The sequence below is a fragment of the Streptomyces sp. NPDC004539 genome, assembly GCF_040610055.1.
Taxonomy (GTDB): Bacteria; Actinomycetota; Actinomycetes; order Streptomycetales; family Streptomycetaceae; genus Streptomyces.
Window position 1 is genome coordinate 56,964 of record NZ_JBEXLS010000016.1, and the last position, 190,114, is coordinate 247,077.

At 71.8% G+C, this 190,114-nt stretch carries 166 protein-coding genes, 1 tRNA gene, 2 pseudogenes and 1 riboswitch (1 of these 170 running past the window's edge); of the genes and pseudogenes, 104 read left to right on the forward strand and 65 right to left on the reverse strand.

Features of this window, described 5'->3' with window-relative positions:
- Both ABZX85_RS29510 and ABZX85_RS29515 read left to right on the forward strand, forming a co-directional pair.
- Nucleotides 1–770: the 3' portion of an ROK family glucokinase gene (locus ABZX85_RS29510; protein ID WP_355874875.1), read on the forward strand. 184 nt of this gene lie to the left of the window's left edge; the window shows 770 of its 954 coding nt (coding positions 185–954); its start codon lies beyond the left edge, outside the window; it ends in the stop codon at nucleotides 768–770.
- 135 nt (nucleotides 771–905) lie between these two features.
- Entirely contained in the window at nucleotides 906–1,622 is a 717-nt protein-coding gene (locus ABZX85_RS29515) for an endonuclease/exonuclease/phosphatase family protein (protein WP_355874878.1), read from the forward strand.
- A 16-nt stretch (nucleotides 1,623–1,638) separates the two neighbouring features.
- Here ABZX85_RS29515 and ABZX85_RS29520 read toward each other — a convergent pair whose 3' ends face one another.
- Nucleotides 1,639–2,262, reverse strand: coding sequence for a hypothetical protein (locus ABZX85_RS29520; protein ID WP_355874881.1), 624 nt, complete (start codon nucleotides 2,260–2,262; stop codon nucleotides 1,639–1,641).
- Complete coding sequence (locus tag ABZX85_RS29525) at nucleotides 2,255–3,040, reverse strand: alpha/beta fold hydrolase (RefSeq protein WP_355874884.1); 786 nt, start codon at nucleotides 3,038–3,040, stop codon at nucleotides 2,255–2,257. Before ABZX85_RS29525 ends, ABZX85_RS29520 begins: the two co-directional genes overlap by 8 nt.
- Nucleotides 3,041–3,234: 194 nt before the next feature.
- Between ABZX85_RS29525 and ABZX85_RS29530 the strand changes: the two genes are divergently transcribed.
- The 4 genes from ABZX85_RS29530 to ABZX85_RS29545 are packed head-to-tail and all read left to right on the forward strand — an operon-like array spanning nucleotide 3,235 to nucleotide 6,934.
- Nucleotides 3,235–3,945, forward strand: coding sequence for a lysophospholipid acyltransferase family protein (locus ABZX85_RS29530; RefSeq protein WP_355874887.1), 711 nt, complete (start codon nucleotides 3,235–3,237; stop codon nucleotides 3,943–3,945).
- A 33-nt stretch (nucleotides 3,946–3,978) separates the two neighbouring features.
- On the forward strand, nucleotides 3,979–5,187 hold the full coding sequence (locus ABZX85_RS29535; protein WP_355874890.1) for a DUF5931 domain-containing protein: 1,209 nt from the start codon (nucleotides 3,979–3,981) through the stop codon (nucleotides 5,185–5,187).
- Entirely contained in the window at nucleotides 5,184–5,852 is a 669-nt protein-coding gene (locus ABZX85_RS29540; protein ID WP_355874893.1) for a response regulator transcription factor, read from the forward strand. Before ABZX85_RS29535 ends, ABZX85_RS29540 begins: the two co-directional genes overlap by 4 nt.
- A gap of 53 nt (nucleotides 5,853–5,905) precedes the next feature.
- Nucleotides 5,906–6,934, forward strand: coding sequence for a 6-phosphofructokinase (locus tag ABZX85_RS29545; protein ID WP_355874896.1), 1,029 nt, complete (start codon nucleotides 5,906–5,908; stop codon nucleotides 6,932–6,934).
- On the opposite strand, the gene ABZX85_RS29550 is transcribed toward ABZX85_RS29545, so the two are convergent.
- Nucleotides 6,931–8,751: an anthranilate synthase family protein gene (locus ABZX85_RS29550; RefSeq protein WP_355874899.1), complete on the reverse strand. Its 1,821-nt coding sequence runs from the start codon at nucleotides 8,749–8,751 to the stop codon at nucleotides 6,931–6,933. The genes ABZX85_RS29545 and ABZX85_RS29550 overlap by 4 nt on opposite strands.
- Nucleotides 8,752–8,877: 126 nt before the next feature.
- Nucleotides 8,878–8,934, reverse strand: coding sequence for a trp operon leader peptide (locus ABZX85_RS29555; protein ID WP_107502881.1), 57 nt, complete (start codon nucleotides 8,932–8,934; stop codon nucleotides 8,878–8,880).
- A 108-nt stretch (nucleotides 8,935–9,042) separates the two neighbouring features.
- Here ABZX85_RS29555 and ABZX85_RS29560 point away from each other — a divergent pair, with 108 nt between their 5' ends.
- Together ABZX85_RS29560 and ABZX85_RS29565 are read left to right on the forward strand one after the other, a co-directional pair.
- The gene (locus ABZX85_RS29560; RefSeq protein WP_355874902.1) at nucleotides 9,043–10,392 is read left to right on the forward strand and encodes a class II 3-deoxy-7-phosphoheptulonate synthase; all 1,350 of its coding nucleotides are present in this window, start codon (nucleotides 9,043–9,045) and stop codon (nucleotides 10,390–10,392) included.
- 122 nt (nucleotides 10,393–10,514) lie between these two features.
- Nucleotides 10,515–10,745, forward strand: a complete 231-nt coding sequence (locus ABZX85_RS29565; protein WP_355874905.1) for a (2Fe-2S)-binding protein — start codon at nucleotides 10,515–10,517, stop codon at nucleotides 10,743–10,745.
- Here ABZX85_RS29565 and bfr read toward each other — a convergent pair.
- On the reverse strand, nucleotides 10,742–11,221 hold the full coding sequence (gene bfr, locus ABZX85_RS29570) for a bacterioferritin (protein WP_355874908.1): 480 nt from the start codon (nucleotides 11,219–11,221) through the stop codon (nucleotides 10,742–10,744). The genes ABZX85_RS29565 and bfr overlap by 4 nt on opposite strands.
- Nucleotides 11,222–11,394: 173 nt before the next feature.
- Between bfr and ABZX85_RS29575 the strand changes: the two genes are divergently transcribed.
- Nucleotides 11,395–12,027 carry a sulfite oxidase-like oxidoreductase gene (locus ABZX85_RS29575; protein ID WP_355874911.1) on the forward strand — a complete coding sequence of 211 codons (633 nt, stop codon included), beginning with the start codon at nucleotides 11,395–11,397 and terminating at the stop codon, nucleotides 12,025–12,027.
- A 6-nt stretch (nucleotides 12,028–12,033) separates the two neighbouring features.
- Here the strand turns inward: ABZX85_RS29575 and ABZX85_RS29580 are convergent, their stop codons facing one another.
- From ABZX85_RS29580 to thiO, 6 genes are all read right to left on the reverse strand, one after another.
- Nucleotides 12,034–12,525: a DUF4396 domain-containing protein gene (locus ABZX85_RS29580; RefSeq protein ID WP_355874914.1), complete on the reverse strand. Its 492-nt coding sequence runs from the start codon at nucleotides 12,523–12,525 to the stop codon at nucleotides 12,034–12,036.
- Between the two features lie 93 nt (nucleotides 12,526–12,618).
- The gene (locus ABZX85_RS29585; protein WP_355874917.1) at nucleotides 12,619–13,485 is read right to left on the reverse strand and encodes a deoxyribonuclease IV; all 867 of its coding nucleotides are present in this window, start codon (nucleotides 13,483–13,485) and stop codon (nucleotides 12,619–12,621) included.
- An 89-nt stretch (nucleotides 13,486–13,574) separates the two neighbouring features.
- A complete protein-coding gene (gene pknB, locus ABZX85_RS29590) occupies nucleotides 13,575–15,488 on the reverse strand; it encodes a Stk1 family PASTA domain-containing Ser/Thr kinase (RefSeq protein ID WP_355874920.1) in 1,914 nt (637 codons plus the stop codon).
- Between the two features lie 133 nt (nucleotides 15,489–15,621).
- Entirely contained in the window at nucleotides 15,622–16,416 is a 795-nt protein-coding gene (locus tag ABZX85_RS29595) for a thiazole synthase (RefSeq protein ID WP_355874922.1), read from the reverse strand.
- Between the two features lie 2 nt (nucleotides 16,417–16,418).
- The gene (gene thiS, locus ABZX85_RS29600; protein WP_355875326.1) at nucleotides 16,419–16,619 is read right to left on the reverse strand and encodes a sulfur carrier protein ThiS; all 201 of its coding nucleotides are present in this window, start codon (nucleotides 16,617–16,619) and stop codon (nucleotides 16,419–16,421) included.
- Between the two features lie 41 nt (nucleotides 16,620–16,660).
- Nucleotides 16,661–17,827 (reverse strand): glycine oxidase ThiO, encoded by a 1,167-nt coding sequence (thiO, locus tag ABZX85_RS29605; protein WP_355874925.1) that lies wholly within the window; start codon nucleotides 17,825–17,827, stop codon nucleotides 16,661–16,663.
- Nucleotides 17,825–17,937, reverse strand: a riboswitch (TPP riboswitch). (Overlaps the previous gene by 3 nt.)
- Before the next feature lie 53 nt (nucleotides 17,938–17,990).
- Here thiO and ABZX85_RS29610 point away from each other — a divergent pair.
- The 6 genes from ABZX85_RS29610 (at nucleotide 17,991) to ABZX85_RS29635 (ending at nucleotide 23,594) form a co-directional block, all read left to right on the forward strand.
- Nucleotides 17,991–18,335 carry a hypothetical protein gene (locus ABZX85_RS29610; protein WP_355874928.1) on the forward strand — a complete coding sequence of 115 codons (345 nt, stop codon included), beginning with the start codon at nucleotides 17,991–17,993 and terminating at the stop codon, nucleotides 18,333–18,335.
- Nucleotides 18,336–18,367: 32 nt separating this feature from the next.
- On the forward strand, nucleotides 18,368–19,600 hold the full coding sequence (locus tag ABZX85_RS29615) for an FAD-dependent oxidoreductase (RefSeq protein ID WP_355874931.1): 1,233 nt from the start codon (nucleotides 18,368–18,370) through the stop codon (nucleotides 19,598–19,600).
- Nucleotides 19,601–19,742: 142 nt separating this feature from the next.
- Nucleotides 19,743–20,108, forward strand: coding sequence for an Rv2175c family DNA-binding protein (locus ABZX85_RS29620; RefSeq protein ID WP_355874934.1), 366 nt, complete (start codon nucleotides 19,743–19,745; stop codon nucleotides 20,106–20,108).
- A 496-nt stretch (nucleotides 20,109–20,604) separates the two neighbouring features.
- On the forward strand, nucleotides 20,605–21,249 hold the full coding sequence (gene thiE / locus ABZX85_RS29625) for a thiamine phosphate synthase (protein WP_355874938.1): 645 nt from the start codon (nucleotides 20,605–20,607) through the stop codon (nucleotides 21,247–21,249).
- 393 nt (nucleotides 21,250–21,642) lie between these two features.
- Nucleotides 21,643–22,566 (forward strand): methylenetetrahydrofolate reductase [NAD(P)H], encoded by a 924-nt coding sequence (gene metF / locus ABZX85_RS29630; RefSeq protein ID WP_355874940.1) that lies wholly within the window; start codon nucleotides 21,643–21,645, stop codon nucleotides 22,564–22,566.
- A 56-nt stretch (nucleotides 22,567–22,622) separates the two neighbouring features.
- Nucleotides 22,623–23,594 carry a hypothetical protein gene (locus ABZX85_RS29635; protein ID WP_355874943.1) on the forward strand — a complete coding sequence of 324 codons (972 nt, stop codon included), beginning with the start codon at nucleotides 22,623–22,625 and terminating at the stop codon, nucleotides 23,592–23,594.
- An 80-nt stretch (nucleotides 23,595–23,674) separates the two neighbouring features.
- Here ABZX85_RS29635 and ABZX85_RS29640 read toward each other — a convergent pair whose 3' ends face one another.
- The 3 genes from ABZX85_RS29640 to ABZX85_RS29650 form a co-directional block, all read right to left on the reverse strand.
- Entirely contained in the window at nucleotides 23,675–25,150 is a 1,476-nt protein-coding gene (locus ABZX85_RS29640; RefSeq protein WP_355874946.1) for an NAD(P)/FAD-dependent oxidoreductase, read from the reverse strand.
- 718 nt (nucleotides 25,151–25,868) lie between these two features.
- Nucleotides 25,869–26,483, reverse strand: coding sequence for a DUF4126 domain-containing protein (locus ABZX85_RS29645; RefSeq protein WP_355874949.1), 615 nt, complete (start codon nucleotides 26,481–26,483; stop codon nucleotides 25,869–25,871).
- Between the two features lie 441 nt (nucleotides 26,484–26,924).
- The gene (locus ABZX85_RS29650; protein ID WP_355874952.1) at nucleotides 26,925–27,560 is read right to left on the reverse strand and encodes a TetR/AcrR family transcriptional regulator; all 636 of its coding nucleotides are present in this window, start codon (nucleotides 27,558–27,560) and stop codon (nucleotides 26,925–26,927) included.
- 201 nt (nucleotides 27,561–27,761) lie between these two features.
- Here ABZX85_RS29650 and ABZX85_RS29655 point away from each other — a divergent pair, with 201 nt between their 5' ends.
- The 4 genes from ABZX85_RS29655 (at nucleotide 27,762) to ABZX85_RS29670 (ending at nucleotide 31,203) form a co-directional block, all read left to right on the forward strand.
- Complete coding sequence (locus ABZX85_RS29655; protein ID WP_355874955.1) at nucleotides 27,762–28,316, forward strand: SAV_6107 family HEPN domain-containing protein; 555 nt, start codon at nucleotides 27,762–27,764, stop codon at nucleotides 28,314–28,316.
- A 322-nt stretch (nucleotides 28,317–28,638) separates the two neighbouring features.
- Complete coding sequence (locus ABZX85_RS29660; protein ID WP_355874958.1) at nucleotides 28,639–29,457, forward strand: methyltransferase; 819 nt, start codon at nucleotides 28,639–28,641, stop codon at nucleotides 29,455–29,457.
- A 284-nt stretch (nucleotides 29,458–29,741) separates the two neighbouring features.
- On the forward strand, nucleotides 29,742–30,137 hold the full coding sequence (locus ABZX85_RS29665) for a DUF3040 domain-containing protein (RefSeq protein WP_355874960.1): 396 nt from the start codon (nucleotides 29,742–29,744) through the stop codon (nucleotides 30,135–30,137).
- Nucleotides 30,138–30,333: 196 nt separating this feature from the next.
- Nucleotides 30,334–31,203, forward strand: coding sequence for a MerR family transcriptional regulator (locus tag ABZX85_RS29670; RefSeq protein ID WP_355874963.1), 870 nt, complete (start codon nucleotides 30,334–30,336; stop codon nucleotides 31,201–31,203).
- A 79-nt stretch (nucleotides 31,204–31,282) separates the two neighbouring features.
- Here the strand turns inward: ABZX85_RS29670 and ABZX85_RS29675 are convergent, their stop codons facing one another.
- The 4 genes from ABZX85_RS29675 to ABZX85_RS29690 all read right to left on the reverse strand — a co-directional run bounded on the left by ABZX85_RS29675 (nucleotide 31,283) and on the right by ABZX85_RS29690 (nucleotide 37,194).
- Nucleotides 31,283–33,790, reverse strand: coding sequence for a DUF3488 and transglutaminase-like domain-containing protein (locus tag ABZX85_RS29675; RefSeq protein WP_355874965.1), 2,508 nt, complete (start codon nucleotides 33,788–33,790; stop codon nucleotides 31,283–31,285).
- Nucleotides 33,787–35,112, reverse strand: a complete 1,326-nt coding sequence (locus tag ABZX85_RS29680) for a DUF58 domain-containing protein (protein WP_355874968.1) — start codon at nucleotides 35,110–35,112, stop codon at nucleotides 33,787–33,789. The genes ABZX85_RS29675 and ABZX85_RS29680 overlap by 4 nt, the downstream gene beginning before the upstream one ends.
- Before the next feature lie 284 nt (nucleotides 35,113–35,396).
- Complete coding sequence (locus ABZX85_RS29685) at nucleotides 35,397–36,410, reverse strand: MoxR family ATPase (protein WP_355874971.1); 1,014 nt, start codon at nucleotides 36,408–36,410, stop codon at nucleotides 35,397–35,399.
- Nucleotides 36,411–36,645: 235 nt separating this feature from the next.
- The gene (locus ABZX85_RS29690; protein WP_355874974.1) at nucleotides 36,646–37,194 is read right to left on the reverse strand and encodes a carbonic anhydrase; all 549 of its coding nucleotides are present in this window, start codon (nucleotides 37,192–37,194) and stop codon (nucleotides 36,646–36,648) included.
- Between the two features lie 363 nt (nucleotides 37,195–37,557).
- Between ABZX85_RS29690 and rsmH the strand changes: the two genes are divergently transcribed.
- The 16 genes from rsmH to ABZX85_RS29770 all read left to right on the forward strand — a co-directional run bounded on the left by rsmH (nucleotide 37,558) and on the right by ABZX85_RS29770 (nucleotide 55,567).
- Complete coding sequence (gene rsmH / locus ABZX85_RS29695) at nucleotides 37,558–38,514, forward strand: 16S rRNA (cytosine(1402)-N(4))-methyltransferase RsmH (RefSeq protein ID WP_355874977.1); 957 nt, start codon at nucleotides 37,558–37,560, stop codon at nucleotides 38,512–38,514.
- A 118-nt stretch (nucleotides 38,515–38,632) separates the two neighbouring features.
- Nucleotides 38,633–39,271 (forward strand): septum formation initiator family protein, encoded by a 639-nt coding sequence (locus tag ABZX85_RS29700; RefSeq protein WP_355874980.1) that lies wholly within the window; start codon nucleotides 38,633–38,635, stop codon nucleotides 39,269–39,271.
- Between the two features lie 5 nt (nucleotides 39,272–39,276).
- A complete protein-coding gene (locus ABZX85_RS29705; RefSeq protein WP_355874983.1) occupies nucleotides 39,277–41,244 on the forward strand; it encodes a penicillin-binding protein 2 in 1,968 nt (655 codons plus the stop codon).
- A gap of 55 nt (nucleotides 41,245–41,299) precedes the next feature.
- Entirely contained in the window at nucleotides 41,300–42,922 is a 1,623-nt protein-coding gene (locus tag ABZX85_RS29710; RefSeq protein ID WP_355874985.1) for a UDP-N-acetylmuramoyl-L-alanyl-D-glutamate--2,6-diaminopimelate ligase, read from the forward strand.
- Nucleotides 42,923–42,926: 4 nt separating this feature from the next.
- Nucleotides 42,927–44,336: a UDP-N-acetylmuramoyl-tripeptide--D-alanyl-D-alanine ligase gene (gene murF, locus ABZX85_RS29715; protein ID WP_355874988.1), complete on the forward strand. Its 1,410-nt coding sequence runs from the start codon at nucleotides 42,927–42,929 to the stop codon at nucleotides 44,334–44,336.
- A complete protein-coding gene (gene mraY / locus ABZX85_RS29720; protein WP_355874991.1) occupies nucleotides 44,333–45,406 on the forward strand; it encodes a phospho-N-acetylmuramoyl-pentapeptide-transferase in 1,074 nt (357 codons plus the stop codon). Before murF ends, mraY begins: the two co-directional genes overlap by 4 nt.
- The gene (gene murD / locus ABZX85_RS29725; protein WP_355874994.1) at nucleotides 45,388–46,797 is read left to right on the forward strand and encodes a UDP-N-acetylmuramoyl-L-alanine--D-glutamate ligase; all 1,410 of its coding nucleotides are present in this window, start codon (nucleotides 45,388–45,390) and stop codon (nucleotides 46,795–46,797) included. The genes mraY and murD overlap by 19 nt, the downstream gene beginning before the upstream one ends.
- Before the next feature lie 37 nt (nucleotides 46,798–46,834).
- Nucleotides 46,835–48,190, forward strand: a complete 1,356-nt coding sequence (gene ftsW, locus ABZX85_RS29730; RefSeq protein WP_355874996.1) for a putative lipid II flippase FtsW — start codon at nucleotides 46,835–46,837, stop codon at nucleotides 48,188–48,190.
- A 6-nt stretch (nucleotides 48,191–48,196) separates the two neighbouring features.
- Nucleotides 48,197–49,285 (forward strand): undecaprenyldiphospho-muramoylpentapeptide beta-N-acetylglucosaminyltransferase, encoded by a 1,089-nt coding sequence (gene murG / locus ABZX85_RS29735; protein WP_355874999.1) that lies wholly within the window; start codon nucleotides 48,197–48,199, stop codon nucleotides 49,283–49,285.
- Nucleotides 49,286–49,309: 24 nt separating this feature from the next.
- Nucleotides 49,310–50,110: an FtsQ-type POTRA domain-containing protein gene (locus ABZX85_RS29740; RefSeq protein ID WP_355875002.1), complete on the forward strand. Its 801-nt coding sequence runs from the start codon at nucleotides 49,310–49,312 to the stop codon at nucleotides 50,108–50,110.
- A 280-nt stretch (nucleotides 50,111–50,390) separates the two neighbouring features.
- On the forward strand, nucleotides 50,391–51,584 hold the full coding sequence (gene ftsZ / locus ABZX85_RS29745; protein ID WP_355875005.1) for a cell division protein FtsZ: 1,194 nt from the start codon (nucleotides 50,391–50,393) through the stop codon (nucleotides 51,582–51,584).
- On the forward strand, nucleotides 51,581–52,309 hold the full coding sequence (gene pgeF / locus ABZX85_RS29750) for a peptidoglycan editing factor PgeF (RefSeq protein ID WP_355875008.1): 729 nt from the start codon (nucleotides 51,581–51,583) through the stop codon (nucleotides 52,307–52,309). The genes ftsZ and pgeF overlap by 4 nt, the downstream gene beginning before the upstream one ends.
- A gap of 6 nt (nucleotides 52,310–52,315) precedes the next feature.
- Nucleotides 52,316–53,035 carry a YggS family pyridoxal phosphate-dependent enzyme gene (locus ABZX85_RS29755; RefSeq protein ID WP_355875011.1) on the forward strand — a complete coding sequence of 240 codons (720 nt, stop codon included), beginning with the start codon at nucleotides 52,316–52,318 and terminating at the stop codon, nucleotides 53,033–53,035.
- 129 nt (nucleotides 53,036–53,164) lie between these two features.
- Nucleotides 53,165–53,812, forward strand: a complete 648-nt coding sequence (sepF, locus tag ABZX85_RS29760; RefSeq protein WP_355875013.1) for a cell division protein SepF — start codon at nucleotides 53,165–53,167, stop codon at nucleotides 53,810–53,812.
- A 71-nt stretch (nucleotides 53,813–53,883) separates the two neighbouring features.
- Entirely contained in the window at nucleotides 53,884–54,168 is a 285-nt protein-coding gene (locus ABZX85_RS29765; protein ID WP_010350399.1) for a YggT family protein, read from the forward strand.
- A gap of 52 nt (nucleotides 54,169–54,220) precedes the next feature.
- Nucleotides 54,221–55,567 carry a DivIVA domain-containing protein gene (locus ABZX85_RS29770; protein ID WP_355875014.1) on the forward strand — a complete coding sequence of 449 codons (1,347 nt, stop codon included), beginning with the start codon at nucleotides 54,221–54,223 and terminating at the stop codon, nucleotides 55,565–55,567.
- 176 nt (nucleotides 55,568–55,743) lie between these two features.
- On the opposite strand, the gene ileS is transcribed toward ABZX85_RS29770, so the two are convergent.
- Nucleotides 55,744–58,881, reverse strand: coding sequence for an isoleucine--tRNA ligase (gene ileS, locus ABZX85_RS29775; RefSeq protein WP_355875015.1), 3,138 nt, complete (start codon nucleotides 58,879–58,881; stop codon nucleotides 55,744–55,746).
- A gap of 464 nt (nucleotides 58,882–59,345) precedes the next feature.
- Between ileS and ABZX85_RS29780 the strand changes: the two are divergent.
- From ABZX85_RS29780 to ABZX85_RS29805, 6 genes and pseudogenes are all read left to right on the forward strand, one after another.
- A pseudogene (locus tag ABZX85_RS29780) lies at nucleotides 59,346–59,735 on the forward strand (TraR/DksA family transcriptional regulator); the annotation flags it as partial.
- Nucleotides 59,736–59,884: 149 nt separating this feature from the next.
- Nucleotides 59,885–60,433: a signal peptidase II gene (gene lspA / locus ABZX85_RS29785; protein ID WP_355875016.1), complete on the forward strand. Its 549-nt coding sequence runs from the start codon at nucleotides 59,885–59,887 to the stop codon at nucleotides 60,431–60,433.
- 12 nt (nucleotides 60,434–60,445) lie between these two features.
- On the forward strand, nucleotides 60,446–61,390 hold the full coding sequence (locus ABZX85_RS29790; RefSeq protein WP_355875018.1) for an RluA family pseudouridine synthase: 945 nt from the start codon (nucleotides 60,446–60,448) through the stop codon (nucleotides 61,388–61,390).
- Nucleotides 61,387–61,809, forward strand: coding sequence for a GNAT family N-acetyltransferase (locus ABZX85_RS29795; protein WP_355875021.1), 423 nt, complete (start codon nucleotides 61,387–61,389; stop codon nucleotides 61,807–61,809). The genes ABZX85_RS29790 and ABZX85_RS29795 overlap by 4 nt, the downstream gene beginning before the upstream one ends.
- Before the next feature lie 64 nt (nucleotides 61,810–61,873).
- Nucleotides 61,874–63,460, forward strand: coding sequence for a Na+/H+ antiporter (locus ABZX85_RS29800; protein WP_355875024.1), 1,587 nt, complete (start codon nucleotides 61,874–61,876; stop codon nucleotides 63,458–63,460).
- Between the two features lie 248 nt (nucleotides 63,461–63,708).
- Nucleotides 63,709–64,446 (forward strand): SDR family oxidoreductase, encoded by a 738-nt coding sequence (locus tag ABZX85_RS29805; RefSeq protein ID WP_355875027.1) that lies wholly within the window; start codon nucleotides 63,709–63,711, stop codon nucleotides 64,444–64,446.
- Nucleotides 64,447–64,497: 51 nt separating this feature from the next.
- Here the strand turns inward: ABZX85_RS29805 and ABZX85_RS29810 are convergent, their stop codons facing one another.
- The gene (locus ABZX85_RS29810) at nucleotides 64,498–65,616 is read right to left on the reverse strand and encodes a mechanosensitive ion channel domain-containing protein (RefSeq protein WP_355875030.1); all 1,119 of its coding nucleotides are present in this window, start codon (nucleotides 65,614–65,616) and stop codon (nucleotides 64,498–64,500) included.
- Nucleotides 65,617–65,685: 69 nt separating this feature from the next.
- On the opposite strand from ABZX85_RS29810, the gene ABZX85_RS29815 reads away from it, so the two are divergent.
- Complete coding sequence (locus tag ABZX85_RS29815; RefSeq protein WP_355875033.1) at nucleotides 65,686–66,258, forward strand: dienelactone hydrolase family protein; 573 nt, start codon at nucleotides 65,686–65,688, stop codon at nucleotides 66,256–66,258.
- Here ABZX85_RS29815 and ABZX85_RS29820 read toward each other — a convergent pair whose 3' ends face one another.
- The 5 genes from ABZX85_RS29820 to ABZX85_RS29840 all read right to left on the reverse strand — a co-directional run bounded on the left by ABZX85_RS29820 (nucleotide 66,259) and on the right by ABZX85_RS29840 (nucleotide 71,415).
- Complete coding sequence (locus ABZX85_RS29820) at nucleotides 66,259–66,585, reverse strand: SH3 domain-containing protein (protein ID WP_355875036.1); 327 nt, start codon at nucleotides 66,583–66,585, stop codon at nucleotides 66,259–66,261.
- Between the two features lie 99 nt (nucleotides 66,586–66,684).
- The gene (locus ABZX85_RS29825; protein ID WP_355875039.1) at nucleotides 66,685–68,340 is read right to left on the reverse strand and encodes an alkaline phosphatase D family protein; all 1,656 of its coding nucleotides are present in this window, start codon (nucleotides 68,338–68,340) and stop codon (nucleotides 66,685–66,687) included.
- A gap of 82 nt (nucleotides 68,341–68,422) precedes the next feature.
- Nucleotides 68,423–69,232 carry a thioredoxin domain-containing protein gene (locus tag ABZX85_RS29830; protein ID WP_355875042.1) on the reverse strand — a complete coding sequence of 270 codons (810 nt, stop codon included), beginning with the start codon at nucleotides 69,230–69,232 and terminating at the stop codon, nucleotides 68,423–68,425.
- Nucleotides 69,233–69,296: 64 nt separating this feature from the next.
- On the reverse strand, nucleotides 69,297–69,989 hold the full coding sequence (locus ABZX85_RS29835) for a hypothetical protein (RefSeq protein ID WP_355875045.1): 693 nt from the start codon (nucleotides 69,987–69,989) through the stop codon (nucleotides 69,297–69,299).
- A 100-nt stretch (nucleotides 69,990–70,089) separates the two neighbouring features.
- Complete coding sequence (locus ABZX85_RS29840) at nucleotides 70,090–71,415, reverse strand: DUF2252 domain-containing protein (protein ID WP_355875048.1); 1,326 nt, start codon at nucleotides 71,413–71,415, stop codon at nucleotides 70,090–70,092.
- 197 nt (nucleotides 71,416–71,612) lie between these two features.
- Here ABZX85_RS29840 and dnaE point away from each other — a divergent pair, with 197 nt between their 5' ends.
- Nucleotides 71,613–75,152 carry a DNA polymerase III subunit alpha gene (gene dnaE / locus ABZX85_RS29845; protein WP_355875051.1) on the forward strand — a complete coding sequence of 1,180 codons (3,540 nt, stop codon included), beginning with the start codon at nucleotides 71,613–71,615 and terminating at the stop codon, nucleotides 75,150–75,152.
- Nucleotides 75,153–75,329: 177 nt separating this feature from the next.
- Here the strand turns inward: dnaE and ABZX85_RS29850 are convergent, their stop codons facing one another.
- The gene (locus ABZX85_RS29850; RefSeq protein WP_355875053.1) at nucleotides 75,330–75,494 is read right to left on the reverse strand and encodes a hypothetical protein; all 165 of its coding nucleotides are present in this window, start codon (nucleotides 75,492–75,494) and stop codon (nucleotides 75,330–75,332) included.
- A 223-nt stretch (nucleotides 75,495–75,717) separates the two neighbouring features.
- Here ABZX85_RS29850 and ABZX85_RS29855 point away from each other — a divergent pair, with 223 nt between their 5' ends.
- From ABZX85_RS29855 to ABZX85_RS29870, 4 genes are all read left to right on the forward strand, one after another.
- A complete protein-coding gene (locus ABZX85_RS29855) occupies nucleotides 75,718–76,908 on the forward strand; it encodes an NYN domain-containing protein (protein ID WP_355875056.1) in 1,191 nt (396 codons plus the stop codon).
- 96 nt (nucleotides 76,909–77,004) lie between these two features.
- Nucleotides 77,005–77,979: an ABC transporter ATP-binding protein gene (locus ABZX85_RS29860; RefSeq protein ID WP_355875058.1), complete on the forward strand. Its 975-nt coding sequence runs from the start codon at nucleotides 77,005–77,007 to the stop codon at nucleotides 77,977–77,979.
- Between the two features lie 115 nt (nucleotides 77,980–78,094).
- Nucleotides 78,095–78,916, forward strand: coding sequence for an ABC transporter permease (locus ABZX85_RS29865; protein WP_355875060.1), 822 nt, complete (start codon nucleotides 78,095–78,097; stop codon nucleotides 78,914–78,916).
- 204 nt (nucleotides 78,917–79,120) lie between these two features.
- A complete protein-coding gene (locus tag ABZX85_RS29870; protein ID WP_355875062.1) occupies nucleotides 79,121–79,774 on the forward strand; it encodes a DUF2567 domain-containing protein in 654 nt (217 codons plus the stop codon).
- Between the two features lie 164 nt (nucleotides 79,775–79,938).
- On the opposite strand, the gene ybaK is transcribed toward ABZX85_RS29870, so the two are convergent.
- The 4 genes from ybaK to ABZX85_RS29890 all read right to left on the reverse strand — a co-directional run bounded on the left by ybaK (nucleotide 79,939) and on the right by ABZX85_RS29890 (nucleotide 84,011).
- Nucleotides 79,939–80,436, reverse strand: a complete 498-nt coding sequence (gene ybaK / locus ABZX85_RS29875) for a Cys-tRNA(Pro) deacylase (RefSeq protein ID WP_355875065.1) — start codon at nucleotides 80,434–80,436, stop codon at nucleotides 79,939–79,941.
- A 9-nt stretch (nucleotides 80,437–80,445) separates the two neighbouring features.
- A complete protein-coding gene (locus ABZX85_RS29880) occupies nucleotides 80,446–81,183 on the reverse strand; it encodes an LON peptidase substrate-binding domain-containing protein (RefSeq protein WP_355875067.1) in 738 nt (245 codons plus the stop codon).
- A gap of 11 nt (nucleotides 81,184–81,194) precedes the next feature.
- Nucleotides 81,195–82,253 (reverse strand): hypothetical protein, encoded by a 1,059-nt coding sequence (locus ABZX85_RS29885; RefSeq protein ID WP_355875070.1) that lies wholly within the window; start codon nucleotides 82,251–82,253, stop codon nucleotides 81,195–81,197.
- Nucleotides 82,254–82,436: 183 nt separating this feature from the next.
- The gene (locus ABZX85_RS29890) at nucleotides 82,437–84,011 is read right to left on the reverse strand and encodes an oxidoreductase (protein ID WP_355875329.1); all 1,575 of its coding nucleotides are present in this window, start codon (nucleotides 84,009–84,011) and stop codon (nucleotides 82,437–82,439) included.
- A 189-nt stretch (nucleotides 84,012–84,200) separates the two neighbouring features.
- On the opposite strand from ABZX85_RS29890, the gene hisD reads away from it, so the two are divergent.
- The 10 genes from hisD (at nucleotide 84,201) to ABZX85_RS29940 (ending at nucleotide 92,204) form a co-directional block, all read left to right on the forward strand.
- A complete protein-coding gene (hisD, locus tag ABZX85_RS29895) occupies nucleotides 84,201–85,526 on the forward strand; it encodes a histidinol dehydrogenase (protein ID WP_355875073.1) in 1,326 nt (441 codons plus the stop codon).
- Nucleotides 85,523–86,629 carry a histidinol-phosphate transaminase gene (locus ABZX85_RS29900; RefSeq protein ID WP_355875076.1) on the forward strand — a complete coding sequence of 369 codons (1,107 nt, stop codon included), beginning with the start codon at nucleotides 85,523–85,525 and terminating at the stop codon, nucleotides 86,627–86,629. Before hisD ends, ABZX85_RS29900 begins: the two co-directional genes overlap by 4 nt.
- Nucleotides 86,626–87,219 (forward strand): imidazoleglycerol-phosphate dehydratase HisB, encoded by a 594-nt coding sequence (hisB, locus tag ABZX85_RS29905; protein WP_355875079.1) that lies wholly within the window; start codon nucleotides 86,626–86,628, stop codon nucleotides 87,217–87,219. The genes ABZX85_RS29900 and hisB overlap by 4 nt, the downstream gene beginning before the upstream one ends.
- Entirely contained in the window at nucleotides 87,216–87,380 is a 165-nt protein-coding gene (locus tag ABZX85_RS29910; RefSeq protein WP_355875082.1) for a hypothetical protein, read from the forward strand. The genes hisB and ABZX85_RS29910 overlap by 4 nt, the downstream gene beginning before the upstream one ends.
- A complete protein-coding gene (gene hisH / locus ABZX85_RS29915; RefSeq protein WP_355875085.1) occupies nucleotides 87,371–88,021 on the forward strand; it encodes an imidazole glycerol phosphate synthase subunit HisH in 651 nt (216 codons plus the stop codon). The genes ABZX85_RS29910 and hisH overlap by 10 nt, the downstream gene beginning before the upstream one ends.
- 2 nt (nucleotides 88,022–88,023) lie before the next feature.
- Nucleotides 88,024–88,758, forward strand: coding sequence for a bifunctional 1-(5-phosphoribosyl)-5-((5-phosphoribosylamino)methylideneamino)imidazole-4-carboxamide isomerase/phosphoribosylanthranilate isomerase PriA (priA, locus tag ABZX85_RS29920; protein WP_355875088.1), 735 nt, complete (start codon nucleotides 88,024–88,026; stop codon nucleotides 88,756–88,758).
- Nucleotides 88,755–89,150 carry a RidA family protein gene (locus ABZX85_RS29925; protein WP_355875091.1) on the forward strand — a complete coding sequence of 132 codons (396 nt, stop codon included), beginning with the start codon at nucleotides 88,755–88,757 and terminating at the stop codon, nucleotides 89,148–89,150. Before priA ends, ABZX85_RS29925 begins: the two co-directional genes overlap by 4 nt.
- Nucleotides 89,147–89,902: an imidazole glycerol phosphate synthase subunit HisF gene (hisF, locus tag ABZX85_RS29930; RefSeq protein ID WP_355875094.1), complete on the forward strand. Its 756-nt coding sequence runs from the start codon at nucleotides 89,147–89,149 to the stop codon at nucleotides 89,900–89,902. The genes ABZX85_RS29925 and hisF overlap by 4 nt, the downstream gene beginning before the upstream one ends.
- A gap of 94 nt (nucleotides 89,903–89,996) precedes the next feature.
- Nucleotides 89,997–90,587 (forward strand): helix-turn-helix domain-containing protein, encoded by a 591-nt coding sequence (locus ABZX85_RS29935; RefSeq protein ID WP_355875097.1) that lies wholly within the window; start codon nucleotides 89,997–89,999, stop codon nucleotides 90,585–90,587.
- Nucleotides 90,588–90,599: 12 nt separating this feature from the next.
- Complete coding sequence (locus ABZX85_RS29940; protein ID WP_355875099.1) at nucleotides 90,600–92,204, forward strand: MFS transporter; 1,605 nt, start codon at nucleotides 90,600–90,602, stop codon at nucleotides 92,202–92,204.
- A 463-nt stretch (nucleotides 92,205–92,667) separates the two neighbouring features.
- Here the strand turns inward: ABZX85_RS29940 and ABZX85_RS29945 are convergent, their stop codons facing one another.
- On the reverse strand, nucleotides 92,668–93,303 hold the full coding sequence (locus ABZX85_RS29945) for a TIGR03085 family metal-binding protein (protein ID WP_355875102.1): 636 nt from the start codon (nucleotides 93,301–93,303) through the stop codon (nucleotides 92,668–92,670).
- 83 nt (nucleotides 93,304–93,386) lie between these two features.
- Here ABZX85_RS29945 and hisI point away from each other — a divergent pair, with 83 nt between their 5' ends.
- The 10 genes from hisI (at nucleotide 93,387) to lgt (ending at nucleotide 102,081) form a co-directional block, all read left to right on the forward strand.
- Complete coding sequence (gene hisI / locus ABZX85_RS29950; protein WP_355875105.1) at nucleotides 93,387–93,767, forward strand: phosphoribosyl-AMP cyclohydrolase; 381 nt, start codon at nucleotides 93,387–93,389, stop codon at nucleotides 93,765–93,767.
- Nucleotides 93,768–93,778: 11 nt separating this feature from the next.
- On the forward strand, nucleotides 93,779–95,257 hold the full coding sequence (locus ABZX85_RS29955) for an anthranilate synthase component I (RefSeq protein WP_355875108.1): 1,479 nt from the start codon (nucleotides 93,779–93,781) through the stop codon (nucleotides 95,255–95,257).
- A 56-nt stretch (nucleotides 95,258–95,313) separates the two neighbouring features.
- Nucleotides 95,314–95,961, forward strand: a complete 648-nt coding sequence (locus ABZX85_RS29960; protein ID WP_355875111.1) for a TIGR02234 family membrane protein — start codon at nucleotides 95,314–95,316, stop codon at nucleotides 95,959–95,961.
- A 143-nt stretch (nucleotides 95,962–96,104) separates the two neighbouring features.
- On the forward strand, nucleotides 96,105–96,356 hold the full coding sequence (locus ABZX85_RS29965) for an HGxxPAAW family protein (protein WP_355875114.1): 252 nt from the start codon (nucleotides 96,105–96,107) through the stop codon (nucleotides 96,354–96,356).
- A gap of 94 nt (nucleotides 96,357–96,450) precedes the next feature.
- Complete coding sequence (locus ABZX85_RS29970; RefSeq protein ID WP_355875117.1) at nucleotides 96,451–96,882, forward strand: DUF2752 domain-containing protein; 432 nt, start codon at nucleotides 96,451–96,453, stop codon at nucleotides 96,880–96,882.
- A 114-nt stretch (nucleotides 96,883–96,996) separates the two neighbouring features.
- Nucleotides 96,997–97,806 (forward strand): indole-3-glycerol phosphate synthase TrpC, encoded by an 810-nt coding sequence (gene trpC, locus ABZX85_RS29975; RefSeq protein WP_355875120.1) that lies wholly within the window; start codon nucleotides 96,997–96,999, stop codon nucleotides 97,804–97,806.
- A gap of 294 nt (nucleotides 97,807–98,100) precedes the next feature.
- On the forward strand, nucleotides 98,101–99,342 hold the full coding sequence (trpB, locus tag ABZX85_RS29980; protein WP_355875123.1) for a tryptophan synthase subunit beta: 1,242 nt from the start codon (nucleotides 98,101–98,103) through the stop codon (nucleotides 99,340–99,342).
- Nucleotides 99,339–100,157 (forward strand): tryptophan synthase subunit alpha, encoded by an 819-nt coding sequence (trpA, locus tag ABZX85_RS29985; protein ID WP_355875126.1) that lies wholly within the window; start codon nucleotides 99,339–99,341, stop codon nucleotides 100,155–100,157. The genes trpB and trpA overlap by 4 nt, the downstream gene beginning before the upstream one ends.
- Nucleotides 100,158–100,249: 92 nt before the next feature.
- Entirely contained in the window at nucleotides 100,250–101,023 is a 774-nt protein-coding gene (locus ABZX85_RS29990) for a thioredoxin domain-containing protein (protein WP_355875129.1), read from the forward strand.
- 119 nt (nucleotides 101,024–101,142) lie between these two features.
- Complete coding sequence (gene lgt / locus ABZX85_RS29995) at nucleotides 101,143–102,081, forward strand: prolipoprotein diacylglyceryl transferase (RefSeq protein WP_355875132.1); 939 nt, start codon at nucleotides 101,143–101,145, stop codon at nucleotides 102,079–102,081.
- A 71-nt stretch (nucleotides 102,082–102,152) separates the two neighbouring features.
- On the opposite strand, the gene ABZX85_RS30000 is transcribed toward lgt, so the two are convergent.
- The 7 genes from ABZX85_RS30000 to ABZX85_RS30030 all read right to left on the reverse strand — a co-directional run bounded on the left by ABZX85_RS30000 (nucleotide 102,153) and on the right by ABZX85_RS30030 (nucleotide 109,997).
- Nucleotides 102,153–102,968 carry a CoA ester lyase gene (locus tag ABZX85_RS30000; RefSeq protein WP_355875135.1) on the reverse strand — a complete coding sequence of 272 codons (816 nt, stop codon included), beginning with the start codon at nucleotides 102,966–102,968 and terminating at the stop codon, nucleotides 102,153–102,155.
- Nucleotides 102,965–104,170 (reverse strand): CoA transferase, encoded by a 1,206-nt coding sequence (locus ABZX85_RS30005; protein WP_355875138.1) that lies wholly within the window; start codon nucleotides 104,168–104,170, stop codon nucleotides 102,965–102,967. Before ABZX85_RS30005 ends, ABZX85_RS30000 begins: the two co-directional genes overlap by 4 nt.
- Complete coding sequence (locus ABZX85_RS30010; RefSeq protein ID WP_355875140.1) at nucleotides 104,167–105,063, reverse strand: ribokinase; 897 nt, start codon at nucleotides 105,061–105,063, stop codon at nucleotides 104,167–104,169. The genes ABZX85_RS30005 and ABZX85_RS30010 overlap by 4 nt, the downstream gene beginning before the upstream one ends.
- Nucleotides 105,060–106,436: an ADP-ribosylglycohydrolase family protein gene (locus tag ABZX85_RS30015; protein WP_355875143.1), complete on the reverse strand. Its 1,377-nt coding sequence runs from the start codon at nucleotides 106,434–106,436 to the stop codon at nucleotides 105,060–105,062. Before ABZX85_RS30015 ends, ABZX85_RS30010 begins: the two co-directional genes overlap by 4 nt.
- Entirely contained in the window at nucleotides 106,424–107,611 is a 1,188-nt protein-coding gene (locus ABZX85_RS30020; protein WP_355875146.1) for an ADP-ribosylglycohydrolase family protein, read from the reverse strand. Before ABZX85_RS30020 ends, ABZX85_RS30015 begins: the two co-directional genes overlap by 13 nt.
- A gap of 8 nt (nucleotides 107,612–107,619) precedes the next feature.
- Nucleotides 107,620–108,723: an ADP-ribosylglycohydrolase family protein gene (locus ABZX85_RS30025; protein ID WP_355875149.1), complete on the reverse strand. Its 1,104-nt coding sequence runs from the start codon at nucleotides 108,721–108,723 to the stop codon at nucleotides 107,620–107,622.
- Between the two features lie 248 nt (nucleotides 108,724–108,971).
- Nucleotides 108,972–109,997: an ADP-ribosylglycohydrolase family protein gene (locus ABZX85_RS30030; protein WP_355875151.1), complete on the reverse strand. Its 1,026-nt coding sequence runs from the start codon at nucleotides 109,995–109,997 to the stop codon at nucleotides 108,972–108,974.
- 269 nt (nucleotides 109,998–110,266) lie between these two features.
- Here ABZX85_RS30030 and ABZX85_RS30035 point away from each other — a divergent pair, with 269 nt between their 5' ends.
- The 6 genes from ABZX85_RS30035 (at nucleotide 110,267) to ABZX85_RS30060 (ending at nucleotide 121,181) form a co-directional block, all read left to right on the forward strand.
- Nucleotides 110,267–110,998, forward strand: coding sequence for a VIT1/CCC1 transporter family protein (locus ABZX85_RS30035; protein WP_355875154.1), 732 nt, complete (start codon nucleotides 110,267–110,269; stop codon nucleotides 110,996–110,998).
- 377 nt (nucleotides 110,999–111,375) lie between these two features.
- Nucleotides 111,376–115,968, forward strand: coding sequence for a glutamate synthase large subunit (gene gltB / locus ABZX85_RS30040; protein WP_355875157.1), 4,593 nt, complete (start codon nucleotides 111,376–111,378; stop codon nucleotides 115,966–115,968).
- Nucleotides 115,961–117,421 (forward strand): glutamate synthase subunit beta, encoded by a 1,461-nt coding sequence (locus ABZX85_RS30045; RefSeq protein WP_355875160.1) that lies wholly within the window; start codon nucleotides 115,961–115,963, stop codon nucleotides 117,419–117,421. Before gltB ends, ABZX85_RS30045 begins: the two co-directional genes overlap by 8 nt.
- Before the next feature lie 113 nt (nucleotides 117,422–117,534).
- Nucleotides 117,535–118,254, forward strand: coding sequence for a VWA domain-containing protein (locus ABZX85_RS30050; protein WP_355875163.1), 720 nt, complete (start codon nucleotides 117,535–117,537; stop codon nucleotides 118,252–118,254).
- Nucleotides 118,255–118,322: 68 nt separating this feature from the next.
- Nucleotides 118,323–119,942, forward strand: a complete 1,620-nt coding sequence (locus ABZX85_RS30055) for a cytochrome bc complex cytochrome b subunit (protein WP_355875166.1) — start codon at nucleotides 118,323–118,325, stop codon at nucleotides 119,940–119,942.
- An 81-nt stretch (nucleotides 119,943–120,023) separates the two neighbouring features.
- Complete coding sequence (locus ABZX85_RS30060) at nucleotides 120,024–121,181, forward strand: acetyl-CoA C-acetyltransferase (RefSeq protein ID WP_355875169.1); 1,158 nt, start codon at nucleotides 120,024–120,026, stop codon at nucleotides 121,179–121,181.
- A gap of 48 nt (nucleotides 121,182–121,229) precedes the next feature.
- On the opposite strand, the gene ABZX85_RS30065 is transcribed toward ABZX85_RS30060, so the two are convergent.
- On the reverse strand, nucleotides 121,230–122,102 hold the full coding sequence (locus ABZX85_RS30065) for a hypothetical protein (RefSeq protein ID WP_355875172.1): 873 nt from the start codon (nucleotides 122,100–122,102) through the stop codon (nucleotides 121,230–121,232).
- Between the two features lie 117 nt (nucleotides 122,103–122,219).
- Here ABZX85_RS30065 and ABZX85_RS30070 point away from each other — a divergent pair, with 117 nt between their 5' ends.
- The 5 genes from ABZX85_RS30070 to ABZX85_RS30090 all read left to right on the forward strand — a co-directional run bounded on the left by ABZX85_RS30070 (nucleotide 122,220) and on the right by ABZX85_RS30090 (nucleotide 129,176).
- Nucleotides 122,220–122,549: a chorismate mutase gene (locus ABZX85_RS30070; protein WP_355875175.1), complete on the forward strand. Its 330-nt coding sequence runs from the start codon at nucleotides 122,220–122,222 to the stop codon at nucleotides 122,547–122,549.
- 104 nt (nucleotides 122,550–122,653) lie between these two features.
- Nucleotides 122,654–125,125: an aminopeptidase N gene (pepN, locus tag ABZX85_RS30075; protein ID WP_355875178.1), complete on the forward strand. Its 2,472-nt coding sequence runs from the start codon at nucleotides 122,654–122,656 to the stop codon at nucleotides 125,123–125,125.
- Between the two features lie 162 nt (nucleotides 125,126–125,287).
- Nucleotides 125,288–126,727, forward strand: coding sequence for an aminotransferase class V-fold PLP-dependent enzyme (locus tag ABZX85_RS30080; RefSeq protein ID WP_355875180.1), 1,440 nt, complete (start codon nucleotides 125,288–125,290; stop codon nucleotides 126,725–126,727).
- Nucleotides 126,724–128,130, forward strand: a complete 1,407-nt coding sequence (locus ABZX85_RS30085) for a SidA/IucD/PvdA family monooxygenase (protein ID WP_355875183.1) — start codon at nucleotides 126,724–126,726, stop codon at nucleotides 128,128–128,130. Before ABZX85_RS30080 ends, ABZX85_RS30085 begins: the two co-directional genes overlap by 4 nt.
- A gap of 62 nt (nucleotides 128,131–128,192) precedes the next feature.
- The gene (locus ABZX85_RS30090; protein WP_355875185.1) at nucleotides 128,193–129,176 is read left to right on the forward strand and encodes a Tat pathway signal sequence domain protein; all 984 of its coding nucleotides are present in this window, start codon (nucleotides 128,193–128,195) and stop codon (nucleotides 129,174–129,176) included.
- A gap of 70 nt (nucleotides 129,177–129,246) precedes the next feature.
- Here ABZX85_RS30090 and ABZX85_RS30095 read toward each other — a convergent pair whose 3' ends face one another.
- Complete coding sequence (locus ABZX85_RS30095; RefSeq protein ID WP_355875188.1) at nucleotides 129,247–131,046, reverse strand: 5'-nucleotidase C-terminal domain-containing protein; 1,800 nt, start codon at nucleotides 131,044–131,046, stop codon at nucleotides 129,247–129,249.
- A gap of 132 nt (nucleotides 131,047–131,178) precedes the next feature.
- Here ABZX85_RS30095 and ABZX85_RS30100 point away from each other — a divergent pair, with 132 nt between their 5' ends.
- Together ABZX85_RS30100 and pyk are read left to right on the forward strand one after the other, a co-directional pair.
- Nucleotides 131,179–131,862 carry an SIMPL domain-containing protein gene (locus ABZX85_RS30100; RefSeq protein ID WP_355875191.1) on the forward strand — a complete coding sequence of 228 codons (684 nt, stop codon included), beginning with the start codon at nucleotides 131,179–131,181 and terminating at the stop codon, nucleotides 131,860–131,862.
- 123 nt (nucleotides 131,863–131,985) lie between these two features.
- The gene (gene pyk / locus ABZX85_RS30105; RefSeq protein ID WP_355875194.1) at nucleotides 131,986–133,422 is read left to right on the forward strand and encodes a pyruvate kinase; all 1,437 of its coding nucleotides are present in this window, start codon (nucleotides 131,986–131,988) and stop codon (nucleotides 133,420–133,422) included.
- Nucleotides 133,423–133,452: 30 nt separating this feature from the next.
- Here the strand turns inward: pyk and ABZX85_RS30110 are convergent.
- A tRNA-Leu gene (locus tag ABZX85_RS30110) sits at nucleotides 133,453–133,527 on the reverse strand.
- A 101-nt stretch (nucleotides 133,528–133,628) separates the two neighbouring features.
- Here ABZX85_RS30110 and ABZX85_RS30115 point away from each other — a divergent pair.
- A complete protein-coding gene (locus tag ABZX85_RS30115; RefSeq protein WP_355875197.1) occupies nucleotides 133,629–134,288 on the forward strand; it encodes a response regulator in 660 nt (219 codons plus the stop codon).
- Between the two features lie 68 nt (nucleotides 134,289–134,356).
- On the opposite strand, the gene ABZX85_RS30120 is transcribed toward ABZX85_RS30115, so the two are convergent.
- The 7 genes from ABZX85_RS30120 to ABZX85_RS30150 all read right to left on the reverse strand — a co-directional run bounded on the left by ABZX85_RS30120 (nucleotide 134,357) and on the right by ABZX85_RS30150 (nucleotide 143,296).
- A complete protein-coding gene (locus ABZX85_RS30120) occupies nucleotides 134,357–135,073 on the reverse strand; it encodes an ABC transporter ATP-binding protein (RefSeq protein WP_355875200.1) in 717 nt (238 codons plus the stop codon).
- Nucleotides 135,070–135,912 carry an ABC transporter ATP-binding protein gene (locus ABZX85_RS30125; protein ID WP_355875203.1) on the reverse strand — a complete coding sequence of 281 codons (843 nt, stop codon included), beginning with the start codon at nucleotides 135,910–135,912 and terminating at the stop codon, nucleotides 135,070–135,072. Before ABZX85_RS30125 ends, ABZX85_RS30120 begins: the two co-directional genes overlap by 4 nt.
- A 5-nt stretch (nucleotides 135,913–135,917) precedes the next feature.
- Nucleotides 135,918–137,738 (reverse strand): branched-chain amino acid ABC transporter permease, encoded by a 1,821-nt coding sequence (locus ABZX85_RS30130; protein ID WP_355875206.1) that lies wholly within the window; start codon nucleotides 137,736–137,738, stop codon nucleotides 135,918–135,920.
- Between the two features lie 5 nt (nucleotides 137,739–137,743).
- Nucleotides 137,744–138,673, reverse strand: coding sequence for a branched-chain amino acid ABC transporter permease (locus ABZX85_RS30135; protein ID WP_355875209.1), 930 nt, complete (start codon nucleotides 138,671–138,673; stop codon nucleotides 137,744–137,746).
- A gap of 105 nt (nucleotides 138,674–138,778) precedes the next feature.
- A complete protein-coding gene (locus tag ABZX85_RS30140) occupies nucleotides 138,779–140,014 on the reverse strand; it encodes a branched-chain amino acid ABC transporter substrate-binding protein (RefSeq protein ID WP_355875212.1) in 1,236 nt (411 codons plus the stop codon).
- 473 nt (nucleotides 140,015–140,487) lie between these two features.
- A complete protein-coding gene (locus ABZX85_RS30145) occupies nucleotides 140,488–140,961 on the reverse strand; it encodes a hotdog fold thioesterase (RefSeq protein ID WP_355875215.1) in 474 nt (157 codons plus the stop codon).
- A 55-nt stretch (nucleotides 140,962–141,016) separates the two neighbouring features.
- Complete coding sequence (locus tag ABZX85_RS30150) at nucleotides 141,017–143,296, reverse strand: FdhF/YdeP family oxidoreductase (RefSeq protein WP_355875218.1); 2,280 nt, start codon at nucleotides 143,294–143,296, stop codon at nucleotides 141,017–141,019.
- Nucleotides 143,297–143,635: 339 nt separating this feature from the next.
- Between ABZX85_RS30150 and polA the strand changes: the two genes are divergently transcribed.
- Nucleotides 143,636–146,362 (forward strand): DNA polymerase I, encoded by a 2,727-nt coding sequence (gene polA / locus ABZX85_RS30155; protein ID WP_355875220.1) that lies wholly within the window; start codon nucleotides 143,636–143,638, stop codon nucleotides 146,360–146,362.
- A 467-nt stretch (nucleotides 146,363–146,829) separates the two neighbouring features.
- Here polA and ABZX85_RS30160 read toward each other — a convergent pair whose 3' ends face one another.
- Nucleotides 146,830–147,693 carry a DUF4184 family protein gene (locus ABZX85_RS30160; protein WP_355875223.1) on the reverse strand — a complete coding sequence of 288 codons (864 nt, stop codon included), beginning with the start codon at nucleotides 147,691–147,693 and terminating at the stop codon, nucleotides 146,830–146,832.
- 338 nt (nucleotides 147,694–148,031) lie between these two features.
- Here ABZX85_RS30160 and ABZX85_RS30165 point away from each other — a divergent pair, with 338 nt between their 5' ends.
- The 3 genes from ABZX85_RS30165 (at nucleotide 148,032) to ABZX85_RS30175 (ending at nucleotide 151,084) form a co-directional block, all read left to right on the forward strand.
- On the forward strand, nucleotides 148,032–149,816 hold the full coding sequence (locus tag ABZX85_RS30165; protein ID WP_355875225.1) for a lytic transglycosylase domain-containing protein: 1,785 nt from the start codon (nucleotides 148,032–148,034) through the stop codon (nucleotides 149,814–149,816).
- Between the two features lie 136 nt (nucleotides 149,817–149,952).
- Nucleotides 149,953–150,087, forward strand: coding sequence for an SPW_0924 family protein (locus ABZX85_RS30170; protein ID WP_355875228.1), 135 nt, complete (start codon nucleotides 149,953–149,955; stop codon nucleotides 150,085–150,087).
- 10 nt (nucleotides 150,088–150,097) lie between these two features.
- Nucleotides 150,098–151,084: a DUF3068 domain-containing protein gene (locus ABZX85_RS30175; protein ID WP_355875230.1), complete on the forward strand. Its 987-nt coding sequence runs from the start codon at nucleotides 150,098–150,100 to the stop codon at nucleotides 151,082–151,084.
- Nucleotides 151,085–151,105: 21 nt separating this feature from the next.
- Here the strand turns inward: ABZX85_RS30175 and hrpB are convergent, their stop codons facing one another.
- Together hrpB and ABZX85_RS30185 are read right to left on the reverse strand one after the other, a co-directional pair.
- Nucleotides 151,106–153,595 carry an ATP-dependent helicase HrpB gene (gene hrpB, locus ABZX85_RS30180; RefSeq protein WP_355875233.1) on the reverse strand — a complete coding sequence of 830 codons (2,490 nt, stop codon included), beginning with the start codon at nucleotides 153,593–153,595 and terminating at the stop codon, nucleotides 151,106–151,108.
- A gap of 60 nt (nucleotides 153,596–153,655) precedes the next feature.
- Nucleotides 153,656–154,492 carry a class I SAM-dependent methyltransferase gene (locus ABZX85_RS30185; protein WP_355875331.1) on the reverse strand — a complete coding sequence of 279 codons (837 nt, stop codon included), beginning with the start codon at nucleotides 154,490–154,492 and terminating at the stop codon, nucleotides 153,656–153,658.
- Between the two features lie 389 nt (nucleotides 154,493–154,881).
- Here ABZX85_RS30185 and rpsA point away from each other — a divergent pair, with 389 nt between their 5' ends.
- From rpsA to ABZX85_RS30205, 4 genes are all read left to right on the forward strand, one after another.
- A complete protein-coding gene (gene rpsA, locus ABZX85_RS30190) occupies nucleotides 154,882–156,384 on the forward strand; it encodes a 30S ribosomal protein S1 (protein ID WP_164426841.1) in 1,503 nt (500 codons plus the stop codon).
- 163 nt (nucleotides 156,385–156,547) lie between these two features.
- Complete coding sequence (locus tag ABZX85_RS30195; RefSeq protein WP_355875237.1) at nucleotides 156,548–157,486, forward strand: PAC2 family protein; 939 nt, start codon at nucleotides 156,548–156,550, stop codon at nucleotides 157,484–157,486.
- A 176-nt stretch (nucleotides 157,487–157,662) separates the two neighbouring features.
- The gene (gene coaE / locus ABZX85_RS30200; protein ID WP_355875240.1) at nucleotides 157,663–158,265 is read left to right on the forward strand and encodes a dephospho-CoA kinase; all 603 of its coding nucleotides are present in this window, start codon (nucleotides 157,663–157,665) and stop codon (nucleotides 158,263–158,265) included.
- Nucleotides 158,266–158,431: 166 nt separating this feature from the next.
- Nucleotides 158,432–158,812: a tetratricopeptide repeat protein gene (locus tag ABZX85_RS30205; RefSeq protein WP_355875242.1), complete on the forward strand. Its 381-nt coding sequence runs from the start codon at nucleotides 158,432–158,434 to the stop codon at nucleotides 158,810–158,812.
- Here the strand turns inward: ABZX85_RS30205 and ABZX85_RS30210 are convergent.
- Nucleotides 158,809–159,069, reverse strand: coding sequence for a DUF6343 family protein (locus ABZX85_RS30210; protein ID WP_355875245.1), 261 nt, complete (start codon nucleotides 159,067–159,069; stop codon nucleotides 158,809–158,811). The genes ABZX85_RS30205 and ABZX85_RS30210 overlap by 4 nt on opposite strands.
- Nucleotides 159,070–159,158: 89 nt before the next feature.
- Here ABZX85_RS30210 and ABZX85_RS30215 point away from each other — a divergent pair, with 89 nt between their 5' ends.
- From ABZX85_RS30215 to pip, 5 genes are all read left to right on the forward strand, one after another.
- A complete protein-coding gene (locus ABZX85_RS30215; protein ID WP_355875248.1) occupies nucleotides 159,159–160,094 on the forward strand; it encodes an acyltransferase domain-containing protein in 936 nt (311 codons plus the stop codon).
- 101 nt (nucleotides 160,095–160,195) lie between these two features.
- Nucleotides 160,196–160,891 carry a class I SAM-dependent methyltransferase gene (locus tag ABZX85_RS30220; RefSeq protein ID WP_355875251.1) on the forward strand — a complete coding sequence of 232 codons (696 nt, stop codon included), beginning with the start codon at nucleotides 160,196–160,198 and terminating at the stop codon, nucleotides 160,889–160,891.
- 98 nt (nucleotides 160,892–160,989) lie between these two features.
- On the forward strand, nucleotides 160,990–161,433 hold the full coding sequence (locus tag ABZX85_RS30225; RefSeq protein WP_355875254.1) for a DoxX family protein: 444 nt from the start codon (nucleotides 160,990–160,992) through the stop codon (nucleotides 161,431–161,433).
- Between the two features lie 518 nt (nucleotides 161,434–161,951).
- Nucleotides 161,952–162,620 (forward strand): uracil-DNA glycosylase, encoded by a 669-nt coding sequence (locus tag ABZX85_RS30230; RefSeq protein ID WP_355875334.1) that lies wholly within the window; start codon nucleotides 161,952–161,954, stop codon nucleotides 162,618–162,620.
- A gap of 38 nt (nucleotides 162,621–162,658) precedes the next feature.
- The gene (pip, locus tag ABZX85_RS30235; protein WP_355875257.1) at nucleotides 162,659–163,609 is read left to right on the forward strand and encodes a prolyl aminopeptidase; all 951 of its coding nucleotides are present in this window, start codon (nucleotides 162,659–162,661) and stop codon (nucleotides 163,607–163,609) included.
- 78 nt (nucleotides 163,610–163,687) lie between these two features.
- Here the strand turns inward: pip and ABZX85_RS30240 are convergent, their stop codons facing one another.
- Entirely contained in the window at nucleotides 163,688–164,428 is a 741-nt protein-coding gene (locus ABZX85_RS30240; RefSeq protein ID WP_355875260.1) for a GntR family transcriptional regulator, read from the reverse strand.
- Nucleotides 164,429–164,574: 146 nt separating this feature from the next.
- On the opposite strand from ABZX85_RS30240, the gene ABZX85_RS30245 reads away from it, so the two are divergent.
- On the forward strand, nucleotides 164,575–166,017 hold the full coding sequence (locus tag ABZX85_RS30245; RefSeq protein WP_355875263.1) for an NCS1 family nucleobase:cation symporter-1: 1,443 nt from the start codon (nucleotides 164,575–164,577) through the stop codon (nucleotides 166,015–166,017).
- Nucleotides 166,018–166,022: 5 nt separating this feature from the next.
- Nucleotides 166,023–166,739, forward strand: coding sequence for an aspartate/glutamate racemase family protein (locus ABZX85_RS30250; RefSeq protein WP_355875265.1), 717 nt, complete (start codon nucleotides 166,023–166,025; stop codon nucleotides 166,737–166,739).
- 200 nt (nucleotides 166,740–166,939) lie between these two features.
- On the opposite strand, the gene ABZX85_RS30255 is transcribed toward ABZX85_RS30250, so the two are convergent.
- Nucleotides 166,940–167,341, reverse strand: a complete 402-nt coding sequence (locus ABZX85_RS30255) for a RidA family protein (protein WP_355875268.1) — start codon at nucleotides 167,339–167,341, stop codon at nucleotides 166,940–166,942.
- Between the two features lie 412 nt (nucleotides 167,342–167,753).
- Nucleotides 167,754–171,326, reverse strand: coding sequence for a hypothetical protein (locus ABZX85_RS30260; protein ID WP_355875271.1), 3,573 nt, complete (start codon nucleotides 171,324–171,326; stop codon nucleotides 167,754–167,756).
- Nucleotides 171,327–171,471: 145 nt separating this feature from the next.
- Between ABZX85_RS30260 and ABZX85_RS30265 the strand changes: the two genes are divergently transcribed.
- Complete coding sequence (locus tag ABZX85_RS30265) at nucleotides 171,472–172,242, forward strand: nucleotidyltransferase domain-containing protein (protein WP_355875273.1); 771 nt, start codon at nucleotides 171,472–171,474, stop codon at nucleotides 172,240–172,242.
- Between the two features lie 195 nt (nucleotides 172,243–172,437).
- Nucleotides 172,438–174,483 (forward strand): FUSC family protein, encoded by a 2,046-nt coding sequence (locus ABZX85_RS30270; RefSeq protein ID WP_355875276.1) that lies wholly within the window; start codon nucleotides 172,438–172,440, stop codon nucleotides 174,481–174,483.
- Nucleotides 174,484–174,520: 37 nt separating this feature from the next.
- Here the strand turns inward: ABZX85_RS30270 and ABZX85_RS30275 are convergent, their stop codons facing one another.
- Complete coding sequence (locus ABZX85_RS30275; RefSeq protein ID WP_355875279.1) at nucleotides 174,521–175,462, reverse strand: endonuclease/exonuclease/phosphatase family protein; 942 nt, start codon at nucleotides 175,460–175,462, stop codon at nucleotides 174,521–174,523.
- 126 nt (nucleotides 175,463–175,588) lie between these two features.
- Between ABZX85_RS30275 and ABZX85_RS30280 the strand changes: the two genes are divergently transcribed.
- From ABZX85_RS30280 to ABZX85_RS30290, 3 genes are all read left to right on the forward strand, one after another.
- Nucleotides 175,589–176,929: an amidohydrolase gene (locus ABZX85_RS30280; protein WP_355875282.1), complete on the forward strand. Its 1,341-nt coding sequence runs from the start codon at nucleotides 175,589–175,591 to the stop codon at nucleotides 176,927–176,929.
- Nucleotides 176,930–177,071: 142 nt separating this feature from the next.
- Nucleotides 177,072–177,713, forward strand: a complete 642-nt coding sequence (locus ABZX85_RS30285; protein ID WP_355875285.1) for a DUF899 domain-containing protein — start codon at nucleotides 177,072–177,074, stop codon at nucleotides 177,711–177,713.
- Between the two features lie 155 nt (nucleotides 177,714–177,868).
- Complete coding sequence (locus tag ABZX85_RS30290; RefSeq protein ID WP_355875287.1) at nucleotides 177,869–178,042, forward strand: hypothetical protein; 174 nt, start codon at nucleotides 177,869–177,871, stop codon at nucleotides 178,040–178,042.
- Here ABZX85_RS30290 and ABZX85_RS30295 read toward each other — a convergent pair.
- The 3 genes and pseudogenes from ABZX85_RS30295 to ABZX85_RS30305 form a co-directional block, all read right to left on the reverse strand.
- Nucleotides 178,027–179,991: an ABC transporter ATP-binding protein gene (locus tag ABZX85_RS30295; protein WP_355875290.1), complete on the reverse strand. Its 1,965-nt coding sequence runs from the start codon at nucleotides 179,989–179,991 to the stop codon at nucleotides 178,027–178,029. The two genes, ABZX85_RS30290 and ABZX85_RS30295, sit on opposite strands and share 16 nt — an antisense overlap.
- A gap of 223 nt (nucleotides 179,992–180,214) precedes the next feature.
- Nucleotides 180,215–180,619, reverse strand: a complete 405-nt coding sequence (locus tag ABZX85_RS30300) for a hypothetical protein (RefSeq protein WP_355875292.1) — start codon at nucleotides 180,617–180,619, stop codon at nucleotides 180,215–180,217.
- 641 nt (nucleotides 180,620–181,260) lie between these two features.
- Nucleotides 181,261–181,806: pseudogene (locus ABZX85_RS30305) on the reverse strand (ATP-binding protein); the annotation flags it as partial.
- Between the two features lie 312 nt (nucleotides 181,807–182,118).
- Between ABZX85_RS30305 and ABZX85_RS30310 the strand changes: the two are divergent.
- Both ABZX85_RS30310 and ABZX85_RS30315 read left to right on the forward strand, forming a co-directional pair.
- Complete coding sequence (locus ABZX85_RS30310) at nucleotides 182,119–182,979, forward strand: helix-turn-helix transcriptional regulator (protein WP_355875293.1); 861 nt, start codon at nucleotides 182,119–182,121, stop codon at nucleotides 182,977–182,979.
- Complete coding sequence (locus tag ABZX85_RS30315) at nucleotides 182,980–183,240, forward strand: DUF397 domain-containing protein (protein ID WP_355875296.1); 261 nt, start codon at nucleotides 182,980–182,982, stop codon at nucleotides 183,238–183,240.
- 106 nt (nucleotides 183,241–183,346) lie between these two features.
- On the opposite strand, the gene ABZX85_RS30320 is transcribed toward ABZX85_RS30315, so the two are convergent.
- Both ABZX85_RS30320 and ABZX85_RS30325 read right to left on the reverse strand, forming a co-directional pair.
- Nucleotides 183,347–184,048 carry a dual specificity protein phosphatase family protein gene (locus ABZX85_RS30320; RefSeq protein ID WP_355875299.1) on the reverse strand — a complete coding sequence of 234 codons (702 nt, stop codon included), beginning with the start codon at nucleotides 184,046–184,048 and terminating at the stop codon, nucleotides 183,347–183,349.
- 109 nt (nucleotides 184,049–184,157) lie between these two features.
- Nucleotides 184,158–185,579 (reverse strand): PLP-dependent aminotransferase family protein, encoded by a 1,422-nt coding sequence (locus tag ABZX85_RS30325; protein WP_355875302.1) that lies wholly within the window; start codon nucleotides 185,577–185,579, stop codon nucleotides 184,158–184,160.
- Between the two features lie 47 nt (nucleotides 185,580–185,626).
- On the opposite strand from ABZX85_RS30325, the gene ABZX85_RS30330 reads away from it, so the two are divergent.
- Complete coding sequence (locus ABZX85_RS30330; RefSeq protein WP_355875305.1) at nucleotides 185,627–186,148, forward strand: carboxymuconolactone decarboxylase family protein; 522 nt, start codon at nucleotides 185,627–185,629, stop codon at nucleotides 186,146–186,148.
- A gap of 637 nt (nucleotides 186,149–186,785) precedes the next feature.
- On the opposite strand, the gene ABZX85_RS30335 is transcribed toward ABZX85_RS30330, so the two are convergent.
- The 4 genes from ABZX85_RS30335 to ABZX85_RS30350 all read right to left on the reverse strand — a co-directional run.
- On the reverse strand, nucleotides 186,786–188,273 hold the full coding sequence (locus ABZX85_RS30335) for a glutamate synthase subunit beta (RefSeq protein WP_355875308.1): 1,488 nt from the start codon (nucleotides 188,271–188,273) through the stop codon (nucleotides 186,786–186,788).
- A 395-nt stretch (nucleotides 188,274–188,668) separates the two neighbouring features.
- Nucleotides 188,669–189,148 (reverse strand): anthrone oxygenase family protein, encoded by a 480-nt coding sequence (locus tag ABZX85_RS30340; protein WP_355875311.1) that lies wholly within the window; start codon nucleotides 189,146–189,148, stop codon nucleotides 188,669–188,671.
- Nucleotides 189,149–189,224: 76 nt separating this feature from the next.
- Nucleotides 189,225–189,851 carry an NAD(P)H-binding protein gene (locus ABZX85_RS30345; RefSeq protein WP_355875314.1) on the reverse strand — a complete coding sequence of 209 codons (627 nt, stop codon included), beginning with the start codon at nucleotides 189,849–189,851 and terminating at the stop codon, nucleotides 189,225–189,227.
- 114 nt (nucleotides 189,852–189,965) lie between these two features.
- Nucleotides 189,966–190,114, reverse strand: a 149-nt coding sequence (locus tag ABZX85_RS30350; protein WP_355875337.1) for a transposase, incomplete at its 5' end; no start/stop codon positions are given.

The following is a 190,114-nucleotide window of genomic DNA, read 5'->3' on the forward strand; positions in this document are numbered from 1 at the left end:
TCGGTGCCGCCGGTTACGTCAACCGCCAGCGCTCGACGGTCTACTTCGCGCCGAACATCGACTGGCGCAACGAGCCGCTGAAGGAGAAGGTCGAGCAGCGCACCGGCCTCCCCGTCGTCGTCGAGAACGACGCGAACGCCGCCGCCTGGGGCGAGTACAAGTTCGGCGCCGGCAAGGGCCACCGCAACGTCATCTGCATCACCCTCGGCACCGGCCTCGGCGGCGGCATCATCATCGGCAACAAGCTGCGCCGGGGGCACTTCGGCGTCGCAGCCGAGTTCGGCCACATCCGGATGGTCCCGGACGGCCTGCTCTGCGGCTGCGGCTCCCAGGGCTGCTGGGAGCAGTACGCCTCCGGCCGTGCCCTCGTCCGCTACGCCAAGCAGCGCGCCAACGCGGCCCCCGAGAACGCGGAGATCCTCCTCGCCCTCGGCGACACCACCCCCGACGGCATCGAGGGCAAGCACATCTCGATGGCGGCGAGGCAGGGCGACCCGGTCGCCGTCGACTCGTACCGCGAGCTGGCGAGGTGGGTGGGCGCGGGGTTGGCCGACCTGGCGTCGCTGTTCGACCCGTCGGCGTTCATCATCGGCGGCGGTCTCTCGGACGAGGGCGAGTTGGTCCTCGACCCGATCCGGAAGTCGTACAAGAGGTGGCTGGTAGGCGGAAATTGGCGCCCGGTGGCGGACGTACTGGCGGCGAGCCTGGGCAACGAGGCGGGGTTGGTGGGGGCGGCGGACCTGGCAAGAGAACCCGACCCGATCATGTAGGGATCGCTCCTTAACGGGCGTAACCGTATGGCTTTTGTCTTTTCAGGGGCGCGGGGAACTGCGCGAGCAACCACACACAACCGGTACTCGCGCACAACCTCAGCGCCCCTCCCCCTTAGGCGTAAATTGACGCCCATGCCCCTGCCCCCCACCATCCGCGTACTCACCTACAACATCCGCTCGATGAGGGACGACACCCCCGCACTCGCCCGCATCATCAAGGCCGCCACCCCCGACCTGGTCCTCCTCCAGGAAGCCCCCCGCTTCTTCCGCTGGCGCAAGAAACTCGCCCGCCTGGCAAGGGCCGCGGACCTGGTCGTCCTCACCGGCGGCGGCACAGCGGCGGGCCCGGCGATCCTCTGCTCCCTCCGCACGACGGTGGAGCGCACCGAGGACGTCCTCCTCCCCCTCACCACCGGCAACCACCGACGCGGCTTCGCGACGGCGGTCGTCCGCATCGGCGGCGCCCGCCTCGGCGTCCTCAGCACCCACCTCTCCCTGGTCGAGGAGGAGCGCTACGACCAGACGGCCACCCTCCTGGACAGGCTCGCCGGCCTCGGCGTGGACCACGCGATCGCGGGCGGCGACATCAACGAACCCCCCACGGGCCGCTCCTTCGGCCGCCTCGCGGAGACCCTCCAGGACACCTGGGTCACGGCCCCCTGGGGCACGGAACACACCTTCCCCTCGACCGCCCCGGACAGCAGGATCGACGCCATCTTCGCCACGAAGGGCATCGAGGTCCTCACCGCGGGCGTCCCGAAGGACTTCCCCGGCATCACCGGGAACGACCTGAGGGCGGCCACGGACCACCTCCCGGTCCTGGCCACCCTCAGAATCCCCGGCAACTAGACGACGTCCCCGGCAACTAGACGACCGCACCCCGCCCGGGGTCGTCGTCCCCCTCCTCGTCCGTCCGCATCCGCATCACCAGCGTCGCGAACCCCCCGAGGAACCCGCCGATTCCGATCGTCGCGAGCCACCACGTCATGTCCCAGCCGAGGAGCACGGCGAGCAGCAGCAGCACCGGCCCCCCGACGACCGCGAGCCACGCGAACTTCGCGGTCGCGTCGGCCTCGGGCAGCGGTGGCGGCTCGGGCGGCACGAAGTGCCCTTCGTCGTCCTCCCCGAGGTCGTCCTCGCCGGGCTCGGCCGGCGAGTAGTCGCGCGGCCCCGGCCCGGCGGCGACCCCGGGCGCGAACGTCACGGAACCGCCGAGCGGCTTGTCGCCGGGAGAGTCCGAAGCGGGAGTCTCCGCGGTCGGCGTCCCGTCGGACGCCGTCTCCGGAGGCGAGGGCTTCTCGTCGTCGTTGGTCCGCGCTTCGAGCAGCGCGAGGTCCTCCACGGACTTGAACGGCCTCGCGCCCGGCGGGTCCTTGGGCTCGTCCCCGTACCCGGCGACGATAGCGGCCCAGGCCGCCTCCTCGTCGAACGGGACGTGTTGCTCCTCCGGCTCCGCGTTGTCCTCGCGATCGGAGTCGTGCTCAGCCACCTGCCGTCGTCCCTTCCTCGGCGACACCCCTGTCAGCTGCGAGCCGGTCGATGAACGCGATGCTCTCCTCGACGACACGGTCCGCGTCGTGGTCCAACGTCGCGACGTGGTAGCTCTGTTCCAACACGACCTCGCGCACGTCCAACGACGAGATCCGGCTCAAGATCCGGGCGGAGTCCGCCGACGGGACCACATGGTCCTGCGCGGACCGCAGGAGCAGCACCGGCTGGGTCACCCGGGGCAGCTCGCCGTCCAGCTTGCGCAGCGCGTTCCGCAGGGAGTGCGCGCTGTGCAGCGGGACCCGGTCGTACCCGACCTCCTCGGCGCCCTCCTTCGCGATGTCGCTGGCGATGCCCGGGGTCGTACGGATCAGGTGACGGGCCACCGGGAGGGCGTGCGCGGCGAGGCCGTGCACCTTGTTCGCCGGGTTGACGACGACCACGCCCGCGATGTCGGCGCCGTGCTTCGCGGCGAGGCGCAGGGCGAGGGCGCCGCCCATGGAGAGACCGGCGACGAACACCGTCGTACACCGCTCGCGCAGGGTGCGCAGCTCGCGGTCCAGCTCGGCGTACCAGTCGGGCCAGCCGGTGAGGGCCATGTCCTGCCAGCGGGTGCCGTGGCCGGGCAGGAGCGGGAGCGAGACCGTCAGGCCGTGTTCCGCGAGGCGCTGTCCCCAGGGGCGCAGCGACTGGGGGGAACCGGTGAAGCCGTGGCAGAGCAGGACGCCGACCTCTCCGCCCTCGTGGCGGAACGGCTCTGCTCCGGGAAGGACCGGCACTTCGGTCTCCTCTTGTCTTGTTGTCTTGTCTCGATTTTTAAAGGGCGGGCCCAAGGGCTGGGCAAAGGGCGGGACGTGTGGTTCACGGTACGCGACCGCACTGACACCGACCAGGCCCGTCGGCCGGTTCCGGCGTCCTCCGGGTTAAGGTCTGTTCGACACAAACAGGAGGCACTCGGTTGTTGTACGGCGCGATGAAGGTCGCTATCGGGGGACCGCTGAAGGTCACCTTCAGACCCTGGGTGGAGGGCCTGGAGAACATCCCCGCCGAGGGGCCCGCGATCCTGGCGAGCAACCACCTCTCGTTCTCCGACTCGTTCTTCCTGCCCGCGGTCCTCGACCGCAAGGTGACGTTCATCGCGAAGGCCGAGTACTTCACCACCCCGGGTGTGAAGGGCCGGCTCACCGCCGCGTTCTTCAAGGGCGTCGGCCAGCTCCCCGTGGACCGCTCGGGCGCGCGCGGCGCCGGTGAGGCCGCGATCAGGAGCGGTATCGAGGTCCTGGAGCGCGGCGAGCTGTTCGGGATCTACCCCGAGGGCACCCGCTCGCCCGACGGCCGGCTCTACCGGGGCAAGCCCGGCGGCCTCGCCCGCGTCGCCCTCGCGACCGGCGCGCCCGTCATCCCCGTGGCGATGATCGACACGGAGAAGATCCAGCCGCCCGGCCAGGTCGTGCCCAAACTGATGCGCCCCGGCATCCGCATCGGCAAGCCCCTCGACTTCTCCCGCTACGACGGCATGGACCAGGACCGCTTCGTCCTGCGCGCCCTCACCGACGAGGTCATGTACGAGATCATGAAGCTCTCCGGCCAGGAGTACGTCGACATCTACGCCACCGCCGCCAAGCGCCGGCTCTCCGACGCCGCCAAGGCCGAGAGGGCGGCCAAGAAGGAGAAGGCCGAATAAGGTCGCGGTAGGACTTCGGGGGGAGTGGGGGACATGCCCAAACGAGCGCGCGTCATGCGCATGTCGGTCGAGCAGCCGCTGTGGCGGGCGCTCAGCGGCTATCGCGTCCTGACGATGCTGTACGCCGTCGGCCTGTTCATCAGCAACTACGACGACTTCGACCGGCCCGAGGTCGCGTTCGCCTACTACCCGCTGCTGTGCATATGGACGCTCGCCACCCTCCCCAGGGTCGCGAGCGCCGCGAACTGCACGAAACGCTTCCTCACCGCCGACCTGACCATCGCGGTCGGCGGCATCCTCCTCACCCCGCTCGCCGTGACGGACGCGACGATCGACGCCGGCGGACCCACGCTCCCGTCGATCTGGACGGCCGGCTCGGTCCTCGCGTTCGCCATCAAGGGCGGCTGGCGCTGGGCGGCCTTCGCCTCGACGCCGGTCGCGGTCGCCAACCTCGTCGAGCGCGGCACCCCGGCCCACGACACCGTCCACAACGTGATCCTCGTCTGGGTCGCCTCCATCGCCATCGGGTACGTCGTCGAGGTCGCCCGCGCCTCCGAGCGCACCCTCGCCCGCGCCCTGGAGATCGAGGCCGCGACCCGTGAACGCGAGCGCCTCGCGCGGGACATCCACGACAGCGTGCTCCAGGTGCTGGCCATGGTGCAGCGCCGGGGCGCGGTCATCGGCGGGGAGGCCGCCGAGCTGGGGCGGATGGCCGGTGAGCAGGAGGTGGCGCTCAGGACACTCGTCTCCGGAGGGCTCACCCCCGTCTCCCGGGTCTCGGAGGACCTCGCCGAGGGGGCCGTCGTACGGCTCATGGAGGAACCCGAAGAAGACGACGGCGACGGCCCCGTCGATCTGCGGACCCTGCTCGCCCGGTACGCCGCCGCCCGTGTCAGCCTCGCCGAGCCCGGCGCGCCGGTCGTGCTGCCGCCGGCCGCCGCACGCGAACTGGCCGCCGCCGTCGGCGCCGCCCTGGACAATGTGCGCAGACACGCCGGTGACGGCGCGCAGGCGTGGATTCTCGTGGAGGACGAGCCGGACGAGGTGATCGTCACGGTCCGGGACGACGGTCCCGGCATCCCCGAGGGACGGCTCGTGCAGGCCGAAGGGGAGGGGCGGCTCGGGGTCGCCCAGTCGATCCGGGGCCGGCTGCGCGACCTCGGCGGGCGCGCCGAGCTGGTCTCGACGCCCGGACAGGGCACCGAAGTGGAGCTGACCGTGCCGAAGAAGGGGAGCCGATGAGCGGCGTCATCAAGGTCATGGTGGTCGACGACCACCCCATGTGGCGCGACGCGGTCGCCCGGGACCTCGCGGAGAACGGCTTCGACGTCGTCGCCACCGCCGGGGACGGCGAGCAGGCGGTCCGGCGCGCGAAGGCCGCCGTGCCCGACGTCATCGTCCTCGACCTCAACCTGCCGGCGAAGCCCGGCGTCCAGGTCTGCAAGGAGGTCGTCGCGGCGAATCCGGCGCTGCGGGTGCTGGTGCTGTCGGCGAGCGGGGAGCACGCGGACGTGCTGGAGGCGGTGAAGTCGGGGGCGACGGGCTACCTGCTGAAGTCGGCGTCCACGGAAGAGCTGCTGGACGCGGTGCGGCGGACGGCCGTCGGGGACCCGGTCTTCACGCCGGGCCTCGCCGGGCTCGTCCTCGGCGAGTACCGCCGCCTCGCCACCGACCCGGCGCCCGCCTCGGGCGGCGACCAGCCCGACGCGCCCCGGCTGACCGACCGGGAGACCGAGGTGCTGCGGCTCGTCGCGAAGGGGCTCAGCTACAAGCAGATAGCCGAACGCCTCGTCATATCCCACCGCACGGTCCAGAACCACGTACAGAACACCCTCGGCAAGCTCCAGCTCCACAACCGCGTCGAGCTCGTCCGCTACGCCATCGAGCGGGGTCTCGACGACGAGTGAACCGCGCGCGAGACTGACACTCCGTCAGAACCGTGTGACGAAGGGACTCGTCCATGCGCGTCGGAGTACTGACCGGGGGCGGCGACTGCCCCGGCCTCAACGCCGTCATCCGCGCGGTCGTCCGCAAGGGCGTCCAGGAGTACGGCCATGAATTCATCGGTTTCCGGGACGGCTGGCGCGGGCCGATGGAGGGCCGGTCGATCCCCCTCGGCATCCCCGCCGTCCGCGGCATCCTGCCCCGCGGCGGCACGATCCTCGGCTCCTCCCGCACGAACCCCTACCGGGAGGACGACGGTGTCGGCCGCATCAGGGCGACGCTGGAGCGGCAGCGGATCGGCGCGCTGATCGTCATCGGCGGCGAGGACACCCTCGGCGTCGCCGCCCGCCTCTCCGCGGAGGAGGGCATCCCCTGTGTCGGCGTCCCCAAGACCATCGACAACGACCTCTCCGCCACGGACTACACCTTCGGCTTCGACACGGCCGTCGGGATAGCCACCGAGGCCATCGACCGCCTCCACACCACCGCCGAGTCCCACATGCGGGTCCTCGTCGTCGAGGTCATGGGCCGTCACGCCGGCTGGATCGCCCTGCACTCCGGCCTCGCCGGCGGCGCCAACGCGATCCTCATCCCCGAGCAGCGCTTCGACGTCGACCAGGTCTGCGCCTGGGTGACGTCCCGCTTCCGCGCCTCGTACGCCCCGATCGTGGTCGTGGCCGAAGGCGCCATGCCGAAGGACGGCGACCTGGTCCTGAAGGACGAGTCCCTGGACTCCTTCGGCCATGTCCGCCTCTCCGGCGTCGGCGAATGGCTGGCCAAACAGATCGAGAAACGCACCGGCAACGAGGCCCGCACGACCGTCCTCGGCCACGTCCAGCGCGGCGGCACCCCCAGCCCCTTCGACCGCTGGCTCGCCACCCGCTTCGGCCTCCACGCGATCGACGCGGTCCACGAGGGCGACCACGGCGTGATGGTCGCCCTCAGAGGCACGGACATCGTCCGCGTACCGCTCGCGGCGGCGACGGAGAAACTCAAGACGGTGGACCCGAAGCTGTACGAGGAGGTCGGCGTCTTCTTCGGCTAGCCGACCGGCCTCAGCGCCCCCATCAGCTCCCGCACGATCTCCGCTCCGTTGATCGTCAGCACCGACTCGGGATGGAACTGCACCCCCGCGAACCCGGCCCCGCGCAGCGCGTGCACCTCCCCGTTCCCGGCCTGGCTCACCTCGACCCCCGCCACCTCACGGAACCGCGCCACGAAGCTGTTGTAGAAGCCGACCGTCTCCGTCCTCCCGAACAGATCGATCTCCACCTGGGCCCCCTGGAACGGCACCTCCTTCCGCACGATCTCCATCCCCAGCTCGGCGGCGATCAGTTCGTGGCCGAGGCACACGCCCAGCACCCCGTGCCGGTGCCCGCGCAGCAGATCGGAGGCGAGCCCCCGCAGGACCCGCATCTTGGGGTCCCCGAGGTCGGACGGATCGCCGGGCCCGGGGCCGAGGACGACGGGCCCGGGGTGCGCGAGCACGGTCTCGCGGAGCCCGGGCTCGTCATAGCGCCGGACGCTCACGGCGAGCCCGTTCGTGCGGAGCACATGCGCGAGCATCGCGGTGAACGTGTCCTCCCCGTCGACGATCAGCGCATCCCCCGTGAGCTCGGGAGCCTGCTCCTGCATCCGCAGCCAGAACGGCGCCAGCGACCCCCGCCGCGAGTCCAGCGCGGCCCGCACCCGGGGATCGTCGGCCAGCCGCGGACGCCCCCGCTCGGCCCGCGGCCGGGACGGCCGTACCCCCAGCGCCGCCAGCACCCCCGCCGCCTTCGCGTGCGTCTCCGCCACCTCGCCCGCCGGATCGGACCCGCGGACGAGCGTCGCCCCGACGGAGACCCGCAGCCGACCGGCCTCCGAGATGTCGGCGGTCCGGATCAGGATCGGCGAGTCCAGGGTCTGCGCACCCCCGGCGTCCCGCCCCAGCAGCGCCAGCGCACCCGCGTAGTACCCCCGCCCCCCGGACTCGTGCCGCTCGATGACCCGGCACGCGTTCTGCACCGGCGACCCCGTGACGGTCGCCGCGAACATGGTCTCGCGCAGCACCTCACGGACGTCCAGCGAGGACTTCCCGCGCAACTCGTACTCCGTGTGCGCGAGATGGGCCATCTCCTTCAGCCGGGGCCCGATCACCACCCCGCCCATGTCCCCGACCGTGCACATCATCTTGAGCTCCTCGTCGACGACCATCGACAGCTCCTCGATCTCCTTGCCGTCCGCGAGGAACCCCAGCAGATGCTCCGGCGTCGGCCCCTCGGCCGGATAGCGGTACGTCCCGCTGATCGGGTTCATGACGACCGTCCCGCCGGACATCCGGACATGCACCTCCGGGGACGCGCCGACGAGCGTCCGCTCCCCGGTGTGCACGACGAACGTCCAGTACGCGCCCCGCTCCCCTTCGAGGAGCCGCCGGAAGAGGGCGAGCGCGTCGGCCCGCCCGAAACCCTCGATCTCCCCCTCGTACGTCCGCCGGATCACGAAGTTCGCCCCCTCCCCGCTGCCGATCTCGTCGCGCAGGACCCGCCCGACGATCTCCGCGTACTCCTCGTCGTCGACGTCGAAACGGCCGCCGGTCACACGGACGTCGTGGGAGGGCAGGGCGGCGAGCGCCTCGGCAGGCGTGTAGGTGCGGGTCTCCTCCGGGAGCAGGACGGTCAGCGGGGTGCCGTCGTCACGGACGTCGAAACCGCGCTCGCGGATCTGCCGGAACGGGATGAGGGCGAGGCCCTGGTCGGGGAGGTCGGCGAGCCGGTCGTACACCCGGGTCGGGCCGATCAGCAGCTCGACGGTGTCGTCGTGGCCCGGGGTGCGGCGGCGCAGGAGCGCGAAGGGGCGGGTGTCGTGCAGGAGGTCCATGGGGTGTGCTCTCTCTCGCGGATCGGGAACTCGCGGTTTCGGGAACTCACGGATCGGGAGGAGAGACGGACCCCTGGGAAACACGAAGGCCGCCTCTCGGGGCGGCCTGTGGGATGTACGCGCAGATCAGCGGGCCGCCGGGGGAGCGGTCCACCACCAGTTACGGGTCGAGTGCGCGAACATGTGCCGCACCCTACCGCACCCGGATGTCCCACCCTCCCTCTCCGGCGTCTCACCTTTCGAGCCGTGCGAAATTCGATCGACACGACCCCGTAGGGTGACCCTGTGACCGTGAACGCTGATTCCCAAGCCGTCGCCGCGCTGGCGACCTGGCGCGACCTGCCCGCGGCGCAGCAGCCCGAGTACCCCGACACCGAGGCGCTGCGCAAGGTGATCGCGGAGCTCGAGTCGTATCCGCCGCTCGTCTTCGCGGGCGAGTGCGACCAGCTGCGCAGCCGGCTGGCCGCCGTCGCCAAGGGGGAGGCGTTCCTTCTCCAGGGCGGTGACTGCGCCGAGGCGTTCGACGCGGTCGGCGCCGAGCAGATCCGCGCCAAGCTGAAGACGCTCCTCCAGATGGGCGCCGTGCTGACGTACGCCGCCTCCGTGCCGGTCGTGAAGGTCGGCCGGATCGCCGGCCAGTACTCCAAGCCGCGCTCCAAGCCGACCGAGACCCGCGACGGCGTGACCCTGCCGACCTACCGGGGCGACTCGGTGAACGGCTTCGACTTCACCGAAGAGGCCCGTATCCCGGACCCCGAGCGGCTGAAGCGGATGTACCACGCCTCCGCGTCCACGCTGAACCTGGTGCGCGCCTTCACCACCGGTGGCTACGCCGACCTGCGCCAGGTGCACGCCTGGAACCAGGACTTCGTGAAGTCCTCGCCGTCCGGCCAGCGCTACGAGCAGCTCGCGCGCGAGATCGACAACGCCCTGAACTTCATGCGGGCCTGCGGGACCGACCCGGAGGAGTTCAAGACGGTCGAGTTCTACTCGTCCCACGAGGCGCTCCTCATGGACTACGAGTCGGCGCTGACCCGCGTCGACTCCCGCACGGGCAAGCTGTACGACGTCTCCGCGCACATGGTGTGGATCGGCGAGCGCACGCGCCAGCTGGACCACGCGCACATCGAGTTCGCGTCCAAGATCCGCAACCCGGTCGGCATCAAGCTCGGCCCGACGACCACGGCGGAGGAGGCGCTCCAGTACGTCGAGCGCCTCGACCCCGACCGGGAGCCCGGCCGGCTGACGTTCGTCGTCCGCATGGGCGCCGACAAGGTCCGCGACAAGCTCCCCGAGCTGGTCGAGAAGGTCACGGCGTCCGGCGCGGTGGTGGCCTGGGTGACCGACCCGATGCACGGCAACACCTTCGAGGCGGCCTCCGGCCACAAGACCCGCCGCTTCGACGACGTGCTCGACGAGGTCAAGGGCTTCTTCGAGGTCCACAAGGCCCTCGGCACCCACCCCGGCGGCATCCACGTCGAGCTGACCGGTGACGACGTCACCGAGTGCGTCGGCGGCGGCGACGAGATCTTCGTCGACGACCTCCACCAGCGCTACGAGACGGCCTGCGACCCGCGCCTCAACCGCAGCCAGTCGCTGGACCTGGCGTTCCTCGTCGCGGAGATGTACCGCGACCAGTAGTTCCTAGCGCATGCCTTGGGGCGCGGATCACATGCGATCCGCGCCCCTTCGCACTTTTGCGGCACCTGTCCGGCGGGTAAGGTTAGGTTCACCTAATCGTTCTTGGCGGGAGGTGAATCCGCGTGTACGTGTGCAGCTGCTTCGGCGTGACCGAGGCGCAGGTCCTGCAACACGCGGACGACGGCGCCTTCACGCCCCGCCAGATCGCCTCCGCCTGCAAGGCCGGCACGGACTGCGGTTCGTGCGTCCGCCGTATCCAGGCGATCCTCGGCCGGGGGGCCTGTAAGTCGGCGGTGACCCGCTTGGAGTCGGTGGACTCGCTGGAGGGCGCCGGACTGGAAGAGGCCGCCTAGCTCTCCGGCTGCTCGATCAGCTGCGCGATGTACAGCGCCTCACCGAGCTTCTCGACCAGTTCGAGCTGGGTGTCGAGGTAGTCGATGTGGTGCTCCTCGTCCTCCAGGATCGACTCGAAGATGTTCGCCGAGGTGATGTCGCCCTTCTCGCGCATCACCTTGATACCGCGCTTGAGGCGGTCGATCGCCTCGACCTCGACCATCCGGTCCGCCTCGAACATCTCCTTGACGGTCTGGCCGATACGGACGTGGAACAGCCGCTGGTAGTTCGGCAGGCCGTCGAGGAAGAGAATCCGGTCCGTCAGCACCTCGGCGTGCTTCATCTCGTCGAACGACTCGTGCCGGGTGTACTTCGCGAGCTTCGTCCAGCCGAAGTTCTCCTGCATCTTCGCGTGCAGGAAGTACTGGTTGATAGCCGTCAGCTCACCCGTGAGCTGCTCGTTGAGGAATTCGATGATTTCCGGGTCGCCCTGCATCGCCAAGGCTCCTTCCGTACGGGATCTGTGGGGGGATCTATGGGGAGGTCGCGGCCGATGATGGCACTGGTCCGGAAGATCGTCCAGTAAGTACTGGCTTAGTAAGTAAGGGCATGCTTAGTTCGAATTGCCCCGATTTTCGGGTTCGTATTTGCATCTGTCAGGATGGAGCCATGGGGCGTCCGGTGGAGCGGGAATCAGGAGAGAGCGGACCGTCCGAGCTTCCGCCGGGGCAGCGACTCCAACGAGGCTGGCCGGTCACGCACTACGGCCCCGTCCCCAAGTTCCGCCCCGAACGCTGGGACTTCCGCGTCTTCGGCGCCACCGCCGACGGCGAGAAACACGGCTGGACCCACGAGGAGTTTGCGGCCCTGCCGTACGCGACCGTCGTCGCCGATCTGCACTGCGTCACCAAATTCAGCATGCTCGGCGCGGAATGGGGCGGAGTTCCGGCGAGCGCGGTCCTCGGCGCCGCCCCGCCCGCTCCCGGGGTCACGCACGTCATGGTCTGGGCGGAATACGGCTACAGCGCCAACCTCCGGCTCGCCGACTTCACCGACCCCCACACCCTCTTCGCCAGCCACAAGGACGGTGAACTCCTCACCGCCGAACACGGATTTCCGCTGCGTCTCGTCGTCCCCCATCTGTACGCCTGGAAAGGGCCCAAATGGGTGCGCGGGATCGAGTACATGACGGCGGACCGGCGGGGATTCTGGGAGGAGCGGGGTTATCACAACGTCGGCGACCCCTGGCGCGAGCAGCGGTACTCGTACCAGGAGACGCCGGGGGAGGGGCCGGAGCTGTAGGGGGTGTCAGTGGTGGTACCGGTGCACCACGGCGTGCCCCTTGCCCCGGCCGATCATCCACTTGTTCACCGGGACCGTGACGACGAAGGCGATCACCAGCGAGATCGCGAGCGAACCCCAGAACAGGAAGTCCGCCAGCTCCGCGTCCATCGCGTCCGGCCACAGCGCGATCACCCCGTTGTCGATGAGCTCCATGACGGCGATCGACAGGGTGTCCGCGGCCAGCGCCACCCGAATGGCCGCCTTCAGCCCGAGCCCGCTCCTGAGGACGCCCCGCAGGGTCAGCGAGTAGCCGAAGAGGAACGCGAGGACGATCGCGAGGGCCGTGGTCGCCAGATTCCCCCACCCCGCCGCCGTGCCGATCGCCATCCCGAGGACCTCGCCGATGGCGCACCCGGTGAGGCAGTGCAGGGTCGCCTGGACCGCCATGGCCCAGCTCGCGGCGGGGGCGGGGTGGTGTGTGTGGTCTGCGTGCTGTGCGTGCGCCTCGTGCTGCATGGGGACTCCCGAGGTCGGGGGCGGGCTGCCTCGGGGCGGAACGATATACCCCAGTGGGGTATTCCCCAAGGGGGTGGGCCGTCGCTGGCTTCCTCAGCCGTCGCGCAGCCGCTTCAGCCGCTCCACGTCCGCCGCGTGACCCTCCTTGCCGCCGGGGGTCTCGATGATCAGGGGGACGTTCTTCGTCGCCGGGTGGGTCATGAGGGCGCGGAAGGGGTCCTCGCCGATGTGACCGGAGCCGATGTTCTCGTGCCGGTCCTTGTGGGCGCCGACGACGTCCTTCGAGTCGTTGGCGTGGATCAGCTTGAGGCGGCCCTCGCCGACCGTGTCGACCAGCAGGTCCAGGGTCTGGTGCATACCGGTCGGGCCGGTCAGGTCGTGGCCCGCGGCGAAGATGTGGCAGGTGTCCAGGCAGACGCCGAGCTTCGGGTGCGCGTCCAGGGCGTCGAAGTACGGGCCGAAGTCCCAGGTCCGCGAGCACAGCGACGAGCCCTGCCCGGCCGTCGACTCCAGCAGCAGGAACGGGTCGTCGTCGTGCGTCAGCTCGTCCAGCAGCGGCAGCAGATGCTCCCGGACCTGCTTGAGCGCGACATCCCGGTGCCGCCCACCGGTCGCGCTCCCGGTGTGGACGACGACCCCGAGCGCCCCGATCTCCCGCCCCCGGCGCAGCGAGTGCCGCATCGACTCCACGGACTTCTCGACCGTCGCCTCGGTGTGGGACCCGAAGTTGATCAGATACGGCGCGTGCACGTACGCGGGCAGCTCCCGCTCCGCACACACCTCCCGGAATGCCTCGTCCTGCCGCGGATTCCCCACCGGCGTCGCCCACCCCCGCGGGTTCGCGACAAACACCTGCACGGTCTCCGCCTTCAGCTCCTCGGCGTACGAGAGGCCGACGGATTGCAGACCGCCGGCCACGGGGACGTGGCCGCCTACGGGGTTACGGGAGGGGAAGTTCACGGGGTAAGGGTGTCATGCGGGGGAGAGGGGCTGGTGGGGGTGGGCCGTCGGCCCTCGGCCCGGGGCGGTGCCGGCCCGCCCCACCACCCTCACCGGATCGTGATCGTGATCGTCGACCCCTTCGGTGCCGTGTCCCCGGCGGAGACCGACTGCTTCTTCACCGTGTCGCCGAAGAGACCGAGGAGGCCGCGGTCTTCCTCGACCTTGAAACCGGACTGTTCGAGGAGGGACTTGGCGTCGTCGACACTGGCCCCGACGACGTTCGGCACCTCGACCATCTCGGGGCCCTTGGAGAGGGTCAGGGTGATCGTGTCGCCGGAGGCGGCCTGGCCGCCCGCGCCGGGGGACTGCTCGGCGACCTTCCCCTTGTCCAGGTCCGAGTTGACCTGCGTGGAGGAGATGGCGACCTTCAGACCGGCCCCTTCGAGCGCCGTCGTCGCCGCGTCGAGGTCCTGGCCGGTGACGTCCGGGATCTCGACGGCCGCGCCCTTGCTGACGACCAGGGCGACGGCGGAACCGGCACGCCGGGAGGTGCCGACGGCCGGGGTCGTCCGGATCACCGAACCCTGGGCGACGGAGTCGTCGAACTCGCTGGTGACCAGCCCCGGTTCGAGGCCGGCGGAGGTGAGCCGCTTCGTCGCCTCCGCCTGTGGCAGCCCCGTGACGTCCGGGACCTGGACGGTCTGCGGGCCGTCCGAGACGGTCAGCGTCACCGAGTCGTTCTTGCGGATACGGGCGCCCGGCGCGGGGTCCGTGCTGATGACGGTCCCGCGCTTCACCGTGTCGCTGAAGGCGTGCTTCACCGAGCCGACGGCGAGCCCCGCGTCGTCCAGCCGGTCCTTGGCGACCGTCTCCGTCTGCGTGAGGACCGCCGGGACGTTCGTGAACTGGCCGGAGTTGATGTACCAGACGCCCGCCCCGATGCCCAGAGCCAGCAGGACACCGGCGACGAGCGCGAGGACACCCCGCCTGCGCTGCACCGGCCTGCGCCGGGGCGGTGGCGGGGGCGCCTCGAAGCGGGACGTGTGCTGGACGTCGTCCTCGTTGACCGGCAGCGGACGCGGCACCGTGAGCGACCTCGGGATGACGCTCGTGCGGTCGCCCGCGATGTCGTGCTCCGAGGCCGTCGACTGGGGCGGGACCGCGTCGAGCTGCTCCTCGCTGAGCGCCGCGCGGGCGCCGCGGACGAGGCCCAGCAGCTCCACCGCGTCGTTCGGCCGGACACCCGGGGTGCGGGCCGTCGCCGAGGCGACCAGCTCGTCCAGCTCGTAGGCGAGGCCCGGGACGGCCGCCGACGGGGGCGGCACGTCCTCGTGGAGGTGCTTGTAGAGGACGATCGCCGGGGTCTCGCCCTCGTGCGGCTGGGTGCCGGTGAGCATCTCGTACAGCACGACCCCGCACGCGTACACGTCCACGCGCGCGTCCGCCGTACCCCGCTCGGTCTGCTCCGGGGCGAGGTAGGCGACCGTCCCCAGGACGTTCCCACTGCTCTCCGTGACCGTACCGACCGAGCGGACCAGGCCGAAGTCCGCGACCTTGACCCGGCCGTCGTCCCCTATCAGGACGTTCTCCGGCTTCATGTCCCGGTGCACGAACCCCGCGCGGTGCGCGGCGCCCAGCGCGGCGAGCACCGGTTCGAGGATGTCGAGCGCGGCCCTGGGCTGGAGCGCGCCCCGCTCCCGCAGCACGTCCCGCAGGGTGCACCCGGCGACGTACTCCATCGCCAGGTAGACGTACGGCCCGTCGGCCCCCTGGTCGAAGACCTGGACGACGTTCGGGTGCGCCAGCCGGGCGACCGACTTGGCCTCCCGGATGAACCGGTCCACGAACACGGCGTCGGCGGCCAGCGCGGGATGCATCACCTTCACGGCCAGCACGCGGTCGAGACGCATGTCCACGGCCCGGTAGACCGTGGCCATCCCGCCCACCGCGATCCGCGCGTCGACGCGGTAACGCCCGTCGAGCACCTGCCCGACGAGAGGGTCCTGAAGGGTCGTATCCACGCGGCCGAGTCTACGAGCCCCCACTGACAGCGTGATCCTTCGGAGCGGGATGGGACGGGGTTGTGACGTGTGAGGCCCGCCGTTCCCCGGAACGAGGGGTTCCGGCAGTGGCGGGGATCACGGGGACCACGGGTCAGAAGGCCGGGCGCTCCGGGTCGAACGCGGCCAGTCCCTCCGCCGGCGAGGACGCCCGCGCGAAGTACCGGCGGGGGATACGGCCGGCGCGGCGGGCCAGCCGTCCCGCGTCGACCGCGGACCGCATCGCCGACGCCATCAGCTCGGGGTCCTGCGCACGGGTCACCGCCGACGCGAGCATCACGCCCGCGCACCCCAGCTCCATCGCGAACGCCACGTCGGAGGCCGTACCGGCGCCCGCGTCCAGGATCACCGGCACGCGCGCGTGCTCGACGATCAGCTGGAAGTTGTGCGGGTTGCGGATACCGAGCCCCGACCCGATCGGCGACCCGAGCGGCATCACGGCCGCACAGCCCACGTCCTCCAGCTTCCGGGCGAGCACCGGGTCGTCGTTGGTGTACGGCAGGACGGTGAACCCGTCGTCCACCAGCGTCTCGGCGGCCTCCAGCAGCTCCACGGGGTCCGGCAGCAGGGTCCGCTCGTCCGCGATCACTTCGAGCTTCACCAGGGACGTGCCGAGCGCCTCCCGTGCGAGACGGGCGGTCAGGACGGCCTCCCCGGCGGTGAAACAGCCGGCCGTGTTGGGCAGCACCCGGATGCCGAGCCGGTCGAGAACGGACAGAACCGATCCCTGCACGGACGGGTCCACGCGCCGCATCGCGACCGTCGTCAGCTCCGTCCCGGACGCGACGAGCGCCCGCTCCATGACCTCCAGGCTCGGCGCCCCGCCGGTCCCCATGATCAGCCGCGACGAGAACGCCGTACCGCCCAGCAGAAACGGATCGTCAGCCATGGTCAGCCTCCCTGCACGGCGGTCAGGACTTCCACCCGGTCGCCCTCCGCGAGGGCGGTGGTGGCCCACCGCGCGCGCGGGACGACGGTTTCGTTCAGAGCGGCGGCGACACCGGACGGCGCCGGAGAGAGCACCCGGACGACGAGTTCGAGCACGGTCCCGGCGTCGAACTCCCGCAGCTCCCCGTTGACCGAGATGTTCATGCGACCGGCCGGGGTGGTCATCGGGACGTTCGTCGGGGCGTTCATACGGCGGACTCCAGGAGCGAGGCGGCGGTGAAGCGCCGGGGCGTGAAGGGGCGGGCCTCCTCGGGCAGCTCACCGGAGGTCAGCGCGTGCGCGAGCGCGTCCCCGGTGACCGGCGTCAGCAGGACGCCGTTGCGGTGGTGCCCGGTCGCCAGGAGCAGCCCCGGGAGGCCGGTCGGGCCGAGGAGGGGGGCGTTGTCGGGCGACCCGGGGCGCAGCCCCGCGCGGGTCTCCGTGAGGGGCAGTTCGGTGATCCCGGGGACCAGCTCGTGCGCGTCGCGCAGCAGCTCGTACACGCCCCCGGCGGTCACGGTCGTGTCCCAGCCCTGCTCCTCACTGGTCGCCCCCACGACCAGCTCCCCGTTCGCGCGCGGCACCAGATACACCTGGCTCCCGCGCACCACGGCCCGCACGGTACGGCTCAGGAACGGCGCGTACGCCGCCGGCACGGCGAGCCGCAGCACCTGCCCCTTCACCGGCCGCACCGGCGGCCGTACGGCGTCCGGGACGCCCGCGAGCCGCCCGCTGAGGCTGCCCCCGGCGAGGACGACCTGCCCGGCGCCGAAGAACGTCCCCCCGCGCGCGTGCACGCCGGTCGCACGGCCCCCGGCGACCTCCAGGCGCTCGGCCCACTTCCGGTGCAGGGCGACCCCGGCGCGCTCGCAGGCGACGACCAGCGCGGCGGCGAGGCGGCGCGGGTCGACCTGGTGGTCGCCGTCCACCCGCAGCCCGCCGCGCACCCCGGGCGCGAGCATCGGCTCCAGGCGCCGGCACTCCCGCCCGGACAGCCACTCCGACTCCAGCCCGGACCGCTGCTGGAGCGCGTGCAGTTCCCGCAGGTGGGCCCGGTCGTCGGCATCGAGGGCGACCGCGAGCGTGCCGCAGCGCCGGTAGCCGACGTCGTACCCGGTCGCCTCGGTCAGCTCGGCCACGAAATCGGGGTACCGGCGCGCGGAGGCGAGGTTCAGACCGAGGAGGGTCTGCTCGCCGTGGTGGAGTTCGGTGACGGCGGCCAGCATCCCGGCGGCCACCTGGGCGGCCCCGCCGCCCGGCTCCGGATCGAGTACGGCGGCCCTCAGGCCGCGCTGAGCGGCCCGCCAGGCGGTGACCAGGCCGATGACCCCGCCCCCGACCACGAGGACGTCAGACGGACGCGTAGACGGCATGGGCGTCCAGCCCCTCCCTTCGCCGGCATGACCCGGATCAGGTTCGTACGGTCGGAGGCCGGCCAGCCTCCCTCTCAGCCCGGTGCGTCCGGGCTCCCGCGAGTGCTTTACGTTGGCACTCACCCTAGCCCGCACCCCCCGCACCTCGTAAAGGGAGCCTCGGTTGACCCTCGACGGCCTCGTGTTCACCCCTGTCGCCGACCAGGCACCCGGCCAGGTCGGCACGAGCACCCGCTTCGCCTACCGCGAGGCCGACGGCGTGATCTGGGCCGACTACGCGGGCGGGGACGTCGTCCGCGGCCATCTCGTCGGCACGCGCGCGGGCGACCGGATCGACTTCCGGTACGTCCAGTTGCGCACCGACGGGACGACCGCCTCCGGGCACTGCGTCTCGACCGTCGTGACCCTCCCGGACGGCCGTCTCAGGCTCGACGAGACGTGGGAATGGGAGTCCCAGGAGGGCGCCGGGACGAGCGTTGTGGAGCAGGTCACGGAACCGGGCCCCTGACTGACTCACCGTCACGCAACTATGGTGATCGCGTGAGCGAGCAGACGCAGGAAACGGACGCCCCGCGCGCGGTCGTCGTCGGCGCCGGGATGGCCGGGGTGCAGACGGCGGTCGCCCTGCGCGAACAGGGCTTCACCGGCACGGTCACCGTCATCGGCGCGGAACCCCACCAGCCGTACGACCGCCCCCCGCTCTCGAAGGCCGTCCTGCTCGGCAAGACCGACGGCTCCGCCTTCGACATCGACTTCCCCGGCCTCGGCATCGACCTCCTCCTCGGCCGCGAGGCCCTCGCGGTGCGGACCGGGGAGCACGTCGTCGACACGGACGCCGGTCCGGTCCCCTACGACGTCCTCGTCCTCGCCACCGGCGCCGAACCGATCCTGCTCCCCGGCACGGAGGGCGTCCCCGGCGTCCACCTCCTGCGCACCCTCGACGACGTCGAACGCCTCCGGCCCGTCCTCGCCGGGCAGCACGACGTCGTGGTCGTCGGCGCCGGCTGGATCGGCGCGGAGTTCGCGACCGCCGCGCGCGAGGCGGGGTGCGCGGTGACGGTCGTCGAGGCCGCGGACCGTCCGCTCGCGGGCGCGCTGCCCGCCGAGGTCGCCGCGCCGATGACCTCCTGGTACGCCGACCTCGGGGTCGAACTGCGCACCCACGCGCGCGTGCGGGCCGTCGAGCCGGGGGCCGTGCTGCTGGACGACGGCACGCGCGTCCCCGCGGGCGCGGTGCTCGTCGGTATCGGCGCGCGGCCCGCGACGGCGTGGCTGCGGTCCTCCGGGGTGGCCCTGGGGGCGCACGGCGAGGTCGTCACCGACGCGCACCTCCGCACCTCCGCCCCTGACGTCTACGCCGTCGGCGACTGCGCCTCCTTCCCCTCCGCCCGGTACGCCGAGCGCCTCCTGATCCACCACTGGGACAACGCCCTCCAGGGCCCCCGCACGGTCGCGTCGAACATCCTCGCGAACGCCACCGGGGCGCCTCTCGTCGCCTACGACCCCGTCCCGTACTTCTGGTCCGAGCAGTTCGGGCGGTTCGTCCAGTACGCCGGGCACCACACCGGCGCCGACGAGACGATCTGGCGCGGCGACCCCGCCGGGCCGGCCTGGTCCGTGTGCTGGCTGCGGGAGGGGCGCCTGATCGCGCTCCTGGCGGTCGGCAGGCCGCGTGACCTGGCGCAGGGGCGGCGGTTGATCGAGGCGGGGGCTGTGATGGATGTGGGGGTGTTGGGGGATGCGGGGGTGCCGTTGAAGGGGGCGGTGGTGTGAGGGGGTGGGGATCGTTCGGCGTGGTTTCGGGGCGGGGCCGGGGTGTCAGGGGTTTCCCCGAGGGGGTTTCGGGGGGCGGTGGGGGACCGGTCCGGGTGGTCCCGGCTTCCGAGTGTCAGTGGCAGATGGCAGGCTTGATGTCGTGACCGAGATTGACACGAGGGTCGACGCGCTCGTCCCCGCCTGGCTGACCCTGCCCGACATCGCCGAACAGCTCGAAGAGGAGGTGACGCGCGTACGGCAACTCGTCAAGGACGGACAGCTGATCGCCGTCCGCCGAGGCGAGAACCGCGCGCTGCACGTCCCTGCCGCATTCATCGACGGCGACAAGGTCGTCAAGGGGCTCTCCGGGCTCCTGACGGTCCTGCGGGACGACGGGTTCACGGTCGAGGAGATGATCGAGTGGCTCTTCACCCCCGACCCCACCCTCCCCGGCACCCCGGCCCAGGCACTCCTGGAGAACCGAGGCACCGAGGTCAAGCGCCGGGCCCAGGCCCTGGCCGTCTGAGCACCGCCCGAGGAGACATGGCCACGGCTTGAGGGGCGTGGCCATGGGGGCGGGGCGTGGCCGGAGGGGGCCGGTGTGACTGTGGGCCTGCTCGGCAGGCGGCGGGTTCCTCGCGGGTCCTCGTCCGAGGGGCGCCGGCTCCGGAGAGCCCCCGCTTCCGAGGAGCGTCCCTTGTCGACCCCGCCTCGTAGGCGTGCGCTTTGGGAGGGTCTGAGGAGTGACAGGCCCGCCGGGGAGTACCCACTCACGAGGACGACACCGGGCGAAGCGGCAAGCCGACCCCGGCGTCACCCGGAACCCCCGCCCGCCCAGCCGGCGGCGCGGCGGGTTCCAAGGGCTCCAGGTTCCGAAGGCCAGCGGGCCACCGCTTCCCGGACGTTCGTTTTAAGGGGCACCGGGGAATGCCGAACCCGGCGAGGTCCGCCGGCTCACGGCGCCGCCCCCGCCGCCACCCCGAAACCCCGCCGCCCGCCGACCCACCCCGTGGAGAACCCCCGTGCCCGACCCCGCAGCTCAGCTCGCCGATGCCCGTCTCTACCTCTGTGTGGACGCCCGGAGGCGTCAGGGAGATCTCCCGGAGTTTCTGGACGCGGTGCTCGCCGGGGGAGTGGACATCGTGCAGCTCAGGGACAAGGGGATGGAGGCGGCGGAGGAGCTGGAGCACCTCGCCGTGTTCGCGGAGGCGTGCGCGCGGCACGGCAAGCTGCTCGCCGTGAACGACCGCGCGGACGTCGCCCACGCGGCCGGCGCGGACGTACTGCACCTCGGCCAGGGCGACCTCCCGGTCCCCGCCGCGAGGGCGATCCTCGCCGGGGACACGCTGATCGGCCGCTCGACCCACTCCACGGCGGAGGCGGAGGCCGCCGCCGTCCAGGACGGCGTCGACTACTTCTGCACGGGCCCCTGCTGGCCCACCCCCACCAAGCCCGGCCGCCACGCCCCCGGCCTCGACCTGGTCCGCCACACCGCCTCCCTGAACACCGACCGCCCCTGGTTCGCGATCGGCGGCATCGACCTCACCAACCTCGACGAGGTCCTCGAAGCGGGCGCCCGCCGCGTGGTCGTCGTCCGCGCCATCACCGAGGCGGACGACCCGGGCGAGGCGGCGGCACAGTTCACGAAGCGACTGCGGGGCGTGTAGTCGGGGGCGTGCGCGCGGCGGGCGGCACACGGGCAGGTGAGCGGTGACGGCGCCCGGGTAGGACACGGGAACCCCCGTCCAACCGCTCGCCCATATCCCTTCCGACCCGCGCCCCCTTCGACGCCCCCCGCCGAAAGCGCCCTTCCCGATCCGCGCCCCCTCAACGCCCCCCGCCGAAAAGCGCCCCGCCCCTCGACTCCCCCTCGCCCCTCCCTAAAACCGCCACCGACCCCCTCGACCCCCGCCGCACCCCTCCCCACCTGCGCCGTATCCCGCCCGCCGCCCCGGAAACCGGCCCACCTCCGTCCGGTATGCGGACACCACCCCCGCGGATCAGGGCAATTTCCCCGGGGCCGGTTGGGGGAGTGGCCCGGTGCTGGCTAACCTGCGGGTATGGCCCTCGGAACCGCATCCACAAGGACCGACCGCGCGCGCACGGTGCGTGACATCCTGGCGTCCGGCAAGACGACGTACTCCTTCGAGTTCTCGGCCCCGAAGACGCCGAAGGGCGAACGGAGCCTGTGGAGCGCGCTCAGGAGAGTCGAGGCGGCGGCACCGGACTTCGTGTCGGTGACGTACGGCGCCGGCGGCTCCACCCGCGCCGGGACGGTCAAGGAGACCCAGCAGATCGTCGCCGACACCACCCTGACCCCGGTCGCCCACCTGACCGCCGTCAACCACTCCATCGCCGAACTGCGCAACATCATCGGCCAGTACGCGGACGCCGGTATCCGCAACATGCTCGCCGTCCGCGGCGACCCGCCCGGCGACCCCATGGGCGACTGGATCGCGCACCCGAGCGGACTGACGTACGCCGCCGAACTGGTCCGCCTGATCAAGGAGTCCGGCGACTTCTGCGTCGGCGTCGCCGCGTTCCCGGAGATGCACCCGCGCTCCGACCGCTGGGACACGGACGTCGCCCACTTCGTCGACAAGTGCCGCGCCGGCGCCGACTACGCGATCACCCAGATGTTCTTCCAGCCGGAGTCCTACCTGCGCCTGCGCGACAGCGTCGCCGCCGCGGGTTGCGACACCCCGGTCATCCCGGAGATCATGCCGGTGACCAGCGTCCGCATGCTGGAACGGCTTCCGCAGCTCAGCAACGCGGCCATCCCGGCCGCCCTGAAAGAGCGCATCCTCACAGCGAAAGACGATCCGGCCGCTGTACGCTCCATCGGTATCGAATTCGCCACGGAGTTCTGCGCGCGGCTGCTCGCCGAGGGCGTCCCCGGACTGCACTTCATCACGCTCAACAACTCCACGGCGTCGCTGGAAATCTACGAGAACCTTGGCCTGCACCATCCCCCGCGGGCCTAGACCGGTCGCACCAAAATAAGACACACTGCGTAGCGGCCACTGGGAGAGGGGCGTACATGGGCTGGACGGTCCTCTACATCGCGTTCGGCGTCGTCGCGCTCTGGCTGCTCGGCGAGGTGCTGTTGCAGTACAAGGCGCGGCTGCGCTGGCGGCTGCTGGCCTTCGTCGGCTTCCTGGGCGTCGTCTTCGGTGTCCTGATTCCATCGGTCCCGGTGATCGCCGTCGGCGCGGTCGCGTTCGCGATCGGCCAGACGTACGTCACGCTGTCGTTCCGTAAGGGCTTCGAGTCCGGCTGGGCGTTCAAGCGCCCTGGAGCCATCGAGGGCCTCACCAAGCGCGGCAAGGGCAAGAAGGGTGACGACGACCCGGCCGACCCCGCGTCCCCGCTCCCCGGCATGGCCGCGGGCGCGGTCCCGGACGCCGCCTACGCCCCGGACGCCGACCCCTCCCTCGACGCCGCGGCCACCGCCGCCTTCGAGCGCGCCACCAGCGGCTACGACGACGACTACGACCGCGACGACGTCTTCACCCCGGCCCGCCCGATGCACCAGACGGCCGACGCCGCGGTCTACGAGCCCCAGCCGATGCCCGACGAGACCGGCACCTACGGCGTCTACAGCGACTCCGCCTACGCGGCGGCCACCGGCCAGAGCGCCGAGTCCTACGGCTACGACGGGTACTCCGGTTACCAGCAGCAGGGCTACGGCTACGACACCACCGGCGAGCAGCAGCAGTACGCCGCCTACTCCGACCCGTACATCGGCACCCAGTCCTACGGCACCGGCACGTACGACACCACCGGCTACGACCAGCAGCAGTACGGCCAGCAGGGCTACCCCCAGGACCAGTACGGCCAGCAGCAGGGCTACACCGAGACCCCCGCGGGCGGCGTCTGGGTCCCCCAGCAGCGCAACACCGACGACCCGTCCTACGGCACCGACCTCCCGGCCGACCAGCAGTACTACCAGGACGGCCAGCCCCGCCCGAACAACGACAACGGGTACGACGAGCAGCAGTACCGTTTCTGACGGACCGGACTCCCCGGCGAGCCGCTGCCCCGGCTCCTCACCGGAAGGCGGCGCCCCCTCTCACCCCTCGGCGCACCCCCTCACTGCGACCCCCTGAACTCCGGCCCCTCCACGATCAGCCCCGCCACCAGCGCCCCCGACATGCCCGCGTGCGGCAGCCCCCCGCCGGGATGCGACCAGCCGCCGACGGTGAACAGGCCGGGCAGCGCGGTCGTGTTGGCGGGGTGCAGCAGACGGCCCGACGCCGCGGCCAGCGAGGGCGCCGGGACCGAGCCGCCCGCCGCGCCGGTCGCCGCCTCGACGGCCGCCGGGGTCAGCGTCTCGCGCCACAGAATCCGCTCCCGCAGCCCGGGTACGGCCCGCTCGGCGGCCGTGAGCATCGCCTCGGCGGTGCCCTGCTGATCCCCTTCGGCGCCGGCCGGGACCGTGGCCGTCAGGACCATCGCCTCGTGTTCCGCGTCCGGGGTGAGGGCGGGGTCGTCCGGGCGCAGGACGGTGACCGTGGGGTGCGCCGGCGTCGTACCGAAGGGGCCGAAGAGGAACGCCAGCTCGGCGTCGCGGTCCTGGGTGTGGACGACCGTCCGGTGCGGGGTGCCCGGGGGGCGGGCGCCGCGCAGGGCCAGCAGCAGGGTCAGGCGGCTGGGCAGGCCCCGCTGCGGCGGCACCTCGCCCTCCCCGCGCGCGGGGACGCCCGCGAGGGCCGGGGCGGCGACCACGAAGTCCGCGTCCACGACCTCGCCGCCCGCCAGCTCCACGCCCGCCGCCCTGCCGTCCTTCTCCACGACCCGGATGACCTCCGCGCCGAACACGAACTCCACCCGCCGCGCGAGACACCGCTCGTACACCGCGCGCGCCAGCTCCCGGAGGCCGCCCTCGACGTACCAGGTGCCGAACGCGTGCTCCATGTAGGGCAGGACGGCCGCGCTCGCCGGGGCCGTGCGCGGGTCGAGGCCGTGGGCGAGGGCGTGGCTCTCCAGGAGGGCCGTCAGCCGGGCGTCCCGCAGCTCCCAGGCGCCGACCTCGGCGAGGGTGGCCGCCTTGCGCGTACGCAGGAGGCGTTTGTGGGGCACCGAGGGGTACGGCTCCTGCGCGGCCAGCACCTGCCAGTCCGGCCACAGGGGTTCCTCCAGCAGGGGGCGCCGCGAACGGTCCCACGCCTCCCGGGCCCGCACGAGGAAGTCCCCCCATCTGTCCCCGGCACCCTTCCCCAGCGCCCCGTCCAGCGCCGACACCACCCCCGCGCGCGAGGCGTTCGGCAACGCCGCCTCACTGCCGTCCCCGAACACATGCCACGCCGACGGGTCGACCTGCCTCAGCCCGACACAGCTCTCCAGCGGCTCCTTGCCCGTCTTGACGAACAGATCCCGCCACACGGCTGGCAAGGTCAGCACCCCCGGCCCGGTATCGAACCGAAACCCCTCCCTCCGCACCTGCCCCACCCCGCCCCCGTACGTCTCCCCCCGCTCGTACACCACCACCCGATGCCCCGCCACCCCCAGCCGCGCCGCCGCCGCCATCGCACCCATCCCCGCCCCGACCACCACGATCCGTCCCATGCCGGCGACTTTATCGGCCGCCACTGACAGTGGGGGTGGGGGGCTTGCGGAGGCGGCGGGTTCCGGGGTGGGGGTGACGAGGCGGCGGGTTCTGGGGTGGGGTGGGGCGAGGCGGGTGGGTTTCGGAACGAGGCGACCGGGCGGGGGGCCGGGCGAGGTGTGGGCTTGATGGAGCGGGGTTCAGGGCGCGGACGGGGTGGGGGTGAGGGGAGGCGGGTTTTGGGGTGGGGCGTGGCGGGGCGGGTGGGTTTCGGAACGAGACGATCGGGCGGAGGGCTGGGCGAGGTGTGGGCTTGATCGAGCAGGGTTCAGGACGGGGGTGGCCCGAGGAGGCCGGGAGGGTTCGGTGGGGGGCATGGCGAGTGGTGGCCGGAGCCGTGCGGAGACCTTGCCTGCGGATGCCCTCACGGCCGTACCCGGAAGCGCCCCAGCAGCCCCCACCCTCCCGAACCACCACCCCCGGAGCCCCGCCGACCCTCGGCCTCCTGCCCCACCACGTCCGGCCGCCGCGCCGCTCCACCCACCCGCACCCCCACCATCCTCAGGGGCGCGGGGAACTGCGCGAACACCCCCCACTCACCCGCACCCGCCCCACCGCACGCCCCCCGGTCACAGCCGGCCGCGCCACCCCCCGACCATCCACCGAACCCGCACATACGACCCGGCCCGTCACCCCCGCGCCGAAGGCGCTCGCGATGCCGCCTCGCCACAGCCCCCGTCAGCCCGCCCGATCACCCCTCCGCCCCGCCAGCCCCCGTTCCTCCCGGCGTTGCGCCCTGCGGCGCAGGAAGCGGCGGATTCGGGAGGCGAGGAAGACGAGGAGGACGGCGCCGAGCAGGAGGAGTGCCCCGGCGATGACCGCCGCCGCGCCGGGATGGAACATCGCGAACGTGACGAGCCCACCCACGCCCAGATCCTCCGCGAGGCTCACGACGAGGTTGCTGAAGGGCTCGGGGGACGTGTTGACGGCCATCCGGGTGCCCGCCTTGACCGCGTGGCTGGCGAGGGCCGTGGAGCCGCCCAGAAGCCCCGCGGCGATGTCGGAGAGGGAACCGGAGTGCCCCGCGAGGAGCGCGCCGACCCAGGCGCCCGCGACGGGCCGGATCAGCGTGTGGACCGCGTCCCAGACGGAGTCCACGTACGGGATCTTGTCGGCGACCGTGTCGCAGAGGAACAGCACGCCCGCGACGACCAGTACTTCAGGGCGTTGCAGGGCCTCCGGGACGTCGTCGCTGAACCCGGTCGCCCCGAACACGCCGAGCAGCAGCACCACCGCGTACGCGTTGATGCCGCTGGCCCAGCCGCTGGTGAACACGAGGGGGAGTACGGACACGGACGCGATCGTAACCAGAGCCGGTCGAGGCGGCCTGGGGATGAGCACACAGTCCTGAGTATCCGTACTCAGTGACGGAGATGAGTACGCGCGCGGATGGGTGCCGACCTGCGTAAACGGGAGAGTGGAGGCACGGAAAGGGGCCCGGCGCCGGTACCGCCGACACGGGGCGGCGGAACCGGCACCGGCCCCAGACCGCTCCTTCCGCCGACCAGTCGGCGGGAGCGAGGCACGGGGGACCCCAAGGGGGGTACGACCGGACGGGGGACCGCCGGGGGAAGAAAGAACGGGGGGGATCGGGGGAAACAGGGGGGACGGGGGAAACGGGGGAGCAAGAGGGAGCGCCGGTTCGACGGTGGCCCGCGGGGGACGCGGCCAGGTCGGACCGGCGCTTTCGTGCGCCAGTCGGTTTGTATGCCCGCCGGCTCGTCCGTACGTCCCTCAGGGCGACGCCGTCCCCCCGCTCACCCTCCCCTGGAGCAGCCGCGACAGCGCCGCGTGGACCTCGTCCAGCGACCGCTCCGGCTGGAACGCCTGCCAGTCCAGCGCCGCGACCAGCACCATCCCGACGAGCGCGGCGGCGGTCAGCGGTACGTCGATGTCGTCCGCGAACTCGGCCTCCTCGATCCCCGCGCGGAGCACCCCCTCGACGACGGCCACCGCCTCCGTCCGCACGACCATGAGGGTCGACTGCCAGGCACGGTTCGTCCGCCACAGCTCGGCCACGTACAGCTGGGTGAACGCCGGGTAGCGGTCGATGAAGACGAGGCCCGCGCGGACCATCGCGTCGAGCGCGTCCACCCGCGTGCCGCCCCCGCGCGCGGAGCGTTCCGCGGCCTCTCTGAGCGAGGCGGTCAGCAGCCCCACGCCGTGTCGCAGCAGCTCCTCGAAGAGGACGGACTTGCTGGCGAAGTTGTAGTAGACGGTGCCTTTCGCGACGCCCGCGCGCTCGGCGATCTCGTCCACGGTGGTGGCGGAGAAACCCTGCTCGGCGATGAGCGTGACGGCCGCCTCGTAGAGCTTCTGCCGGGTGGCCGCGCGACGGGTCCCACCGCCCGGGGTGGTGCTGCTTTCCATACGGTCGATTCTCACAGGTGCGAGGCGGCCGGGGGGCCGGTTCGAAGATCGCCCCGGAGTCGGGGCGGGCGGGCCGTACGGCCCGCCCGTTCGAACCCTTGATCGAGGTAAAAGACCAGGTCAGAACGGATTGTCAGTGGCATACCGCACGATGGGCACATACGGCCACAGTGCCGTCACCCAGATGACAGGAGGTTCGTCATGGCCACCCATCGCGCGGCAGCCACGCACCGCCACCGCGTCACCGGCCCCGTCCCCGCCCCGCCCGGCCCCGCGAGCGACGTCCACCCGGTCCTGCGCCGGGCCACGGCCCCGCCCGCCGCCCTCGACCTGCTCGTCCAGGCGCGCGCGGGGTTGGAGGAGGCCGCCGCCCTGGACACCCCGAACGAGCGGTACGCGACGGCGCATCTCGCCGCGCTCCGCACCGCCGCCGCCGTCCTCGCGGCCCGCGCCCGACCCGACCTCACGCCCCGGCGCCGCGCCCGCATCCGCACCGCCTGGGAACTCCTCCCCGAGGTCGCCCCCGAACTCACCGAATGGGGCGCCCACTTCGCCGCCGGCGCCCCCCGCCGCGCTCGCGCCGAGGCCGGCATCCAGGGCGCCGCCACCCCACGCGACGCCGACGACCTGATCCGTGACGTCGCCATGTTCCTCCGCCTCGTCGAACGCCTCCTCTCCCTCCAGCCGGTCCTGCCCCGCCAGAGCGGAAGGGAGGGCGGTGAGGAGGCCGCCCGGGGCTTCCCGCACGCGGGCTGACAGGGAACGGCGGCTCTGAGGGAGACCGGCGGCGCCCGAGGGGCGGGGTGCCCGGGAGACGGGGTGCTTGCGGAGGCCGTCTGCGGAGCGAGACCCCCGCGAGGCGGGGCCCGCGGAGGGCGTTTGAGGGGCGGGTGCCCGGCGCTCCCGGTCACGCCCGCGGGGCGGCCCGGCGCGGCTGCGTTCTCGTCGTGTCCTTCTCGTGGGACCGAGGCAATAGGGTGGTTGCGCAGGAAAGCCTTCGCCCCGGGGACGCCGGTGGGAGGGGTGTCCGTTCGTTCCGTCGGGAAAGTGGCGGGGCCGCGTCGAGGAGTGAGTTGTCGTGTCGGAACCGTTGCTCTCGCCCGTCTCGAAGGAACGTCCGCAGACCGGGGCGCTGGGGACCGATCCGGCGAGGCCGCGCTCGTCCCTGCGGACGGCGGTGGTGTGGGAGGTGCTCCAGGAGGCGCTGGAGCGCCGGGTCAAGGGCAGCGGCCGGGAGAGCCTCGACGTCCTGGACGCCGGGGGCGGCAGCGGGAACTTCGCCGTCCCCCTCGCCCGCCTCGGACACCGCGTGACCGTCGTCGACCCCAGCCCCAACGCCCTGTTCGCCCTGGAGCGCCGCGCGGCGGAGGCCGGCGTCGCCGAGCGGGTGCGCGGCGTACAGGGTGACGCGGGCGGCCTCTTCGACGTGGTGGAGCGCTCCGGCTACGACGCCGTCCTGTGCCACGGCGTCCTGGAGTACGTCGACGACCCGGCCGACGGCATCCGCAACGCCGTCGCCGCACTGCGCCCCGAGGGCGTCCTCAGCCTCCTCGCGGCCGGCCTCGGCGGAGCCGTCCTCGCGCGGGCGCTGGCCGGCCACTTCAAGGAGGCCCGGCAGGCCCTCACCGACCCCGACGGCCGCTGGGGCGCCGGAGACCCCGTCCCCCGGCGCTTCACCGCCGAACAGCTCACCGAACTGGCCGAGGGCGCGGGCCTGACCGTCGGCGCCGTACACGGCGTACGGATCTTCGCCGACCTCGTCCCCGGCGTCCTCGTCGACACCGAGCCCGGCGCCCTGGAGGCCCTCCTGAAGCTGGAGGAGGCGGCGGCCGAACTGCCCTCCTTCCACGCGGTGGCCACCCAGCTCCACGTCCTCGGCGAGACCCGGGCGAGCTGACCCGCCCCGAGCGGCGGGCTTTACCTTGGCTTGATCATGGTCTCGGCCACGATGGAGTACGCCACAGGCCCTCCGTTACCGCGTTGTGAGCCGTATGATCGAGGGAGACCGTCCGGCATGACGGGTCGGCCGTTGGGGAATGGAAGCCTCAGCGAGTCGGGACGCTCTTGACGGGTTCCGGTTGGCCAATTGGCGTAGAGGGGCGGGTTTCACGGGGGCGATTCCCTGCCTATCCTGAAGGGACCCCCGGGTCGCCCCGGCGACTGCACGATGAGGAGGACGCCGTGCCGCTCTCGGAGCACGAGCAGCGAATGCTTGAGCAGATGGAGCGAGCGCTGTACGCCGAAGACCCCAAGTTCGCGACAGCGCTTGAGGGAAGCGGGCTGCGTACGTACACCCGACGACGGGTCTACCAGGCGATCGCCGGCTTCCTCGTAGGTATCGCGCTCCTCATGGCCGGTATGGTCGCCCAGCAGGTCTGGCTCAGCGTGGTCGGGTTCCTCGTCATGCTGGGATGCGCCGTGCTCGCCGTGACCGGTTGGCGCAAGGCGCCCAAGCCGGGGGAGCAGCCCGCGAGCGGTGGTGCCCAAGGGCGTCAGCAGCCCCGGTCGAGGCGTTCCGTCATGGACCGCATCGAGCAGCGCTGGCAGCGCCGTCGTGACGAGCAGCAGGGTCAGTGACCTTGCTCCCGTAGCGCTCCGCGAATTCCGCGACATCACTGAGGGGACCCCCGTCCGGGCGGCCCCCTCAGCCATATGCCCCACAGCGCCCTCCCCATTTCGTGTCACACCACGATCGCTGCTCGGGTTGCACCTTCCGTAGCGGCATGTGGTCCGGTGGCCCTGTGCCCCGGCCCCTTGAGGAAGGTCCCCGCTCATGCCCGCGTCTTTCGTGCCGCCCCGTCAGGTCAAGATCGGTGACGCGGCGGCCTTCGTCGGCAGCACGCCACGGGCGATCCGCCACTACCACGCGATCGGCCTGCTCCCCGAGCCCGAGCGGGGCGCCGACGACCGCCGCCGCTACGGGTACGAGGACATGATCCGTCTGCTGTGGATTCGGCGGGCGGCCGACGCCGGGATCGCCCTGGACGACATCCGCGACGCCTTCACCACCGGCCCGGACGCCTCCGGGCCCGGTGCGGACGGTGGGGACGACATCGCGGGCGTCCTGGAGCGGCTGGAGGAGACCCTCGCCGGACGAGAGGCGGAGCTGCGGCGGCAGCGGGCCGCCGTCCGGCGGATGCGCACCGAGGGCAGCCGTATGGGCCTGCTCTCCGATCTCGTCACCGCACGCCTCAGGCACCTCCCCGAGGGCTCCCTGCGCCAGAACGACCTGGACACCCTGCTCGTCACCGAGCGGATCTTCGGCCCCCTCGGCGCGGCCGTCCAGAGCACCCGCTTCGCCGTCCTGGCCGCGCATCCCGCCCTGCGGGAGGAATCCGACCGCGTCGACCGCGCCGAGGAGGCACTCGACGACAGCGTCGCCGTCGACGATCCCCGCGTCGCCCGGGTCGCCGCCCAGCGGCACGCCTTCGAGCAGGCTCTGAACGCCGCCATCGAGGAGTCCGGCCTGGACGAGGAGGACGACGCCCTCTTCGACGACCAGGACGGCGAGGACGAGCCCGAGCCCCGCGTCATGAGCGTGGGCCAAGCCATCGGGAAGATGCCCTACGACTTCTCCCCGGCCCGCCTGCGCTGCATGGAACTCGCCCTGGAACTGGCCTTCCCGGACTCGGCCGCCCCCTGAGACCCGGCCCGGCCGGTGCGGGAGCCGGGGCATGCGGAAGGGGCCGTCGCCGGGGTGCGGAGACGGCCCCCTCCGGGGTTCAGCCCTCTTGTCGCCGGCCCTGCGGTGCCCAGGGGACGCGCTGGAGCAGTGCGCTCCAGCGGGCCGCCCAGGACGTTCGGGTGACGGTCCAGCGGTCCATGAGGTCCCAGACCGCCCGGACGGAGGAGCGGGGGGCGACGAGCGCGCGCAGGCGGGTCGGCCAGGGGGCGCGGGCGCGGAGGGCCGTACGGAGCGTGCTCACCTCGTCGGCCAGACCCGGCTCCGCCCGCGGGTGGGGGGCGAAGAGGACCTGCTCCACCGCGCCGGCCACCCGGTGGACGGACTCCGCCGCCGGGGCCTCCAGTTCACCGAGCCGGACGATCCGCTCGGCGGTGCGGCGGGGGGTGAGGGCGTCGTCCGGGGGGATGCCGAAGTCCCAGGCCGTGTCCGTCAGCTCCTGCCAGACCGCCAGGACATGGGCGACGGCCGCCTGGCCCGCCCGGACCGAGGGGTCCTCACCCGGCGCCAGCGGGTCGCCCACCGCGCCCTGCGGGCCCTTGCGGTCACCCGGCGGGCCGTCGCCCGCGCCCGTGTGCCGCGCCGACGCCAGCCGGACCGACCTGCGGCGCAGGCGCCACAGCATCGGGAACAGCGGCACCGCGACGACCAGGACGGCCAGCAGCGACCACCAGGCGACCCGGTACCAGGGGGTGCCGCCGTCGCCGTTCGCCGACTGGTCCAGCGGGAGCGTGCTCGCGCAGCCGTTCTCCTTGCGCTCCACCGCCGAGCAGCTCGCGCTCGCGGAGGGCGCCGTGGAGGGGGCCGCGCTCGCCGAGGCAGAGTTCTCCGGGACCGCCGGAACCGTCGTGTCCGAGGTGTCCGGCAGCGTGTACTCCGGGGTCGAGCCCCGGGTCGGCGTCGGCTCGAAGCGGGTCCAGCCGATGCCCTCGAAGTACAGCTCGGGCCAGGCGTGCGCGTCCTTCAGGCTCACCTCGACCGTGCCGTTCCCCTGCGGGGTGCCCGGCGCGAAGCCGACCGCGACCCGGGCCGGGATGCCCAGCGTGCGGGCCATGGCGGCCATCGCGAACGAGTAGTGGATGCAGAAGCCCTGCTTGTCCCGCAGGAAACGGGCGATCGCGTCCGGGCCCGTACCCACGTCGACCTGGGTGTCGTACTGGAAGCCGCCCGTCACCGCGAAGTAGTCCTGGAGGGCGACCGCCTTCGCGTAGTCCGTCTCGGCGCCGCGGGTGATCTGGCGGGCCTGCTGCCACACCACCTGCGGCAGCGAGGACGGCACCTCGGTGTAGTCGCCGAGGATCGACGAGCGGGCCTCGGGCGCCGCCGCCAGCTGCTCGGCCGTCGGCTGCACCTCCAGGCTGTTGACCTGGTACGTCAGCCCCCGGGTGTTCTGGCCGTGGTCGCCGACGAGGGTCATGCCCTCCGGCTCGAACCGCCAGTTCCCCTTGATCTGGACCCCGCTCGGCGGGTACGGCATCGGCAGCCAGTCCTGGGCGTACCAGTCGGCGGCCGTGATCTGGGTGGTGATCTCCGTGCGCTTCACGGAGGAGCGCAGGCCCGTCGGGGTCGGGAAGTCCTGGGGGACCTCCTGGATGCGTTTGCGGGACGGGCGCCAGGTGGTGCCGTCGAAGTCGTCCAGGGAGACGATCCGCAGGTACATGTCCGACAGGTTGTTGGAGTTCGTACGGACCGTCAGGACCGTGCGGTCCTGGTCGATGTTGAGGCTGTCGCGCAGGGAGACCAGGGGGTTGACCGCGGAGATCGTGCCCCCGCCGCCGTTGCCCGCGCCGACGCCCGCGCCCGTGCCGTCCAGGAGGCCGCCCTGGATCGCGGGCAGCGGAAGGAGCGGGACGACCAGGGCGACGCCGAGAGCGGCCATGCCGATCCGCCGGCCCGTCCGCACCGGGGCCACCGGGCCCTCCGACGCGCCCGGACCGCCGGGAGAGCGCGGGGCGCCGCCGAAGACGCGGCCCCACTGGGAGAGCCGCTCGCGGCCCTCGGCGAGCAGCAGCATCAGATAGCCGGCCGCCGCGACCAGGAACCACAGCCAGTCGGAGCCGCCGTCGGACAGCCCCGCCGCCACCGAGTACAGGGCGAGCAGCGGCAGCCCGGCCGGGGCGGCGTTGCGGAAGGTCACCGCGAGGGTGTCGACCAGCAGGCCGATCACCAGGACGCCGCTGATCAGCATCAGGCGGATGCCGTCGGACAGAGGGGCTGGGATGGCGTACCGCCCCACGTCGTCCCCGCCGGCCTGGAAGAGGTCCGCGAAACGCGTGATCGCCTCGGGGCCGGGGACGATGCCCGCGAGGGCCTGCTCGCGGGCGAAGACCACGGTCAGCAGCAGGACCATGGCCAGCGACTGCGCCGCGACCGTCAGCGGCCGGGCCAGCGGGACGCGGCGGGCCGCCGCCCCCACGCCCGACTGGACCAGCAGGAGCAGCACCGCCTGGAGGAACCAGGAGCTGCGCTCGACCAGCGGCAGCAGGGCGGTCGCCGCCATCAGCGTCGCCGCCGCGGAGCACAGCGTCAGCCTCGCCCGCCCGCTCATGATCCCGTCCTTCCGCTCAGGCCCACCACGCCGGACCGCTCCCGGTCCGCCTGGCGCCACAGGTCTTCCATCGAGGCGCCCCGGGGCACGCTCACGGCCGTCCAGCCCGCGTCCCTCAGCATCCTCAGCCGTTCATCCTGTGCCGTCTGCCCCTTCATCGGATCGGACCCGCCGTTCGGTTCACGGCTCGGTTCACGGCTCCACGAGTCGTTGTCGATCAGGAACGCGATCGCGCCCCTGCTGCGCTGGCGCATCTTCGCGGCCACGGCCGCCTGCTCCTCGTCCAGGTCGCCGAGGAACGCGACGAGGAGGCCCTCGTTGCCGCCGCGCAGGACGTCGTACGAGCGGGAGAGGCCCGCGCCGTCGGAGTGGTCGACGACCGCGAGGGTGTCCATCATCAGGCCGGCCGCCTCGGCGGACTCGCCGCCGCCGACGAAGCCCTCGGTGCCCTCGCCGGGGACGGAGCTGCCGGTGTCGGTGAGGAGGCGGACCGTGAAGCCGCGTTCCAGCATGTGCGTCAGGACCGACGCGGCGCCCGAGACGGCCCACTCGAACGGGGCGTCGGGGCCGACGCCGTCGTACGCGATGCCCCGGGTGTCCAGGAGGACCGTGCACCGGGAGCGCTGGGGCTGTTCCTCGCGGCGGACCATCAGCTCGCCGTAGCGGGCGGTCGAGCGCCAGTGGACGCGGCGCAGGTCGTCGCCGTAGCGGTAGCCGCGCGGGATCACGTCGTCCTCGCCGGCCAGGGCGAGGGAGCGCTGGCGGCCGTCGCCGTACCCCTTCGCCTCGCCGCTGAAGCGGACCGGGGGGAGGGGGTCGACCCGGGGGATCACCGTCAGGGTGTCGTACGAGGAGAAGGACCGGGTCAGTTCGCACATGCCGAAGGGGTCGGACAGGCGGAGCTGGAGGGGGCCCAGGGGGTAGCGGCCCCGCAGGTCGGAGCGGACCCGGTAGGAGACCTCGCGGCGACCGCCGGCCTCGACGCGGTCCAGGACGAAGCGGGGGCGCGGGCCGAGGACGTACGGGACCCGGTCCTGGAGCATCAGCAGGCCGGTGGGCATCCGGGAGACGTTGTCCATCCGCAGGTGCACCCGGGCCTCGCTGCCGGCCGGCACGCGCGCGGGAGACAGCCGGCGGCTCCCCGCCACCCGGTACCGCGTCCGGTACAGCACACCCGCGCAGATCAGCGGCAGCACCGCGAGCAGCAGCCCGACCCGCAGCAGATCCGGCTGGCCGAGCACGTACGCGCAGACGGCCGCGGCTATCCCGGCCGCCAGGAACGACCGCCCCCGCGTGGTCAGCCCGGCGAGCGCGGTCCGCATCCCGCCCTTCTCCCCCCGCCCGCCGTCACCACGGCCACCGGCGCCGCCCCCGCCGGAGGCTCCGCCCGACGGCGCCCCCGAAGCGCGCGGCCCGTTCACCGGAGGTGCGGCGGGCCGCGCGGGATAGACCCCCGGACCGGCCCCTCCGACACGCCCGCTCGGCGCCGCACCCGCCGGCCGCCCGCCAGGAGCGGTCCCGGTGGGCCGTTCGGCTCGTGCCGGGTTCGGGTGGCCGGTGCCAGGGGTCTCTCTGGGGTCGCCCTGGGGGGCACCCCCGGAGGTCATCACAGGCTCCGCGAGCCGTACGGCCGGCCGTAGTCGCGGGGCTGCTGGGGGGTGGCGGGGACGGGGGTGCGCTGGAGGATCTCCTCGACGACCTGTTCCGAGGTGCGGCGGTTCAGCTGGGCCTGGGCCGTCGGGAGGAGGCGGTGGGCGAGGACGGCGACCGCGAGGTTCTGGATGTCGTCCGGGAGGGCGTAGTCGCGGCCGGAGAGGGCGGCGGTGGCCTTGGCCGCGCGCAGGAGGTGGAGCGTGGCGCGCGGGGAGGCGCCCAGTCTGAGGTCGGGGTGGACACGGGTCGCGGCGACCACGTCGACCGCGTACCGCTTGACCGCCTCGGCGACGTGCACGCCGCGGACCGCCTCGACGAGCTTGACGATCTCGTGCGCGTGGGCGACCGGCTGGAGGTCTTCCAGGGGGCTCACCGCGCCGTGGACGTCGAGCATCTCCAGCTCGGCCTCCGGGCTCGGGTAGCCGATGGAGACCCGGGCCATGAAGCGGTCGCGCTGCGCCTCGGGGAGCGGGTAGGTGCCCTCCATCTCGACCGGGTTCTGCGTCGCGACGACCATGAAGGGGCTCGGCAGCTCGTACGACTGCCCGTCGATGGTGACCTGGCGCTCCTCCATGGACTCCAGGAGCGCGGACTGCGTCTTCGGCGAGGCGCGGTTGATCTCGTCGCCGATCACGATCTGCGCGAAGATCGCACCGGGCTTGAACTCGAAGTCACGCTGCTGCTGGTCCCAGATGGAGACACCGGTGATGTCCGACGGCAGCAGGTCCGGCGTGAACTGGATACGCCGGACCGAGCAGTCGATGGACTTCGCCAGCGTCTTGGCCAGCATGGTCTTGCCCACACCGGGGACGTCCTCGATCAGCAGGTGCCCCTCGGCGAGCAGCACGGTCAGCGCGAGTCGTACGACCTCGGGCTTGCCCTCGATCACCCCCTCCACCGACCCGCGGACCCTGTCCACGGTGGTGGTCAGATCAGTGAGGCTCGCTCGTTCGTCATAGGTCGTCACCCGGCCCTCCTCGGCCCGTACTGTTCCGGGCCGCCGCTGTCGTGCGAACCGGCCCACCCCGAATCACGGACGCCGCCCCCGGAATGTTCGGCTCGGCGCCCTCACCGCATTCTTGCCGCCGTTACCGATTCGTGTCACTCGCCTGTGGATAACTGTCGGAGATATGTCCTGGGCTGCGGCTTTTGCCGGTAATGGTGACAGGAAGTTGACAGGGCGCGGACCCCGTATCGCCCGCTCAGGCCGGGTCGATCTCGCGGAGCAGACCCGTCTTCACGTCGAAGACGAAGCCTCGCACATCGTCGGCGTGCAGCAGGAACGGTGACGTGCGCACCCGCTGCATGGACTGCCGGACGTCCTGGTCGACGTCCCGGAACGCCTCCACCGCCCACGCGGGACGCTGGCCGACCTCCATCTCCAGCTCCGTGCGGAAGTCCTCGGTGATCGCCTCCAGGCCGCAGCCGGTGTGGTGGATGAGGACGATCGAGCGGGTCCCCAGCTTGCGCTGGCTGATGGTGAGCGAGCGGATCACGTCGTCGGTGACCACGCCGCCCGCGTTGCGGATGGTGTGGCAGTCGCCCAGCTCCAGGCCGAGCGCGGCGTGCAGGTCGAGACGGGCGTCCATGCAGGCCACGACCGCGACACGCAGGACGGGCCGGGCGTCCATGCCGGGGTCGGCGAACGCGGAGGCGTAGCGCTCGTTCGCGTGCACCAGCCGGTCGGTGACCGTGCTGTCGCGAGGTATGGCGCCTTCGGGGTCGGTCGATACGGATGCGGAAGTCGTCATAACCATGACGGTACTGGTCACCGGCGTTCCGGTCCCGTTGTGAGAAGGGAAAATGAGGGTCATCGCACCCTCGGTGTGAGGTAAGCCACAAGAGTGGCCAGGTGGGGGCCCAAAGGGTGATTTCTCGTGCCGTGCGACCGCCACCAGATGTCCCGCGCGCGGGGCCCGCGACGCGCAGGCCGGTTGATTGACCGAGAGACAGCGTGGACTAAAGTGACGCGAAGCGGGAGGCGCGGCAACGGTGGCTCTCCCTGCTGAGCGAACCTGAGCGAACTTCCCCGTGGGACCCCGGCCCGGCCGCCCGTCGTCTCCCCGCGTGCGCGGCGCGTACGTACGGGCCCCGCCGGTAACTGAGAGGGCCCCTTGAGCAACAGCCGACACGTCCCCGTGATGCTCCACCGGTGCCTGGACCTGCTGGCACCAGCGCTTCAGGAGCCGGGAGCGGTCGTCGTCGACTGCACACTCGGGCTCGGCGGACACAGCGAAGCCCTCCTGGAGCGGTTCCCCGAGGCCCGGCTCGTCGCCCTCGACCGGGACAAGGAGGCGCTGCGGCTCTCGGGCGAGCGCCTCGCGCCCTTCGGCGAGCGCGCCACCCTCGTCCACGCCGTCTACGACGAACTCCCCGACGTCCTCGAACGGCTCGGCCACGCGCGCGTGCAGGGCGTGCTGTTCGACCTCGGCGTCTCCTCCATGCAGCTCGACGAGGCCGACCGGGGCTTCGCCTACGCGCAGGACGCGCCCCTCGACATGCGCATGGACCAGACGACCGGCATCAGCGCCGCCGAGGTCCTCAACACGTACCCCGGCGGGGAGTTGGTGCGCATCCTGCGCGCGTACGGCGAGGAGAAGCAGGCCAAGCGGATCGTCTCGGCGGTCGTCCGGGAGCGGGAGAAGGAGCCGTTCGCCAACAGCGCGCGGCTCGTCGAGGTGATCCGGGGGGCGCTGCCGCAGGCCGCGATGCGGACCGGCGGGAACCCCGCCAAGCGGACCTTCCAGGCGCTGCGCATCGAGGTCAACGGCGAACTGTCGGTGCTGGAGCGGGCGATCCCGGCGGCCGTCAAGTCGCTGGGCGTGGGCGGGCGGATCGCCGTCCTGGCGTACCAGTCCCTCGAAGACCGCCTGGTCAAGCAGGTGTTCGCGGCCGGCGCCGCCAACACGGCGCCGCCCGGCCTGCCGATCGTGCCCGAGCGCTACCAGCCCCGGCTCAAGCTGCTCACGCGCGGTGCCGAACTTCCCACCGAGGAAGAGATCGCCGAGAACCGCCGGGCCGCCCCCGCGCGGCTGCGGGGCGCCGAGCGCATCAGGGAGGACGTCGAGTGAGCCGGTCAGGGAGCCGACCGCGGAGTTCCCGAAGCGAGCTGATTCACACATCTGAGCGATTCGGGTCGGTCCGTGCATCTTCGCGGGGGCTTCGGACGTCCTACCGGGTGGAGGCGCGATGAGATCTGAACTCAAGGGACGGCTGGCCGGGTTGCTGCCGGTCGGGGGCGGTGCGCAGGCCGGGCGGACACCGTTCGTGCTGCTGGTCGTCGTCCTGCTCGGCGGTGGGCTGATCGGGCTGCTGGTGCTCAACTCCGCGCTCAGCGAAGGGTCGTTCAAGATGGACGACCTCCAGCGGGAGACCAAGAGCCTCACCGACGAACAGCAGGCGCTCCAGCGGGACATCGACTCCTACTCCGCGCCGGACGCCCTCCAGAAGCGCGCCCGCGAACTCGGCATGGTCCCCGGCGGCGACCCCGCCTTCCTCCAGCCGGACGGCGCCGTCAAGGGCGTCCCGTCCCCCGCCGCACAGCCCTCCGGCACCCACGCGCGCGAATCCGTACGGCCCCCCGAGGCGATCACGCTGTCGCAGACGAACCAGAGCACGGCGGGCCGGAACACGACAGGCGGGACGACGGCGGGCCAGACCGCAGCCGGCCAGAACACCGCGAACACCGCCGCGAACACCCCCGCGAACCAGAGCCAGGTGAATCAGCAGTCCCAGCCGGGGCAGGCGCCGAACCAGCAGCCCCCCACCCTCCCCCAGACCCCCGCCCAGCCCCCCGTATCCCCCGCCCCCACAACCTCCGGCAGGTGACGGAAGTGTCCGACAGGGAACCGCCCCGCCGGCGCGTACCCGGCCCCGCCCGCCCCCCGCGCCCCGCGCAGGGAGCCCAGCGCCGGCCCGGACCGGGGGCGCGGCCTCCCGTACGGCGCCCCGCGCCCCCGCGCCCCCCGGCCGCCAAGACGCTCCGCCTCGGCAGCCCCCGGCCCCGCCTGCGCATGGTCGGCGTGGCCCTCGCCCTCGTCCTCACCGCGTTCGTCGTCCGCCTCCTCCAGGTCCAGGCGGTCGACGCGAGCACGTACACCGCGAAGGCCGAGCAGAACCGGTACGTCGGGCAGGTGCTCGCGGCCGAGCGCGGCGAGATCACGGACCGCAGCGGCGTAGCCCTCGCGACCAGCGAGGACGCGTACGACATCACCGCGGACCCGACGATGTTCGCGGCGAAGGAGCTGAAGATCGACGACGGCCCCGAACAGGCCGCCGCGCTGCTCGCGCCGATCCTCGGCCAGGACCAGTCCGCCCTGGTCGCGAAGCTCCGCCCGAAGAACTCCGCCTCCCGGTACGCGAAACTGGCCTCCCGTCAGACCCCGCAGGTCTGGAAGCAGATCCGCGACCTCAGGGCGACCCTCGCGACCAAGGCGAGCACCGACAAGACCGCGGTGAACGTCCTCGGCGGCGTCTTCGCGGTCCCCAGCAGCAAGCGCGTGTACCCCAACGGCGACCTCGCCGCCGGGATACTGGGCTGGGTGAACGCAGAGGGCGTCGGCGGCGGTGGCGTCGAGCAGCAGCTGAACAAGACGCTGGCCGGGAAGGACGGCAAGATCCGGTACGCCCAGTCGGGCGGCCGGCAGGTGCCGACGGCCGGGTCGACGGAGACGCCCGCCGTCCCCGGTTCGGACATCGAGCTGACCATCGACCGGGACATCCAGTGGGCCGCGCAGAACGCGATCACGGAACAGGTCCAGAAGTCGAAGGCCGACCGCGGGTACGTCATCGTCCAGGACACCCGCACCGGCGAGATCCTCGCCATGGCGAACTCCCCGGGCTTCGACCCGAACGACCTCTCCTCGGCGACCTCGGCGAACATGGGCAACCCGGCCGTCCAGGACGCCTACGAGCCCGGTTCCACCGCCAAGGTCGTCTCCATGGCGGCCGTCCTGGAGGAGAACGCGGCGACCCCGCTGACCAAGGTGACCGTGCCGAACCGGCTGCACCGCGGCGACCGGCTCTTCCAGGACGACATCGACCACCCGACCTGGTACCTCACCCTGAACGGCGTCCTCGCGAAGTCGTCCAACATCGGCACGATCCTCGCCACCGGGCAGCTCGGCAAGACGCAGCCCGAGGCCAACCAGGTCCTCTACTCCTACCTGCGCAGGTTCGGCGTCGGACAGCCCACCGGCCTCGGCTTCCCCGGCGAGACCCGGGGCATCCTCGCCCCGGCCGCCGACTGGTCGACCTCCCAGCAGTTCACGATCCCGTTCGGCCAGGGCATGTCCGTGAGCGCCCTCCAGGCGGCCTCCGTGTACTCGACGATCGCCAACGGCGGCGTCCGCGTCGAACCGACGCTGGTGCGCGGCACGGAAGGCCCCGACGGCCGGTTCACGCCGGCCCCCGCGCCGCAGACCTCACGGGTCGTCAGCGAGAAGACCGCCAAGACCCTGAGCCAGATGCTGGAGTCCGTGGTCGACGACCAGGAGGGCACCGGCACCAAGGCCCGAATCCCGGGCTACCGGGTGGCCGGCAAGACGGGCACCGCCAACCGAGTCGATCCCGCCACCGGCACGTACAAGGGGTACACGTCCTCCTTCGCGGGCTTCGCGCCCGCCGACAACCCGCGCGTCACCGTCTACTGCGCCATCCAGAACGCGACGAAAGGCAGCTACTTCGGCGGCCAGATCTGCGGGCCGATCTTCAAGCAGGTCATGGAGTTCGCCCTGAAGACCCTCCAGGTCCCGCCCACCGGGACGAAGTCCGCCAGCCTCCCCGTGACCTTCACGCCGTGAGACGCGTGAGTGCCCTGTCCCTCCCGTTCAGCGCCGAACAGCCAGGAACCAGCCCGTGACCATGATCACTCCCGATCCGGGGAACCACCCCCGGCCCCCGTCCTCGCTTCGCTCCGGAGCGGGTCGGCCCGGTACGCTCACCGCCGTGCCACAAGCTGATCAGTCCCGAACCCACCGGACACCCCGGCCCGCACAGGTCGTCGCGACCCCTCTCGCGGACCTCGCCGACCGGCTGGGAGTGCCGGGACCGCAGAGCGCCGCCGAGGTCACGGGCATCACCCACGACTCGCGCGCCGTCCGCCCCGGCGACCTGTACGTCGCCCTCGCGGGCGCCCGCGCGCACGGCGCCGACTTCGTCGCCCAGGCCGCGAGCCAGGGGGGAGCGGCCGTCCTGACCGACCCGGCGGGCGAGGAGCGCGCCGCCGCGACCGGCCTGCCGGTGCTCGTCGTCGACGACCCGCGCGGACGGATGGGCGAACTGGCGGCGGCGATCTACGGCCGTCCGGGCGAGGGCCTGCTCCAGATCGGCATCACCGGCACCTCCGGCAAGACCACCACCGCCTACCTCGTCGAGGGCGGCCTGCCGCAGCCCGCCGGGCTCATCGGCACCGTCGAGACCCGCATCGGCGAGGAGCGGATCAAGTCCGAGCGCACCACCCCCGAGGCCACCGACCTCCAGGCCCTCTTCGCCGTCATGCGCGAACGCGGCGTCGAGGCGGTCGCCATGGAGGTCTCCAGCCACGCGCTGGCCCTCGGCCGGGTCGACGGCTGCGTCTTCGACGTCGCCGTCTTCAACAACCTCAGCCCGGAGCACATGGAGTTCCACTCCGACATGGAGGACTACTTCCGGGCCAAGGCGCAGCTGTTCACCCGCAAGCGCAGCAAACGCGGCGTCGTCAACTACGACGACGAGTACGGCCGTCGGCTCGTCGCCGAGTCCGAGGTCCCGGTCGTCACCTTCTCCGCCGAGGGCCACCCGGACGCCGACTGGCGCGCGGTGGACGTGCACATCGGCGCGATGGACTCGGACTTCACGGTCGTCGCCCCGGACGGGACGCGGATCGTCGCCAAGTCCCCGATCCCCGGCCCGTTCAACGTGGCCAACAGCCTCGCCGCGATCGTCGCACTCGCAACCGCCGGGGTCGATCCGCACGCCGCCGCCGAGGGCGTCGCCGGGGTGCCCGGGGTGCCGGGGCGCCTGGAGCGGGTGGACGCCGGGCAGCCGTACCTCGCGGTCGTCGACTACGCGCACAAGACGGACGCCGTCGAGTCGGTGCTCAAGGCGCTGCGCAAGGTCACCAAGGGGCGGCTGCACGTCGTCCTCGGCTGCGGCGGCGACCGGGACGTCACGAAGCGGGCCCCGATGGGCGCCGCGGCGGCCCGGCTCGCCGACACGGCCGTGCTGACCTCCGACAACCCCCGCTCCGAGGACCCCCTCGCGATCCTCACCGCGATGCTCGACGGCGCCGCCTCGGTGCCGGCCCACGAGCGCGGCGAGGTGCTGCTGTTCGAGGACCGGGCCGCGGCGATCGCGGCGGCCGTGGGCCGCGCGCAGGCCGGGGACACCGTGCTGGTCGCGGGCAAGGGCCACGAACAGGGCCAGGACATCGCCGGGGTGGTGCGTCCCTTCGACGACCGCCAGGTGCTTCGAGAAGCCATCCAGAAGACCCAGGGATGAACTTGTGATCGCCCTCTCCCTCGCCGAGATCGCTGAAGTCGTCGGCGGGCAGATTCACGCCATACCGGATACGTCCGCGCGCGTCACGGGCCCCGTCGTCCGCGACTCCCGCGAGGCCGGACCCGGCAGCCTCTTCGTCGCCTTCGTCGGCGAGCGCGTCGACGGCCACGACTACGCGCGGCAGGTCGTCGACGCGGGCGCGGTCGCCGTCCTGGCGTCCCGCCCGGTGGACGCGCCCGCGATCGTCGTGGACGACGTCACCAAAGCGTTGGGCGCCCTCGCCCGTCACGTCGTACGACGCCTGGGCGCGACGCCTGTCGCGCTCACCGGGTCGGCCGGCAAGACCAGCACCAAGGACCTCATCGCCCAGGTGCTGAACAGCAACGCGCCGACGATCTGGCCCGAAGGCAACCTCAACAACGAGATCGGCCTGCCGCTGACCGCGCTGCGCGCCACCGACGAGACGAAGTACCTCGTCCTGGAGATGGGCGCGCGCTATATCGGCGACATCGCCTACCTCACACAGCTGACGCCCCCGAAGATCGGCCTCGTCCTCAACGTCGGCACCGCCCACATCGGCGAGTTCGGCGGCCGGGAGCAGATCGCGCAGGCCAAGGGTGAACTCGTCGAGAGCCTGCCCCCGGCGGCGGAGGGCGGCGCGGCCGTCCTGAACGCCGACGACCCGCTGGTCCGGGCCATGGCCTCCCGTACGGCGGCGAAGGTGGTCCTTTTCGGCGAGAGCGACGAAGCGGACGTTCGCGCCGAGAACGTGCGACTCACGGACAGCGGACAGCCCTCCTTCAGGCTTCGCACACCCTCCGGTGCGAGTGACGTGACCATGCGCCTGTACGGTGAGCACCACGTGTCGAACGCGCTCGCCGCCGCCGCCGTCGCCCATGAGCTGGGCATGTCCGCACACGAGATCGCCACGGCGCTCTCCGGAGCGGGCACCCTCTCCCGCTGGCGGATGGAGGTCACCGAGCGCCCGGACGGCGTGACGATCGTCAACGACGCCTACAACGCGAACCCCGAGTCCATGCGAGCGGCCCTGCGCGCGCTCGTGGCCATGGGCAAGGGGCGGCGGACCTGGGCGGTGCTCGGCAAGATGGCCGAGCTCGGGGACGAGGCGCTCGCCGAGCACGACGCGGTCGGACGGCTCGCCGTCCGGCTCAATGTCGGCAAGCTCGTGGCGGTCGGCGGCAGGGAAGCCGCCTGGCTGCAACTGGGCGCATACAACGAGGGTTCGTGGGGTGAGGAGTCGGTGCACGTGTCCGACGCACAGGCGGCTGTCGACCTGTTGCGCAGCGAGTTGCGCCCGGGGGACGTCGTGCTCGTGAAGGCGTCCCGGTCGGTCGGTCTGGAGAGTGTCGCCGAGGCGCTGCTCGCCGCTGAGGGCGAGGTCTCCGCCCGATGATGAAGCAGATCCTGTTCGCGGGAGTCATTGGTCTGTTCCTGTCGCTGGTCGGCACCCCGCTGCTGATCAAGCTGCTGGCCCGCAAGGGCTACGGCCAGTACATCCGCGACGACGGCCCGCGCGGGCACGCCAGCAAGCGCGGTACGCCGACCATGGGCGGTATCGCGTTCATCCTCGCGACGGTCGCCGCCTACTTCGGCGCGAAGATCATCGCCGGGAAGCCGCCGACCTACTCGGGTCTGCTGGTGCTCGGCCTGATGGTGGGCATGGGCCTGGTCGGCTTCCTGGACGACTACATCAAGATCGTCAAGCGGCGCTCGCTCGGTCTGCGGGCCAAGGCGAAGATGGCCGGTCAGCTGATCGTCGGCATCGGCTTCGCCGTGCTGGCACTCCAGTTCGCGGACAACAGGGGCAATACGCCCGCGTCCACGAAACTGTCGTTCATCACGGACTTCGGCTGGTCCATCGGCCCGGTGCTGTTCGTCGTCTGGGCGCTGTTCATGATCCTGGCCATGTCCAACGGCGTGAACCTGACGGACGGTCTGGACGGCCTCGCCACCGGCGCGTCGGTGCTGGTCTTCGGCGCCTACACGTTCATCGGCGTCTGGCAGTACCAGGAGTCCTGCGCCAACGGCGAGACGCTCACCAACCCGAACGCCTGCTTCGAGGTGCGCGACCCGCTCGACCTCGCGGTCGTGTCGGCGGCGCTGATGGGCGCCTGCCTCGGCTTCCTGTGGTGGAACACCTCGCCGGCCAAGATCTTCATGGGCGACACCGGCTCGCTGGCCCTCGGCGGCGTGCTGACCGGCCTCGCGATCTGCTCCCGCACGGAGCTGCTCGTCGCCCTCATGGGCGGCCTGTTCGTCCTCATCACCATGTCGGTCGTCATCCAGGTCGGCTCGTTCCGCCTCACCGGCAAGCGCGTCTTCCGGATGGCGCCACTCCAGCACCACTTCGAACTCAAGGGCTGGTCCGAGGTCCTGATCGTGGTCCGCTTCTGGATCATCCAGGGCATCTGCGTCATCGTCGGACTCGGCCTCTTCTACGCGGGATGGGCAGCGGACAAGTGACCGACTGGCAGGGAAAGCGTGTCGTCGTCGCCGGACTCGGCGTCTCGGGCGTTCCGGCGGCCAAGGTGCTGCGCGAACTGGGCGCGGAGGTCACCGTCGTCAACGACGGCGACGACGACCGCTCGCGTGCGCAGGCCGACGAACTGCGGGCGCTCGGCGTCACCGTCCGCCTCGGCGACGGCAGCACCCTGCCCGAGGGCACGGACCTCGTCGTCACGGCGCCGGGCTGGCGGCCCGACAAGCCCCTCTTCACGGCGGCCCGCGCGGCCGGCGTCGAGATCTGGGGCGACGTCGAACTCGCCTGGCGCCTGCGCGGCCCCGACGCCCCGTCCTGGCTGTGCGTCACCGGCACCAACGGCAAGACGACGACCACCCAGATGCTGGCGTCGATCCTGACGGCCGCCGGCCTGCGCACGGCCGCCGTCGGCAACATCGGCGTCTCCCTGCTGGACGCGGTGAACGGCGACTACGACGTCCTCGCCGTCGAGCTCTCCAGCTACCAGCTCCACTGGGCGCCCTCCCTGCGCGCCCACTCCGCCGCCGTCCTGAACCTCGCCCCGGACCACCTCGACTGGCACGGCTCCATGGAGGCGTACGCCGCCGACAAGGGCCGCGTGTACGAGGGCAACCGGGTCGCCTGCGTCTACAACGTCGCCGACAAGGCCACCGAGGACCTGGTGCGCGAGGCGGACGTCGAGGAGGGGTGCCGGGCGATCGGCTTCACCCTCGGCACGCCCGGACCTTCCCAGCTCGGCGTCGTCGAGGGCATCCTCGTCGACCGCGCGTTCGTCGAGAACCGGCACCAGAACGCGCAGGAGCTGGCCGAGGTCGCGGACGTCAACCCGCCGGCCCCGCACAACATCGCCAACGCCCTCGCCGCCGCCGCCCTCGCGCGCGCGTTCGGGGTGCCCGCCAAGGCCGTCCGGGACGGTCTGCGCGCCTTCACCCCGGACGCCCACCGCATCGCCCACGTGGCGGACGTGGCGGGCGTCGCGTACGTCGACGACTCCAAGGCGACCAACACCCACGCCGCGCAGGCGTCGTTGGCCGCGTACGAGTCGATCGTGTGGATCGCCGGGGGCCTCGCGAAGGGGGCCGCCTTCGACGAGTTGGTGGCCTCGTCCGCCGAACGGCTGCGGGGGGTCGTCCTGTTGGGCGCGGACCGTGCGCTCATCCGGGAGGCCCTGGCGCGACACGCGCCCGAGGTACCCGTCGTGGACCTCGACCGGACCGACACTGGGGCGATGCTCCAGGCGGTGCGGGAGGCCCAGCGCCTCGCGACCGAGGGCGACACCGTACTTCTCGCCCCGGCGTGCGCCTCGATGGACATGTTCACCAATTACAACCAGCGTGGGGACGCGTTCGCGGAGGCCGTTCGCGAGATCGGCTGATGGCGGGTTCTCCAGGAAATCAGGGGGTTGCCGTCACGTGTCCAGTAGCCGTACCGGGCGTCCTCCCACCCAGCGGGTCGTACGCCAGCCCGTCGTGCAGAGCCCCCGCGACAAGCGCGACAATCCGTTCGTACGCCTCCATGCCCGGGCCCGCAGAGCCTGGGACCGGCCTCTCACCGCCTACTACCTGATCCTGGGCGGGAGTCTCCTCATCATCGTGCTCGGGCTCGTGATGGTGTACTCCGCGTCCCAGATCACCGCGCTCCAGAAGTCGCTGCCCGGGAGCTTCTTCTTCCGCAAACAGTTCCTCGCCGCGTGCATCGGCGCCGTCCTGCTGATCGCCGCCTCCCGGATGCCGGTCAAACTGCACCGGGCGCTGGCCTACCCGATCCTCGCGGGGGCCGTGTTCCTGATGGCGCTCGTGCAGGTGCCGGGGATAGGGAAGACCGTCAACGGCAACCAGAACTGGATCGCGGTCGGGGGGTCGTTCCAGATCCAGCCGAGCGAGTTCGGGAAGCTGGCGCTCGTGCTGTGGGGGGCCGATCTGCTCGCCCGCAAACAGGACCGCAAGCTGCTGACGCAGTGGAAGCACATGCTCGTCCCGCTCGTCCCGGTGACGTTCATGCTCCTCGGACTCATCATGATCGGCGGGGACATGGGCACCGCGATCATCCTCACGGCCGTCCTGTTCGGCCTGTTGTGGCTCGCGGGGGCGCCCACCCGGCTCTTCGTGGGGGTGCTGTCGGTGGCCACCCTGATCGGGTTCGTCCTGATCAAGACGAGCCCCAACCGCATGGCCCGGCTCCAGTGCATCGGCGCGACCGACCCCAAGGCGGGACCGGTCGACTGCTGGCAGGCGGTGCACGGCATCTACGCCCTCGCGTCCGGCGGGATCTTCGGCTCGGGGCTCGGGGCGAGCGTGGAGAAATGGGGCCAACTGCCCGAAGCGCACACCGACTTCATCTTCGCCGTCACCGGTGAGGAACTGGGCCTCGCGGGGACGCTGTCGGTCCTCGCCCTCTTCGCGGCTCTAGGCTATGCGGGTATCCGCGTGGCCGGACGCACGGAGGACCCCTTCGTCAGGTATGCCGCGGGAGGCGTGACCACCTGGATCATGGCGCAGGCCGTGATCAACATCGGTGCGGTGCTCGGTCTGCTGCCGATCGCCGGTGTCCCGCTCCCGCTGTTCTCCTACGGGGGTTCGGCCCTGCTGCCGACCATGTTCGCCGTCGGGCTGCTGATCGCGTTCGCGCGTGAGGACCCCGCCGCGCGGGCGGCGCTTGCGATGCGGCAGACCCGCTCTGCTAGAAAGCGGGGCGGGAACCCTCGGGAACCCCGGAGATGGAACACGATGCGACGGCGTGCCCCGGCACGCACGTCCGGAGAGCGGTGAATTTCGGTGCATGTCGTACTCGCAGGCGGAGGGACCGCCGGCCACATCGAGCCCGCGCTCGCCCTCGCGGACGCCCTGCGCAGGCAGGACCCGACCGTGGGCATCACGGCCCTGGGCACGGAACGGGGCCTGGAGACCACGCTGGTCCCGCAGCGCGGCTACGAGCTGGCGCTGATCCCGGCCGTACCGCTGCCCCGCAAGCCCACCCCCGAGCTGATCACCGTCCCGGGCCGGCTGCGCGGCACGATCAAGGCCACCGAGCAGATCCTGGAGCGCACCAAGGCGGACTGCGTCGTCGGCTTCGGCGGCTACGTCGCCCTGCCCGGCTACCTCGCCGCCAAGCGCCTCGGTGTGCCGATCGTCATCCACGAGGCCAACGCCCGCCCCGGCCTGGCCAACAAGATCGGCTCCCGCTACGCCGCCCAGGTCGCCGTCTCCACGCCCGACAGCAAGCTGCGTGACGCCCGCTACATCGGCATCCCGCTGCGCCGCTCCATCGCCACCCTGGACCGCGCGGCGGCCCGCCCCGAGGCCCGGCACATGTTCGGCCTCGACCCGAACCTGCCGACGCTGCTCGTGACCGGCGGCTCGCAGGGCGCCCGGCGGCTCAACGAGGTCGTCCAGCAGGTCGCGCCCTGGCTCCAGCAGGCCGGTATCCAGATCCTGCACGCGGTCGGCCCGAAGAACGAACTGCCGCACGTGCAGCAGATGCCGGGAATGCCGCCCTACGTCCCGGTAAGTTACCTGGACCGGATGGACCTCGCGTACGCCGCGGCCGACATGATGCTCTGCCGCGCGGGCGCGATGACCGTCGCCGAGCTCTCCGCCGTCGGACTCCCGGCCGCCTACGTCCCGTTGCCCATCGGCAACGGCGAACAGCGGCTGAACGCCCAGCCGGTGGTCAAGGCCGGTGGCGGACTGCTGGTCGACGACGCGGAACTGACGCCGGACTGGGTCCGGGAGAACGTCCTGCCCGTCCTCGCCGACCCGCACCGGCTGTACGAGATGTCCCGCGCCGCCGGTGAGTTCGGCCGCCGGGACGCGGACGAACTCCTCGTCCGCATGGTGTACGAGGCGATCGCCTCGCGCCGCTAGGCGTTCGACGAAGGGCAGGCAAGCGTGGCCGGAGGACCCACCACCGCCGAGCGCGGTACGGCACGTCGGCAGGGACCGCCCGGCCCGCCTCTCGTCCGCCGCCTGGGCCCGCGCAGGCTCCGTACGATCATCGCCCTGGCCGTCGCCGTCGTGCTCCTCGGAGCGGGCGGCGCCTGGGTGTTGTACGGCTCGCCGTGGCTGCGCGTCGACCACGTCTCCGTCTCGGGCACCGACGTGCTGACCCCGCAGCAGGTCCGGGCCGCGGCTCAAGTGCCCCTGGACACCCCGCTGGTGTCCATCGACACCGACGAGATCCGGTCACGTCTGGAGCGGGCGCTGCCGCGCGTGGACGAGGTCGACGTGTCGCGGTCCTGGCCGCACGGCGTCGTCCTCAAGGTGACCGAGCGGACCCCGGTCCTGCTGATCCGCTGGGGCAGCGGATACACCGAAGTCGACGACGAGGGCGTCCGGTTCGCGACCGTTCCCCAACCCCCGAAAGGCGCCCCGCTGTTGGAACTCTCGCTCACGAGCACCGGTTCCACCGCCGCGAGCCTGCGCCGCTTCGGCGAGGACCGCCTCGTCCGCGAGGCCGTCCGCACGGCCGGCAGCCTTCCGGCCGCCGTACTGAAAACCACAAAAACCATCAAAGTGCGTTCGTACGACGATATTTCACTGGAGCTGACGGACGGCCGGACCGTCGCGTGGGGGAGTGCCGAGAAGGGTGCGGCGAAGGCTCGCACACTCAGCGCTCTCATGAAAGCCGCGCCGGACGCCCGGCACTTCGACGTCAGCGTCCCCACCGCCCCCGCGTCATCCGGGAGTTGACGCACATATGCGCAGGCCAGCACCCTGGTTGGGCAGCGACATGGCTGATCACATAGGGTGAAAAGAAAAACGGGAGGTTCGGCGTGTTCGTTGAACGGGCGCCACTTGTCGACTTAGTGTCCTGTTCGGAAGACTCCAAGGAACAGGCACACTGGTAACCCTAAACTTCAGCGTTAGGGTTCGGGTCGGCGCTACGGACCGTCCCATTCGGCATCCGCCGTCGGGGGCACAGGCAACTGGGCCACGACGGCAACGTAATTCGAGGCGAGAGGCCTTCGACGTGGCAGCACCGCAGAACTACCTCGCAGTCATCAAGGTCATCGGTGTCGGCGGCGGTGGTGTCAATGCCATCAACCGGATGATCGAAGTCGGACTCAAGGGCGTCGAGTTCATCGCCATCAACACCGACGCTCAGGCGCTGTTGATGAGCGACGCAGACGTCAAGCTCGACGTCGGCCGCGAACTCACCCGCGGACTCGGCGCCGGCGCCAACCCGGCCGTCGGCCGCAAGGCCGCCGAGGACCACCGCGAGGAGATCGAGGAGGTCCTCAAGGGGGCCGACATGGTCTTCGTGACGGCCGGCGAGGGCGGCGGCACCGGCACCGGCGGCGCCCCCGTCGTCGCCAACATCGCGCGCAACCTCGGCGCCCTCACCATCGGCGTCGTCACCCGCCCGTTCACCTTCGAGGGCCGGCGCCGCGCCAACCAGGCCGAGGACGGCATCGCGGAGCTGCGCGAAGAGGTCGACACCCTCATCGTCATCCCCAACGACCGGCTGCTGTCCATCTCGGACCGCCAGGTCTCCGTCCTCGACGCCTTCAAGTCGGCCGACCAGGTCCTGCTCTCCGGTGTCCAGGGCATCACCGACCTCATCACCACCCCGGGTCTGATCAACCTCGACTTCGCCGACGTCAAGTCCGTGATGTCCGAGGCCGGTTCGGCGCTCATGGGCATCGGCTCCGCCCGCGGCGACGACCGCGCGGTGGCCGCTGCCGAGATGGCCATCTCCTCGCCGCTCCTCGAAGCCTCCATCGACGGCGCCCGCGGGGTCCTGCTCTCCATCTCCGGCGGCTCCGACCTCGGCCTGTTCGAGATCAACGAGGCCGCCCAGCTGGTCTCCGAGGCCGCCCACCCCGAGGCGAACATCATCTTCGGCGCCGTCATCGACGACGCCCTCGGCGACGAGGTCCGCGTCACCGTCATCGCGGCCGGCTTCGACGGCGGCCAGCCGCCCGCCCGCCGGGACAACGTGATCGGCTCGGCCTCCACCCGCCGCGAGGAGCCCGCCCCGGTCAGCCGCCCCGAGTCCCGCCCGTCCTTCGGCTCCCTGGGCAGCGTGACGCCCAAGGAGGACCCGGTACCCGTCCCGGAGCCGGTCGCCGACCTGCCGCCGCTGAACCCGCCGGTCCCGCCGTCCCGGACCTACTCGGACAGCGCCGCCGAGGAACTGGACGTACCGGACTTCCTGAAGTGATAGGACAGCGCGAGAGCGTGCGCGGCGCGCACTTCGCCTTCACCGACCGGTGGGGCGGGGTGAGCGCCGCTCCGTATGAGGAGCTCAACCTCGGCGGCGCGGTCGGCGACGACCCCGCCGCCGTCCTCGCCAACCGCGAACTGGCCGCCAAGTCGCTCGGGTTCGACCCGGCCGAGGTGGTCTGGATGAACCAGGTGCACGGCGCGGACGTCGAGATCGTCACCGCTCCCTGGGGTGAGCGCCCGGTCCCCGAGACCGACGCGATCGTCACCGCCCGGCGCGGTCTCGCCCTCGCCGTCCTCACCGCCGACTGCGTGCCCGTGCTGCTCGCCGACCCGGTCGCCGGTGTCGTCGCCGCGGCCCACGCGGGCCGGCCCGGCATGATCGCCGGGGTCGTCCCCGCCGCCGTCCGCGCGATGGCGGAACTCGGCGCCGAACCCGCCCGGATCACCGCCCGCACCGGACCCGCCGTCTGCGGCCGGTGCTATGAGGTGCCGTCACCGATGCGCGCCGAGGTCGCCGCGCTGGAACCGGCGGCGTACGCCGAGACGAGCTGGGGCACTCCCGCCGTCGACGTCGCCGCCGGAGTGCACGCGCAACTGGAGCGGCTCGGGGTGTGCGACCGGGCGCAGTCCCCGGTGTGCACGCTGGAGTCGCACGACCACTTCTCGTACCGCCGCGATCGCACCACAGGGCGACTCGCGGGATATGTCTGGTTGGACTGATGGGGCATGACGGACCGTAAGGACGAACTCGCCGGGAACCTGGCGAAGGTGGAGGAGCGCATCGCGCGCGCGTGCGCCGACGCCGGGCGGGCCCGGTCGGAGGTGACGCTGGTCGTCGTCACCAAGACCTATCCGGCGAGCGATGTGCGGATGCTGTCGGAACTCGGTGTGCGCCATGTCGCCGAGAACAAGGACCAGGACGCCGCGCCCAAGGCCGCCGAATGTGCGGATCTCCCGCTGACCTGGCACTTCGTCGGACAGTTGCAGACCAACAAGGCGCGTTCCGTGGTGGGTTACGCGGACTTCGTGCAGTCCGTGGACCGGGACCGGCTGGTCGTCTCGCTGTCCCGGGAGGCCGAGAAGGCCGGGCGTGAGGTCGGGTGCCTGATCCAGGTCGCGCTGGACGCCGGGGTGAGCGGGCGCGGGGAGCGCGGGGGCGTCGGGCCGGGGGGAATCGAAGAGTTGGCCGGACTTGTCGCGGACTCGCCGGGGGTGCGGCTGGACGGGCTGATGACCGTCGCTCCGCTGACCGGTGAGTACGCCGGTCGTGAACGGGCAGCGTTTGAGCGGTTGATGGATTTGTCGACCGACCTGCGCCGAAGTCATCCGGCTGCCACCATGGTGTCAGCGGGGATGAGTGCGGACCTTGAGCAGGCCGTGGCGGCCGGGGCGACACATGTGCGCGTCGGCAGTGCGGTACTCGGAGTCCGTCCTCGGCTCGGGTAACGTCGCCAGGAAGTCGGACCACAGTAGAAAATATGGTCATTACCCGCCAGGAGGCGGACACAAGGGCCACGTGGATCGCGGGACTTGGCAGTCGTCAACCGATCCACCACAGAGCGGAGGACTCAGAGCATGGCCGGCGCGATGCGCAAGATGGCGGTCTACCTCGGCCTCGTGGAGGACGATGGGTACGACGGCCGGGGCTTCGACCCCGATGACGACTTCGAACCCGAGCTGGACGAACCCGAGCGCGACCACCGGCGGCACGACGCGTCGCACCAGTCGCACCAGTCACACAACGCACACCAGTCCCAAAGGGACGAAGAGGTGCGAATCGTCCAACCCCCCGCCCCTCGTGAGCCGGTGGTCCGTGCGGCGGCGCCGACCGCGGAATCCGGGCGCCCCGCGCGCATCGCGCCCGTGGCGTCCATCACACAAGAACGCCAGTCCCTGGAGAAGAACGCACCGGTGATCATGCCCAAGGTCGTGTCCGAACGAGAGCCTTACCGGATCACCACGCTCCACCCGCGGACCTACAACGAGGCCCGTACCATCGGGGAACACTTCCGTGAGGGGACCCCCGTGATCATGAACCTCACTGAGATGGACGACACAGATGCGAAGCGACTTGTCGACTTTGCCGCCGGTCTGGTGTTCGGTCTTCATGGCAGCATCGAGCGGGTGACGCAGAAAGTGTTCCTGTTGTCTCCTGCTAACGTCGATGTCACGGCGGAGGACAAGGCCCGTATCGCAGAGGGCGGGTTCTTCAACCAGAGCTGAGACGCAAAACCGGAACTACACGGCAAGACAAGACAGAGCACGCGTAAGCAGGGGAGAGGGAAGCACCGAACATGGGCGTGGTCCTGAACATCATCTACATCGCGCTGATGGTCTTCCTCATCGTGCTCATCTTCCGGTTGGTCATGGACTACGTCTTCCAGTTCGCCCGCTCGTGGCAACCCGGCAAGGCGATGGTGGTCGTTCTGGAGGCCACCTACACTGTCACCGATCCACCGCTCAAGCTTCTTCGGCGGTTCATCCCGCCGTTGCGTCTCGGGGGCGTGGCGCTCGACCTGTCCTTCTTCGTACTGATGATCATCGTCTACGTCCTGATCTCGATCGTGATCCGGCTGTGAGCGATGTGACCTACCGTCTTGCCGATGCCGAAGACAACGTTGAGGTGAAGAGATGCCGTTGACCCCCGAGGACGTGCGGAACAAGCAGTTCACGACCGTCCGCCTCCGAGAAGGCTATGACGAGGACGAGGTCGATGCCTTCCTCGACGAGGTCGAAGCCGAACTGACGCGCCTCCTGCGCGAGAACGAGGACCTGCGCGCCAAACTCGCCGCGGCCACGCGCGCCGCCGCGCAGAACCAGCAGAACATGCGCAAGCCCCCGGAGCAGGACCAGCAGCAGGGCATGCCCCCGCAGCAGGGAATGCCGCCCCAGCAGCAGGGGATGCCTCCGCAGGGCATGCCGCAGCAGCAGGGCATGCAGCCCGGGATGCCCCAGCAGGGCATGCCCCCGCAGGGGATGCCGCAGCAGGGCATGCGAGGCCCCGGCGCCCCGGTCCCCGCAGGGATATCGGGCCCGCCGCAGCAGCAGATGGGCGGCCCCATGGGCGGCCCGCCCCAGCTGCCGAGCGGTGCCCCGCAGCTTCCGGCCGGTCCCAGCGGCCAGGGTCCCCAGGGCCCGGGTCCGATGGGTCAGGGGCCGATGGGTCCCGGTCCGATGGGCCAGGGTCCGATGGGTCAAGGTCCCATGGGACAGGGCCCGATGGGTCAGGGTCCGATGGGCGGCCAGCCGCCCATGCAGCAGCAGATGGGCGGCCCGATGGGTGGCCCCATGGGCGGTCCGATGGGCGGCCCCGGTCAGGGCCCCGGTGGCGACAGCGCCGCCCGCGTCCTCTCGCTGGCCCAGCAGACCGCCGACCAGGCGATCGCCGAGGCCCGCTCCGAAGCCAACAAGATCGTCGGCGAGGCCCGTTCGCGCGCCGAGGGCCTGGAGCGCGACGCCCGCGCCAAGGCCGACGCCCTTGAGCGGGACGCGCAGGAGAAGCACCGCGTCGCCATGGGCTCCCTGGAGTCCGCCCGCGCCACGCTGGAGCGCAAGGTCGAGGACCTGCGCGGCTTCGAGCGCGAGTACCGCACCCGTCTGAAGTCCTACCTGGAGTCGCAGCTGCGCCAGCTGGAGACCCAGGCGGACGACTCCCTCGCCCCGCCGCGGGCCCCCGCGACGGCCTCCCTGCCGCCGTCCCCCTCGCCCTCCATGGCCCCGGCCGGCGCGGGCGCCCCGTCCTACGGCGCGGGTGGCTCCAGCATGGGCATGGGTGGTCCCTCCGGCATGGGCGGCGGCCCGATGGGCGGTCCCGGCATGGGCGCCCCCAGCCCCGCCGCTCCGTCCTACGGCGGCCAGCAGCAGATGTCCCCGGCGATGACCCAGCCGATGGCTCCCGTCCGTCCGCAGGGTCCCTCCCCGATGGGCCAGGCTCCCTCGCCGATGCGCGGTTTCCTCATCGACGAGGACGACAACTGACGGCCCCTAGAGGCCCCTACGGCACGTAGTACGCCGTAGACACAGGCAGCGTTCAGGGCGCGGCCCCGGATTCGTCCGGGGCCGCGCCCTTTTTACGCGAGTTGCGAGGGGGTTGGCGACAAAGGCCCGGCTTCCCCTGCTTCAGCAGAGGGGAACCGGGCCTCGGCCGTACGGTGTTACGCCTTGCGCAGCCGGAACGTCAGGCTCAGGCCCTCGTCCGTGAAGGGCTCGCCGTACGTGTCGTCCGCCTCGTCCTGGGCGAAGTCGGTCGCGAGGACCTCGTCCGCGATCAGGAGGCTGTGGCCGGTCAGCGCGTCGACGACCGCCTTGTCGGTGGACTCCCAGCGCAGGGCGATCCGGTCGGCGACGTCGAGGCCGCTGTTCTTGCGGGCCTCCTGGATCAGGCGGATCGCGTCCCGGGCCAGGCCCGCGCGGCGCAGCTCCTCGGTGATCTCCAGGTCCAGGGCGACCGTCGCCCCCGAGTCGGAGGCCACCGACCAGCCCTCGCGGGGCGTCTCGGTGACGATGACCTCCTCGGGGGAGAGGGTGATCGTCTCGCCGTCGACCTCCACGGACGCCGTGCCCTCGCGCAGGGCCAGGGACAGCGCCGCCGCGTCCGTGTTCGCGACCGCCTTGGCGACGTCCTGGACACGCTTGCCGAACCGCTTGCCGAGCGCCCGGAAGTTGGCCTTGGCGGTCGTGTCGACCAGCGAGCCACCGACCTCGGAGAGGGACGCCAGGGACTCGACGTTCAGCTCCTCCGTGATCTGCGCGTGCAGTTCACGGTCGAGGGCGTCGAAGCCGGACGCCGCGATCAGCGCGCGGGACAGCGGCTGACGGGTCTTCACACCGGACTCGGCGCGGGTCGCGCGGCCCAGCTCGACGAGCCGGCGGACCAGGGCCATCTGCTTCGACAGCTCCGGGTCGACCGCCTTCTCGTCCGCCTCGGGCCAGGACGCCAGGTGCACCGACTCCGGGGCGCCCGGGGTGACCGGGACGATCAGGTCCTGCCAGACCCGCTCGGTGATGAACGGGGTCAGCGGGGCCATCAGCTTCGTGACCGTCTCGACGACCTCGTGCAGCGTGCGCAGCGCCGCCTTGTCGCCCTGCCAGAAACGGCGCCGGGAGCGGCGTACGTACCAGTTCGACAGGTCGTCGACGAACGCCGAGAGGAGTTTGCCGGCGCGCTGGGTGTCGTAGGCGTCCAGGGCCTCGGTCATCTGGGCGGTGAGGGCGTGGAGTTCGGACAGGAGCCAGCGGTCGAGGACCGGGCGGTCGGCCGGGGCCGGGTCGGCCTCGGAGGGGGACCAGTTCGACGTGCGGGCGTACAGGGCTTGGAAGGCGACCGTGTTCCAGTACGTCAGGAGGGTCTTGCGGACGACCTCCTGGATCGTGCCGTGGCCCACCCGGCGCGCGGCCCACGGGGAGCCGCCGGCGGCCATGAACCAGCGGACCGCGTCGGCGCCGTGCTGGTCCATCAGCGGGATCGGCTGGAGGATGTTCCCCAGGTGCTTGGACATCTTGCGGCCGTCCTCGGCCAGGATGTGCCCCAGGCAGACGACGTTTTCGTACGACGACTTGTCGAAGACCAGCGTGCCGATCGCCATCAGCGTGTAGAACCAGCCGCGCGTCTGGTCGATCGCCTCGGAGATGAACTGGGCCGGGTAGCGGGACTCGAAGAGTTCCTTGTTCTTGTACGGGTAGCCCCACTGCGCGAACGGCATCGAACCCGAGTCGTACCAGGCGTCGATGACCTCCGGGACGCGCGTCGCCGTGTTCTGGCACTGGGGGCAGGGGAAGGTGACCGCGTCGATGAACGGGCGGTGCGGGTCCAGGGACGACTGGTCGGTGCCCGTCAGCTCGGTCAGCTCGGCGCGGGAGCCGACGACCGTGAGGTGGTCGTCCTCGCAGCGCCAGATCGGCAGCGGGGTGCCCCAGTAGCGGTTGCGGGACAGGGCCCAGTCGATGTTGTTGGTGAGCCAGTCGCCGTAGCGGCCGTGCTTGACCGTGTCCGGGAACCAGTTCGTCTTCTCGTTCTCCTGGAGGAGCCGGTCCTTGACGGCCGTCGTGCGGATGTACCAGGAGGGCTGCGCGTAGTAGAGGAGCGCGGTGTGACAACGCCAGCAGTGCGGGTAGCTGTGCTCGTACGGGATGTGCTTGAAGAGGAGGCCGCGCTGCTTCAGGTCCTCGGTGAGGCGTTCGTCCGCCTTCTTGAAGAAGACCCCGCCGACCAGGGGCACGTCCTGTTCGAACGTGCCGTCGGGGCGGACCGGGTTCACGACCGGCAGGCCGTAGGCGCGGCAGACCTTGAGGTCGTCCTCGCCGAACGCGGGGGACTGGTGGACGAGGCCGGTGCCGTCCTCGGTGGTGACGTACTCCGCGTTGACGACGAAATGTGCCGGTTCCGGGAACTCTACGAGATCGAACGGACGTTGGTAGTTCCAGCGCTCCATTTCGGCGCCGGTGAAGGTCTGGCCCGTGGTCTCCCAGCCCTCGCCGAGCGCCTTGGTGACGAGCGGTTCGGCGACGACGACCTTCTCCGTGCCGTCCGTCACGACCGCGTAGGTCACCTCGGGGTGCGCGGCCACGGCCGTGTTGGAGACCAGCGTCCAGGGGGTCGTCGTCCACACCAGGAGGGCGGCCTCGCCGGCCAGCGGACCGGAGGTGAGGGGGAAACGGACGTACACGGACGGGTCCACGACCGTCTCGTAGCCCTGGGCCAGCTCGTGGTCCGAGAGGCCGGTGCCGCAGCGGGGGCACCAGGGGGCGACGCGGTGGTCCTGGACCAGCAGGCCCTTGCCGAAGATCTCCTTCAGCGACCACCAGACGGACTCGATGTACTCCGGGTCCATCGTGACGTACGCGTCGTCGAGGTCGACCCAGTAGCCCATGCGGGTCGTCAGCTCGGAGAAGGCGTCCGTGTGGCGCAGCACCGACTCGCGGCACTTCGCGTTGAACTCCGCGATGCCGTACGCCTCGATGTCCTGCTTGCCGGAGAAGCCGAGCTCCTTCTCGACGGCCAGCTCGACCGGGAGGCCGTGGCAGTCCCAGCCCGCCTTGCGGCCGACGTGGTAGCCGCGCATCGTACGGAACCGGGGGAAGACGTCCTTGAAGACGCGGGCCTCGATGTGGTGGGCGCCGGGCATGCCGTTGGCGGTGGGCGGGCCCTCGTAGAACACCCACTCCGGGCGGCCCTCGGACTGCTCCAGCGTCTTGGCGAAGATCTTCCGCTCACGCCAGAAGTCGAGCACTGCGTGCTCCAGCGCGGGCAGGTCGACCTGGGCGGGGACCTGGCGGTACGTCGGCTCTGTCATCTGCGAGCTTCCTCCAACGGACTTGCTGCCTTCCGTCGGAGGGACGAGAACCTCTCCGGCCTCGCCGGGTTCCCGCGGTACCACCCTCCTTGGCCCGGCTCTGGGCCGGACCCCCTCATTGGGTTCACGAAACCGGGTCTACTCGCCCGCGGGCTTTCTTCCGGCGGCTCCGGGGTGATCTTCGCGTCGCGCGCACCCCCGGGCTCCCACCGTCCCCGGGTCGCTCTCGGCCGCTCTCGGCGCTACTCGTCCCCATCCACGCTTTCTCGCTCCGCTCAGTGTACGGGGCTCGGGGGGGCCGGGGCCGAACGGGATTCTCCGGGGGCGGGAGAGGGATCGACCTGTTGCCGACGGGTCGAAGTCGATTTATCGTCCCAGCACGATTCGCGTGCAAGATCACGGTATGTGAAGGGGCCGCGGCCATGGTGGCGAAGAACAAGAAGAGTGCGGGTACGGCGGAGATGCTGGCCGTCCGGACAGGGGAGGAGCCCTGGACCGAGGGGGAGGTGGACGAGGCGCGGGCCGAGCTGATGTCCGAGGTGCTGCGGCTGCGGGGGGAGATCCAGTCGTCCGAGAGCGCGCTGGCCGGGCTGATGCGGGATTCCGGGGGCGGGGCGGGGGACGACGAGGCGGACACCGGGACGAAGAACGCGACGCGGGAGCATGAGATGGCGCTCACCGCTAACGCGCGGGAGATGCTGGTGCAGAGCGAGCGGGCGCTGGAGCGGCTCGACGCGGGGACGTACGGGGTGTGCGAGAGGTGTGGGGAGGCGATCGGGAAGGCTCGGATGCAGGCGTTTCCTCGGGCGACGTTGTGTGTTGCCTGCAAGCAGAAGGAGGAACGCCGGTACTGAAGGGGGTGGCGGGGGATACGTCGGCGGGTGCGGCGCCGTTGTGGCTGGTCGCGCAGTTCCCCGCGCCCCTGGAAGGACGGCGCTGCGCGCCTGTCCGTTCCAGGGGTGTCGTACTCTCGTCCTCACTGGTACCTACGTGAGGGACTTACGTGGCAGAGGTGGAGCGCGTCATCGGTACGACTGAGGCCCCGGAGGGTGAGCAGCCGGCTCGGGGGAAGCGGCGGGTTGCCGTGTTGTTCGCGGTGGCCGCTGTCGCTTATGCGCTCGATCTTGTCAGCAAGATCATTGTGGTGGCCAAGCTGGAGCACCATGAGTCGATCGAGCTGATCGGGGACTGGCTGAAGCTGGAGGCCATCCGGAACTCGGGGGCCGCGTTCAGTTTCGGGGAGGCGTTCACCGTCATTTTCACGGTGATCGCGGCTGCCGTGATCGTGGTGATCGTGCGGCTGGCGCGGAAGCTGTACAGCCTGCCGTGGGCGATCGCGCTGGGGCTGCTGCTCGGCGGGGCGCTCGGGAACCTCACGGACCGGATCTTCCGCTCGCCGGGGATCTTCGAGGGAGCGGTCGTCGACTTCATCGCGCCGAAGCACTTCGCGGTGTTCAATCTCGCCGACTCCGCGATCGTCTGCGGCGGCATTCTGATCGTCCTGCTGTCGTTCAAGGGACTGGACCCGGACGGCACTGTCCACAAGGACTGACATACTCGACGGGTGAGCACGATTCCCGAGATCCGTACCCTGCCCGTGCCGGACGGCCTGGAGGGCGAGCGCGTCGACGCCGCCCTCTCCCGCATGTTCGGCTTCTCCCGCACCAAGGCCGCCGAACTGGCGGCGGCGGGCAAGGTCTCGGTGGACGGCTCGGTGGTCGGCAAGTCGGAGCGCGTGCACGGCGGCGCCTGGCTGGAGGTCGAGATGCCCCAGGCCCCCGCGCCGGTGCAGATCGTCGCCGAGCCGGTCGACGGCATGGAGATCGTGTACGACGACGACGACATCGTCGTGATCGTGAAGCCGGTCGGTGTCGCCGCGCACCCGTCCCCCGGCTGGACCGGGACGACCGTCATCGGGGGCCTGGCCGCCGCCGGGTACCGCATCTCCACCTCCGGCGCCGCCGAACGCCAGGGCATCGTCCACCGCCTCGACGTCGGGACGTCCGGCCTGATGGTCGTCGCGAAGTCGGAGCGGGCGTACACCTCCCTGAAGCGCCAGTTCAAGGAGCGCGTCGTCGACAAGCGGTACCACACGCTGGTCCAGGGCCACCCGGACCCGACGAGCGGCACGATCGACGCGCCCATCGGCCGCCACCCCCAGCACGACTACAAGTGGGCCGTCACCGCCGAGGGCAAGGCGTCCGTCACCCACTACGACCTGATCGAGGCGTTCCGCGCGGCCTCCCTGCTGGACATCAAGCTGGAGACGGGCCGCACGCACCAGATCCGCGTCCACATGTCCGCCCACCGCCACCCCTGCGTCGGCGACCTCACCTACGGCGCCGACCCCACCCTCTCCAAGCGCCTGAAGCTGACCCGGCAGTGGCTGCACGCCGTCCGCCTCGGCTTCGAGCACCCCGCCGACGGCGAGTGGGTCGAGTTCTCCAGCGACTACCCCGAGGACCTCCAGCTCGCCCTGGACCTGGTCCGCGAGGAGACCTACGGGTGACCTTCACCGTCCGCGTCACCGACGACCCGGCGGCCTGTCTCGCCGTCCGCAAAGAGGTCTTCGTCGTCGAGCAGGGCGTCCCGGAGGAGCTGGAGTACGACGCGGACGACGCCGGCGCGCTGCACGTGCTCGCGGTGCGGGACGACGGCGTACCGCTCGGGACCGGGCGGCTCGTCGGTGACGGCGAGGCGGGGCACCTGGGGCGGCTCGCGGTGACGCGGGAGGCGCGGGGGCTCGGGGTGGGCGCGGCGCTCGTACGGGCGATCGAGGAGGCGGCCCGCGAGCGCGGGTTCACGGCCGTCGAACTGCACGCGCAGACGCACGCCCTCGGCTTCTACGAGCGGCTCGGGTACACGGCGTACGGGCCGGAGTTCCCGGAGGCGGGGATTCCGCATCGTGCCATGCGGCGTTCGCTTTAGCCCGTTGCGGGGCATGCGAGGCTTGTTCTTGATCGCTTGCGTCTAGTCCGCCGGAGCGCCTGCCGTGGATCAACTGGCCCTCTTGTTCGTCCTGCTGCTCGGGGCCGTGATCAGCGTCCCCGTCGGCGACCGGTTCGGGCTGCCGTCGCCGGTGCTGATGACCCTCCTCGGGATTCTGCTCGCCGTCGCGGACTTCGTGCCCAACGTCGACATCCCGCCCGGGCTGATCCTGCCCGTGCTGTTGCCGCCGCTGCTGTACGCGGCCGTGCGGCGGACCTCCTGGCGGCAGTTCGCCGCCAACAAACGGCCCATCTTCCTGCTGGCCGTCGCCCTCGTCTTCGTGACGACGTTCTCCGTCGCGGCCGTCGCCCACAGCATCGTTCCCGGGCTGTCCGTGGCCGCCGCGGTCGCCCTCGGCGCCCTCGTCGCGCCGCCCGATCCCGTCGCCGCGACCGCCGTCGCCGGGCAGCTCGGGCTGCCCCGGCGGCTCGTCTCCATCCTGGAGGGGGAGGGGCTCTTCAACGACGTCACCGCGATCGTGCTGTACCACGTGGCGATCGCCGCCGTCGTCAGCGGGGAGTTCCACGCCGGGGAGGCCGTTCTCCAGTTCGTGCTGTCCGCCGTCGTCGCCGTCGTGGTGGGGGTCGCGCTCGGGTGGGGGACCAACAGGCTGCTCGATCTGCTCGGGGACGCGACGCTCCAGATCAGCCTGACGCTGCTCGTGCCGTTCGCGGCGTACGTGCTGGCGGAGGAGTTGCACGGGTCGGGGGTGCTGGCCGTGCTCACCTGCGCGTTGTTCCTCGCGGAGTACGCCGCCGATCCCGACGACGTCGTCAACCGGCTGGCCGGGCACGCGTTCTGGGACATCGTCGACACGCTCGTCACCGGGGTGGCGTTCGGGCTGATCGGGCTTGAGCTGCACAACGCGATCCGGACGGCGTCCGGGCGGTGGGGGGAGATGCTCGGGTGGGCCGCCGTCGTCGCCGGGGTCGTCATCGGGGTGCGGTTGCTGTGGCTGCTGCCGGCGGGGTGGCTGGCTCAGCGGATGCACGCGCGGCGGGATGTCGACGAGGAGATCCCGATGACCTGGCGGGAGACCGTCGTCATGTGGTGGTCCGGGATGCGGGGGGTGGCGTCCGTCGCGCTCGCCCTCGCGATTCCGTTGCACGTGGACGACGGGTCCGGGTTTCCCGCGCGGGACGAGATCGTCTTCATCGCGTTCGGGGTGATCATGACGACGCTCGTGCTTCAGGGGCTGACGTTGCCGTGGCTCGTGCGGCGGCTCGGGGTGCGGGCCGATACCGAGCGGGAGAAGGAGTACGAGCGGGAGTTGGCGGTGCGGGCCGCGAAGGCCGCCAAGCGGAGGTTGCGGGAGATCGAGGAGGTGGAGGAGTTGCCGGATGAGGTGTCCGAGCAGTTGTTGCGGCGGGCCTTCGAGATCGGGGTGCGGATTTCGCCCGATCTCGCGGAGGACGAGCGGCGGGAGGCTCATGAGCAGCGGGTGCGGAGGTTGAAGCGGGTGCGGAGGATTCAGGGGGAGATGTTGAGCGCGGCTCGGCATGAGGTGTTGGCTGCGCGGGGGGAGGCGGGGGCTGATCCGGAGATTGTGGATCGGGTGTTGCGGCAGTTGGATGTGCGGAGTTTGAGGTAGGGGGTGTGGGTTGTTGGGTGCGGGTGCGTCGTGGTTGTTCGCGCAGTTCCCCGCGCCCCTGAAAGACAGGGTGTCGCTGAGTTGGTCGGGTACCGGTGCGCTGTGGTTGGTCGCGCTCGCGCGGCGGTAGCCGCATGTTGATACAGCCCCGCGCCCCTAAGAGACTGGGTGCCGGTGCGTTGTGGCTTGTTCGTGGCGGGTTTGTTAACGGGGGCGGGGGTGAGGATGGGCGGCTGTAGGTTCGGTGCATGGTGCGCAACGTGGTGATCAGTGGTGGTGGGACGGGGATCGGGCTTGCTGTGGCTCGGGTGTTTGCGGGGGGTGGGGATCGGGTTTTGTTGGTGGGGCGGCGGAGAGGGGTGTTGGAGGGGGCTGGGGTTGAGGGGGCGGTGGTGTGTGTGGCTGATGTGGGTGGGGTGGAGGGGGTTCGGGAAGTGCGGCGGGTGGTGGGGGAGGAACTGGGGGGTGTGGATGTGTTGGTGCATGCGGCTGGGGGGAACGGGGGGTTGGAGGCGGGGAGTGGGAGTGCTGATCCGCTTGAGGTCGTCGCTCATGAGTGGGGGGTGAATTTCCGGGCCAACACTCTTACCGCCGTGCTGCTCACCGAGGCCCTCAAGGACCAGCTCTCCTCGCCGGGGCGGGTCCTGTTCGTCAGTTCCATCGCCGCCTATCGCGGGTCGGGGAGTGGCGCGTACGCGGCGTCCAAGGCCGCGCTCCACCCGTACGCCCATGACCTCGCCCGGCAGCTCGGGCCCCGGGGGATCACCGTCAACGTCGTGGCACCCGGATACATCGAGGACACGGAGTTCTTCGGGGGCCCGCTCGCCGAGGAGCGGCGTGAGCGGTTGATCGGAGAGACGTCGAACGGCCGGGTGGGGACACCGGGGGACGTGGCTCAGACGCTGCACTGGCTGGCATCGGAGGGCGCGGGGCACGTGACGTCACAGGTGGTGCAGGTGAACGGGGGCGCGGAGAGGGGACATTAGGGCGGCCGAGGACACCGTTGTCGCTTCGACGCGCCCTGCACAACCCTCCCGTTACCTCGACCCCGCCCCCCGAGGCGGCTCATGTGCCCTCCGAGGGGACGGCGACCCCCCGTCCGTGCCGGGCGCGTGCGGCGGAAGCTCGGCCTCGGCCGTGTTCACGCGCGGCAGCGCGTACGCGTGGTGTTCGCAGAGCCAGCGGATCATCTGCTCGCGGACGGCGACCCGGACCTTCCAGATGTCGTCGGCGTCCTTGGCGGTGAGGAGGGCGCGGACCTCGATCGTGTTGGGGGTGCTGTCCGTGACGGAGAGGTCGTAGGCCCGCCCGTCCCAGTGCTCGCAGGCCCGCAGGACGTCACGGAGGTGGACGCGCATCTCGTCGAGAGGGGCGGAGTGGTCCAACTGCCAGTACACCGTGCCGGTGAGCTGCGCGCCCCCGCGCGACCAGTTCTCGAACGGCTTGGAGGTGAAGTACGACACCGGCATCGTGATCCGGCGCTCGTCCCAGGTCCGGACGGTGAGGTAGGTCAGGGTGATGTCCTCGACGGTCCCCCACTCCCCGTCGACGACGACCGTGTCCCCGAGCCGGACCATGTCCCCGAAGGCGATCTGGAACCCGGCGAACATGTTGCTGAGGGTGGACTGCGCGGCGACACCGGCGACGATGCCGATGATCCCGGCGGAGGCCAGCAGGGAGGCGCCGGCGGCCCGCATCGCCGGGAACGTCAGCAGCATCGCGGCGACGGCGACGACCCCGACGACCGCCGCGACGACCCGCATGATCAGCGAGACCTGGGTCCGCACCCGGCGCACGCGCGCGGGGTCGCGCTGGGCGCGGGAGCTGGCGTAGCGGGTGAACGTCGTCTCCACGACCGCCGCGGCGATCCGGACGATCAGCCAGGCGGCGGAGCCGATGAGGACGAGCGTGAGGCCGCGCCCGATGCCGACGCGGTGTTCCTGGAGCAGCTCGGCCCGGTCGTAGGAGCCTCTGAGCAGCACGGCGCAGATCAGGAGCTGGTAGGGGACGCGGCCGGTGCGGAGCAGGCCCCACAGGGGGGTCTCCGAGTGGCGGGCGTCGGCCTTGCGCAGCAGCCGGTCGGTCGCCCAGCCGACGAGCAGGGTGAGGACGATCGAGCCGCCCACGACGATCACGGGGCGGAGCAGGTTCTCCATGGAAGCGAACGTATCCGGTCGGACCTGGCCGTGAACATCGGTTCGGGTCCGGACTGGCACCATGAGGGCATGAACATCATGCTTTTTCACTCGACCTACGGGCTGCGGCCCGCCGTCCTGGACGCGGCGAAGCGGCTGGAGGCGGCCGGACACGTGGTGTGGACGCCCGACCTGTTCGAGGGCCGGACGTTCGAGTCGGCCGAGGAGGGCATGGAGTTCAAGGAGACCGTCGGCAAGGAGGAGCTCCTCAAGCGGGCGGTCCTGGCCGCCGCCCCCTACTCCGAGCGCGGTCTCGTGTACGCCGGTTTCTCGCTGGGCGCGTCCGTCGCGCAGACCCTCGCGCTGGGCGACGAGCGGGCCCGGGGCCTGCTCCTGCTGCACGGCACCTCGGACATCGCGCCCAACGCGTCCGTCGACGAGCTGCCCGGCCAGCTGCACGTGGCCTCGCCGGACCAGTTCGAGACGGACGACTGGCTGAACTCCTGGTACTTGCAGATGCGCAAGGTCGGCGCCGACGTCGAGGTCCACCGGTACACCGGGGCCGGTCATCTCTACACCGACCCCGGTCTCGCCGACTACGACGAGGAGGCGGCCGAGTCCACCTGGCGGGTGGCGCTCGGCTTCCTCGACTCCCTCAGTTGACTAGAAGCACTCCTTCGGCGGGTGGACCAGGGACGGGAAGTGCCCGGACCAGACCCACGCGGTGGGCTGCGAGTCGTAGATGCGGTACCAGAGGTTGCCGGACGGCGTCTGGCGGGTCGAGCACTGGATGCGCAGGGTCGTCCCGCGCGGCTCGGTGCGGTACCGCGTCGACGACGAGGACGGCTGCGAGTAGATGGGCGAAGCCTCGGCCGTCGTCAGGTTGACGAAGGCCGGGGCCGCGTGGGCGGTGGTCGCGGAGAGGCCGGCCAGCGCCAACGCGGAGCCGAACACAGCGGATTTGGTCAGCACGCCACGCAACGTGGTCATGTCTATCCCCCGTATGGATAGTCGGTGATCAGTCGCCAACGACCGTAGTCCGCCCGGGTGTTCGAGTCGGTCAACGCCGGTTAAACGATCAGTCAAGTACTACACGGGATCGTAGGTCCGCTCGACCTTCTGGCTGCCCGTCAGCGTGCGGTACGAACGGGACCAGGCGGACGTCGCGTTCTGCTTCGTCTTGTCGGAGAGCGTGTAGTAGTCCATCTGCGCGCGGGTGGGCGTGATGTCGAGGACGCCGTACCCGTGCCGGTCGGTGTCGACCCACTGGACGTGCCGGTTGGCGGCGCGGATGACCGGCGAGGCCAGCGCGGAGATGATGCCCTCGGGGGCGTTCGTGAGGTCGTCGAGGTTGTCGGAGGTCACCGACGTGACGACGAACTCGGTGGCCGCCGACGGGGAGAGCGGGTAGGTCCCGGCGTCCACGGGGACGTCGTTCGCCCACGCCATGTGGATGTCGCCGGTGAGGAACACCGTGTTGGAGATGGCGTTCGACCTGAGGTGGGCGAGGAGTTCGCGCCGGTCGTCGGTGTAGCCGTCCCACTGGTCGGTGTTGAGGGCGAGGCCCTCCTCGGGCAGGCCGAGCAGCTTGGCCAGCGGTTTGAAGATGTCGGCGGCCAGGGACCCGATCGCGAACGGCGAGATCATCACCGAGTTCCCGACGAGCTTCCAGGTCGTGTCCGAGGACTTCAGCCCGGCCTTCAGCCAGTCCAGTTGGGCGCGTCCGGTGATCGTGCGCTCCGGGTCGTCCACCGAGCCGTTGCCCACCTTGACCTGCTGGGAGCGGAAGGAGCGCAGGTCGAGCAGGGAGAGGTCGGCGAGCTTGCCGAAGCGCAGCCGCCGGTAGGTCGTCCCGGCGAGGGCGGGGCGGACCGGCATCCACTCGAAGTACGCCTGCTTGGCCGCCGCCTGACGGTTCGTCCAGGTGCCCTCGGCGCCCTCGGTGTGGTTCTCGGCGCCGCCGGACCAGGAGTCGTTGGCGAACTCGTGGTCGTCCCAGATCGCGATGACCGGCGCCTTGGCGTGCAGGGCCTGGAGGTCGGCGTCCGTCTTGTAGTTGCCGTGCCGGGCGCGGTAGTCGGCGAGGGTCACGATCTCGTGGGTGGGGACGTGCGGGCGGACCACCTTGCCGCGGGTGCCGTACGTGCCGGTGCCGTACTCGTAGATGTAGTCGCCGAGGTGCAGCCATGCGTCCAGGTCGCTGCGGGCCGCCAGGTGGCGGTACGAGGCGAAGTAGCCCGCCTCCCAGTTCGCGCAGGAGGCCACGCCGAAGCGGAGGTTCGCCACGGTCGCGTCGGCCGCGGGGGCCGTGCGGGTGTGCGCGACGGGGGAGTCGGTGCCGCCCGCCGAGAAGCGGAACCAGTAGTCGGTGGCCGGGGCGAGGCCGCGGACGTCCGCCTTGACGGTGTGGTCGCTCGCGGCGGTCGCGGTGACGGTGCCGCGCGCGGCGACGTCCGTCAGGTTCCTGTCGCGGGCTATCACCCACGCGACCTCGGTGTCCGGGCCGAGTCCCGAGCCGGGGAGCGCCTCGGGGGCCGGGGTCACGCGGGTCCACAGGAGGACGCCGTCGGCGAGGGGGTCGCCGGAGGCGAGGCCGTGCAGGAAGGCGGGGGCGGCGGAGGCGGCGCGCGCGGGCAGGGCGGCGGCCAGCGGACCCGCCAGGACGGCGGTCGCCGCCGCGGCCTTGACGACCGTACGGCGGCGCGGGGTGAGGGACTCGTGGGTGCGTCTCTGCGGTGTGGTCACGAACCATCAGGTTACTGATGGGTATGAACGGAGGCGGGCGAACTGGTGAAGTCCGCCCGCCAGTTGTTCACCCGGTGGGGGTTCAGCCCTTGAGCGCCGCGTCGATGACCTTGTCGAAGTCGGCCACCGTCAGCATCGGCGTCCCGCCGTTCAGCTGCTTGCCGTCCATGACGAAGGCGGGCGTCCCCTGGACGCCTTCCTTGTTGTCGTCGAACGTCTTGGACATGGCCATCGCCCAGGCGTCGTACGTGCCCTTCTTCACGGCGTCCTGGAACTTCGCGTTGCCCTTGAGCGCGGGGACCGTGTCGGCTATCTCGATGAGGTAGCTGTCGTTCTTGAACTTGTCGTTCGTCTCGTCCGGGTGCCACTTCGTCGAGTACATGGCGGTCTTGTACTCCAGGAACGCCTCGGGGCTGACGTTCAGCGCGGCGCCGAGGGCGCTGAGGGCGTTCTTGGAGCCCTCGCCGTTGTCCTTGTTGTCGATGAAGGTGGCGCCGCTGTACTGGAACTTGAACTTGCCGTCGTCGATGTCCTTCTTGAGGGTCGTCCCGACGGTCTGCTCGAACTGGGCGCAGACCGGGCAGCGCGGGTCCTCGTAGATCTTGAGGGTCTTCTTCGCGGTGTCCTTGCCGATGACGACGGTCGTGCCGTTCGTGCCGGTGGTGTTGGCCGGGGCGACGACGGTGTCGTCCTTCACGGCCTCCCAGTGGCTCGGCTTGTTCGCCTGGATGACCGCGTAGCTGATCCCGCCGGCCGCCGCGAGCACCGCGAGTGCCGAGGCGCCCACGATGATCTGCCGCTTGACCTTGTCCTTCTTGGCCTGCCGCTCGCGCTCCTCGCGCAGCCGCTCACGGGCCGCCGTCTTCGCCGCCTGGCTGTTGCGCTTGCTCATGTCGGTGTTCTCCCTGGGAAACGTGCGTGTGGGGTGGTGCGTTGCCGTCGTGTCGTGCGCCCGATCAGGCACAGGCCGCGTACGGCGGACCCCTGCGTCCCAGGGAGTGGACGAGGAGCAGGTCGCGGGAGAGGGCCGGACGGCGCGTCGCGCGCGGCAGGCGGCCGAGGAGCCCGGCCTCGGGGCGCGGGCGGACCGTCACGGCGGCCACCGCGAGCAGCAGCGGCCGGAACGTCGTCACGACGGTGGCCGCCGCCACCTGGAACAGGGCCCGCTCGCCCCGGCGCAGCCAGACGGCCGCGAGGAGGCCGACGCTGACGTGCGCCGCGAGCAGACCCCACGCCGTCGCCGGGTCGGCGTGCGCGAGGAGCGCGGGAACCTGGCCGGAATGGGCCATTCGGGCGAGCGGGGTGCCGAACTCGGTGCCGTCGCCGCACAGGACGTTCCAGCCGACCGAGCGCAGCGGGCCGGTGACCGGGCCGCCCGCCGGGCCGTAGCAGACGTGCTGGCCGGTCGTGAAGACCGTGTCGGCCGCCAGCTCCAGCGGGACCAGCAGCGCGGCGATCCGGGCGAAGCCGCGCTCCCGGCCCGCGAGGGCGTAGGCGAGCACGAACACGGCCGCCGCGACCAGCGCGACCGTGTTCAGCGGCAGGGGGGCCCGCGACAGCAGGACGTGCGACGCGGTGCTGAGCGTCACGACGAGTGCCGTGAACAGCGCCGCGCGTACGGCTCTGAGGCGGGTCCCGGATATGTCCATAACACCGGCAGTGTGACATGTGCCGTCGTAAGAGGCTCCTAAAAGGTGCCTGTGAGAGGCCCGGGAACGCGCAGGCGTGACCTCCCCGTCACCTTTCTTGTCACAGCCCCGGTATCCGGCCGTTGCGGAACAGGTCGACGAAGATCTGGTGGTCCTGGCGCGCGCGGGCGCCGTACGCGTGCGCGAAGTCCACCAGGAGCGGCGCGAAGCCCTCCTCGTCGGCCGCGATCGCCGCGTCGATCGCCCGTTCCGTCGAGAACGGCACCAGCGATTCGCCCGAGGTGTCGTCCGCCGCCGCGTGCATCGTCGCCGTCGCCCTGCCGAGGTCCGCGACGACCGCCGCGATCTCCTCCGGGTCGTCGATGTCCCCCCAGTCCAGGTCCACCGCGTACGGCGACACCTCGGCGACCAGCTGGCCCGCGCCGTCCAGCTCGGTCCAGCCGAGCCACGGGTCCGCGTGCGCCTGGAGGGCGCGCTGCGAGATGCCCGTGCGGTGCCCCTCGTGCTGGAAGTACTCCCGGATCTCGCGGTCCGTGATGTGCCGGGAGACGGCCGGGGTCTGGGCCTGCTTGATGTAGATCACGACGTCGTTCTCCAGGGCGTCGCTGTGCCCCTCCAGCAGGATGTTGTACGACGGCAGCCCGGCCGACCCGATGCCGATCCCCCGGCGCCCGACGACGTCCTTGACGCGGTAAGAGTCGGGGCGGGCCAGCGAGGAGTCCGGCAGCGTCTCCAGGTAGCCGTCGAACGCGGCCAGCACCTTGTAGCGCGTCGCCGCGTCCAGCTCGATGGAGCCGCCGCCCGGCGCGAACCGGCGCTCGAAGTCCCGGATCTCCGTCATCGACTCCAGCAGGCCGAAGCGGGTCAGCGAGCGGGCGTCCCGCAGCGCGTCCAGCAGGGGGCCCTCGGCGGTGTCCAGCGTGAACGGCGGGACCTCGTCGCTCTTCGCGCCGGTCGCCAGCGCGTGGATGCGCTCGCGGTACGCGCCCGCGTAGACGCCGACCAGCTCGCCGATCTGCTCGTCGCTGAGGGCCTTCGCGTAGCCGATGAGGGCGACGGAGGCGGCGAAGCGCTTGAGGTCCCAGGTGAAGGGGCCGACGTACGCCTCGTCGAAGTCGTTGACGTTGAAGATCAGGCGGCCGTTCGCGTCCATGTACGTGCCGAAGTTCTCGGCGTGCAGGTCGCCGTGGGTCCACACGCGCGCGGTGCGGTCGTCCAGGTAGGGGCCGCCGTGCTTCTCCGCATCAAGGTCGTGGTAGAAGAGAGCGGCCGTACCCCGGTAGAACGCGAACGCGGAAGCCGCCATCTTGCGGAACTTCACGCGGAACGCGGCCGGGTCGGCGGCCAGGAGCTCGCCGAACGCGGTGTCGAAGACGGCGAGGATCTCCTCGCCGCGCTGCTCGTCGTTGAGCGGGTTGACCGACATCGCCGGGTGCCTCCTGGTGCGTACGTGTTCGACAGCGTTTCTGCCGACTCCAACGGGCGAGTCCCCCGATTAGTGCCCGCCAGTGAAGGTACGCGGGGGAGCCCCGTGAGTGTCAGTGCCGAGGCATAGACTTCACGCCGACCCCCAGATCACTCAGCCGCCGCGTCGTCGTCCGTTTCCCTCTAGGAGGCCAAGCCGTGTCAAAGCCGCCGTTCACGCACCTGCACGTCCACACCCAGTACTCCCTGCTGGACGGTGCCGCGCGGCTCAAGGACATGTTCAACGCGTGCAACGAGATGGGCATGACCCACATCGCGATGTCCGACCACGGCAACCTCCACGGCGCCTACGACTTCTTCCACACCGCGAAGAAGATGGGCGTCACCCCGATCATCGGCATCGAGGCGTACGTCGCCCCCGAGTCCCGGCGCAACAAGCGCAAGATCCTCTGGGGCCAGCCGCACCAGAAGCGCGACGACATCTCCGGCTCCGGCGGTTACACGCACAAAACGATGTGGGCCGTGAACAAGACCGGTCTGCACAACCTCTTCCGCCTCTCCTCCGACGCCTACGCCGAGGGCTGGCTCCAGAAGTGGCCCCGGATGGACAAGGAGACCATCTCCCAGTGGTCCGAGGGCATCGTCGCCTCCACCGGCTGCCCCTCCGGAGAGGTCCAGACCCGGCTGCGCCTCGGCCACTTCGACGAGGCCCTCAAGGCGGCCTCCGAGTACCAGGACATCTTCGGTAAGGACAAGTACTTCCTGGAGCTGATGGACCACGGCATCGAGATCGAGCACCGGGTCCGCGACGGCCTCCTGGAGATCGGCAAGAAGCTCGGCATCCCGCCGCTCGTGACGAACGACTCGCACTACACGTACGCCCACGAGGCGACGGCGCACGACGCGCTGCTGTGCATCCAGACCGGCAAGAACCTCTCCGACCCCGACCGCTTCAAGTTCGACGGCACCGGCTACTACCTCAAGTCCACGGACGAGATGTACGCCGTCGACTCCTCCGACGCCTGGCAGGAGGGGTGCGCCAACACGCTCCTCGTCGCCGAGATGGTCGACACCACCGGCATGTTCGAGGAGAAGAACCTCATGCCGAAGTTCGACATCCCCGAGGGGTACACGGAGGTCTCCTGGTTCCGCGAGGAGACCATGCGCGGCATGGACCGCCGCTTCCCCGGCGGCATCCCGGACGACCGCATGAAGCAGGTCGAGTACGAGATGGACACCATCATCTCGATGGGCTTCCCGGGGTACTTCCTCGTCGTCGCCGACTTCATCATGTGGGCCAAGAAGCAGGGCATCGCGGTCGGCCCCGGCCGAGGCTCGGCGGCCGGTTCGATCGTCGCGTACGCCATGGGCATCACCGACCTCGACCCCATCCCGCACGGCCTGATCTTCGAGCGGTTCCTCAACCCCGAACGCATCTCCATGCCGGATGTCGACATCGACTTCGACGAGCGCCGGCGCGTCGAGGTGATCCGGTACGTGACGGAGAAGTACGGCTCCGACAAGGTCGCCATGATCGGCACCTACGGCAAGATCAAGGCCAAGAACGCCATCAAGGACTCCGCGCGCGTCCTCGGCTACCCGTACGCGATGGGCGACCGCCTCACCAAGGCCATGCCCGCCGACGTCCTCGGCAAGGGCATCGACCTCGACGGCATCACCAACCCCTCGCACCCCCGGTACAACGAGGCGGGCGAGATCCGCTCGATGTACGAGAACGAACCGGACGTCAAGAAGGTCATCGACACCGCCAAGGGCGTCGAGGGCCTGGTCCGGCAGATGGGCGTGCACGCCGCCGGTGTGATCATGTCCAGCGAGCCCATCGTCGACCACGCCCCGATCTGGGTCCGGCACACCGACGGCGTCACCATCACGCAGTGGGACTACCCGCAGTGCGAGTCGCTCGGCCTGCTGAAGATGGACTTCCTCGGCCTGCGCAACCTGACGATCATGGACGACGCCGTCAAGATGGTGAAGTCCAACAAGGGGATCGACCTCGACCTCCTCGGGCTCCCGCTGGACGACCCGAAGACCTTCGAACTCCTCCAGCGCGGCGACACCCTCGGCGTCTTCCAGTTCGACGGCGGCCCCATGCGCTCGCTGCTGCGCCTGATGAAGCCGGACAACTTCGAAGACATCTCCGCCGTCTCCGCGCTCTACCGTCCCGGCCCGATGGGCATGGACTCGCACACCAACTACGCGCTGCGCAAGAACAAGCTCCAGGAGATCACCCCGATCCACAAGGAGCTGGAGGAGCCCCTCGAAGAGGTCCTCGCGGTCACCTACGGCCTGATCGTCTACCAGGAGCAGGTGCAGAAGGCCGCGCAGATCATCGCCGGGTACTCGCTCGGCGAGGCCGACATCCTGCGCCGCGTGATGGGCAAGAAGAAGCCCGAGGAACTGGCCAAGAACTTCACCATCTTCCAGGCCGGCGCCCAGAAGAACGGCTACAGCGACGAGGCGATCCAGGGCCTGTGGGACGTGCTGGTCCCGTTCGCCGGGTACGCCTTCAACAAGGCGCACTCCGCCGCGTACGGCCTCGTCTCCTACTGGACCGCCTACCTCAAGGCCAACTTCCCCGCCGAGTACATGGCCGGGCTCCTGACGTCCGTCAAGGACGACAAGGACAAGTCCGCGATCTACCTCAACGAATGCCGGCGCATGGGCATCAAGGTGCTCCCGCCGAACGTCAACGAGTCGGTGCACAACTTCGCCGCCCAGGGCGACGACGTGATCCTGTTCGGCCTGGAGGCCGTCCGCAACGTCGGTACGAACGTCGTCGAGTCGATCATCCGCAGCCGCAAGGCCAAGGGGAAGTACGCCTCGTTCCCCGACTACCTCGACAAGGTCGAGGCGGTCGCCTGCAACAAGCGGACGACGGAGTCGCTGATCAAGGCGGGCGCGTTCGACGCGCTCGGGCACACCCGCAAGGGGCTCACCGCGCACTTCGACACCATGATCGACAACGTGGTCGCGGTGAAGCGCAAGGAGGCGGAGGGGCAGTTCGACCTCTTCGGCGGGATGGGCGAGGAGGAGACGAACGAGCCGGGCTTCGGGCTGGACGTCGAGTTCACGACCGACGAGTGGGAGAAGACGTATCTGCTCGCGCAGGAGCGGGAGATGCTCGGGCTGTACGTCTCCGACCACCCGCTGTTCGGGCTCGAACACGTTCTCTCCGACAAGGCCGACGCGGGGATCGCGCAGCTCACGGGGGGTGAGCACGCGGACGGCGCGGTCGTCACGATCGGTGGGATCATCTCCGGGCTCCAGCGGAAGATGACCAAGCAGGGCAACGCCTGGGCCATCGCCACCGTCGAGGATCTCGCCGGGTCCATCGAGTGCATGTTCTTCCCGGCGACCTATCAGCTGATCTCCACGCAGCTCGTCGAGGACGCGGTCGTGTTCGTCAAGGGGCGGCTCGACAAGCGGGAGGACGTGCCGCGGCTGGTCGCGATGGAGCTGGCGGTGCCCGACCTCTCCAACGCGGGGACCAACGCGCCGGTGATCCTCACGATTCCGGCGACGCGGGTCACGCCGCCGATGGTGAGCCGGCTCAACGAGATCCTCACGCATCACCGGGGGGACAGCGAGGTGCGGATCAGGCTTCAGGGGCCGACGAAGACGACGGTGCTGCGGCTGGACCGGCACCGGGTGAAGCCCGATCCCGCGCTGTTCGGGGATCTGAAGGTGCTGCTCGGGCCGGCTTGCCTCGCGGGGTAGGGGGAGGGTGGAGCTGTGGTGTGCCGGGTGCGGGTAGTCGGTGGCTGGTCGCGCAGTTCCCCGCGCCCCTAAAAGACTTCGCCCAGCCCGGCGCTTAGATGCGCAGCTTGTTGGCGTGCAAGAGGGGCGCATCCCTTTGCGGGTGCGCCCCTCTTTGTGCTCGGGCTGCTATTGCCCTCAGTTGTGCCCGAAGCGGCGTTCGCGGTGCTTGCGGGCCATGTCCATCGGGCTCGCCGTCGTGGCCCGCTTGGCCTCCGCCTCCATCGCGGTCTGCTGGGCCTGCTGCTGGCCCCGTTCCGCCTGGGACGCCTGCGCGCGGTTCTGTTTCTTGTTCTTGGCCACGGGGATCTACCTCCAGAAGGGGTTGAGGGACCAGGCCGAACCTCAGACTCACACGCCCGTAGACAAGACGCATTTCGGATCATTGCCCTGTGTGACCAAGGGGGCAGAGGGTGCGATCTCCCCAAACGCCACGCCGAAGATCGAGTTCCGGCCGTTAACCCTCGCGAGGTCGGGCAGACTCGAAGGAAGCCCGAACCAAACTCCCGGGAAGAGGGTGAGTCGCGTGGACCGCTGCATCGTCCTGGTGGACGCCGGGTATCTGCTCGGGGCCGCCGCCAGTCTCCTCGCCGGCGAGCCCTCGCGCTCCCGTATCACCGTCGACCACAGCGCCCTCGTCCAGGGCCTGCGGGAACAGGCGGAGTCCGACACCGAACGGCCGCTGCTGCGGATCTACTGGTTCGACGGCGCCCCCGACCGCGTCCCCCAGCCCGAGCACCGCAGGCTGCGCGTGATGCCCCGGGTCACCGTCCGCCTCGGCGCCCTGACCCGCAGCGACGGACGCTGGGCGCAGAAGGGCGTCGACGCCGCGATGCACGCCGAGCTGACCGAACTGGCCCGCAACCGCGCCTGCTCGGACATCGTGCTGGTGACCGGAGACGGCGATCTGCTGCCGGGGATGATGGCCGCCAAGGAGCACGGCGTCGCCGTCCACCTGTGGGCCGTCCAGGCCGCCGACGGGGACTACAACCAGTCCGAGGACCTCGTCGCCGAGGCGGACGAGCGGCGGGTGCTGGACCGCACCTGGATCACCAAGGCCGTCCGCGCGAAGGAGTCCGGCGGGGTGTGCGCGCCGCCGCCCGTACCGCGCCCGGAGATCGCGGCGATCCTCGGGGCGCCCCTGCCGGACGCGCCGCGCCCGCCCGTCCCCGAGCCCCACGAGCACCCGTCCGCCGACGCCAACGGCTCCGCGGACCGCGTCCCCGCCCCCAAGGGCATCCCCACCCCGAAGGACCTCGCCGCCCTGCGCGCCTCCGGCGAGAAGCCGGTGCCCGCCCCGAACGCGACCCTGCGCTGGTCCTCCGACAAGGGCTGGGTCGACCGCCCCGCCGCCGAACCCCCCGAGGCCGCCGCGATGCCGACCCTCGCGCAGCTCACCACCGCCGAACAGCGCTGGGCGGACCGCGAGGAGGACATCACGACCGTCGGCGGCGACCCCTACGAGGTCGGCCAGGTCTTCGCCCGCCGCTGGATCGCCCGCCTCGGTGACCAGAGTCACCTGCCGAAACTGTCCGGAATGTATCCCCGCGTCCCGCACCGCATCGACGGCGAGCTGCTGCGCTACGCCGCCCGGTTCGGCCTCCTCGCGCACAAGGACGACCAGATCGACGAGCACGACCGGTACGCGATCCGGGCCGGATTCTGGCGCGAGATCGACGCTCGGACCGGCGCGGAACACGCTCCGGCCGCCGACTGAGCGCCGCCCCAGGGACGAGTGGGGCTTTCCGACCCCGTACGCTCTCCCCTTGTGAGTACGCGCGCGACATCGGCAGTCCGGCACCCGGAGAGCGTCGTGTGTGCCGTGCGCGGGCTGACCAAGACCTACCGGGCGGTGCGCGGCCGGCGCGGTACGCCCGGCACCCCCGAGGTGCGGGCCACCGACGACGTCTCCCTCGACATCCGGCGCGGTGAGATCTTCGGACTGCTCGGCCCGAACGGCGCCGGCAAGTCCACGCTCGTCCGCCAGCTCACCGGACTGATGCGGCCCGACTCCGGCAGTGTCGAGATCCTCGGCCACGACATCGTCCGCCACCCCGAGCGCGCCGCCCGCCTCCTCGCCTACCTCGGGCAGGAGTCCACCGCCCTCGACGAACTCACCGTCTCCCTCGCCGCCGAGACCACCGCGCGGCTGCGCGGGCTGGAGGTGCGCGAGGCGCGCGCGGAGCGGGACGCCGTCCTCGACGAACTGGGGCTCACGCCGCTCGCCGGACGGCCGCTGCGCAAGCTGTCCGGGGGACAGCGGCGGCTCGCCTGCTTCGCGACGGCGCTGGTGGGGGAGCGGCGGCTGCTGGTCCTCGACGAGCCCACCACCGGGATGGACCCCGTCGCCCGGCGCGCGGTCTGGTCCGCGGTCGACCGGCGGCGCGCGGAGCGGGGCACGACCGTGCTGCTCGTCACCCACAACGTCATCGAGGCGGAGACGGTCCTCGACCGGGTCGCCGTCCTCGACAAGGGGCGCGTCATCGCCTGCGACACGCCCGCCGGGCTGAAGGAGCAGGTCGCGGGGGAGGTGCGGGTCGATCTCGTCTGGCGGGAGCGGGCTCCGCTGGACGTCCCCGAGGTGGCCGCGCTGCGGGAGCGGGCGGTCGAGTCCGGGCGGCGCTGGACGCTGCGGCTCGCGCCGGAGGAGGCGCGGGCGGTGGTGTCGACGGTCACCGGTGGGGCCGCGTTCGCCGCGCTCGACGATTTCACGCTGGCCACGCCGAGTCTTGAGGACGTCTACCTCGCGCTCGGCGGGGATGCCCGGCAGGGGCTGGTGAAGGCATGAAGGGTGCTTTTGGCGTCCTGTGTGACGGGATGAGTTTTTCGGGCGCCGTATCCGTACGTGACGGGGTCGGGGCCGTGCGGATTCTCGGGGTCCTGGAGAAGAGGAGCAGCGCCACGTGAGTGTCGTACCCGCCGGGGTTCTGCCGGGCAGTGTCCGGGCCGCGGAGCAAGGGGAGCGGGAGGCCGCCGAGCTGGGGCCGCGCGCCCGGCTGTGGCCGTCGCTGGTCGCGGTGTACCGGGCGCAGCTCTCGCGTGCGCGGGTGGCGCGGATTCCGCTGCTCTTCGTGGCGACGTTCCAGTCGGTCGGGATTCTGATCATGATGCGGGGGGTGGTGGACGGGGGGAGTGAGGCGGAGGCCGTCGTCGCCGGGTCCGCGGTGCTCGTCGTCGCCTTCGTCGCGCTGAACCTCCTCGCCCAGTACTTCGGGCAGTTGCGGGCGAGCGGGGGGCTGGACCACTACGCCACGCTGCCCGTGCCGCCCGCCGCCGTCGTGCTGGGGGCCGCCGGGGCGTACGCGTCGTTCACCGTGCCGGGGACCGTCGTGACGGCCGTCTTCGGGTGCGTGCTGTTCGGGTTGCCGCTGACGCATCTGTGGGTGCTGATCGCCGTGATCCCCCTTGCGGGGGCCGCCCTCTCCGGGCTCGGCGCGGCCCTGGGGCTCCTCGCGCCCCGGCCCGAGCTGGCGACCGTCATGGGGCAGCTGGGGATGTCCGCTGCGCTGCTTCTGGGCGTCCTGCCGCCCGACCGGATGCCGGACGCGGTGCGGTTCGCGCGGGATCTGCTGCCGTCGACGTACGGGGTCGAGGCCATGGCCCGGACGTTCGCGGCGGAGCCCGACTGGGCGTACGTGCTGGGCGATCTGGCGGTGTGCGCGGGCGTGGGGGTCGTCTCGCTGGCCGTGGCCACTTGGGCCTATCGGAGGGCTGCGGTTCGGTGAGGGGTTTGGGGCGGCGGGCGGTTGGTGGTCGAGTGCGGGCCCGTCGTGGCTTGTCGCGCAGTTCCCCGCGCCCCTGAAGGACGTGGGTGCTGCTCGGGGGTCGGCTGTGGGTTTGTCTGGGTTGGTCCTCTGTTGCTCTGTGAACGGTCCCCCGGAGTGGCGTCCGGTGGGGCGGGGGTTCGGGGGGCCTGGCACGATGGCAGGGTGACCGCTCCGTTGACTCCGCCTACGCCGCCGCACGACCCGTCTCCGCGGGGGGACTGGCCTCCGCCGCCCCCGGAGGGGTACGGGCAGGTGGTGGGTGTGCCGGAGGGGCGCGCGGAGCTGTGGGGGGATGTGCGGGACGGGGCTGTCGTCGCGGTCGGGGTGACCGTGCTCGGGCTGCTGCTCGGGGCGTTGTGGCTGTGGCTGGCGCCGCGCGTGCCGCTCGTCGGTGACCAGTCCGACGGGAGCTGGGTCGTCTATCTCAAGGACTCCGAGGGGGAGCAGGCGATCGGGGTGGAGGGAACGTTCACCCTGCTGGCGCTGGCGTGCGGCGCGGTCACCGCGGTGGGCGTGTTCCTGTGGCGCCGGCGCGGCGGCATCCCGCTGGTCGCCGGGCTCACGATCGGCGGTGTCCTCGCGTCCGTCGTGGCCTGGAAGCTCGGCGTCTGGCTCGGCCCCTCCTCCGACGTCATCGCACACGCCAAGAGCGCGGGCAAGGGCGTGACCTTCTCCGCCCCCCTGAAACTCGACGCCAAGAGCGCCTTGCTGGCCTGGCCCGTCGCCGCGCTGATCGTCCACCTGTGCCTCACGGCACTGTTCGGCCCACGGGACCCGGAGCCGTACGAACACCCGTACATGACCCCACCGGTGTGACGGGGCGGATCGCCGCACCCAGCCCTGGTCCCTGCCCCGTCCCGCCCCCTACGCCGGGCGCCTCCCGTGGTTGGCGCGTCGTTTCTTGATCCGCCACTTCCGCTTGCGCGTACGTTTCGACATGCCTTCTCTGCTTAACGGAGAGAAGGCGGCCCGTCGACCCCTCACGCACGTCCGATGGGGGCCAGCACCGCCCCGGTGAGGCTCGTGAGGTCGGCGGGGGAGAGCTCGACCTCAAGGCCGCGGCGGCCGGCGGAGACGCAGATCGTGGAGTGGCCGCCGGCGGAGGCGTCGAGGACGGTCGGGAGGCGTTTGCGCTGGCCCAGGGGCGAGATCCCGCCCCGGACGTAACCGGTGGTGCGTTCCGCGAGCGCCGGGTCGGCCATCGCCGCCTTCTTGCCGCCCACAGCCGTGGCCAACGCCTTGAGGTCGAGGGACCCGGCGACGGGGACGACCGCGACGGTCAGCGCCCCGTCGACGTCGGCGACGAGCGTCTTGAACACCCGCTCCGGCGACACCCCCATCGCCTCGGCGGCCTCCTCGCCGTAGGAGGGGTGCGCGGGATCGTGCTCGTACGCGTGCACGGTGTACGGCACCCCCGCCGCCGTCAGCGCGACGGTCGCCGGGGTGCCACCGGCCTGTTTCTTCGGCTTCTTCGCCACCGGAACCCCTCAGTTCAGGCTCGTCGGACCGCGCGTCAGGTCCGACGCGGGCAGGGACGGCAGACTACGGAGGATCGCGGTCTCGACGCGCAGCAGCCTCAGCTCGTCCCGCAGCCGGGACGCGAAGTCGGGCGCCTGGAGAAGCCGCTGCTTGGACGGCGTGTCGAGCATCATCGTCGCGGCGACGAGGTAGGACACGACACCGGGCTCGTTCGGCAGCTCGCCGGAGAGGACGGACAGCTCACGGGCCCCGGCGAGCCGCTTCTGGTACTGCTGGAAGGCCCGCAGCACGACCTCCGCGAGCGCGTCGGCCTCCTCGCCGCGCTCCTCGGGGAGCTCCTCCACCTCGGCTGTGAGGAAGGGCCCCGACGCGTCGACGGACCGCACCCTGACCCGGGTCGTCCCGGTCGCGAGGACCTCGAACGTGCCGTCGGGACGCTCGCGGACGGTCGCCGCGTCCGCGATGCAGCCCACGGAGTGGAACGCCTTGAGGGGGTCGGCGCCGAAGCCCGCGAGGGGCCCGCGCCGCGGCTGCGTGGCCGAGCCGGGCATGCCCTGGGCGGCGGGCGCCACCTCGTGCCCGTCCCGGATGGCCACGACGGCGAACCGGCGCGGCGCGTCCTCCGGGGTCTTGAGCAGTTCGCGCATCATCGCGCGGTAACGCTCCTCGAACACGTTCAGCGGCAGCACGAGACCCGGGAACAGCACCGAGCTCAGGGGGAAGAGCGGGAGACGGACGATGGTCACGGGGCGGAAGCCTAATGGTCCGCGCCGGTCGCGTGTCCGTCATGACCGTTCCACGGGCGGGCCGGACGGCCGCTGACGATGTCCTCGCGGACGGCGAGGAAGTGGCCGAGGGGGTCGTCGGAGAAGCGGTTCCAGGGGAACGAGGTGACGTACGGGCCGAGCAGGCGGAGCTGGACGAGGGCGTCCTCCCGGCGGCCGAGCCGGGCCAGGACGTACACCAGGCCGTTGCGGACCTCGGCCGCGCGCGAGTCGTCGGCGCCGAGCCGGGCCGACAGGACGATCGCCCGGTCCGCCGCCGAGTCGAGGCGGGCGCGCGGCACCTCGGGGCCGCAGCCGTCCGTCAGATAGATCATCGCGGCGAGCGCGGGCAGCGACTGGACGAGGGAGTCCGCCGGGGCGTCCTGCGCGGCGCGGTCGGCGAAGTCGAAGCACTCGCGGTGCGAGCCGTGCCAGGAGGAGGCCAGGTAGCGCAGGGCGGCCAGATGGCAGCCGAAGTGGTGCGGCGAGCGGCGGACGGCCGCCTCCCACAACTCCCCGAAGTACTTGTGCCCGGCATGCGCCCCCCGCGCGTGGTCCAGGGCGATGCGCCACGGCACCGGGTCGCGGTCCCAGCTCTGCGCCGCCGCCGTGATCAGCGGGCTGACCTCGCGCAGCAGCTCCTCGCGGGCCGGGGAGCACCAGGCGCGGCCCACCGCGAGCTGCGCGGCGACCAGCAGGACGTCCGGATCGCGGGGCGCGCCCGCCCGCCACTCCTCGAACCACTCCGGCCGCGCCTGCGCGAACGCCGCGAGGCGCTTGACGTACCGGTCGCGGGCCTCCCAGTCGCGCCGCACGCGGGTGCGCGCGAGGAGTCCGGCCGCCGGTCTGTACTCCCCGCGCCCGGCCGCGACGAGCGCGGGGCCGAGCAGGTCGTCGGGGACGTCGAGCAGCATCTCGTCGTCGGCCGGCAGTCCGGTGACGGCGAGCGGCGGCGCGTCCTTCTGCGCTCTCGGCGCCTTCTGCGCTTTCGACGCTTTCGGCGCGCGAGCCGGGCGGATGAACGGGGGCAGCAGAGCCATGGTGCCGACCATTGAAAAACGCTGGTCGACGACGCGCCAGAGGTAAAGCGCAACCCATGGAAAGTTGTACGTGCCCAGGTCAAGGGAAGGTAAAAGGTTACCGTTCAGTCGCCACGCGACGGGCACAGCGTGTGCGTTTCGTGGGCGCCGGAGCGCCCGGAGTGTGGGTTCGGTGCGGGTCCCGGCGCGCATGTTTCAGTCCCTCCGGAGCATGCGGGTCGCGCCCGCGGCGACCGTCGTCGCGAGAATCCAGCCGAGCAGGATCATCGCCGCCGCCGCCCACTGCCAGCCGCCGTCCAGCCGCCACTGGCCGGCCTGGCCGAGGTCGATCACCGGCAGCAGCAGATCCAGGGCGAACAGGACCGGGTCCCAGGAGGGGCCTCCCCCGCCCGTGGGGTGGTGCGGGGCGTGGTCGAAGGCGACCGAGCCCGCCGCCCACAGCACGCCCATCCACACCGCCGCCCGCCCCGGCCGGTACCCGTAGGCGACCGTCCAGTCCTGCGCGTACCCCCAGAGCCGGGCGCCCGGCGGGAGCGTCTCGCGGCGGCGGCGCTGCTTGGCGAGCAGGACCTCCCGCGCGTCCTCGTCCTCCCCGCCGGCGCGCAGCACCGACGCCAGCCGTTCGTACGGCTCCGGGGCGTACTCCGCGGTCGCCGCCGCGACCCACGCGAGCCGCGCGGCCAGCGGGAACGGGCCGACGGGCACGAGGTTGTCGTACGTGAACCCCGCCATGTGCAGCCGGCCGGGGCCCGGCCAGGCCGTGGCGCGGTCGATCAGGTTGACCACCCGGGCCCCCGACAGGACGACCGTCCCGCGCGCGGGACGCTCCCCGAGGAAGCGCAGCTCCGAGGCGTGCACCCGGCGCAGCGACACCTCCTGGTCGTCCGCGAGGACGAACCGGGCGGACTGGAGGTCGACGGCGTCCCCGAACCGCCCGTCGTCCAGCCGCAGGCCGCCCCGGCACTCGAACCGCTGGACCCGCATGCCCCGCGCGGGCGTCACCCCGGTCGGCTGCCGGTCGCCGGCCGCGGCCGGCGTCAGGTACAGCGAGCGCTCGACGGTGAGCTGCGGGGCGTTGAGCGCGAACCGGCCCCGCGGGTCGGCGAGGCGGGCCCCGCGCAGGCTCAGGGAGACCCCGACCTTCGCGCCGCGCAGGCTCAGCTCGCCGTACGACTCCAGCAGCTCCGCCTGGACGTCCTGGCCGACCGTCATGCCGTCGGCGACGAGGGAGCGCCCGCTGCGGTCGCGGTGCACCACCGCCTGGCTGAGCAGCAGGTCCGTCCCTATGTGGGCGTCGGTCAGCCGGATGCCCTCGGGGAAGCGGCTGCGCGGGAGATGCAGATCCCCTTCCGTGTGCACCCGGGCGGCCTCCAGGCGGGGGACCGCGCAGTCCACCAGCCGCAGCGTCGTGAACCGGGCCTCCGGGAGCAGCACCTCCTGGTCGAACCGGCAGCCGCGCAGCTCGACGTAGGGCAGGACCCGGCCGCCGGAGAGGTCGAGCGCGCCGCTGATCCGGACCCCGGCGAGCTTCAGCGAGGACACCCGGCCCGTCAGCGCCGGCGGGCCGTCCAGCAGGAGCCAGGCGACCACCCTCGCCCGGACCGTCCGCCCCTCGCCCCAGGGGTGGCCGCCGTGCGGGTCGTCCACCTCGGGGTTGCCGCACGTCAGGTCGTACACCCCGCCGTCCCGGAACGCCTGCCACAGACCCGCCTCGGCCGCCGTCAGATCCTCCGGAAGGTCCCTGACATGCGGTCCGGCCCCCTCGATCACCACTTTCCCTCCTTCCTCGCACATCTGTTCTGTCCCCTGTTCTGCCCGCTGCGTCACGCTTTGAACACTGAACGTGACATCGATCAGCGAAAGTTCCCGAATTCGCCTACTCCGCGTGACGAACCCGCTCTGTATCAGCCATTGATACGCGCGAACGGCCCCGGAACCGGGTCTGCGAGAATTGGCCACGTGATCTCGCGAATCGATCTGCGCGGCGACGCCCTCCCCGAGGGCCCCGCCCTGCGCGACCTGCTGCCCCGAGCCGACTTCGACGTCGCGGCCGCCCTGGACAAGGTGCGGCCCATCTGCGAGGCCGTGCATCATCGGGGCGACGCGGCGCTGATCGACTTCGCCGAGAAGTTCGACGGCGTACGGCTCACGTCGGTACGCGTCCCCGCCGAGGCGCTCACCACGGCGCTGGCCGAGCTCGACCCCGCCGTACGCGCCGCCCTGGAGGAGTCCGTCCGGCGCGCGCGTCTCGTGCACCGCGCGCAGCGCCGTACGACCCACACGACCCAGGTCGTGCCGGGCGGCAGTGTGACCGAGAAGTGGGTGCCCGTCGACCGGGTCGGGCTCTACGCGCCGGGCGGCCGGTCGGTCTACCCGTCGTCCGTGATCATGAACGTCGTGCCGGCGCAGGAGGCGGGCGTCCCCTCGATCGCCCTGGCCTCGCCCGCCCAGGCCGAGTTCGGCGGACTGCCGCACCCGACGATCCTCGCCGCGTGCGCGCTCCTCGGCGTCGACGAGGTCTACGCCGCCGGCGGCGCCACCGCCGTCGCGATGTTCGCGTACGGCACCGAGTCCTGCCCGCCCGCGAACATGGTCACCGGCCCCGGCAACATCTGGGTCGCCGCCGCCAAGCGGTACTTCACCGGGAAGATCGGCATCGACGCCGAGGCCGGCCCGACCGAGATCGCGGTCCTCGCGGACGCGAGCGCCGACCCCGTGCACATCGCGTCCGACCTGATCAGCCAGGCCGAGCACGACCCGCTCGCCGCCGCCGTCCTCGTCACCGACTCCGCCGACCTCGCGGACGCCGTCGAGAAGGAACTGATCCCGCAGGTCGCCGCCAGCAAGCACGTCGACGACCGGATCGCCCCCGCGCTCGCCGGCCGGCAGTCCGCGATCGTCCTCGTCGACGGCGTCGAGGAGGGCCTGCGCGTGGTCGACGCCTACGGCGCGGAGCACCTGGAGATCCAGACCGCCGACGCCGCCGCCGTCGCCGACCGGGTGCGCAACGCGGGCGCGGTCTTCGTCGGCCCCTGGGCGCCCGTCTCCCTCGGCGACTACGCGGCCGGCTCCAACCACGTCCTGCCCACCGGAGGCTGCGCCTGCCACTCCTCCGGCCTGTCCGTGCAGTCGTTCCTGCGCGGCATCCACATCGTCGACTACACGCGCGAGGCACTCGCCGAGGTCGCCCACCACGTCGTCACGCTCGCGGAGGCCGAGGACCTCCCGGCGCACGGCGCGGCGATCAAGGCGAGGTTCGACTGGAAGGTCCCGGAGAACAAGTGACAGGCATCGACGATCTCCCCGTACGGGACGAGCTGCGCGGCAAGTCCCCCTACGGAGCGCCCCAACTGGACGTCCCGGTACGGCTGAACACGAACGAGAACCCCTACCCGCTCCCCGAGGAGCTGGTCGAGCGGATCGCCGAGCGCGTGCGCGAGTCCGCCCGGAACCTCAACCGCTACCCCGACCGGGACGCCGTCGAACTGCGCACCGGGCTCGCGAAGTACCTGACGGACACCACCGGGTACGAGGTCGCCCTCGCCAACGTGTGGGCCGCCAACGGCTCCAACGAAGTCATCCAGCAACTGCTCCAGACCTTCGGCGGGCCCGGCCGCACCGCGATCGGCTTCGAGCCGTCGTACTCGATGCACGGCCTCATCGCGCGCGGGACGGGCACCGAGTGGATCTCGGGCCCCCGGAAGGACGACTTCACGATCGACGTGGACGACGCCGCGCGCGCGATCGCCGAGCACCGCCCGGACGTCGTCTTCGTGACGACCCCCAACAACCCCACCGGGAACGCCGTCCCGCGCGAGACCGTCCTCGCCCTGTACGAGGCCGCGCAGGCCGCGAAGCCGTCCATGGTCGTCGTCGACGAGGCGTACATCGAGTTCAGCCACGGCGACTCGCTGCTGCCCCTCCTCGCGGGCCGGCCGAACCTGGTGATCTCCCGGACGATGTCCAAGGCGTTCGGCGCCGCCGGGCTGCGCCTGGGCTATCTCGCCGCCCACCCGGCGGTCGTCGACGCCGTCCAGCTCGTACGACTGCCCTACCACCTCTCGGCGGTCACCCAGGCGACCGCCCTGGCCGCCCTGGAGCACACGCAGACGCTCCTGAAGTACGTCGAGCAGCTCAAGGCGGAGCGCGACCGGCTGGTCGGCGAGCTGCGGGCGATCGGCTACGAGGTGACCGAGTCCGACGCCAACTTCGTGCAGTTCGGCCGTTTCGGCGACCCGCACGCCGCGTGGCGATTCATCCTGGACCGCGGGGTCCTCATCAGGGACAACGGCGTACCCGGCTTCCTCCGGGTGTCCGCCGGGACCCCCACCGAGAACGACGCGTTCCTCGACGCGGTCCGTGAACTCAAGAAGGAGCAGCGCGCATGAACCGCGTCGGCCGCATAGAGCGCACCACCAAGGAGACGGCCGTCCTGGTCGAGATCGACCTCGACGGCACCGGCAGAACCGAGATCTCCACGGGCGTCGGCTTCTACGACCACATGCTCGACCAGCTCGGCCGGCACGGTCTGTTCGACCTGACCGTGAAGACCGAGGGTGACCTGCACATCGACTCGCACCACACCATCGAGGACACCGCCCTCGCGCTGGGCGCCGCCTTCAAGCAGGCCCTCGGCGACAAGGTCGGCATCTACCGCTTCGGCAACTGCACGGTCCCGCTGGACGAGTCCCTCGCCCAGGTGACCGTCGACCTGTCCGGCCGCCCCTACCTCGTGCACACCGAGCCCGAGAAGATGGCGCCGATGATCGGCGAGTACGACACGACGATGACCCGGCACATCCTGGAGTCCTTCGTCGCGCAGGCCCAGATCGCCCTGCACGTCCACGTCCCGTACGGGCGCAACGCGCACCACATCGTGGAGTGCCAGTTCAAGGCCCTCGCGCGGGCGCTGCGCTACGCCAGCGAGCGCGACCCGCGCGCGGCGGGCATCCTTCCTTCCACGAAGGGCGCGCTGTGACCGGCCTGTCGACGATTCTGATCGTTCTCGGTCTCTTCCTGCTCGGCGGTGTCTATTCCTTCGCCAAGCAGAAGATGCCGACGAGCCTGATCGTGCTGCTCTCGATCAGCGCCGGGTTGTGCCTGGTCGCGGGCGTCCTCAGGCTGGAGGTGTGGAATTGAGCGGCTCCCCGAAGAAGGTCGTCGTCTTCGACTACGGCTTCGGCAACGTCCGGTCCGCCGAGCGCGCGCTCGCGCGCGTGGGGGCCGACGTCGAGATAACGCGTGACTTCGACACGGCGATGAACGCGGACGGCCTCCTGGTGCCCGGCGTGGGCGCCTTCGCCGCCTGCATGAAGGGCCTCACGGACGCGCGCGGCGACTGGATCGTCGGCCGGCGGCTGTCCGGCGGGCGCCCCGTGATGGGCATCTGCGTCGGCATGCAGATCCTCTTCGCGCGCGGCATCGAGCACGGCGTCGAGACCGAGGGCCTCGACGAGTGGCCCGGCACGGTCGAACCCCTCAAGGCCGACGTCGTCCCGCACATGGGCTGGAACACTGTGGACGCCCCGGAGGGCTCCGAACTCTTCGCCGGGGTCGAACCGGACGCCCGCTTCTACTTCGTGCACTCCTACGGCGTCCAGGACTGGACGCTGGAGGTCCGCAACGCGTCGATCAAGGCTCCCAAGGTCTCCTGGACGACCCACGGCACGCCGTTCGTCGCCGCCGTCGAGAACGGCGCCCTGTGGGCCACGCAGTTCCACCCCGAGAAGTCCGGCGACGCCGGAGCCCAGCTCCTCACCAACTGGATCGGAACCCTGTGACTGTGTCGCCTGAAAACGTGCTCGAACTCCTCCCCGCCGTAGACGTCCGCGACGGCCAGGCCGTCCGCCTCGTGCACGGCGAGTCCGGGACCGAGACGTCCTACGGCTCCCCCCTGGAGGCCGCCCTCGCCTGGCAGCGCGCGGGCGCCGAGTGGCTGCACCTCGTCGACCTGGACGCCGCGTTCGGCACCGGCGACAACCGGAAGCTCATCGCCGAGGTCGCGGGCGCCATGGACATCAAGGTCGAACTGTCCGGCGGCATCCGGGACGACGACACGCTGGCCGCCGCCCTCGCCACGGGCTGCACGCGCGTGAACCTCGGCACGGCCGCCCTGGAGACCCCGGAGTGGGTCGCCAAGGTCATCGCCGAGCACGGCGACAAGATCGCCGTCGGCCTCGACGTCCGGGGCACGACCCTGCGCGGGCGCGGCTGGACCCGCGACGGCGGCGACCTGTACGAGACGCTGGAGCGGCTGAACGCCGAGGGCTGCGCGCGGTACGTCGTCACCGACATCGCCAAGGACGGCACCCTCCAGGGCCCCAACCTGGAGCTGCTGCGCAACGTCTGCGCCGCGACGGACCGCCCGGTCGTCGCCTCCGGCGGCGTGTCGTCCCTCGACGACCTGCGCGCCATCGCGGAACTGGTCCCCCTCGGCGTCGAGGGCTCCATCGTCGGCAAGGCCCTCTACGCGAAGGCGTTCACCCTCGAAGAGGCGCTGGCGGCGGTGTCGTCATGACGTCCGTACGGCGGGTGCAGAGCGGCAGCCCCTGGGAGGAGCCCTTCGGCTTCGCGCGCGCGGTCCAGGCGGGCGACCGGGTCGTCGTCGGCGGCACGACCTCCTTCAAGGGCGGCGTCCTGTACGGCGAGGGCGACCCGTACGAGCAGGCCAAGGTGGCGTTCGGGACGGCGCTCGCGGCCGTCGCCGAGTTCGGCCTCGGGCCGGAGGCGGTCATCCGTACGCGCCTGTACCTCACGCACGCGCGGGACGTCGACGAGGTGGGCCGCGCCCACAAGGAGGTCTTCGACGCGGTGCGGCCGGTCAACACGATCGTCGTCGTCACCGGGTTCGTGGACCCGCGCATCCTCGTCGAGGTCGAGCTGGAAGCGTTCTCGGGAGCCTCGTCATGACCCTCGCCGTACGTGTCATCCCCTGCCTGGACGTCGAGGGCGGCCGGGTCGTCAAGGGCGTCAACTTCCAGAACCTCCGCGACGCGGGCGACCCCGTCGAGATGGCCAAGGTGTACGACGCCGAGGGCGCCGACGAGCTGACGTTCCTCGACATCACCGCCTCCTCGGGCAACCGGGAGACCACCTACGACGTCGTGCGGCGCACGGCGGAGCAGGTGTTCATCCCGCTGACCGTCGGCGGCGGGGTGCGCGCCCCCGAGGACGTCGACAAGCTGCTGCGGGCGGGCGCCGACAAGGTGGGCGTCAACACGGCCGCCATCGCCCGTCCCGAGCTGATCAAGGAGATCGCCGAGCGGTTCGGGAGCCAGGTGCTCGTGCTGTCCGTGGACGCGCGCCGCACCGCCTCCGGGTCGTTCGAGGTGACCACGCACGGTGGGCGCCGGGGGACCGGCATCGACGCCGTCGAATGGGCCCACCGGGCCGCCGAGCTGGGCGCGGGCGAGATCCTGCTCAACTCGATGGACGCGGACGGGACGAAGGACGGCTACGACATCGAGATGATCGAGGCCGTCCGGGGGCACGTGTCCGTGCCGCTGATCGCGTCCGGGGGCGCCGGGAAGCTGGGCGACTTCGCGCCGGCCGTGGGAGCGGGGGCGGACGCCGTGCTGGCGGCCTCCGTGTTCCACTTCGGGGATCTGCGGATCGGCGAGGTCAAGCAGGCGTTGCGGGAGGCGGGGAACCCCGTCAGGTGAGGTAAGTCCCGTTCACCAGGTGGGCGGGACTTACTTGTCCACAGATGCGAAAGCTTTATTGCGCAATTTCCCTTTCGTATCTAGCCTGGTCCGTATGGCGAACCAGGAGAGGGACCGGCGGATCACCGACGTGGGCACGCTCAAGGCGCTCGCGCACCCGCTGCGGTCGAGGCTGTACCGGGGGCTGACGATCGCGCGCGTGGCGACCGCCTCGCAGCTCGCCGAGCAGGTCGACGAGGCCGTGTCCCTCGTCAGTTACCACCTGCGCAAGCTCGCCGAGCACGGGCTGATCGAGGAGGCCGAGCCGCAGAGCGCGGACGGGCGCGAGCGGTGGTGGCAGCGGACCTCCGAGGGGCTGCGCATCCACGACTCCGACTTCCGGGACGCGCCCGAGAAGGCCGCCGCGCACACCGCCGCCAGCCGGCTCTTCTTCGAGCAGCGCGCGGACCTGTACCGGCGCTTCCTCGACGAACGCGCGCACTGGAGCGCCGAGTGGAACGCCGCCGTCGAGTCCTCCGAGTCCAACCTCCGCCTCACCCCGGCCGAGCTGACCGCGCTCAACCTCGAAGTGCTGGCCCTGTTGCAGCGCTACGACGAGGCGGGGCGGGCCGCCGAGGCCGCGGGGGAGACGGAGGGGCGGGAGAACGTCCAGGTGCATACGTACGCGTTCCCGTTCCGGTTCTGAAGGGGGCTCGGGATGAAGAGCGCGGCCGGGGTGGCCGAGAAGGGTTCCGCCGGGCGTGTCGCGCACCGGGACCCCAACGTCCTGCGGTGGCTCGCCGGGTTCACCGCGTCCGGGGTCGGCGACAACGTGTACTACCTCGCCCTCTCCTGGGCCGCCGTCCAGTCCGGGACGCCCCTCCAGGCGGGGCTCGTCACCGTCGCCGGGGCGCTGCCCCGGGCCGTGCTGATGCTGGGCGGGGGAGTCCTCGCCGACCGGTACGGCGCCCGGCGTGTCGTCCTCGCCAGCACCGGCGTGCGGTCCGCGCTCGTCCTGTCGGCCGCGCTCCTCCTCGTCCTCACCAGCCCCGGGCTCTGGGTCCTCGGCGCCGTCGCCGTCGTCTTCGGGATCGTCGACGCGGCCTTCCTCCCGGCGGCCGGGGCGCTGCCTGCCCTCATAGCCGCGCCGGGGCAGTTCGGGAGGGTCCAGGGGCTCCGGGGGCTCTCCACGCGGCTGGCGAACGTCCTGGGCGGGCCCCTGGGCGGGCTGGGGGTGGCCTTCGGGGGGACCGCGGGGGCGTTCGGGGTGGCCGCGGTGTTGATCGGGGTGTCGTGGCCGGTGCTGGGGGCGGTGCGGGTGCGGGCGGGGGTGGAGGCGGGGGGTGACGCCGGGGATGCGGAAGGGGCGGTGGGCGGTGTCGGGGCGGTGAAGGGGGCGGTGGGGTCGGGCGGCGCGCGTGGGCGCGGGGCGGATGCCGACGCGGGGGTGGTGGCTGCGGGCGCGCGCGATGCCGACGCTTTCTGGCACGCCGACGAGCCGGATGCCGGGGCGCCCGCGCGCCGGGCTTCCGTGTGGGCGGGGCGGCGGGGCGTTCGGGGGGTGACGCCGAGGAGCTGGGCGGCTGCCCGGGACCGGGACGGGTGGGAGCGGGGCCCCGGGGAGGTGGGTTCCGCGCGCGGGCGCGCCGGGAGCGGTGCTGCCGGGCGGCAAGGGGCTTCGGCGGGTCCCGGGAAGCGGGGTGCCTGGGGGCGTGAGGTGATCGGGGAACTGGTCGACGGGGTGCGGTACGTGCGGCGGGACCGGGTGCTGTCGGCGCTGGTCGTGTCCGTGATGCTCAGTGATCTCGGGTTCGTGGGGCCGATGAACCTGGGGCTCACCCTGCTCGCCGGGGAGCGCGGGTGGGGGGCCTCGGGGCTGGGGCTCGTGCTGGCGGGGTTCGGGGTGGGGGCCGGCGGGGCGTCTCTGGTGCTCGCCTGGCGGGGGCGCGTCCCGCGCGCAGGGCTCGTGCTGGCGTTCGCGACGATCGGGGGCGCCCTCGCGATCGCCGCCCTCGCGCGCGTGCCGTCCGTCGCCGGGGCGGTCGCCGTCGCCCTCTGCGTCGGGCTGCTCGCCGGGCTCGGCGGGGCGCTCGCCGGAACCCTCGTCCAGGCGCGCGCGGGCGCCGCGTACATCGGCCGCGTCACCGCCGTGTCCACCCTCATCGGCTACGGCGTCGCCCCGCTGACCTTCCCCGTCGTCGGCTGGACGATCTCCCTGTGGGGGACCGCTCCGGTGTTCGCGGCCTGCGCGACGCTGAACGGGGTGAGCGCGGTGGTGGTGCTGGGGGTGAGGGGGCTGCGGCGGGCGGAGCTGCCGGGGTGAGGGGGGGCCGTGCGGCCGGGGGTGGAAGGGGCTGGGGAGCGGGCGGAGGAGCGAGCTGAGGATGCGTTCGGGCCGGCGGGAGAATGCCCCGGTGCGGGCGAACCCCTGACGTGGGCGAACCCCTGACGTGGGCGAACTCTTGACGTGGGCGAACACCCGGCGCGGGCGAGCGGCCGGTGCGGGCGGCGGGGCTGAGAAGGCGACGGCCGTCTGTTGTCCTGTTGTCGCCCTGCGGTGCCCGGCCGGCTCCCGGGCGCGGGCCCTGAGCAGCCGGCCGGTCGGGCACTGGGACCCCTCGGGCCGGCCCGCGCGGCACTGGCTCGGAGGGGAGCCGCCGTATGGTCTCCACGTCGAGCGGACCCACGCACCCACGCGCGGCGCTCGCTCCGTTCGCCCCCGTCGGGGAGCCCTCTCGGGCCCGCCGGTCGCCGCCCTCGCCGCCCCCTGTCGCGAGCGGCGCCCCTCAGATCCCCAGCTGCTTGCCCGCCCGGAGTCTCTCGATCGCTTCCTTGTCGCCCTCCAGGTCCACCTGGGCGGTGCTCTGGCGGCCGAAGACGAACATGAGGAGCTCGGAGGGCTCGGCGGTGGCGGTGACGACGGGGGTGCCGCGGTGGGCGACGGCGGTGCGGCCGTCGGGGCGGCGCAGGACGAGGCCGGTCGGGGAGGAGCGGGCGACGAGACGGGCCGTGCGTTCGAGGCGGGACCAGAGCGCGTCCTGGAAGACGGGGTCCAGCGCGCGCGGCGTCCAGTCGGGCTGGGCGCGGCGGACGTCCTCGGTGTGGACGTAGAACTCGACCGTGTTCGCCGCCTCGTCGAGCTGCTTGAGGGCGAACGGGGAGAACCGCGGCGGGCCCGTGCGGATGAGCTGGAGCAGCTCCTCGTACGGCTTCGCGGTGTACTCGGCCGTCACCTTGTCCAGCCGGGCCGCCAGTTGCTTGATGAGGGTGCCGCCCGCCGCGTCGGGGCGGCGTTCGCGCACCACGACGTGGGCCGCGAGATCCCTGGTCCGCCAGCCCTCGCACAGCGTCGGGGCGTCCGGACCGCAGGTCTCCAAGAGGTCGGCGAGGAGGAGCCGTTCACGCTTGGCGAAGGTCGACATGCCGCCAGCCTACGACCGCCGCCGACGTCCGCACAGTGGACACCGGACCGTCACTGTCAGTGGCAGGCGGCACAATGGCAGGCATGACCAGCACGACCGGCGACCCCCGGCCCAGCAGCCTCGACCCCGAGATCGCGGCCCGCCTCAAGCGCAGCCCTGACGGGCTCGTCCCCGCGATCGCCCAGCAGTACGACACCGGCGAGGTGCTCATGCTCGGCTGGATGGACGACGAGGCGCTGCACCGCACGCTCACGACCGGCAGGTGCACGTACTGGTCGCGCAGCCGCGCCGAGTACTGGGTCAAGGGCGACACCTCGGGCCACTTCCAGTGGGTCAAGTCGGTCGCCCTCGACTGCGACGCGGACACGCTGCTCGTCAAGGTCGACCAGGTCGGTGCCGCCTGCCACACGGGCGCGCGCACCTGCTTCGACAAGGATGTGCTCCCGATCGCCTCGGGTCAGTAGGGTCGGCCGCCATGGACCTCGACACGTTCCGCAAGCTCGCCTCCGACCGGCGCGTCATCCCGGTCACCCGCAAGCTCCTCGCCGACGGCGACACCCCGGTCGCCCTCTACCGCAAGCTCGCCGCCGAGCGCCCCGGCACGTTCCTGCTGGAGTCCGCGGAGAACGGCCGGTCCTGGGCGCGCTACTCGTTCGTGGGCGTCCGCAGCGCCGCCACCCTCACCGCGCGCGACGGCCGGGCGCACTGGCTGGGCACCCCGCCCGTCGGCGTCCCGGTCGACGGCGACCCGCTCGCGGCCCTGAGGGCGACGATCGAGACGCTCCACACCCCCCACGCCGAGGACCTCCCGCCCTTCACCGGCGGCATGGTCGGCTACCTGGGCTACGACATCGTCCGCCGCCTGGAGAAGATCGGCCCCGGCGAGCGCGACGACCTGAAGCTCCCCGAGCTGACGATGCTCCTCACCAGCGACCTCGCGGTGATGGACCACTGGGAGGGCTCGGTCCTCCTGATCGCCAACGCGATCAACCACAACGACCTCGACACGGGCGTCGACGAGGCGTACACGGACGCGGTCGCGCGCCTCGACGCCATGCAGGCCGACCTCTCGCGCCCGGTCGCCCAGCCGCCCGCCGTCCTGCCCCCCTCCGAACTCCCCGAGTACACCGCCCTGTGGGGCGGCCCCGACTTCATGACGGCCGTCGAGGACATCAAGGAGCGCATCCGCGCGGGCGAGGCGTTCCAGGTCGTCCCCTCCCAGCGGTTCGAGACACCGTGCACGGCGAGCGCGCTGGACGTCTACCGGGTCCTGCGGGCGACGAACCCGTCGCCGTACATGTACCTCTTCCGGTTCGACGGGTTCGACGTCGTCGGCTCCTCCCCGGAGGCCCTCGTCAAGGTCGAGGACGGGCACGCGATGGTCCACCCCATCGCCGGCACGCGCCACCGGGGGGCGACCCCGCAGGAGGACCAGGCCCTCGCCGACGAGCTGCTCGCCGACCCCAAGGAGCGCGCCGAGCACCTCATGCTGGTCGACCTCGGGCGCAACGACCTGGGACGGGTCTGCGAACCCGGCTCGGTCGAGGTCGTCGACTTCATGTCCGTCGAGCGGTATTCGCACGTCATGCACATCGTGTCGACCGTCACCGGCCGCGTCGCCCCCGGCCGTACCGCCTTCGACGTCCTCACCGCCTGCTTCCCCGCGGGAACCCTCTCGGGCGCGCCCAAGCCCCGCGCGATGCAGATCATCGACGAACTGGAGCCCTCCCGGCGCGGCCTGTACGGCGGCTGCGTCGGCTACCTGGACTTCGCGGGCGACTCCGACACGGCCATCGCGATCCGCACCGCCCTCCTGCGCGACGGCACCGCGTACGTCCAGGCGGGCGCCGGGATCGTCGCCGACTCCGACCCCGTCGCCGAGGACCAGGAGTGCCGCAACAAGGCGGCGGCCGTCCTGCGCGCGGTGCACACCGCGAACCGCCTCGGGCAGTAGGGCGAGCGCGCCGGAAATGAACCCCGGGTGACGGAACGCCCGGGGTTCAGGCGATAGTGGACTACGTGACTGCCGTACCGCACCCCCGCATCGAGGCCGGACCCGCTCGCTCCGGCCGCCGTAGCCTCGCCCTCGCCCTGCTCAGCGGGGCGCTCGGCGCGGCCGTCGCGCTGCTGGCGACCCGGCAGCGCTGGTCCGAGGGGACCGCGTCGGTGGCCGGCGGCGCCTTCCGGCTCACCGCGAAGGGCAGCGACGTCACGGGCGTGCCCGCCGCGCTCGCGATAGTGGGCCTCGCCGCGCTCGTCGCCGTCTTCGCCGTCCGCAGAGCCGGCCGCTTCGCCGTCTCCGCCGTCCTCACGCTCTCCGGCGCCGGCATCCTCTTCGCCGCCCTCTCCGGTGCCTCCGACAGCTCCGCGCTCGACGAACAGGCCGCGAAGGCGTCCGGCGACACCTCCGCGACGGTCGCCGCCCTCTCCCACACCGCCTGGCCGTACGTCGCCGCGGCGGGCGGCGCGCTGCTGCTCCTCGCCGGTCTCCTCGCGCTGCGCTACGGCCGCCTGTGGCCCGGTATGTCGGGCCGCTACGAGCGCGACGGCACCCCGCGCCCCCGGCGCGCCGCGAAGCCGGCCGACCCGGACCGGCCCGAGGACATGTGGAAGGCGCTGGACCGGGGCGAGGACCCGACGGGGGCGGACCCCGCCTGAGCGGCCGGCACCCGCGCGCGGTCCCGTTGTGGTGAATCGGGTGCCGTCCGGGGGCACCCCGGCGTTCCCCGGGCGGGTGCGTACGGGACAATGTGTGTGAGCGTCCGCGTTGGGCGTCACCTGGACAGCATGAGGAGCAAGTCATGGCGGGCAGCAGCCACGGTCACACTTTGGCCGCCTGGACCGGTGCGGCGATCTGTTTCATCGGATTCTGCGTCGCGGGCGCGTTCATGGTGATGGCGGAGCCGCTGGGCTTCTGGGCCGGCATGGTGATCTCGGTGCTCGGCGGCGTCGTCGGCCTGCTCATGAAGGGCATGGGCCTCGGCCAGCCGAAGGGCTTCCGGGACTTCCCCGACCACATCACCTACGGCACCCCGGCCAAGGCCGACAGCTGACACACTCTTCCCGAGCGGTTCTCCGACGGCGGCCCGGCGCGCGAGCGTTCCGGGCCGCCGTCGTCCGCGCGTCGGTGCGTGCACAATGCGAAGCATGACGACCGACAGCGCCGACCAGCAGCTGAAGCCCTCCGCGCTCGCCCGCCTCGGTGTCCCCGCCGGGATCATGGCGGCCGTCGTGGGCGCCTTCGGGTACGTCGCGACCGTCGACCCCAATCAGCCCGGCCACTACCCGGTCTGCCCGCTCTTCCAGGTCACCGGCCTGTACTGCCCCGGCTGCGGCGGACTGCGCAGCGCGCACGCCTTCGCGCACGGCGACCTCCTGACCGCGCTCCAGGACAACGCCGCCGCCGTCCTCGCCTATCTCGGCTTCGCCGTCGTGTGGACTGTCTGGGTGGTCCGCGCGGCGCGCGGGCGTCCGGCGCGGATGGCGCTCGGGAACGCCCATCTATGGACGATCGGGGCATTTCTGCTGGTCTTCACGGTTGTCCGGAACCTGCCGTTCGGTGGCTGGCTACGCCCTTGATCAACGGGGGAACGTCCAGGTAGTGGGACCGGTGTCGGCCTGATGCGGGCCTCGCGCGATCCGGCGGATACCATCGCCGGAGGAAATGTCACCGCCCGGAAGGGGGCCGCTCGCGTGAGTGTGCTCGACGAGATCATCGACGGAGTCCGTGCCGACCTCGCGGAGCGGCAGGCGCGCGTCAGCCTCGACGAGCTGAAGGAGCGCGCGGCCAAGGCTCCTGCGGCCAAGGACGGGGTCGCCGCCCTGCGGGGCGAGGGCGTCAAGGTCATCTGCGAGGTCAAGCGCTCCAGCCCCTCCAAGGGCGCGCTGGCCGCGATCGCCGACCCGGCGGGCCTCGCCGCCGACTACGAGGCGGGCGGCGCCGCCGCGATCTCCGTCCTCACCGAACAGCGCCGCTTCGGCGGCTCGCTCGCCGACCTCGACGCGGTCCGCGCGCGCGTGGACATCCCCGTCCTGCGCAAGGACTTCATCGTCACGTCGTACCAGCTGTGGGAGGCCCGCGCGCACGGCGCCGACCTCGCCCTGCTGATCGTCGCCGCGCTGGAGCAGCCCGCCCTGGAGTCCCTCGTCGAGCGCGCCGAGTCCATCGGCCTCACCCCGCTCGTCGAGGTCCACGACGAGGACGAGGTCGAGCGCGCGGTCGCCGCCGGCGCGAAGATCATCGGCGTCAACGCCCGCAACCTCAAGACCCTTGAGGTGGACCGGGGCACGTTCGAGCGGGTCGCCCCCGAGATCCCCGACCACATCGTCAAGATCGCCGAGTCCGGCGTCCGGGGCCCCCACGACCTCATCGCCTACGCCAACGCGGGCGCCGACGCCGTACTCGTCGGCGAGTCCCTCGTCACCGGAAAGGACCCGAGGACGGCGGTCGCGGATCTGGTCGCGGCGGGGGAGCACCCGGCGATCCGCAACAGCCGCGGTTGATCACCCGTTAGGCTTACGGCGATGACTCCCACTCCGGCCTCCCAGGAACGGCACGCGCGCCTCGCGCGCGGGTGCCGCCCGCGGGGCTGCCGCGCCCCCGCGCGCAAGGTGCACGGCCGGAGGGTGCGGTACGTCATCGGAGACGAACCGGGACAGGTGAACGGCCGTCGATGGCAGGTTTTTCAGGGGCGCGGGGAACTGCGCGAGCAACCACAGATCACCTGAGGCCGCTCGCGAACCCCTGCCCCCACGGCGATTAGTGTTTTTCCCACGCACTCACCGTGAGGTACCTGCATGCCCAGCGAGTTCTTCATTCCCGACCCCGAGGGTCGAATCCCCACCGCCGAGGGCTATTTCGGCGACTTCGGCGGCAAGTTCATCCCCGAGGCCCTCGTGGCCGCAGTGGACGAAGTGGCCGTCGAGTACGAGAAGGCCAAGCACGACCCCGAGTTCGCCCGTGAGCTGGACGACCTCCTGGTCAACTACACCGGCCGCCCCAGCTCCCTCACGGAGGTGCCCCGCTTCGCGGAGCACGCGGGCCGCGCCCGGATCTTCCTGAAGCGGGAAGACCTCAACCACACCGGCTCGCACAAGATCAACAACGTCCTCGGCCAGGCCCTGCTCACCAAGCGCATGGGCAAGACCCGGGTCATCGCGGAGACCGGCGCCGGCCAGCACGGCGTCGCGACGGCCACCGCCTGCGCCCTGTTCGGCCTCGACTGCACGATCTACATGGGCGAGATCGACACCCAGCGCCAGGCGCTGAACGTCGCCCGCATGCGCATGCTCGGCGCCGAGGTCATCGCCGTGAAATCCGGCAGCCGCACGCTGAAGGACGCGATCAACGAGGCGTTCCGCGACTGGGTCGCCAACGTCGACCGCACGCACTACCTGTTCGGCACGGTCGCGGGCCCCCACCCGTTCCCGGCGATGGTCCGCGACTTCCACCGCGTCATCGGCGTCGAGGCCCGCCGCCAGATCCTGGAGCGCGCGGGCCGCCTCCCCGACGCGGCGATCGCCTGCGTCGGCGGCGGCTCCAACGCGATCGGCCTGTTCCACGCCTTCATCCCCGACACGGACGTACGCCTCATCGGCTGCGAGCCCGCCGGGCACGGCGTCGAGACGGGTGAGCACGCGGCGACGCTGACGGCCGGTGAGCCGGGCATCCTGCACGGCTCGCGGTCGTACGTCCTCCAGGACGACGAGGGGCAGATCACCGAGCCGTACTCGATCTCGGCGGGGCTCGACTACCCCGGCATCGGCCCGGAGCACTCCTACCTCAAGGACAGCGGACGCGGCGAGTACCGCGCGGTCACCGACGACGCGGCGATGCAGGCCCTGCGCCTCCTGTCGCGCACCGAGGGGATCATCCCGGCCATCGAGTCGGCTCACGCGCTCGCGGGCGCGCTGGAGGTCGGCGAGGAGCTGGGCGAGGACGGGCTGATCATCGTCAACCTGTCCGGGCGCGGCGACAAGGACATGGACACGGCGGCCCGTTACTTCGGCCTGTACGACAGCGAGGGGGACTCCAAGTGAGCGGGAACATTCGGCTGTTGTCGGACACCCTCGCTGCCGCGAAGGCCGAGAACCGGTCCGCCCTCATCGCCTACCTCCCGGCCGGGTTCCCGACCGTGGACGGCGGCATCGACGCGATCAAGGCCGTCTTCGACGGCGGTGCGGACGTCGTCGAGGTCGGGCTCCCGCACAGCGACCCGGTCCTCGACGGCCCGGTCATCCAGACCGCCGACGACATCGCCCTGCGCGGCGGCGTCAGGATCGCGGACGTCATGCGGACGGTCCGTGAGGCGTTCGAGGCGACCGGCAAGCCGGTGCTGGTGATGACGTACTGGAACCCCATCGACCGCTACGGCGTCGAGCGGTTCACCGCTGAGCTGGCCGAGGCCGGCGGTGCGGGCTGCATCCTGCCCGACCTGCCCGTCCAGGAGGCCGGGCTGTGGAGGGAGCACGCGGCCAAGCACGGGCTCGCGACGGTCTTCGTCGTCGCGCCCAGCAGCAAGGACGCGCGGCTCGCGGAGATCACGGCGGCCGGCAGCGGGTTCGTGTACGCGGCCTCGCTGATGGGCGTCACCGGAACCCGGGAATCGGTCGGCGCGCAGGCGCAGGACCTGGTCGAGCGGACCCGGGCGACCCGGGGCGACCTGCCCGTCTGCGTCGGGCTCGGGGTCTCCAACGCCGAACAGGCCGCCGAGGTGGCCGTGTTCGCGGACGGGGTCATCGTCGGGTCGGCGTTCGTGAAGCGGATGCTGGACGCGCCGGACGCGGCGGCCGGGGTCGAGGCCGTGCGGGAACTGGCCGCCGACCTCGCGAAGGGCGTGCGCCGGACGGCATAGGGGCTGCTGGGCCGGTCGGCCGGTCACTCACTCGATCGAGTGGTCCTGGGACAGGGGAGGCGCAATGCGTCTCCCCTGTTCGTTTGCGGGGTGTGAGCGAGAAGAATCGAGTGGGAAAGCTGTCGGCGCGGGAGCGGCTGGCGGCCGATCGTCAGAAGCAGAAGGCCGCCGACAAGCGGCGCAAGGTGCTGATCGTCGGGGCGAGCGTCGTCGCCGTCCTCGGGGTCGCGGCCGGGATCGGCGCCGTCGCGGCGAACGCCGGGAAGGACAGCGGGGCGGGCGCGGGGCCGGTCGTCGCGCCCGCCGGGGCGAACGGGAAGGACGCGCTCGCGATCCCCGTCGGCAAGGAGAGCGCCAAGTCGACGCTGACGGTCTGGGAGGACTTCCGCTGCCCGGCCTGCAAGTCGTTCGAGACGACGTACCGCTCGGTGATCCATGAGCTGACCGGCGCGGGCAAGCTCAAGGTCGAGTACCACCTCGCGACCCTCATCGACGGCAACCTCCGCGGCAGCGGCTCCCGCAAGGCGGCCAACGCGGCGGCCTGCGCGCAGGACGTCGGCAAGTTCCCCGCGTACCACGACGTGCTGTACGAGAACCAGCCGCCGGAGACCGACGACGCGTACGCGAAGGAGGCCAGGCTGATCGAGCTGGCCGGGAAGGTCGAGGGGCTCGACACCCCGGCGTTCCGCACCTGCGTGGAGAACGGCACGCACAACGCGTGGGTGAAGAAGTCCGCCGCCGCGTTCAGCAACGGCGGGTTCGGGGGGACGCCGACCGTGCTGTTCAACGGGAAGAACATCTACCAGGACCAGTCGATGACGCCGGCGAAGCTGAAGAAGATGGTGGAGGACGCGGACAAGGGGTGAGGGCGGCCGGGCCGACAGGGGATCGACAGCAGGTTCCCCGCGTTTGACCGGCCCGTTATGCAGCCGTTGCCGGGCCGCCCGTCGTCGGCGCGGTCCGGCAGGGTAGCGTCGACCCTGCCATGGAAATTGCCTACATTCCCAGCCCGTCGCGCGGGGTCATCCACCTCGGACCCATTCCGCTGCGCGGCTACGCGTTCTGCATCATCATCGGCGTCTTCGTCGCGGTCTGGCTCGGCAACAAGCGGTGGCTTGCGCGGGGCGGCCGGGCCGGGACCATCGCCGACATCGCCGTCTGGGCGGTGCCGTTCGGGCTCGTCGGCGGGCGGCTGTACCACGTCATCACCGACTACGAGCTGTACTTCAGCGAGGGCCGGGACTGGGTCGACGCCTTCAAGGTCTGGGAGGGCGGGCTCGGCATCTGGGGGGCGATCGCGCTCGGTGCGGTCGGGGCCTGGATCGCCTGCCGGCGGCGGGGGATTCCGCTGCCCGCGTACGCCGACGCGGTGGCGCCGGGGATCGCGCTCGCGCAGGCGATCGGGCGGTGGGGGAACTGGTTCAACCAGGAGCTGTACGGGAAGGCGACGGATCTTCCCTGGGCGCTGCACATCACGTCCTCCGCGGACGGTCGTGTCCCGGGGTACTACCACCCGACGTTCCTGTACGAGTCCCTGTGGTGCGTCGGCGTCGCGCTGTTGGTCATCTGGGCCGACCGGCGCCTCACCCTCGGGCACGGGCGGGCGTTCGCCCTCTACGTCGCCGCGTACTGCGTGGGCCGGTTCTGGATCGAGTACCTCCGCGTCGACGACGCCCACCACATCCTGGGCCTCCGCCTCAACAACTGGACCGCGCTGATCGTCTTCCTCCTCGCGGTGACGTACCTCGTGATCGTCGGCAAGAAGAAGCCGGGCCGCGAAGAGGTCGTGGAGCCGGGGGCCTCCGAGGACGAGGCTGAGGAGAAGGCCGAGGAAAAGGCCGAGACCGAGGCCGAGAAGCCCGAGGCGGACAAGGCCGAAGCCGAGGACGGGAACGAGGCCGAGTCGGCCGGCAAGAAGAGTTAGCCGAAGCCGTACGACGATGAGGGCGTCCAGGGTCCCTGGGCGCCCTTCGCGTTTGAGGGCGGCGGTGAGAGCTAGGTGGTGGTCAGGGAGAGGGTTCTTCGGGCTGCTTCCAGGATCGCTTTGTCGATGAAGGTGCCGTCGGGGAGGGCTTGGGCTCCCTCGGTCGATTCCGCTGCCTTCAGGACTGCTTCCGCTCTCTCGATCTCCTCCGGGGTGGGGAGGTAGGCCGCCTCGATGACGGGGAGTTGGCGGGGGTGGATGGCGGCGCGGCCGAGGAAGCCGAGGGTGCGGCCGTGGGCGCTGGTGGTGGTGAGGGTGGTGAGGTCGCGGGTGTGGGGGTGGACGGATTGGGGCGGGGGCGGGAGGGCGGCGGCGCGGGCGGCGATGATGGCGCGGGAGCGGGGCCAGGTGAGGGCGTGGTCGGAGGTGGCGTTGAGGTCCGCCTTGAGGTCGGCCTCGCCGAGGGCGATGCCCCGCACCGCGGGGTGGGAGGTGGCGATCGCGTAGGCGTTCTCGATGGCCAGGGCTGATTCCAGGAGGGCGTACAGGGGGAGTTCCCGGGGGAGGGACCGGGTTGTGCGCTTGATGTCCTGGGGGGTCGTCACCTTCGGGAGGCGCAGGGCGTCGACGCCCGGGAGGTGGGCCAGGGCCGTGAGGTCGGCCTGGGACCACGGGGTGGTGGCCGCGTTGACGCGGACGTGGATCGGCTGGGAGTGGGGGTCCGTGAGACGTTCGGCCGTCGCCGCTCGGGCGTACTGCTTGCGGTCCGGGGAGACCGCGTCCTCCAGGTCGATGATGACGACGTCGGCGCCGGCGGCGAGCGCCTTGGTGACGATGTCGGGGCGGTCGCCGGGGGCGTAGAGCCAGGTCAGGGGGAACTTTCTCATACGGCGCCCGCCGCGCGGAGCGTGGCCGACTCCTCGGCGGTCAGACCGAGTTCCGTGAGGATCGTGTCCGTGTCGGCGCCGTGCGGGCGGCCCGTCCAGCGGATCTCGCCGGGGGTGGTGGAGAGCCGGAAGAGGACGTTCTGCATGAGGACGGGGCCGAGGTCGGGGTCGTCCACGGTGGTGAGGGTGCCGAGGGCGTCGTACTGCGGGTCGTGGACGATGTCCCGGACGTCCTGGACCGGGGCGATCGCGGCCTCCGCCTTCTCGAAGGCCGCGAGGACCTCGGCGCGGGGGCGGGCCGCGATCCAGGCGGCGACCGCGCCGTCCAGGACGTCCGCGTGGGCCGCGCGCCGGGCGCCCGTCGCGAACCAGGGTTCGTCGATCACGTCGGGGCGGCCGACCAGCCGCATCACGCGTTCCGCGACGGACTGGGCGGAGGTGGAGACGGCGACCCAGGTGCCGTCGGCGGTGCGGTACGTGTTGCGGGGGGCGTTGTTCGCGGAGCGGTTGCCGGTGCGGGACTGGACGTGACCGAGCTGGTCGTACCAGGTGAGCTGGGGGCCGAGGACCGTCAGGATGGGCTCGATGATCGCCATGTCGATCACCTGGCCCTCGCCCGTGCGGTCGCGCGCGGCGAGCGCCGTCATGACCGCGTACGCCGTCGCGAGGCCCGCGACGGAGTCGGCGAGGCCGAACGGCGGGAGCGTCGGGGGCGCGTCCGGTTCACCGGTGACGGCGGCGAAACCGCTCATCGCCTCGGCGAGGGTGCCGAAGCCGGGCCGCCGGGAGTAGGGGCCGAACTGGCCGAACGCGGTGACGCGGGCGAGGACCAGCCGGGGGTTCACGGCACGCAGCTCCTCCCAGCCGAGGTCCCATTTCTCCAGGGTGCCGGGGCGGAAGTTCTCGATGATCACGTCCGCGGACTCGGCGAGGCGCAGCAGGGTGGCCCGGCCGCCGGGGGTGGAGAGGTTCAGGGTCATCGTCCGCTTGCCCCGGCCGAGGACCGTCCACCACAGGCCGACACCGTTCTTCGACGGGCCGTGCCCCCGGGAGGGGTCCGGCTTCGTGGGGTGCTCGACCTTGATCACCTCGGCGCCGAAGTCGCCCAGGAGGGTCGCGGCGAGGGGGCCCGCGAAGAGGGTGGCCAGATCCAGGACGCGCAGTCCCCGCAAGGGAGTCGTCGTGTTCTTCGGGTCGGTCATGCGGTGTGTCGCTCCTCGATCTCCTGGCGGTACGGCATCGACGCGGACGCGCCCGGACGCTCCACCGAGAGGGACGCGGCGGCGGTCGCCCAGCGCAGCGACTCGTGCATCGGACGTCCCTCGCCGAGGGCGGTCGCGAGGGCGCCGACGAAGGTGTCGCCGGCGGCCGTCGAGTCGACCGGGGTCGTGCGCGGGGCCGGGACGGTGAGCGGGTCCGGGGCGGTGCGGGTCGCGTACAGGACGCCCGCCGCGCCGAGCGTGACGATCGCCTCCGGGACCAGGGTGAGGAGTTCCCGTGCCGCGTCCGCCGAGTCCGGGCGGCCGGTGAGGGCGGTGGCCTCGTGTTCGCCCGCCACCAACAGGTCGGTGGCGGCGAGGAGTTCGGGTGGGAGGGGGTGGAGCGGGGACGGGGTGAGAATCGTGCGGACGCCGTGGGCGCGGGCGGCGCGGGCGCCCGCGAGCACCGCCGGCATCGGGATCTCCAGCTGGAGGAGCAGGGTGTCCGCCGAGGCGATCAGGGTCTCGTCGCCGGGGGCGAGGTGGTCGACCGTGCCGTTCGCGCCGGGGATGACGACGATGGCGCTGCCGCCGGTGTCGTCCACGACGATGTGGGCCGTGCCGGAGGGGGTGTTCATGGTGCGGAGGTGGTCCGTGTTGACGCCGGCCTGGTCCAGGGCGGTGCGGAGGTGGGGGCCGTGGGGGTCGGTGCCGACCGCGCCGATCATCGAGACGGTCGCGCCCGCTCTCGCCGCCGCGATGGCCTGGTTGGCGCCCTTCCCGCCGGGGGTCGTGCGGGACTCCCGGCCTGTCAGGGTCTCGCCGGGGCGCGGGGGGTGTGGGGCGTAGGTGATCAGGTCCATGTTGGTGCTGCCCAGTACGACGATGTGGGTCATGGGCGGGTCGCCTCTCGGTGGGTGAGGTGGGCGAGGGTGTCGAAGCCGGTGCCGTCGAAGCCGGTGATCGAGGTGGCGAGGCGGTTCTTCAGGGGGGCCGTCCAGTGGGGTGGGGGTGGGCCGGTGAGGAGGGCGGCGATGCCGCCTGCTGTGGCGCCGTTGGAGTCGGTGTCCCAACCGCCGGACACCGTGCGGCAGACGGAGGCGGTGAAGTCGCCGTCCGCGTGGGTGAGGGCGGCGGCGATCAGGGCGGTGTTCGGGATGGCGTGGACCCAGTGGTAGTGGCCGTGGGTGGCGTGGAGTTCGTCCACGACCTTGTCGAAGTCCCGTTCCGTCCGGGCCAGTTGGATCGCGTCCGTGACGGCCTTGTGCAGGCGGGAGGCCGGGGGGATCACGGTCAGGCCGGTGCTGAGGCAGGTGTGGATGTTCTGGGCGCCTGTGCCTGCGGCTGCCGCTGCCGTCGCTGTGGCGATCGTCGCCGCGATGAACATCGCCGCGTAGACGCCGTTCGCCGTGTGGGTCAACGTGGCGTCCCGGTACGCCTGTTCCGCCGCTGCCAGGGGGTTGCCGGGGTTCGTCCAGCCGTGGACGTCCGCGCGGATCAGGGCGCCGATCCACTCCCTGAACGGGTTGTGGTGGTAGGCCGTTTCCGGGGGTTCGATGCCCGCGAGGAGGTTGCGGTAGGCGATGCGTTCCGCCGTGAAGGTGCGGCCCGCCGGGAGTTCGTCCAGCCAGAGTCGCGCCACGTCCTCCGTCGTGAAGTTCCTGCCGTGGCGTCGGAGGAGAAGCAGGTTCAGCAAGGGGTAGTTGAGGTCGTCGTCCTCCGGCATGCCGTCGATGTTCTCAGCGAGGGAGGTGGGGGCCGAGCGGCGGTTCCAAGGGTGCTGTTCCAGCAGGGAGTCGGGGACGCCCTTGGCTGTGAAGTAGGCGTTCAGGGGCCAGTTGCCGGTGGACTTGGCCAGGGCTCTGATGGCGTGCAGGGGGAGCTTCTCGACGGGTTTGCCCAGGAGGCAGCCGACGGCTCTGCCCAGCCAGGCGGATTCGAAGGCGCGGGGGGTCGGGGGTGGGGTGGGGGTGGGTCTCGTCGGGGTCGGCAGTGTGGAGCGGATCGTGGGCCAGTCCGTGGGTTCCGCGGCTGACAACTCGCTCGGCCGGAGTGCCAGTTCGTTCAGTTCGCCGAGGAGGGTGAGGGCCAGGGGGCGGAGATGGGGTGGGGGTGGTTCGGGGGAGGCGCCTTGCCGGGTGGGGGCGGTTCTGCCGCCTGCTCGGTGCCAGCGGGTGGCGATGGGGGTCGGGTCTCGGCCGTCCTCCCGCGCTTGGCGGAGTTCGTGGGTGAGGAGGTCTTCGGGCTGGAGCCAGGTCAGGCGGAGCACAGGGCGGACCCCAGGGTGGAGAAGGCGGATTCGTGGGCGCGGCGCAGGGCGACGTCTCGGGCGAAGATCTCCTGGGCCACCTCGGTGAGGGTGCGTGCGGGGGAGTCGAGGTCCAACTTGCTTGCCGTCGCCACCTGTTCGGACCAGGTGGTGGGAGGTGGCGAGCCCAGGGCGCCGGCCAGCGCGCCGGTCATCGTGGCGATCGAGTCGCAGTCCCGGCCGTAGTTGACGGCCCCGAGGACGGCCTCGCGGTAGTCGCCGCCCGCGATCAGCAACATGCCCAGGGCGATGGGGAGTTCCTCGATCGCGTGGAGGCGGGAGGGGCGGCGGGCGTCGAGGGAGGGGGCGCGGTAGTCGGGGCCGACCGTGTCGTACGGGGTGATGGCCTCGCGCAGGGGGAGCAGGGCCGGTTCCGTCGCGTCGTACGCGGAGGCTGTCTCGGCGACTTTCTCGATGGCCGTTCGCGTGCCGTCCTTCGCGAGGGACAGGCAGGTGTCGATCACCGAAGCCGGCGTCGCTCCGGGGACGCAGGCCGCCGAGACCGCAGCCGCGAAGACGCCGGCCGCCTCACGGCCGTACGAGGACTGGTGGGCGCCGGCGATGTCCAGGGCTTCTCGGTAGGCGGCTGTCGGGTTGGCCGCGTTGACGAGGCCGACCGGGGCCATGTACATCGCGGCGCCGCAGTTGACGATGTTGCCGACGCCGGCCTCGCGGGGGTCGGCGTGGCCGTAGTGGAGGCGGGTGGCGAGCCACTTCTCCGCGAGGAAGAGGCGGTGGAGGAGGAGGGTCTCCGTCTCCAGTTCGGGAATCCAGCGGGGGGTCGTCATCAGGTCCGGGACGAGGTGTTCGGCGATCGCGTGGGCGTCCAGGTGGTCGCGGACCTTCGCGTAGACCCTGATGAGGGCGTGGGTCATCAGGGTGTCGTCCGTGATGTGGCCGTTCCCCTTGTGGTACGGGGCGATCGGGCGGGCCGTACGCCACTCGTCGCCGTTCCAGGGGCCCACGATGCCGGTCACCCTGCCGCCGTGGCGGGCCAGGATCTGGGCGGGGGAGTAGCCCTCCACCGGGCCGCCGAGCGCGTCGCCCACCGCCGCGCCGACGAGGGCGGCGGTGACGCGGTCCGCGAGGGAGGGGGTGAGGGCGTTCTGGTCGTTTTCTGTTGTTTTGTCGTACATGGGGTGAATCATGCTCCTGTTGTTGCCGGTTGTGCGGCTTCCAGGAGTTCGGCGAGTTCCAGGAGGTCGGTGCCGGTGAGGCGGGGGAGGGTGCAGCCGGAGAGGGTGCGGGTTGTTGTGCGCCAGGTGTCCGGGATGGCCGCCGCGCCGCCGATCGCGCCGGTCAGGGCGCCGGTGAGGGCGGGGGCGGAATCGGCTACGCGGGAGAGGCAGGTGGCCGCGGGGACGGCCTCGGCGAGGTCGCCGTGGGCGGCGAGGGAGATGGCGAGGGCGATGGGGACGGTTTCGGCCGCCGCGATGCCGTAGCTGTAGACGTGGTCGACGATCTGGTGTTCCAGGAGGGGGATCAGGGCGAACGCCGAGCGCGTGGTGGTGGCGAGGTGGAGGGCGTGGCGGGCGTTTCTGCCGATCTCCGTCTCCGGGGGGAGTTGGGTGAGGGCGGCCTCTACGCAGGTCTCGATGTCGTTGCCGGTGAGGGCGAGGGAGATGGCCGCGGCCATCGCTCTGGCGCCGTGGACTCCGTCGCCGTCCTGGGTGTAGCGGGCGTCGAACTCCGCGAGGTCCGCCGCGCGCTGGGGGTTGCCCGGGTGGGCTGTGGCGAGGACGCAGGCTCTGACGCAGGCCGCGTCGTCGAAGTAGTGGGGGTTGTCGTGGCCTGTCGCCGGGGGGCGTAGGCCGGCGGCGAGGTTGCCGAGGCCGGCGCGTACGGAGATGCGGGCGCGGAGGGGGAGTTGGGCGGACTCGATCTCCGGGGCGCGGTCTGTGGCGGCGGCGATCTCTGCGGCGAGGGAGGTCCAGGTGAGGTCGATGGCCGCTCTTGTGCGGTGGTCTCGGCTGAGGTCGTTGAGGGGGGAGGGGTCGGCGGCGTCGAGGAGGGTCTGGGCGGTGAGGGCTGCCCATTCCGCGTCGTCCGAGGGGCCCAGGTGGAGGGGGGCGGGGGGTTGGTTGAGGGCGATGGGGACGGGGAGGGTGGTGGTGGCGTTGTGTTCGGCGAAGGTGTCGAGTTCTCGGGTGAGGCGGCGGGTCCAGGTGGGCATGCGGGTGGCTCTGTGGCGGGCGGAGGGCCAGCCGGTGGCGTCGCCTGTGGCGAGGCCGAGGAGCATGCCGGTCACTGGGCGGCGGGCCTTGGCTTCGCCATCGGCCGGGGGGTGCCCGCCCGCACCGCCCGTGCGGGGGTGAGAGCGGAGGTGGGGGTGGGGGCTGTTGTGGGGCGGCTGCGGGTGAGTTGTGGTTGGTCGCGCTCGCGCGGCGGTAGCCGCAGGCTCGGTACAGTCCCGCGCCCCTAGGTGGGTGGGGGGTGTCTCCGGGTTCTTCGTGGCTTCCCGGCCCGCTTCTCTTCCCTGTCCCGTCGTTTCTCCCCTCACCTGTCCTCCCCTCCCTCCGCCGCCAGCGCGAAGTCCGAGCGGGTCGGGGTCCATTTGGGGGGTTCTGTGGGGGTGAGGAGGTCGGCTACGTCGAGGATGTGGTGGCCGGACATTTCGGGGAGGCAGGAGCCTTTGGCGGGGCCGATGGGTGTGGCCCAGTGGTGGGGGATGGCGGTGATGCCTTGGGTGGCGCCGGAGAGGGCGCCGGCTACCGCGGCTGTGGTGTCGGCGTCTCGGCCCATGTTGACCGCGGTGAGGACGGAGGTGGGGAAGTCGGCGTTCGCGTGGGCGTAGGCGCCGAAGGCGAGGGCCACGGCTTCGGGGGCCAGGTCTGTCCAGGGGTAGCCGGCGATGACCACGGCGGAGCGGATGGCTCGTTCGCCTTGGTGGGAGACGGAGACCGCGCGGCGTAGGGAGCGGGCTGTCCAGGAGTCGGACGGGATGACGGCCAGGGCGGAGGCGATGACCGTGATGGGGGGTGCGCCTGTCATTGCTGCGGCCACGCCTGCCGCCACCGCCTGGCCGCCGTAGATGCCCTCGCCCTCGTGGCTCACGGAGCCGTCGATCGCCGCGAGGCGGGCCGCTTCGGCGGGGCGGCCTGCCGCGAAGACGCCGAAGACGGCCGCCCGCATGGCGAGACCGTCGCTCCAGGCGTGCCGGTGCTGGGCCGTGACCGGTGCGGTGAGGCCCCGGCGGAGGTTCTCCAGGGTGCCGCGCTCGCTGAAGCCGGCGCCCCGGAAGGGGCCCTCGTCGCGGTCGGCGATCCACGCGTGCCAGGCCGACTGGACGTGGGCCGGGGTGAGGGCCGAGCCGTGCCGGGCGAGCAGCAGGCCGGAGAGGATCGCGTACTCGGTGTCGTCCGTGCCGGCGGGGGTGTCGGTGACGTACCCGGTGATACGGCCCCAGCGGGCGCGGATCTCGGAGGGCTTGAGGTTCTCGGCGGGGGCGCCCAGCGCGTCGCCGACGGCCAGACCCAGCAGGGCGCCTCTCGCCCGTTCTCGCAGCGCTGTCGTCGATGCCATACGTGGGCCTCCGGGAGGGGGACGGGCAACTACAGGAACAGTTCGATCTGTCCCACCATTGGCGGTTGACCGCTGCCAGAAAATCCCTTTTGTCACCCGGACGACTTTTGAGCGTTCATCCCATCTAATGAGCGTTCATGGGTAAAGCCGCAGGTAAGCCCAGCCTTTCCTTGCTGGTCGACCTGGAATTTCCGGCGTAACGTCGGCGCTGTAAAGAATTAGAACTTGTCCAAAGTTAGCTTTGGCTTAGCTTGCTGGGGTACCTCGAAATGGCTCTCATCGATGTCCAGGCGCCACTGCACGAGGCGCACCGCGACAACCACACCCACCGGGACGTCAACGGCGGCTGGCTGCGGCCCGCCGTGTTCGGGGCGATGGACGGACTGGTCTCCAACCTCGCGCTGATGACCGGCGTCGCGGGCGGGAACGTCGGGCACCAGGCCGTCGTGCTGACCGGTCTCGCGGGGCTCGCGGCCGGTGCCTTCTCGATGGCGGCCGGGGAGTACACGTCGGTCGCCTCGCAGCGGGAGCTGGTGGAGGCGGAGCTGGACGTGGAGCGCGCGCAGTTGAAGAGGCACCCCCAGGACGAGGAGGCCGAACTCGCCGCGCTGTACGAGGCCCGGGGTGTGGACGCGCCGCTCGCCAGGGAGGTCGCGCGGCAGCTCTCGCGTGATCCCGAGATGGCGCTGGAGATCCACGCGCGGGAGGAGCTGGGGATCGATCCGTCGGACCTGCCCTCGCCGCTCGTCGCCGCCGGTTCGTCGTTCGGGGCGTTCGCGCTCGGTGCGCTGCTGCCCGTGCTGCCCTATCTGCTGGGCGCGAGCGCGCTGTGGCCGGCCGTGCTGGTCGCGCTCGCCGGGCTCTTCCTGTGCGGGGCCGTCGTCGCGCGCGTGACCGCGCGGACCTGGTGGTACAGCGGGCTGCGGCAGTTGGCGCTGGGCGGGGCGGCGGCGGGTGTGACGTACGCCCTGGGCATTTTGTTCGGTACGGCCGTAGGATAAGAGGGCTGCTAGTTATGCGAGGGACCGTATAAGTAGCCGTTACTCGCTGGTTTCGGATGCGTGACCACCGGGCATGAGCCGTAAGCGCTGTGGGCAACGACGCCCGCGGCTCACGCGCGGGATGGGTGATGACGCCCCTTCCGTACTCCCCCCAGGAACGACGGACACCGATCTGTCCCGTTCGCTCCCACACACTTTCAGCCGCCTCGCGCGGCACCCGCCGCACCCCCACGGCGTCCGCATGTTGGAACGGTTTATCCACTTCCCGAGAACCGCCCCATCATGTAACCTGCACGAAATTTTGCACTTACGCAGAGGGCCAACGTCGTCCCTCGGCAACGCAGACATTGCCACTTGAGACGACGACGGGAGAGCCGATGCGTACGCCGCGCCAGCCGTCCCAGCACTCCGCGAATGGCCGAAACTGGTCCTTCATGGATGCTCGCCCTGCTGCGCAGGGTATGTACGACCCCCGCGACGAGCACGACGCCTGCGGCGTCGGCTTCGTGGCCACCCTCACCGGTGAGGCGAGCCACACGCTGGTCGAGCAGGCGCTGACCGTTCTGCGCAACCTCGAACACCGCGGCGCCACCGGCTCCGAGCCCGACTCGGGTGACGGCGCGGGCATCCTCACCCAGGTCCCGGACGCGTTCTTCCGCGAGGTCGCCGGCTTCGAGCTGCCCGCAGCCGGTTCCTACGCCGTCGGCATCGCCTTCCTCCCCGAGGACGGCACGCAGGACGCCGTCTCGCGGATCGAGACGATCGCCGGTGAAGAGGGCCTCACCGTCCTCGGCTGGCGTGAGGTCCCCGTCGCCCCCGGCCTCCTCGGCGCCACCGCCCGCTCCACGATGCCCGCCTTCCGCGAGGTCTTCGTCACCGACGGCGTCTCCGAGGGCATCGTCCTCGACCGCAAGGCGTTCGCGCTGCGCAAGCGCGCCGAGCGCGAGGCCGGCGTCTACTTCCCGTCGCTGTCCGCGCGGACCATCGTCCACAAGGGCATGCTGACCACCGGCCAGCTGGAGCCGTTCTTCCCGGACCTCTCCGACCGCCGCTTCGCCTCGGCCGTCGCGCTCGTCCACTCCCGGTTCTCCACGAACACCTTCCCGTCGTGGCCGCTCGCCCACCCCTACCGGTTCGTCGCGCACAACGGCGAGATCAACACCGTCAAGGGCAACCGCAACTGGATGCGGGCGCGCGAGTCGCAGCTCCTGTCGGACCTGTTCGGCGACCGCGAGCTGGACCGCGTCTTCCCGGTCTGCACCCCGGACGCCTCCGACTCCGCCTCCTTCGACGAGGTCCTGGAACTCCTCCACCTCGGCGGCCGTTCCCTGCCGCACTCCGTGCTGATGATGATCCCGGAGGCGTGGGAGAACCACGACTCCATGGACCCGGCCCGGCGCGCGTTCTACCAGTTCCACTCCACGCTGATGGAGCCCTGGGACGGCCCGGCCTGCGTCACCTTCACCGACGGCGTCCAGGTCGGCGCGGTCCTCGACCGCAACGGCCTGCGCCCCGGCCGCTACTGGGTCACCGACGACGGCCTCGTCGTCCTCGGCTCCGAGGTCGGCGTCCTCGACATCGACCCCGCGAAGGTCGTCCGCAAGGGCCGCCTCCAGCCCGGCAAGATGTTCCTCGTCGACACCGCCGAGCACCGCATCATCGAGGACGACGAGATCAAGGCGGCCCTCGCCGCCGAGGCCCCGTACGCCGAGTGGCTCGAAGCCGGTGAGATCGAGCTCGGCGACCTGCCCGAGCGCGAGCACATCGTCCACACCCACGCCTCGGTCACCCGCCGCCAGCAGACCTTCGGCTACACCGAGGAAGAGCTGCGCGTCATCCTCGCCCCGATGGCCAAGGCCGGCGCCGAGCCGATCGGCTCCATGGGCACCGACTCGCCCATCGCCGCGCTCTCCAGCCGCCCGCGCCTGCTGTTCGACTACTTCACGCAGCTCTTCGCGCAGGTCACGAACCCGCCGCTGGACGCCATCCGCGAGGAGCTCGTCACCTCCCTGCGCTCCTCGCTGGGCCCCCAGGGCAACCTGCTGGACCCGAGCGCCGCCTCCTGTCGTACCGTCACCCTGCCCTTCCCGGTGATCGACAACGACGAGCTGGCCAAGCTCATCCACATCAACGCCGACGGCGACATGCCCGGCTTCAAGGCCGCGACCCTCTCCGGCCTGTACCGCGTCAGCGGCGGCGGCGACTCCCTCGCCGCCCGGATCGACGAGATCTGCGCCGAGGCCGACGCCGCCATCGACAACGGCGCCCGCCTCATCGTCCTCTCGGACCGGCACTCCGACGCCGAGCACGCCCCGATCCCCTCGCTGCTGCTCACCGCCGCCGTCCACCACCACCTCATCCGCACCAAGCAGCGCACCCAGGTGGGCCTGCTGGTCGAGGCCGGGGACGTCCGCGAGGTCCACCACGTCGCGCTGCTGATCGGCTTCGGCGCCGCCGCCGTCAACCCGTACCTCGCGATGGAGTCCGTCGAGGACCTCGTCCGCGCCGGGACCTTCCTCTCGGGCATCGAGGCCGAGCAGGCCATCCGCAACCTGATCTACGCGCTCGGCAAGGGCGTCCTCAAGGTCATGTCCAAGATGGGCATCTCCACGGTCGCCTCCTACCGCGGCGCCCAGGTCTTCGAGGCCGTCGGCCTGGACGACGCGTTCGTCGAGAAGTACTTCAACGGCACCGCCACCAAGATCGGCGGCGTCGGCATCGACGTCGTCGCCAAGGAGGTCGCCGCCCGGCACGCCAAGGCGTACCCCGCCTCCGGCATCGCCCCCGCGCACCGCGCGCTGGAGATAGGCGGCGAGTACCAGTGGCGCCGCGAGGGCGAGCCGCACCTCTTCGACCCGGAGACGGTCTTCCGCCTCCAGCACTCCACGCGCTCCGGCCGCTACGACATCTTCAAGAAGTACACGGACCGCGTGAACGAGCAGTCCGAGCGCCTCATGACGCTGCGCGGCCTGTTCGGCTTCGACTCGGGCCGCCCGTCGATCCCGGTCGACGAGGTCGAGTCCGTCGAGGACATCGTCAAGCGCTTCTCCACCGGCGCCATGTCCTACGGCTCCATCTCCCGCGAGGCCCACGAGACCCTCGCCATCGCCATGAACCAGCTGGGCGGCAAGTCCAACACCGGTGAGGGCGGCGAGGACGCGGACCGCCTGTACGACCCGGCGCGCCGCTCCGCGATCAAGCAGGTCGCCTCCGGCCGCTTCGGTGTGACCTCCGAGTACCTGGTCAACGCGGACGACATCCAGATCAAGATGGCCCAGGGCGCCAAGCCCGGCGAGGGCGGCCAGCTGCCCGGCCACAAGGTCTACCCGTGGGTCGCCAAGACGCGGCACTCGACGCCGGGCGTCGGCCTCATCTCGCCGCCGCCGCACCACGACATCTACTCCATCGAGGACCTGGCCCAGCTGATCCACGACCTGAAGAACGCGAACCCGCAGGCGCGGATTCACGTGAAGCTGGTCTCCGAGGTCGGCGTCGGCACGGTCGCGGCGGGTGTGTCGAAGGCGCACGCGGACGTCGTCCTGATCTCCGGCCACGACGGCGGTACGGGCGCCTCGCCGCTGACCTCGCTGAAGCACGCCGGTGGTCCCTGGGAGCTCGGCCTCGCCGAGACCCAGCAGACCCTGCTGCTCAACGGCCTGCGCGACCGGATCGTCGTCCAGACCGACGGGCAGCTCAAGACCGGCCGTGACGTCGTCATCGCCGCGCTGCTCGGCGCCGAGGAGTTCGGTTTCGCGACCGCGCCGCTCGTCGTCTCCGGCTGCGTCATGATGCGCGTCTGCCACCTCGACACCTGCCCCGTCGGCATCGCCACGCAGAACCCGGTCCTGCGCGACCGGTTCGCCGGCAAGGCCGAGTACGTCGTGAACTTCTTCAAGTTCATCGCGCAGGAGGTCCGCGAGCTCCTCGCCGAGCTGGGCTTCCGGACGATCGAGGAGGCCGTCGGCCGCGCCGAGGTCCTCGACGTCGAGCGCGCCGTCGACCACTGGAAGGCGCAGGGCCTCGACCTGGCCCCCCTCTTCCACGTCCCGGCGCTGCCCGAGGGCGCCGTCCGCCACCAGACCGTCCTCCAGGACCACGGTCTGGAGAAGGCGCTCGACAACGAGCTGATCAAGCTCGCCGCCGACGCCCTCGCCGCCTCCGACGCGACCGCCGCCCAGCCGGTGCGCGCGCAGATCAAGGTCCGCAACATCAACCGCACCGTCGGGACGATGCTCGGCCACGAGGTGACCAAGAAGTTCGGCGGCGCGGGTCTGCCCGACGACACCATCGACGTCACCTTCACCGGCTCCGCCGGCCAGTCCTTCGGCGCCTTCCTGCCGCGCGGCGTCACGCTGCGCCTGGAGGGCGACGCGAACGACTACGTCGGCAAGGGCCTCTCCGGCGGCCGGGTGATCGTCCGCCCCGACCGGGGCGCCGACCACCTCGCCGAGTACTCGACGATCGCGGGCAACACCATCGCGTACGGCGCGACCGGCGGGGAGCTGTTCCTGCGCGGGCGCACCGGTGAGCGGTTCTGCGTCCGCAACTCCGGGGCGCTGGTCGTCTCCGAGGGCGTCGGCGACCACGGCTGCGAGTACATGACCGGCGGTCACGCGGTCGTCCTCGGCGAGACCGGGCGCAACTTCGCGGCCGGCATGTCCGGCGGTATCGCCTACGTCATCGACCTGAACCGGGACAACGTCAACGCCGGGAACCTCGACGCGGTCGAGGAGCTGGGCGCCGACGACAAGCAGTGGCTGCACGGCGTGGTGCGCCGCCACGCCGAGGAGACCGGGTCCACGGTCGCCGAGAAGCTGCTCGCCGACTGGGACGCCTCGGCCGCGCGCTTCAGCAAGATCATCCCCAGCACGTACAAGGCAGTGCTCGCCGCCAAGGACGCCGCCGAGCAGGCGGGACTCTCCGAGTCCGAGATCACCGAGAAGATGATGGAGGCGGCGATCAATGGCTGACCCGAAGGGCTTCCTGAACCACGGCCGTGAGGTCGCCACGTCCCGCCCGGTCGACGTGCGTCTGAAGGACTGGAACGAGGTCTACGTCCCCGGCTCGCTGCTGCCGATCATCAGCAAGCAGGCCAGCCGGTGCATGGACTGCGGCATCCCGTTCTGTCACAACGGCTGTCCCCTCGGGAACCTCATCCCCGAGTGGAACGACTACGCGTACCGCGAGGACTGGACCGCCGCGTCCGAGCGCCTCCACGCGACGAACAACTTCCCCGAGTTCACGGGCCGGCTCTGCCCGGCTCCCTGTGAGTCGGCGTGCGTGCTGGGCATCAACCAGCCCGCCGTGACGATCAAGAACGTCGAAGTCTCCATCATCGACAAGGCGTGGGACGCCGGTACGGTCGCCCCGCAGGCGCCCGAGCGGCTCTCCGGCAAGACCGTCGCCGTCATCGGCTCCGGCCCCGCCGGGCTCGCCGCCGCCCAGCAGCTCACCCGGGCCGGCCACACCGTCGCCGTCTACGAGCGCGCCGACCGCATCGGCGGTCTGCTGCGGTACGGCATCCCCGAGTTCAAGATGGAGAAGCGGCACATCAACCGGCGCATCGAGCAGATGCGCGCGGAGGGGACCCGCTTCCGTACGGGCATCGAGATCGGCCGCGACCTCAAGGCGACCGATCTGAAGAAGCGTTACGACGCCGTCGTCATCGCCGCCGGCGCCACCACCGCGCGCGATCTGCCCGTCCCTGGGCGGGAGTTGAAGGGCGTCTACCAGGCGATGGAGTACCTGCCCCTCGCCAACAAGGTGCAGGAGGGCGACTACGTCGTCTCTCCCGTCACCGCCGAGGGCAAGCACGTCGTCGTCATCGGCGGCGGTGACACCGGCGCGGACTGCGTCGGCACCGCGCACCGTCAAGGGGCCGCGTCCGTCACGCAGTTGGAGATCATGCCGCGGCCCGGTGAGGACCGTGCGCCCGGGCAGCCGTGGCCGACGTTCCCCATGCTGTACAAGGTGACCTCCGCGCACGAGGAGGGCGGGGAGCGGGTCTACTCCGTCTCCACGACCCACTTCGAGGGCGACGAGGAGGGCAACGTGCAGTGGCTGCACCTCGTCGAGGTCGAGTTCGTCGAGGGGAAGCTGACGCAGAAGCCGGGTACCGAGCGGAAGATCCCGGCCCAGCTCGTCACGCTGGCCATGGGGTTCACCGGGACCGACCGGGAGAACGGGCTGGTCGAGCAGTTCGGGCTGGAGCTGGACGAGCGCGGGAACGTCGCCCGTGACGCCGAGTTCGCGACGAACGTGCCGGGCGTGTTCGTCGCCGGCGACGCCGGGCGGGGGCAGTCGCTCATCGTGTGGGCCATCGCCGAGGGGCGGTCTGCCGCGCAGGGCTGCGACCGGTTCCTCACGGGGGCCAGCGAGCTGCCGGCGCCGATCCGGCCCACGGACCGTTCGCTGATGGTCTGACGAGTCACCCGAGAGACGTTTCCGTACAACGGCGTACGGAACACCAGACGACGCCTGCCCTGTCCCCGACCGGACGAAGGGGCAGGCGTCGCCGTTTGTCTAGAGTGGGTCGCATGGGTGCCATCAGTCTCGCCAAAGTTGAGGAGGCGGCCCCCGCGCTCGTCTCCCTCTACAAGACCGCCGGAGTCTCCCTCGACAAGTACGGGCTCGCTGGGCAGCGGGCGGCTGTCTATCTCGTTGTCGACTACTCCGGGTCGATGAAGCCGTACTACAAGAACGGCACCGTGCAGGCGTTGGCCGATCGGGTGTTGGGGCTGGCCGCTCATCTGGACGATGACGGGGTCGTGCCGGTGGTCGTGTTCTCCACCGATGTCGATGTCGAGGCGGATTTCGAGTTGGCGGATCATGAGGGGCGGATCGGGCGGATCATCGCGGGACTCGGCCACATGGGGCGGACCAACTATCACCTGGCCATGGACGCGGTCATCGACCACTACCTGGACAGCGGGGCCACCGACCCGGCGCTCGTCGTCTTCCAGACGGACGGCGGTCCCACCAGCAGGCTCGCCGCCGAACGGTACCTCTGCAAGGCCGCCCGGATTCCGATGTTCTGGCAGTTCGTCGGGTTCGGGAACGCCCGCAGTTCACAGTTCGACTTCCTGCGGAAGCTGGACGAGCTGCCGGTGCCGGACAAACGGGTGGTCGACAACGCGGGGTTCTTCCACGCCGGTTCGGACCCCCGGAAGATGTCGGACGCGGAGTTGTACGACCGTCTGGTGGGGGAGTTCCCGAAGTGGCTGACGGAGGCCAGGGGGAAGGGGATCTTGGGCTGACGGGACATCAACTGTCCTTTGTGATCGCACTGTTGGCGTAACCCCGGACGCGTGCCACCCTGAGACGCATGGCTGACGGGGTGCGCACGGACAGCAAAGGCAAGGGCGAGGTCTTCGCCGACTGGGCCGACAGCCGGCTGGGGGTGTACTCCCTGGCCAAGGCCAATCTGCGGAAGGTGTTCCCGGACCACTGGTCGTTCATGCTGGGGGAGATCTGCCTCTACAGCTTCATCGTGCTGATCCTGACCGGCGTCTATCTGACCCTGTTCTTCGACCCCAGCAGCTCCGAGGTCGTCTACAACGGCACCTACACCCCGCTCAACGGCATCAGCATGACCCAGGCGTACCAGTCGACGCTGGACATCAGCTTCGACGTACGCGGCGGTCTGCTGATCCGGCAGATCCACCACTGGGCGGCGCTCGTCTTCGTCGCCGGGATGCTGATCCACATGATGCGGGTGTTCTTCACCGGCGCGTTCCGCAAACCGCGTGAGCTGAACTGGCTGTTCGGCTGGACCCTGCTGTTCCTGGGGATCATGACGGGGCTGACCGGCTACTCCCTCCCCGACGACCTGCTGTCCGGCACCGGACTCAGGTTCGCGGACGGCGCGATCCTGTCCATCCCGGTCGTCGGGACGTACATCTCGTTCTTCCTGTTCGGCGGCGAGTGGCCCGGCGTCGACTTCATCTCGCGGCTCTACCCGATCCACGTCCTGCTGCTGCCCGGCATCATGCTGGGCCTGGTCGTCGCCCACCTGATCCTGGTCTTCTACCACAAGCACACCCAGTACCCGGGCGCCGGGAAGACGCAGAAGTCCGTGGTCGGGATGCCGTTCATGCCGGTGTACATGGCGAAGGCGGGCGGCTTCTTCTTCCTCGTCTTCGGGGTGCTGGCGCTGATGGGCGGTATCGCGACCATCAACCCCGTGTGGGCGTTCGGCCCCTACCGCCCCGACCTCGTGACGACCGGCGCGCAGCCCGACTGGTACCTCGGGTTCTCCGAGGGGCTGATCCGCGTCATGCCCGCCTGGGAGATCAACGGCTGGGGCCACACACTCCAGTTGGGCGTCTTCATCCCCTTCACCCTCTTCCCGCTGATCCTCCTCGCCCTCGGCGTCTACCCGTTCGTCGAGGCGTGGATCACGGGCGACAAACGCGAGCACCACCTCCTCGACCGGCCCCGCAACGTCCCCGTCCGGACAGCGCTCGGCGTCTCCTGGCTGAGTCTGTACGCCGTCCTGCTGATCGGCGGCGGCAACGACATCGTCGCCACGCATCTGCACCTGTCGATCAACTCCATCACCTGGTTCGTCCGCGTCGGCGTCTTCGTCGTCCCCGTCCTCGCGTTCATCCTCACCAAACGCGTCTGCATGGGCCTCCAGCGAGCCGACCGCGACAAGGTGCTGCACGGCAGGGAGACCGGCACGATCAAACTCCTCCCGCACGGCGAGTACGTCGAGGTCCACGAGCCCCTCGGCCGGGCCCAGTTGCACACCCTGACCCAGCACGAGCAGCCGAAGCCGTACGAGATCGGCCCGCTCGTCGACGCGAACGGCGTCCGGCGGCGGGTGAGTGTCGTGCAGCGGGTGCGGGCGCGGCTCGCGAAGGCGATGTTCGGGCCGGAGACGCGGATCGAGAAGCCGACCGCCGAGGAGTACCGGGAGCTGACGCGCGGCGGCCACCACTGAGCACGAGCCTTCCCTAGCAAGCGCTTGGTGGGTATGGTGCCGCTGCCCGCCGTCCACCGGGGAGTTCGCCAGGGAGTCGTCATGGCCGAGGCATACATCGTCGAAGCGGTCCGCACGCCGGTCGGGAAGCGGAAGGGCGGGCTCGGCGCCGTCCACCCGGCCGACCTCGGGGCGCACGTCCTGAAGGCGCTCGTCAGGCGGGCCGGCATCGACCCCGCCGCCGTCGAGGACGTCGTCTTCGGCTGCCTGGACGCGGTCGGTCCGCAGGCCGGGGACATCGCCCGGACCTGCTGGCTCGCCGCGGGCCTCCCCGAGGAGGTGCCCGGGGTGACCGTCGACCGGCAGTGCGGCTCCTCCCAGCAGGCCCTGCACTTCGCCGCGCAGGGCGTCATGTCCGGGACGCAGGACCTCGTCGTCGCGGGCGGGGTGCAGAACATGACGCAGATCCCGATCGCCTACGCGACCCGGCAGGCGGCCGTCCCGCTCGGCTTCACCGAGGGGCCGTTCGCGGGGAGCGAGGGGTGGCGGGCGCGGTACGGGGACCGGCCCGTCAACCAGTTCGCGGGGGCCGAGATGATCGCCGCGAAATGGGGGATCAGCCGGGAGGACCAGGAGGAGTTCGCCCTCGCCTCGCACCGGCGGGCCGTCCGAGCCATCGACGAGGGGCGGTTCGTCCGCGAGACCGTGCCCTGCGCGGGGGTCGAGGTCGACGAAGGGCCCCGGCGGGACACCTCCGCCGAGAAGATGGCCGCCCTCAAGCCCGTCATCGACGGCGGGACCGTCACCGCCGCCTGCTCCTCCCAGGTCTCCGACGGCGCCGCCGCGCTGCTCATCGCCTCCGAACGCGCCGTCCAGGAACACGGGTTGACGCCCCGCGCCCGCGTCCACCACCTCTCCGTGCGCGGCGAGGACCCGATCCGCATGCTCACCGCGCCCATCCCGGCGACCGCCCACGCCCTCAAGAAGACCGGGCTGACGATCGATCAGATCGACCTCGTCGAGATCAACGAGGCGTTCGCACCAGTGGTGTTGGCCTGGCTCAAGGAGACCGGCGCCGACCCCGAGAAGGTCAACGTCAACGGCGGGGCCATCGCCCTCGGGCACCCGCTGGGGGCCACCGGCGTACGGCTCATGACGACGCTGCTGCACGAACTGGAGCGCACGGGAGGGCGGTTCGGGTTGCAGACGATGTGCGAGGGCGGGGGACAGGCGAACGTCACGATCGTCGAGCGGCTCTGAACCGACGGCGCCGGGACGGTCGTCCGGCGGCATGCCCGCACCGCCGTCTCACGTGTCGCACTCCAGCACCGTCCGGCACAGCCCGCACCGCGCCCGCACCCGCCCCCGTACCGGCACCCTGATCCGCTGATGGCAGGTCGGGCAGGGGAAGGTCACCCGCAGCGGGTCGCCGGGGGAGAAGGCGTACGGGGTGTCCGGGGCCGTGCGGGCCTGGCGGCGGTCGTGGGTGTAGCGGCGGCGGCCCGCCCAGCCCGCGGCCGTCAGCGGCGGCTGGCGTCCGTCACGACGGGCCCGGTCCAGGCCGGCCTCGTACGCGGTGTACGCCTGCGGGCTGGTGAACCAGGGGCGGGGGTCCTCGTCGAAGAATAGGGCGCGCTTGGCGAGTACGTACCCGAACTCCTCCGGGGTGAGATAGCCGAGCTTCTGGGACGCCTCGCCGTGCTCCCGGTAGGCGTCCAGCAGGAGCCAGCCCGCGCCGAGGTAGGTCGCCGCCGTGTCCGTGAGGATCTCGTTCGCGCGGGTGCCGGGGAAGCTCAGGTCGAGGCGGTGCAGATAGACGTGCATGATCTCGTGCGCCAGGGCCGCGCCGATGTCCTCGCGGTGCGTGCGGAAACGGTCGTTCAGCTCGACGAAGTACTCCGGGCCGGCCGTCAGCTCGATGTGCGCCGCGTGCTCCATCTCGCGGAAGCCGACGATCAGCCGCGCGTCCGGCAGCCGGTAGTGCCGGATCAGCTCACGGGCCACCCGCTGCGCGCCCAGATGCAGGTCGTCGGTGTCGCAGAACGCCACGTCGACCGGCGGCACGCTCGCCGAGAACGCGGCGACCGTGTCGTACGACAGGCGCCGGAACAGGGCCGTCACGGCGTCGCGCACCGTCTCCAGATGCGGGAAGCCGTGCTCCACCGGTCCGCCGTTGCCCACACCGCACCCCCTCGGACGCCGTGCACTCCCTTCCCACTGTACGAGCACCGGCCGAGGACTGTACGAGGGGTGGACGCCTCCGCGCCGCGTGGGCCGAACGGATTAGGGTGATCGGCCATGACCACCAGCACCACCGGAAACGGCCCCGTCGACCCCGAGGTCCAGGCCGAGCTGAGCCGGCTGCGCGACAGCATCGACAACATCGACGCCGCCGTCATCCACATGCTCGCCGAGCGCTTCAAGGCCACCCAGCAGGTCGGCTACCTCAAGGCCCGCCACCACCTGCCGCCCGCCGACCCCGCCCGCGAGGCCCGCCAGATCACGCGTCTGCGCACCCTCGCCGAGAGCGCGCGGCTCGACCCCGCCTTCGCCGAGAAGTTCCTCAACTTCATCGTCGCCGAGGTGATCCGCCACCACGAACGCATCGCGGAGGACACAGCGTCCTGAAAGGGCACCCACAAGGGCATCCACAGGGCATCCACAGAGGTGGACGAAAGCCGCGTACCGATCCGCCTCTGTGCCCCGCACCCTGAATCGGGCAGCATGGCCCCATGTCCGTACTGACGCGCGACGAAGCGCTGAGCCGTGCTGAACTGCTCGAAGTTCACAGTTATGCAGTCGATCTCGATCTCACGACCGGAGACGAGACCTTCGACTCCCTCACCGTCATCCGTTTCACCGCGCGCACGGGCGCGGACACCTTCGTCGAGCTGAAGCCGGCAGAGCTCCGGTCCGTCACCCTCGACGGGAAGCCGCTCGACACCGGGAAACTGGCCGGCAGCCGGTTCCCGCTGAAGAAACTGAAGGCCGGGGAGCACGAACTGCGGGTCGAGGCGGCCATGCGCTACTCCCGCACCGGCGAGGGCATGCACCGCTTCACCGACCCCGCCGACGGCGAGACCTACGTCTACACCCAGCTCTTCCTCGACGACGTCCAGCGCGTCTTCGCCGCCTTCGACCAGCCCGACCTCAAGGCGACCTTCGCGATCACCGTCACCGCCCCCGAGGGCTGGAGCGTCCTCGCGAACGGCGTCACCGAACACCTCGGCCAGGCCCGCTGGCGCGCCGCCACCACCCCGCCCATCTCCACCTACCTCGCCGCCGTCGCCGCCGGCCCCTGGCACACCGTCCGCACCGAACACCGCGGCCTCCCCTTCGGCCTGCACTGCCGCCGCTCCCTCGCCGCCCACCTGGAGGCGGACACCGACGAACTGTTCGACATCACCCGCCGCTGCTACGACCGCTACCACGAGCAGTTCACCGAGCCCTACCCCTTCGACTCCTACGACCAGGCGTTCGTCCCCGAGTTCAACGCGGGCGCCATGGAGAACCCCGGACTCGTCACCTTCCGCGACGAGTTCGTGTTCCGCTCCGCCGTCACCGACACCGAACGCCAGACCCGCGCCATGGTCATCGCCCACGAGATGGCCCACATGTGGTTCGGCAACCTCGTCACCCTCCGCTGGTGGGACGACATCTGGCTGAACGAGTCCTTCGCCGAGTACATGGGCTACCGCACGACCGCCGAGGCCACCCGCTTCGACGGCCCCTGGACCGAGTTCGGCGTCTCCCGCAAAGCCTGGGGGTACGACGCCGACCAGCGCCCCACCACCCACCCCGTCGCCCCCGACGCCGTACCCGACACCGCCTCCGCCCTCCTCAACTTCGACGGCATCTCCTACGCCAAGGGCGCCTCCGCGCTACGGCAGCTGGTGACCTGGCTCGGCGACGAGGACTTCCTCACCGGCATCAACACCCATTTCGCCCGGCACAAGTTCGCCAACGCGACCCTCGCCGACTTCATCGACTCCCTCGCCTCCGCCACCGAACGCGACGTCCACGCCTGGGCCGACGCCTGGCTGCGCACCACCGGCGTCGACACGCTCACCCCGGTCGTCGCCGGGGCCGGCGGCGCCCACACCCTCACCGTCGAACGCGCCGGCACCCGGCCCCACCGCATCGCCGTCGGCCTCTACGACGGCGACGCCGAGGGGCTCGTACCCCGCCCCCGGCTCGAACTCGACGTCCCCCAGGGCGAGTCGCTCGACCTCGGCAAGCGGCCCGCGCTGCTCCTCCTCAACGACGGGGACCTCACCTACGCGAAGGTCCGCTTCGACGCCGACTCCTTCGCCGCCGTCCGCAGCTCGCTCGCCGCGCTCCCCGACCCGATCACCCGGGCCGTCGTCTGGAACGCCCTGCGCGACGCCGTCCGCGACGGTGAACTCCCCGCCGCCGCCTACCTGGAGACCGCCCGCACGCACCTCCCCCGCGAGACCGACCTCGCGCTCGCCGAGGCCGTCCTCACCTTCGCGACCACGGAACTGGCGGGCCGCTATCTCGCGCCCGAGGAGCGGCCGGGGGCGCTGACCTCGCTGTGTCTGCTGTGCAAGGACATCCTGCGGCGCACCGAGGACGGGGACAGCCCGGGGCTGCGGCTCGTCGCCGTACGGCACTTCATCGACGTCGCGCAGCACCCCGACACCATCGCCGCGTGGCTCGCGGACGAGACCGTGCCGGGCGGGCCCGAGCTGGACCCCGACCTGCGGTGGCGCATCCTCGCGCGGCTCGCGGTGCTCGGTGAGACCGACGAGGCCGCCGTGGCTTCGGAGTTGGAGCGCGACCCCTCCGCGACCGGTCAGGAAGGCGCCGCCCGCTGCCGGGCCGCGCTGCCCGACGCGGACGCCAAGGAACGGGCCTGGGCCGCGATGTTCGGCTCCGACGACCTCTCCGCGTACCTCCTCACGGCCACCGCACAGGGCTTCTGGCAGCCCGAACAGGCCGAACTGCTCCGGCCGTACGTCGCCCGCTTCTACGCCGACGCCGTACCCGTCGCCGAACGCCGCGGGCCCGCCGTCGCCATCGCCGTCGGCAAGTGGGCGTTCCCCGCGTACGCCGTCGACACCGAGAACCTGCGCCTCGGGGAGGCGTGCCTGACGGACGCGGACCCGACGCCGGCCCTGCGCAGGCGCCTCGCGGACCAACTGGACGAGCTGGGGAGGGTGCTGAAGGCGCGGGGGGTCTGACGAGGGCGGGGGAGGGGCTGGCGGTGAGCGGGTCGGAGAAGCAGATTTTCTCCGTACGCGCGTACCACTTTCGGGTCTGATCGTTCGGGTTTCAGGGTGTGACGGCTTTGGTGGGGACATGCTGGAGGCCCGCGCCTCCGCCGCTTCCCGAAGGACCCCCGCATGAGCCTGCCGCCCCTCGCCTCGGGTCCGTACAGCGCCGGTGCGCTGAGGCCGTTGCTCGACACGGTTCTCGGCGCGCTGGAGGCGGGGGGCCGGGACCGGGGCGGGCCCCTTCCCGCGGGCGGTCCCGCCGAGGTCGCCGCGCGCGTGCGGGAGGCCGTCGGGGAGGTGCTGCCGGACCAGGGGGAACCGGGGGCGCTCGCCGCGCTCGTCCACGCCCTCGCGGAGGGCTCCGCCGACCCCGCCGACCCGCTCTGCGCGGCCCACCTCCACTGCCCCCCGCTGGCCGTCGCGACTGCGGCCGACCTGGCGGCCTCCGCGCTCAACCCCTCCCTGGACTCCTGGGACCAGGCACCCGCCGCCTCCGAACTGGAGGCACTGGTGACGGGGGCGCTGGCGCGGGAGGTGTACGGCGCCGGCGGGGCGGCTCCGGCGGCGAGGTCCGGCGTCGTCGCCGACACGCGCGACCCCGGGGGCACCGGCACCGCTCTGCCGCTCACCCCCGACGCCCTCGTCACCACCGGCGGCACCGAGTCCAACCAACTCGCCCTCCTCCTCGCCCGGGAGGCGCTCGGCGGGGGTGTGCGGCTCGTGTGCGGGGCCAACGCGCATCACTCCCTGGCCCGCGCCGCCTGGCTGCTCGGGCTGCCCGAACCCGTCGTCGTCCCCACCCCGCAGGGCGTCCTCGACCCCGGCGCGCTCGACGCGGCGCTGAGCGGCCTCACCGGCCCCCTCCTCGTCGCCGCCACCGCCGGCACGACCGACGCCGGGCTCATCGACCCGCTCCCGGAGATCGCCGCCCGCTGCGCCGCGCACGGCGCCCGGCTGCACGTGGACGCGGCGTACGGCGGGGGGCTGCTGTTCAGCTCCCGGCACCGGGGGCGGCTCGCCGGGATACGGTCCGCTGCGACCGTCACCCTCGACCTGCACAAACTGGGCTGGCAGCCGGTCGCCGCGGGCCTCCTCGCCGTACGGGACGCCACCGACCTCACCGCCCTGCACCAGCGTGCCGACTACCTCAACGCCGACGACGACACCGAGGCGGGCCTGCCCGATCTGCTCGGGCGCTCGCTGCGCACGACGCGCAGGCCGGACGTCCTGAAACTCGCCGTCACCCTGAAGACCCTCGGCCGCACCGGACTCGGCGCACTCACCGACCAGGTCTGCGCCCTGGCACAGGAGTTCGCCGACCGCGTCGACGCGCACCCCGCCTTCGAGCTGTACGACCGCCCGGTCATCAGCACGGTCCTGTTCAGGCCGAGGCACGCCGACGCCGCCGCCGTCCGCCGCACCCTCCTCGAACAGGGCCGCGCCGTCCTCGGCCGCGCCCGCACCGGCGACGGACGGCTCTGGCTCAAGGCCACCCTCCTCAACCCCCACACCCGGCTGGCCGACCTCGACCGCCTCCTCGACCTCGTGGAAGGAACCACCCCCACATGACCGACGCCCCCACACCCGCCGACCCCCCGCGCGACCTCGTCGGCATCGGCATCGGCCCCGTCAACCTCTCCCTGGCCGCCCTCGCCCAGCCCCTCACCGGACTCGACACCGTCTTCTACGAGCAGCGCCCCGGCTTCGACTGGCACCCCGGCCTCCTCATCGACGGCACCCGCGTCCAAGTCCCCTTCCTCGCCGACCTGGTGACCCTCGCCGACCCCGCCAGCCCCTGGACCTTCCTCAACTACCTGAAGAGCCTCGACCGGCTCTACCCCTTCTACTTCGCCGAGCGCTCCCACATGCAGCGCGCCGAGTACGACGCCTACTGCCGCTGGGTCGCGGGACACCTCCCCGGACTGCACTTCCGCCACCAGGTCGACGCCGTCCGCTGGAACGCCGAACGCGCCCTGTTCGAGGTCGACTTCACCCACCTCGACGCCGAGGGCGAGGCCGAGGCCCTCGGCCGCACCCACACCCGCAACATCGCCCTCGGCGTCGGCAGCGAACCCCACGTCCCCGACGTGCTGCGCCCCCTCGTCGACGCCCCCGGCGTCCCCGTCCTGCACGCCGCCGACTACCTCGACCACCGAGCCGCCCTCCTCGCCGCAGGCCACGTCACCGTCGTCGGCACCGGACAGTCCGGCGCCGAGATCTTCCTCGACCTCCTGCGCCACCGCCCGAAAGGCCGCGAACGCCTGCACTGGATCGGCCGCAGCGAGGCGTTCGCGCCCATGGAGTACTCCAAGCTCGGCCTCGAACACTTCACCCCCGACCACACCCGCTACTTCCACGCCCTCCCCGAACCCGTCCGCGACGAACTCCTCGCCGGCCAGGGCCACTTGCACAAGGCGATCGACGCCCGCACCCTCGCCGCGATCCACGACGAGCTGTACGACCGCACCCTGCACGGCGGTTGGCCCGACACCGTCATGACCCCCGGCGTCCGCGTCCGCACCGCCGGCCGGATCGCCACCACCAAGGTCGAACTCCACCTCGACCACGTCCGGCAGGGCACCCGCTCCCGCCTCACCACCGACGCCGTCGTCCTCGCCACCGGCTACCGGGAACGCCCCCTCGACCGCCTCCTCGCCGGACTCGACCCCCACCTCCGCCGCGACACCGCCGGACGCCCCCTGATCGACGAGCGGTTCCGCCTCGTCCTCGACCCGGCCGTCACCGGCGCCGTCTACGTCCAGAACGCCGAACGCCACACCCACGGTGTCGGCGCCCCTGACCTCGGCCTCACCGCCTGGCGCAGCGCGACCATCCTCAACTCCGTGACGGAGAAGGAGACTTACCCGCTGCCGGCCCGAACCGCCTTCACCACCTTCGGACTCGACGCCCAGCCCCGGGTACCGGCCGCCCGGCAGCCCCGCACGCTGACCCCGCTTGTCGAAGGACGCTGAACACCCGGCTCCCCCGTGATGTGATGCTGCGGTATCCACAACTCCACGGGGGAGCACCGGACTTGAACCTGAACAGACGCCACATCCTCTGCCTGGCCACCGCCCTGGCCCTCACCCCGGTCGGCCGGGCGAGCGCCGCCGTCCCCGCCTCGTCCCGCCTCGACCTCACCGCCACCACCGGACCCTGGCTGCGCGAGATCGCCCTCAGCGAGACCCGCGTCCTCCAGTCCTTCGCCTTCGACAACACCAACAAGCGCCTCTACACGGCCCAGTTGACCCAAGGAGGCCGCACCCTCACCGGAGAGAGCGCCCCCGTCTCCGGCACCGAACGCGCCAAGAACGGCGACCTCTGTATCACCCGCCTCGACTGGCAGGGGGCCGTCACCGGCCGGATGTACCTCAAGGGCTTCGGCCACGGCGTCTCCATCGGCGCCGAACCCTTCGGCACCGGCACCTACCTGTGGACCGAGACCGACGCGGTCCCCGACAGCCAGGACAACGGCTACGGCACCCGCGTCGCCCGCTTCCGCTTCACCGACGGCGCCGTCCTCACGACCGGTTCGGCCGGGCTCCTGCGCTTCGACCCCGTCCCCGGCTCCGACCACAACACCGTCGCCCTCGACCCCGTCAACAGCCGTGTCGCACACCGGAGTCGGGCCGGGGGCGTGTGGACGTACACGCTCTACGACCTCGCCACCTTCAAGGCGGGCGTCTTCGACCCCCTCGCGACCCTCACCCAGCCGGCCGTCCTCGACGGACAGACCTTCCAGGGGTACGCGACCCTCGGCCGCCACCTCTACACCCTCGACGGGATCTCCTTCGGTGACGTCCACCTCACCGCCGTCGACTGGAACACCGGAGCCGTCCTGGACCGGCAACTCACCGGCGCCGGGGCGGACTTGTTCTACCGCGAACCCGAGGGGATGGCGATCCAGCTCCCTGACGCCTCGTCACCCGCTCGGCTGCACTTCGGACTTGCCTCGGAGAAGTCGCTGACCGAGACGAACAAGAAGGCCAGCTTCTACTACACGGACACGACGGTCTGACGGGGAGGAAAAGGGAGGGAAGTGAAAAAAAGGGGGACCGCAGCATAGGCGGCCCCCCTTCAACTCCCGCCTAGAACACCGGCGTTCCGTTCCGCGTCAGCTTCCAGTCCACCGACGCGAAGTCCTTCGGGTCCAGCACGCCCTTCGCCGTCACCCACTCCGCGATCCGCGTCCGGATCTCCGTCGACTCCGCCCACAGCTCCTGCGCCGAGGCGACGTGCGGGAACGCCCCGCCGCCGTTGGCGCGGTAGTTGTTCACCGCGAACACGAACTGCTGCGCGTCGTCCAGCGCGGCGCCGTTGTAGGTCAGGTTCCTGATCCGCGAACCCGCCGCCTGCGCGATGTCGATGTCGTACGAAAGCCCCGACACGTAGTCGTAGTTGTAGTCCGGACGGCCGCCCGCGTTCGTCAGCTTCTCGACGTCGACGGCCGCGTCCGGGGCGGTCTGGACGAAGTACTGCGCCGAGTACTCCAGGTACGCGCGGACCTGCGCGCCCGTCAGGAGCTTCGCGACCAGCGTGTTGTCGTACACGTACAGGCTCGACAGGTCCCGGATCGTCACGTCGCCGGCCGGGATCTCCGAGGTGCGGGAGAACGGCGACGCCTGCGCGATCACCGGCAGCGAGGCGTACGACGTGCCCGCGAGGGCCGCCTTGACGACGTCCTCCTGGACCTTCGTGATCAGGTCGATGATCGGGGCGTCCTTGTAGCGGGCCTCGACCGTCGTCAGCGTCGCCGTCGCCGTGCCGACGACCTGGTTGACGTACTTCACGACCTTCGCGTGCTCGTCGCTCAGCAGGCGCGTGATCTTCGGGTCGTCCGCGACGGTGTTGGAGTTCAGCACCTTCGACGCGACCGACTCGACGCTCCAGCGGCCCTTCTCGAAGACCAGCTCGACGTCGAACACCGACAGGCGCTCCGCGTACGCCAGCGGCTCCGAGAGGATCACCGTCTTGCCGGTCTTCTCGTTGACGACCTTCAGCTCCGGGATCTCCACGTGCGCGTGGCCGACCAGGATCGCGTCGATGCCGGGGACCTGCCGCGCCACGTTCGCCGCCGCGTTCTCGACGTACGGGAGCTGGTCGCCGTACGAGGAGGTGCCGGAGGAGCCGGAGTGCGCGGAGACGATGACGACGTCCGCGCCCAGGGACCTGAGCTTCGGGACGTACTTCGCGGCCTGCTCCTCCAGGCCCGGGAAGGCCAGCTTGCCCTGGACGTACGCCTTGTCCCAGATCGCGATGCCCGGGTTGGTGAGGCCGAGGATCGCGACCCTGACCGGCGGGGCGCCCTTCGGGCACAGCGTCTTGATGACGTAGGGCGGGAACGCGGGCTTCAGGGTCTTCGCGTCCACCGCGTTCGCGCCGAGCAGCGGGAAGCGCAGCTGGGACTCGAACTTGCGCAGGGTCTCGATGCCGTAGTTGAACTCGTGGTTGCCGAGCGCGGCGGCGTCGTACCCGATCGCGTTCATGGCCTGCGCCATCGGGTGGACCGGGCCGCCCTTGGCGGTGATCGGGTCGACCTTCGCGTAGTAGTACGTCAGCGGGGTGCCCTGGATCGTGTCGCCCGCGTCGATCAGGAGCGTGTTGTGGCGGCCCTTCTCCGCGCGGAGCTGGTTGACCAGCGTCGAGATGCGGGCCAGGCCCTGGGCGTTGCCGGCCGCGTCCTTGTACTCCGCGTCCTTGAAGTAGTCCCAGTTGAAGACGTGGCCGTGCAGGTCGGTCGTGCCCATCACGGTCAGCGAGTAGCGCTTCGGCTGCTTCTTGCGGGGCTGCGAGGCCGCCTGCGCCGGAGCCGCCGCCGTACCCGCGATCGCCACCCCCGCCCCGGTCACGGCGGACTTCTTCAGGAACTTCCGGCGGTTCAACGGCATATCTCGTACTCCTCGGGGAATCGTCAACGACGCGCGTAGATTCTGACCCGGCCATGACCGTCCGCAACAGGTCCGGAAGGTTGCGATCAGGTGACCTGACGGAGTCGGAGCCCGCGTGCGAGAGTGTGCCGTATGACGAACGGCACGGCCGAGGCGCCGCTGTTGACGGTCCGGGGCGAGGCGCGGATCGAGACCGACCCCGAGGTCGCCCGGGTCTGGGTGACCGTCAGCGCGCGCGGCCGGGACCGGCGTCAGGTCCTGGAGGACCTCACCCGCCGCAACTCCGCCGCCCTCGACCTGATCCGCTCGTACGGGGACGCCGTCGAACGGGCGTCCAGCGGCTCGTTCTCCGTGGTGCCCGAACCGGCCCCGCACGGCCGCGGCGAACGCGTCCGCGCCTACCACGGACGGGTGCGGATCGCCGCCCGCCTCACCGACTTCACCGCCCTCGGCGAACTCGTCACCCGCCTCGCCGACCTCGACCTCACCCTCGTCGAGGGCCCCGAATGGGAACTGCGCGCCGACTCGGCCGTACCCGCCGAGGCCCGCCGGGCCGCCGCCCGCGACGCCGTCCAGCGCGCCCGCGAGTACGCGGAGGCGCTCGGCACCACGCTCGCCGCGCTCGTCGAACTCACCGACGACGAACCCGGCCGCGCGCCGCGCTCCCGCGCGAACTTCTCACGCTCGGTGATGCAGGTGTCCGCCGCCGCTGCCGAGAGCGCTCCCGCGCCCCTCGACCTCGAACCGCCCCGGCTCACGGTCGAGGCCGCCGTCACCGCGCGCCTCACCCTCCGGCCGCCCGTCCTGAACCCATGAAAAATGCTCATCGGAGCACCCCTGCGCACACTTCGGCACTTGTCAACAACCCTTCACCCAAAGGTTGTTGAGCAGCCACATACCGCCTCGTTCCTACCCGGCGGTAGGGCCTAGGCTCGACTCATGCGCCGAGCGAAGATCGTCTGTACCCTGGGGCCCGCCACCGACTCGTACGACCAGATCAAGGCCCTGGTCGAGGCCGGAATGGACATCGCCCGCCTCAACCTCAGCCACGGCAGCCACGCGGAGCACGAGGACCGCCTGCACCGGGTCCGCAAGGCCGCGGAGGAGTCGGGGCGAGGCGTCGGCATCCTCGCCGACCTCCAGGGCCCGAAGATCCGCCTCGGCACGTTCACCGAAGGCCCCGTCCTCCTGGAGCGCGGCGACACCTTCACCATCACCGTCGAGAAGGGCGCCGAGGGCGACCGCCACTCCTGCGGCACGACGTACGAGGGCCTCGCCGCCGACGTCACTCCCGGTGAGCGCGTCCTCGTCGACGACGGCAAGGTCTGCCTCGAAGTCACCTCGGTGGACGGGCCGCGCGTCCGCACCACCGTCGTCGAGGGCGGCGTGATCTCCGACCACAAGGGCCTCAACCTCCCCGGCGTCGCCGTCTCCGTCCCCGCGCTCTCCGACAAGGACGAGGCCGACCTGCGGTGGGCGCTGCGCAACGGCGCCGACATCATCGCGCTCTCCTTCGTCCGCAGCGGCAAGGACATCGACGACGTCCACCGCATCATGGACGAGGAGCGGCGCCGGCTGCCCGTCATCGCCAAGGTCGAGAAGCCGCAGGCCGTCGACGCGATCGAGGACATCGTCGCCGCGTTCGACGGGATCATGGTCGCGCGCGGGGACCTGGGCGTGGAGATGCCGCTGGAGCAGGTCCCGCTGGTCCAGAAGCGCGCCGTCGAACTCGCCCGGCGCAACGCCAAGCCGGTCATCGTCGCGACCCAGATGCTCGACTCGATGATCGAGAACGCGCGCCCCACGCGCGCCGAGGCGTCGGACGTGGCCAACGCGGTCATCGACGGCACCGACGCGGTCATGCTCTCCGGCGAGACCAGCGTCGGCAAGCACCCCGTCGAGACGGTCCGCACGATGGCGAGGATCGTCGAGGCCGCCGAGGAGGACATCCTCGCGAAGGGCCTCCCGCCGCTGACGGACCACAACAAGCCCCGCACCCAGGGCGGCGCGGTCGCCCGCGCGGCTGCGGAGATCGGCGACTTCCTCGGCGCGAAGTACCTCGTCGCCTTCACCCAGACCGGCGACACGGTCCGCCGCCTCTCCCGCTACCGCTCCCCGATCCCGGTCCTCGCCTTCACCCCGGTCCCCGCCGTCAGGGCCCAGCTGAGCCTCAGTTGGGGAGTGGAGACGCTGCTCGGACCGTGGGTGGACTCCACCGACGCGATGGTGGACCAGGTGGACGACCTGCTGCTGAAACACGGCCTCTGCGCGAAGGGCGACACCGTCGTCATCACGGCCGGCTCCCCGCCCGGAGTCTCGGGCTCGACGAACATGGTCCGCGTCCACCACATCGGCGAGGACGACCGGCCTGCGTAAGGGAGGGTGACCTTCGAATCGAAGGAAAAGTGCCCCGGGTCGGACTCGAACCGACACTGTACGGGTTTTGAATCCGTTGCCTGCTGCCAATTGGGCTACCGGGGCTCACAGAATCGAAGGTTTCCCTTGACCCAGCGTGTCCCCACCTTACCGCAGCTAGGTACGCTCTTGTCAGCAGTACCCCTGCCCCGGACAAGGAGCCCCCAGTGACCGCCGAGTCGCCCCAGCCCGTAGACGCGCCCGACGACGACAAGTCGCACGTGCCTCCGCTGACGACCCGGGTCGTCATCGCGGAGGACGAGGCGCTGATCCGTCTCGATCTGAAGGAGATGCTGGAGGAGGAGGGGTACGCGGTCGTGGGGGAGGCCGGGGACGGGGAGCAGGCGATCGAGCTGGCCCGGGAGCACAAGCCGGACCTGGTGATTCTTGATGTGAAGATGCCCAAGCTGGACGGGATCTCCGCCGCCGAGAAGATCGCCGAGGAGCGGATCGCCCCGGTGCTGATGCTGACCGCGTTCTCGCAGCGTGACCTCGTCGAGCGGGCGCGCGACGCGGGGGCGATGGCCTACCTCGTGAAGCCGTTCAGCAAGAGCGACGTCGTCCCGGCGATCGAGATGGCCGTCTCGCGGTTCACGGAGCTGAAGGAGCTGGAGAACGAGGTCGCGGACCTCACCCAGCGCCTGGAGACCCGCAAGCTCGTCGACCGCGCGAAGTCGATCCTCCAGACCGAGTACGGCCTCACCGAGCCGGCCGCGTTCCGCTGGATTCAGAAGACCTCCATGGACCGCCGCATGTCCATGCAGCAGGTCGCGGAGGCGGTCATCCTGGACGCGGACGAGAAGAAGTCCGGCAAGAGCCAGGGCTGACAGGCCGACGGTACGACGATGGCGGGCACCCCCGGCGCCGGGGATGCCCGCCATCGTCGTACCCGTGATCAGTCCTCGCCGAGGTACGCCTTGCGTACCGACTCGTCGTGCAGGAGGTCCTGGCCCGTGCCGGACAGGACGATGTTGCCGACCTCCATGACGTGGCCGTGGTCCGCGAGGGAGAGGGCCGCCTGGGCGTTCTGCTCGACCAGGAGGATCGTCGTGCCCTGGGACTTCAGTTCGGCGATGGTCGCCATGATCTTCTGCATCATGATGGGGGAGAGCCCCATGGAGGGCTCGTCCAGCATGAGCAGCTTCGGCTGGGACATCAGGGCGCGCCCCATCGCCAGCATCTGCTGCTCACCGCCCGAGAGGGTGCCCGCGGCCTGCTTGCGGCGCTCCCCGAGGATCGGGAAGAGGTCGTAGGCGCGCTGGATGTCCTGCTCGATGCCGGGCTTGTCGCTGCGCAGGAACGCCCCGAGGCGCAGGTTGTCCTCGATGGTCATGCGCGGGAAGATGTGCCGCCCCTCGGGGGAGTGCGCGAGCCCGAGGGAGACGATCTGGTGCGCGGGGACCTTCTTCAGCGACTTCCCGTTGAACCGGATCTGCCCGCCGACCGGCTTGAGGAGCCCGGAGAGCGTGCGCAGGGTGGTCGTCTTGCCGGCGCCGTTGGTGCCGATCAGGGTGACGACCTCACCCGCCTCGACCTTGAACGAGATGCCCTTGACGGCCTCGATCTTGCCGTAGGCGACGCGGAGGTCTTCGACTTCGAGCAGCGCGGTCACTTCGCGTCTCCTTCGGTGGTGCTGTGGGCCTCCGCGGCCTCGACCTCGGCCAGCTCTTCCGCACCGGGCGCGTCCTCGAAAGGTTCACCGAGGTACGCGGCGACGACCCGCTCGTCCCCCTGGACGGTCGCGCTGTCGCCCTCGACGAGCTTCTCGCCCTGGACGAGGACGGCGACCCGGTCGCAGAGGTTGAAGATGAACCGCATGTCGTGCTCGATGACGAGGACGGCGATGCCCTGGTCCCGGATCGCGAAGACGAGTTCCTCGGTGGCCCGCGTCTCCTGCGGGTTCATCCCGGCCGTCGGCTCGTCGAGGAGCAGCAGCCCCGGCTCGCTGGCTAGCGCCCGGGCGATCTCCAGCTTGCGCTGCTCGCCGTAGGGCAGGTTCCGCGCGAGGTGGTCCGCCTTGGCGTCGAGGCCGACGAACTGGAGGAGCTCCATGGCCCGTTCGCGGGACGCGGCCTCCGCCCTGTGGAAGGAGGGCAGCCGCAGGACGGCCGACCAGAACCCTTCCTTGGTGCGGGTGTGGCGTCCGACGAGGACGTTCTCCAGGACGGTCATGTTGGCGAAGAGCCGGATGTTCTGAAAGGTTCGCGCGATCCCGGCGGCCGTCACCTTGAACGACTTGGCCGGCAGCACGGTGTCCTTGTACCGGACCTCGCCCTCGGTCGGGACGTAGAGCCCGGTGAGGCAGTTGAAGAACGTGGTCTTCCCGGCCCCGTTGGGCCCGATCAGCCCGACGATCTCGCCGCTGTTGACGGTGAGGTCGACGTTCCGTACGGCGGTGAGGCCGCCGAACCGCATGGTGACGCCGCGTGCGTCGAGAACTGTGTTGGTCATGGTCGTCAGGCCCCTGCCTTGGTGAGGACGGTGGGCGCTTCGGCCTCCTCGTGGAACTCCAGCTGGCGGCGGCGGTTGGGGATGAGCCCCTCGGGCCGGAACCGCATGATCAGGATGAGGGCGACGCCGAAGGAGAAGAGCTGGAACTCACCCAGGAACTGGAGCTTGTTGGGGATCAGGAAGAGCAGGGCGGCACCGACGAGCGGCCCGCTGATGGTGCCCATGCCACCGAGGACGACGGCGGCCAGGAGGAAGGCGGAGTTCGGCGGCGCGGAGCTGGCGAACACGTACTGGTCCGGGGTCACGGCGTAGCTGACGTGCGCCTGGACGGTCCCGGCGAGGCCGGCCAGCGTCGCGCCGACCGCGAACGCGATGAGCTTGACGCGGAAGCCGTTGATGCCCATGGCGAGCGCGGCGGTCTCGTCCTCGCGGATGGCGATCCAGGCGCGGCCGATCCGGGAGTCGCTGCTGCGCCGGAAGACGACGATGACGACCGCCGTGATCAGCAGCATCAGCAGGAAGTAGTTGGCGAACCGGCCGATGGTGAACCCGGCGATGTCGTGCGGGACCCCGAGGTCGAACCCGAAGATCTTGAGGTCGGGGATGGAGACGACACCGTTGGAACCGTTGGTGATCTTGGGGCCGGAGGTGCCGTCGAGGTTGTTGACGGTGATCCGGAAGATCTCACCGAACCCGAGGGTGACGATGGCGAGGTAGTCGCCGCGCAGCCGCAGCGTCGGGGCGCCGATGAGGACGCCGAAGACGAGGGAGGCCGCGGCACCGACGAGGACGGCCGCCCAGAACGGGAAGTGGACGTCGATCGGCGAGGTGGGGGTGCCGGAGACCAGCGCGGCGGCGTAGGCGCCGACACCGAGGAAGGCGACGTACCCGAGGTCGAGGAGCCCGGCGAGGCCGACGACGATGTTCAGGCCCAGGGCGACCGTGGCGAAGATGAGGATCTGCACGCCGATCGTGGCGTACTGGTCGTCGGTCTGGGTGAAGGGGAAGAGCGCGGCGGTGACGAAGGCGCCGGTGATGGTGATGTTCTGGTGGCGCGCGGTGATCTGGGACGCCTGGGCGACGAGACCGGCCTTGTTGAGCGCGGCGAAGCCGAACCCGGCCGTGAGCATGAAGCCGATGAAGAGTTCGTCGTACTCGGTGCCGATGCCGTAGGTGAAGACGGTCAGGCCGAGGGCCAGGACGCCGATGATGATGAGGATCTCGGCGTACGAGGGCAGCGTGCCGACCGGCTTCGGGGCCTCCGCGTGGAAGGCCGCCTTGACCGTCGTCCACCGGTGGCGGCTCTGGTGCTTGAACTTCTCCCAGCCGCTGTCGTCCGGATCGATCGGGTCGGGCAGGGGGTGCTCGAAGGGCAGGGCCAGGGCGCCGACGAGGGCGACGAGGGAGGCCGCGGCGGCGATGTACGCGCCGGGCTCCAGGTTGACGGCGCCGCCGAGGTCGACGCTGATCGCGATGACCGTGTACCAGACGGTGGTGAAGGTCGCGAGGGCGCCGAGCTTGACCGCCGCGTCCGCCCCGGAGGGGGCCAGCCTGCCGAGGCCCTTGACGCCGTACGAGGCGAGGGCGAACAGCGTGGTGAGCGCGGCGCCGATCAGGACGAGGACCTGGAGGCCGCCGGGGTAGCCGTAGACCGTGAGGTCACCGGGGAAGTCGCTGGTCCAGGTCCAGGCGAGGAAGGTGGAGACGATCCCGAGGGCGCTGCCGCCGAGGGCGAGGGCGCGGCCCGTCTTCTCCGGGATCGGGACGAGCCCGGCGGGAGCGGGGGCGCTGCTCGGGGTCTCGGGTGCCGTGGTCTGTGTCGTCATCGGTTTCACGCCCTGTCCGCGACGCGCTCGCCGAGCAGACCCTGTGGCCTGAACAGCAGTACGAGGATGAGGAGTACGAACGCCCACACGTCGGCCCAGGACTGGCTGCCGAACTTGTCCATGCCGGGGATGTCGGCGACGTACGCGGTGGTGAGGGTCTCGGCGATACCGAGGACGACTCCGCCGATCATGGCGCCGTAGATGTTGCCGATACCGCCGAGGACGGCCGCGGTGAACGCCTTCAGGCCGAGCAGGAAGCCCATCTTGAAGTCGATCTGGCCGTACTTCAGGCCGTAGGCGACGGCTCCGACGGCGGCGAAGGTCGCGCCGAGGGCGAAGGCGAGCACGATGATGCGGTCGGTGTTGACGCCCATCAGCTTCGCGGTGTCCGGGTCCTGGGCGGTGGCCTGCATACCGCGGCCGGTGCGGGTCTTCATCACGAAGTAGGCGAGGAAGGCCATGGAGAGGGGGGCCGCGCAGAGCAGGAAGATGTCACCGGTCTGGATGGTGACGTCGCCCAGCTCGAAGGGGCCGCCGGGGATCTCCGGGAAGGTACGGGCCGACTTGGCGTCGGGGTACCAGGCCCAGACCGCCTGCTGGAGGGCGAGCGAGAGGCCGATCGCGGTGATCAGGGGCGCGAGGCGTGGGCCGCCGCGCAGGGGGCGGTAGGCGAACCGTTCCGCGCCGACGGCGATGGTGACGGCTACGACGATCGCTCCCGCGATCATCAGAGGCAGGGCGAGCCACATGGTGGTGCCGCTGGGGAGCCAGAGCCACACCGTGAGCGCGCCGAAGCCGCCGGTCATGAAGATCTCGCCATGGGCGAAGTTGATGAGCTGGACGATGCCGTACACCATCGTGTAGCCGATGGCGACGAGCCCGTACATGGCTCCTAGTAGCAAGCCGTTGACCAGCTGCTGCGGCAGTTCGTTCACCGCATGTCCTCCGAGACGGTCGTGTTGACGGTGGCCGGATGCGCGAGCGCGCGGGGCGCTGGTGGAACAGCGCCCCGCGCGGCTCATGAGGGGGTGTGGCTGGAATCAGCCGCCGTTGTAGGTGCCGGAGGTGACGGTCTTCCAGGCGCCGGCCGTGACGGAGTAGACGGTGAGCTGCTTGTTGGTCGCGTCGCCGAACTCGTCGAAGGAGACCTTGCCGGTCACGCCGTCGAAGGAGACGTTCTGCATCGCGGCCACGATCTTGGCGCGGGCGTCGTCGGGGAGCTTGCCGCCGTTGTCGTCGACGACCTTCTTGACGGCCTCGATGATCGCCCAGGCGCTGTCGTACGAGTAGCCGCCGTAGGCGGAGTAGCCGTCGGTGTAGCCGGCGGTCTTGTAGTCCTCGACGAACTTCTTCGCGGAGGGCAGCTCCTCGACGGGGGCGCCGACGGAGGTCGCGATGTCGCCGTTGCCGGTGGCGCCGGCGAGCGAGATGAACTTGTCGTCCTTGATGCCGTCGCCGCCGACCAGCGGGATGTTCGCGCCGGCCGCCTTGATCTGCTTGGAGAGCGGGCCGGCCTGCGGGTACTCGCCGCCGTAGTAGACGACGTCGGCGCCGGAGGTCTTCACCTTGGTGGCGACGGACGCGTAGTCCTTGGTGTCGGGGTTGATGTGCTCGGTGCCGACGACCTGGCCGCCGAGCTTCTTGAACTCGGTGGTGAAGGTGCCCGCGAGGCCGGCGCCGTAGGTCTTCTTGTCGTCGATGACGAAGACCTTCTTCTTCTTCGCCGTGTTGAAGACGTACTGGGCGGCGTAGGGGCCCTGGATGGCGTCCGTGGTCGCGGTGCGGAAGTACGACTTGAACTGGCGGACCTTCTTGGTCGCCCAGTCCGGGCCCTGGGTCAGCGCGGGGCCGGTGTTGGCCGGGGAGACCTCGACGAGGTTCGCGGCCTCGAAGACCTTCTGCATCGAGACGGCGACGCTGGAGTTCAGCGGGCCGACGACGCCGACGACGTTCTTGTCGGCGACGAACTTCGTGGCGTTCTGCTGGCCCGGGGCGGACTGGCCCTGGTCGTCGAGGGCCTCGATCTTGAAGGTGATGCCCTTGACGTACCCCTGCTTGTTCGCGTTCTTGGCCGCGAGGTCGGCGGAGTTCTTGATGCCGAGGCCCATGGCGGACAGGTCGCCGGTGAGCGGGGCGTCCACACCGATGGTGACGGTGGTGCCGCTGCTCGAGTCGCCGTCCTTCTTGCCGCTGTCATCGCGCGAGCCGCAGGCGGTCAGTGTGAGGGCTCCCGCCGCCAGTGCGGCGGTGATGGAGATGAGCGAGCGCTGTCGCACGATGCAGTCCTTTCCCAGGCGCGGCCCTCCCCCCTGGAAGTGGCCGAGTCGAGCGCGGGTCCGAAGGGGTATTCCGGCCGCGCGGTGACTGGCCGTGACTCTAAGCGGGGGTGGGATAGCTGGAGGAGACTCTGAGCAATGCTGTGACGCTCTTGTTATGACACGAGGTAATGCAGAGCGGTACTGGAAGGGCGGAACAGTGGAATTCCGGCCGGTTCGCCCCGTCCACATGCTGAGAACGCGCAGGACCGGACGGGTGGCGTTCAGGAGTCTGGAGCGTTTTGGTAATTACTCGAATTGTATTGCGTACTCATTACGCAGGGTTACGTCCATGAAAGGGAACCAGACGTTCCTGATCACTTTTCCGTATTCCGTCACCCGTATACCGATGGCAAAAAACGCCGCAGGCCCGACCCCCGGAAACCATCGGGCGGGGTCCGGGCCTGCATCGATATGCGACGGACGGTCACCGGCTACCGGACGGACGGCACCTGCTCGCCCTCGCCGATGTCACGCAGAAGACAGGTCAGCCGGGCCGTGCAGACCCGCCGCCCCGCCTCGTCGGTGACGACGATCTCGTACGTCGCCGTCGAGCGCCCCCGGTGCACGGGCGTCGCCACCCCGGTCACCAGACCCGAGCGCACCCCGCGGTGGTGCGTGCAGTTCAGGTCCACGCCGACGGCGAGCTTCCTGCTCCCGCCGTGCAGCATCGCGCCGACCGAGCCGAGCGTCTCGGCCAGCACCGCGGAGGCCCCGCCGTGCAGCAGGCCGTACGGCTGGGTGTTGCCCTCCACCGGCATCGTCCCGACGACCTGGTCCGCGGACGCCTGGATGATCTCCACCCCCATCCGGGTGCCGAGGTGTCCGGCGGAGAACAGGGACGGCAGGTCGACGCCGAGCGCGGCGTACTCGTCGATGACCTCTTGCGGGAACGTCTGCTCGGCCATGGCACCCTGCTCCGTTTCGTCGTCGGCGCGTCTCGTCGCGCTGCTGAGCAAACGCTCAGTCGGTCGCCGATTGTTCCAGACGCACCACGACGGACTTGCTGGCCGGGGTGTTGCTGGTGTCCGCCGTCGCGTCCAGCGGCACCAGGACGTTCGTCTCCGGGTAGTACGCCGCCGCACAGCCCCGCGCCGTCGGGTAGACGACGACCCGGAAGCCCGGCGCCCGCCGCTCCACGCCGTCCTTCCACTCACCGACGAGATCGACGTACGACCCGTCCGCGACCTTCAGCCGCTCGGCGTCCTCCGGGTTGACCAGCACCACCCGGCGGCCGTTCTTGATGCCCCGGTAGCGGTCGTCCAGGCCGTAGATCGTGGTGTTGTACTGGTCGTGGCTGCGCAGCGTCTGGAGCAGCAGCCGGCCCTCCGGCAGCTGCGGGTACTCCACCGGCGCGGACGTGAAGTTGGCCTTGCCGGTCGCCGTCGGGAAACGGCGCTCGTCGCGCGGGGCGTGCGGGAGCGCGAAGCCGCCCGGGTGCGCCACGCGCGCGTTGAAGTCCTCGAAACCGGGGATCACGCGCGCGATGCGGTCGCGGATCGACGCGTAGTCCTTCTCGAACTCCTCCCACGGGGTGGCCGTCCGGTCCTTCAGCACCCGGCGGGCCAGCCGGCACACGATCGCCGGCTCCGACAGGAGCTGCGGGCTCGCGGGCTTCAGCCGGCCCCGGGAGGCGTGCACCATGCCCATCGAGTCCTCGACGGTCACGAACTGCTCGCCGGAGCCCTGGAGGTCGCGCTCGGTGCGGCCCAGGGTGGGCAGGATCAGCGCCCGCGCGCCGGTCACCACATGCGAGCGGTTCAGCTTCGTCGACACGTGGACCGTCAGGCGGGCCTTGCGCATCGCCGCTTCCGTGACCTCCGTGTCCGGGGAGGCCGAGACGAAGTTGCCGCCCATCGCGAAGAACACCTTCGCCTCGCCGTCGCGCAGGGCGCGGATCGCGCGGACGACGTCGTAGCCGTGCCCGCGCGGGGGAGCGAAGCCGAACTCCTTCTCCAGGGCGTCCAGGAAGGCGGGCGCCGGGCGCTCGAAGATGCCCATCGTGCGGTCGCCCTGCACGTTGGAGTGGCCGCGCACCGGGCACACGCCCGCGCCCGGGCGGCCGATGTTGCCGCGCAGCAGGAGGAAGTTGACGACCTCGCGGATCGTCGGCACCGAGTGCTTGTGCTGGGTCAGGCCCATCGCCCAGCAGACGATCGTCCGCTCCGAGGCGAGGACCATGCGCAGGGTCTGTTCGATCTCCTCGCGCGTGAGGCCCGTCGCCGTCAGGGTCTCCTCCCAGTCGGCGGCCCCGGCGGTCTCGGCGAACTCCTCGAAGCCGTGGGTGTGTTCGGCGATGAACGCGTCGTCCAGCGCGTCCGGGGTGTCGAGGATCAGCTTGTTCAGCAGGCGGAACAGGGCCTGGTCGCCGCCGAGGCGGATCTGGAGGAACAGGTCCGTCAGCGCGGCGCCGGTCGCCATGCCCTTCGCGGTCTGCGGGTTCTTGAACTTCTCCAGGCCCGCCTCCGGCAGCGGGTTGACGCTGATCACCTTCGCGCCGGCCGCCTTCGCCTTCTCCAGGGCGGAGAGCATGCGCGGGTGGTTCGTCCCCGGGTTCTGGCCCGCGACGATGATCAGGTCCGCCTGGTAGAGGTCCTCCAGGAGGACGCTGCCCTTGCCGATGCCGATGGTCTCCGAGAGGGCCGAACCCGACGACTCGTGACACATGTTCGAGCAGTCCGGGAGGTTGTTCGTGCCCAGTTCGCGGGCGAAGAGCTGGTACAGGAACGCCGCTTCGTTGCTCGTGCGGCCCGAGGTGTAGAACACCGCCTCGTCGGGGGAGTCGAGGCGGTCGAACTCCTCGCCCATCAGGTCGAAGGCGCGGGCCCAGGTGACGGGTTCGTAGTGCTCCCCGCCCTCCGGGAGGTACATCGGGTGGGTGAGACGGCCCTGCTGGCCCAGCCAGTAGCCGCTGCGCGTCGCGAGGTCCGGGACGGAGTGCTCCGCGAAGAACTCCGGGGTGACCCGGCGCAGGGTCGCCTCCTCTGCGACCGCCTTCGCGCCGTTCTCGCAGAACTCGGCGGCATGGCGGTGGTCCGGCTCCGGCCAGGCGCAGCCCGGGCAGTCGAACCCCTCCTTCTGGTTCACCCGAAGGAGGGTGAGCGCCGTGCGCCGCACCCCCATCTGCTGCTGGGCGATCCGCAGCGAATGCCCCACCGCGGGCAGGCCCGCCGCCGCATGCTTCGGCCCGCCCACCTGCGGCGCGTCCTGAACCGGATCACTCTTCGGCGCCTTCCCGGCCATCCCACACTCTCCTTCGCAACCGCAAGCGGAGTACTTGTTCGATCCTCCCACGGGGGAGTGACAGTTGGGATGGGGCGGGGGTGGGGCGGGGCTGGTGGGGGAGGCGAGGCGAGGGGAGGTGAAGGCGGAAGGGGGCGAGGGGCGAGGGGCTGCGGTTCGGGTGCGGGCGCGTCGTGGCCGTTCGCGCAGTTCCCCGCGCCCCTGGGCCGGCATGCTCGCCCCGGCCGCCGGGGAACCGCGGCGACGAGCACCCCCTCCCGCCCCCGGCACAGCTCGCGGCGGCGGGCCGCAGCGGGCCGTGGCGGTTCGTTGTCAGTGGCGCGTGGCAGGATCGGGGGCGTGGCAGAGACAGCATCGAAGCAGAACGAGAAGACGGCCGACGGCGCCCGCCCCCGGTTGATGCTCATGGACGGGCACTCGCTGGCGTACCGCGCGTTCTTCGCGCTGCCGGTGGAGAATTTCACGACGGCGGTGGGGCAGCCGACGAACGCGATCTACGGCTTCGCCTCGATGCTGGCGAACACTTTGCGCGACGAGGCGCCCACGCACTTCGCGGTGGCGTTCGACGTCTCCCGCAAGACCTGGCGCTCCGAGGAGTTCACGGAGTACAAGGCCAACCGCTCCAAGACACCGGACGAGTTCAAGGGCCAGGTCGAGCTGATCGGCGAGCTCCTCGACGCGATGCACGTCTCGCGGTTCGCGGTCGACGGCTTCGAGGCGGACGACATCATCGCCACCCTCGCGACCCAGGCCGAGGCCGACGGCTTCGACGTCCTGATCGTCACCGGCGACCGCGACTCCTTCCAGCTGGTCACGGAGCACACGACCGTCCTGTACCCCACCAAGGGCGTCTCCGAGCTGACCCGGTTCACCCCGGAGAAGGTCGTCGAGAAGTACGGCCTCACCCCCGCCCAGTACCCCGACTTCGCGGCCCTGCGCGGCGACCCGTCCGACAACCTCCCCGGCATCCCGGGCGTCGGCGAGAAGACCGCCGCGAAGTGGATCAACCAGTTCGGCTCGTTCGCGGAGCTGGTCGAGCACGTCGAGGAGGTCAAGGGCAAGGCCGGCCAGAACCTCCGCGACCACCTGGACGCCGTCAAGCTGAACCGCCGCCTGACGGAGATGGTGCGGACGGTCGAGCTGGACAAGACCGTCCCCGACCTGGAGCGCGCCCCCTACGACCGCACGGCCGTCGCCCTCGTCCTGGACACCCTGGAGATCCGCAACCCCTCCCTGCGCGAGCGCCTCCTCGCCGTCGACCCGGGCGGCGAGGAGACCGAGGCCACCCCGGTCGCCTCGGCCGGCGTCGAACTGGACGCCTCGGTGCTGACGACGGGCGAACTGGCCCCCTGGCTCGCCGGACACGAGTCGGGCACGCTGGGCGTCGCGACGGTCGACAGCTGGACCCTCGGCGCGGGGAACGTCGCCGAGGTCGCCCTCGCCGCCGCCGACGGCCCGGCCGCCTGGTTCGACCCCGCCCAGCTCGACGAGACGGACGAGCGCGCCTGGTCGGCCTGGCTGGCGGACGCCGCCCGCCCCAAGGTCTTCCACAACGCCAAGGGCGCGATGCGGGTCTTCGCCGAGCACGGCTGGTCCATCGCCGGCGTCGCCATGGACACCGCCCTCGCCGCGTACCTCGTCAAGCCGGGCCGCCGCTCCTTCGACCTCGACGCGCTCTCCCTGGAGTACCTGGGCCGCGAGCTGGAGCCGGCCGCCGCGGCCGACGGGCAGCTCGCGTTCGGCGCGGACGACGGCGCGGAGGCCGAGGCGCTCATGGTGCAGGCCCGCGCGATCCTCGACCTCGGGGTGGCGTTCGGCGAGCGTCTCCAGGAGGTCGGCGCGGCCGATCTGCTGCGGGACATGGAGCTGCCGACGTCCGTGATCCTGGCCCGCATGGAGCGGTACGGCATCGCCGCCGACCGGGCCCATCTGGAGGCCATGGAGCAGATGTTCGCCGGGGCCGTCCAGCAGGCGGTCAAGGAGGCGCACGCGGCGGCGGGGCACGAGTTCAACGTCGGCTCGCCCAAGCAGCTCCAGGTCGTCCTCTTCGACGAGCTGAACCTCCCCAAGACGAAGAAGACGAAGACGGGTTACACGACCGACGCGGACGCGCTGGCGTGGCTCGCCACCCAGACGGACAACGAACTGCCGGTCGTCATGCTCCGCCACCGCGAGCAGGCCAAGCTGCGCGTCACCGTCGAGGGGCTGATCAAGACGGTCGCGGCGGACGGCCGTATCCACACGACGTTCAACCAGACCGTCGCCGCGACCGGGCGGCTGTCCTCCGTCGACCCCAACCTCCAGAACATCCCGGTGCGGACGGAGGAGGGGCGGGCGATCCGGCGCGGGTTCGTCGTCGGCGAGGGGTTCGAGTCCCTCATGACCGCGGACTACAGCCAGATCGAGCTGCGGGTCATGGCCCACCTCTCCGAGGACCAGGGCCTGATCGAGGCGTTCACCTCCGGCGAGGACCTCCACAACACCGTCGCCGCCCAGGTCTTCGCCGTCGACAAGGACGCCGTCGACGCGGAGATGCGCCGCAAGATCAAGGCCATGTCGTACGGCCTCGCCTACGGGCTGTCCGCGTTCGGGCTCTCCCAGCAGCTCAACATCGACGCCGGTGAGGCGCGGGCCCTGATGGACACGTACTTCGAGCGGTTCGGCGGGGTCCGTGACTACCTCCACCGTGTGGTGGACGAGGCGCGGGCCACGGGGTACACGGAGACGCTCTTCGGCCGTCGCCGCTACCTCCCCGACCTCAACAGCGACAACCGCCAGCGCCGCGAGATGGCCGAACGCATGGCCCTCAACGCGCCCATCCAGGGCACCGCCGCGGACATCGTCAAGATCGCGATGCTCAAGGTCGCGGCGGCGATGGAGGAGTCCGCCCTGACCTCCCGCCTCCTCCTCCAGGTCCACGACGAAATCGTCCTGGAGATCGCGCCCGGCGAGGCGTCGCGCGTCGAGGAGCTGGTCCGCCGGGAGATGGCCGACGCGGTGCACCTGAGGGCTCCGCTGGACGTCTCGGTGGGCTCCGGCCAGAACTGGGAGTCGGCGGCCCACTGATCGTGTCGACGGGTGCCCTCCCTCGCAACGGGGGGGCACCCATGCTCGCGCCGGTCTGCGGGCGCGGGCCCGTCGAGGCCGGTCGCTCGCGCACGTCGGATGCGGTTGCGTGGGAGTGGCCGGGTCGCGTCGAGCGCGGGCGGTGCTCGTCGGCGACGGTGACAGGTGTCCTGGGCGGCTGCGGACAGTCCGCGCCGTGGGAAAGGGCGGGCCTGCGGGCGGTTCGCGGAGTGGGTGGACCGCCCTACGAGCGACTGCGAGCAGCCCGCGTCCGCCTTCGTACCCGCCTCCTACGGAAGACTTACGCTCACCTCCCGCACAACGTAAACCCCCGCTGCCGCTGCCGCTGCCGCTGCCGCTGCCGCTGCCGCTGCCGCTGCCGCTGCCCCTCCCGCCCTGGCCCGCCCGTCCCCTGGGCCGTCCTCTGGCCCCCGCTCACTTCCCCGGGCTGCCCTTTTCTCCTCCGCTCACTTCTCTCCGCCGCCACGGCGCCCCGCCACGACGGCGTGTTCCGGCGGTGCCGAACCCTCCGGGGCCACCGGCCGGATCACCCGCACGGCGATGCCGAACACCACCACCCCCACGACCAACCCCGCGCCCGCCCCGAAGCACACCGTCGGGATGATCTCCCAGGGTTTCGCCCGCTCGCCCCAGTACGCCCACCAGCGGCTCACCCGGAGCGCCGCGCCGACTCCCGCGCACCCGGCGAGCAAGGCCCCCGCCGCCCACCGGTCGCGCCGCGACAGCACAGGCATCCCGGGCACGGCTCCGGACGGCGCCCGCCGGAGCGCGTACCGCACGAAGGCCGCGATGGCGACGGCGGCGATCAGGGAACCCCCGTACTGGAGGTACCAGTAGAGGGGGGACCCGGCGAACTCCTCGCCCAGGACGGGCAGCAGCCGCATCCCCCACCGGTCGAGATGGGTGAACGCGTCCCAGACGACGTGGGTGAGGGAGCCCAGCGCGGCGGAGACGTACCAGCGCAGGGCGAGGGCGGACGTCACGCGCGCGTGCGGGACGCCGCAGCGGGTGAGCGCGGCGACCCGGGACCGCCACGCGGCCGGCAACAGCGCCACCAGCGGCTCCCGCACGAGCAGCCAGACCCCCACCAGCACCCACGCGAGCAGCACGTCGACCGTGAAGACCCCGGCGAAGGAGTGCGTCACGTCACCGAACTCCATCGCCCCGGAGACGGCGCTCGCCGCGTAGTACGTGAGGTCCGGGGCGAAGGACCCGGCCACCAGAACGGCGGGAATCAGCCGACCCCGTCCCGTCCCGTCACCCCGCACCCCCGGCAGTACGGCAGCCGCATGGCTCAGGGTGAACGGCACAACGGCTCCTCGGGCGATGTCAGGGCGGTGTCAGGGCACTGTCGGTGCGGTGAAAGATCACGAAGACACCGAAAGGACGTCCACGAGACGAGATCCGGTTCCCACTCTCCGGCACATGAGCAACTGGTGAAAACAGACTCCTACGGGTGCCGGTGCCAAGCGAGTTGACGTAGGGTCGCCCTACCCGTCGGTACGCCCGATGGCCACGGGCCGAGCGGTGACAGTGGGACGGAATTCGCCTTGAGGGGCAACCTGTGGGACGGCTCGTTCGTCACACAGGGGGACACACAGGCAGACGCAGAGACGGGCGCTCGGGCGCCCACGGGAGGGGCTTCTTCATGTCGGCGCAATTCGGCAGGAGGCTGCGCAAGAGCGCGGTCAACACCACCGTGGCCGCCGTCGCGGTCGCCGCTCTGGCCGCGTCCCAGGCCCCCGAGGTCGTCGCGGGCACGTCCCAGGACAGACCGTCCACGGACACCCCCGCCGCCGCGACCGACGAGGGCTCGACGGCCTCCGGCGCCACCGGCAACTCGCCGTACTACACGGACCTGCCGCCCCTCAACAGCCCCAACCCGGCGCCCACCTCGGGCACGGCCCTGATACCCGGCACCGGCACGGCCGGTACCACCGCCTCCGAGTCGGGCATCCCGGCGACCGTCCTGGACGCCTACAAGCGGGCCGCCTCCACGCTCGCCGTCGACAAGCCGGGCTGCAACCTCCCCTGGGAGCTCCTCGCCGCGATCGGCAAGGTCGAGTCGGGCCACGCGAGCGGCGGGAACGTCGCGGCGGACGGCACCACGATCACCCCGATCCTCGGCCCGCCCCTCAACGGCGTCGGCTTCGCCCACATCAGCGACACCGACGGCGGCGCGTACGACGGCGACAGCACGTACGACCGCGCCGTCGGCCCCATGCAGTTCATCCCGTCGACCTGGGCCTGGGCCGGCCGCGACGGCAACGGCGACGGCAAGAAGGACCCGAACAACGTCTACGACGCCGCCCTCGCCGCCGCGCACTACCTGTGCCGCAACAGCTGGGACATGAGCACGTCCTCGGGGCTGCGCAGCGCGATCCTCAGCTACAACAACTCGACGGCGTACTACAACACCGTCACGTCCTGGCTGGAGTACTACCGCCGGGGCACCCACGAGGTCCCGGACGGCACCGGCACCCTCCCCGGCAACCGCAGCGACAACGGCGGCACGACGACGACCGTCCCGCCGCGGACGAGCACGCCGCCGAAGACCCCGACGCCGCCCGCGACCCCGCCGAAGACGCCCCCGAAGCCGCCGACGACCCCGCCGTCGACCGAGACCCCGACGGACACGGTGCGCCGCCTGGAGGACGCCGGCACCGGCACGCTGACCGCGACGGCCGGCACCGCCTTCGCGGAGAAGATCGCCACCCGCGCGGAGACCGCCGACGGCAAGGCCGTCGCCAAGGTCCGCGTCCGCTTCCTGATCGTCGGCGACACCGACGCGACGTTCACGGGCGGCGAGAAGTTCGCGGCGGTCACGACCGACGCGAAGGGCGTCGCCATGGCCCCCGCGCTCCAGGCGGGCGAGGACACCGGCACGTTCACGGTCCGCGCGATCCTCATCGGCCGCGCGGTCGACCCGGTCGACTACCAGGCCACGGTCACCGCCCGCTCCGCCGACCTCCTCTCGAACCTCCTCGGCACCCTCCTGTCCACCACGGCGGGCGGCGAGTTCGCCGACCAGGTCCAGGTGAAGGCGACGTACAAGGGCGCCGTCGCGGGCAAGGTCGCCGCGACCGCCACGCTGGTCGCCGCCGCCGGGGACACGACGGCGAACGACAAGGGCCCGTACTTCAAGGACGCCGACGGCAAGACCGTCCGTACCCTGACCGGCCTGGTGACGGACGCGAACGGCGTCCTGAAGCTGCCGAAGCTGTACGCGGACGACACCGCCGGCACGTTCCTGCTGAAGATCACGACGACGGGCGGCGCGACCCTCACGGTCGAGCTGACCGTCACGGCGGTCCCGACCACCACCCCGGACCCGGAGCCCAGCGAACCGGCCGCCGCGAGCCCCTCGCCCAGCGGGTCCGCCGAGGCGAGCGCGTCCACCGGATCGGCCGGAGCCTCGCCCTCCGCCTCCTAGGCCCGCACAGGCCCGTACAGCGCCCGCGGCGCCCCTTCCCAGGTTCTTCGGGGAGGGGCGCCGCGGCTGTTCTCATCTCGGCCGCCCGTTGCTACGGTGCCGACACCTGACAGACCGTCAGGTACGGGAGGTCCGTATGCGCGCCCTGATCGCCGCCGCGGCCGGTCTGGCCGTCGCGCTCGCCCTCGTCCTGACGATCGGCGCCATCGGCACGCCCACCGGGAAGACCTCGCCGAAACCGCTGCTGACGACCGTGCCCGCGCACCCGTGAGGAGGTCGCGATGCGCCGCAGAGCCGCTCTGATCCTGCTCGCCCTCGCCGTGTTCTTCGCCTCCCTCGCCCCCCTGCTGCGCTGGTACGCCTTCCCGCGCCTGGCGAAGATCCCGGCGAACACCTACCAGGCGACCGTCCTGGAGGCGAAGAACGCCACCCTCCTCGACTACGGCACCATGACCGCGCGCACGGTCCCCAAGGTCACGATCGTCCAGACGCTCAAGGGCAACGTCGAGGAGTCCGAACGCGTCGAGAAGACCGCCGGCCGGGACGTCGTCGTCTGGGACGGCCTCTCGTACGTCGTCGGCCCCGACGGCAAGATGGTCTCCAAGGTCCCCGAGCGCTACATCTTCGACGCCCACTCCCAGGAACCCGTCCACGCCCCCGGCGAGATGGTCGACGGCGACCCGGTCACCCGCAAGGGCATCGAGTTCAAGTGGCCCTTCCTCACCGAGAAACGGGACTACGAGTACTTCGACGCCCAGACCCGTACGACGTCCCCGATCCACTACGAGGGCACCCGGAACTTCCGCGGCCTGACGGTCTACTACTTCGAGCAGACGATCCCCTGGACGCAGGTCCCCATGCCGAAGACGATGCCGATCGCCGGGATCACCCCCGAGACGGTCGCCGCCACCGGCACCACCCGCTGGTACACCACCGTCCGCAAGTTCTGGGTCGAACCGCTCACCGGGGCACCCGTCAACGGCGAGGAGGTCCACAAGGAGGAACTGCGCGGCGGCACGCTCCTCGGGGGGCGCGACAAGGTCACCGCGTTCGCCGGGGACGTCAAGATGCGCGAGGACTACATCGAGCACACCGTCGACCTCGTCAAGGGCAACCGCACGCTGATCCTCCTCATGACGTCGTACCTCCCGTGGGGCTTCCTCGTTCTGGGCGCCCTACTGCTCGCCCTCGCCCTGCTCCTGGAGGCCCGGGGACGCCGTCCGGTCACCCCGCGCGCGGAGCCGCTGCCGGAACCGGTCGGTGTCTGAGCCGGTCGGTGTCTGAACCGGTCAGCGTCCGAGCCGCGCGTTCGTGTGCCGGGTGGGCTCGGCCGTCGCCGGGTCCTCGGGCCATGGGTGCTTCGGGTAGCGCCCCCGCAGCTCCGCCCGCACGCCCCGGTAGCCGTCCTTCCAGAACGACGCCAGATCCGCCGTCACCGCCGCCGGCCTCCCTGCGGGCGACAGCAGATGCACCACCACCGGCACCCCCGCCACCCGGGGCGACTCCTGGAGCCCGAACATCTCCTGCAACTTCACCGCCAGCACGGGCCGTTCGGGGTCGGAGTAGTCGACCTGGACCCGGGACCCGCTCGGCACGGTGATCCGCTCCGGCGCCAGCGCGTCCAGCTTTCCCGCCTCCCCGGAGGCCCACGGCAGCAGCCGCCCCAGCGCGGCACCGGCGTCGATCCGCGCGAGATCCGCCCGCCGCCGGGCCCGTGACAGTTCCGGCTCCAACCACTCGTCCACGCGTGCGTGGAGCGCCGAATCGGTCACATCCGGCCACGGCTCCCCGACACGCGCCCGCAGGAACGCCAGCCGCCGCCGCAGCCCCGCCGCCCCCTCCGACCACCGCAACAACCCGAACCCGTCCTGCCGCAGCCCGTCCAGAAGAGCCGCCCGCACGACACCGGCGTCCGCGTTCCTGAGGGGCCGCACCGCGATCTCGACCGCCCCCAGCCGCTCCACCCGGCGCGCGACGACGTCCCCGTCCGCCCACCGCACCTCCTCCCGCTCCTCCAGCAACGCCCCGGCGGCCCGCCGCGCGACGTCCTCGTCGACCACCACCGCCGACTGCACGCGCGCGTGCCCCTTCCCGACGGGACGGTCGGCCACCGCGACCGCCAGCCAGGGCGAGGAGAGCAGGGCGGACCCGGCACGGAGTTCCGCGCGCGTGCCGTTGAGCATCAGGTACGAACCGCCGTCGAGTCTCGCCAGCCGCTCGGGGAAGGCGAGAGCGGCGACGAGACCCAGGGCGCGATCGTCACCGGCCGCGGTGCGCGGCGCCCCGGAGACGGCCCCGCGCAGCCGACGCACCTCCGAGCGCCACCGCGCGCTGTAGGCGTCGCCCCCGCGCCGGGCGGTCCGCAGGGCGGCGGCGAGATCGTCGCCGTACTCCCGGGGCGGCTCCTCGCTGAGCAGGGCCACCGCCTCGGCCGCCCGGTCGGCGCCGACCTCGGCCGTGCCGTCGAGGAGGGCCCGGCCCAGCCGGGGGTGCAGGCCCGTCCGGGCCAGCCGGACGCCGCGCTCCGTGGCGCGGCCGGCCGAGTCCACCGCGCCGATCGCCGTCAGCAGTTCGCGGGCCGCGGTCAGCGCGCCGTGCGGCGGGGGGTCGAGGAGAGCCAGCGAGGACGCCTCGGGATCGCCCCAGCAGGCCGCCTGGAGGGCGAACGCGGCGAGGTCGGCCACCTTGATCTCGGGCGCCGGGAAACGCGGCAGACGGCCGTCCTCGGCCTCGGCCCAGCACCGGTAGACCGTGCCCGGCGCCTCACGCCCCGCCCGCCCGGCCCGCTGCCGTCCCGCCGCCTGCGAGGCCCGCACCGTCGCGAGCGCGCTCAGCCCGCGCGCGTGGTCGACGCGCGGCTCCCGCGCCAGCCCCGAGTCCACCACCACCCGCACCCCCGGAACCGTCAGCGACGACTCCGCGACCGCCGTCGCCAGCACGACCCTGCGCCGCGTCCCGGGGGAGAGCACCGCGTCCTGGACGGCGGCCGGCGCGCGCCCGTGCACCTGGAGGACATCGACGTCCCCTCCCAACTGTCCGGCGACGCGCGCGATCTCGCCCACCCCGGGCAGAAAACACAGCACGTCCCCGGACCGCTCGGCGAGCGCGCGCCGGACCACCGACGCGACGTGCGTGAGGAGCGCCGGATCGACCCACGTCCCGTGCGGCGGCCGTACCGCCCGCGCGGGCGGCGCCCACACGGTCTCCACCGGGTACGACACACCCTCGGCCGTCACCACGGGCGCCCCGCCCAGCAGCTCCGCCCACCCCTGCGCGTCGGTCGTCGCCGACGCCGCGACCAGCCTCAACTCCGGCCGCAGCGCCTCCCGTACGTCCCACAGGAACGCGGCGGCCGTGTCCGCGTCCAGATGCCGTTCGTGGCACTCGTCCAGGACGACGACGTCCACCCCGGACAACTCCTGGTCCCGCTGGAGCCGTTGCAGCAGCACACCGGTCGTGATGACCTCCACGCGCGCGTGCCGCCCGACGACCCGCTCCCCGCGCACGGTGTACCCGACGCTGTCCCCGACCTCCTCGCCGAGCAGCCACGCCATCCGCCGCGCCGCCGCCCGCGCGGCGATCCGCCGGGGCTCGGCGACGACGACCCGCCGCGCCGGACCCTCCCCGAGCAGCCCGGCCAGCGCGAGCGGCACCAGCGTCGTCTTGCCCGTCCCGGGAGGCGCCACCAGAACAGCCGTCCCGTGCCCCTCCAGCGCGTCGGCGAGCGCGGGAAGGGCACCACGGACGGGGAGCGCGTCGAGGGCGTCGTAACGGATCACGCGACCCAGTGTCGTACGACGGCGGAACGCGCCCTCACGCGCGCGTGCCTTTGATTCCGGTCAGTCGCGTTCGCAGACGAAGATCGCCGTACCGGGGATCAGGTTGCCGCGCAGCGGGGACCAGCCGCCCCAGTCCGAAGTGTTCCAGGCCGGCCACTCCGGTTCGGCGAGGTCGACCAGGCGGAAGCCGGCCGTCACGATGTCGCGGACCCGGTCGCCGACCGTGCGGTGGTGCTCGACGTAGACCGCGCCGCCGTCGTCGCCCTGCTCGACGTACGGCGTGCGGTCGAAGTACGACGCGGAGACGGTGAGGCCCTCGGGACCGGGTTCGTCCGGGAAGGCCCAGCGGATCGGGTGCGTTACCGAGAACACGAAACGGCCGCCCGGACGCAGCACCCGGCGCACCTCGCGCAGCACCTGCACCGGATCGGCGACGAACGGCAGGGCGCCGTACGCGGAGCAGGCGAGGTCGAACGAGCCGTCCGCGAAGGGCAGTACGCCCGCGTCGGCGCAGACCAGGGGGATGCCGCCGCCGATCCGCAGGGAGTGCTGGAGCTGGCGGTGGGAGATGTCGAGGGCGACCGGGTGCGCGCCCTGCGCGGCGAGCCAGCGCGAGCACTGGGCGGCGCCCGCGCCGATCTCCAGGACCGCGCGGCCCTTCAGCTCCTCGGCGGGGCCCAGGAGTTCGGCCTCCACCTCGTCGAGACCCTCGGGGCCCCACACGAAGCGGTCGTCGCCGAGGAACGTGCCGTGCTCGATCTGGTACTCGTCCGCGTTGCGGTCCCACCAGCCCCGGTTGGCGCGGGCGCTCTCCGTGACCCCGGCTGCACGCCGGGTGGCCTCCGAGTCGGGTTCGGAGTCGTGGTCCGGGACGGACACGGTTGGCTCTTGGATGATCGGCTCCCTCGTCGTACTCTTCCGTCACCCATTTCCGAGTGGCGTCCGCATCCGGCACGGCCGCGCCGTCACGGAAGGGCTCTCGCGGGGCTGCGTGGCCTCCAGAGGCGGTTCGTGTGCCGGGTATGCGGCGATCCGCCCCGGGTGTGCGCCTTCGCGCATTGACCCCGTCCGGCTGCCCCCGTATGCTACAAGTTGCGCTGCGGGCCTGCGCACCTCAGACGTAGCAGGCTGCGCTCGCATCTGTCGTATGTCCCCTCGGTTTTCGAGGCGTCACCGGAGTTCTCCGGTGTGCCGCCTCCTTGGCTGTCCGGCTTCTTCAGAGCGATACGGGCTCCCGGCGTAGCAGTACCTACGACTTTCTGTCCGTAACCGGAGCCCTTTCCCACATGACGAGCAGCACCGAGACCACCGCCACCACCCCGCAGGTTGCGGTCAACGACATCGGTAACGAGGAAGCCTTCCTCGCCGCGATCGACGAGACGATCAAGTACTTCAACGACGGCGACATCGTCGACGGCGTCATCGTGAAGGTCGACCGGGACGAGGTCCTGCTCGACATCGGTTACAAGACCGAAGGCGTCATCCCGAGCCGCGAGCTCTCCATCAAGCACGACGTCGACCCGAACGAGGTCGTCGCCGTCGGTGACGAGATCGAGGCCCTGGTTCTCCAGAAGGAGGACAAGGAAGGCCGTCTGATCCTGTCCAAGAAGCGCGCGCAGTACGAGCGCGCCTGGGGCACGATCGAGAAGATCAAGGAAGAAGACGGCATCGTCACCGGTACCGTCATCGAGGTCGTCAAGGGTGGTCTCATCCTCGACATCGGCCTCCGCGGCTTCCTCCCGGCCTCCCTCGTCGAGATGCGTCGTGTCCGCGACCTCCAGCCCTACGTGGGCAAGGAGCTCGAGGCCAAGATCATCGAGCTGGACAAGAACCGCAACAACGTGGTCCTGTCCCGCCGTGCCTGGCTGGAGCAGACCCAGTCCGAGGTCCGCCAGACGTTCCTCACGACCCTCCAGAAGGGTCAGGTCCGCTCCGGTGTGGTCTCCTCGATCGTCAACTTCGGTGCCTTCGTGGACCTGGGTGGCGTCGACGGTCTGGTCCACGTCTCCGAGCTGTCCTGGAAGCACATCGACCACCCCTCCGAGGTCGTCGAGGTCGGCCAGGAGGTCACGGTCGAGGTCCTCGACGTCGACATGGACCGCGAGCGCGTCTCCCTGTCGCTGAAGGCGACCCAGGAAGACCCGTGGCAGCAGTTCGCCCGGACCCACCAGATCGGTCAGGTCGTCCCGGGTAAGGTCACGAAGCTCGTTCCGTTCGGTGCGTTCGTCCGCGTCGACGAGGGCATCGAGGGTCTGGTCCACATCTCCGAGCTGGCCGAGCGCCACGTGGAGATCCCGGAGCAGGTCGTCCAGGTCAACGACGAGATCTTCGTCAAGGTCATCGACATCGACCTGGAGCGTCGCCGGATCTCGCTCAGCCTCAAGCAGGCCAACGAGTCCTTCGGCGCCGACCCGGCCTCGGTCGAGTTCGACCCGACCCTGTACGGCATGGCCGCGTCCTACGACGACCAGGGCAACTACATCTACCCCGAGGGCTTCGACCCCGAGACCAACGACTGGCTCGAGGGCTTCGAGTCGCAGCGTGAGGTCTGGGAGAACCAGTACGCCGAGGCGCAGACGCGCTTCGAGCAGCACCAGGCTCAGGTCATCAAGTCCCGCGAGGCCGACGCCGCTGCCGCCGCCGAGGGCGGCGACGCCGCCGGTGCGGCTCCGGCCGCCGGTGGTGGCGGTGGCTCGTACTCCTCCGAGGGTGCGGACACGTCCGGCGCGCTCGCCTCGGACGAGGCGCTCGCCGCGCTCCGCGAGAAGCTGGCGGGCGGCCAGAGCTGATCGCTCACCGCACGACCGGCGCTCACTGAGCGGTAGTTGTTGACTGAGGGGCCGTACCTTTCGAGGTGCGGTCTCTCAGTCTTTTCGCGTATCCGGCCGATTACGGGAATGCCGGTGCCCGCCTGGTCGTTGTGCTGTACGAACACGAGGAGGAGCGGTCCAAGTGCTTGATCCGCAGGGTTTGTACGCATGGGAGCCGAAGGGGCTGGCGGTCGTCGACATGGCGCTGGCCCAGGAGTCGGCCGGACTTGTCATGCTCTACCACTTCGACGGATACATCGACGCCGGCGAGACCGGTGACCAGATCGTGGAGGGCCTCCTCGACGCGCTGCCGAACCAGGTGGTCGCCCGCTTCGACCACGACCGGCTCGTCGACTACCGCGCGCGGCGCCCGCTGCTCACCTTCAAGCGGGACCGCTGGCAGGACTACGAGGAGCCCTCGATCGACGTCCGCCTCGTGCAGGACGCCACCGGGGCGCCGTTCCTCCTGCTGTCCGGACCCGAGCCGGACGTCGAGTGGGAGCGGTTCGCCGCGGCCGTCCAGCAGATCGTCGAGCGGCTCGGCGTCCGCCTGTCGGTGACGTTCCACGGCATCCCCATGGGCGTCCCGCACACCCGCCCGGTCGGCCTCACCCCGCACGGCAACCGCACGGACCTCGTCCCGGGCCACCGCAGCCCCTTCGACGAGGCCCAGGTCCCCGGCAGCGCCGAGGCGCTCGTCGAGTACCGCCTCATGGAGGCCGGGCACGACGTCCTGGGCGTCGCCGCGCACGTCCCGCACTACATCGCCCGCTCCCCCTACCCGGACGCCTCCCTCACCGTCCTCGAAGCCATCACCGGCGCCACCGGCCTCGTCCTGCCCGCCCTCGCGCACACGCTCCGCACGGAGGCGCACCGCACCCAGACCGAGATCGACCGCCAGATCCGCGAGGGCGACGAGGAACTGACCTCGCTGGTCGAGGGGCTGGAGCACCAGTACGACGCCGTCGCCGGTGCCGAGACCCGCGGCAACATGCTCGCCGAGCCCGTCGACATCCCCTCCGCCGACGAGATCGGCCGCGAGTTCGAGAAGTTCCTCGCGGAACGGGAGGGGGAGGGCTGAGAGGCCGCCCTCCGGGAGAAGTGGGGGAGGGCTCAAGCCGCCCCCCTGGGAAGTGGCGGAGGGGTGAGAGCCGCCCCCGGGAGAACACGACGCCGTCGGCCCGCGGGGCCGGGGGCGTCGCGTGTTCCCGGGGACGCGTCGGCGCTGCTGTCAGTGGTGGGCTCTAAGCTTTTCGCATGCTGACTGTGGGGCTGACGGGTGGGATCGGGGCCGGCAAGAGCGAGGTGTCGCGGCTGCTGGTGGCGGCCGGGGCGGTGCTGGTCGACGCGGACCGGATCGCCCGGGAGGTGGTGGCGCCGGGGACGGCCGGGCTGGCGGCGGTCGTCGAGGCGTTCGGGGAGGGCGTGCTCGGGGGTGACGGCGCTCTGGACCGGCCCGGGCTGGGGGCGATCGTGTTCGCCGATCCCGAGAAGCTCGCCCTGCTGAACTCGATCGTGCATCCGCTGGTCGGGGCCCGCTCCCGTGAACTGGAGGCGGCGGCACCGAAGGACGCCGTCGTCGTGCACGACGTACCCCTGCTCGCGGAGAACGGGCTGGCCTCGCTGTACGACCTGGTGATCGTCGTGGACGTCGCCCCCGAGACACAGCTCGACCGGCTCGTCCGGCTGCGGGGGATGACGCGGGAGGACGCCCGCGCGAGGATGGCCGCGCAGGCGACGCGCGAGAAACGCCGGGAGATCGCGGACATCGTGATCGACAACGACGTACCGCTGGCGGAGCTGGAGCGCCGGGTGGGCGAGGTGTGGGCGGAGCTCGTGCGCCGGGCGCGGGGCGAGTAGCGGGGCGCCGGTGTCGTACGGGCATGTGAACGGCGCCGATGCGCGAGGCGGTCGTACGGCGAAGGCGCAGGTCGGGGCGGTGTACGTGGCGGGGTGCGCCGGCGTCGTAGGAATAGCGGGCCCCGAACGGGGCGTTGAACGGGGTCAGTGAGGGAAGGACTTTTCCGTGCCCGATACCAGCGGTTCGACCGGACGTTCTCCGGAGACGCATGTCATCGACTTCCGCGCCGCGGAGCAGTTGCTCGCCGCGCGGGACCCGCGGGGCGCGGTGAAGCTGCTCGACGGGGTCATCGCCGCGCACCCCGAGAACACCGCCGCCCGCCTCCTGCGTGCCCGCGCCTTCTTCGCGGCGGCGCAACTGCGCCCGGCGGAGCTGGAGTTCACGATCGTCCTGGAGCGCGAACCGGACAACGCCTTCGCGCACTTCGCCCTGGCCCGGACATACGAACGCCAGGGCCGCGACGACCAGGCGAAACGCCATTTCCGCCTGGCCGCGGCCCTCGACCCGAACCCGGAGTACCTGAGGGCGGCGCGCTTCGACGCCTAGGACCCCTCCGGCGGGCGGTACGGGGGGACGTCGTGGCCCGGCTGGTAGTGCGGGCCCTGGCGGATGTGGCGGACGATCAGCGAGAAGTCGACGCAGATCACGAGCCACAGGACGGCGCAGGCGGCGGCCCAGCCGGGGCGGCCCGTCAGGGCGAAGGCGGCCGTGCCGAAGACGGACCAGGCCAGGCCCCACAAGCTCAGCCACAGGCGCATCCGCAGCGCACTGCGCGCGGTCGACGGCTCACTGCCCGTACGCATCGGGATCACCACTCCTTCCTGAAACGTACTCTTCGGGGGAGACGTTCTCCAGAGGGGTCCGGGATTCCGGAACGACAGGGGGTGTGTTCGTGGAGCTCTTCGTGGAACTCAAGGACGCCGTGTCCGCGCTCGCCGACACCGACGGGCTGGTCGAGACGCTGATCGACCTCGGGGTGTCGCACCAGGACATCGAGGAGCCCGTACGGCTGAGCCGTCAGGTCCTCGACGACCCGGCGAGCCGCGAGGTGCTGGAACGGTCCGTCGGCGAGCTGGTACGGGACATGGGCGCGGTGATCGGCGGGGTCGACCTGCCGCGCTACCCCGGCGCCTCCCGGGCCGTGGCCCGCTGGTTCCCGCTGTACGTCTTCGCCGCCGCGCTGCCCTTCGTCCGCGCCCATCACCGGGAGCGGGGGATTCCCGACGACGTCAGCCGGCGCACCCTCGTCGACGTCGGCCGCGGGGTCGCCGTCCACCGCCGCTGGCACGGCACCGGCGGGATCATGACCGCGCGCTGGCTCTCCCTCCATCTGCGCGGCGAGCTGTACCAGTTGGGCCGGCTCCAGTTCCAGCGCGGGGTGGTCCCCGGCATTCTCCGCGAGTCCGTCACCGAGGCCGGGTTCTCCGCCGCCGAGCCCGCGCTCGGGCTGCACATCGCCGACTTCATGGGGCCGCTGAGCCCGCGGTCCTGCGACCGGTCGCTCGCGCTCGCCCGGGAGTTCTTCGCGCGGCACTATCCCGAGGAGACCTACCGGCTCGCGACCTGCGGGTCCTGGCTGCTCGATCCGCAGCTCAAGCGGTATCTGCCCGCCGACTCCAACATCGTCCGCTTCCAGGAGCGGTTTCACGTACGGGCCCTGGAGGAGGAGAACGACATGACGCCCGTCCGCTTCGTCTTCGGGTCGACCCAGGTGGAGCTGGCGGAGCTGCCTCGGCGGACCGTCGTCGAGAAGGCGGTGGTGGAACACCTTGAGGGCGGTGGGCACTGGTACGGCGGCGAAGGGTGGTTCCTCATGGGGGAGGACTGACCTGGGCGGGCGCGGAGTTGAGTGCCCGGCGGGGGTTCACTCGAAAGGGTGAAGCGGTGGGGTGGGGGAACTGGTGTGCGGGGGTGGGGAGTTGAGGGGGCATGGAGATGAGGATGCGTGAGGGGTACGAGGGGACCGGGCCCGGGGCGATCACTCCGGACGGCTGTGCGGTGGAGCTGTACTCCCGGTTACCGGTCGGGCCCGAGCCGGACGTAATCGCGGGCGCGGTGCCCGCGGGGGCGCGGATTCTGGAGCTGGGGTGCGGGGTGGGGCGCATGACGCATCCCCTCCTGGAGAGGGGGTTCCGGGTCACCGCGGTCGACGAGTCGGCGGAGATGCTGGAGCGGGTGCGGGGGGCTCGTACGGTGCACAGCCCCATCGAGCGGCTGGAGCTGGGGGAGACCTTCGACGTCGTGCTCCTCGCGTCCTTCCTCGTGCATGCCGGGGACGCGGAGGTACGGCGCGGGCTGCTGCGGGCCTGCGCCCGGCATGTCGCTCCGGGCGGGAGCGTGCTGATCCAGCGGGAGGGGGCCGACTACCACACGGACGTGCCTCGTGAGCGGGTCGATCCCCATGGGTTCAGCGTCCGTATCCGCTCCTCCACGCCGGTCGGCGAGGGCGTCAACTCGGTGCATGTCGAGTACGAGTTCCCGGATGCGGTGTGGACGCAGACGTTTTTGGCGCGGCCGTTGAGCGAGGAGCAGTTCGGGGAGGCGTTGGGGGAGGCGGGGTTGAGGGCGGATCGGGTGTTGACGGGGGACGGGGTGTGGGTGAGGGCGGTGGTGGACGGGGGCTGAGGAAATAGGGGGAGGAAGGGGCAGGCGGCGATGAGTAACGGGAGCGGCGGGGGTCTATCCACCAGACCGTCACGAGAGCGTTCACCAGGGAGAAGTACATGTCCGAGACCACCGTTCCCGTCGCCCCCACCACGCCGTCCGCCTCCGTCGCCCCGGCCCCTCGGCACCGGCGTGCGCTCCTCGCCCTCCGTGGCCTTCAGGTCCTCCTCGCCCTCTTCTTCGGTGTCGCCAGCGCCCTTCCCAAACTCATCGCCCACCCCTCCGCGGTCGAGTCCTTCGACCGGATCGGGTGGGGTGCACCGGGGATGTACGCCATCGGCCTCCTCGAACTCGCCGGTGCCGTCGCCCTCTTGATCCCGGCGCTCCAGACACCGGGCGCCGCCGGGCTGGCCGCGCTCATGGTGGGGGCGTTCATCACGCAGCTGACCGTTTTCGACGGGGAGAACGCGGTGACGCCGGTGATCGTCTTCGTGCTGTTGGCTGTCATCGCTTGGGTGCGGCGGGGGAGCGTGGTGGGGTTGGCGGGGATGTCGCGGCGCTGAGGGGCGGGTGGGCCGAGGCCCGGGGCGTGCCGGGAGCTGTCCGGTGGCGTGAGCGCGAGGCTCGGGCGGGGCGCCGACCCTACGGTGGGGGCATGAAGGAACTGGACCAGCGGGGTGCCGCTTCTCGATCCGCCGGCTCCCGGGGGCCTCGTACGGATGCGGCTTCTGGTCGTCCCGGCCCCGTCCCTGCCGACGAGGTCGTCGATCGGCCCTCTCACGATCACCTGGCGGCCTTCGCTCCCGCCGCCCCCGCTCCGGCGCCCGATCGCACAGCCGTTGCCCCTTCCGGCAGCCAGCCGCCGCCCACCCCCTCCTCGCCTCCTCAGCCGTCCCCCGCCTCCGCTCTCCCTACTCCCGTTGCCTCTTCTGGCAGCCAACCCCGGACCACTCGTTCCCCGTCTCGTCCGCAGTCCGCCGCCCAGCCGATCCCCATTGCCCCACCCGGCGGCCGGCCCCCGTCCACCCCCACCTCACCCCGTCCTCCCCAGCCCCGCCCGGCTCACCCCGCTCTCGCCGAGCTGGACGCGAGGGTCGCCGGATGTCGGGTCTGTCCTCGGCTGGTGGAGTGGCGGGAGGAGGTCGCCCGGGTGAAGCGGGCGGCGTTCGCCGGGTGGGAGTACTGGGGGCGGCCGGTGCCGGGGTTCGGGGCGGGGGACGCGCCGTTGGTGATCGTGGGGCTCGCGCCCGCCGCGCACGGCGGGAACCGGACGGGCCGGATGTTCACGGGGGACCGGTCGGGGGACGTGCTGTACCAGGCGCTGTACGACGTGGGGCTCGCCTCGCAGGCGGAGGCCGTGTCCGCGGACGACGGACTGGAGCTGTACGGCGTACGCATCACCGCCCCGGTGCACTGCGCGCCACCCGACAACAAGCCGACGCCGGCGGAGCGGGACGCGTGCCGGCACTGGCTCGTCGAGGAGCTGACGCTGTTGCGCCCGGGCCTGCGGGCGATGGTCGTGCTGGGGGCGTACGGCTGGCAGGCGGTGTGGCCCGCGCTCGCGGCGGCGGGCTGGGAGATCCCCCGGCCCCGCCCGGCGTTCGGCCACGGCGTGCGGGTCGAGCTGGACGGCGTACAGGTCTTCGGCTGTTTCCACGTCAGCCAGCGCAACACGTTCACCGGGAAGCTCACGCCGGAGATGCTGCGGGAGGTGCTGGAGACGGCGGCGAGGGCGGCGGGCCTGAAATGAGGTGAGGGGGCCGGGGCCCGGAAACTACCGTGCGGGGCATGGGACTTTATCCGGAGACCGAACCGTACGACCACGGCATGCTCGACGTCGGGGACGGCAACCACGTGTACTGGGAGACGTGCGGAAACCCGCGCGGGAAACCGGCGTTGGTGCTGCACGGCGGTCCGGGCAGCGGCTGCGGACCGTACTTCCGGCGCCTCTTCGACCCCGCGCGCTACCGGATCGTCCTGCTCGACCAGCGCGGCTGCGGACGGTCCACCCCGCACGCGAGCGAGTACGGCACCGACATGAGCGTCAACACCACCGAGCGGCTGATCGGCGATCTGGAGCTGCTGCGGCGGGAGCTGGGGATCGGGCGCTGGCTGGTGTGGGGCGTGTCGTGGGGGTCGGTGCTCGGGCTGCGGTACGCGCAGACGCACCGCGCGGCCGTGTCGGAGCTGGTGCTGACGGGCGTGGCGACCGGGTCCGACGCGGAGGTGGGCCTGCTCACGCGCGGGCTCGGGCAGATCTTCCCCGAGGCGTTCGCGGAATTCCTGGCGGGGCTGCCGGAGGACGACCGGGAGGGGAACCTCGCCGCCGCCTGCAACCGGCTCCTCGAATCCGCCGACCCCGAGGTGCGGGAGCGGGCCGCGCGGGCCTGGACCGACTGGGAGACGGCGATCGTTCCGGCGCCGCCGCGCTCCGTCGAGCGGTACGAGGACCCCCGGTTCCGGATGGGCTTCGCCCGCACCGTCACCCACTACTTCGGCAACGATCACTTCATGGAGACCGACGCCGTCCTGCGCGACGCCCCGCTCCTCGCCGGCGTCCCCGGCACTCTCGTCCAGGGCAGCCTCGACCTCGGCAACCTCACCGGCGTCGTCTGGCGCCTCCACCACGCCTGGCCCGGCAGCGAGCTGACGATCGTCGACGAGGTCGGCCATTCGATCGGGCCGTCGGGGATGGTGGAGGCGTTGGTGGCGGCGACGGACAAGTACGCGGGGAGGTGAGGCGGGGGCGGGGGTCGGGGTGAGGCGGGGGCTTCGGCCGGTGCGGCAGCCTTCTCGGGGTCGTACCCGGCCCGCCCCTTACCTCCCCGGTACCCCTTGCAGCCCCTCCTCCGACTCTTCCCCCTCCGCCTCCGTGCCGAAGAGTCTGCGGACCGTGGAGCGGTAGTTCGTGCGGACGTGGGTCAGGGCGTGGGCGCGGGCTTCGGCGGGGTCGCCGGAGGCGATGGCGGCGTAGAGGTCCTGGTGTTCCGTCAGGAGCTGGGGCCAGTCCTCGTTCTGGCGGGTGAGCCAGCGCAGGCGGCCGTCGACCGGTTCCATGACGGAGCTGAGGAGGCTGTTGCCGGCCATGGCCAGGACCTGGTCGTGGAACCGGGTGTTGATGTCGGTGACCGCCTCCGCGTCGGCCTCCTTCGTCGCCGTCGCCGCCTCGTCGAGGAGCGCGCTCAGCTCGGCGAGGCGCTCCGGGGTCGCCCGGGAGGCGGCGAGCCCGGCCGCGTACACCTCCAACGCCTCGCGCAGCTCGAAGAGTTCCCGCACGTCATCGGGGGTGAGACCGCGTACGGCGGCCCGGCGCGCGGACGCGAAGTGGACGAAGCCCTCGGCGACCAGCGCCCGTACGGCCTCGCGCACGGGAACCCGGGAGACCCCGAACCGCTCGGCGAGCTCCCGCTCGACCAGCCGGTCCCCGGGGGCCAGCCTGCCCGCGATGATGTCCTGCCGCAACGTCGCCAGGACGCGTTCGCGGACCGCGCCGAGGGGTTCGCCGGCGGAGGCGGCACCGGGCGGGGACTTCGGCGTGGTCTTCGTCGTGGAGCCCATGGGGCCATTTTCGCCGACGCGAGAGGTCTTTTACCGAGCCGTAACGGCAGAGACATCGACAGAGGCGCTCGACAGCGCGACCATGTCTCCACTTTGGTATACCAAAAACCTCTCCGAGTCCCCGAGTTCTCCCCTCTGGAGTACCTTTGTCCCTCGCCGACCGCGTCGAAGCGCCCGCGTTCACCCCCGATCCCCGGCTCGTCAACGAAGACCTCGCGCCCGCGAAGAAGCGCAACTGGAAGGTCTTCGACCTCTTCGCGATGTGGATGTCCGACGTCCACAACCTCGGCAACTACACGTTCGCCGCGGGCCTGCTGGTCCTCGGCATGAACGTCTGGCAGGTCTTCACCGCCCTCCTCGCCGGGTTCGTGCTCATCTACATCGGCATGAACTGGATGGGGAAGATCGGCCAGCGGCACGGTGTGCCGTTCCCCGTCGTCAGCCGGATCAGCTTCGGCGTCTGGGGTGCCAACATCCCCGCGCTGATCAGGGCCGTCATCGCGATCATGTGGTACGGCATCCAGACCTACCTGGCCTCCGTCGCCGTCAACGTCATGCTGCTCGCGGCCTGGCCCGGCCTCGAATCCTGGACGCGCCACTCCTTCCTCGGCCTCGACGCGCTCGGCTGGGTCTCCTTCGTGTCGCTGTGGCTCGTCCAGGCGCTGATCATCCGGCAGGGCATGGAGGCCGTCCGCAAGTTCCAGGACTTCTGCGGACCGGCGATCTGGCTCGTCATGATCGCGCTCGCGGTGTGGATTCTCTCCAAGGCCGGCTGGTCGATCTCCCTCACCAGCACCCCGCACCCCGTCTCCGTCGGCGAGCAGTGGCGGCAGTGGTTCGGCGCGATCGGCCTGATCCTCGCGACCTACGGCACGCTGATGCTGAACTTCTGCGACTTCTCCCGCTTCGCGCCCGACTACAAGACCGTCCGCCGCGGCAACTTCTGGGGTCTGCCGATCAACTCGACCGCCTTCGTCGTCGTCTCCGTGATCGTCACGGCCGGCTCGCTGGAGGTCTACGGGCAGGCCATCACCGACCCGGCGGAACTCGTCGCGAAGGTCGGCAACACCTGGGTGCTGGTGGTCGGCGCGCTCACCTTCGCCATCGCGACCATGGGCGTCAACATCGTCGCCAACTTCGTCTCCCCGGCGTACGACCTCGCCAACGTCTGGCCGCAGAAGATCACCTTCAAGGTCGGCGGCATGATCAGCACGGTCGCCGCCCTGCTCGTCACCCCCTGGAACCTCTTCTCCAACCCGACCGTCGTCAACTACTTCCTCGGCGGTCTCGGCGCCTTCCTCGGCCCGCTGTTCGGCGTGATCATGGTCGACTACTACTGGGTCAAGCGCGGCAAGGTCGACGTGGACGAGCTGTTCGACGCGACCCCCGGCTCCCGCTACTACTACCGCCACGGCGTCAACCCCAAGGCCCTGTGGGCGTTCCTGCCCTCCGCCGCCGTCGCCGCGGTCCTCGCGCTCGTCAAGACCTTCAGCGACGTCGCGCCGTACTCCTGGTTCATCGGTACGGCCCTGGCGGCCGGGCTGTACGCCGCGATCTGCCGCACCGAGCGCACGGCCGCGGGGGTCTGACGGACGTGCGGATCGTCGTCACCAACTGCAACACCACGCAGGAGATGACCGCCGAGATCGTACGAGGTGCCCGCGCCGCAGCCGGGCCGGGCACCCTCGTCACCGGTCTCACCCCGGCCTGGGGGCCGGAGTCCGCGGAGGGATGGCTCGACAGCCACCTCTCCGCGGCGGCCGTCATGGACACCCTGCGCACCTACGACGGGCCCGACTACGACGCCGTCGTCATGGCCGGGTTCGGCGAGCACGGGCGCGAAGGCGTCCGGGAGCTCGTCGACGTCCCGGTCGTCGACATCACCGAGGCCGCCGCCCACCTCGCCTGCCTCCTCGGCCGCCGCTACGGCGTCGTCACCACCCTCGGACGCACCCGCGGCCAGATCGAGGACAGCCTCGAACTCGCGGGCGTCGCCCGCAACTGCGCCGCCGTCGTCTCCACCGGGCTCGGCGTCCTCGAACTCACCGACCCCGCCCGCACGGAGGCCGCGTTCCTCACCGCCGCCGAACACGCCCTCGCGGCCGGCGCCGAGGTCCTCGTCCTCGGCTGTGCCGGGATGACGGGGCTGCAACAGGTCGTCGCCGAGAAGCTCGGCGTGCCGGTCGTGGACGGGGTCGGCGCCGCGGTGAAGCTGGCGGAGTCGCTGGTGTCCCTGGGGCTGAACACCAGCCGGGCGGGGAGCTACGAGAAGCCGTTGGCGAAGAGGAGGGCGTGGGGGAGGGGCGGGTAGGAGAGGGGTGGGGCCGAGGGCGGGGCCGGGGGCAGGGCTGGGGGTAAGGCTGGGAGCAGGGCTGGGTGGTGGCGTCCGTAGCCGGTCGGTGAGCCGTGCGACGGTCCGGGTGACGGCTCGGGTGATGGTCCGGACGGCCGCCCGGACTGCCGCTCGGACGACGGACCGGGCGCGGTGTGCCGGGCCGCGCCGGGCGTCCGTCAGCCGGGGACCACCGCCGTCGCCGTGATCTCCACCAGCTGGCCCGGGTAGCCGAGGCAGGTGACGCCCAGGAGGGTCGAGGAGTGCGGGCCCGTGCTCAGGCCGGACGCCTCGACCACGGTCCACACCTTCGCCAGCACGGCGGGGTCGGGGCTCGCCACGTAGACGTCCGTCACCACGACGTGCGCCAAGTCGCTGCCGGCCGCGCGGAGCTGCTCCTCCAGGTTGGCGATCACCTGCTCGGCCTGCCGCACCGGGTCGCCCGGCCCCACGAGGTTCCCCTCGGGGTCGAGCGGGACCGATCCGGCGAGGAACGCGAGGCGCGTGCCTGCCTCGACGATCGACGCGTGGGAGTAGGTGGGCGGGCGGAAGAGGTGCGGGGAGGTGACGCGGCGGATCATCGGGACTCCTGGGGTGAGGGGTGATCTCCCCATCCTGCGAAGGGACTCGGCCCTCCGCACCTGAATTCCGCGCGCCGCGCCCGCCCGGTGCCGTGCGGGCCCTGCGCGCCAGCACCTCCCGCCGCCCGCGCCGCGAGGCCGTCCGCTCCGCCCACGACCGCCGCAGGGCGGTCCGCGTCGCCGCCCGGAACAGTTCGCCCCGCTCGGCCTCCTCGACCCGGGCGAGGCGGTAGAGCCGGATCGGCGGGGCGTGGCGGCAGAAGCGGTTGGCGCGGACCGCGTCAGGGGCCGTGAGGAGGATGCCGATGAGATCGGGAGGCCAGCCCCTCGCCCGTAGGCCGGTGGTCGAGAGGAAGCGGTCCTCGGACGCCGTCATGCGAAACCCCCGTCGTCGTTACTCTGCGTGACTGCTTCATTGATAACGCACGCCACTGACAACGGCCCTGCCACCGGCCGGCCAGGGATGCCGAGGCAGGCCGCTGAGCAGGGAGAAGTGGGGTTCCGCGCCCCATGTCTCCTGGTGTCCGACGACGAAGAGGCGGCGCCGGGCCCGGCTGACGGCGGTGGTCAGGAGGGCCGGACTCGCGGCGGCCCACGCCCGGGCCCGGGACCCGTCGCGGGGGTGTGTGCCGAGGACCAGGACGACGACGTCGTCCGCCCCGCCCCGCAGGCCGTGGACGGTGCCGATCCGCCCGGCGACGAAACCGGCGACCTGCCGGCGGTACGCGTCGTACGACACCCCCGGCGGCGGCGACTCCAGCCGCATCTCCCGGACCGTCCGCACGCACCCGGCGGCCACCTCGCGGAACGGACTGAGGACCCGCACCCGGTCCAGACCGACCCGCCACTCACGGTGCAGCAGCGTCAGCACCCGCTCCAGCGCCACCCCCTCCTCGGGCACCCACGCGCCGACCGCCCCGCCCGGCAGCACGTCCACCCAGCAGCTCAGCGGGTAGACGCACTCCCGGCACCCCGCCCGCCCGTCCGCCACGCACGCGTGGCACAGCCGCCCGCCCGGGAAGGGCCGTTCCACCGTCCCGTGGACCAGCAGACCGTCGTACGCGAGGCCGTCGACCAGCTCGAACACCGTCCGCTCGCACTGCCGGTGCACCCGCAGCGGCGCCCCCGCCCAGACCGGTACGGCCGCACCGCCCGGCAGACGTGGACGGACGGCCGTACCGAGGACGTTGACCCGGTCGGCGACCGCCTGCGCGGACCCGCGCGCGGGGAGCCACGCCTCGTCGACGCCGTACGCCTTCCGCAACCGCTCCTGCACCGACACCGGCACCACGGCGGAGGGCCCCAGCCGGAACGGATCACCGGCCAGGACGGCACGCCGCGCCCGCCACAGCGCCCCGACGACGGCCTGCGGAGCGGCCCGCCCCGCCCCGTCGACCAGGACCCAGCCCAGCGAGCCCGCCCCCAGCGGCCCGAACAGCCGCGCGCAGGACGCGTACGTCGTGGACACCACCGGCACCACCAGGAACAGCGACCGCCAGACGGCGAGGGCCACCTCGGGCGGCGCCTCACCCGCGAGGACCCCGTCGAGGGCCAGCAGATTCCGGCGTACGGTCCGGGCGTTGGCGGCGACGAACGCGCGGTGCAGGTCCAGCGCGGCCAGGAACACGTGGGTCCGCGCGGCGCGGAACTCCTCGTCCGCCCAGGGCGACGACAACTCCCGCTCCGCGACGTCGAGACGGTCCTCGGGGACGTGTGCGCCCCACACGGCACGCGCGCGTGCCACCCGGTGCCCGGCCTCCGACGCCGCCTCCCGGGCCCGCCGCAGCCGGTCCTGGGCGTGCCGGTACAGCTCGGCGGCCTCGTCCCGCGCGCGTTCGGCCGCCAGCGCCGCTCCCGACGCCGCCCCGCGCGCGAGGTGCGCGCGGTTCAGCTCGCCCTGGAGCCAGCGGTCGCCGTCCTGCCACTCCGTGAACGCGCGGCCCGCGCCGAGGGCGCCCCGCAGTCCGCCGGGGCGGTTCGCGCGGTGCCGTTCGGCTCGGTCCCGCGCGCGGTCGTGGGCGGCGGTGGCCCGGCGCAGGTCCGTGCGGGCGGCGGAGAGGGCCGCCGAGGCGCGGTTCTCGTTCTCCCGCGCGCTGTCGTTCGCCGCCTCCGCCGAGGTCACGGCCGCGTCGAGGTGGGGGAGGTTGTGGAGCGCGCGGGCGGCTGAGGCGCGGTCGTCGCGGAGGGCTCGGGAGTGGCGGAGGGCGTGGAGGAAGGCGGCTTTGGCGGTGCCCCAGGTGGGGGTGGTGCTGAGGTCGGGGTTGGGGTCGAGTTCGGGGTGCGTGCCCAGGCGCGTGCCGGGGCCCGGGTGCGTGCCCGGGCCGGCGTCGTCGTTCGGGGGCTCCCCGGGGCGTTCGTCGCGCGACCAGCGGTGCAGGCGGTGCAGGAACTCCCGATGCTGCTCCGCGTCCCCCAGAGGCGCCGCCAGGGTGTCCCAGGCAAGTGCGGCTGGTGCGGCCGGTGAGGCCGGTGCTCCGCCGAGCGCGTCCGGTGTCAGGAGCCTCGCGGCGACGTCCCGCGCGGTGGCGCCGTCCGGGGTCGCGACGACAATTTCGTGACCGGTCAGCTCCGGGAGCAGCCGGGACACGCCCCCGGCGGCCTCCCCGGTGAAGGCGTCCGTCGGCCGGGCGAGCGCCGCCAGCCGGGTCGCCCGTTCCACCACGACCGCGGCGACGAGATCCCGGAACACGCTCCCCCGGCCGGTTCCCGGGGGAGCGGTCACGGAGAACAATCCGCTGTCGGACAACTCGGCCAGCACCGTGTTCACCACGAACTGCCCGCTCAGGTCGAGCGGTCGCCCCTCCGGAGCGGGCCAGCACCCCAGAGGCGTCGCCCCCGGGGCCACCGCCTCCAGCACGGCCTCCGGGTGCTCACGGACATCGGTCCGGGCGGCCGTCGGGACGTTCCCGGGGGCGGTCAGATACGCCGTGAGCGGCACACCGTGGTCGTCGGCGCCCGCGACCCGCGCCAGATCCTCCGACAGGAGGCTGTTCAGGCGGGCCGGCCGGGCGTCCGGGAGCGAGCCGTCCGCGCGCCTGCGGACGCGTCGGCTGTGCACGCGGACGACCGCCGGGGAGAGCAGATCGGTGACGCCGCACAGGTCGGCCGCGTGGGCGGCGAAGGCGACCAGGTCGGGGAGTTCCAGGGGGCGCCGGGTCCCCTGCGGGACGTGGAGGGCGGCTCGCGAACCCGGCTCGCGACGGAGTTCCGCACCGTCCACGCGCGCGTGGCCCACGGCAAGCGCCCGGACGGCGCTGTGAGCGCTGTCGACAGCCGCCCCGACGGCCCCGCGCGAGCCGTCGCCCCCGGCCTCACCGCCCCCCACCCCGTCCCCCCGCTGCCCCGGCACCCGTCGTCCCCCACCCCCGAGCAGCGCCCCCACCGCCCCGACCGCCGCGGGACCGAGCAGCTCCAGCACGGCCCCACGCCAACCCCCCGAAGTCTCACCGCCCTCCCCGTATCCCACCTGACGCCTGCCCAGCCCCTTGATCGCCCGCGCACACCCCGCCTCCACCGCCCCGAACCCCTCCAGCCACCCCGCCGCACCCACCCCGGGACGCCGAACGCGCCCCGTCGCCCACGCGCACGAGGAGAGCGCCACCGTGCCCTCCAGGAGCACCCCGTCCGCGTCCACGGTGAGCGCGAACACCGCGCTCTCCCCCTGTCGCGCGCGCACTCCGGGGTGGTCCTCGGGGTCGGCACCGAACCGCGCTTCGAGCACCCCGCGCACGGCATCGGACGTGAACACCCCGCCGTACACGGTGTGCCGCCACACCTCCCGGTCCGCGTCGATCCGCTCCTCGCCCAGCGGATGCCCCTCCTGCCAGGGCAGCGACGGCCACGGCTCCCCGGTCCGGACCTCCACCTGCCGCACCCACTCGCGCGCGGAGGTCCGAGGGGCGACCGGCAGCCGGGCCGGTCCGAACAGCTCCACGGACCGCCAGTACCCGACGACCTCCGCACGTCGCCGCCGCTCAGAGCGCATCTGCCCCCGATCTCCCGTTTACCTACACAGAGTGAGTCAATGTAACCATCCGGGTATGACAGTCCTGCTTTGCGCAGGTCAGGAGCGAGAGGCAGGCCCGGAAACCAACTGGCCGTCCGGGTGCGGTGCTTCCTAGCCTGCCCCCATGTCCCAGCTCACCGACACCCAGTTCCTCGACGCCGTCGCCGACCGGCTCGCCGCGCTCCCGACGGTCCGCGCGGTCGCACTCGGCGGGTCCCGCGCGCAGGGCACCGAACGGCCGGACAGCGACTGGGATGTCGCGGTCTACTACCGGGGCGCGTTCGATCCGGGGGAACTGCGGGCGATCGGGTGGCCGGGGGAGGTCTCGGAGGTCGGTGGCTGGGGCGGGGGAGTGTTCAACGGGGGCGCCTGGCTGAGCGTCGAGGGGCGGCGGGTCGACGTGCACTACCGCGATCTGGACGTCGTCGAACGGGAACTGGCGCAGGCGCGGGAAGGGCGCTACCGGGTCGAGCCGCTGCTGTTCCACCTCGCGGGCATCCCGACCTACCTGGTCGTCGCCGAACTGGCGGTCAACCGGGTGCTGCGCGGTGAGACGCCCCGCCCGGACGGCTACCCGGACAAGCTGCGCACCACCGCGCGTGCGCGCTGGTACGACGCCGCGAAGGCCACCCTCGACTACGCGCGGGCCGCTCACGCCCCCGCGCGGCGGTGGACCGAGGCCCTGGGGGCGATCGCGGTCGCCGCCACCCAGACCGGCCACGCCGTGCTCGCCGCGCGCGGGGAGTGGGTCACCAACGAGAAGCGGCTGCTGGAGCGGGCGGGGCTGCGGGACGTCGACACGGCCGTCAGAGAGGCGGCGGACGTCGGCGAGGCGATCGAGCGCGCCCGCGCGCTGTTCGAGGAGCGGATCAGGGCGGTCCCGGGGGGCTCGTGACGGCACCTCCGGGGGCGCGTATCAGGAATCACGGCGCCCGCGCGGGAGTTGCGTTCATAAAGAAACCGTCTGATCACACTCCGCTTCACCTCGGCGAAACGCAACGGCCCCGCCCGCTGCGTACCGTGGAGGAACAGCCCGAAGCCCCGGCCGACGTCGCCCGACGGCACCCGTCCCCGTCACGACAGGAGCCCCGTGTCCCGAAGCGCCGGCGCCGCACTCCCGCCCTGGCTCTCCCACGCGCTGCGCGCGCAACGCGGCCCCGTCCCCTGGGCGGCCGTCGCGCGCGGGGCGCTTGCGGCGGGCCCGCTGCTCGCGCTCGCCGTCGCCGTCGACCACACCTCCCTGGGCGTCGTCGCCGCGATCGCCGCGATGCTCGCCGGGATCAACGACCGGCCGGGCAGCAGGCGGACGTCCGTCCAGCGGCTCGGCACCCCCGCCCTCGTCGGGGCGGCCGGACTCCTCGGCGGCACCTACGCGGGCGCGCACGCCGGACCCGTCGTCCTCACCCTCGCTCTCACCGCCCTCGGCCTCCTCGCCGGCGGCATGAGCGCCATCGGCCCGGTCGCCTCCGCGGCCGGCACCCAGCTCCTCGTCGCCGCCGCGATCGGCGCCGGGATGCCGGTCGACGAGAGCGGCTGGCAGCGCGCCCTCGCCTACCTCGCGGGCGCCGGCTGGCTGCTCCTGCTGCGCCTCGCCCTCCCCACCCCCGGCTCGCTCGCCGGGGACTTCCGCTTCGACGGCGAACGGGCCGCCGTCGCGGGCGTGTACGACGCGATCGCCGCCCTCCTGGACGCCGTCGGCGGCCCCGACGCCACGACCCGCCGAGCCGCCCTCACCGCCGCCCTCGACCACGCCCAGGACGCCTTCGCCGGCCCCCGGCTGCGCCGCTACGCCAGCTCCTCCACCGAGCGGCGCCTGCACGCGCAGTACGCTGCCGCGCTGCCCCTCGGGGAGGCCGCGACCGCGCTCGCCTGGGCCGGGGAGCCCGTCTCCGAACGGGCCTCGGAAGGGCCCCGGCGGCTGGCCGCCGCCGTCCGCGAGAACACGCACACCGGGCCGCTGCCCGCGCCCTCCCGCTCCGCTCCCGCCCTGCGCGCCCTCGACGACGCCCTGCTGCACGCCGCCGAGGCGTTCGACCGGGGGCAGAGCGCCGCGCCGCACGCGCGCAGGCGCGGGACCGCCGATCTGCTGCGGGTCGCCTTCGGCGCGGGCGGACGCGAGTACGGGCTGCGCGTCGCCCTGTGCTTCGGCGCCAGCGCGGCCATCGCGCAGGCCCTGCACCACTCGCGCTGGTACGGCGAGCACACCCACTGGTACTGGCTCCCGGCCACCGCCGTCTTCCTCGTCAAGCCCGATCTGGGACCGCTCGTCTCACGTGTCCTGAACCGGGCCGCCGGCACCGTCCTCGGGGCGCTCCTCTTCGCCGGGTTCGCCGCGTTCCTGCCCCGCCCCGAAGGGCTCGTCGCCCTCGTCGCCGTCTGCGGGGCCCTCGTCCCCGTCGCCACCCGGCACTTCGCCGCGCAGACTGCCGTCGTCACCGTCCTCGTCCTCGCCCTCGTCATGGTCGGCGGCGAACCCCAGGCGTCCGCCGGGCGCATCGGCGAGACCCTCCTCGCCTGCGTCCTGGTCCTCGTCGTCGGCCACCTCCCGATGCCCGGCGAACGCGGCGGCCAGGTGCGCGCCCGGCTCGCCGCGGCGACGAAGGCCGCGCAGGAGTACCTCGCCCACGTCCTCAGCGGCGTCGACGACGGCGCGGGACCCGGGCATGACATCCACGACGAAAAGCCGCAGAAGCCCGCCAGGCGGCCTCGGAGGCGGGCGAGGCGGTCCGAGCTGTACGTCACTCTCCGCGCCGCCGAGAGCGGCGCCCAGGCGCCTCAGGACCCCACGCCCGCCGTGACCGCCGCCCCTGCCGTGACCGTCGCCCCCGCCGGCGACCGCGCCACCCGCTGGGCGTTGCGCCGCGAGGCGTACCGCACGCTCGCCGAGGCCCGGACCGCCATCGCGCTCTCCGCCGCCGAACACCCCGCCCTCGCCCGTCACACCGCCGGCACCGACGAGGTCGCCGCCCTCCTGGAACGCCTCGTCGACACGACCACCGCCAGCGCCGTGCAGCTCGACGACACCGGACACCTGGGCCGCCGCCACCGCGAACTGCTCGACGAACTCCTCACCGCCCTCGACGCCCACCGGACACCGGGCGCCCGGGGCCGGATGAGGCTGCCGCGCGCGATGTGAGCACGGCAGCCGAGGCGGCCTCCGAGAGGCCCGTGCCTCACTCCACCCGCACCCACACCGGCGCGTGGTCCGACCCCGTCGCGTCCCGCCGGTCCCTCGGGTCCTCGCCCACCGACGGCAGCCGCAGCACCCCGCCCTCGTCGGGCACGCCGGTCCCCGCCTCGGTCACCCGGTGCACCAGACGGTGGCTGAGCAGCACATGGTCGATCAGCTCCCGGCGCCCGGAGTTGACGCGCGAGTACCGGCGATCGGCGGGGATGAGAGGCGCGACGTCCCACAGGCGGAGCTTGTCGCCCTGGTCGGGGAGCTTGTAGCCGGTCGTGCCGATCTCGGACCCGGGCGGGCCGAGGAGGATCTGCGTGGTCGCGGCCTGCACCTCGTCGTTGAGGTCTCCCAGGACGACGACGTCGCGCGCGCGTCCGTCGCCCGCGAGCAGGTCGTCCGCCAGGGCGCGCAGCGTCACCGCCTCGGCGGCCCGCCGGTACAGCGCGTACGCGCCGTAGCGGGCCCGCTCGCCCTCGTCGTGCGGGAAGAAACGATTGCCCGGGTACGTCAGCAGCTTCGACTTCAGGTGGGCCACCGCGAGCAGCACCGAGCCGCTCCGCACGGCCAGGAGACCGCGCCCCGGGGCGGAGACCGTCGACCCGGCGTCGTCGACCTGCACGGGCCGCAGCTTCTGCGGGAACGCGTCGACGTCCGCGACGACCTCCAGGGGCGCCTTGCCGATCACGCCGACCCGGATGCCCCGGCCGTCCGGATGCCCGGACAGCGCGGTGTGCCAGGTGCCGCCCACCACGCCGAGGAGGTCGTCCAGCGCGTCGGGGTCGCCGACCTCCTGCACACCGAGGAGGTCGGGGGAGAGCGCCCTGATCACCTCGGCCAGGTCGGCCAGTTTCGAGTCGTAGGACGCCTTGTCCTTGGGCCCGAAGGGGCCGCCGGGCCGGTAGAGGTTCTCCAGGTTCCAGGTGCCGAGGAGCATGACGGGCTCCCTCCAGAGCGCTTTCAGGGCCCCAGGGTGCCCTCCGCGGAGGCCGCCGCGACAGGTGCGGGACGCGATGCCCGCCACGGCTCACACAGGCCGAGGACACCGTCGTACGGTGTCAGGATGACTCCGACCGCGGATCTCGTCATCTCGGGCTGCACGATTCTTGAACCGGGTCTCACTTTCCGCGACGACGTCACCGTCGTCGTCCGGGACGGCCTGATCGAGACGATCACCGACGGACCGCCGGACGGAACCCCGCGGGACACCGGCCCGCACCTCGACGCCCGGGGGCAGATCGCGCTCCCCGGACTGATCAACTGCCACACGCACGCGCCGATGGTCGCCCTGCGCGGTCTCGCCGAGGACCTGCCCACCGAAGAGTGGTTCAACGGCGTCGTCTGGCCGGTGGAGTCCAACCTCACCGCCCGGGACGTCACCCTCGGCGCCCGGCTGGCCTGCGCCGAGATGATCCGCGCGGGCGTCACCTGCTTCGCCGACCACTACTTCGCGATGGACGCCGTGGCCGCCGTCGTCGAGGAGACCGGGATGCGCGCCCACCTCGGGCAGGCGTACTTCTCCTCCCAGGGCCCCCGGGGCCGCGAGGAGTCCCTGGAGTTCGCCCTGCGCCACCGCGACGGCGCGGGCGGCCGGATCACCACCGCCCTCGCCCCGCACGCCCCCTACACCGTCACCGACGCCGACCTCGCCGCCACCGCGGCCCTCGCCCACGACCACGGCCTCCCCGTCCACCTGCACGCCGCCGAGAACCGCGACCAGACCGAGGCGAGCCTCGCCCGCCACGGCGCCACCCCGGTCGACGTCCTGGAGCGCACCGGCATCCTCGACACCGACGTCCTCGTCGCCCACGGCACCGGCATCCTCGACCGCGACCTCCCCGTCCTCGCCCGCGCGCGGGGACACGTCTCCGTGGCCACCGCCCCGCGCGGGTACCTCAAGTTCGCCTGGCCCACCACCACGCCCGTGCGCGCGCTGCGTGAGATCGGCATCCCGGTGGGGCTCGCGACGGACGGCGCCGCCTCCAACAACTCCCTGGACGTCTGGGATTCGATGGCCCTCACCGCGCTCGTCCAGAAGTCGACGACCGGGGACCCCCGCTGGCTGACGGCCCGCCAGGCCCTCGACCACGCCGGCCCGCAGAGCGCCGCCGCCCTCGGCCTCGGCGACCGCGTCGGCACGCTCGCCCCCGGCATGCGCGCCGACCTGATCCTCGTCGACCTCACCGGCCCCCACACCCAGCCCGTCCACGACCTCGCCGCCACCCTCGTCCACAGCGCCCGCTCCTCCGACGTCCGCACGACGATCGTCGACGGCCGCGTCCTCATGCGCGACCGCGAACTCCTCACCGTCGACGTCCCCGCCGTCGTCGGGGAACTGACCTCTCGGCTGCCCGCCCTGACCGACCGGGGCCACGGCCGGCGCGTCCAGGAGTACAACACCTGAGACCAGGGCTCTTTCCTGACCGGGTCTCAGACTCTGACCGGGTCTCAGACAAAATTCTTCGCGGACGACGATGAGTTCCGCCCACCCCTCCAGTCACCCCCTCCGACGGACCGTCGTACACGTCGTACCGAAGGGGTGAGCGATGTCGCTCCCGGAGATCGTCTCGCGCGAACAGTGGCGCGCGGCGCGCGAGGACCTGCTGGCCAAGGAGGAGGCGCTCGCCCGCGCGCGGGAGGCGCTGGGCGCCGAGCGGCGCCGGATGCCGATGGTCGGGATCGACGCGGAGTACGTCTTCGAGGGCGGCGACGGCAAGGCGACTCTGCTCGACCTCTTCGACGGGCGCGGCCAGCTCGTCGTCCATCACTTCATGTTCGCGCCCGAGTGGGAGAGCGGCTGCCGGGGCTGCGCGGCCTTCCTCGACCAGGTCGGCCACCTCGCCCACCTCAAGGCCCGCGACACGTCCTTCGCGGTCGTCTCCCGGGCGCCGTACACCCGCATCCTGCCGTTCAAGGCACGCCTCGGCTGGACCGTGCCCTGGTACTCGTCCTACGACAGCGACTTCAACGCCGACTTCGAGGCGACCGTCTCCCGGCCCGACGGCGAACTCGCCGAACGGCAGGGCCTGAGCTGCTTCCTGCGGGACGGGGACCGCGTCTTCCACACGTACTCGGCCTTCGGGCGCGGACTCGACGGGCTCGGCTCGGCGGCCGGTCTCCTCGAACTGACCGCGCGGGGACGGGGGCACGAATCGGACGTGCTGTATCACGACGAGTACGACTTCTGATCGGTTTCTTCCGAAACGCGAACCCCGGGTGGTCCGTACCGATTTCACAGTCCGTCCGGGCAGCGTGTCAGGTAGGTCTCAGTCCTGTCATATGCCGAGCCGTTCCGCCCCGCCGCGCGTTCACTTCAGTACGGACGACGCTTTCGGAGGACGACATGGTGAACGGGCGGACCGTACTGGAGCGGTTCCCCGCGGGCGGCCCGCGCGGGTCGTGGCCCGCGGAGGAGTTCGCGCGGGCCAGGCGTTCGGAAGGGCTGCCGGCGGAGGTCGTCATGGACCTCGCGAGCGACACCTTCCTGGTGATCGTGCGAGGTCACTCGGGCGAGTGAGCGGGCTGCCGCGCGGCGAACTGCTCCGCCTGGAGCGCGTACAGCTCCGCGTACACACCCCCGGTCGCGAGGAGTTCGTCCGGTGTGCCCGACTCGACGAGCCGCCCCTGTTCCAGCACGTGCACGAGGTCGGCGTGGCGGACCGACGCCAGCCGGTGGGTGATCAGGACGACGGTCTGACCGCTCCCGGCGAGCGCCCGGATCTTCTCGAAGACCTCCAGCTCCGCCCGCGCGTCCAGCGCCGCCGTCGGCTCGTCCACGACCAGGATGCTCCCGCGCCGGTAGGCCGCCCGCGCGATGCCGAGCCGCTGCCACTGCCCGCCCGACAACTCGTGCCCGCCGCTGAACTGCCGGGCCAGCAGCGTGTCCAGACCGTGCGGGAGGTCCGCGACGACGTCCTCGGCGCCCGCCTGCGCGACGGACGCGGCGAGCCGCTCCTCGGTGAGGGGCGCGGCGGAGCGGCCGATCGCGACGTTCACCTTCGCCGTGAACGGCCAGCGCTTGAAGTCCTGGGCGACCATCGCGATCCGCTCGGCGAGCTGGTGGCGGTCCGCCTCGGCCGCGTCCACGCCGTCCCACAGGACCCGCCCCGAGTCCGGGCGGTACAGCCCCGCCAGCAGCTTCACCAGGGTCGTCTTGCCGGAGCCGTTCTCGCCGACCAGCGCGATGATGCGGCCCAGCGGCAGCGTGAGAGTGACGTCGTCGAGCGCCGGGCGGTGCTCCGGGGAACCGTCGCCCGGGTAGCGGAACGTGACGTTCTCGAACCGGATCTCGCGCGGGTCCTCCGGGAGGTCCACCCCGCCCACCGGGATCGCCCGCTCGGCCGCCTCGACGTACATGCGTTGCAGGTCGCCGACGAACAGGGCCTCCTCGTGGAGCTGGTTCACCTCCAGGACCAGCGTGTTCAGGCTCGACGAGCCGCTGCGGATCGCGATCACGGCCGTCCCCGCGACGGACAGCGCCATCGCGCCGCCGAGCAGCAGCCCGCCCAGCGTCGCGTACGTCGCGACGGTCGCCAGGCCCGTCCAGCCCGCCGCGATCAGCCCGGTGCGCGCCGACAGGCCGGCCAGCCGGGCCTGTTCGGCCTCCGCGGTCTCCGACATCGTCCGGAAGTGCCGCAGCAGGAACGGGCCGACGCCGTGCACCCGGATCTCCGGGGCCGCCGACGGCTCCGTCAGCAGGCTCGCGATCAGCTGTCCCGCGCGCGCGTGCTGCACCCACGTGTGGAACGACTCGTAGTGGCGCCGGGCGTTCGTCAGCGCGCTCCAGGCGCTCGGCAGCGTCATCGTCACCAGGAGGGGCAGCAGCAGGGGGTGAAGGACCGTCAGGACGCCCGCGGCGGCCGTCAGGGAGATCACCGAGTTCACCACGCGCGTGCCGTAGCCGATCATCCGCTGGGTCGACCGGGCGCCGTACTGCGCGGTGTCCAGCAGCTTGTGGAAGGCGTGGTCCTCGATCGCCGCCAGCTCCACGGCGGCGGCCCGCTCCAGGTACAGCTCGGTCGCCACCCGGACGACCTTGGGTTCGAGGCGGCCCGTCGCGTACGTCGACGCGGCGCGCAGCAGGGCGCCGAGGAACAGGACGACGGCCATCGCGGCGAGCGCCGGGGCGGCGTCGTGGACGCGGTCCTCGATCGGGCCGGGGGCGATCAGCCGGCTCAGGGCGCTGTTCACCGCGAGCAGGCTGACGGCCTGGGTGACGCCCCGGGACACCTCGGCGGCCACCACGATCTTCGCCGCGCGCGGGTCGGCCTGCCGGGCCAGCCGGAGGCTGACGGCGAGCAGGGAGGGCAGCCGGGTGAGCATCGAGCGGAAGCTCAGCTCCAGGAACGCCTGTTCGTGCTGGTTCCAGCCGGTGTCGTAGCTGAGCGGGCCGCCGAAGAGCAGGCGCTCCGAGTCCGAGACCTCACGGTCCTGACGTCCGTCCTTGTGCCCGCGCGGTCTGCGCACGCTTCGCCTCCCCCGAGGTGTGGCCGGTCGGCATATGCACGAACGGCCACTATGGCGTGCGGGGGCGGGGCGGGGGAGGGCGCGCGACGAGAGGCGCGTGCGCGCGGGCGTGCGCCGTGAGGTGGGCGGGGTGCCGCTACGGCCGCGTGGGATTGAGACGGCTGCGTGGGCTTGAGGCTGCGCCGGAACACGCAGCCTCAAGACAGATGACCCCGGGGGAGTCCTACGCGCTGATCGGCCTCGACCACGTCGGCGTCGCGCCCGTCAGCCGGCACAGCGCCAGGTACAGCGGTATCGGCGGGGTGTACGGGACGGTGCCTGTGGGACGGTGGATGAGGGTGAGCGTGTGCGGCGCGTCCGGGAGGACCGCCCCCGTCGCGTACCGCGCGGGCGCCGGCCACTCGACGGCGTAGTCGGAGTCCGCCGGGACGAGCCACCACCAGTGCGTCTCGTCGGAGTACACGCATCCCACGCGCGGGAGGCGCGGCATCAGCAGCGGGCCGAGATGCGCGGGTACGGCGACGGCGTCGCAGCCCAGCGGGACGGTCATGCCGTCGGGGACGGGCAGGCGCAGCGGGGCACCCGGGGTGTGCGTCAGATGGCGGCCTACTCGGACGAGCGTGTTCATGGTGAGCACCGGACCTTCTGCGGACGGGGCGCTCACGCCCTGCCCCGCTCTCGGCCCCGCTCGACAGTGCCGGGAGTACCCGGCTGCCACGTCGCCGCGGGGGCCGGACCGGGGTGGGAGCGCCAGCTGGTGGAATCTCCGTCAGGGCTCTGCGGGTGCTGCCGGCCCGGACGGTTCGGGTGACCCGGGAGCGGGTGCGGATCGGGGTGCGCGTGCGGCGGATGGTGCGGGAGCGCCGGGGACTGCACGGGACGGTAGGCGTGCGGCGGCGACTGAGTGGCGCCCGCTGCGGATTCCGCGGGGCGCTGCGTGGACTCGACGGGGCCCGGTTTGGGGCGCGGGGGCGTGGCGTACTGGACCGGGGGTTGCCCGGGGCGCTGCGGCTGAGGGGACTCCGCCGGGCCCTGTGCGGGGCGGGAGGGCGGGGCCGTGTGCTGGGTGGACTCGACCGGGCCGCGGCCGGGGTTCAGCGGCAGCGTCGTCGCCGGGGAGGCCGTCGGGCGCTGCGGCGGCTGCGCGTCGGGGCGCGGCTGGAGGACGCGCTGCGGTACGACGCGCTCGTCGGCGCTCTGGGTCGCGCCGCCCTGCGTCGCCTTGCCGTGTTCTTCGTGCTGTTCGGTCCGGTCGGCCTGGTCGGCTCCGTCACCCGGCTCGGGCTTGGGTCTGGCGCCCCAGCCGAGGTCCCCACGCGGCTCGGAGCCGTCCCGGGGGAGCTCCGCCCACACCAGGAGGCCGGGGCCGTGCTCCTGGGCGCCCCAGGCGCGACACAGGGCGTCGACGAGCAGCAGGCCGCGGCCGTGCTCCTCCTCGGGAAGCTGCGGCGACGGGCGGGGTTCACCCGGAGTGCATCCTTCGTCACGCACGGCGATGCGCAGGATGTCGTCGCCGTCGTGCAGCTCGCACACGACGACACCGCCGGCGGTGTGCACGATGGCGTTGGTGACCAGCTCGGATATGACCAGGGCGGCCGAGTCGCAGGTGTCCTCGCACACCGACCAGCCGGTCAGCCGGGCCCGCACCAGGCGTCTCGCCTGAGCCGGGGAACCCGGATGTGCGGCCAGCTCGAACCGGAACCGGCGCTCGGCGGAGGTCTGGTCAGGACCTGCTCCCGGCGCGGCACCGAGACCGGAGGGGCGGCCTGCGGTGGCGTCTGTTCCTAAGGGCGCGGACGGAATCACGCTTGCCACTATCGCCCCGCCGTGAACACTTGGCAAGTGTCACTCTGAAAATTGCAGAGTGCTGTGTGACGCGGTGGGGCGTCGTGGCACACTGCTCGCAACAGCACGTAGAGCGGCGCCAATTGGGACCACCGCAGAACCGTCGCGCCCCCACCGACGTACCTCGACGTACGCGCGCGTGGCCGTCGTACCGGACTTTGTCAGGTCTTCGAACGGCGCCGCAGGGCTGTCGGGGTGCTTTCCGCCGACGGCTCGCGCGGCCTTCGTGCGGATCAGGAGAACTGTCAGCGAGACGTTCGTCGAGCTTCGTGGAGGTGGAGCGTGAGCGAGCCGCGGTCCGCGCCGACCGTGGGACAGGTCGTCCTCGGCAGGCGCCTGCTGGACCTGCGGGAACGCGCGGGGCTCAAACGCGAGGAGGCCGCCAAGGTCCTGCGCGTCGCGCCCGCCACGATCCGCCGCATGGAGAACGCCGAGGTCGCGCTCAAGATCCCGTACCTCCAGCTGCTGCTGAAGGCGTACGGCGTCACCGAGGACGAGGCCGCCGGGTTCGTCCGCCTCGCCGAGGACGCCAACAGGCCGGGCTGGTGGCAGCGTTACCACGACGTCCTGCCCGGCTGGTTCTCCATGCACGTCAGCCTGGAGGGCGCGGCGGCCCTGATCCGCCAGTACGAGCCGCACTTCGTCCCCGGACTGCTCCAGACCGAGGGCTACGCGCGCGGGGTGCTCGCCTCGGGCGCGATCGGCCAGACCCGGCCGGAAGACGTCGACCGGCTCGTCGCTCTGCGCATGGCCCGCCAGGAACTGCTCACTCGTCCCGACGCGCCCCGAATGTGGGTCGTCATGGACGAGACGGTGCTGCGCCGCACGGTCGGTGGCCCGGAGGTGATGCGTGAGCAGATCGACAGGCTCCTCGACGCCGCGAAGCTGCCCAACGTGGTGCTCCAGATCGCCCCGTTCGCCAACGGGCCGCATCCGGGCACGTACGGGCCCTTCGTGCTGTTCCGATTCGCCATGCCGGAGCTTCCGGACATGGTCTACAGCGAGTACCTGACCGGCGCCGTCTATCTCGACGCGCGTGAGGAGGTGGCGACACACCTTGAGGTCATGGACCGCATGGCGGCTCAGGCCGCTACGGCACATCGCACGAAGGAGATCCTCCGGGATCTCCGCAAGGAGCTGTAAATGAATCGCATCTCGTCCTCTCCCGCCCCGCGTATCTACAACGGCATGCCCGCGCGGGAACTGGGCAACGAGGGCTGGCACAAGCCGTGGAGCGGCGGGAACGGGGGAAACTGCCTGGAGGCGATGAAGCTGGAGGACGGCCGGATCGCGCTGCGTCAGTCCACGGACCCGGACGGTCCCGCGCTGATCTACACCCCGGCCGAGATGACGGCGTTCATCGAGGGCGCGAAGGCGGGTGAAGCGGACTTCCTGCTCTCCTGACCACCTTTGTTTGCTTCTCGTGTTTGCTTCTCGCACCTCTAAATTTGACTGCTCGACTCGAATTGATCAGTTATGACCGTATCGACCACTCCGGTAGGCAGGTGAACTAGAGCCACGACCACATGCGGCGCGGGGCGTCCACCAGACGACTGAGGGCGACCACCGGGAACGGCGGCTGCTCCGCCTCGTGCCGCTCCAGGCTCAGCCCGTAGTAGATCTGCTCGATCGACGGCGGACCGACCGCGAGATTGCGCCGGACCGCCGCCGACGGGGACTCCTCGCCGGTGCCCACCAGATACGCCGCCGCCATCGTCCCCGTCCGCCCCACCCCCGCGCCGCAGTGCACGAACACCCGCCCCGGCGCCTCCCGCACGACCGCCAGGAACCGCCGCACCTGCGCCTGCGTGGGCGTCTGCCCGTCCCGCACCGGCAGGCGGACGGCCGACAGCCCCGCCTTCCCCGGTTCGGCGAGCTGCGCCGCGCTCAGGTCCTCCGCGCGCAGGTCGACGACCGTCGTGAAACCGAGCCGCCTCAGCTCGCGGTAGCCGTCCGGCCTCGGAGCCGCGCCCCGCCACAGCCGGCCCTCCTCGTCCACCGGCCGGAAGTGATGAACCCCACTCAACTCCCGTGTCCCCGGCGGCGCCTGCGTGTTCTCCCGGACCAGGTACGACAGCCCGAGGACGCCCAGCGTGCCGGTCGCCCACAGGGCGAGATACCCCACGACGACGATCACCGCGCCACGCAGCACCCGTCTGCCGACCGGCCGCGACGGCTCGGCGGGCGAGGGGAGAGGGGCGACGACGGCCATGGACAACCCAGGGGTGTCGGGAACGGGGGCGTCCTCGGATGGTAACCCGATCGGGTGAAGTGGTGACGAGGGTGAAGGAAACGGGCAACAGGCCGTGCCTGCCGCGGGGTCACGGCGGCGGCAGCACGGCGCACAGGGCCCCCAGCGCCGCCTCGTACGCGTGCTCGGACGGGGTGGCGTACCCGACGACGAGCCCGTCGCCGTGCGCCCCCTCCGCCGCCGGGTGCCGGAACCCGGCCAGCCCGTCGAGCGCGACCCCGCGCGCGGTGGCCGCCTCGACGGCCGCCGCCTCGGTGCCGGGCGGCAGCCGCAGCACCGCGTGCAGTCCCGCCGCGACGCCGCTCACCCGGATGTGCGGCGCCCGCTCGGCCAGCGCCGCGACGAGCCGGTCCCGACGGCTCCGGTACCGCTGACGCATCCGGCGCACATGACGGTCGTACGCCCCGCAGGCGATCAGGTCCGCCAGCGCGAGCTGCTCCGGGACGCTCGCCCACGCCTCCCGCTCGCCCTTGGTCTCCCGGACGGCGTCGACCAGATGACCGGGGAGGACCAGCCAGCCCAGCCGCACCGCCGGGGACAGGCTCTTGCTGACCGAGCCGAGATACACGACCCGCTCCGGATCGAGCCCCTGGAGGGCGCCGACGGGACGGCGGTCGTACCGGAACTCGCCGTCGTAGTCGTCCTCCAGGACGATCGCCCCACGCGCGCGTGCCCAGTCGACCACCGCGCCCCGCCGCTCCGGACCCAGCGGGCCACCGGTCGGGAACTGGTGGGCCGGGGTGAGCAGGACGGTCCGCTCGCGGCCCAGCCCGTCGACCCGCGCGCCGTGCTCGTCCAGCGGGAGCGGTACGGTCCGCACGCCCGCGGCCGTCAACAGGCCCCGGTGGAAGCCGAGCCCGTACGCCTCGACGCCCGCCGGGCCGCGCAGCACCCCGCCCCCGCCCTGGCCGAACAGCAGCCGCAGGGCGTGCGCGAAACCGGAGCAGACGACGATCCGGTCAGGGTCGGCCCGCACGCCCCGCGCGCGTGCCAGATACCCGGCGAGCGCCTCCCGCAGTTCACGCCGCCCGGCCGGGTCACCGGGCCCGAACGCCTCGCTCGGCGCGTTCTGCACGGCCCTCCGGTAGGACGCCAGCCAGGCCGCGCGCGGGAACGACGAGGCGTCCGGAGTGCCCTGCCGCAGATCGTGCAGTGGGCCACGCGCGCGTGGAGGTGTGCTTACGGCCGGTTTCCCGGCGTGTCGCAGGGGCTCCGTACGGTCCGCGACGCGCGTCCCCGACCCCTGCCGGGCCGTCAGCCATCCCTCGGCGACGAGTTCCGCGTACGCGTCCGCCACCGTGTTGCGGGCCACCCCGAGATCGGCCGCCAGCGAGCGGTACGGCGGCAGCCGGGTGCCCGGCGACAGGCGCCCGCCGCGTACGGCCTCCCGGAGCGCGCCGATGAGCGCGGCCCGGCGGCCACCCGGACCGGACACGTCCAGGTGCAGGTCGGAGCCGATGCGCTCGGCGGAATTGACCCATGATTTCGCCATGGGAATGCACCCTACAGAGGGGCTAATCGCGGCCTAGATTCGAGGACATGACGACGCACACGAACGAGACGCAGAGCACCCCTGTCGACACCGAGGCGGGCATCGCCGCCGCCGAGGCCGCCCGGACCCGGCTGAACTTCGGGTCGGCCGCGCGCAAGACCTTCCGGGCCGTCATCGCGCTGGACGCGGCGGCCCGTGAGGGTCTCGACCCCGCCCTCGTCGAACTCGTCCAGATCCGCGCCTCCCACCTCAACGGCTGCGCCTACTGCCTCCACATGCACACCAACGACGCCCGCAAGGCCGGTGAGACCGAGGACCGCCTCCATCTCGTCCCCCTCTGGCGCGAGGCCCGCCACTTCTACACCGCCCGGGAACAAGCCGCCCTCGCCTTGACGGAGGCGGTCACTTCGCTGCCCCTGGGGGGCGTCTCCGACGAGGTGTATGCCGAGGCGGCGGTGCATTTCGGTGAGGAGGAGCTGGCGCAGTTGATCGGGGTGATCTGTGTGATCAATACGTGGAACCGGGTGGCTTTGGCGACGGGGAAGGTGGCGGGGGTGGATGAGAGGTGAGGGGGGTGCCTTGTGGTGGGTGGGCAGGCGGGCGGGGCGGTGAGTGGTGGGCGGGGCGATGGGCGGGGGTGTTCGCCGGGGCGCCTACGGGGGCCGGGGCATCGTGGCCTCCCGGGGTGTCTTGACGTCTCGCTGCCTCGGTGGCTCAGGGCTGCTGCCCTGTCGTCTCGCCCAGCCCTCGGCGTCTCGTGGCTGTCGTCCGGGGGGCGCGTTCCGGCCCGGTGCCGAGCGGGCCTCCGGCGTTTCTGCTTCGCCTCGACGTTCCCACCTGCCTCAGCGTCCGGCGCCTGCCTCACTGGCGACACCCGCCCTGCTACCGAGACTCGCCTCGTTTGCCGGTACTCGACCGGCTGCCAGCACCTGCCCGGCTGCCAGCACCTGCCTCACCGGCGGCGCCTGCCCGGGTACCGGCACCCGCCTCATTGCCGGTACCCGCCCGGCTACCGGCACCTGCCCGGCTGCCAGCACCTGCCTCATTGCCGACCCCTGCCCGGCCGCCGACACCCTCCCCAGCGCCACCCTCCGCCTCACCTGCCAACCCCCACCTGCCAACCCCCACCCCAGCGCCGATACTCGCCCCGCTGCCGCCCCCAGCGCCGAGCGCCCCTCGCGTGGCACCGGCTCGCCCCCCTGCCCCTCACACCCCCATAGGCCGATCCCCCGGCCCGATCGGCGCCGGAAGTGTCGTGTTGCCCGTCAAGTAACGGTCGACGGCCGCGGCGACCGCCCGCCCCTCCGCGATCGCCCACACGATGAGGGACTGGCCGCGTGCGGCGTCGCCGGCGGCGAAGACGCCGGGGACGTTCGTGGTGAAGTTCAGGTCGCGGGCGATCGTGCCGCGGGGCTCAAGGGCGACGCCGAGCCGGTCGAGGAGTCCGTCGGAGAGGTCGGGGCCGGAGAAGCCGAGGGCGAGGAGGACGAGGTCGGCGGGGAGCGCGCGGGACGTGCCGTCGACCGGCCGGCGGTGCTCGTCGACCTCGACGAGGTGCAGCGCGGCGACCCGGCCCCGCTCGTCACCGGTGAAGTGCAGGGTGGACGCCGCGAAGAGCCGGGCGTCGGCGTCGGCGGCGGGGGCCGTACCGAGTTCGCCCGCCTCCTCGTGGGCCGCGGAGAGACGGTAGATCCGGGGGTACGTGGGCCAGGGGTCGGCGTCCTCGTCGCGGCCGGCCCCGGGACGGGCGTAGATGTCCAGCTGGGTGACCGACGCGGCGCCCTGCCGTACCGCCGTCCCCAGGCAGTCCGCTCCCGTGTCACCCCCGCCCACGATCACCACATGCCGCCCGGCGGCCGACAGCGGGGAGGTCTCCGCGTCCCCCTCGCACACCCGGTTCGCCGGTGGCAGATACTCCATGGCCTGATGTACCCCCTCCAACTCCCGGCCCGGCACCGAAAGTTCCCGCCACGCCGAAGCCCCCGTGGCGATCACCACCGCGTCGTACCGCGCCCGCAGCCGACCTGCCTCCACGTCCCGCCCGACGACCGTGGATGTCCGGAACTTCGTCCCTTCGGCCCGCATCTGATCGATACGACGCTCCAGATGGTGCTTCTCCATCTTGAACTCGGGGATGCCGTACCGCATGAGGCCGCCGAGACGGTCGTCCTTCTCGTACACGACGACGGTGTGCCCGGCCCGCGTCAACTGCTGGGCCGCGGCGAGTCCGGCGGGACCGGAGCCGATCACCGCGACGGTGCGTCCGGAGAGCCGGTCGGGCGGCCGGGGCGGCACGAAGCCCTCCTCCCAGGCCCGGTCGGCGATCGCGCACTCGACGTTCTTGATCGTCACGGCGGGCTGGTCGATCGCGAGCACACACCCCGCCTCGCACGGCGCGGGACACAGCCGGCCGGTGAACTCGGGGAAATTGTTGGTCGCGTGCAGCCGCTCGCTCGCCGCCCGCCAGTCCGCCCGGGACACCAGGTCGTTCCACTCCGGGATCAGATTGCCCAGCGGACAGGCGTCGTGGCAGAAGGGGATGCCGCAGTCCATGCACCGGTCGGCCTGCGCGCTCACGATGGGCAGCAGCGCCCCCGGGACGTACACCTCGTCCCAGTCCCGCACCCGCTCCGCGACCGGCCGGCGCGGCCAGTCCTGACGGGGGGTGCGCAGGAATCCCTTGGGGTCGGCCATGGCTGAGTTCCTCGGTGGTCGCTCACGTCCACACCTGCGAAGGGCGCCGTGCGACGGCGTCTTTCCGCCACGATACGACCGACCGGCCACGGTCGCAGAGCGGCGGGCGCAGACCGAAACCCGGCGGAGCGGCGACTCGGGCCGAAGCGAGGGGAGAGCGGCGGGCTCAGGTCACGCGAGGCGGGGCGGCGGGCCCCGGCCGAGCGAGGCGGCACGGCGGGTTCAGGCCGAGCGAGGCGGGGCGGCGGGTTCAGGCCGAAGTGCGGGGCAGCGGCGGGCTCGGGCCAAGGTGAGGTGGAGCGGCGGGCTCGGGCCGGCACAAGGCAGGGCGGCGGGCTCAGGTCGACACGATGCAGGACGGCGGGCGCAGGCCGACACCGGGCGGAGCCGCAGGCTCAGGTCAGTGCCAGCACGTACGCCAGGGCCGCCGCGCCCGACGCGGCCGTTCTGACGTGGTTCCACAGCGTCCACTCCCGCAGGTACGCGGGCCAGTAGGCGAGCCCCTCCGCCGACTCCGCGCCGAGCCTGCGCAGCCTCTCGTTGCGGGGCACGTTCGCCGTGACCGTCACCCCGAACGCCCCCACCAGATACAGCCCGCTGCCCAGCAGCAGCTCCGCCCGCCCCTCCACCGGCCACAGCACGAACGTCACCACCGCGACCACCCCGCACACCGCCGCCGCACCCAGGAACAGCACCATGAACACCGAGGTCAGCGCCGCCTTGTTGATCGCGTTCATCGCGGCCACCCCGTCCCGCGCGGGCAGCGCCCCCAGCCCTCGCATCACCAGTACGGAGAACCCCCCGAACACCCCCGCCATCACCCCGGTCACCAGCACCCCGGCCACCGCCAGCACCACGTACGGCCCCTCCACCATGAAGGTCAACTCCCCCCGTCACCGCCGAGATCCTGCCCCACCCACCCCCTCACCACAAGTGATGCCCCGGACAGCATCAGTGACACCCAGCCACCCACACCGCCCCCCTGGCCCCCCGCAAGGTCGGCACCACCACCTCGTCCACCACGGCCACGGCAAGATCCGTGTACGACAATCCGGGCGCCCCTTCCGGCACTCGGTCACCCCCGACGACGTACCGCCCCCTGCCCGGCCCCTCCGTCAACTCCCCGCCCGGCGTGAGAACCGCCCAGTCCACCCCGCCCCCGACGGCCCGCAGCCGCGCCAGCCCCGCCGCGTGTTCCCGCGCGAACGCCAGGTGCTCCGCCGGGAACACCGCCGGGTCCTCCATCACGGCCCGCCCGTCGGCCCCCACCAGATCCGCGAACAGCCCCACGAGGACCAGCCGCGACACACCCTCCGCCGCGAGCAGCGCGTCGACGGCCCTGACGAAGAAGCCCGCTTCGAAGCCCACAGCGGCCTGGACGACCCCCCAGCGCCCCGCCGGCACCGCCCGCGGATCGGTCACGTCCCCGCGGACGACCGTCACCCCGTCCGCCGCGAGCCCCGGATGCCGTTCCGGGTCCCGTACGACGCCGATCACCGGCAGGCCCCGTCCCCGCGCCTCCGCGCACACCGCCCGTCCGGCCCGCCCGCCGGCGCCGAAGACCACGATCCCGTCCATGCCCGAACCTCCTCGCCGGGCGCCGTACTTCACCGCCCGGACGGAAGCATGGACCCCGAAGCGCCGGTTACCGCAACGAAACCGGCACCGGCCTCTAGGAGTTGTCTTCAAAGGTCACGCCCACATCAGGAGTGAGGCAAGGGTGACGGCGGCCTGGTAGGACTCGGCGGTCTTCTCGTAGCGGGTCGCGATGCCGCGCCACTGCTTGAGTCGGTTGAAGCACCGTTCAACGACGTTGCGCCGTTTGTAGAGCTGCTTGTCGA

Coding starts and splice junctions, on each gene's coding strand:
- ABZX85_RS29515 (WP_355874878.1), top strand. CDS start 906: ATGCCCCTGCCCCCCACCATCCGCGTACTCACCTACAACATCCGCTCG.
- ABZX85_RS29530 (WP_355874887.1), top strand. CDS start 3,235: ATGAAGGTCGCTATCGGGGGACCGCTGAAGGTCACCTTCAGACCCTGG.
- ABZX85_RS29535 (WP_355874890.1), top strand. CDS start 3,979: ATGCCCAAACGAGCGCGCGTCATGCGCATGTCGGTCGAGCAGCCGCTG.
- ABZX85_RS29540 (WP_355874893.1), top strand. CDS start 5,184: ATGAGCGGCGTCATCAAGGTCATGGTGGTCGACGACCACCCCATGTGG.
- ABZX85_RS29545 (WP_355874896.1), top strand. CDS start 5,906: ATGCGCGTCGGAGTACTGACCGGGGGCGGCGACTGCCCCGGCCTCAAC.
- ABZX85_RS29550 (WP_355874899.1), bottom strand. CDS start 8,751: ATGGACCTCCTGCACGACACCCGCCCCTTCGCGCTCCTGCGCCGCCGC.
- bfr (WP_355874908.1), bottom strand. CDS start 11,221: ATGCAGGGCGACCCGGAAATCATCGAATTCCTCAACGAGCAGCTCACG.
- ABZX85_RS29575 (WP_355874911.1), top strand. CDS start 11,395: ATGGGGCGTCCGGTGGAGCGGGAATCAGGAGAGAGCGGACCGTCCGAG.
- ABZX85_RS29580 (WP_355874914.1), bottom strand. CDS start 12,525: ATGCAGCACGAGGCGCACGCACAGCACGCAGACCACACACACCACCCC.
- ABZX85_RS29595 (WP_355874922.1), bottom strand. CDS start 16,416: ATGGCTGACGATCCGTTTCTGCTGGGCGGTACGGCGTTCTCGTCGCGG.
- thiS (WP_355875326.1), bottom strand. CDS start 16,619: ATGAACATCTCGGTCAACGGGGAGCTGCGGGAGTTCGACGCCGGGACC.
- thiO (WP_355874925.1), bottom strand. CDS start 17,827: ATGCCGTCTACGCGTCCGTCTGACGTCCTCGTGGTCGGGGGCGGGGTC.
- metF (WP_355874940.1), top strand. CDS start 21,643: ATGGCCCTCGGAACCGCATCCACAAGGACCGACCGCGCGCGCACGGTG.
- ABZX85_RS29635 (WP_355874943.1), top strand. CDS start 22,623: ATGGGCTGGACGGTCCTCTACATCGCGTTCGGCGTCGTCGCGCTCTGG.
- ABZX85_RS29640 (WP_355874946.1), bottom strand. CDS start 25,150: ATGGGACGGATCGTGGTGGTCGGGGCGGGGATGGGTGCGATGGCGGCG.
- ABZX85_RS29650 (WP_355874952.1), bottom strand. CDS start 27,560: ATGGAAAGCAGCACCACCCCGGGCGGTGGGACCCGTCGCGCGGCCACC.
- ABZX85_RS29655 (WP_355874955.1), top strand. CDS start 27,762: ATGGCCACCCATCGCGCGGCAGCCACGCACCGCCACCGCGTCACCGGC.
- ABZX85_RS29670 (WP_355874963.1), top strand. CDS start 30,334: ATGCCCGCGTCTTTCGTGCCGCCCCGTCAGGTCAAGATCGGTGACGCG.
- ABZX85_RS29675 (WP_355874965.1), bottom strand. CDS start 33,790: ATGAGCGGGCGGGCGAGGCTGACGCTGTGCTCCGCGGCGGCGACGCTG.
- ABZX85_RS29680 (WP_355874968.1), bottom strand. CDS start 35,112: ATGCGGACCGCGCTCGCCGGGCTGACCACGCGGGGGCGGTCGTTCCTG.
- ABZX85_RS29690 (WP_355874974.1), bottom strand. CDS start 37,194: ATGACGACTTCCGCATCCGTATCGACCGACCCCGAAGGCGCCATACCT.
- ABZX85_RS29700 (WP_355874980.1), top strand. CDS start 38,633: ATGAGATCTGAACTCAAGGGACGGCTGGCCGGGTTGCTGCCGGTCGGG.
- mraY (WP_355874991.1), top strand. CDS start 44,333: ATGATGAAGCAGATCCTGTTCGCGGGAGTCATTGGTCTGTTCCTGTCG.
- murD (WP_355874994.1), top strand. CDS start 45,388: ATGGGCAGCGGACAAGTGACCGACTGGCAGGGAAAGCGTGTCGTCGTC.
- ABZX85_RS29755 (WP_355875011.1), top strand. CDS start 52,316: ATGACGGACCGTAAGGACGAACTCGCCGGGAACCTGGCGAAGGTGGAG.
- sepF (WP_355875013.1), top strand. CDS start 53,165: ATGGCCGGCGCGATGCGCAAGATGGCGGTCTACCTCGGCCTCGTGGAG.
- ABZX85_RS29765 (WP_010350399.1), top strand. CDS start 53,884: ATGGGCGTGGTCCTGAACATCATCTACATCGCGCTGATGGTCTTCCTC.
- ABZX85_RS29770 (WP_355875014.1), top strand. CDS start 54,221: ATGCCGTTGACCCCCGAGGACGTGCGGAACAAGCAGTTCACGACCGTC.
- ileS (WP_355875015.1), bottom strand. CDS start 58,881: ATGACAGAGCCGACGTACCGCCAGGTCCCCGCCCAGGTCGACCTGCCC.
- ABZX85_RS29805 (WP_355875027.1), top strand. CDS start 63,709: ATGGTGCGCAACGTGGTGATCAGTGGTGGTGGGACGGGGATCGGGCTT.
- ABZX85_RS29810 (WP_355875030.1), bottom strand. CDS start 65,616: ATGGAGAACCTGCTCCGCCCCGTGATCGTCGTGGGCGGCTCGATCGTC.
- ABZX85_RS29815 (WP_355875033.1), top strand. CDS start 65,686: ATGAACATCATGCTTTTTCACTCGACCTACGGGCTGCGGCCCGCCGTC.
- ABZX85_RS29820 (WP_355875036.1), bottom strand. CDS start 66,585: ATGACCACGTTGCGTGGCGTGCTGACCAAATCCGCTGTGTTCGGCTCC.
- ABZX85_RS29830 (WP_355875042.1), bottom strand. CDS start 69,232: ATGAGCAAGCGCAACAGCCAGGCGGCGAAGACGGCGGCCCGTGAGCGG.
- ABZX85_RS29835 (WP_355875045.1), bottom strand. CDS start 69,989: ATGGACATATCCGGGACCCGCCTCAGAGCCGTACGCGCGGCGCTGTTC.
- ABZX85_RS29840 (WP_355875048.1), bottom strand. CDS start 71,415: ATGTCGGTCAACCCGCTCAACGACGAGCAGCGCGGCGAGGAGATCCTC.
- ABZX85_RS29885 (WP_355875070.1), bottom strand. CDS start 82,253: ATGGTCGGCACCATGGCTCTGCTGCCCCCGTTCATCCGCCCGGCTCGC.
- hisB (WP_355875079.1), top strand. CDS start 86,626: ATGAACCGCGTCGGCCGCATAGAGCGCACCACCAAGGAGACGGCCGTC.
- ABZX85_RS29925 (WP_355875091.1), top strand. CDS start 88,755: ATGACGTCCGTACGGCGGGTGCAGAGCGGCAGCCCCTGGGAGGAGCCC.
- hisF (WP_355875094.1), top strand. CDS start 89,147: ATGACCCTCGCCGTACGTGTCATCCCCTGCCTGGACGTCGAGGGCGGC.
- ABZX85_RS29935 (WP_355875097.1), top strand. CDS start 89,997: ATGGCGAACCAGGAGAGGGACCGGCGGATCACCGACGTGGGCACGCTC.
- ABZX85_RS29940 (WP_355875099.1), top strand. CDS start 90,600: ATGAAGAGCGCGGCCGGGGTGGCCGAGAAGGGTTCCGCCGGGCGTGTC.
- ABZX85_RS29945 (WP_355875102.1), bottom strand. CDS start 93,303: ATGTCGACCTTCGCCAAGCGTGAACGGCTCCTCCTCGCCGACCTCTTG.
- hisI (WP_355875105.1), top strand. CDS start 93,387: ATGACCAGCACGACCGGCGACCCCCGGCCCAGCAGCCTCGACCCCGAG.
- ABZX85_RS29955 (WP_355875108.1), top strand. CDS start 93,779: ATGGACCTCGACACGTTCCGCAAGCTCGCCTCCGACCGGCGCGTCATC.
- ABZX85_RS29965 (WP_355875114.1), top strand. CDS start 96,105: ATGGCGGGCAGCAGCCACGGTCACACTTTGGCCGCCTGGACCGGTGCG.
- ABZX85_RS29970 (WP_355875117.1), top strand. CDS start 96,451: ATGACGACCGACAGCGCCGACCAGCAGCTGAAGCCCTCCGCGCTCGCC.
- trpB (WP_355875123.1), top strand. CDS start 98,101: ATGCCCAGCGAGTTCTTCATTCCCGACCCCGAGGGTCGAATCCCCACC.
- lgt (WP_355875132.1), top strand. CDS start 101,143: ATGGAAATTGCCTACATTCCCAGCCCGTCGCGCGGGGTCATCCACCTC.
- ABZX85_RS30000 (WP_355875135.1), bottom strand. CDS start 102,968: ATGAGAAAGTTCCCCCTGACCTGGCTCTACGCCCCCGGCGACCGCCCC.
- ABZX85_RS30005 (WP_355875138.1), bottom strand. CDS start 104,170: ATGACCGACCCGAAGAACACGACGACTCCCTTGCGGGGACTGCGCGTC.
- ABZX85_RS30010 (WP_355875140.1), bottom strand. CDS start 105,063: ATGACCCACATCGTCGTACTGGGCAGCACCAACATGGACCTGATCACC.
- ABZX85_RS30020 (WP_355875146.1), bottom strand. CDS start 107,611: ATGTACGACAAAACAACAGAAAACGACCAGAACGCCCTCACCCCCTCC.
- ABZX85_RS30030 (WP_355875151.1), bottom strand. CDS start 109,997: ATGGCATCGACGACAGCGCTGCGAGAACGGGCGAGAGGCGCCCTGCTG.
- ABZX85_RS30035 (WP_355875154.1), top strand. CDS start 110,267: ATGGCTCTCATCGATGTCCAGGCGCCACTGCACGAGGCGCACCGCGAC.
- gltB (WP_355875157.1), top strand. CDS start 111,376: ATGCGTACGCCGCGCCAGCCGTCCCAGCACTCCGCGAATGGCCGAAAC.
- ABZX85_RS30045 (WP_355875160.1), top strand. CDS start 115,961: ATGGCTGACCCGAAGGGCTTCCTGAACCACGGCCGTGAGGTCGCCACG.
- ABZX85_RS30050 (WP_355875163.1), top strand. CDS start 117,535: ATGGGTGCCATCAGTCTCGCCAAAGTTGAGGAGGCGGCCCCCGCGCTC.
- ABZX85_RS30055 (WP_355875166.1), top strand. CDS start 118,323: ATGGCTGACGGGGTGCGCACGGACAGCAAAGGCAAGGGCGAGGTCTTC.
- ABZX85_RS30060 (WP_355875169.1), top strand. CDS start 120,024: ATGGCCGAGGCATACATCGTCGAAGCGGTCCGCACGCCGGTCGGGAAG.
- ABZX85_RS30070 (WP_355875175.1), top strand. CDS start 122,220: ATGACCACCAGCACCACCGGAAACGGCCCCGTCGACCCCGAGGTCCAG.
- pepN (WP_355875178.1), top strand. CDS start 122,654: ATGTCCGTACTGACGCGCGACGAAGCGCTGAGCCGTGCTGAACTGCTC.
- ABZX85_RS30080 (WP_355875180.1), top strand. CDS start 125,288: ATGAGCCTGCCGCCCCTCGCCTCGGGTCCGTACAGCGCCGGTGCGCTG.
- ABZX85_RS30085 (WP_355875183.1), top strand. CDS start 126,724: ATGACCGACGCCCCCACACCCGCCGACCCCCCGCGCGACCTCGTCGGC.
- ABZX85_RS30095 (WP_355875188.1), bottom strand. CDS start 131,046: ATGCCGTTGAACCGCCGGAAGTTCCTGAAGAAGTCCGCCGTGACCGGG.
- ABZX85_RS30100 (WP_355875191.1), top strand. CDS start 131,179: ATGACGAACGGCACGGCCGAGGCGCCGCTGTTGACGGTCCGGGGCGAG.
- pyk (WP_355875194.1), top strand. CDS start 131,986: ATGCGCCGAGCGAAGATCGTCTGTACCCTGGGGCCCGCCACCGACTCG.
- ABZX85_RS30125 (WP_355875203.1), bottom strand. CDS start 135,912: ATGACCAACACAGTTCTCGACGCACGCGGCGTCACCATGCGGTTCGGC.
- ABZX85_RS30130 (WP_355875206.1), bottom strand. CDS start 137,738: ATGACGACACAGACCACGGCACCCGAGACCCCGAGCAGCGCCCCCGCT.
- ABZX85_RS30145 (WP_355875215.1), bottom strand. CDS start 140,961: ATGGCCGAGCAGACGTTCCCGCAAGAGGTCATCGACGAGTACGCCGCG.
- ABZX85_RS30150 (WP_355875218.1), bottom strand. CDS start 143,296: ATGGCCGGGAAGGCGCCGAAGAGTGATCCGGTTCAGGACGCGCCGCAG.
- ABZX85_RS30165 (WP_355875225.1), top strand. CDS start 148,032: ATGTCGGCGCAATTCGGCAGGAGGCTGCGCAAGAGCGCGGTCAACACC.
- ABZX85_RS30170 (WP_355875228.1), top strand. CDS start 149,953: ATGCGCGCCCTGATCGCCGCCGCGGCCGGTCTGGCCGTCGCGCTCGCC.
- ABZX85_RS30175 (WP_355875230.1), top strand. CDS start 150,098: ATGCGCCGCAGAGCCGCTCTGATCCTGCTCGCCCTCGCCGTGTTCTTC.
- rpsA (WP_164426841.1), top strand. CDS start 154,882: ATGACGAGCAGCACCGAGACCACCGCCACCACCCCGCAGGTTGCGGTC.
- coaE (WP_355875240.1), top strand. CDS start 157,663: ATGCTGACTGTGGGGCTGACGGGTGGGATCGGGGCCGGCAAGAGCGAG.
- ABZX85_RS30210 (WP_355875245.1), bottom strand. CDS start 159,069: ATGCGTACGGGCAGTGAGCCGTCGACCGCGCGCAGTGCGCTGCGGATG.
- ABZX85_RS30220 (WP_355875251.1), top strand. CDS start 160,196: ATGGAGATGAGGATGCGTGAGGGGTACGAGGGGACCGGGCCCGGGGCG.
- ABZX85_RS30225 (WP_355875254.1), top strand. CDS start 160,990: ATGTCCGAGACCACCGTTCCCGTCGCCCCCACCACGCCGTCCGCCTCC.
- pip (WP_355875257.1), top strand. CDS start 162,659: ATGGGACTTTATCCGGAGACCGAACCGTACGACCACGGCATGCTCGAC.
- ABZX85_RS30240 (WP_355875260.1), bottom strand. CDS start 164,428: ATGGGCTCCACGACGAAGACCACGCCGAAGTCCCCGCCCGGTGCCGCC.
- ABZX85_RS30255 (WP_355875268.1), bottom strand. CDS start 167,341: ATGATCCGCCGCGTCACCTCCCCGCACCTCTTCCGCCCGCCCACCTAC.
- ABZX85_RS30260 (WP_355875271.1), bottom strand. CDS start 171,326: ATGCGCTCTGAGCGGCGGCGACGTGCGGAGGTCGTCGGGTACTGGCGG.
- ABZX85_RS30265 (WP_355875273.1), top strand. CDS start 171,472: ATGTCCCAGCTCACCGACACCCAGTTCCTCGACGCCGTCGCCGACCGG.
- ABZX85_RS30275 (WP_355875279.1), bottom strand. CDS start 175,462: ATGCTCCTCGGCACCTGGAACCTGGAGAACCTCTACCGGCCCGGCGGC.
- ABZX85_RS30280 (WP_355875282.1), top strand. CDS start 175,589: ATGACTCCGACCGCGGATCTCGTCATCTCGGGCTGCACGATTCTTGAA.
- ABZX85_RS30285 (WP_355875285.1), top strand. CDS start 177,072: ATGTCGCTCCCGGAGATCGTCTCGCGCGAACAGTGGCGCGCGGCGCGC.
- ABZX85_RS30290 (WP_355875287.1), top strand. CDS start 177,869: ATGGTGAACGGGCGGACCGTACTGGAGCGGTTCCCCGCGGGCGGCCCG.
- ABZX85_RS30300 (WP_355875292.1), bottom strand. CDS start 180,619: ATGAACACGCTCGTCCGAGTAGGCCGCCATCTGACGCACACCCCGGGT.
- ABZX85_RS30315 (WP_355875296.1), top strand. CDS start 182,980: ATGAATCGCATCTCGTCCTCTCCCGCCCCGCGTATCTACAACGGCATG.
- ABZX85_RS30320 (WP_355875299.1), bottom strand. CDS start 184,048: ATGGCCGTCGTCGCCCCTCTCCCCTCGCCCGCCGAGCCGTCGCGGCCG.
- ABZX85_RS30325 (WP_355875302.1), bottom strand. CDS start 185,579: ATGGCGAAATCATGGGTCAATTCCGCCGAGCGCATCGGCTCCGACCTG.
- ABZX85_RS30330 (WP_355875305.1), top strand. CDS start 185,627: ATGACGACGCACACGAACGAGACGCAGAGCACCCCTGTCGACACCGAG.
- ABZX85_RS30335 (WP_355875308.1), bottom strand. CDS start 188,273: ATGGCCGACCCCAAGGGATTCCTGCGCACCCCCCGTCAGGACTGGCCG.
- ABZX85_RS30340 (WP_355875311.1), bottom strand. CDS start 189,148: ATGGTGGAGGGGCCGTACGTGGTGCTGGCGGTGGCCGGGGTGCTGGTG.
- ABZX85_RS30345 (WP_355875314.1), bottom strand. CDS start 189,851: ATGGACGGGATCGTGGTCTTCGGCGCCGGCGGGCGGGCCGGACGGGCG.